At 66.0% G+C, this 226,137-nt stretch carries 211 protein-coding genes, 4 tRNA genes, 9 pseudogenes and 1 other annotated feature (2 of these 225 cut by a window edge); of the genes and pseudogenes, 83 read left to right on the forward strand and 141 right to left on the reverse strand.

Annotation, left to right across the window (positions count from 1 at the left end):
- On the forward strand, positions 1-317 hold the 3' portion of the coding sequence (locus EJL01_RS02505) for a thiamine pyrophosphate-dependent enzyme (protein ID WP_125107370.1). 1,330 nt of this gene lie to the left of the window's left edge; the window shows 317 of its 1,647 coding nt (coding positions 1,331-1,647); the start codon falls outside the window, past its left edge; the stop codon is at positions 315-317.
- A 72-nt stretch (positions 318-389) separates the two neighbouring features.
- On the opposite strand, the gene EJL01_RS02510 is transcribed toward EJL01_RS02505, so the two are convergent.
- The 4 genes from EJL01_RS02510 to EJL01_RS02525 all read right to left on the reverse strand — a co-directional run bounded on the left by EJL01_RS02510 (position 390) and on the right by EJL01_RS02525 (position 2,637).
- Positions 390-1,001, reverse strand: coding sequence for an MBL fold metallo-hydrolase (locus EJL01_RS02510; protein WP_125106140.1), 612 nt, complete (start codon positions 999-1,001; stop codon positions 390-392).
- Positions 998-2,095, reverse strand: coding sequence for an S-(hydroxymethyl)mycothiol dehydrogenase (locus EJL01_RS02515; RefSeq protein ID WP_125106141.1), 1,098 nt, complete (start codon positions 2,093-2,095; stop codon positions 998-1,000). The genes EJL01_RS02510 and EJL01_RS02515 overlap by 4 nt, the downstream gene beginning before the upstream one ends.
- A 97-nt stretch (positions 2,096-2,192) precedes the next feature.
- Complete coding sequence (locus tag EJL01_RS02520; RefSeq protein WP_125106142.1) at positions 2,193-2,390, reverse strand: CsbD family protein; 198 nt, start codon at positions 2,388-2,390, stop codon at positions 2,193-2,195.
- Between the two features lie 103 nt (positions 2,391-2,493).
- Positions 2,494-2,637, reverse strand: a complete 144-nt coding sequence (locus EJL01_RS02525) for an antitoxin (RefSeq protein WP_125106143.1) — start codon at positions 2,635-2,637, stop codon at positions 2,494-2,496.
- Positions 2,638-2,810: 173 nt separating this feature from the next.
- On the opposite strand from EJL01_RS02525, the gene EJL01_RS02530 reads away from it, so the two are divergent.
- Entirely contained in the window at positions 2,811-4,094 is a 1,284-nt protein-coding gene (locus tag EJL01_RS02530) for an ATP-binding protein (RefSeq protein WP_125106144.1), read from the forward strand.
- 84 nt (positions 4,095-4,178) lie between these two features.
- Positions 4,179-4,643, forward strand: coding sequence for a hypothetical protein (locus tag EJL01_RS02535; RefSeq protein WP_125106145.1), 465 nt, complete (start codon positions 4,179-4,181; stop codon positions 4,641-4,643).
- Positions 4,644-4,653: 10 nt separating this feature from the next.
- Here EJL01_RS02535 and EJL01_RS13190 read toward each other — a convergent pair whose 3' ends face one another.
- Positions 4,654-5,091, reverse strand: a complete 438-nt coding sequence (locus EJL01_RS13190) for a hypothetical protein (protein ID WP_235988562.1) — start codon at positions 5,089-5,091, stop codon at positions 4,654-4,656.
- A 4-nt stretch (positions 5,092-5,095) separates the two neighbouring features.
- A complete protein-coding gene (locus EJL01_RS13195) occupies positions 5,096-5,467 on the reverse strand; it encodes a hypothetical protein (protein ID WP_241209074.1) in 372 nt (123 codons plus the stop codon).
- 324 nt (positions 5,468-5,791) lie between these two features.
- Here EJL01_RS13195 and EJL01_RS02545 point away from each other — a divergent pair, with 324 nt between their 5' ends.
- Complete coding sequence (locus tag EJL01_RS02545) at positions 5,792-6,463, forward strand: hypothetical protein (RefSeq protein WP_125106146.1); 672 nt, start codon at positions 5,792-5,794, stop codon at positions 6,461-6,463.
- A 446-nt stretch (positions 6,464-6,909) separates the two neighbouring features.
- Here the strand turns inward: EJL01_RS02545 and EJL01_RS02555 are convergent, their stop codons facing one another.
- Positions 6,910-7,275, reverse strand: coding sequence for a hypothetical protein (locus EJL01_RS02555; RefSeq protein ID WP_125106147.1), 366 nt, complete (start codon positions 7,273-7,275; stop codon positions 6,910-6,912).
- Between the two features lie 370 nt (positions 7,276-7,645).
- On the opposite strand from EJL01_RS02555, the gene EJL01_RS02560 reads away from it, so the two are divergent.
- Positions 7,646-8,965, forward strand: coding sequence for an ISL3 family transposase (locus tag EJL01_RS02560; RefSeq protein WP_431834720.1), 1,320 nt, complete (start codon positions 7,646-7,648; stop codon positions 8,963-8,965).
- A 987-nt stretch (positions 8,966-9,952) separates the two neighbouring features.
- Here EJL01_RS02560 and EJL01_RS02565 read toward each other — a convergent pair.
- The 4 genes from EJL01_RS02565 to EJL01_RS02580 form a co-directional block, all read right to left on the reverse strand.
- Positions 9,953-10,231, reverse strand: coding sequence for a hypothetical protein (locus tag EJL01_RS02565; RefSeq protein ID WP_125106148.1), 279 nt, complete (start codon positions 10,229-10,231; stop codon positions 9,953-9,955).
- A 482-nt stretch (positions 10,232-10,713) separates the two neighbouring features.
- Positions 10,714-10,790: transfer RNA gene (locus EJL01_RS02570), tRNA-Met, on the reverse strand.
- Positions 10,791-10,935: 145 nt separating this feature from the next.
- The gene (locus tag EJL01_RS02575; protein ID WP_125106149.1) at positions 10,936-13,998 is read right to left on the reverse strand and encodes a UPF0182 family membrane protein; all 3,063 of its coding nucleotides are present in this window, start codon (positions 13,996-13,998) and stop codon (positions 10,936-10,938) included.
- A gap of 89 nt (positions 13,999-14,087) precedes the next feature.
- A complete protein-coding gene (locus EJL01_RS02580) occupies positions 14,088-15,257 on the reverse strand; it encodes a YlbL family protein (protein ID WP_125106150.1) in 1,170 nt (389 codons plus the stop codon).
- 114 nt (positions 15,258-15,371) lie between these two features.
- Between EJL01_RS02580 and EJL01_RS02585 the strand changes: the two genes are divergently transcribed.
- The gene (locus tag EJL01_RS02585) at positions 15,372-16,760 is read left to right on the forward strand and encodes a zinc-dependent metalloprotease (RefSeq protein ID WP_125106151.1); all 1,389 of its coding nucleotides are present in this window, start codon (positions 15,372-15,374) and stop codon (positions 16,758-16,760) included.
- Positions 16,761-17,565: 805 nt separating this feature from the next.
- On the opposite strand, the gene EJL01_RS02590 is transcribed toward EJL01_RS02585, so the two are convergent.
- A complete protein-coding gene (locus tag EJL01_RS02590) occupies positions 17,566-19,308 on the reverse strand; it encodes an ATP-dependent helicase (RefSeq protein WP_125106152.1) in 1,743 nt (580 codons plus the stop codon).
- Positions 19,289-20,248, reverse strand: a complete 960-nt coding sequence (nudC, locus tag EJL01_RS02595) for an NAD(+) diphosphatase (protein WP_235988577.1) — start codon at positions 20,246-20,248, stop codon at positions 19,289-19,291. The genes EJL01_RS02590 and nudC overlap by 20 nt, the downstream gene beginning before the upstream one ends.
- A 67-nt stretch (positions 20,249-20,315) precedes the next feature.
- Here nudC and EJL01_RS02600 point away from each other — a divergent pair, with 67 nt between their 5' ends.
- Positions 20,316-21,440 carry a phosphotransferase gene (locus EJL01_RS02600; RefSeq protein WP_125106153.1) on the forward strand — a complete coding sequence of 375 codons (1,125 nt, stop codon included), beginning with the start codon at positions 20,316-20,318 and terminating at the stop codon, positions 21,438-21,440.
- Here EJL01_RS02600 and EJL01_RS02605 read toward each other — a convergent pair.
- Entirely contained in the window at positions 21,437-24,814 is a 3,378-nt protein-coding gene (locus tag EJL01_RS02605; RefSeq protein ID WP_125106154.1) for an ATP-dependent helicase, read from the reverse strand. The two genes, EJL01_RS02600 and EJL01_RS02605, sit on opposite strands and share 4 nt — an antisense overlap.
- The gene (locus EJL01_RS02610; RefSeq protein WP_164509693.1) at positions 24,811-28,125 is read right to left on the reverse strand and encodes a PD-(D/E)XK nuclease family protein; all 3,315 of its coding nucleotides are present in this window, start codon (positions 28,123-28,125) and stop codon (positions 24,811-24,813) included. Before EJL01_RS02610 ends, EJL01_RS02605 begins: the two co-directional genes overlap by 4 nt.
- Positions 28,126-28,296: 171 nt before the next feature.
- Here EJL01_RS02610 and EJL01_RS02615 point away from each other — a divergent pair, with 171 nt between their 5' ends.
- From EJL01_RS02615 to EJL01_RS02625, 3 genes are read left to right on the forward strand one after another with little or no spacing between them, the layout of a single operon-like run.
- On the forward strand, positions 28,297-28,521 hold the full coding sequence (locus EJL01_RS02615; protein WP_125106156.1) for a DUF3107 domain-containing protein: 225 nt from the start codon (positions 28,297-28,299) through the stop codon (positions 28,519-28,521).
- 2 nt (positions 28,522-28,523) lie between these two features.
- Positions 28,524-28,850: a hypothetical protein gene (locus EJL01_RS02620; protein WP_125106157.1), complete on the forward strand. Its 327-nt coding sequence runs from the start codon at positions 28,524-28,526 to the stop codon at positions 28,848-28,850.
- Between the two features lie 9 nt (positions 28,851-28,859).
- Positions 28,860-30,788 carry a helicase HerA-like domain-containing protein gene (locus EJL01_RS02625; protein WP_125106158.1) on the forward strand — a complete coding sequence of 643 codons (1,929 nt, stop codon included), beginning with the start codon at positions 28,860-28,862 and terminating at the stop codon, positions 30,786-30,788.
- A 42-nt stretch (positions 30,789-30,830) separates the two neighbouring features.
- On the opposite strand, the gene EJL01_RS02630 is transcribed toward EJL01_RS02625, so the two are convergent.
- On the reverse strand, positions 30,831-31,322 hold the full coding sequence (locus tag EJL01_RS02630) for a sodium/glutamate symporter (RefSeq protein ID WP_206427666.1): 492 nt from the start codon (positions 31,320-31,322) through the stop codon (positions 30,831-30,833).
- A 117-nt stretch (positions 31,323-31,439) separates the two neighbouring features.
- Here EJL01_RS02630 and EJL01_RS02635 point away from each other — a divergent pair, with 117 nt between their 5' ends.
- Positions 31,440-32,759: an ISL3 family transposase gene (locus EJL01_RS02635; protein WP_431834721.1), complete on the forward strand. Its 1,320-nt coding sequence runs from the start codon at positions 31,440-31,442 to the stop codon at positions 32,757-32,759.
- Between the two features lie 18 nt (positions 32,760-32,777).
- Here the strand turns inward: EJL01_RS02635 and EJL01_RS02640 are convergent.
- The 4 genes and pseudogenes from EJL01_RS02640 to EJL01_RS02655 all read right to left on the reverse strand — a co-directional run.
- Positions 32,778-33,320 (reverse strand): annotated as a pseudogene (locus EJL01_RS02640) (ISL3 family transposase); the annotation flags it as partial.
- A gap of 88 nt (positions 33,321-33,408) precedes the next feature.
- Positions 33,409-34,113 (reverse strand): IclR family transcriptional regulator, encoded by a 705-nt coding sequence (locus tag EJL01_RS13450; protein WP_431834728.1) that lies wholly within the window; start codon positions 34,111-34,113, stop codon positions 33,409-33,411.
- A 135-nt stretch (positions 34,114-34,248) separates the two neighbouring features.
- Positions 34,249-35,460 (reverse strand): glutaminase A, encoded by a 1,212-nt coding sequence (glsA, locus tag EJL01_RS02650; protein ID WP_125106161.1) that lies wholly within the window; start codon positions 35,458-35,460, stop codon positions 34,249-34,251.
- Positions 35,457-36,101 (reverse strand): hypothetical protein, encoded by a 645-nt coding sequence (locus EJL01_RS02655; RefSeq protein WP_125106162.1) that lies wholly within the window; start codon positions 36,099-36,101, stop codon positions 35,457-35,459. Before EJL01_RS02655 ends, glsA begins: the two co-directional genes overlap by 4 nt.
- 128 nt (positions 36,102-36,229) lie before the next feature.
- Between EJL01_RS02655 and EJL01_RS02660 the strand changes: the two genes are divergently transcribed.
- The gene (locus EJL01_RS02660; RefSeq protein ID WP_125106163.1) at positions 36,230-37,651 is read left to right on the forward strand and encodes a DEAD/DEAH box helicase; all 1,422 of its coding nucleotides are present in this window, start codon (positions 36,230-36,232) and stop codon (positions 37,649-37,651) included.
- A 2-nt stretch (positions 37,652-37,653) separates the two neighbouring features.
- Here EJL01_RS02660 and EJL01_RS02665 read toward each other — a convergent pair whose 3' ends face one another.
- The gene (locus tag EJL01_RS02665) at positions 37,654-38,535 is read right to left on the reverse strand and encodes a PHP domain-containing protein (protein WP_125106164.1); all 882 of its coding nucleotides are present in this window, start codon (positions 38,533-38,535) and stop codon (positions 37,654-37,656) included.
- A 64-nt stretch (positions 38,536-38,599) separates the two neighbouring features.
- Between EJL01_RS02665 and EJL01_RS02670 the strand changes: the two genes are divergently transcribed.
- Complete coding sequence (locus EJL01_RS02670; protein ID WP_125106165.1) at positions 38,600-39,634, forward strand: endonuclease/exonuclease/phosphatase family protein; 1,035 nt, start codon at positions 38,600-38,602, stop codon at positions 39,632-39,634.
- A gap of 89 nt (positions 39,635-39,723) precedes the next feature.
- Entirely contained in the window at positions 39,724-41,142 is a 1,419-nt protein-coding gene (locus EJL01_RS02675; RefSeq protein WP_125106166.1) for an aminopeptidase P family protein, read from the forward strand.
- A gap of 82 nt (positions 41,143-41,224) precedes the next feature.
- On the opposite strand, the gene EJL01_RS02680 is transcribed toward EJL01_RS02675, so the two are convergent.
- From EJL01_RS02680 to EJL01_RS02690, 3 genes are all read right to left on the reverse strand, one after another.
- On the reverse strand, positions 41,225-42,184 hold the full coding sequence (locus EJL01_RS02680) for a permease prefix domain 1-containing protein (RefSeq protein ID WP_125106167.1): 960 nt from the start codon (positions 42,182-42,184) through the stop codon (positions 41,225-41,227).
- Between the two features lie 2 nt (positions 42,185-42,186).
- On the reverse strand, positions 42,187-42,549 hold the full coding sequence (locus tag EJL01_RS02685) for a PadR family transcriptional regulator (RefSeq protein WP_125106168.1): 363 nt from the start codon (positions 42,547-42,549) through the stop codon (positions 42,187-42,189).
- Between the two features lie 123 nt (positions 42,550-42,672).
- Positions 42,673-43,446, reverse strand: coding sequence for a YflT domain-containing protein (locus EJL01_RS02690; protein ID WP_125106169.1), 774 nt, complete (start codon positions 43,444-43,446; stop codon positions 42,673-42,675).
- Between the two features lie 58 nt (positions 43,447-43,504).
- On the opposite strand from EJL01_RS02690, the gene EJL01_RS02695 reads away from it, so the two are divergent.
- The 3 genes from EJL01_RS02695 to EJL01_RS02705 are packed head-to-tail and all read left to right on the forward strand — an operon-like array spanning position 43,505 to position 46,560.
- Positions 43,505-44,881 carry a magnesium transporter MgtE N-terminal domain-containing protein gene (locus tag EJL01_RS02695; protein WP_125106170.1) on the forward strand — a complete coding sequence of 459 codons (1,377 nt, stop codon included), beginning with the start codon at positions 43,505-43,507 and terminating at the stop codon, positions 44,879-44,881.
- Complete coding sequence (locus tag EJL01_RS02700; protein ID WP_241209075.1) at positions 44,874-45,455, forward strand: DUF1003 domain-containing protein; 582 nt, start codon at positions 44,874-44,876, stop codon at positions 45,453-45,455. Before EJL01_RS02695 ends, EJL01_RS02700 begins: the two co-directional genes overlap by 8 nt.
- Positions 45,448-46,560 carry a P-loop NTPase gene (locus tag EJL01_RS02705; protein ID WP_125106171.1) on the forward strand — a complete coding sequence of 371 codons (1,113 nt, stop codon included), beginning with the start codon at positions 45,448-45,450 and terminating at the stop codon, positions 46,558-46,560. Before EJL01_RS02700 ends, EJL01_RS02705 begins: the two co-directional genes overlap by 8 nt.
- A 7-nt stretch (positions 46,561-46,567) precedes the next feature.
- Here the strand turns inward: EJL01_RS02705 and EJL01_RS02710 are convergent, their stop codons facing one another.
- On the reverse strand, positions 46,568-46,993 hold the full coding sequence (locus EJL01_RS02710; RefSeq protein WP_125106172.1) for a twin-arginine translocase TatA/TatE family subunit: 426 nt from the start codon (positions 46,991-46,993) through the stop codon (positions 46,568-46,570).
- A 23-nt stretch (positions 46,994-47,016) separates the two neighbouring features.
- Between EJL01_RS02710 and EJL01_RS02715 the strand changes: the two genes are divergently transcribed.
- Positions 47,017-47,652 carry an O-methyltransferase gene (locus tag EJL01_RS02715; protein ID WP_125106173.1) on the forward strand — a complete coding sequence of 212 codons (636 nt, stop codon included), beginning with the start codon at positions 47,017-47,019 and terminating at the stop codon, positions 47,650-47,652.
- Between the two features lie 62 nt (positions 47,653-47,714).
- On the opposite strand, the gene EJL01_RS02720 is transcribed toward EJL01_RS02715, so the two are convergent.
- Complete coding sequence (locus EJL01_RS02720; protein ID WP_125106174.1) at positions 47,715-47,885, reverse strand: DUF3117 domain-containing protein; 171 nt, start codon at positions 47,883-47,885, stop codon at positions 47,715-47,717.
- 236 nt (positions 47,886-48,121) lie between these two features.
- Between EJL01_RS02720 and EJL01_RS02725 the strand changes: the two genes are divergently transcribed.
- Complete coding sequence (locus tag EJL01_RS02725; protein WP_125106175.1) at positions 48,122-48,715, forward strand: superoxide dismutase; 594 nt, start codon at positions 48,122-48,124, stop codon at positions 48,713-48,715.
- 61 nt (positions 48,716-48,776) lie between these two features.
- Here the strand turns inward: EJL01_RS02725 and EJL01_RS02730 are convergent, their stop codons facing one another.
- Genes EJL01_RS02730 through dapE form a run of 3 tightly spaced genes read right to left on the reverse strand, consistent with a single transcriptional unit; the run spans position 48,777 to position 53,005 of the window.
- The gene (locus EJL01_RS02730; RefSeq protein ID WP_125106176.1) at positions 48,777-50,564 is read right to left on the reverse strand and encodes an AMP-binding protein; all 1,788 of its coding nucleotides are present in this window, start codon (positions 50,562-50,564) and stop codon (positions 48,777-48,779) included.
- Positions 50,565-50,573: 9 nt separating this feature from the next.
- Positions 50,574-51,860, reverse strand: a complete 1,287-nt coding sequence (locus tag EJL01_RS02735; RefSeq protein ID WP_125106177.1) for a hypothetical protein — start codon at positions 51,858-51,860, stop codon at positions 50,574-50,576.
- The gene (dapE, locus tag EJL01_RS02740) at positions 51,857-53,005 is read right to left on the reverse strand and encodes a succinyl-diaminopimelate desuccinylase (protein WP_125106178.1); all 1,149 of its coding nucleotides are present in this window, start codon (positions 53,003-53,005) and stop codon (positions 51,857-51,859) included. The genes EJL01_RS02735 and dapE overlap by 4 nt, the downstream gene beginning before the upstream one ends.
- Positions 53,006-53,056: 51 nt before the next feature.
- Here dapE and dapD point away from each other — a divergent pair, with 51 nt between their 5' ends.
- Positions 53,057-54,001 (forward strand): 2,3,4,5-tetrahydropyridine-2,6-dicarboxylate N-succinyltransferase, encoded by a 945-nt coding sequence (gene dapD / locus EJL01_RS02745; protein WP_125106179.1) that lies wholly within the window; start codon positions 53,057-53,059, stop codon positions 53,999-54,001.
- A 72-nt stretch (positions 54,002-54,073) separates the two neighbouring features.
- Here the strand turns inward: dapD and EJL01_RS02750 are convergent, their stop codons facing one another.
- From EJL01_RS02750 to EJL01_RS02775, 6 genes are all read right to left on the reverse strand, one after another.
- The gene (locus EJL01_RS02750) at positions 54,074-55,399 is read right to left on the reverse strand and encodes a citrate synthase (protein WP_125106180.1); all 1,326 of its coding nucleotides are present in this window, start codon (positions 55,397-55,399) and stop codon (positions 54,074-54,076) included.
- Between the two features lie 129 nt (positions 55,400-55,528).
- Positions 55,529-56,650, reverse strand: a complete 1,122-nt coding sequence (gene dapC, locus EJL01_RS02755) for a succinyldiaminopimelate transaminase (protein ID WP_125106181.1) — start codon at positions 56,648-56,650, stop codon at positions 55,529-55,531.
- A gap of 2 nt (positions 56,651-56,652) precedes the next feature.
- A complete protein-coding gene (gene fdxA, locus EJL01_RS02760; RefSeq protein ID WP_125106182.1) occupies positions 56,653-56,976 on the reverse strand; it encodes a ferredoxin in 324 nt (107 codons plus the stop codon).
- A gap of 44 nt (positions 56,977-57,020) precedes the next feature.
- Positions 57,021-57,434 (reverse strand): hypothetical protein, encoded by a 414-nt coding sequence (locus tag EJL01_RS02765; RefSeq protein WP_125106183.1) that lies wholly within the window; start codon positions 57,432-57,434, stop codon positions 57,021-57,023.
- 4 nt (positions 57,435-57,438) lie between these two features.
- Positions 57,439-59,355, reverse strand: coding sequence for a translational GTPase TypA (gene typA / locus EJL01_RS02770; protein WP_125106184.1), 1,917 nt, complete (start codon positions 59,353-59,355; stop codon positions 57,439-57,441).
- Between the two features lie 74 nt (positions 59,356-59,429).
- Entirely contained in the window at positions 59,430-60,209 is a 780-nt protein-coding gene (locus EJL01_RS02775) for a CPBP family intramembrane glutamic endopeptidase (protein ID WP_125106185.1), read from the reverse strand.
- Positions 60,210-60,432: 223 nt separating this feature from the next.
- On the opposite strand from EJL01_RS02775, the gene EJL01_RS02780 reads away from it, so the two are divergent.
- Positions 60,433-61,308: a hypothetical protein gene (locus EJL01_RS02780; protein WP_125106186.1), complete on the forward strand. Its 876-nt coding sequence runs from the start codon at positions 60,433-60,435 to the stop codon at positions 61,306-61,308.
- Positions 61,309-61,417: 109 nt separating this feature from the next.
- Here the strand turns inward: EJL01_RS02780 and EJL01_RS02785 are convergent, their stop codons facing one another.
- The 7 genes and pseudogenes from EJL01_RS02785 to EJL01_RS02815 all read right to left on the reverse strand — a co-directional run bounded on the left by EJL01_RS02785 (position 61,418) and on the right by EJL01_RS02815 (position 71,460).
- Positions 61,418-63,142 (reverse strand): ABC transporter family substrate-binding protein, encoded by a 1,725-nt coding sequence (locus EJL01_RS02785; protein WP_125106187.1) that lies wholly within the window; start codon positions 63,140-63,142, stop codon positions 61,418-61,420.
- Between the two features lie 9 nt (positions 63,143-63,151).
- A pseudogene (locus EJL01_RS02790) lies at positions 63,152-65,248 on the reverse strand (ABC transporter ATP-binding protein).
- Between the two features lie 2 nt (positions 65,249-65,250).
- Positions 65,251-66,246, reverse strand: a complete 996-nt coding sequence (locus EJL01_RS02795) for an ABC transporter permease (RefSeq protein WP_211198408.1) — start codon at positions 66,244-66,246, stop codon at positions 65,251-65,253.
- Between the two features lie 5 nt (positions 66,247-66,251).
- Complete coding sequence (locus EJL01_RS02800; RefSeq protein ID WP_241209077.1) at positions 66,252-67,220, reverse strand: ABC transporter permease; 969 nt, start codon at positions 67,218-67,220, stop codon at positions 66,252-66,254.
- Between the two features lie 182 nt (positions 67,221-67,402).
- Positions 67,403-69,595, reverse strand: coding sequence for a 4-alpha-glucanotransferase (malQ, locus tag EJL01_RS02805; RefSeq protein WP_125106190.1), 2,193 nt, complete (start codon positions 69,593-69,595; stop codon positions 67,403-67,405).
- 34 nt (positions 69,596-69,629) lie between these two features.
- Entirely contained in the window at positions 69,630-70,058 is a 429-nt protein-coding gene (locus tag EJL01_RS02810; RefSeq protein WP_125106191.1) for a QcrA and Rieske domain-containing protein, read from the reverse strand.
- 13 nt (positions 70,059-70,071) lie between these two features.
- Entirely contained in the window at positions 70,072-71,460 is a 1,389-nt protein-coding gene (locus EJL01_RS02815; protein WP_125106192.1) for an MFS transporter, read from the reverse strand.
- Positions 71,461-71,604: 144 nt separating this feature from the next.
- On the opposite strand from EJL01_RS02815, the gene EJL01_RS02820 reads away from it, so the two are divergent.
- Positions 71,605-73,095 (forward strand): MFS transporter, encoded by a 1,491-nt coding sequence (locus tag EJL01_RS02820; RefSeq protein ID WP_125106193.1) that lies wholly within the window; start codon positions 71,605-71,607, stop codon positions 73,093-73,095.
- A gap of 13 nt (positions 73,096-73,108) precedes the next feature.
- Here the strand turns inward: EJL01_RS02820 and EJL01_RS02825 are convergent, their stop codons facing one another.
- Positions 73,109-73,609 carry a hypothetical protein gene (locus EJL01_RS02825; protein WP_125106194.1) on the reverse strand — a complete coding sequence of 167 codons (501 nt, stop codon included), beginning with the start codon at positions 73,607-73,609 and terminating at the stop codon, positions 73,109-73,111.
- Between the two features lie 79 nt (positions 73,610-73,688).
- Positions 73,689-74,198 (reverse strand): glutaminase, encoded by a 510-nt coding sequence (locus EJL01_RS02830; protein ID WP_125106195.1) that lies wholly within the window; start codon positions 74,196-74,198, stop codon positions 73,689-73,691.
- A gap of 43 nt (positions 74,199-74,241) precedes the next feature.
- Here EJL01_RS02830 and EJL01_RS02835 point away from each other — a divergent pair, with 43 nt between their 5' ends.
- A complete protein-coding gene (locus tag EJL01_RS02835) occupies positions 74,242-75,150 on the forward strand; it encodes a patatin-like phospholipase family protein (protein ID WP_125106196.1) in 909 nt (302 codons plus the stop codon).
- 31 nt (positions 75,151-75,181) lie between these two features.
- Here EJL01_RS02835 and tpx read toward each other — a convergent pair whose 3' ends face one another.
- The gene (tpx, locus tag EJL01_RS02840) at positions 75,182-75,679 is read right to left on the reverse strand and encodes a thiol peroxidase (RefSeq protein WP_125106197.1); all 498 of its coding nucleotides are present in this window, start codon (positions 75,677-75,679) and stop codon (positions 75,182-75,184) included.
- Positions 75,680-75,745: 66 nt separating this feature from the next.
- On the opposite strand from tpx, the gene EJL01_RS02845 reads away from it, so the two are divergent.
- Complete coding sequence (locus EJL01_RS02845) at positions 75,746-76,909, forward strand: pyridoxal phosphate-dependent aminotransferase (protein ID WP_125106198.1); 1,164 nt, start codon at positions 75,746-75,748, stop codon at positions 76,907-76,909.
- 42 nt (positions 76,910-76,951) lie between these two features.
- Positions 76,952-77,902 (forward strand): DUF808 family protein, encoded by a 951-nt coding sequence (locus EJL01_RS02850; RefSeq protein ID WP_125106199.1) that lies wholly within the window; start codon positions 76,952-76,954, stop codon positions 77,900-77,902.
- Here the strand turns inward: EJL01_RS02850 and EJL01_RS02855 are convergent.
- Positions 77,899-78,726, reverse strand: a complete 828-nt coding sequence (locus EJL01_RS02855; RefSeq protein WP_125106200.1) for an alpha/beta fold hydrolase — start codon at positions 78,724-78,726, stop codon at positions 77,899-77,901. The genes EJL01_RS02850 and EJL01_RS02855 overlap by 4 nt on opposite strands.
- Before the next feature lie 120 nt (positions 78,727-78,846).
- On the opposite strand from EJL01_RS02855, the gene EJL01_RS02860 reads away from it, so the two are divergent.
- Together EJL01_RS02860 and EJL01_RS02865 are read left to right on the forward strand one after the other, a co-directional pair.
- Positions 78,847-80,715: a potassium transporter Kup gene (locus EJL01_RS02860; protein WP_125106201.1), complete on the forward strand. Its 1,869-nt coding sequence runs from the start codon at positions 78,847-78,849 to the stop codon at positions 80,713-80,715.
- A 97-nt stretch (positions 80,716-80,812) separates the two neighbouring features.
- Entirely contained in the window at positions 80,813-81,298 is a 486-nt protein-coding gene (locus tag EJL01_RS02865) for a GyrI-like domain-containing protein (protein ID WP_125106202.1), read from the forward strand.
- Here EJL01_RS02865 and EJL01_RS02870 read toward each other — a convergent pair.
- Positions 81,295-81,906 carry a helix-turn-helix domain-containing protein gene (locus EJL01_RS02870; protein WP_164509694.1) on the reverse strand — a complete coding sequence of 204 codons (612 nt, stop codon included), beginning with the start codon at positions 81,904-81,906 and terminating at the stop codon, positions 81,295-81,297. The two genes, EJL01_RS02865 and EJL01_RS02870, sit on opposite strands and share 4 nt — an antisense overlap.
- 502 nt (positions 81,907-82,408) lie before the next feature.
- Between EJL01_RS02870 and EJL01_RS02875 the strand changes: the two genes are divergently transcribed.
- Complete coding sequence (locus EJL01_RS02875; protein WP_125106204.1) at positions 82,409-83,953, forward strand: MFS transporter; 1,545 nt, start codon at positions 82,409-82,411, stop codon at positions 83,951-83,953.
- A complete protein-coding gene (locus tag EJL01_RS02880; RefSeq protein ID WP_284690521.1) occupies positions 83,950-84,507 on the forward strand; it encodes a TetR/AcrR family transcriptional regulator in 558 nt (185 codons plus the stop codon). Before EJL01_RS02875 ends, EJL01_RS02880 begins: the two co-directional genes overlap by 4 nt.
- A 12-nt stretch (positions 84,508-84,519) precedes the next feature.
- Here the strand turns inward: EJL01_RS02880 and EJL01_RS13200 are convergent.
- Positions 84,520-84,645: pseudogene (locus tag EJL01_RS13200) on the reverse strand (VOC family protein); the annotation flags it as partial.
- A gap of 48 nt (positions 84,646-84,693) precedes the next feature.
- On the opposite strand from EJL01_RS13200, the gene EJL01_RS02890 reads away from it, so the two are divergent.
- Complete coding sequence (locus EJL01_RS02890; RefSeq protein ID WP_241209078.1) at positions 84,694-85,446, forward strand: helix-turn-helix transcriptional regulator; 753 nt, start codon at positions 84,694-84,696, stop codon at positions 85,444-85,446.
- 111 nt (positions 85,447-85,557) lie between these two features.
- On the forward strand, positions 85,558-86,355 hold the full coding sequence (locus EJL01_RS02895) for a VOC family protein (RefSeq protein ID WP_125106207.1): 798 nt from the start codon (positions 85,558-85,560) through the stop codon (positions 86,353-86,355).
- A 141-nt stretch (positions 86,356-86,496) separates the two neighbouring features.
- Here the strand turns inward: EJL01_RS02895 and EJL01_RS02900 are convergent, their stop codons facing one another.
- Both EJL01_RS02900 and EJL01_RS02905 read right to left on the reverse strand, forming a co-directional pair.
- Positions 86,497-86,790, reverse strand: coding sequence for a DUF2568 domain-containing protein (locus tag EJL01_RS02900; protein ID WP_125106208.1), 294 nt, complete (start codon positions 86,788-86,790; stop codon positions 86,497-86,499).
- A 71-nt stretch (positions 86,791-86,861) separates the two neighbouring features.
- Entirely contained in the window at positions 86,862-88,163 is a 1,302-nt protein-coding gene (locus EJL01_RS02905) for a condensation domain-containing protein (RefSeq protein ID WP_125106209.1), read from the reverse strand.
- 45 nt (positions 88,164-88,208) lie between these two features.
- Here EJL01_RS02905 and EJL01_RS02910 point away from each other — a divergent pair, with 45 nt between their 5' ends.
- Together EJL01_RS02910 and EJL01_RS02915 are read left to right on the forward strand one after the other, a co-directional pair.
- The gene (locus tag EJL01_RS02910) at positions 88,209-89,018 is read left to right on the forward strand and encodes an alpha/beta fold hydrolase (protein ID WP_125106210.1); all 810 of its coding nucleotides are present in this window, start codon (positions 88,209-88,211) and stop codon (positions 89,016-89,018) included.
- A gap of 292 nt (positions 89,019-89,310) precedes the next feature.
- Positions 89,311-89,652: a YciI family protein gene (locus tag EJL01_RS02915; RefSeq protein ID WP_125106211.1), complete on the forward strand. Its 342-nt coding sequence runs from the start codon at positions 89,311-89,313 to the stop codon at positions 89,650-89,652.
- A 5-nt stretch (positions 89,653-89,657) separates the two neighbouring features.
- On the opposite strand, the pseudogene EJL01_RS02920 reads toward EJL01_RS02915, so the two are convergent.
- The 3 genes and pseudogenes from EJL01_RS02920 to EJL01_RS02930 all read right to left on the reverse strand — a co-directional run.
- Positions 89,658-89,969, reverse strand: a pseudogene (locus EJL01_RS02920) (SMI1/KNR4 family protein); the annotation flags it as partial.
- 139 nt (positions 89,970-90,108) lie between these two features.
- Entirely contained in the window at positions 90,109-90,573 is a 465-nt protein-coding gene (locus EJL01_RS02925; RefSeq protein WP_125106212.1) for an SRPBCC domain-containing protein, read from the reverse strand.
- Positions 90,574-90,852: 279 nt separating this feature from the next.
- A complete protein-coding gene (locus EJL01_RS02930; protein WP_125106213.1) occupies positions 90,853-91,638 on the reverse strand; it encodes a hypothetical protein in 786 nt (261 codons plus the stop codon).
- 172 nt (positions 91,639-91,810) lie between these two features.
- Here EJL01_RS02930 and EJL01_RS02935 point away from each other — a divergent pair, with 172 nt between their 5' ends.
- The 4 genes from EJL01_RS02935 (at position 91,811) to comJ (ending at position 94,105) form a co-directional block, all read left to right on the forward strand.
- Positions 91,811-92,803, forward strand: coding sequence for a bile acid:sodium symporter (locus EJL01_RS02935; protein WP_125106214.1), 993 nt, complete (start codon positions 91,811-91,813; stop codon positions 92,801-92,803).
- Between the two features lie 45 nt (positions 92,804-92,848).
- The gene (locus tag EJL01_RS02940; protein WP_125106215.1) at positions 92,849-93,202 is read left to right on the forward strand and encodes a DMT family transporter; all 354 of its coding nucleotides are present in this window, start codon (positions 92,849-92,851) and stop codon (positions 93,200-93,202) included.
- On the forward strand, positions 93,199-93,513 hold the full coding sequence (locus tag EJL01_RS02945) for a DMT family transporter (protein ID WP_125106216.1): 315 nt from the start codon (positions 93,199-93,201) through the stop codon (positions 93,511-93,513). The genes EJL01_RS02940 and EJL01_RS02945 overlap by 4 nt, the downstream gene beginning before the upstream one ends.
- A gap of 106 nt (positions 93,514-93,619) precedes the next feature.
- Entirely contained in the window at positions 93,620-94,105 is a 486-nt protein-coding gene (gene comJ, locus EJL01_RS02950; protein WP_125106217.1) for a competence protein ComJ, read from the forward strand.
- A 33-nt stretch (positions 94,106-94,138) separates the two neighbouring features.
- Here comJ and EJL01_RS02955 read toward each other — a convergent pair whose 3' ends face one another.
- Together EJL01_RS02955 and EJL01_RS02960 are read right to left on the reverse strand one after the other, a co-directional pair.
- Complete coding sequence (locus tag EJL01_RS02955) at positions 94,139-94,435, reverse strand: hypothetical protein (protein ID WP_125106218.1); 297 nt, start codon at positions 94,433-94,435, stop codon at positions 94,139-94,141.
- 92 nt (positions 94,436-94,527) lie between these two features.
- Positions 94,528-94,992 carry a hypothetical protein gene (locus EJL01_RS02960; protein ID WP_125106219.1) on the reverse strand — a complete coding sequence of 155 codons (465 nt, stop codon included), beginning with the start codon at positions 94,990-94,992 and terminating at the stop codon, positions 94,528-94,530.
- A 146-nt stretch (positions 94,993-95,138) separates the two neighbouring features.
- Between EJL01_RS02960 and EJL01_RS02965 the strand changes: the two genes are divergently transcribed.
- A complete protein-coding gene (locus tag EJL01_RS02965; RefSeq protein WP_125106220.1) occupies positions 95,139-95,642 on the forward strand; it encodes a hypothetical protein in 504 nt (167 codons plus the stop codon).
- Between the two features lie 51 nt (positions 95,643-95,693).
- Here the strand turns inward: EJL01_RS02965 and EJL01_RS02970 are convergent, their stop codons facing one another.
- Positions 95,694-96,062: a putative quinol monooxygenase gene (locus EJL01_RS02970; protein ID WP_125106221.1), complete on the reverse strand. Its 369-nt coding sequence runs from the start codon at positions 96,060-96,062 to the stop codon at positions 95,694-95,696.
- A complete protein-coding gene (locus EJL01_RS02975) occupies positions 96,059-96,961 on the reverse strand; it encodes a LysR family transcriptional regulator (protein ID WP_125106222.1) in 903 nt (300 codons plus the stop codon). Before EJL01_RS02975 ends, EJL01_RS02970 begins: the two co-directional genes overlap by 4 nt.
- Before the next feature lie 78 nt (positions 96,962-97,039).
- Between EJL01_RS02975 and EJL01_RS02980 the strand changes: the two genes are divergently transcribed.
- Together EJL01_RS02980 and EJL01_RS02985 are read left to right on the forward strand one after the other, a co-directional pair.
- Positions 97,040-97,951, forward strand: coding sequence for an EamA family transporter (locus EJL01_RS02980; RefSeq protein ID WP_125106223.1), 912 nt, complete (start codon positions 97,040-97,042; stop codon positions 97,949-97,951).
- Between the two features lie 9 nt (positions 97,952-97,960).
- Positions 97,961-98,770, forward strand: a complete 810-nt coding sequence (locus EJL01_RS02985) for a hypothetical protein (RefSeq protein ID WP_125106224.1) — start codon at positions 97,961-97,963, stop codon at positions 98,768-98,770.
- Between the two features lie 168 nt (positions 98,771-98,938).
- Here the strand turns inward: EJL01_RS02985 and EJL01_RS02990 are convergent, their stop codons facing one another.
- Positions 98,939-99,379 (reverse strand): hypothetical protein, encoded by a 441-nt coding sequence (locus tag EJL01_RS02990; protein ID WP_125106225.1) that lies wholly within the window; start codon positions 99,377-99,379, stop codon positions 98,939-98,941.
- A gap of 171 nt (positions 99,380-99,550) precedes the next feature.
- Here EJL01_RS02990 and EJL01_RS02995 point away from each other — a divergent pair, with 171 nt between their 5' ends.
- A complete protein-coding gene (locus EJL01_RS02995; RefSeq protein ID WP_125106226.1) occupies positions 99,551-100,660 on the forward strand; it encodes a hypothetical protein in 1,110 nt (369 codons plus the stop codon).
- On the opposite strand, the gene EJL01_RS03000 is transcribed toward EJL01_RS02995, so the two are convergent.
- Both EJL01_RS03000 and EJL01_RS03005 read right to left on the reverse strand, forming a co-directional pair.
- A complete protein-coding gene (locus EJL01_RS03000) occupies positions 100,657-100,956 on the reverse strand; it encodes an immunity protein Imm33 domain-containing protein (RefSeq protein WP_125106227.1) in 300 nt (99 codons plus the stop codon). The two genes, EJL01_RS02995 and EJL01_RS03000, sit on opposite strands and share 4 nt — an antisense overlap.
- Before the next feature lie 32 nt (positions 100,957-100,988).
- Positions 100,989-101,438, reverse strand: coding sequence for a hypothetical protein (locus EJL01_RS03005; protein WP_125106228.1), 450 nt, complete (start codon positions 101,436-101,438; stop codon positions 100,989-100,991).
- 343 nt (positions 101,439-101,781) lie between these two features.
- On the opposite strand from EJL01_RS03005, the pseudogene EJL01_RS03010 reads away from it, so the two are divergent.
- Positions 101,782-102,240 (forward strand): annotated as a pseudogene (locus EJL01_RS03010) (phage tail protein).
- Positions 102,241-102,246: 6 nt separating this feature from the next.
- Here EJL01_RS03010 and EJL01_RS03015 read toward each other — a convergent pair.
- From EJL01_RS03015 to EJL01_RS03025, 3 genes are all read right to left on the reverse strand, one after another.
- Complete coding sequence (locus tag EJL01_RS03015; RefSeq protein WP_125106229.1) at positions 102,247-102,603, reverse strand: DUF6176 family protein; 357 nt, start codon at positions 102,601-102,603, stop codon at positions 102,247-102,249.
- A gap of 68 nt (positions 102,604-102,671) precedes the next feature.
- On the reverse strand, positions 102,672-103,094 hold the full coding sequence (locus EJL01_RS03020) for a type II toxin-antitoxin system VapC family toxin (protein ID WP_164509695.1): 423 nt from the start codon (positions 103,092-103,094) through the stop codon (positions 102,672-102,674).
- Complete coding sequence (locus EJL01_RS03025) at positions 103,091-103,276, reverse strand: type II toxin-antitoxin system prevent-host-death family antitoxin (RefSeq protein WP_241209079.1); 186 nt, start codon at positions 103,274-103,276, stop codon at positions 103,091-103,093. Before EJL01_RS03025 ends, EJL01_RS03020 begins: the two co-directional genes overlap by 4 nt.
- A gap of 195 nt (positions 103,277-103,471) precedes the next feature.
- Here EJL01_RS03025 and EJL01_RS03030 point away from each other — a divergent pair, with 195 nt between their 5' ends.
- Positions 103,472-103,906: a hypothetical protein gene (locus EJL01_RS03030; protein WP_125106231.1), complete on the forward strand. Its 435-nt coding sequence runs from the start codon at positions 103,472-103,474 to the stop codon at positions 103,904-103,906.
- A 138-nt stretch (positions 103,907-104,044) separates the two neighbouring features.
- On the opposite strand, the gene EJL01_RS03035 is transcribed toward EJL01_RS03030, so the two are convergent.
- From EJL01_RS03035 to EJL01_RS03090, 12 genes and pseudogenes are all read right to left on the reverse strand, one after another.
- The gene (locus tag EJL01_RS03035) at positions 104,045-104,551 is read right to left on the reverse strand and encodes a GNAT family N-acetyltransferase (protein ID WP_164509696.1); all 507 of its coding nucleotides are present in this window, start codon (positions 104,549-104,551) and stop codon (positions 104,045-104,047) included.
- A 121-nt stretch (positions 104,552-104,672) separates the two neighbouring features.
- Positions 104,673-105,077 (reverse strand): type II toxin-antitoxin system VapC family toxin, encoded by a 405-nt coding sequence (locus tag EJL01_RS03040; protein ID WP_125106233.1) that lies wholly within the window; start codon positions 105,075-105,077, stop codon positions 104,673-104,675.
- The gene (locus tag EJL01_RS03045; protein ID WP_125106234.1) at positions 105,074-105,355 is read right to left on the reverse strand and encodes a type II toxin-antitoxin system Phd/YefM family antitoxin; all 282 of its coding nucleotides are present in this window, start codon (positions 105,353-105,355) and stop codon (positions 105,074-105,076) included. Before EJL01_RS03045 ends, EJL01_RS03040 begins: the two co-directional genes overlap by 4 nt.
- An 81-nt stretch (positions 105,356-105,436) precedes the next feature.
- Complete coding sequence (locus EJL01_RS03050) at positions 105,437-105,988, reverse strand: GNAT family N-acetyltransferase (RefSeq protein ID WP_241209080.1); 552 nt, start codon at positions 105,986-105,988, stop codon at positions 105,437-105,439.
- Positions 105,985-106,410: a type II toxin-antitoxin system VapC family toxin gene (locus EJL01_RS03055; RefSeq protein WP_125106236.1), complete on the reverse strand. Its 426-nt coding sequence runs from the start codon at positions 106,408-106,410 to the stop codon at positions 105,985-105,987. Before EJL01_RS03055 ends, EJL01_RS03050 begins: the two co-directional genes overlap by 4 nt.
- On the reverse strand, positions 106,407-106,640 hold the full coding sequence (locus EJL01_RS03060) for a FitA-like ribbon-helix-helix domain-containing protein (protein ID WP_125106237.1): 234 nt from the start codon (positions 106,638-106,640) through the stop codon (positions 106,407-106,409). The genes EJL01_RS03055 and EJL01_RS03060 overlap by 4 nt, the downstream gene beginning before the upstream one ends.
- 198 nt (positions 106,641-106,838) lie before the next feature.
- Positions 106,839-107,408, reverse strand: coding sequence for an AAA family ATPase (locus EJL01_RS03065; RefSeq protein WP_284690522.1), 570 nt, complete (start codon positions 107,406-107,408; stop codon positions 106,839-106,841).
- Between the two features lie 91 nt (positions 107,409-107,499).
- A pseudogene (locus EJL01_RS03070) lies at positions 107,500-107,715 on the reverse strand (integrase core domain-containing protein); the annotation flags it as partial.
- A 16-nt stretch (positions 107,716-107,731) separates the two neighbouring features.
- Positions 107,732-108,802 carry an IS110 family RNA-guided transposase gene (locus EJL01_RS03075; protein WP_125106239.1) on the reverse strand — a complete coding sequence of 357 codons (1,071 nt, stop codon included), beginning with the start codon at positions 108,800-108,802 and terminating at the stop codon, positions 107,732-107,734.
- A 200-nt stretch (positions 108,803-109,002) separates the two neighbouring features.
- Entirely contained in the window at positions 109,003-109,761 is a 759-nt protein-coding gene (locus EJL01_RS03080; RefSeq protein WP_125106240.1) for an IS3 family transposase, read from the reverse strand.
- Positions 109,697-109,800 (reverse strand) — a sequence feature (AL1L pseudoknot). (Overlaps the previous gene by 65 nt.)
- Positions 109,758-110,078, reverse strand: a complete 321-nt coding sequence (locus EJL01_RS03085) for a transposase (RefSeq protein ID WP_125106241.1) — start codon at positions 110,076-110,078, stop codon at positions 109,758-109,760. It overlaps the preceding feature by 43 nt. The genes EJL01_RS03080 and EJL01_RS03085 overlap by 4 nt, the downstream gene beginning before the upstream one ends.
- Before the next feature lie 189 nt (positions 110,079-110,267).
- Positions 110,268-112,214, reverse strand: coding sequence for a hypothetical protein (locus tag EJL01_RS03090; RefSeq protein WP_241209082.1), 1,947 nt, complete (start codon positions 112,212-112,214; stop codon positions 110,268-110,270).
- Between the two features lie 711 nt (positions 112,215-112,925).
- On the opposite strand from EJL01_RS03090, the gene EJL01_RS03095 reads away from it, so the two are divergent.
- The 5 genes from EJL01_RS03095 to EJL01_RS13070 all read left to right on the forward strand — a co-directional run bounded on the left by EJL01_RS03095 (position 112,926) and on the right by EJL01_RS13070 (position 117,636).
- A complete protein-coding gene (locus EJL01_RS03095; RefSeq protein ID WP_009374917.1) occupies positions 112,926-113,231 on the forward strand; it encodes a helix-turn-helix domain-containing protein in 306 nt (101 codons plus the stop codon).
- Positions 113,228-116,311, forward strand: a complete 3,084-nt coding sequence (locus EJL01_RS03100; RefSeq protein WP_241209083.1) for a DNA-directed DNA polymerase — start codon at positions 113,228-113,230, stop codon at positions 116,309-116,311. The genes EJL01_RS03095 and EJL01_RS03100 overlap by 4 nt, the downstream gene beginning before the upstream one ends.
- Before the next feature lie 10 nt (positions 116,312-116,321).
- A complete protein-coding gene (locus tag EJL01_RS03105; RefSeq protein WP_094394865.1) occupies positions 116,322-116,627 on the forward strand; it encodes a DCL family protein in 306 nt (101 codons plus the stop codon).
- A gap of 17 nt (positions 116,628-116,644) precedes the next feature.
- On the forward strand, positions 116,645-116,968 hold the full coding sequence (locus EJL01_RS03110; protein ID WP_125106242.1) for a hypothetical protein: 324 nt from the start codon (positions 116,645-116,647) through the stop codon (positions 116,966-116,968).
- 95 nt (positions 116,969-117,063) lie between these two features.
- A complete protein-coding gene (locus EJL01_RS13070) occupies positions 117,064-117,636 on the forward strand; it encodes a plasmid mobilization protein (protein WP_206427668.1) in 573 nt (190 codons plus the stop codon).
- Positions 117,637-117,798: 162 nt separating this feature from the next.
- On the opposite strand, the gene EJL01_RS03120 is transcribed toward EJL01_RS13070, so the two are convergent.
- A protein-coding gene (locus EJL01_RS03120) for an IS3 family transposase (RefSeq protein WP_241209084.1) occupies positions 117,799-118,973 on the reverse strand; the annotation gives its coding sequence in 2 pieces (ribosomal slippage) (positions 117,799-118,694 and positions 118,694-118,973; 1,176 coding nt in all).
- On the opposite strand from EJL01_RS03120, the pseudogene EJL01_RS13455 reads away from it, so the two are divergent.
- Together EJL01_RS13455 and EJL01_RS03130 are read left to right on the forward strand one after the other, a co-directional pair.
- Positions 118,972-119,250 (forward strand): annotated as a pseudogene (locus EJL01_RS13455) (relaxase/mobilization nuclease domain-containing protein); the annotation flags it as partial. The gene EJL01_RS03120 and the pseudogene EJL01_RS13455 overlap by 2 nt on opposite strands.
- Positions 119,251-119,590: 340 nt before the next feature.
- Positions 119,591-120,535: a hypothetical protein gene (locus EJL01_RS03130; RefSeq protein ID WP_125106243.1), complete on the forward strand. Its 945-nt coding sequence runs from the start codon at positions 119,591-119,593 to the stop codon at positions 120,533-120,535.
- A 48-nt stretch (positions 120,536-120,583) separates the two neighbouring features.
- On the opposite strand, the gene EJL01_RS03135 is transcribed toward EJL01_RS03130, so the two are convergent.
- The 9 genes and pseudogenes from EJL01_RS03135 to ychF (EJL01_RS03170) all read right to left on the reverse strand — a co-directional run bounded on the left by EJL01_RS03135 (position 120,584) and on the right by ychF (EJL01_RS03170) (position 134,412).
- Positions 120,584-120,790 carry a hypothetical protein gene (locus EJL01_RS03135; protein ID WP_241209085.1) on the reverse strand — a complete coding sequence of 69 codons (207 nt, stop codon included), beginning with the start codon at positions 120,788-120,790 and terminating at the stop codon, positions 120,584-120,586.
- 11 nt (positions 120,791-120,801) lie between these two features.
- Complete coding sequence (locus EJL01_RS03140; protein WP_125106245.1) at positions 120,802-121,356, reverse strand: antirestriction protein ArdA; 555 nt, start codon at positions 121,354-121,356, stop codon at positions 120,802-120,804.
- A 137-nt stretch (positions 121,357-121,493) separates the two neighbouring features.
- A complete protein-coding gene (locus tag EJL01_RS03145; RefSeq protein WP_125106246.1) occupies positions 121,494-123,050 on the reverse strand; it encodes a recombinase family protein in 1,557 nt (518 codons plus the stop codon).
- Positions 123,051-123,320: 270 nt separating this feature from the next.
- Positions 123,321-126,638, reverse strand: coding sequence for a DEAD/DEAH box helicase (locus EJL01_RS03150; RefSeq protein WP_164509698.1), 3,318 nt, complete (start codon positions 126,636-126,638; stop codon positions 123,321-123,323).
- 1 nt (position 126,639) lies between these two features.
- On the reverse strand, positions 126,640-129,243 hold the full coding sequence (locus tag EJL01_RS03155; RefSeq protein ID WP_241209086.1) for a DUF1156 domain-containing protein: 2,604 nt from the start codon (positions 129,241-129,243) through the stop codon (positions 126,640-126,642).
- 126 nt (positions 129,244-129,369) lie between these two features.
- A pseudogene (locus EJL01_RS13460) lies at positions 129,370-129,549 on the reverse strand (DUF1156 domain-containing protein); the annotation flags it as partial.
- A 9-nt stretch (positions 129,550-129,558) separates the two neighbouring features.
- A complete protein-coding gene (locus EJL01_RS03160) occupies positions 129,559-130,029 on the reverse strand; it encodes a DUF7680 family protein (RefSeq protein WP_125106249.1) in 471 nt (156 codons plus the stop codon).
- Positions 130,026-133,298 (reverse strand): ATP-binding protein, encoded by a 3,273-nt coding sequence (locus EJL01_RS03165; protein ID WP_125106250.1) that lies wholly within the window; start codon positions 133,296-133,298, stop codon positions 130,026-130,028. The genes EJL01_RS03160 and EJL01_RS03165 overlap by 4 nt, the downstream gene beginning before the upstream one ends.
- Before the next feature lie 22 nt (positions 133,299-133,320).
- A complete protein-coding gene (ychF, locus tag EJL01_RS03170) occupies positions 133,321-134,412 on the reverse strand; it encodes a redox-regulated ATPase YchF (protein WP_125106251.1) in 1,092 nt (363 codons plus the stop codon).
- 79 nt (positions 134,413-134,491) lie between these two features.
- Between ychF (EJL01_RS03170) and EJL01_RS03175 the strand changes: the two genes are divergently transcribed.
- Genes EJL01_RS03175 through EJL01_RS03185 form a run of 3 tightly spaced genes read left to right on the forward strand, consistent with a single transcriptional unit; the run spans position 134,492 to position 137,663 of the window.
- Positions 134,492-135,106, forward strand: a complete 615-nt coding sequence (locus EJL01_RS03175) for a 3'-5' exonuclease (RefSeq protein ID WP_125106252.1) — start codon at positions 134,492-134,494, stop codon at positions 135,104-135,106.
- 19 nt (positions 135,107-135,125) lie between these two features.
- Complete coding sequence (locus EJL01_RS03180; protein ID WP_125106253.1) at positions 135,126-136,475, forward strand: hypothetical protein; 1,350 nt, start codon at positions 135,126-135,128, stop codon at positions 136,473-136,475.
- 42 nt (positions 136,476-136,517) lie between these two features.
- A complete protein-coding gene (locus tag EJL01_RS03185; RefSeq protein WP_125106254.1) occupies positions 136,518-137,663 on the forward strand; it encodes a DNA recombination protein RmuC in 1,146 nt (381 codons plus the stop codon).
- A 34-nt stretch (positions 137,664-137,697) separates the two neighbouring features.
- Here the strand turns inward: EJL01_RS03185 and glpX are convergent, their stop codons facing one another.
- On the reverse strand, positions 137,698-138,642 hold the full coding sequence (gene glpX, locus EJL01_RS03190; protein WP_125107383.1) for a class II fructose-bisphosphatase: 945 nt from the start codon (positions 138,640-138,642) through the stop codon (positions 137,698-137,700).
- Between the two features lie 203 nt (positions 138,643-138,845).
- Here glpX and fbaA point away from each other — a divergent pair, with 203 nt between their 5' ends.
- A complete protein-coding gene (fbaA, locus tag EJL01_RS03195; RefSeq protein WP_125106255.1) occupies positions 138,846-139,874 on the forward strand; it encodes a class II fructose-bisphosphate aldolase in 1,029 nt (342 codons plus the stop codon).
- A gap of 8 nt (positions 139,875-139,882) precedes the next feature.
- Entirely contained in the window at positions 139,883-140,365 is a 483-nt protein-coding gene (locus EJL01_RS03200; protein ID WP_125106256.1) for a DUF6264 family protein, read from the forward strand.
- Between the two features lie 96 nt (positions 140,366-140,461).
- Here EJL01_RS03200 and EJL01_RS03205 read toward each other — a convergent pair whose 3' ends face one another.
- Positions 140,462-141,505 (reverse strand): 4-hydroxy-3-methylbut-2-enyl diphosphate reductase, encoded by a 1,044-nt coding sequence (locus EJL01_RS03205; protein ID WP_125106257.1) that lies wholly within the window; start codon positions 141,503-141,505, stop codon positions 140,462-140,464.
- Between the two features lie 82 nt (positions 141,506-141,587).
- On the opposite strand from EJL01_RS03205, the gene xseA reads away from it, so the two are divergent.
- Genes xseA through EJL01_RS03220 form a run of 3 tightly spaced genes read left to right on the forward strand, consistent with a single transcriptional unit; the run spans position 141,588 to position 143,701 of the window.
- Positions 141,588-142,793, forward strand: coding sequence for an exodeoxyribonuclease VII large subunit (gene xseA / locus EJL01_RS03210; RefSeq protein WP_241209175.1), 1,206 nt, complete (start codon positions 141,588-141,590; stop codon positions 142,791-142,793).
- 5 nt (positions 142,794-142,798) lie between these two features.
- Positions 142,799-143,041: an exodeoxyribonuclease VII small subunit gene (locus EJL01_RS03215; RefSeq protein WP_125106259.1), complete on the forward strand. Its 243-nt coding sequence runs from the start codon at positions 142,799-142,801 to the stop codon at positions 143,039-143,041.
- Between the two features lie 3 nt (positions 143,042-143,044).
- Positions 143,045-143,701 (forward strand): DUF4245 domain-containing protein, encoded by a 657-nt coding sequence (locus EJL01_RS03220; RefSeq protein ID WP_125106260.1) that lies wholly within the window; start codon positions 143,045-143,047, stop codon positions 143,699-143,701.
- Positions 143,702-143,773: 72 nt separating this feature from the next.
- Here EJL01_RS03220 and EJL01_RS03225 read toward each other — a convergent pair whose 3' ends face one another.
- From EJL01_RS03225 to EJL01_RS03240, 4 genes are all read right to left on the reverse strand, one after another.
- Positions 143,774-145,198: a class II fumarate hydratase gene (locus EJL01_RS03225; protein ID WP_431834722.1), complete on the reverse strand. Its 1,425-nt coding sequence runs from the start codon at positions 145,196-145,198 to the stop codon at positions 143,774-143,776.
- An 18-nt stretch (positions 145,199-145,216) separates the two neighbouring features.
- Positions 145,217-145,693 carry a prepilin peptidase gene (locus EJL01_RS03230; protein WP_164509699.1) on the reverse strand — a complete coding sequence of 159 codons (477 nt, stop codon included), beginning with the start codon at positions 145,691-145,693 and terminating at the stop codon, positions 145,217-145,219.
- Between the two features lie 78 nt (positions 145,694-145,771).
- Positions 145,772-147,091 (reverse strand): RNA 5'-3' helicase PhoH2, encoded by a 1,320-nt coding sequence (locus EJL01_RS03235; RefSeq protein WP_241209177.1) that lies wholly within the window; start codon positions 147,089-147,091, stop codon positions 145,772-145,774.
- 436 nt (positions 147,092-147,527) lie between these two features.
- Positions 147,528-148,316, reverse strand: a complete 789-nt coding sequence (locus EJL01_RS03240; RefSeq protein ID WP_125106262.1) for an isoprenyl transferase — start codon at positions 148,314-148,316, stop codon at positions 147,528-147,530.
- Positions 148,317-148,358: 42 nt separating this feature from the next.
- Between EJL01_RS03240 and trhA the strand changes: the two genes are divergently transcribed.
- Positions 148,359-149,069, forward strand: coding sequence for a PAQR family membrane homeostasis protein TrhA (trhA, locus tag EJL01_RS03245; RefSeq protein ID WP_125107386.1), 711 nt, complete (start codon positions 148,359-148,361; stop codon positions 149,067-149,069).
- 24 nt (positions 149,070-149,093) lie between these two features.
- Here trhA and EJL01_RS03250 read toward each other — a convergent pair whose 3' ends face one another.
- Genes EJL01_RS03250 through mca form a run of 3 tightly spaced genes read right to left on the reverse strand, consistent with a single transcriptional unit; the run spans position 149,094 to position 152,136 of the window.
- The gene (locus EJL01_RS03250; RefSeq protein ID WP_125106263.1) at positions 149,094-150,923 is read right to left on the reverse strand and encodes an AMP-dependent synthetase/ligase; all 1,830 of its coding nucleotides are present in this window, start codon (positions 150,921-150,923) and stop codon (positions 149,094-149,096) included.
- On the reverse strand, positions 150,920-151,270 hold the full coding sequence (locus EJL01_RS03255; protein ID WP_125106264.1) for a hypothetical protein: 351 nt from the start codon (positions 151,268-151,270) through the stop codon (positions 150,920-150,922). Before EJL01_RS03255 ends, EJL01_RS03250 begins: the two co-directional genes overlap by 4 nt.
- Complete coding sequence (gene mca, locus EJL01_RS03260) at positions 151,267-152,136, reverse strand: mycothiol conjugate amidase Mca (protein ID WP_125106265.1); 870 nt, start codon at positions 152,134-152,136, stop codon at positions 151,267-151,269. The genes EJL01_RS03255 and mca overlap by 4 nt, the downstream gene beginning before the upstream one ends.
- Before the next feature lie 82 nt (positions 152,137-152,218).
- Here mca and EJL01_RS03265 point away from each other — a divergent pair, with 82 nt between their 5' ends.
- Entirely contained in the window at positions 152,219-152,635 is a 417-nt protein-coding gene (locus EJL01_RS03265; protein WP_164509700.1) for a DUF4307 domain-containing protein, read from the forward strand.
- A 115-nt stretch (positions 152,636-152,750) separates the two neighbouring features.
- Positions 152,751-153,236, forward strand: coding sequence for a transcription elongation factor GreA (gene greA / locus EJL01_RS03270; RefSeq protein ID WP_125106267.1), 486 nt, complete (start codon positions 152,751-152,753; stop codon positions 153,234-153,236).
- Between the two features lie 30 nt (positions 153,237-153,266).
- Here the strand turns inward: greA and ilvA are convergent, their stop codons facing one another.
- From ilvA to eno, 13 genes are all read right to left on the reverse strand, one after another.
- Entirely contained in the window at positions 153,267-154,523 is a 1,257-nt protein-coding gene (gene ilvA / locus EJL01_RS03275) for a threonine ammonia-lyase (protein WP_125106268.1), read from the reverse strand.
- Positions 154,516-155,727 (reverse strand): AI-2E family transporter, encoded by a 1,212-nt coding sequence (locus EJL01_RS03280; protein WP_125106269.1) that lies wholly within the window; start codon positions 155,725-155,727, stop codon positions 154,516-154,518. The genes ilvA and EJL01_RS03280 overlap by 8 nt, the downstream gene beginning before the upstream one ends.
- A 6-nt stretch (positions 155,728-155,733) precedes the next feature.
- Positions 155,734-156,306, reverse strand: coding sequence for a LemA family protein (locus tag EJL01_RS03285; protein ID WP_125106270.1), 573 nt, complete (start codon positions 156,304-156,306; stop codon positions 155,734-155,736).
- Positions 156,307-156,340: 34 nt separating this feature from the next.
- Positions 156,341-157,399 (reverse strand): hypothetical protein, encoded by a 1,059-nt coding sequence (locus tag EJL01_RS03290; RefSeq protein WP_125106271.1) that lies wholly within the window; start codon positions 157,397-157,399, stop codon positions 156,341-156,343.
- Between the two features lie 146 nt (positions 157,400-157,545).
- Entirely contained in the window at positions 157,546-158,529 is a 984-nt protein-coding gene (locus EJL01_RS03295) for an ABC transporter substrate-binding protein (RefSeq protein ID WP_125106272.1), read from the reverse strand.
- A 47-nt stretch (positions 158,530-158,576) separates the two neighbouring features.
- Positions 158,577-159,368: an amino acid ABC transporter ATP-binding protein gene (locus tag EJL01_RS03300; RefSeq protein WP_125106273.1), complete on the reverse strand. Its 792-nt coding sequence runs from the start codon at positions 159,366-159,368 to the stop codon at positions 158,577-158,579.
- Positions 159,369-159,377: 9 nt separating this feature from the next.
- Positions 159,378-160,469 carry an amino acid ABC transporter permease gene (locus tag EJL01_RS03305; RefSeq protein ID WP_241209087.1) on the reverse strand — a complete coding sequence of 364 codons (1,092 nt, stop codon included), beginning with the start codon at positions 160,467-160,469 and terminating at the stop codon, positions 159,378-159,380.
- A gap of 193 nt (positions 160,470-160,662) precedes the next feature.
- Positions 160,663-161,229 carry a GNAT family N-acetyltransferase gene (locus EJL01_RS03310; RefSeq protein WP_125106274.1) on the reverse strand — a complete coding sequence of 189 codons (567 nt, stop codon included), beginning with the start codon at positions 161,227-161,229 and terminating at the stop codon, positions 160,663-160,665.
- Between the two features lie 110 nt (positions 161,230-161,339).
- Positions 161,340-161,416 (reverse strand) — tRNA-Leu (locus tag EJL01_RS03315).
- 67 nt (positions 161,417-161,483) lie between these two features.
- Complete coding sequence (locus tag EJL01_RS03320) at positions 161,484-162,848, reverse strand: NAD(P)/FAD-dependent oxidoreductase (RefSeq protein WP_125106275.1); 1,365 nt, start codon at positions 162,846-162,848, stop codon at positions 161,484-161,486.
- Positions 162,849-162,945: 97 nt separating this feature from the next.
- On the reverse strand, positions 162,946-163,503 hold the full coding sequence (locus tag EJL01_RS03325) for a DUF501 domain-containing protein (protein WP_241209088.1): 558 nt from the start codon (positions 163,501-163,503) through the stop codon (positions 162,946-162,948).
- Positions 163,500-163,928 (reverse strand): FtsB family cell division protein, encoded by a 429-nt coding sequence (locus EJL01_RS03330; protein WP_125106276.1) that lies wholly within the window; start codon positions 163,926-163,928, stop codon positions 163,500-163,502. Before EJL01_RS03330 ends, EJL01_RS03325 begins: the two co-directional genes overlap by 4 nt.
- Before the next feature lie 78 nt (positions 163,929-164,006).
- Positions 164,007-165,299: a phosphopyruvate hydratase gene (gene eno / locus EJL01_RS03335; RefSeq protein WP_125106277.1), complete on the reverse strand. Its 1,293-nt coding sequence runs from the start codon at positions 165,297-165,299 to the stop codon at positions 164,007-164,009.
- Positions 165,300-165,654: 355 nt separating this feature from the next.
- Between eno and EJL01_RS03340 the strand changes: the two genes are divergently transcribed.
- From EJL01_RS03340 to EJL01_RS03375, 8 genes are all read left to right on the forward strand, one after another.
- Positions 165,655-166,722 carry an LLM class flavin-dependent oxidoreductase gene (locus EJL01_RS03340; protein ID WP_125106278.1) on the forward strand — a complete coding sequence of 356 codons (1,068 nt, stop codon included), beginning with the start codon at positions 165,655-165,657 and terminating at the stop codon, positions 166,720-166,722.
- 29 nt (positions 166,723-166,751) lie between these two features.
- Entirely contained in the window at positions 166,752-167,867 is a 1,116-nt protein-coding gene (locus EJL01_RS03345) for an LLM class flavin-dependent oxidoreductase (protein ID WP_125106279.1), read from the forward strand.
- A gap of 30 nt (positions 167,868-167,897) precedes the next feature.
- Positions 167,898-169,271, forward strand: coding sequence for an NtaA/DmoA family FMN-dependent monooxygenase (locus EJL01_RS03350; protein ID WP_125106280.1), 1,374 nt, complete (start codon positions 167,898-167,900; stop codon positions 169,269-169,271).
- A gap of 96 nt (positions 169,272-169,367) precedes the next feature.
- On the forward strand, positions 169,368-171,017 hold the full coding sequence (locus EJL01_RS03355; RefSeq protein ID WP_164509701.1) for an ABC transporter substrate-binding protein: 1,650 nt from the start codon (positions 169,368-169,370) through the stop codon (positions 171,015-171,017).
- Positions 171,018-171,067: 50 nt separating this feature from the next.
- Complete coding sequence (locus EJL01_RS03360; RefSeq protein ID WP_125106282.1) at positions 171,068-172,093, forward strand: ABC transporter permease; 1,026 nt, start codon at positions 171,068-171,070, stop codon at positions 172,091-172,093.
- On the forward strand, positions 172,090-173,025 hold the full coding sequence (locus EJL01_RS03365; RefSeq protein ID WP_241209089.1) for an ABC transporter permease: 936 nt from the start codon (positions 172,090-172,092) through the stop codon (positions 173,023-173,025). Before EJL01_RS03360 ends, EJL01_RS03365 begins: the two co-directional genes overlap by 4 nt.
- The gene (locus tag EJL01_RS03370) at positions 173,022-174,704 is read left to right on the forward strand and encodes a dipeptide ABC transporter ATP-binding protein (RefSeq protein ID WP_125106283.1); all 1,683 of its coding nucleotides are present in this window, start codon (positions 173,022-173,024) and stop codon (positions 174,702-174,704) included. The genes EJL01_RS03365 and EJL01_RS03370 overlap by 4 nt, the downstream gene beginning before the upstream one ends.
- Positions 174,701-175,795, forward strand: a complete 1,095-nt coding sequence (locus EJL01_RS03375; protein ID WP_125106284.1) for an MsnO8 family LLM class oxidoreductase — start codon at positions 174,701-174,703, stop codon at positions 175,793-175,795. The genes EJL01_RS03370 and EJL01_RS03375 overlap by 4 nt, the downstream gene beginning before the upstream one ends.
- 114 nt (positions 175,796-175,909) lie before the next feature.
- Here EJL01_RS03375 and hisS read toward each other — a convergent pair whose 3' ends face one another.
- Positions 175,910-177,199 (reverse strand): histidine--tRNA ligase, encoded by a 1,290-nt coding sequence (gene hisS / locus EJL01_RS03380; RefSeq protein ID WP_125106285.1) that lies wholly within the window; start codon positions 177,197-177,199, stop codon positions 175,910-175,912.
- 9 nt (positions 177,200-177,208) lie between these two features.
- Complete coding sequence (locus tag EJL01_RS03385; RefSeq protein ID WP_125106286.1) at positions 177,209-177,868, reverse strand: nucleoside triphosphate pyrophosphohydrolase; 660 nt, start codon at positions 177,866-177,868, stop codon at positions 177,209-177,211.
- Between the two features lie 28 nt (positions 177,869-177,896).
- Here EJL01_RS03385 and EJL01_RS03390 point away from each other — a divergent pair, with 28 nt between their 5' ends.
- Entirely contained in the window at positions 177,897-178,403 is a 507-nt protein-coding gene (locus EJL01_RS03390) for a hypothetical protein (protein ID WP_125106287.1), read from the forward strand.
- Between the two features lie 214 nt (positions 178,404-178,617).
- Here EJL01_RS03390 and mfd read toward each other — a convergent pair whose 3' ends face one another.
- The 11 genes from mfd to EJL01_RS03445 all read right to left on the reverse strand — a co-directional run bounded on the left by mfd (position 178,618) and on the right by EJL01_RS03445 (position 190,535).
- Positions 178,618-182,217, reverse strand: coding sequence for a transcription-repair coupling factor (mfd, locus tag EJL01_RS03395; protein WP_125106288.1), 3,600 nt, complete (start codon positions 182,215-182,217; stop codon positions 178,618-178,620).
- A 48-nt stretch (positions 182,218-182,265) separates the two neighbouring features.
- Positions 182,266-182,472: a hypothetical protein gene (locus tag EJL01_RS03400; protein WP_125106289.1), complete on the reverse strand. Its 207-nt coding sequence runs from the start codon at positions 182,470-182,472 to the stop codon at positions 182,266-182,268.
- The gene (locus EJL01_RS03405) at positions 182,472-183,317 is read right to left on the reverse strand and encodes a carbohydrate ABC transporter permease (protein WP_164509780.1); all 846 of its coding nucleotides are present in this window, start codon (positions 183,315-183,317) and stop codon (positions 182,472-182,474) included. Before EJL01_RS03405 ends, EJL01_RS03400 begins: the two co-directional genes overlap by 1 nt.
- A 25-nt stretch (positions 183,318-183,342) precedes the next feature.
- Complete coding sequence (locus tag EJL01_RS03410; RefSeq protein WP_125106290.1) at positions 183,343-184,416, reverse strand: carbohydrate ABC transporter permease; 1,074 nt, start codon at positions 184,414-184,416, stop codon at positions 183,343-183,345.
- A gap of 85 nt (positions 184,417-184,501) precedes the next feature.
- Positions 184,502-185,764, reverse strand: a complete 1,263-nt coding sequence (locus tag EJL01_RS03415; protein ID WP_125106291.1) for an ABC transporter substrate-binding protein — start codon at positions 185,762-185,764, stop codon at positions 184,502-184,504.
- 126 nt (positions 185,765-185,890) lie between these two features.
- Positions 185,891-186,970, reverse strand: a complete 1,080-nt coding sequence (locus tag EJL01_RS03420; RefSeq protein ID WP_125106292.1) for an ABC transporter ATP-binding protein — start codon at positions 186,968-186,970, stop codon at positions 185,891-185,893.
- Positions 186,971-187,067: 97 nt separating this feature from the next.
- Positions 187,068-187,805 (reverse strand): lytic transglycosylase domain-containing protein, encoded by a 738-nt coding sequence (locus EJL01_RS03425; protein ID WP_125106293.1) that lies wholly within the window; start codon positions 187,803-187,805, stop codon positions 187,068-187,070.
- A 61-nt stretch (positions 187,806-187,866) separates the two neighbouring features.
- Entirely contained in the window at positions 187,867-188,304 is a 438-nt protein-coding gene (gene dtd, locus EJL01_RS03430) for a D-aminoacyl-tRNA deacylase (RefSeq protein WP_125106294.1), read from the reverse strand.
- Positions 188,305-188,307: 3 nt separating this feature from the next.
- A complete protein-coding gene (gene pth / locus EJL01_RS03435; RefSeq protein ID WP_125106295.1) occupies positions 188,308-188,895 on the reverse strand; it encodes an aminoacyl-tRNA hydrolase in 588 nt (195 codons plus the stop codon).
- The gene (locus tag EJL01_RS03440; RefSeq protein ID WP_125106296.1) at positions 188,895-189,500 is read right to left on the reverse strand and encodes a 50S ribosomal protein L25/general stress protein Ctc; all 606 of its coding nucleotides are present in this window, start codon (positions 189,498-189,500) and stop codon (positions 188,895-188,897) included. Before EJL01_RS03440 ends, pth begins: the two co-directional genes overlap by 1 nt.
- A gap of 153 nt (positions 189,501-189,653) precedes the next feature.
- Positions 189,654-190,535: a hypothetical protein gene (locus EJL01_RS03445; RefSeq protein WP_125106297.1), complete on the reverse strand. Its 882-nt coding sequence runs from the start codon at positions 190,533-190,535 to the stop codon at positions 189,654-189,656.
- Between the two features lie 130 nt (positions 190,536-190,665).
- Here EJL01_RS03445 and gndA point away from each other — a divergent pair, with 130 nt between their 5' ends.
- Positions 190,666-192,114 carry an NADP-dependent phosphogluconate dehydrogenase gene (gene gndA / locus EJL01_RS03450; protein ID WP_125106298.1) on the forward strand — a complete coding sequence of 483 codons (1,449 nt, stop codon included), beginning with the start codon at positions 190,666-190,668 and terminating at the stop codon, positions 192,112-192,114.
- Complete coding sequence (locus tag EJL01_RS03455; protein ID WP_125106299.1) at positions 192,114-192,530, forward strand: ankyrin repeat domain-containing protein; 417 nt, start codon at positions 192,114-192,116, stop codon at positions 192,528-192,530. Before gndA ends, EJL01_RS03455 begins: the two co-directional genes overlap by 1 nt.
- A gap of 67 nt (positions 192,531-192,597) precedes the next feature.
- On the opposite strand, the gene metE is transcribed toward EJL01_RS03455, so the two are convergent.
- The 5 genes from metE to EJL01_RS03480 form a co-directional block, all read right to left on the reverse strand.
- Positions 192,598-194,910: a 5-methyltetrahydropteroyltriglutamate--homocysteine S-methyltransferase gene (gene metE / locus EJL01_RS03460; protein WP_125106300.1), complete on the reverse strand. Its 2,313-nt coding sequence runs from the start codon at positions 194,908-194,910 to the stop codon at positions 192,598-192,600.
- 19 nt (positions 194,911-194,929) lie between these two features.
- Positions 194,930-195,877, reverse strand: a complete 948-nt coding sequence (locus EJL01_RS03465; RefSeq protein ID WP_125106301.1) for a methylenetetrahydrofolate reductase — start codon at positions 195,875-195,877, stop codon at positions 194,930-194,932.
- 126 nt (positions 195,878-196,003) lie between these two features.
- Positions 196,004-196,984, reverse strand: coding sequence for a ribose-phosphate diphosphokinase (locus tag EJL01_RS03470; protein ID WP_125106302.1), 981 nt, complete (start codon positions 196,982-196,984; stop codon positions 196,004-196,006).
- Between the two features lie 45 nt (positions 196,985-197,029).
- Complete coding sequence (gene glmU / locus EJL01_RS03475) at positions 197,030-198,493, reverse strand: bifunctional UDP-N-acetylglucosamine diphosphorylase/glucosamine-1-phosphate N-acetyltransferase GlmU (protein ID WP_125106303.1); 1,464 nt, start codon at positions 198,491-198,493, stop codon at positions 197,030-197,032.
- Between the two features lie 44 nt (positions 198,494-198,537).
- Positions 198,538-198,609 (reverse strand) — tRNA-Gln (locus EJL01_RS03480).
- 100 nt (positions 198,610-198,709) lie between these two features.
- On the opposite strand from EJL01_RS03480, the gene EJL01_RS03485 reads away from it, so the two are divergent.
- The 3 genes and pseudogenes from EJL01_RS03485 to EJL01_RS03495 all read left to right on the forward strand — a co-directional run bounded on the left by EJL01_RS03485 (position 198,710) and on the right by EJL01_RS03495 (position 202,485).
- Positions 198,710-199,222 carry a MarR family winged helix-turn-helix transcriptional regulator gene (locus EJL01_RS03485; protein WP_125106304.1) on the forward strand — a complete coding sequence of 171 codons (513 nt, stop codon included), beginning with the start codon at positions 198,710-198,712 and terminating at the stop codon, positions 199,220-199,222.
- Positions 199,223-200,542 (forward strand): annotated as a pseudogene (locus EJL01_RS03490) (ABC-F family ATP-binding cassette domain-containing protein); the annotation flags it as partial. It abuts the gene before it with no gap.
- Between the two features lie 131 nt (positions 200,543-200,673).
- A complete protein-coding gene (locus EJL01_RS03495) occupies positions 200,674-202,485 on the forward strand; it encodes an ABC-F family ATP-binding cassette domain-containing protein (RefSeq protein WP_063250535.1) in 1,812 nt (603 codons plus the stop codon).
- Between the two features lie 91 nt (positions 202,486-202,576).
- Here the strand turns inward: EJL01_RS03495 and EJL01_RS03500 are convergent, their stop codons facing one another.
- Together EJL01_RS03500 and EJL01_RS03505 are read right to left on the reverse strand one after the other, a co-directional pair.
- Positions 202,577-202,996, reverse strand: coding sequence for a recombinase family protein (locus tag EJL01_RS03500; RefSeq protein WP_006214186.1), 420 nt, complete (start codon positions 202,994-202,996; stop codon positions 202,577-202,579).
- Positions 202,993-203,364: a hypothetical protein gene (locus tag EJL01_RS03505; RefSeq protein WP_006214184.1), complete on the reverse strand. Its 372-nt coding sequence runs from the start codon at positions 203,362-203,364 to the stop codon at positions 202,993-202,995. Before EJL01_RS03505 ends, EJL01_RS03500 begins: the two co-directional genes overlap by 4 nt.
- A gap of 207 nt (positions 203,365-203,571) precedes the next feature.
- Here EJL01_RS03505 and EJL01_RS03510 point away from each other — a divergent pair, with 207 nt between their 5' ends.
- Positions 203,572-204,582 carry a DNA-processing protein DprA gene (locus EJL01_RS03510; RefSeq protein ID WP_040560576.1) on the forward strand — a complete coding sequence of 337 codons (1,011 nt, stop codon included), beginning with the start codon at positions 203,572-203,574 and terminating at the stop codon, positions 204,580-204,582.
- A 253-nt stretch (positions 204,583-204,835) separates the two neighbouring features.
- On the forward strand, positions 204,836-206,209 hold the full coding sequence (locus EJL01_RS03515) for an ISL3 family transposase (RefSeq protein WP_241209090.1): 1,374 nt from the start codon (positions 204,836-204,838) through the stop codon (positions 206,207-206,209).
- Here the strand turns inward: EJL01_RS03515 and EJL01_RS12920 are convergent.
- A complete protein-coding gene (locus EJL01_RS12920) occupies positions 206,126-206,521 on the reverse strand; it encodes a TetR/AcrR family transcriptional regulator (RefSeq protein ID WP_164509702.1) in 396 nt (131 codons plus the stop codon). The two genes, EJL01_RS03515 and EJL01_RS12920, sit on opposite strands and share 84 nt — an antisense overlap.
- Before the next feature lie 171 nt (positions 206,522-206,692).
- On the opposite strand from EJL01_RS12920, the gene EJL01_RS03525 reads away from it, so the two are divergent.
- The 3 genes from EJL01_RS03525 (at position 206,693) to EJL01_RS03535 (ending at position 211,153) form a co-directional block, all read left to right on the forward strand.
- Positions 206,693-207,982, forward strand: a complete 1,290-nt coding sequence (locus EJL01_RS03525; protein ID WP_125106307.1) for an IS256 family transposase — start codon at positions 206,693-206,695, stop codon at positions 207,980-207,982.
- A gap of 82 nt (positions 207,983-208,064) precedes the next feature.
- Positions 208,065-209,672 (forward strand): carboxylesterase/lipase family protein, encoded by a 1,608-nt coding sequence (locus tag EJL01_RS03530; protein ID WP_164509703.1) that lies wholly within the window; start codon positions 208,065-208,067, stop codon positions 209,670-209,672.
- 230 nt (positions 209,673-209,902) lie between these two features.
- Entirely contained in the window at positions 209,903-211,153 is a 1,251-nt protein-coding gene (locus tag EJL01_RS03535; RefSeq protein ID WP_125106309.1) for an IS256 family transposase, read from the forward strand.
- A 269-nt stretch (positions 211,154-211,422) separates the two neighbouring features.
- On the opposite strand, the gene ychF (EJL01_RS03540) is transcribed toward EJL01_RS03535, so the two are convergent.
- Entirely contained in the window at positions 211,423-212,517 is a 1,095-nt protein-coding gene (gene ychF, locus EJL01_RS03540; protein ID WP_125106310.1) for a redox-regulated ATPase YchF, read from the reverse strand.
- 309 nt (positions 212,518-212,826) lie between these two features.
- On the opposite strand from ychF (EJL01_RS03540), the gene EJL01_RS03545 reads away from it, so the two are divergent.
- A complete protein-coding gene (locus EJL01_RS03545) occupies positions 212,827-213,396 on the forward strand; it encodes a BCCT family transporter (RefSeq protein WP_125106311.1) in 570 nt (189 codons plus the stop codon).
- Here the strand turns inward: EJL01_RS03545 and EJL01_RS03550 are convergent.
- Entirely contained in the window at positions 213,387-214,760 is a 1,374-nt protein-coding gene (locus tag EJL01_RS03550) for an ISL3 family transposase (RefSeq protein ID WP_241209091.1), read from the reverse strand. The genes EJL01_RS03545 and EJL01_RS03550 overlap by 10 nt on opposite strands.
- 124 nt (positions 214,761-214,884) lie before the next feature.
- Here EJL01_RS03550 and EJL01_RS03555 point away from each other — a divergent pair, with 124 nt between their 5' ends.
- A complete protein-coding gene (locus EJL01_RS03555; RefSeq protein WP_164509704.1) occupies positions 214,885-216,213 on the forward strand; it encodes a DUF2326 domain-containing protein in 1,329 nt (442 codons plus the stop codon).
- Positions 216,214-216,322: 109 nt separating this feature from the next.
- Here the strand turns inward: EJL01_RS03555 and mobF are convergent, their stop codons facing one another.
- From mobF to EJL01_RS03570, 3 genes are read right to left on the reverse strand one after another with little or no spacing between them, the layout of a single operon-like run.
- Entirely contained in the window at positions 216,323-219,883 is a 3,561-nt protein-coding gene (gene mobF, locus EJL01_RS03560) for a MobF family relaxase (RefSeq protein ID WP_063250521.1), read from the reverse strand.
- 59 nt (positions 219,884-219,942) lie between these two features.
- Complete coding sequence (locus EJL01_RS03565; protein WP_040560571.1) at positions 219,943-220,290, reverse strand: hypothetical protein; 348 nt, start codon at positions 220,288-220,290, stop codon at positions 219,943-219,945.
- Complete coding sequence (locus EJL01_RS03570; protein ID WP_006214177.1) at positions 220,272-220,529, reverse strand: hypothetical protein; 258 nt, start codon at positions 220,527-220,529, stop codon at positions 220,272-220,274. The genes EJL01_RS03565 and EJL01_RS03570 overlap by 19 nt, the downstream gene beginning before the upstream one ends.
- 553 nt (positions 220,530-221,082) lie before the next feature.
- Between EJL01_RS03570 and EJL01_RS13205 the strand changes: the two genes are divergently transcribed.
- The gene (locus EJL01_RS13205; protein WP_225984242.1) at positions 221,083-221,418 is read left to right on the forward strand and encodes a DNA cytosine methyltransferase; all 336 of its coding nucleotides are present in this window, start codon (positions 221,083-221,085) and stop codon (positions 221,416-221,418) included.
- 744 nt (positions 221,419-222,162) lie between these two features.
- On the opposite strand, the gene trxA is transcribed toward EJL01_RS13205, so the two are convergent.
- From trxA to EJL01_RS03610, 8 genes are all read right to left on the reverse strand, one after another.
- A complete protein-coding gene (trxA, locus tag EJL01_RS03580) occupies positions 222,163-222,486 on the reverse strand; it encodes a thioredoxin (protein ID WP_006214176.1) in 324 nt (107 codons plus the stop codon).
- 94 nt (positions 222,487-222,580) lie between these two features.
- Entirely contained in the window at positions 222,581-223,195 is a 615-nt protein-coding gene (locus EJL01_RS03585) for a CueP family metal-binding protein (protein WP_179861205.1), read from the reverse strand.
- Between the two features lie 114 nt (positions 223,196-223,309).
- Positions 223,310-224,251: a cation diffusion facilitator family transporter gene (locus EJL01_RS03590; protein WP_006214174.1), complete on the reverse strand. Its 942-nt coding sequence runs from the start codon at positions 224,249-224,251 to the stop codon at positions 223,310-223,312.
- A gap of 2 nt (positions 224,252-224,253) precedes the next feature.
- Positions 224,254-224,643 (reverse strand): ArsR/SmtB family transcription factor, encoded by a 390-nt coding sequence (locus EJL01_RS03595; RefSeq protein WP_040560570.1) that lies wholly within the window; start codon positions 224,641-224,643, stop codon positions 224,254-224,256.
- 136 nt (positions 224,644-224,779) lie between these two features.
- The gene (locus EJL01_RS03600) at positions 224,780-225,370 is read right to left on the reverse strand and encodes a LysR substrate-binding domain-containing protein (protein WP_197464198.1); all 591 of its coding nucleotides are present in this window, start codon (positions 225,368-225,370) and stop codon (positions 224,780-224,782) included.
- 322 nt (positions 225,371-225,692) lie between these two features.
- On the reverse strand, positions 225,693-225,839 hold the full coding sequence (locus EJL01_RS12925; RefSeq protein ID WP_156491183.1) for a hypothetical protein: 147 nt from the start codon (positions 225,837-225,839) through the stop codon (positions 225,693-225,695).
- A 44-nt stretch (positions 225,840-225,883) separates the two neighbouring features.
- Positions 225,884-225,957, reverse strand: a tRNA-Cys gene (locus EJL01_RS03605).
- Positions 225,958-225,972: 15 nt separating this feature from the next.
- Positions 225,973-226,137, reverse strand: partial view of a carboxymuconolactone decarboxylase family protein gene (locus tag EJL01_RS03610; RefSeq protein ID WP_040560569.1) — the 3' portion only. The gene runs 354 nt beyond the window's last position; the window shows 165 of its 519 coding nt (coding positions 355-519); the start codon falls outside the window, past its right edge — the gene reads right to left on this strand; it ends in the stop codon at positions 225,973-225,975.

Genomic DNA, 226,137 nt, shown 5'->3' on the forward strand with positions numbered 1-226,137 from the left:
AGTTCCTCATGAACGGCCAAGAGCTTGCCACCGCCGCGCAGTACGGCGCGACGCCACTCGTCATCGTCATGGATAACGGCGAGTACGGCACGATCCGCACGCACCAGGAGGCCCACTACCCGGGTCGCGTCTCGGGCACCCAGCTCAAGAACCCCGACTTTGCGAAGTTCGCCGAGTCGTTCGGCGGCGTGGGCATCCGCGTCGAGACCGACGCCGATGTGCCGGCCGCGGTCGAGCGCGCACTCGAGACCGTGCAGCGCGGTGAGACCTTCGCACTGATTCACCTCATCGTCGACCAGCGTCAGAAAGCGTTCTAGCCACCAATGCAAGCGGGCCTGGCGATCGATTCGATCGCCAGGCCCGCCGACGTTTCCGTCGCCACCGGTTCGCTAGACCCAGTCGCGTGCGCGCTCCGCACCGATGGTGGTGTCGTCACCGTGCCCGGTCTTGACGACGACCTCGTCGCCGAGCGGGAAGAGCTTCTCGCGAATCGACTGCTCGAGCGTGCCGCGGTCGCTGAAGCTGCGGCCGGTGGCGCCCGGGCCGCCCTGGAACAGCGTGTCGCCGCTGAAGACGACGCCGAGTTCGGGCACCGCGAGACACACCGCGCCAGGCGCGTGGCCGGGGGTCGCCAGCACACGAACGACGCTGCCCGCGATCTCGAGCGTGTCGCCGTCGTGGATCTCACCGTCGGGACGGCGCTCGGGGTGCGTCAGGCCCCAGAGCTGCAGGTCGTCGGGGTTCAGCAGGATGCGCGCGCCCGTACGCTCCGCGAGTTCGGGAGCGACCCGCACGTGATCGTCGTGGGCATGCGTGCAGACAATGGCCTGCACCTTGCGATCGCCGACGACCTTGAGAATCTCGTCAACGTCGTGGGGTGCGTCAATGACAAGGCACTCGGAGTCGTCGCCGAGCACCCAGACGTTGTTGTCGACGTCAAAAGTCTCGCCGTCGAGCGAGAAGGTGCCGGTGATGACTCCGTGATCGATGCGTGCGGTCACTGCTGTGCCTCCTCGAGAATGACGACGCTGCGCAGCACTTCGCCGCGGTGCATCTTTTCGAATGCCGCGTCGATGTCGTTGATACCGATCTCCTCCGACACGAACGCGTCGAGTGGCAGGCGGTCCTGCAGGTAGAGGTCGGTGAGCATCGGGAAGTCGCGCTCGGGCAGACAGTCGCCGTACCAGCTCGACTTCAGCGCGCCACCGCGGCCGAATACCTCGGCGAGCGGCAGCTTGAGCTCCATCTCGGGGTTCGGCACGCCCACGAGCACGACGCGGCCGGCGAGGTCACGAGCGTAGAACGCCTGCTCGTACGTCTCGGGCCGTCCGACGGCCTCGATCACCACATCCGCGCCGAAGGTGTCGGTTGCGGCGCGGATGGCTTCAACCGCATCCACCTTGCGCGAGTTGACGGTGTGAGTCGCGCCGAGTTCCTTCGCCTTCTCGAGCTTGCGGTCATCGACGTCGACCGCGATGATCTTCGTCGCGCCCGCGAGCTTGGCGCCGACAATCGCCGCGACGCCAACGCCGCCGCAGCCGATAACGGCGACGGATTCGCCGCGCTGCACAGCGCCGGTGTTAATGGCCGCGCCGATGCCCGCCATGATGCCGCAGCCGAGGAGGCCCGCGGCCGCCGGGCGTGCCGCCGGGTCGACCTTGGTGCACTGGCCCGCAGCAACGAGGGTCTTCTCAATAAACGCGCCGATACCGAGCGCCGGCGAGACCTCCGTACCGTCCTCGAGCGTCATCTTCTGCGTCGCATTGGCGGTGTTGAAGCAGTACCACGGCTGACCGCGTTTACAAGCGCGGCACTCGCCGCACACTGCGCGCCAATTGAGCACGACATAGTCGCCGGGCGCCACGTTCGTGACACCGTCGCCAACCGCCTCGACGATGCCCGCTGCTTCGTGACCGAGGAGGTACGGGTAGTCGTCGCCAATACCGCCGCGCACATAGTGGAGATCGGTGTGGCACACGCCGCAGGCTTGCACCCGCACAACCGCCTCGCCAGGGCCAGGGTCGGGAACATTGATGGTGACGAGTTCTACGGGCGCGTCCTTCGCCCGGGCGATGACGCCCTGTACTTGCTGCATGAGTGCTCCTTTGCGCGTGCCTACGAATTCAGATTACGGGTGAACAGCGACAGTGGCGGGGCGATCAAATGATCCCCCCGCCACTGCTGCGGACGATTTACTTGCCGCGAAGCTTGTCGATGCCGTCCGAGATGCCGTCCTTGACATTCTCGAGGCCCTGCTTGATGTTGGCCGAGGCCTGGTCGGCTTTGCCCTCGTTCTCGAGGTCCTTGTTGTCGGTCGCGGCACCGACGCCTTCCTTGCCTTTGCCAACAAGCTCTTCACCCTTGTTGCGGGCGTCATCAGCGAATCCCATACAATCCTCCTTCGGTGATTACCACCACTGGTGCGGCGGAACTCCACCTACCCTTACAGGCCAGTCTGGGCAGAGCCTCCAATGGTGGCGAGTGCCCGGCGAGTTAGGCCGAGGGCTGCTCGTCGTTCTTGTCGCCCTCGTTGCCAAGCTTGCCGTCCTTGATGTCCTCGACGAAGTCCCCAACCTTGTCCTTCGCGTCGTTCACGAAGTTGCCGACGTTTTCCTTCGCGTCATCGAGAAAGCCCATGATCACTCCATATCTTCGGTTTGGCGCCACGCTTGTGGCACAGGGATGCTGACACGTCCGCCTGCATGTTTTCCTGAGTTCGTGAACCCGATTCAGTATTGGCCAGCGCGGGGCGCGGGCTGAGTTCAGTACGCTGTTGCCAACGAGCGTCCCTCCACCGAAGTAGGCAGACCATGACGAACTGGCGCATCCGCGATCTCCAACCGACCGATCTCGACGGCTTTCTGCGCCTCTGGGAGGGCTATGCCGCATCCGGAGTCGAGCCGGTCTACTCACTGAACGAGGTGCTCGCGTCGACCCGGGTAGACACCGCGGTAGTGGCCACCTCGGGTGACGAACTCGTTGGTGCCGCGGTCGCGCGAGCCGCCCACGACCAGGCCTGGGTGGTCTTCATCGCGGTCGCCCCGACCTGGCGCCGGCGCGGCATCAGCGGCGCGCTGCTCGGCGCACTCGAGCGCCGCCTGGCTTCGCAGGGCAGTTCGAAGATGTCGATCCTCGTGCCCGATGGCGAGGAGCACGCCGGCTCGCTGACGCGGGCTGGCTTCGTCGACAAGCGGCACCTGCGCTATTTCGAGCGGGCGATCCCCATCCGGCAGGAGCAGGTGCTCGTGCTACGCGATCTCGGCGGGCGCGTGCTCGACCGCAATCGCTGGGACAACATCGGCGGCATGCAGCACGAAAAGCAGACCCTCGAGCGCCGCCTCGTGCTGCCGCTCTCCGACCCAGAGCTCGCCGAACAGTTCGGCGTCGTGCCGCCGCGCGCGATCGTGCTGTTCGGGCCTCCGGGCACCGGCAAGACGACGTTTGCGAAGGGCATCGCCTCGCGGCTCGAGTGGCCGTTCGTCGAGGTGTTTCCCTCGCGCCTGGCCGCGTCGCCGAAGGGGCTCGCCGGAGAGTTGCGTGAGACCTTCGAGAAGATCGACGAGCTCGACCACGCGGTCGTCTTCATCGACGAGGTGGAAGAGATCGCCGTGCGTCGTGGCGGCGAGCCGCCGTCGCCGATGCAGGGCGTGACGAACGAGCTGCTCAAGATCATCCCGAACTTCCGCGAGAAGCCCGGCCGCCTGCTCATCTGCGCGACGAACTTCATCCGCGCCCTCGACCCGGCTTTCCTGCGGCATGGGCGCTTCGACTACGTGATTCCGATCGGCCTGCCCGACGCCGAGGCCCGGGCCGCGATCTGGCGGGGCTTCATGCCCGAGCGGTCGAAGGATGCGGTTGACTACGCCGCGCTCGTCTCGGCGACCGAGGGCTTCTCCCCCGCCGACATCGAGTTCGCGTCACGCAGCGCCGCCCAGAACGCGTTTGAGCGGGCGGTCGCGGCGGGCGGCGAGGCCCTCGAGCGAGGTCCCAGCCAGGCCGACTTCGAGGCGGCGATCCGCCAGACGCGCACGACCGTGTCGGCCGAGGTCGCGGCCGAGTTCGAAGAGGACATCACGAGTCTCGCGAGGCTCTAGCGGGAGTGATACCCACCGATTTACGTGGGTCGTGCGACTGCAGTCGGATGCTCCCGGCGGCAGCGCTGTGGCGAGATCGTCGCCGTGATTATTTGGCGTGGGTGGGGTGTGCTGGCGTTCGGCTATGGCGCGGTCGCGATGGTACTGTTTGCCGGGCTCGGCAGCACATTCCTTGACGAGTGCCCAATTGCCTTCTCAGCGGCGATCGGCCTCAGCCTCGCGGCCGTCGCGACCTGGTTTACCGGGCGCGCGATGAACATCACCGGCCCGCTGCGCAAGGTCGAAGAGTGGCGCGTACACCGGGAGCTCCAACTCGCGGAGCTCGTCGAGTCGGGCCAGTTCTCGCTCGGATCCGGCCAGCCGCAGCCCCGCTCGTACGAGGAAGCTCGGCAGATGAGCGCGCAACTGCTGCAGGCCGAACTCAGCGCGGCGCAGCGGGTGAAGAACGTCCACACGCTGTTCTTCATCCCCATGCAGTTCTGGGCGTTCATCTTCGCCGCGCTTGCCGTCTTTGCGCTCGTGTCGGGCATCATCGGCGCCACGTCGTAGCGGCAACGGTTCAGTCGGCCTCGATCTGGTGGGCGCCCGAGTCGTTGTCGAAGCGCGCCGTTTCACCGACGCGGCCCCGACGCAGGAACTCCTCGACGAAGGGGAATCGATCGACGAACGAGGCGACCGCCCAAATTTCGTGGTTCGCGCTATCGGCCATGTACGCCTCGGATTCGAACCCGGTGACCGACTGCAGCCCGCGATCGGTGATCGTCACCCAGCGCGGCGGATGCTCGTAGTGAAGCTTCGACAGCATGACCGGCTCGTTGTCGGCAACGCCGCTCGGCTCAACGGATTCTTCACGTTCGACGTCAAGAAGTGCGTCGACTGAGCCGACCTTCGCCCGCAGCGCGTCGAACCCCTCACTCGCGACGACGCCGGCCTCGGCGTCGGTGAGCATCCGCAGCGTTCGCACGTGGCCGACTACCGTGCCATCCTCGGCCCGCACGTCGTCAAACTCTGCACCCCAGCGCGACCCGGTTGCGACGATCGACGTGATCGCGGTACCAGTGAGGAATGGCTCGGTATTGCGCCACGGCGCGCCGACGGGAGGCACGCGCCGGTTCTGCGATGTCATCGCAGACGATCCGCAACGCGATGAAGCCCGCGCCCTGCTGACCTTCGACTACTTCGACGGCAAGTTCTACTGCCTCGCCGGAGTCGGTCGGCAGGTTGGAGGCACCAGCCGTCATGAGCGTGATCGGTCCACCCTCCGGTCGCTTCTCGATGACCATGACGACGCCCCCAAGCTTTTCCTCGAGCATGCGCGGCGCTTGGCCGAAGGCGTTGAAGATGTGGTTGGGGAACGCGTCGTGTCCGCTCATGGCTGCCAGCCTGCCAGACGCGAATATGAGCCGCATCGACGACGCGCGCCTGCGGAAAACGCAGAACGCCCCGGCTCGTGAGAGCCAGGGCGTTCGTGCCGCATCTGCGGAATTGGTTGCGGGGGCAGGATTTGAACCTACGACCTCCGGGTCTGGCGCCTTGCGAGGCGCGAAGCGATAGCACGGCGCACTACAACTAATTGAGCATTCATATTCTATGACTTTACGCGCTCGTGAGCCGGGTGCAGTCCTGTCAAGTAGGAGCAGGGCGTCTACACTCACAATTTGCTAGCCCACCGCAGGGCGCACGTTAGGAGCACTCGAATGACCCATGTAACCCGCCGTCCATCTATTCTTCTCCTGGGGGCAGTAGCGCTATTGACAGCAAGCTTGGTAATGGCATCTCCAGCTCAAGCTCAATCTGCAGTTTCAGCAGACGAGACCTCACCCGATATTGTGCATGACGAAACCGTAGGTAATACGCTTAGTCTCGCGGAATCACCACAGGTTTCCGCCGAGTCCTCTTCATTAAATGGTGGAGTCACAACACTCAGTGCCGCCGGGTACAAAATTACTTGCACGGTTGACGCTCAGAATCCGCACATTTCCGAAGGCGCTCGAAAACAAGGTAAGATTTACGTTATTTTCAAGTCCAAAGTTAAGTGCACGGGAACCGGCTCCCACCCCGCAAAGGCAACGATTCGGGTGCGGAGCGGCCTCTTCTGGGACAGCGCGAAGTACTCAGGCGACACAAGCAATGGGATTAACTGGTCAAAGTTGCGATCAAACGACGAAGTACGCACTGTGTCGGTCGATGGCTCGGTGAACATCTTCTACACGCCGAAGAACGGGACGGCTGGCGCGTACTTCACCGGTCACTATCAGGGCACAACGACAGTCGAGATCACATCGCCTAGCGGATTCAAAGTTGGCTCGGATACCTCGTCCGTTATGTTCTGCAAACCGACTACAAAGACGGCGAAGTGTTCTTCCTAGTCACCTAACTGCTCCATGATGATCTCTGGGGGTGGGGTTAAGTACATAAGAGCAACCCCTCCCCCAGACTGATCGAAGCGGGCAGCCAAGGAGAAGCCAGCCCCACTCGCCGCCTCAGTTGCCCACGTAAATGCTTCTTGGACACTTGCCGCGTCGACGTTATACGCGGTTACCCGCCGCCCGGGGTGAACTACGAATACGCGGAAACCGTCAGCTCTCATTTCAAGCTGCGCATCCCGCTCATCAACCAACGTAACCTGCATATGAGCCACGGTAGTCGATCCTCAGCGATCAGTGTGCCCCCAGGACAGCCGCGACGACGGCGCCTGAAACAGTCGTGTTCAGGCTACGTAACTGTACCTCCCCGTGAACTCCGTAAGCGCAACCCACTCCTCGAGCAGGAATCTGAGGTCTGACTCTTTGCCATCGCACACCTGTCAAGCGCTCTATGAGTCAGGATAAGAGTCGGACATCACCGACCAACCCTGCTCCTTGAGCGTCGGAGCAAGGCGAGTGAACGCTTCTGTGTCGACGCCGTTGGCGACCACTACAGCCACACTCAGCGGTTCCCTGTCACGTACGCCGGGGATGGCGAGATAGTGGTCGACATGATCCACCTCGAGTGCGATCCCAGCGAGCTGATGTACCTCAACCCCCAGCGTGCCGCGTCCGAGGTTGTCACCCACTCTCGGCACGCCGGCGGCGCGCAGATCTTCGCGGAGGATTGACCCAAGGTATTGTTCACCCTGGTCGAAGAGGTCGATGCGGACTCCGACTGCGACACCGCCGCTCACGACGTTGTCTGGATTCATGGTGCTCTCCTATCGGGTCAGAGGCTGCCACGGTGCTGGGCGCCTCCACGTCACACTAGGCCGCCTGGATGCCCGACGAAAGAGCCTTGCCGCGACGTCTGACGACGGCATACCCGACAACTTCGTCCTACAAACGGCCGTTAGTGGACGTCTCGCTTAGAGGTCGTCTATTGAATCGAGGACTGTCGCCAGGTCGTCGAGGCGGTATGCGGATTGGCGGATCAGCTTGGCAGCCGCGGACGTGTCCCTATTGGCGGCTCTTCGGACATTCGGTGGGGGTAGGGCTCGCCGGGTGAGGTTCGACGGGTAGGGGTCGAGGTCCCCGAGGATCAGAAGCGCTAACCACCTGATCCATTACGAGGACCTCGACGTGCTTCACCCTACTTCGGGGTGCGCTGACGCGCGCTCTGCCACTGACCCGTGTTCCCGCTGCGACCTCCTGCTCGGCCTCGACGGCGTCCATGTCGAGCACGTGGACCGCCGCAACGGACTACTGATCGTGACGGTCTCGAGTCCTGCGGCGCCTGCCGGTTGCCCGTCGTGCGGGACCGTGGCGACCGGCCGTGGACGTCGCCGCCGGCTGCTTCATGACGTGCCCGGCATGACACGGGTGCGAATCGTGTGGCGGCAGCGAGTCTGGCGGTGCGACGAGTCGGGCTGTGCACGACAGACGTTCGTGGAACAGCTGCCGTCTCTTGTCGCCCCGCGTGGGGCACTCACCCGACGCGCGGTCGTCTGGGCAGTCGGTCAGCTGCGTCGCGAACACGCCACGATCGAAGGATTGCGTCGCCAGCTGGGCACGTCGTGGAAGACGGTGTGGCGGGCCGTCGAGCCGGAGCTTGTGAAGCTCGCGGCCGATGAGTCCCGGTTCGAGAACGTGACAACGCTGGGCGTTGACGAGCACATCTGGCATCACGTCGACCCGCGCAAGCGCGGTCCGAAAGAGCTGACCGGGATGGTCGACCTCACCCGCGACAGCACCGGGAAGACGCGGGCCCGGCTGTTGGACCTCGTGCCGGGCAGGTCGGGGAAGGCCTACGCGACCTGGCTCAGCGCACGTGGCGACGCATTCCGCGAGCAGGTGAAGGTCGCGGCGCTGGATCCGTTCGCCGGTTACAAGACCGCGATCGACGACAAACTGCAAGATGCCACCGCCGTGCTGGACGCGTTCCATGTCGTCAAGCTCGGCACCGTCGCGGTCGACGAGGTTCGCCGTCGGGTCCAGCAAGACACTCTCGGCCATCGCGGTCGGAAAGGTGATCCGCTCTACGGGATCCAGACCATCCTCCGCGCCGGGGCTGAGAACCTCACCGACAAGCAGTGGGCGCGCCTGACCGCAGCCATCGAGGCGAACCCGGCCCACGACGAGGTGTTCGTCGCATGGCAGTGCGCGCAGCAACTTCGCTCGGCCTATCACCAGAAGGACCTCGCTGAGGGGCGACAGATCGCCGAGAAGGTCGTCGAGTCGTTCCACACCTGTCCGATCCCCGAGATCGCACGCCTCGGCCGCACCCTGCGACGCTGGCGCTCAGCGTTCCTCGCCTACTTCACCACCAGCCGAGCAAACAACGGCGGCACCGAAGCAATCAACGGGATCATCGAGCTGCATCGTCGCCTCGCTCGCGGCTTCCGCAACCGCGAGAACTACCGCCTACGAATGCTCCTCGCCGCCGGCGGACTCACCCCATGACCCCACCGAATGTCCGAAGAGCCCCATTCACGTACGTTCGGTACCAAGCAAGGAGTGCACACTTGAGATCATCACTCAGAGGCAACCACTCCGACTCGACAGCACAGAGTTCCGCATCCCAAACAGACCACTCATAGCCAATGGCCGCAAAGAATCGAAACTTTCTGAGCGAACCTCTCCTCCGAGCCTGGACACGACGGACGGCTTGAGCACGGTCAGCGTAGTCTGGCACTCGCATGAAAAAGGGAAACAAGGGGACGAGGATCCACTTCCATTGCCATCTACTATTCACCAATCCACCTTTTAACATTAAATGAACTACGAATACCTGCAGATTAGGATTGCACGTATATCATGAAGCCGGACACGAAGAGATAATCTGATTGTTATTCAACGACCAGACAACTTCATATCGCACTCACCAGAGGCACTTCTTCAGAGCCGTCGCCATCTACAAGGATCCAACCATCGTCCGATTCCGCTACGAGGTACAATTTTTGATCGGAATTCTCATCGGCCAGAACTGGCTGAATTGCAGGAAATGTGAACGCGAAAGATAACGCCAAAATTCCTATTGTTCTACGCAGCACGTGGTTAGGCGCCATTTCCCCACCTCTCGTCTATGAGCAGAATCCCCGAGTCAGGATAGATTACGAAGATCGTTGAAGGTACGAGTCCGAGGGTCTGCCGATTTACGAAGAGCCGACCACAAGGCAGCATGGACTAGGTACAAGCTTGGGCCTGACCACCCTGCGACAGGCAATCGGGAATCGAGCTGAGGCGGGGCGACCTAACCTGGCGCCGTTTCGGCTCCGAGTGGTACAGCGATGGCATCTGTTTGCTCGTCAATCAATGAAAGCCAGTCAGTCTCGTGGAAGTCGGGGCGTGGACTTGCTGCAAATAGCCTGTGCCGCACTCCCCGCGGTAATGTGCGGTGCGGGCCCTCATGAGCGCAGTGAGTTCCTCAACGATCGCCGGGTGCTGGAACTAGCACTGTGGGAGCGTCTTCGTCGAGATTCTGAACCGGGCCGTCCACCACCCTACAAACACGCGCAGCCGCTCCCACGTGGATGCGCGCCCTTCGCCAATGAGTTCCTCCCGCCTGATCGCGCCCTCCGAGGGGCGAAGTGCGTCGAGTTGGCATCGACAGGTGAAGCCCACTGTGTCCGTGCCGTCAACGTTGCTGTCGAACGTGTCATCTTCCTCCAGGTCTGCCGGCATCGCGAATTCACTGAGCCAGTCTTGCAAGCCCTCATCGGTGCTCATGTTGCGTCTCCGTCGCCAGCGTCGATCGAGATCCCGAGTGTTCGCTCGAACAAGTCGTTGAAGCTCGTCGACATCCGGGAGCCCGACGTGCGAAAGGTCTGCCGGACTTTGCGGGTACCGAGGACCCCTCGACGTCGCGGAGGTGGTCGATGTTCGATGCGCAGCCAAGCAGCACTTTCGCGATCGACGACGACCAGATCAGTTCCGCCTCCGCAGGCAATCACGCGGTCTCCGCCTGCGACAGTGCCTGGAGCACAACCAACATCCAAATGCCCATACCACCACCATCCGGCAGGCGAGGAACTCGTCCGAGCCGAACAGTGGATCATGCCTGGTTGGGATCATCCTGCGCACTCTCGCCGAAATGCTCGAAACGTCGGTCGCCTACCTCGTCGGCGAAGCAGACGACGACGTGCCGCTGCGGAAAACGCAGAACGCCCCGGCTCGTGAGAGCCAGGGCGTTCGTGCCGCATCTGCGGAATTGGTTGCGGGGGCAGGATTTGAACCTACGACCTCCGGGTTATGAGCCCGGCGAGCTACCGAACTGCTCCACCCCGCGGCACAAGAGAAAACATTACCGGATGTTTTCGTTGTTGTCCAGTTCACGTCCGCTTCACCCGAGATTCGGCGCGCGTACCCCGGAAAAGCGCCTCGCGGCGCGCCCCGTAGTGGGCACGCCGCGAGGCTGACAATCCGAGCTGAGACTATTCGCCGTTGTTGATGCGGTCCTGCGCCTCCTGCGCGCGCTCGAGCGCCTCGGTCATCCGCGCATCCGCCTCGGCCGCCCCCACGAGGTCGTTGTCGGCGTAGGCGTCCGTGCGATCCTGAAGGGCCGCAGAGGCGTCCGCCAAGGCCTGGTCGAGGTCTTCCTGCGCGCTACCGCTCGAGCCGCCCGTGCTGCCGTCCTGCGTCGCGTCGGGCGTCGACGTGGGTTCGGGCGTCGCCGTCGGTTCGGTCGTCGAGTCCGTTCCGCTGGTGTCATCAGGAACGTCCTGCGAGTTGTCACCGCCAGTGTCGGGCACGATGACATTCGGGTCCTCGGGCACCTCGTCGGCGTTCTGGTCACCCGCATCCGCGCCAGCATCACCGGCGAAGAGTTCGTCGAGCGCGGCATCCAGGGTGTCCTCGAACGCGATCTCGTCGCCGAAGGCAACGAGCACGCGCCGCATGAGCGGGTAGCTTGTCTCACCGGTCGACTGCACGTAGACCGGCTGCACGTACAGGAAGCCCTCGCCGACGGGTAGCGTCAGCAGGTTGCCTCGCAGCACCTGGGTCTGGCCACCTCGCTCAAGCAGGTTCAGCTGGTTCGCGACCGTCTCGTTCGAGTTGAAGATGTTCTGCACCTGACCCGGGCCATTCACCGAGTCATTCTGAATCTTCAACAGTGTGAGCGTGCCGTAATCGTCGGAAACCTCCCCGTCGCTCGACCCCGCATTCGCATTGGCCGAGAGATAGCCCGTCAAGACGTTTCGAGAAGTTGAACCGCTCGACACCATCGGGATGTACGTCGAGTAAATCGAGAACGCCGGCTCCTGGCCCGGCATCTGCATGGTCAAGTAGTAGGGCGGCTGACGCAGTTGCGCATCCGCCGACGACGTCGGGTCAACCGGCACCTGCCAGGCGTTCGTCTGGTTGTAGTACTCACCCGCGTTCGTCACGTGGTAGGTCGAAAGCATCGCTCGCTGCACCTTGAAGAGGTCCTGCGGGTAGCGGACGTGGCTCAGCAGGTCACCCGACATCTCGCTCACCGAGTGGAGGGTGTTCGGGAAGATCTTCTGCCAGGTCTGGAGGATCGGGTCCTCGGTGTCCCAAGCGTAGAGCGTGACCGACCCGTCGTACGCGTTCACGGTTGCCTTCACCGAGTTGCGGATGTAGTTCACTGCCTCGTTCGGGCCGGCCGTGGCGGGCGTGTTCGAGTCGGTCGCGGCCGCCTCGATCGAGGTCTGCGTCGAGTACGGGTACGCATCGCTCGTCGTGTACCCGTCGACGATCCACACGAGCTCGCCGTCGACCACCGAGGCGTACGGGTCGCCGTCGATCGTCAGGTACGGTGCCGCGGCCTGGACGCGCTGCGTGGGGTCACGGTCGTAGAGGATCTGCGAGTTCTCGTTGATCGCGTCTGAGAGCAGGATCTGCTCGGACTGGAACTTGATGGCGTACACGAGGCGGTTGAAGATGTTGCCAAGCGACGGGCCGCCCTCACCGGTGAAGGTGTAGTAGCTCTGCGAGGCACCATCGGCACCCGACACATGGTCGAACTCGGCCGGGTCGGAACCCTCCGGCGCGCCAACAATCGAGTACTCGGGCGAGCTCTCACCGAAGTACACGCGGGGCTCAAACTCGTCGAGCGCGCCCTCCTGCGGCATGCCCGCTTCGAAGAACAGGGGCTGACCGTCGGGGCCGCGCTGCGAACCGTAGGCGGCCACAAGACCGTAGCCGTGGGTGTAGACGATGGCCCGGTTCACCCACGACTGCGCGTCGGCGCCAAGGCCGTCGACGTTGATCTCGCGCAGCGCCATGACGGCGTCCTGCGTCTGGTCCTCAATGTCGTAGCGGTCGACGTCGAGCGTGCTCGGGAACTGGTAGTACGCGCGTTCCTGTTCGAACTGCGCGAAGGTTTGGCTGATCAAGGCGGGGTCCATGATGCGGATGTTCGCCGTGGTCTCGGCGTCCTCACGCAACTGGCCGGGCTCGGCCGTCGTGACGCCGGCGTAGTCGACCTCCTGCACGTCCGCCACGTCGTAGGCGTCGCGCGTGGCCGTGATGTTGCGGTCGATGTACTCGGACTCGAGTGACTGCTCGTTCGGGCCGACCTGCAGGTTCTGCACGAACCACGGGTAGACCATGCCGACGACGAGGCCGACAATAACGAGGCCCGCGACACCCATTGCCGGGAGCGTCCAGCGGCCGGCAATGGCGGCAAAGATGAACAGCAGCGCGACGATGACCGCGACGCCCGCGAGGATGGCGAGACCGGGCACGCGCGCGTGCACATCGGTGTAGAGCGCACCCGTCCACCGACCGTTCGACTCGGTGAGCGAGTTGTAGCGGTCGAACCAGAACGACACGCCCTGCGTCGCGACGAAGAGCGCCGCAACGATGGCGATCTGGATGCGCGAGGCCTTCGAGATGACAACCTCGCGGCCGGAGATATGGATGCCGCCGTAGAGGTAGCTCACCGCCACGGTCAGGACGAGGCAGACGAGCAGTGTCGAACTGATGAACGTGACGACGCCGCGCCAGAACGGCAGCTGGAAGACGTAGAAGCTGACGTCGTGACCGAACTGCGGGTCAGCAACGCCGAACGGCGTCGAGTTGAAGAACGCCAGCACGCTCTGCCAGCTGCCCGCGACAGAGAGACCGCCGAGCACGCCAAGGAAGATCGGAATCACGATAAAGACGATGCGACGCACGGGCTCGAGTGCGCGCTGGTACTCCCCCAGCTGTTGCGAGAGCTTCGCGTAGGTCGGCCGCGTGCGGTACGCGAGCTGCAGCATCGCATAGCTCGGCACCGCCAGACCGATGAGGCCGATCAAGAACATCGCGCCGGTAGCGAGCCACTGCGTGAAGAGCACCTGCTCGAACCCGAGCTGCTGGTACCAGAGGACGTCGGCGTAGATGCCCGAGAACCAGAAGAACACGATGATAAGCGCGACGACGATGGCAATCGTCGTGATGAGCGGTCCGAAGCGACGCGCCCCGGGGCCGCGCTGACCACCGTCCCCTGAACTACTTGCGGATGGACGTGGTGCTGCCGTTGCGCTCACTGAGGTCCCGTCGTTGTCGCTGTCGACACCGCTGGCACGAGCAAATCGTCGCGAGCCCGCGGCGTTATCTCGCCTATCCTAGCGGCTCGCTACGACTGCGGGACGCCCGCATCCACCGCATCCTGGCACGAGCGCAGGCCGTCGGTCGACTTGTCGGCGGCGTTCGTTTCGACGATGTCGAGCGCCTCGTCAAGGTTTCCAACGGCATAGACGGTCATGTCACCGGGAATGCCGCCGTCGAGCACCTCAGCACAGTTCGCCTCGGGCGCAATAAAGTAGTCCGCTCCAAGCGACACCGCCTCATACATCTTCTGCCGGATGCCGCCGATCGCGCCCACGGTGCCGTCGTCCGACATCGTGCCGGTGCCGGTCACCTGGTCGCCGCCGGTGAGGTCACCCTCGGTCAGCTTGTCGTAGGTGGCGAGCGCAAACATCATGCCCGCGCTCGGTCCACCGACGTCGCCAAGGTCGATCGAGACGTCGATCGGGAATTGGTACTCGTACTGCAACTGAACACCGAGCAACGGCACCTCTCCGTTGTCGGTCTCGGTGAGCTTCGGCGTGATCTCGACGCGGTGTTCCTTGCCGTCTCGCGTGAACACGACCTCGGTGGGTTCCTCGGTGAGCGTCAGCGCGCTGAGTTCTTCGGTATTCGTGATCGGCTTGCCGTCGATGGTGACGATGACGTCGCCCACCTCGAGCTCGCCGGCGGCGGCAGCATCCTCACCGACCGACGCCACGCTCATCTGTTCGGTGACGTCGTAGCCGAGCTCCGTGAGGGCCGCCGCGATGGCGGTGTCCTGAGCCTGCGTCATCATCAGCGCCGATTCTTCGTTGCGCTGGTCGACGGTCGTGCCCTCGGGGTAATAGGCCTCGACGGGCAGGACATCCTTCCCCGGCGTCATCCAGGCCCCGAGCACCTGCAGCCAGTTCGGCTGCGACTGCGGGTTGCCGACGATGTTCACCGTCATGACGTAGAGCGAGCCGTCGCCGGTGTCGTACGTCTCGGCGCCGGAGATCTGAATGACGTCCTGCTGCGTGCCATCGTCGTTCTCTTCCTGCCCGAGCGCGTTGAACGCGGGGCCGGGCTGGCGAATGACATAGGGCGCGGGTGAAACCGCCAGGATCACCAACGCCACGACCCCAAGAATGAGGCACCAACGACCGAACCGCTCCCGACTCCAGCGCCGACGCGCCGGTTTCTCGTCACCGATCCCGTCGGGCAAAGCGGCTTCGGGATGCTGGTGGCTTGCGGTCATGAATGAGCTTTCGCGTGATGGCTGATCGCCCTCGGTGAACGGAGCCGGTTTCCCCGGCTCCACCCGGGGGCACCCTGGCTACTCTAGAGCGAACCCCTGAGAGGAACGAAGCCGATGCCGAATAGCAATGGCCCCCAGAACAACGAGGACGACAACCGCTCGCCCGAAGAGGAAATGCGACGGATGCTCGAGCAGATGCTCGGCGGCGGCGGGATCGACTCCGACAAGCTCGCCGGCGCTGCGGGCTTGCCCGCCGACCCCCAGGCACTCGCGCACATGCTGATGCAGTTGCAGCAGGCGATGCAGAACCCGACCGACGGCGTCGACTGGGATCTTGTCCGCGACGCCGCCCGCCGGACCGCGACGCCGAACGAAGAGGTCGACGACGAGGATGCGCGCGCGTACGACCGCGCCTTCCAGGTCGCTGGCCTGTGGCTCGGCGACGCGATGGGCGACTCCTTCGGCGCGTTCTCGGGCATCCCGCAGACCATCACGCGGTACGAGTGGCTCGAACTCACCCTCGACGGCTGGGCCGAATTGACGAACCCGGTCGCGACGAGCATCTCGAACGCGCTCGTCGAGGTGCTTGCCGAGCAGGCGCCGGAAGAGATGAAGGACATGGTCGCACGCTCGGGCCCGATCGTTCGTTCGCTCGGGCAGTCGATGTTCGCGATGCAGCTCGGCCAGGTGCTCGGCCAGCTCGCGAAGGAGGTGCTGTCGGGCGGCGACATCGGCATGCCGGTGTTGCCCGACCACAAGGCCGCCCTCGTGCCGCAGAACCTGCAGGAGTGGTCGACCGATCTCGAGCTCGACCGCGACGAGGTGCTCATCTACTTTGCGCTGCGCGAGCTCGCGCACGCCCAGCTCTTCGCGCACGCCCGCTGGCTCCGGCTGCACCTCGTGTCGTCAATCACGGAGTTCGCCCGCGGCATCCGCATCGACACCGATCGCATCGAGGAGACCATCCGCGAGCTCGACGTGTCGAACCCCGAGGAGATCCAGCTCGTGCTCAAGTCGGGCCAGCTGATTCCGCCCCGCAGCCCCGAGCAAGACCAGGCGCTCGAGCGACTCGAGACGGTCCTCGCCCTCATCGAGGGTTGGGTCGACGTGGTGACCGAGGACGCGACGAGTCGCCTGCCGAACGCTGGCGCGCTCAGCGAGATGGTGCGGCGGCGCCGCGCCACCGGCTCGCCGGCCGAGCACGCGTTCGGCTCGCTCGTCGGCCTCGAGCTGCGCCCGCGCCGCTTGCGTGAGGCGATGAGCATGTGGCGACTCGTTACGGAGAAACTCGGCGTGGCCGAGCGCGACGCGCTCTGGGACCACCGCGACGCGCTGCCCGGCGCGGAGGATATCGACGACCCGTTCGCCCTCGTCGAGCGGCTGCAGGGTGGCGACGGCGAGCCGGATGAGCTCGACAATGACCTCGCGCGCCTGCTCGGCGACCCGGGTTCGTTTGGCGACGCGCCCGCCGGTGGCGATCTGAGCGACGACGACGCCAAGTAGGGCACCGACCCGCGCTGGCGCCTGTGGATAATTCCACGGGCGCCGGCGCTTTTTCGCAATGATGCGAGAGTGCAATATCGACTCGCCGCAGACACCCCCGTGACCTGGGTCGGCAACGACCGGGTGCGCGTGGGCGGGGTGGTGCGCGCGGTCACGGTGGCCGACACGCAGCTCACCCACGACCTCATCTCTGAGCTCCGCAACGGCGCGGAGCGGGAGTACCTCGAGCGCATCGCCGCGACGCACCCCGACCGCAAGCGCGCCGACGAGCTCCTGGTTGATGCGCTGTTGTCGGTGTGCTCCCCCGTCGCAGAGCAAAGTGCGCGGCGCGCCCGCGTGCTGGTGCGCACCCCGTCCTCGTCAGTGTCGTTCGCCCGAAGCGTCGCGGCCGAGTTCGCGCGGCGCGGGCACCACGTGGTGTTTGCGGCGGCCGAAGCCCGCCCGGCAGCCGACACCGACCTCGTGGTCGAGGTGACCGAGCGAGTACTCTCACCCCGACGCTACTTGCCGCTCATGGCCGACGATCTCGCGCACCTCGTCATCGCGCGAGACGACGAAGGCATCCTGCTCGGCCCCTTCGTGTTGCCGGGCCGAACCCCGTGCCTGCGGTGTGATGACCTCCGCAACGCCGCCGAAGACGACATGTGGATCGCGACGGCGACGCAGCTGCATGACTTGCCGCCCGCGCATCCGCCGCTCGAACTCGAGTGGCTCGCAGCGGTAGTCGGGGCGCAAAGCGTTGAGCCGTTCCTCGCCGGCGTGCAGCCGGCCCCCGGCGAGGGCCTCACGTTTCGCCGCGAACGCCTTACCGGTCTGCGTCGGGACGGTGCAGACGTGGAGTTCCAGCCCGGATGCGGTTGCCAAGCTCCGGGAGAAACCGTGTTGGCGGCTGTACCAGCGCGTGCGAAAGGTGCAGTTGATCTCGGGCTCGCGTGAGGGCAACGTAGAAGAGGCGACGCTCCTCGTTGACCAGCTCGGGCTCGTTCGCGGCGGCCGAGGTCGGGAGGAGGCCCTCGCGCAGGCCGACGACATAGACGTGATCCCACTCAAGGCCCTTGGCCGCGTGCATCGTCGAGATCGTCACGGCGTCGATCGGGAGCTCGAACTGGTGCGCGGCGCGGTTCTCGAGCTCGGCGCTAAATTCTGCGAGCGTCGTGCCAGCCTCCGCGCGGTCAGCAAACTGCATGATCGCATCCATCGCACCCCAGGCCTCGCGGAGTGGACCTGGTTCGGCCGGTCGCTGTTGCTGCCAGCCGCGCGAGCGAAGCACGTTGCTCACGGTCTGAAAGAGCGGCCCACCGTCTTGCTCGGCAACGACCGCCGCGTGCAGCCCCGCAAGCACGGCCCGAACCTCCGGCCTGCGGAAGAATGGCATGCCGCCCGCGAGCCGGAACGGCACACCGGCCGCCTCGAGCGCCCGCTCGAGCACGCCGACCTGAGCGTTCGTCCGCACCAGAATCGCGACGTCGCCGGGCGCACGCCCCGCTTCGAGATCTTGGCGGATGCTCCGGGCCACACCGGCCGCCTCGGCCTCATCACTGTCGTACGACCGAACATCGGGCTGCGGAAACTTGCCGGTGTGTGCCCGCAGCGGGTCGAGCTGAATCGCGTGCGAGATGTGCTTCGCGAGTTCATTTGCGGCGGCGACGATCGGCGGCGTCGAACGGTACGAACCGTCGACCCGAATCACCCGCGCGTCGGCAAACTCGCTCGCGAACCCGGTGAGGTAGTTGGCGTTCGCGCCCGCGAACGAGTAGATCGTCTGGGCGGGGTCGCCCACGACGCAGAGTTCGCGGCGATTACCGAGCCAAAGCCGCAGCAGCTTGTGCTGCAGCGGCGAGATGTCCTGGTACTCGTCGACGACGAAGAAGCGGTACTGCGACCGCACCTGCGACGTGATCCACGGCTCGCTCTCGAGCATGCCCGCGGTGGCGAGCAGCACATCCTCGAAGTCAAGCTGGTGCCGCGACTCCTTCGCGCGCTCGTACTGCACGGCGAGGTCGTGGAGTTGTTCGGCCGGCAGACCGGTCTCGTTGGGGCGCCGGCCAGTCGCGAGATCTTCACCGAATTGGTCGAGCGTGCGCTCCGACACCTTGCGCCATTCGAGCTGTTCGGCGACCTTGCGCAGCAGCTGTGGGCTGAGCCGCACGCCGGCGCGGTCGGCCGCCTCCGAAATGATGGGCGACTTGCTCGAGACAATGCCTGGGAAGCTGCCGCCCACGGCCTGCGGCCAAAAGAAACTGAGTTGGCGCAGCGCGGCCGAGTGGAAGGTGCGCGCCTGCACGGCCGAGGCGCCAAGCGTGCCGAGTCGGCCGCGAAGCTGCCCCGCAGCGCGGTTCGTGAATGTGAGCGCGAGCACGCGATCTGGCGCGTAGACGCCTGTGCGCACGCCGTACGCGATTCGCCGAGTGATGGTGTGGGTCTTGCCGGTGCCCGGCCCGGCGAAAATGCAGACCGGGCCGACGACCGCGAGGGCGGCTTCGCGCTGGGCGGGGTTGAGATCGGCGAGCAGGCTGGCGCCGGCTGAATCAGCCGATCGGTCCGCCATACCACTCCTCGATGATCGCGCGGGCGATAGAGATTCGGCCGGGCAGCTGGTCGACGTGCTCGACGATTTCTTCGCGCGTGAACCAGCGAACCTCGGCGATTTCGACGCCGTCGCCGACGACCTCGGCAGGGTCCTGGCTCGGGTCGAGCTCGGCGAGGAAGCCGAGCATGAGGCTCGCAGGGAACGGCCAGGGCTGCGAGCCGAGATAGCGCGGGTTGCGAACGCGCGCTCCGGATTCCTCGGCCGCCTCGCGAATCACGGCGTGCTCGAGCGATTCGCCCGGTTCGACGAATCCCGCGAGCACCGAGTACCGTTTCGGGGTCCAGTTCACGTTCGCGCCGAGCAGGATGCGGTCGTTCTGGTCGATGACGCCGACGATGATGGCCGCATCAGTGCGCGGAAAGGTCGGGTCGCCGCCCTCCTCGCCGCGCAGCACCCAACCGTTGTGTTCGGAAACGGCGCGCGCACCGGTCGACGGCGAGAACGCGTGGGCGGAGTGGAAGTTGCGCATGGCGAGCGCCTGCGCCGCGAGGCCCGTGTCGAGGTCGTCGAACCCGGCGCCGCGCTCACGGAGGTCCGCCCACCGCTCGCTGTCGGGCTCAAGCTCGCCCGCCTCGAAGTCGGAGATGGCCGCAGCAAAGATCGGGGTGCCGACTTCGTCGACGCGCCCACCCGGGTTCTCGCGCGGCTGCGTGAGCTTGCCGAGATAGATCATCGCGGGTCCCTCACGCAGTTGCTCGACGCCGCCGAGCTGGTCGACGGGGCGAAGATCGAGTCGCAGCGCGCGACCTTGTTCGGTTTCACCGACGAGGGTCGCGTCCCGGCGCTGAACGAGGATGCGTACATCCGGGTGCTCGAGCAGAGTCGCGTCGCTGCGATGGGCGTCGTCACGATCGTGGGCTGCGCGGGACAGGGCAAGGCGATCGACAAACTCGTTCATGATGCAGCCCATCCTAGGTCGGTGTGGCAACGCGGCTCCTGGATCCCCTCCCCCTAGGCTCTCGGCTATGAGTGGTCAGTTCCTCCAGCTTGCCGGCCTCGCGACTGCGGCCATCGAGAATCTCTGCGTCACCGAAGCAGCAGACTGCGGCTACGACGACACCCACGACTACGACTCCGCGCTGCTGCGCACCCGCGACCACGGCAATCTGCTCGTCCGTCGCGCGGCCTCGCCGTCGGCGGCCCAGGAATTGCGCAGCCGCAGCGCGGCACTGGTCGCACTGACGCCTGGCGTGCGAGCCCGGCTGCCCTTTGACGTGCCTCGCCAGCTCGGTGGCGGGCTTCGCAGCGAGCCGCCGTTCGCGGTGTACTCGTTCGTGAAGGGCTCGCCGGCCGACCGCACCCCGCTGGACTTTGACTCAGAGCTCGTGCCCGAGATCGGGCGCGCCATCGCGGCGATCCACGGGCTACCGAAGCAGACGCTCGTCGACGCCGGCCTGCAGCAGTGGTCGGCCGCCGATGTGCGCGAGTCGACCGAGACGCTCATCCGCCGGTCGGATGCGACGGGTCGCCTTCCTGGAGCCCTCGCCGACCGCTGGGGCAGCGCCGTCGACGATCCCCAGCTGTGGGAGTTTTCGCCGAGCGTGATCCACGGTTCACTCGAGCGCTCGTCGTTCTTGGTCACCGGTGCAACGGTCTCGGGCGTGCTCGGCTGGAGCGACCTTCGCATCGGCGACCCGGCTGCGGACATCCGCTGGGTGCAGACGCTCGACGGTGCGGTGATGCGAGCCCTGCTCGACGAATACACGGATGCGCGTGGCGCCTCGGTCGACCGACAGCTCCGCCAGCGGGCTCTGCTTTACGCCGAGCTTGAGCTCGCGCGCTGGCTGCTCTTCGGCGTCGAACACCGCAACCCCGAGGTGGTCGCCGACGCCGAGCAGCTGCTCGACGGCCTCGTCACGCGCGTGCGCAGCCTCGACGAATCGGAGCTGCGGCACGCCACGCTGCCGGTGCTCGACCTCGAAGAGGTGCAGCGGTTACTCGCGGATGCGGGCGACCGCTCTCGGGCCCAGCAGTTCCAACGGCGTCGTGCTGAGACCGAGAGCGCGCCCGAGGATCTCGGCGACGAGTTCGACGACGACCTCCCGGCCGGGGAAGCGCCGTCGACCTCGTCGGAGCGCGACGAGCTCTAGCTCTTCTGGGCAACCCTCCCCTGCGCTTCGCGGAGGAGCGCGACGAGCTCGTCGACGCTGAGGAGTTCGGTCACGCTGATCTCGAGATCGTCGGTCACGTAATAGAGCGTCGCCCGGATGCGCTCGATCGGCTCGTCGAAGCTTGCCGCGTAGGCGTGGGCGTAGCTCATGAGCTGGTACTCGCGCCCACGGCGTTCCTCCGCGGTACGCGGGGCGCGCCCTGTCTTCCAGTCGACGATTTCGATCGTGCCATCGGCATCGCGGTAGACCGCATCGATCTTGTTGACGACCGTGAACTCGCCGAGCGGCGCGTCGACCGGGAGCTCAACCGCGCTCGGGCGGCGGCCGCCGGCCGTGAACCGGCTCGCGAGGAACGTCGACTGCAACTGTTCAAGCCGCTGCCGATCGTCGTCGTCGAGCTGCGTCAGACTTGCGGAGGTGAAGTCGGCATCGTCGAGATCGGCGCCCTCGAGTGCGGCTCCCCCGCCAGCGACGTCCTCATAGAGGCTTTCAACCCAGCTGTGGAAGAGGTTGCCGACGAGCGTGGCCCGATACGGACGGCTCGGCATTGGCCGCGCCGCGTTGCGGGCGATCGTCGACGGGTCATCGAACAGGTCGTGCAGGAGGGACGCGCCAAACCGCGCCGGAAGGCGCAGCTCGGGTGGCGTGTTCGCCTGTTCACGTTCGGCGACGAGGAGCTGAATGAGCCCATCGTACGGCGACTCGACCGTGGCGGACTCGGCCGCAGCACCGACTTGGTTCGCGATTTCGGCGGTGGTTGCAAGGTCGTCGCGTGCCATCGGGGCGGGCGGCCACGCCTGCGGCAGGGCGTCGCCCTCGAGGGGGTTCGTCGACAGCGCGTCTTTGATGGCTTTGAGATCGTCATCCATTTCTGCGTCGAGTTGCGCAAGGGTGAAGACCACGGGCTGGTCGTCGACGCAGGCCCAGGGCGCATCGAACTGCGTGTGTTCGAGCGGCAGCGGGTCTCGTAGCTCGAGTTGGAACATCGACGGGGTCGACGAGTTCTTCAGTCCCGGCTTCCAGCGCGCACTCGTCAGCAGCAAGCCGTGCTTCGCCCGCGTCATGGCAACGTAGGCGAGCCGGCGGTCCTCGCGAATCAGCTGGAGGAACTTCTGTGTGACGAACGACTGCTCGCGTTCGTTGCCCGCCCCGTCGCGATCGTGCATGAGCACGGCCTTGAACTGCTCTTTCAGGTCTTCGCCCGTTTCGATCTTGCTCAGTGGCAGGTAGGGCAGGTCTGCTCGGTCTTCGCGGAGCGCGTTCGGCAGTTGTCCGCTGCCCACGAGCTGATTTGCTCCCTGCGGCCCCGGCAACTTGCCCTTCGCAAGGTTGCCGAGTGCGACGTAGTCCCACTCGAGGCCCTTCGCCGAGTGAATCGTCGTGAGCTGCACGATTCCCTCCTTCGGTGGGGCGGGCGCGTACTCGGCGAGCTGGTCGTCGCGGAACGTGAGTTCGAGCCAGTCGAGGAACTCGTGCACGTCGGCCTCGGGCACCGCCGAGGCGTATTGCACGACGGCGTCGACAAAGGCGTCAAGGTTCGCTACGGCAACCGCGTTGCGGGGATTCGCCGCGGTTTCGACGCGAAGCCGTGACAACGAGATCGTCCTAGTCACCCAGTCGACGAGCGGGAGGTCCATGGCACCACGCACCCGGCTGATGAGCGTGCCGGCGTCGCGGAGTCGACGCTCGCCCTCCTCGGTCAGCTCGGGAACAAATCGGCGTACGGTTTCGGAGGTCGCGGTGCGAACGAACTCGAGTGCCTCGGCGAGTGAGGTGCCCGACTCGGTGTCACGGATGTCGTCGCGCACGGCGCGACTGCGCTGCTCGTCCAGCTTGCGGCCGTCGGCGCCGAGGCGCGTGAGTGCCCCGGCGAGCTCGCTGAGCTGGTGTACGTCGGCGAGGCCGAGCTCGAAGCGGGCGCCGAGAAGCAGGCGCAGTAGTTCTGAGCCCGCGTACTCGTCGGCGGCGGCACGCAGCAGCGAAGTGAGGTCGACCACCTCGGGGGTGCGCACGAGGCCGCCGAGGCCAATCACCTGGTGTGGCACGCCCGCGTCGTGGAGTGCCTGCGCGTAGGCGGCCATGCTGCTGCGGGCGCGCACCAGCACCGCGCCGGTCGCGTCCGGGACCTGTTCGAGTTTGCTCGCGAACCATTGGGCGACGTGCTTGGCCTCGTCGGGTTCAGTGAGGAAGTGCCGAACGTGCACCTCGCCTTCGCCCGCCGACGCCGCAGCCTTGAGTTCTTCGCCCCGTTCGGTTGCCGGCAGCGGCGCAGCGATCGTGTTCGCCACGCGCAGGATCTCGCGGTCGTTACGCCACGAGGTCGTCAGCGTGAACTGGTGGTATTCGCTGCCGTTCGCAAAGTCGGCCGCGAAGCGCTTCATGTTTGCCGCACTTGCGCCCCGCCAGGCGTAGATCGACTGCTTGGGGTCGCCGACCGCCATGACCGCCTGCCGACCGAACAACTCGGCGAAGAGCCGTGTCTGGCCGACCGAGGTGTCTTGGTATTCGTCGAGGATCACCTGGCGTGTTGCGCCCCGCACTTCTTCGGCGATCGCCGGATCGAGGGCAATGATCTGCGCGGCGTAGGCCACCTGGTCGGTGAACTCGATCGCGCCGAGTTCGACCTTGCGGGCCTCGTACACCTCTGCGAGACGGGCATAGATGGCGAGCTGGTCGAGACGCTCAAGCTGGAGGTTCGTGGTGCGCAACGCTTGGGTGAAGGGCTTCGCGGAGCGCCCTTCGATCTCGTCGGCGCGCGTCGCGACCTCGGCCGCATAGTCCGCCACCTCTGCCGCGGTGCGACCGTTCTCGCGCATTGCGCGTGCGATCTTCAGCGCGCTGGCTGCGACCGAGCCGACCGAAGTCGTGCCGAGGCCTTCGAGCCCGGCATCTTCGGAGGCGAGCACCACCGAGCGCATCAGCGAAAACGCGCTCGGCTCGTCAAGCAGCAGGGCATCGGGCTCACGGCCCACGAGCAGGGCGTACTGCTTGTAGATGTCGCTCGCGTACGAGTTATAGGTCGACACCTGCGGCAGGTTGAACTCGTCGACGTCGATGTGCCCGGCGAGCCGCAGCCGTTCGAGCCCCGCCTCGACGCGCTCGCGAAGCTCGCCGGCGGCCTTGCGGGTGAAGGTGAGCCCGAGCACCTCGGACGGTGCGACGCCGCGGTTCGCGACAAGCCAGAGGATGCGCAGCATCATCGTGTGGGTCTTGCCGCTGCCCGCCCCCGCCGTGACGATCGTCGGCGCGAGCGGCGAATCGACGATCTGCCGCTGTTCTTCGGTGATCGGGTAGGCGGTGGCGCCGGGCTTGGTGGTGAGCTCGGCGAGCTGTTCGAACGTGATCGGACTCATTCGGTGACCTCTCCGATGGCGTGAATTAGGCAGGAGCGCGAGCCACTCAGGCAGTGCCCCTCGGGTTCATAGAGATATTGCGCGGGAGCAGCCACATCGGGCTCGTCGCCGTCGAGCTGGTACGCGGCCTGCTGAATGGCAACGGTCACGAACTCGTCGATCGCCGCGTCGACGTCCGTCTCGCTCGGTCGCTCCTGCAGCACGACCTTCCACGGCACCTTCGCCGCCCCCCGGCCGCTGGGAACCCTGGGATACACGAGGGCCGCGCCCTCAAGTGCAATACCTCCGAGCTCGAACTCACTAATGCCGCCCCGCAGCGCAGCGACCTGGTAGGCGCGTAGCTGGTCGTTCTCGTCGGCCTTCGTCTGCGCGCTCGTGCCGGTCTTGAAATCGACGATGCGGATGCCGCTGTCGCGATGCTCTTCGATGCGGTCGATTCGTCCCCGCACCTGCACGTCGACATCGACGCCGTGGTCGTCGCGGGCAGCCCGATCGAGTTCGAGTAGCATCGCGCGCTCACCCGCAAGCGGTGTGACGCCCTCACGCTTGAGGTAGTCCCACAGCGAGATGGTCGCGTCGCGGACGATCTGCCGGTTGGAGGTGCGCAGCCAAGGTGCATCGAACTCGAGCTGATCGAGTTGCTGCAGCGCGAACTCGACCATGGACTCGATGGTCGCGAAGTCGGCCTCGTGCTCGGCGGCGCTGTGGAGGATCGTGCCGAGCGACATGGCGAGATTCGAGGCGCCGCCCGCGTGTTGGTCGACGAACCAGTTCACGGAACACTCCTTGAACGACTGAATGCCCGACGGGTACAGCGTTAACTGCAGCGTGTGCTCGTCGGGCGTGACGAGTGGCGCGGTCGAGGAGCGACCATGGATGCCGAACCAGTTCGCCGGATCGGCCGCCTCGACGCCGTGCCGGGCCAGTTGGGCGAGCGCCGCGACGCGCTCGGCGCGCGCCACCGGTGCGCAGCGGGCTGCCTCGCGACGGAGGCGGGCCGCGAGCTGGTCAAGGCTGAGGTGCGCGTACTCGAGCCCCTCGATGCCGGTGAAGGCGAAGTCGGGCGCGAGTTCAGGCAGGTCGAGGCGATGCACAAATTGCGAGGGTGCGTTCTCGTCGTCGCGCACCGCGGTGAGCAGGAGCCGCTCGGTTGTCCTCGAAACTGCCGCGGCAAGCAGCCGCTGTTCGTCCGCGAGCACGACGGCGCGTCGGTCGAGGTGGGTCGGTGTTTCGGCCGAGGTTTGTGCCTCGGTGAGCCGACCCGCGCCGAGAAGGGAGTCGCGCACTCGCAGATTCGGCCAGGCCCCCTCGTTGACGCTCGCCACTACGACAACGCGCCAGGTGCGCCCTATGGCGCCGGCCGGCGTCGTCAGCGTGACGGCATCGACCGCGCCGCGACGCGCGAGTGAGTCGTCGACGACCGAGTCGCGTTGCCAGTCGGCGAGAAACCCGTCGAGCGAGACCGTGGGTTCGCGCTCGACCACGCGCTTGGCGCGGTCGAACAGCGCCACCACGGCGTCGAGCCGCCGATTCATCGCGACCGCGTCCTCACCCACACCGAGCGCGGTGTCGCGCCAGCGCTGCTCTCGACGCGCATCCGTCCAGGCTTCGAAGAGCACGGCGTCGATCGTCGCACCCGCGGCGTGGGCCGTGTGCATGCGCCCGAGCGACTCGAGTAGGTTCGTGACCGACCGGGCAGCGTGAGCCGCCGCCGAAGCGGCGAGCGAGTCGATCGCGGCCTGCGCCGACGCATCCGCCCCGCCCCGAAGCACAGCGTTGACGTGGCTGGCCAGCACCTCGCCGCCGCCTCGCCCCGACCCGGCCGACTCGCCGATACCGAGATCGGCAAGGTAACAGGCTCGGCGCAGGCGACGAATCAGGAGGGAGTCGACGCGATACAGCGGCGACGCGAGGATCGAGAACAGCTCCGCCTCGGTAAATTCACCGCGCACGATGCCCGCGGCCATCGTGAGAATCGCCCGGACGGTCGCGTCGTTCGCGGCCGGAATTGGCGCGGAGTCCTGTGCCGCGACGCCGGCCCGATCGAGCCCGCGGCTCAGGGCCTCGAGTCGCGTCGAGTTGCGCGCGATCACCGCCATGTCGCTCCATGGCACGCCGTCAATGAGGTGGGCGTGCCGCAGGTAGCCCGCAATGAGGTCGGTCTCGTGGTTCGCCGACTCAAGCACCGCGTGTTCCGCGCGGCCGTCTTCGCCCCCATCGACCTTGGGGCCCGATCGTCGTCGCTCGCTCGGTCCGAGCGGGGGCAGGCCATTCACGGCGCGCGATACAACTCCGCGGAGCACCTCGTCGTGTCGATACTGCTGCTGCAGTGTGACGGTGGCCGGCGCCGAGTCGCCCTCGTCGCGCCAGTTGACCGCGAATGCTGCGTGACCGGCGTGAAAGCTGCCGGTCGCGATATCGGGGTCGCCGAAGGAGATGACGCGGGCGCCCTGACGCTCGAACTGCGCGACGAGCGCGCGGGCCGATTCGGTGAGTTCCTGCGCGTCGTCAACACACACAAGCCGCACCCCGTCGAACACGTCGATGCCGCTTCGGCCGAGCGCGCGCCGAGACAACAACTGTGTGGCGAGCATGAGCGCGCTCGCCGTGTCGAACGCCTCGCGCTCGTCGGCCCCCGAGATCGAGCGGTCAAAGCGCGAGTTCTCATAGTCGCGAATGAGCGCGGCCGCCCCGGCCCAGAGCACACGGTGACGCTGCCCACTCGGCGCAGCGGTTCCCGGTTCGAGCGCGAGCGCGGCGAGGTCGTCGGAGCTCATGCCCCGCTCGGTGAGCGCGGTGATCAGGTCGCGCAGTTCGCCCCGGAATCCCGCCAGCGTCATGGTGTCGGCGGTGAACCATTCGGGCCACGGAAGCCGCTTGCCGAGACGTTCCATCGTGCCGTCGAGGTAGCCCTCGATGAGTTCCGAGAGGATGTCGTCCTGTGCCGAGCCGGTGAGCAGCACCGGCCTCGGCCCGCCCGAGCGCACTCGAGCGTCGGCGATGATCTCCATCGCGATCGAGGCCGGGGTACGACCGAGCGTCGCCCCGCGGGTTGCTCGAGCGAGGCGGCGCTGTAGGCGTTCGCGCAACAGCTCGGCGCTGCGGCGGTTCGCCGCGAGCACGAGCACCTCGTCGGGGCGAAGACCGGCCTCGACTCGCTGTGCTACGAGTTCGACCAACGTGGTGGTGCGACCAGAGCCCGGCGCACCAAGCACGCTGAGCGATTGATTCTCTGCCGCCGAGAGTACCCCGAGCTGGCTCTCATCGAGCGCCGTTGCCAGCCCCTGCGCCTCGCGTGCATTTTGCTGCATCTCTGCCCCTTCCGACTGTTCGCTCCACGCTATCCGCATCCACCGACATGACTCGCCAAGTACCGATTGCACGCCACCGGCGAACGCCGAGCGGATGTGGTGAGAGCGGCAAGTAGGCTAGGCCCACACGCCGTATCGATCAGGCGACGAGGCATAACGAAAGGCATAGACGTGGAACTGCGCATTGGCATTCTGCACTCCCCCCGCGAACTCGCGTTCGAGACCAACCAGACCGCGGCCGAAGTTGAGCAGGCGCTCACCGACGCAGTGGCGAGTGACAACGGCATCGCGCGCTTCACCGACGACCGCGACCGCGTGTTCCTCGTGAACGCTGAGAAGATCGCCTTCGTCGAGATCGGTGAAGAGGCACAGCGCCGCGTCGGATTCGTCGCATAGCGATGGAGGTCTTCTTCGCCGGCATCTTCGGCATCGTTATCGGGCTCATCAGCTACTCCTTCGCGAAGCCGAAGGATGCGGTTGGCAGCGCCCTCATGCCCGCGCTCGGCGGCATCACCGCCCTGCTCTGGTGGGTCGTCGCGACCTGGGGTGCTCGCCTACTTGGCCTCACCTGGCTCTTCTACGACGCGTTCTGGATCTGGGCGCTGCTCGTCATCGTGACCGCCGCGGTCACCGTTCCCGTCGCTCTGTCGCTGCCACGTCGGCGCGCCGCGGCCGACGCCGACCTGCTTGACCGTCTCAGCCACCGGAGCCGCGTGCGTGCGTAGTCTGTCCGCATGTCGAATGACTCCGTTGATCCCGTAGCAGCTGCCCGCGAGGCCGTCGAAAAGGCCCAGGCCGAACTTGCCGCCGCCGAGGCGGCCGCCAAGCAGGCCGCCGAGTCCGCTGCCATCGACGCGGCGGCGCCCGCACCAGAAGAGTCGTCCGAGGCCGCAACCGCTGAGCCGTCCGCGGGCGAGACGGCTGGTGCCGCATCCGACGAGCCGGCCACAACCCCAGCGCCGGATGCAGCGGCCGAGTCGCCCGAACCTGAGGCACAAAAGGAGCCCGCCGCCGCCAAGCCTGGCGCGGCCGGCGGGCCACTCGCCGAGGGCGACGTCGAGGCGATTCGCTCGGGCTACTCGTTCGACGCGCCCGCCCTTGAGCTTGGCGCGCTCGTCAACGGCGAGGTTGATGCGGCCGTGCCCGTGCGCATCCCGCTCGCCATGACCAACCGCCACGGTCTCGTGGCGGGCGCCACTGGCACCGGCAAGACCAAAACGCTGCAGGTCATGCTTGAGCAGCTCTCGGCGGCAGGTGTGCCGGTGTTCGCGGCGGACATCAAGGGTGATCTCTCTGGTGTCGCAACCGAGGGTACGGCCAGCGACGGCCTGCTCGCCCGCACGAAGTCGATCGGGCAGGATTGGCAGCCCACCGCTTTCCCGAGCGAGTTCTACAGCCTAGGCGGTCGCGGCACCGGTGTGCCGATCCGCGCCACGGTCTCGAGCTTCGGCCCGCTCATGCTCGCGAAGGTGCTTGGCCTCAACGAAACGCAGGAGTCGAGCCTCGGGCTCGTCTTCCACTTCGCCGACCAGCAGGGCCTGCCCCTCGTCAACCTCGACGACGTGCGCTCGCTACTGCAGTACCTCACCTCCGACCTCGGCAAGAGCGAGCTCAAGGGCATTGGCGGCGTCTCGAAGCAGACCGCGGGCGTGATTCTGCGCGAGCTCACGAACTTTGCGGCAAACGGCGCCGATGTGTTCTTCGGCGAACCCGAGATCGACACAGCCGAGTTCCTCCGCACCGCCGCGGATGGTCGCGGCATCGTCTCGCTGCTCGAGCTGCCCGGCGTCGCGCAGCAGCCGCAACTCTTCTCGACGTTCCTCATGTGGCTGCTTGCCGACCTGTTCTCGGCGCTGCCAGAGGTCGGCGACCTCGACAAACCGAAGCTCGTGTTCTTCTTCGACGAGGCGCACCTGCTCTTCGCGGATGCGTCGAAGGAGTTCGTCTCGCAGATCGTGCAGACCGTGCGGCTCATCCGTTCGAAGGGGGTCGGCATCTTCTTCGTCACGCAGACGCCGAAGGATGTGCCCGACGACGTGCTCGCGCAGCTCGGCTCACGCGTGCAACACCAGTTGCGCGCGCACACGCCGAACGATGCGAAGTCGCTGCGGGCGACGGTGCGCACCTACCCGAACTCGGGATACGACCTGGAGCAGGTGCTCACACAGCTCGCGACCGGAGAGGCGATCGTCACCGTCATGAACGAAAAGGGCGCGCCCTCCCCCGTCGCCTGGACCCGGATGCGCGCACCGCAGGGCTCGATGGACCCGACCCCTGCCGCGCAGATCGAGTCGACGGTCAACGCCTCGCCGTTGCTCGCGAAGTATGGCACGGCGGTCGACCCGGAGTCGGCGCACGAGATCCTGACCGCGAAGATGAACGCCGCGGCCGAGGCCGAGCGCGCCGAGGAGGAGCGTGAGGCGGCCGAGAAGGAGCGCGCCAGGGAGGAGAAGGAACGGGCGCGCGAGGAAAAGGAACGGGCGCGCGAGGAGAAGGAGCGCGCCGCGGCCGAGAAGGCCCGGAACCGCCAGTCCACGACCACTCGCACGTCGTCGCGCCGCGAGAAGTCGGTCGTCGAGGAGGTCCTCGGCTCCCGCGCGGCTCAGAGCGCCGTGAAGGAAGTCGTGCGCAGCGTCTTCGGCACGCTCATGAAGAAGCGCTAGGCGCTGCGGAGCCCAGCCAACAATGTGGCTGGGCTCCGAACCTCACGCGACCCAGTTCATACACCAAACGATCCAGGGAAGCGCCACGAGGTCAATCAGCACCGCCCCGGCAAGTGGCACAATGATGAAAGCTCTTTCGGATTTAACGCCGAATCGAGCATTGAACGCATCCATATTCGCAAGAGCGTTTGGAGTTGCCCCCAAACCGTGCCCAATTAGGCCAGCGACCATAGTGGCAGCATCATAGTTCTTACCCATCATTCTGAAAACAATCTGGGTAGCAAATACGAGGATAAAAGCAACCTGCACTAAAAGAACTGCGACCAGCGGCAGCGCAAGGGCCGCGAGTTCCCAAATCTTCAGGCTCATCATCGCCATCGTTAGGAAGAATCCAAGCGTGAACTGCGAGATGAGGTCGACTGCCTGATCATCCAATTTCACCAAATTGAACTTGTCATTTAGATTTCGGAATATCACGGCGATCAACATGGCACCCACATACGCCGGAAGTGAAAAACCGGTAATCTCCGACAACCGGCTCTTCGGACATTCGGTGGGGGTAGGGCTCGCCGGGTGAGGTTCGACGGGTAGGGGTCGAGGTCCCCGAGGATCAGAAGCGCTAACCACCTGATCCATTACGAGGACCTCGACGTGCTTCACCCTACTTCGGGGTGCGCTGACGCGCGCTCTGCCACTGACCCGTGTTCCCGCTGCGACCTCCTGCTCGGCCTCGACGGCGTCCATGTCGAGTACGTGGACCGCCGCAACGGACTACTGATCGTGACGGTCTCGAGTCCTGCGGCGCCTGCCGGTTGCCCGTCGTGCGGGACCGTCGCGACCGGCCGTGGACGTCGCCGCCGGCTGCTTCATGACGTGCCCGGCATGACACGGGTGCGAATCGTGTGGCGGCAGCGAGTCTGGCGGTGCGACGAGTCGGGCTGTGCACGACAGACGTTCGTGGAACAGCTGCCGTCTCTTGTCGCCCCGCGTGGGGCACTCACCCGACGCGCGGTCGTCTGGGCAGTCGGTCAGCTGCGTCGCGAACACGCCACGATCGAAGGATTGCGTCGCCAGCTGGGCACGTCGTGGAAGACGGTGTGGCGGGCCGTCGAGCCGGAGCTTGTGAAGCTCGCGGCCGATGAGTCCCGGTTCGAGAACGTGACAACGCTGGGCGTTGACGAGCACATCTGGCATCACGTCGACCCGCGCAAGCGCGGTCCGAAAGAGCTGACCGGGATGGTCGACCTCACCCGCGACAGCACCGGGAAGACGCGGGCCCGGCTGTTGGACCTCGTGCCGGGCAGGTCGGGGAAGGCCTACGCGACCTGGCTCAGCGCACGTGGCGACGCATTCCGCGAGCAGGTGAAGGTCGCGGCGCTGGATCCGTTCGCCGGTTACAAGACCGCGATCGACGACAAACTGCAAGATGCCACCGCCGTGCTGGACGCGTTCCATGTCGTCAAGCTCGGCACCGTCGCGGTCGACGAGGTTCGCCGTCGGGTCCAGCAAGACACTCTCGGCCATCGCGGTCGGAAAGGTGATCCGCTCTACGGGATCCAGACCATCCTCCGCGCCGGGGCTGAGAACCTCACCGACAAGCAGTGGGCGCGCCTGACCGCAGCCATCGAGGCGAACCCGGCCCACGACGAGGTGTTCGTCGCATGGCAGTGCGCGCAGCAACTTCGCTCGGCCTATCACCAGAAGGACCTCGCTGAGGGGCGACAGATCGCCGAGAAGGTCGTCGAGTCGTTCCACACCTGTCCGATCCCCGAGATCGCACGCCTCGGCCGCACCCTGCGACGCTGGCGCTCAGCGTTCCTCGCCTACTTCACCACCAGCCGAGCAAACAACGGCGGCACCGAAGCAATCAACGGGATCATCGAGCTGCATCGTCGCCTCGCTCGCGGCTTCCGCAACCGCGAGAACTACCGCCTACGAATGCTCCTCGCCGCCGGCGGACTCACCCCATGACCCCACCGAATGTCCGAAGAGCCACTTGTCACCGAACCGGGTGTGACGCCAGACGTGCTCGTCGACGCCGATCGTGGTGACGCCGTCGAACCTGGCCGGATCGTCGATCAGCCGCCGCTTGCCCTCGGCGAGGATCGCGGTGTTCGCGGTGTGCCACGACACCCCCAGGCCTGCCGCGGCGCGGGAGACGGTGAGGTGGTCGACCACGATCGCCTTCAGCGCCCACCCGACCCCGCCGCGGGAGATCTTCGCCCGCGGCGCCGCCGCGTTCGTCGTGTCCTGCCGCCAGGTGCGGCGGCAGTGGCCGCACCGGTAGCGGCGCACCCGCACCAGCAGCGTCGTGGGCCGGTGACCGAACGGCTCGTGCGCGAGCGGACGCGTCACGGTGTCGCGCGGCACGCCCTCGGCGCCACACTTCCGACACCACGGGTCATCGTCAACGACGCGGCACTCGAGTACCGCCCGGTCGGGCTCGATCAACTGGCCGATGGCTTCGAGGCCGAGCTCATCGAGACGGCAGAACGTGGTGAGGTCAGGGGTCGCGAACGTAGGGTGGTGCAAGTCGAGGTCTTCCGGCAGATGGGCAGTGTGAGAACTTCCATCCTGGAAGACCTCGACGTCTATCCGCGAACCAGCCGCCGACCCTCGACTACACCCTCAACTGCGAAGAGCCGCTCAATGCCTGGCTCGTCTCGAGGACGAGCCTGATGTAGTGCTGCTTCCGGTCTGTAACTCGCGGCACTGGGGCCATTAGCGTCACGACGCCTTGGAGTACTTCTCTGCCGTCAACCACTGGCGCGCTCACACCCCACACGCCTTCATCTAGCACTCCCGCACTGATTGCATATCCGACGCGTTCCGCGGTCCGGCAGGAGTCCTCAATTTCTTGCGATTGCTTTCGGTCTAGGCCATGGCGCGAAAAGATCTGAGTTCGGCGAGTGCTAGACATATGCGAGAGAATTGCAGTTGCAGTCGCGCCTCGAAGCAATGGCTGAGATGCCCCGAGAGTGTAGCAACACCGAAGGGCGTAGCGAGGTGACTCAGCAGCATCCACGCAGAGGATTTCGTCGTCGTGAGGAACCATGTAAGCGGCAAATTCTCCCGACTGCTCCGAGAGGCGCCGAAGCGACCCAGTTATTGCGCCCGTAGTGAGTGCCTGGTCCCGATATCGCTGCGCAAGTTTGACCGATACGGCGCCCGCGCTGTATCGCCCTGGCGAAACGCGCTGCGCAAAACCCGAGTCGACAAGCATTCGAATGAGGCGGTATCCCGTACTTACCGGGACTCCGCATTGTTGGCTAATTTCTTCAACTGTCACCGTTGGACGATCTGCCAGACATTGCAAAAACCGCATCAGTCGAGCGATAAGTCGTTCGTCGCCATCAACCACGCCTAGCCGCCCCTTTGCAATCCAATTTCCAGCGCTGTCACGCTATAGAACTGCATCCCGCGAGTCTCGACAACACGAATTTCTCACTAAATGAGAATTTTAGGCGCGGCGGAGGACGTCCTTCGGGTCGTCGACCTGCACGGGGTGTCCGTCGAGTGAGAGTCGGCGGATGCCCTCGTTGATCATCCGGAGGGCGACGCGGTCGCCCGAGGTGACCCGGGCGAGGTCGAGGTGCACGGGCACGCGGCCATCCGGGATCTCCTCGAACGCGCGCAGCACGCGCTCGGACTGCGAGAACCGCAGCGGGCCCTGCAGGACGAGCAGGAACCGCGGTTCGGTCCCCTCGTCGTCACGCGTGAAGGTGTGCACCGCGGCATCGCTCGCCGGTGGCACACCCATGAGGTGCATGCCCATCTCCTGGCTCAGCCGCTCGAACAGCGCGACGCCGCGCACCGAGTTACCGAACGTGTCGAGGCGCGGCGAGAACGTCGCCACGGCGACCTGGCCGGGCAGGACGCCGAAGATCCCTCCACCGACGCCCGACTTCGCGGGGATCCCGACGTCGGTCATCCAGTCGCCCGAGGCGTTGTACATGCCACAGGTACTCATGACCGAGAGCACGCGCTGCGCGGTGCCCTCGCTGACGACGCGGTGCCCGGTGATCGGGTTCACCCCGCCCAGGCCGAGGGTCATGCCCATGACGGCGAGGTCGCGCGCCGTGACGCGGATCGCGCACTGGCGCGTGTACCCGGCGACGACCTCGCTCGGCTCGAGCTCGAAGTGCCCGGTCGAGCGCACGAGGTACGCGAGCGACGTGTTTCGGTACGCCGTCGCGATCTCGGAGTGATAGACGTCGCCGTCGACCTCGAGGTCGCGCCCGGCGAAGGCCGACAGGCCCGCGCGCACGTGCTCGAAGCGCTCCGCTGGCGTCCAGTCGTCCGGCGCCGTGAGCGCGTAGGTCGTGATCGCGCCGATGTTGATCATCGGGTTGTCGGGCCGCCCGGTCGTTTCGTCGACGCTCGCCGAGTAGAAGGGGTCACCGCTCGGCTCGACGTTCACGTGCTCCTCGACGCCCGCCGCGCCGCGCGTCTCGAGCGCGAGGGCGTACGCGAACGGCTTCGAGGCGGACTGAATCGAGAACTCGACCGCAGCATCCCCCGCGTCGTACTGCATGCCCTCGGGCGTGCAGAGCGCGACACCGAACTGGTCGGGGTCGACGTTCGCGAGCTCGGGGATGTAGTTGGCCACCTCGCCACCGTCGTGGCATTCGAGCATGGCCTCTTTCAGGTAGTCGAGCAGCGGGGATTTCATGCCGCGAGCTTCAGCCGATTCATGCGGCGCGAGTGGTTCGCGAGCAGCTCGCCGGCGAAGGCCTCGGCCCCCGCTTCGGCGCCCTCCACGACCGTGTCGGCGCTCTTGCCGGGCGCAATGCCCGCGAACTGGCGGGTCCACACGACCCCGTCGCCGGCGGTGCGGCGGCCCCACATCGCGAGCCGATCGTCGATGTGAATATCGCGCTCAAACAGGGCCTGCAGCGTCGCCACGATCTCGTCCTGCCAGGCCGACCAGTCGAGCTCGTCGCCGAACTCCACGACGGGCGTGTGGAGCGCGCCGAAGCCGAGCACCGCATCCTGCACGATGCCGTTCACGAGAAAGAGCGAGAGCAGCTGCTCGTATGCGGTGCGACCGCTCACCCGCGCCCAGAGGTCGTCGAGGAGCTTGGTGACCGCGTCGGGCTCGGTGCCCTCGTCGGCGCGCACGAGGTCGCGGATGCGCGGGATCGCGTCGGCCTCCGGCGTGCGGGCCAGCTCGCGCTCAAGGTCGTCGAGCGAAAGCCGGGTGCGGCGCAGGGTGCTGGCAGCGACGTCGCGCAGCAGCTGGGGCTCCGGTGCGAGCTCGGCAAACGGGTTCGCCTCGGTAGCCGAGGACTTCTCTGCGTCTTCACTACTCACCGCGTCATCTTCTCACGAGCCGGATGCGAAATGGCTGCCCAGAGTAGGGTGGACAGCGGTGCTGTCGACCGCACCCGTGCGCCCTGGAGAATTCGGGCGCCCATGATCCACCTGAATAAGGGCTATTTGTGAAGTTTTCTGAACTCGGAGTCGCGCCCGATCTCGCCGCGACACTCGCCGAACACGGCATTGAAGAAGCGTTCCCCATCCAGGAACAGACCATTCCCCTGGCGCTCAAGGGCCAGGACATCATCGGTCAGGCAAAGACCGGTACGGGCAAGACCCTCGGCTTCGGTCTGCCCCTGCTCCAGCGACTGGGCGAGAACCCCGAGCCCGGCGTGCAGGCGCTCGTCGTCGCGCCGACGCGTGAGCTCGCGATGCAGGTCTTTGAAGACCTCGACCGCGCGGCCGCGAAGCGCGGCACCGTCGTCGTGCCGATCTATGGCGGTAAGGCCTACGAGGGGCAGATCGACCAGATTAAGGACGGCGCGCAGGTCATCGTCGCCACGCCCGGTCGCCTCATCGACCTCATGAACCAGCGCATCATCTCGCTGAAGAATGTGCGCGAGATCGTCCTTGACGAGGCCGACAAGATGCTCGACCTCGGCTTCCTGCCCGACATCGAAAAGATCTTCGCGGCCGTGCCGCAGGTGCGCCACACCATGCTCTTCTCGGCAACGATGCCCGGCCCGATCCTCAACCTCGCGCGCCGCTTTATGACGCAGCCGGTGCACATTCGCGTCACCGACCCCGACGAGGGCGTGCTGCAGAAGAACATCCGCCACATCGTCTACCGCGCCCACCCGCTCGACAAGGATGAGCTGATCGCGCGCATCCTGCAGGCCACCGGCCGCGGCAAGACTGTCATCTTCATGCGCACGAAGCGCGCTGCCGCCAAGCTCCTCGAAGAGCTCCGCGACCGCGGGTTCTCGGCCGCCGCGGTGCACGGCGACATGAACCAGGAGCAGCGTGAGCGCTCGATGGCGTCGTTCAAGGGTGACAAGAAGGACGTGCTCATTGCCACCGACGTTGCCGCGCGCGGCATCGACGTCGAAGAGGTCACGCACGTGATCAATCACACGATCCCCGAAGACGAGAAGGCGTACCTGCACCGCGTCGGCCGCACCGGCCGCGCCGGCCACTCGGGCATCGCTGTGACGTTCGTGGACTGGGACGACCTGCACCGCTGGTCGCTCATCTCGAAGGCGCTCGAGCTCGGCGAAGAGGACCCGCGCGAGACCTACTCGTCGAGCCCCCATCTGTTCGAGGAACTCGACATTCCCGAGGACACGAAGGGCCGCCTGCCCGGCGCTTCCACCCGGGGCAACGACGCGCCGCCGAAGGAGGCGAGCCGCTCGTCGCGCTCGCGCTCGCGAAGCCGCAAGCGCACGACCGATGGCGGCGCCGAGAGTGCGACCGCCGAGTCGCCCGCCGAGGGCACCTCGGCATCGGAGGGCGGCGAGCCGTCGCGCGCGCCGCGCCCGCGTCGTCGCCGGCGTCGCGGTGGCTCGGGCGAGGGCTCGGCACCGACCGAGGCCAGCGCCGAGTAGCGCTAGCGCTCGCTATGCGGCACGACCGGCTTCGTGCCGGTGGCCCGCGCAATAATCCGTTCCAGCTCGACGGGATCCGTAGTGTTCTCACCGAGCTGGTTCGGTTTTCCGGCGCCGTGATAGTCGCTCGAACCGGTCACGATGAGGTCATGTTTGCGGGCGTAGCCGCGCAGGAGTGAGCGGGCCAGCTCGTCGTTCTCGCGGTGGCCGATCTCGACGCCATCGAGCCCAGCCGCGACAAGCTTCGGGAAGTTGCCGTCGCTCATCGCTCGACGCCCGCGGCTCCCGCCGTGCGCGAGCACCGCGACGCCGCCGGCCTCGTGGATGAGCTCGATGGCGTGCGTGGGATGCGGGGCCCGGTGGGGCTGAAAGTAGCCGCCGCGCCAGTGAAGGATCGACGCGAACGCCTCGTTCCGGTCGGCGACGAGGCCCTTGCGGGCCAGCGCATCGGCGATATGGGGGCGACCGATCGTCGCGCCCTCCTGCGCCTCCGCGAGCACGTCATCCCACTTCAGCGGGAAGTCGCGGCCGATCGCCTCGACCATCCGCTCGGCCCGCGTCACGCGATCGTTGCGGATGCGGTCGAGTTCGGCGACGAGGTGCTGATCGTGCCGGTCGAGCAGGTAACCCAGAATGTGCACGGAAGCGAGTTCGATCTGCGTCGAGAACTCGATTCCAGGGATCAGCGCCAGGCCGAGCTGGCGCGCGGCCGCCCCCGCCTCATCCCAGCCCACCATGGTGTCGTGATCGGTGAGCGCGATTGTGCCGAGCCCCGCATCCGCGGCCGCCTGCACGACCTGCGCCGGCGATTCGGTGCCGTCGGACTCGTTCGAGTGCAGGTGCAGGTCGATCGGTTTGGCTGGATCGAAGGCGCGCGCGGTCATGCTTCATGGTAGGCCGAGTTCAGGCGGCGCTTTCGGCAGCCTGCCCAGGTACCCTTGAGCGGTCATGTCGAAACGCAAACGAATCTCGCCGGCGTGGGGCATCAGCGGCGGCCTGCTCGCTGTTGTGGTGCTCATCTGCGGCGTTGTGCTGATCTGGCCACAGCTATTTGGCCTCCAGCGGACTCTGCCCTTTACGCAGCTCATCTCATTCCGGCTGGTTGGGCTGCTCTGCCTCGGCGCGGCGTTGATTCTCGTGCTGATTCTGCTGCTGATTTCGCGCCAGTCGCGGGCGCTGTTCGGCGCGACCGCCGTGGTGCTGACGCTGGTCCTCGTTGTCGGCAGCGGTATCTATCTCGTACGCGGCCTTGCGACGAATGTGCCAGCGAGCAATGCCGAGGGGTCGATCAAGGTACTGAGTTGGAACACGCTCGGCAACGAACCCGGCTCGCCGACGATCGCACAGCTCGCCCTCGAACGCGAGGCCGATGTCGTCGTGCTGCCCGAGACGACCGAGGACATGGGCGTCGAGATCGCCGGCATTATGTCGGAGCAGGGCAGCCCGATGTGGGTGCTCTCGAACAGCGGCGCACCTGGGTATGCCGCAGCCGAGACGACAATCCTGATTTCGTCAGATCTCGGCGAGTATCAAATCAACTCCGACCTCGGTGACACGTCGGCGCTCGCCACCGTAATCGCCGAGCCGGTGAGCGGCGACGGCCCGCGGTTCATCGCCGCTCATCCAATAGCCCCGACGCCCCAGTACATGGATCTGTGGCGTTCCGACCTCGAGTGGCTCTCAACGGTCTGCGACGGCAACACGATTCTTGCCGGTGATCTCAATGCGACGCTTGACCACCTGTGGGGCCTTGGCACGACCGACGGCGCTGCCCTCGGCGCGTGTTACGACGCGGCCCAGGCTGCGGGTGCTGCCTCCTCCGGTACCTGGACAAGTGGTCGCCCGCCCATGCTCGTGCCAGCAATCGACCATGTCATGTCGACGTCGCAGTGGGAGGTCACTGGCTTCGAGGTCATCACCTCGGCCGATCGCGCTGGCTCGGACCACCGCCCCGTCTTCGCCGAACTCTCCCCCGCCTCCTAACGAGGGGGTTGAGTGGTCGTTTCTTGTAGTTCTGGCGGTGCCAGAACTACAAGAAACGACCACTCAACCCCCAGTGGGAGAATGGGGGTATGAGTGAAACCGCCACGAGCAACCACGACCGCACCGCCGAAGAAGGCGACGCACAGGTCAAGAACGCGAACCGCAGCACAACTCCAGGTTCGACCTTCTTCCGCGACTACATTTCGCAGGGCTGGGAGGCCCGTCAGGACGAGCCGACCCCTCGCTCCGAGGTAGCTCCGTACGCCAAGGCCCGCCGCGACGCCATTTCAGCGCTGCATCACGGCGAGCGCCTCGTCATCGCCGCGGGCGACACGAAGGTGCGCTCGAACGACGACGACTACGCCTACCGCGCGCACTCAGCGTTCGCGCACCTGACCGGCTGGGGTTCGGCGACGGTGCCGGGCTCGCTGCTCGTGTTTGAGCCGACCGCCGATGGCCACGACGTCACGCTGTTCTTCCGCAAGGCCGCGGGCCGTGACACCGACGAGTTCTACGCGAACCCAAGCATCGGCGAGTTCTGGACCGGCCCCCGCCCGAGCCTCGAGCAGGTCAGCGCCCACCTCGACATCGCGACCCGCGACCTCGGTGAGTTCTCGGCTACCCGCGGCGATGTGAGCGAGGCTGACCCGCAGCTCGCCCAAGAGCTCAGCGAGCTGCGCCTCGTCAAAGACGAGTGGGAAGTGCAGCAGCTGCGCGACGCCGTCGCTGCGACCTCGAACGGCTTCGACGAAATCCTGCGAGCGCTGCCTCGCGCGACCGAGCATCCTCGAGGCGAACGCGTCGTCGAGGGCGCGTTCACGGCCCGGGCACGCCTCGAAGGCAATGACCTCGGCTATTCGACCATCGCTGCCGCGGGCCCGCACGCCTGCTACCTACACTGGTCGACGAACGACGGCCCTGTGTTGCCGGGCGACCTGATTCTCGTCGACGCCGGCGTCGAGGTCGACTCGTACTACACCGCCGATGTCACCCGCACCATGCCGATCGACGGCGCCTTCACGACGGTACAGCGGCGCGTCTACGAGGCCGTACTCAAGGCGGCCGACGACGCGTTCGCCATCGTCAAGCCCGGCATCACATTCCGAGAGGTGCATGAGACTGCGCTCGCCTCCATCGCGAAGTCGCTGGATGCTTGGGGCGAGATTCTGCCGATGTCGCTCGACGAGGCGCTCAAGCCCGAGCACCAGCCGCACCGCCGCTACATGGTGCACGGCACCAGCCACCACCTCGGCCTCGACGTGCACGACTGCGCCCAGGCACGCCGCGAGATGTACCTCGATGGCATCCTCGAGCCGGGCAACGTGTTCACGATCGAGCCGGGCCTCTACTTCCACCCAGGCGACCTCACGGTGCCCGAGGAGCTGCGCGGCATCGGCGTCCGCATCGAGGACGACATCGTCGTGACCGAGACCGGTGCCGAGAACCTGTCGGCCGGCATCCCCCGCTCGGCCGACGACGTCGAGGCGTGGCTCGCCGCCCACCGCTAACCCCAGAACACAGTTGAGTGGTCAGTTTTTGTAGTTCTGGCGCTGCCAGAACGACAAAAACTGACCACTCAACTGTGTTCTGTTAGGCGTCGGAGGTGTTGCGGATCGAGTGGACGAGGGCCGCGACGAAGGCGAAGAGGATGCCCGCGACCGGCCACACGAGCCACGATTGCTGCCAGGCATTCCAGCCGAAGCTCCACACGAGGAAGACCGCAACCGCCAACAGCCAGTACGGGCCCGCGATACGCGAGATGAGCGAGTTCGACTTCTGCTGCTCGTCCGAGACCAGCTCGAACTTGCCCTCGCCGAGCAGCTTCGAGAACGTGCTGCGGCGCACGGCCCCGTGCAGGATCAGCGCGACGCCAATGGCCACGCCGACGAGGATGCACACCGCGCTGCCGTCGCCGAACCCCATCCCGTCGAGCGTGGCGGTCGCGGCCACGCCGAGGATGATGATGACGATGCCGCCGACGAGCTGCGTCACGAACGCCGACTGCCCCGCGCGCATCCGGCCACGCAGCTCCTGCTCGTAGGGTTCTTCGAGCTGCACGCGCCGTGATTCGAGGTGCTTGAACTGGGCCGCCTGCAGGCCACCAAGCACAAAGAGCCCGACGGCGATCGCGACCGTGACGAGGAACATCCCGCCGCTCAGGGGCGACACGGCCAGGTCGCGACCCTCGAGCAGCACCGTGAGGCATAGACCCGCCATGATCACTGCGACGCCGCCGGCAATTAGCCACGCCATGCGGCCCCGGCTGCGCAGCAGCGCCTCGCCCTCCGCGCGGTCGACAAACGCAAGCTGCGTCGGGTCGACCGCCGCACCGAGCTGCTCGCGAATGCCGAGGTCGTCGGCGATTTCCACGAGGTTGCCGAACTGCGCGATGACCCGGCCCACCGCCTCGTTCTCGCTCACGCCCTCGGCGCGCAACTCGTGAAAGCGGTCGAGGCTCATCTGCTCGAGTTCGCCCCGCGCCCGCAGCACTTCCGCGTTCCGCGGCAGCCCACGAAACATGTGGTCAATGTAGGTAGTGATGGCGTCCATGACTAAGCCCCCTGTTGCTGGCTGGATGCATCGGTTTCTGGAATGTCGCGGATGAAGCGGCGGATGAGGTCGACGGTCCGATACCACTCGTCGACCTTGTCGCGGTAGGTGCGCACCCCCGCCCCGGTCAAGCGGTAGTAGGTGCGGGCGCGGCCGTGCGTTTCGGAGCCCTTGAACGAGGCGATTGCCCCGCTCTTCTCGAGTCGGCGCAGCGCCGAGTAGAGCGTCGTCTCCTTGAGCTCGTACTCACCATGGGCCAATTGCTCGATGCGCTTCGAGATCGCGTAGCCGTAGGAAGGCTCGTCGAGGAGTGATTCGAGCACGAGGACGTCCACGTATCCGCGAATCACGTCGGCGCTGATCATGATGTGCTCCTATGTCTGACGTAGTAGTTACTTTGCCACACGTACTACGTCAGATCAAGTACTTTTCGCCGAGGAAAAACCGCGCGGCACGAGTCCCCTCGCGCCGCGCGGTAGCGGATGCACCTAGGCTTCGCCGCGCTCCTGCTTACGCCGCAGCTCGTCCTGCATTTCGCCATACGTCTTCGGCGGGCCCGCGGGCGCGGCCGGCTTCGGCGCATCCTCGCCTCCCGCGCCGGGCTGCCCGGACTGCTGCGGCTGCGGCGCGTTGCCGGGCTGCTGCGGCGCGGCCTGCTGCCCCGGCTGCTCCCCCTGGCCCGCCGGGCCAGACTGCCCCGGCCACTGCGGCTGCTCCGGCTGCTGGCCGTGCTCCTGCCCCTGCTGCCCCTGCTGCCCCCAGCCGCCGTGCTGCCCGGGCGCGTGCCCGCTGCGCAGGATGCTCGCGGCGTCGTTCGCGAGCTCGTTCGGCACGACGAGGTCGAAGCTGCCCGCGGTGAGTTGCATCACCGAGGTGAACTCGCGCTTGTTCGGCGTCATCGCATAGATGATGAGCGCCCAGATCACGCCGAACGCGATCGAGAGCAGCAAGATGCCGAAGAGCACGAGGAAGCTCGTGATCGGGTACACGATCATCCACATGAGCGACATGAACAGGCCGATCATCACACCCGTCATGGCGCCGTTGAGCGCGGCGCGGCCGACGCTCATGCGGCCGGTTACCCGCTCGACCGAGCGGAGGTCGCTGCCGACGATCGAAATCGCCTGCACGGTGAAGCCCTCGTTCGCGACGAGGAGATCGACGGCCTGCTTGGCCGCCTCGTAGGTCTGGTATGACCCGACGGTGCGCCCCTGCGGGAGCGTCGGGAATTGCGAGTTGAGGCCGGGTGCGGGAGATGTCATATAAAAACTATCGCGCCACACCCGGAGAAGATTCTGGGAGACCACTAGCATTGTGCGAGTGAGTGCATCGAAGGTTTTTGTCGCGCGCCTCGCCAACACCCCGGTATTTAATCCCGACGGTGACCGCGTGGGGCGCCTTCGCGACGTCATCGTGAATTACCGCTCCGAGCACGCACCCCACGTCAACGGCCTGCTCGTCGAGGCGGCAGGTTCGCGCCGCCTCGTGTTCGTGCCGATGCAGCTCGTCACCGCCATCGGCTCCGCCCAGCTCATCGTCGAGTGGGACGAGGTCGACACCCGCACGTTCGAGCAGCGCGGCGAAGAGGTGCGCGTGCTCGCGGACCTACTCGACCGCACGGTCTCGCTGGGCGAAAAGAAGATTCGCGCGACGATCGAAGACGTCGCGATCGAGGAGGACGACGCCGGCGAGTGGTCGATCGGCCAGCTCTACCTGCGCCTCCCCCGCACCTCGAAGTTCACCTTCGGCAAGGCGCCGACGCGCTACGCCGACTGGGACGAGATCGAGCTCGACATCGAGCCCGGCGACGAGGCCCAGGCCACGCAGTTCCTCACGGCACACTCGGAAATGGAGCCGAGCGACCTCGCGGATGCGCTGCTCGAGTTGCCCGAGAGCCGTCGCCTCGCGGTCGTGGAAGAGATGCCGGATGAGCGGCTCGCGGATGTGCTCGAGGAGATGCACGAGGACGACCAGCTCGTCATCATCGAGCACTTCGACCAGGAGCGCGCTGCCGACGTCCTCGACCAGATGCAACCGGACGACGCGGCTGACCTCATCGGCCGCCTCGACTCGGCGCAGTCCGCCGCCCTCCTCGAGCTCATGGAGCCGGAGGAGGCCGAGGACGTGCGCATGCTCCTCGAGTTCGAGCCGAACACGGCCGGTGGCCTCATGACGACCGACCCGATCATCGTCTCGGCCGACACGACGATCGCCGAGGCGCTCGTGCTCATCCGCCGCAGCGAGATCGCCCCGGCGCTCGCCACCGCGGTGTTCGTGACGGCGTCGCCGTACGAGCCGCCGACCGGCCGCTACCTCGGCCTCGTGCACTTCCAGCGCCTCTTGCGCTACCCGCCGCACGAGCGCGTCGGGTCGATACTCGACAATCGCGTCGAGCCGGCCCACACCTCGACCCGTGACATCGACGTGGTGCGCTCGCTCGCCCGCTACGACCTCGTCGCGCTCCCCGTCGTGGACGACGACGACCGCCTTGTCGGCGTGATCACCGTCGACGACGTGCTCGACCACATCCTCCCCGACGACTGGCGCGCCAAGGCCTCCGCCGACGATGGCGACGACCTCGGCCCGGTCACCGCCGCGATCACCCTGCCGAAGCATCCAAACCCCACCCCCGTTGCCACCGAAGTGCGTCAGCGCCACGGCGGCACCGGCCGACCGCCGGGAGGTGACCGTGGCTGAAATCGACCGCAATGACGACCTCCTGAGTGTCCCGAAAACGGCCAAGACCTCCCGGCGCGACCGCAAGCAGGCGCGCGACCGGGGCAAGCAGAAGGAACAGCCGAAGGGCGACCTGATCGGCCGCATCATGGAGGCCGTCGCCCGCGGTATGGGCACGCCCGCGTTCCTCATCATCCTCACGCTGTTCGTCGCCACTTGGATCGCCTGGAACTCGCTCGCGCCCGACGCCTGGCGCTTCGACTCCGCCGATCTCGGCTTCATCGCCCTGACCCTCGCGCTGTCGCTGCAGGCGTCCTACGCTGCCCCGATGCTCCTCCTCGCGCAGAATCGTCAGGACGACCGCGACCGCGTGCAGATCGAGCAAGACCGCCAACGCGCCGAGCGCAACACCGCCGATCTCGAGTACCTCACGCGCGAGGTCGTGGCCCTCCGGATGCTCATGAACGAGCTCGCGTCGAAGGACTTTATCCGCGCCGAGATCCGCGCCCTGCTCGAGGACATCGAGGAGCTCGGCGACGAGGACGTCGACGCCGAGGCACCCGCCGACCGCCGAGGCGCACCGAAGCATGGCTGACGCGCGCGCAGCGAGGATTCTCGCCGAGCTCGCGCACGTGATCGACCCGGAGCTGCGGCGACCCCTTACCGAGCTCGACATGATCGGCGCCGTCACCGCCGTGTCCGGCGCACCTGCCCACATAGACCTCCGCCTCACGATCGTCGGCTGCCCCGCCGCATCCCAAATCGAGCGCGACGTGCGGGCCGCCATCGAGCGCGCGATCGGCACCGACCCGTACGACCTCAGCGTCGGCGTCATGACCCGCGAGCAGCGGGATGCGCTGACGGCGCGACTGCGCGGCTCGCGGCCGAAGACGCATCCGTTCGGCAAGGACTCGCTCACGCGGGTGATCGCAGTCTCAAGTGGCAAGGGTGGCGTCGGCAAATCCACCGTCACTGCGAACCTCGGCGCCGCGATGGCCGCTGACGGGCTCGCCGTCGGCATCGTCGACGCCGATGTCTACGGCTTCTCGATTCCGGGCCTGCTCGGCATGGCGTCCGGCACGCAGCCCACGCAGGTCGGCGAGCTGATGCTGCCGCCCGTCGCGCACGACGTGAAGGCGGTGTCGATCGGGATGTTCCTCCCCGACCCCGACGAGATCGTCGCCTGGCGCGGGCCGATGCTCCACCGCACGCTCGAGCAATTTCTGCGCGACGTCTTCTTCGGCGAGCTTGATGTGCTCTTGCTCGACCTGCCACCGGGCACCGGCGATGTCGCAATCTCGCTCTCACAGCTGTTGCCAGGCAGCGAAGTCGTCGTGGTTACCACGCCGCAACCGGCCGCCGCCGACGTCGCGTGGCGCTCTGGGGCGCTCGCCGCGAAGACCGGCCAGCGCGTGGTTGGCGTCATCGAGACGCTCTCCCCCGCCACCCTGCCGAATGGCGAGACGCTCGACCTCTTCGGCGCCGGCGGCGGGCAGGAGGTCGCGTCGCGCCTCGACGCCCCGCTGCTCACGCAGGTGCCGATCTCGACGGTGCTCCGCACAGACGGCGACGCGGGCACGCCGATCGTGCTCGCGCATCCCGACGACCCAGCGGCTGTCGCATTGCGGGCGGCGGCGCGGGCCCTCGCGATCCGACCGCGCGGACTCGCGGGGCGCTCGCTCGGCCTACGGCCCAGCTAAGCCGCGGCTACGTCGCCTCGGTGTCGAACGGTGCCATGCCGGGCACGAGGTGTTCAGCGGCCGCGGATGCGCCGAGCGACGACGCCCAACTCGGAGCCGAGTCGGCGGTTGCGGTACTCGCGGTGCCGACGGCGACCGCCGTCGCGGCGCCCGCCGTCGCGCCAGAACTCGCCGTTGGCCCAGCGTCGTTCCAGGCATCGCGCACGATGCGACGAGGATCGTACTGGCGTGGGTCGAGCTTGCGCCAGTCTTCCTCGGTGAAGTCCGTGCCCATTTCGTCCGACACGCGCTGCTTCGTGTCGTCCACCCAGTGGCGCGCCCGCTTCACGAGGTTCGCCGCGCTCTGTGCCAGGCCGGGCAGCCGATCGGGGCCGAAAATGAACATGGCGATGACCGCGATCACGAGAAGTTTCTCGAAAGTCAATCCGCCCATACCCTTCAGGGTAGCCTGGTGCAATGGCCGAATTCGAACTGGCAAGGCGCTATCTCGACGAACAATCAGTCGAGTCCAAGGCGCAGCTCGCGGCCCGTCGCTATGCGCAGGCGGAGGGGCTCCCCGCACTCAGCCCAACTCTCGGCAGCCATCTCGCCTTTCTCGCGGCAGCAACGAGTGCGACGCAGATCATGCAGATCGGCACGACTTCGGGGCAGGCGAGTTGCGCGTTTCACCGCGGCGCCCCCGAGGCCACCGTCACATCGATCGACGACGATGCCGAACGGCTCGATCAGGAGCGGCGCTCACTGCTCCAAGCGGGGCACGCTCCGGCCTGGATCCGCAATATCAGCGGCGACCCGCGCGTGGTACTCCCCCGCATGAGCGAGTCGAGCTATGACCTCGTGCTCATCGCGAGCGATCTCGAGCACATCGCCGCACACCTGCAGCACGCGCTGCGCGTGATCCGCTCGGGCGGCAGCATCCTTGCCCTCAACGCCCTCAACTCGGGCCGCGTCGCCGACCCGGCGCGCCGTGACCCCGTCACGAACTCCCTGCGCGCCCTGATTCGCGAGTTCGGGCGCCACCCCGACCTCATTTGCTCGGTGCTACCCCTCGACGGTGGGGTGCTGCAGCTCACGACCCCCGCCCGGCGCTAGCCGAACCGCGAACGAGGGGCACGCATCCGCTTGGATGCGCGCCCCTCGTTCTCGTCAGTAACCTAGCTCTCGACGGCGCCACTCAGTGCCGAGGCGAGCTCCTTCGCCTCGTCGTCGTTGACAGACACGACCAAACGGCCGCCACCCTCCAGCGGTACCCGTACGATGATGAGTCGGCCCTCGCGGACCGCTTCCATTGGTCCGTCGCCAGTGCGCGGCTTCATTGCAGCCATGAGTCTTCTGCCTTCCGTAGTTGTAGGGACGACTCCTATTATCCCACTTCCCTGCAATGGCGCCGATGAATGGCCTTCACTTGCGTCATAAACCATGCGTGGGAATGATTTTCGGACCGGTCGGGTTGCATCAAGAAGCAGGCGATAGTCTCGAGGAAGTTGATCCGGCAAACCCGTTGATTAACTCTGTCTCGCGACATCGTGTTTCGCGTCCCTACGAAAGGAAATGCCTTCTAATGGCTGAGTTCACGCTTCCCGACCTTCCTTACGACTACAGCGCTCTCGAGCCCCACATTTCGGGCAAGATCATGGAGCTGCACCACGACAAGCACCACGCGACCTATGTGAAGGGCGCGAACACCGCTCTCGAGCAGCTCGCTGACGCCCGCGACAAGGGCGACTTCGCGAACATCAACAAGCTCGAGAAGGACCTCGCGTTCAACGCCGGCGGCGTGAACAACCACTCGATCTTCTGGACCAACCTCACCCCCGACTACGAGGAGCCGGCTGGCTCGGCCAAGGAGCTGCTCGACACCGAGTTCGGTGGCCTCGAGAAGTTCCAGGCGCAGTTCACCGCAGCTGCCCTCGGCATCCAGGGCTCGGGCTGGGCTGTGCTCGGCCGCGACAACGTAACCGGCAACGTCTCGACGTTCCAGCTCTTCGACCAGCAGGGCAACGTGCCATTCGGCGTCACACCGCTGCTCATGCTCGACATGTGGGAGCACGCCTTCTACCTTGACTACCTCAACGTCAAGCCCGACTACGTCAAGGCGTTCTGGAACATCGTCAACTGGAAGAACGTCGCCGAGCGCATCGACGCCGCGAAGTAATTCCGCTGGTACATGAGGGCGGGTGGCAATTGTCACCCGCCCTCATCCGTTTTCCGCCTCGCTAGCCCTTCAGGCCAGGGAAGTCAGACTCCCGATACTCGTTCGGGATGCGCTCGTTGCGGCGCGCAAACTGCTGCTCGCGGTCGCGCAATTCGACGCGGCGGATCTTGCCACTTGCGGTCTTCGGCAGCTCATAGAACTCGATGCGGCGGGCGCGAAGGAACGGCGGCAGCGACTCGCGCGCGTGCTTGAGAATCGCGAAGGCGACGTCGGCGCTCGGCTCGCGGCCCGGGGCGAGCTGGATGTACGCCTTCGTGATGTTGAGGCGGGTGTCGTCGGGCGCGCCGACCACCGCAGCCTCGGCCACGAACTCGTGCTCGATCAGCGCCGACTCGACCTCGAACGGGGAGACCTTGTAGTCGCTCGACTTGAAGATGTCGTCGGTGCGGCCCACGAACGTGAGCCGGCCGGCATCGTCGCGCTGCGCGACGTCGCCAGTGTGGAACACACCGCCGCGGCGCCGATCCTCGGTCGCCTTGTCGTTACCGAAATAGCCCGACATGATCGAGATCGGCCCGCCGTCGGTCAAGTCGATGCACACCTCGCCCTCGACGCGCATCCGGTCGTCGGGGATGCGCTCGTCGGTGTGCTGGTCGACGAGCACGGCGCGGATGCCCGGCAGGGCCTTGCCCATCGAGCCCGGTGCCACCACCGAGCCGGGCGGGTTGCCGATCGCCGCGGTCATCTCGGTCTGGCCGTAGCCGTCGCGGATCTCGAGACCCCACCATTCGCGGATGCGCGCGATCACCTCGGGATTCAGCGGCTCGCCCGCCGAGATGACCTCGCGCAGCCCCGAGGGCCGCTGCGTCTGGCCGTGCTTGATGAGCATGCGCCAAACGGTCGGCGGCGCGCAGAAGGTGTTCACGCCCGCGCGCTCGAGATGCTGCAGCAGCTGGTCGGGGTCAAACTTCGCGTAATTGTCGACGTAGATCGCGGCCTCGGCGATCCACGGCCCGAAGAACGCGCTCCACGCATGCTTCGCCCAGCCCGGCGACGAGATGACCATGTGCGTGTCGCCCGGCTGCACGCCGATCCAATACATTGTGCTGAGGTGGCCGATCGGGTACGAGCGGTGCGAGTGAATCACGATCTTCGGCTTCGAAGTCGTGCCCGACGTAAAGTAGGCGAGCGCCGGAGCGTCGCCGCCCGCGCCCCGCTCGATCGGCGCATCCGAAACGCCCTCGGAGGCCGAATAGTCGTGCCGCTCTCGGTTCAGGTCAACGTCGTTGCTGATGCCGATCGCGACACGCTCGGGCCCCCGCGCCTTGGGCACCGCGATGACCTTGATGTCGCCCTCGAACCAGTCAAACTTCTCGGCGTCGGCTTCGTCGGTGATGACCCACTTCGCCTCGCCGCGCTGCACACGGTCCTCGAGGTCACCCGAGGCGAGCACGACCGCGGTCGGCATGACGACGGCACCGAGCTTCAGCACGGCGAGCATTGATTCCCACAGCTCGACCCGGTTCGCCAGCATGAGCATGACGGCTTCGCCCGGGCGCACCCCGAGCTCGAGCAGCCAGCGCGCGACCTGATTTGAGCGCCGCCGCAGCATGTCGAATGAGTATTTCGCCTCAGATTCGTCATCTTCGACGATCCAAAGCGCGGTGTCGTGGTTATTGTCGGCGATGACATCGAACCAGTCGTGTGCCCAGTTGAAGGCGTCACTCACCTCGGGCCAGGCGAACTCCGCCTGCGCGGCGGCCGCGTCGGTGCGGTGGCGCAAGAGGAGGTCGCGGGCGGCCCGAAAGCGCTCGGTATCGGTGGATGCGGGAGTTGCGGTGGGGTCCATTTCGCCAGTTTACGGCGGGGTCCAGTCGCGTCCGATGACAAACCACATCCAGTGCAGCCAGAGTACCTGCGAGAGGAACGCGACCAGCGAAACGAGTACCCGATAGAGCGGAGATCGCGGCAGGGCAAGCGGCGCGGCGGCCGGGAACAGCGGGAATAGGAGCCGAAACGTCGACGACTGTGGAAAGAACACGGCGAAGATGTAGCTGAAGTAGGCGATGCCCCACAGCCGAATCTCAATGCCGAAGCGGCTCAGTGTGCGTGAGCCAAACCAGATGATCATGACCGCGACGATGGCGAGGACGAGCAGCGCGCCAACCACCGGCCCGAACCAGAAGTCGGCGCCAAAGAACCAGGCAGTGAACGGGGGCGTGTGTACCCCGCCGGTGTAGTGCCGGCGCCACGCAAATTCGGTCTCGAGATACGCGTCGAAGCGCCCCGTTGCGACAGCGGCGACGATGAGCCACGCAAGCCCCATAATGCCCGAGAAGATCGCCGCCAACCACGCGCGCTGTTGTTCCCGGCGGTCGAAGCGCTCCACCCGCGCTCGGTAGCGGTTCCAGTAGCGGTAGAGGATATAGAGGAATAACGTGAACGCCCACGCGAGTCCCGTGGGGCGGGTGAACGAGGCGATCGCGACGAGCGGCAGCATCAGCAGCCAGCGCCGCTCGACCAGCAGGTTGAGCAGCGTCACGAGCATCCAGAGGTGGAGGCTCTCGGCGTAGGCCACCTGGAACAGCGGCGAGACGGGCCCGATGCAGAGCAGCGTCACCGCGAAGATCGCCACGTTCTGGCTCACGAATCGGCGCAGCAACTTGAAGAAGCCGAGGGCGACGCCCAGGCCCGCAACGGCTGACACGAGCACTGCGCAGACCTCGAACGGCAGCGTCGTCATGATCGAGATACCGCGCACGAGGAACGGATAGACCGGCATGAACGCCCACGCGTTCTCGGTGACGAGCCCCTGCTCGTTCACTGGCAGCTCGGTCGGATACCCGGAGAAGGCGATGTAGGAGTACCACTCGCCGTCCCAGATATTCGCGAAGGTGAAGTAACTAGGGTTTGACGGTGTCTGCCAGGTCTCCTCCTGGTTGCTTGCGTAGATGAGCATCACGAGAGTCGTCACCACGCGCGAGGCGACGTAGATGAGCACGACCTTGAGCCATGCGGGCACGCCGCGCCACCAGTTGAGGATGGGGCCGGTAGCGGGGATTCTCGTGATCTCGAAGTCGCGGCGATCGACCGCCGGCGACACGTAGCGCGCGGGTAAGGTCGGCAGTGCAGCACGGATGCTCAAGCAACGACCTCCGCATTCGCGCCGGTGAGCCACGAGCGCAGGCCGGCCTCGACCGCGCGAATTTCGTCGACGAGCACGCGCTCGTCGTCGGCGTGGGCCTTCTGCGGGTCGCCCGGCCCATAATTCACGGCGGGTACCCCGAGCGCGCTGAAGCGGGCGACGTCGGTCCACCCCTGCTTGGCCACGGGCTCACCGCCGACGCTCGCGAGGAACGAGAGCGCGAGGGGCGCATCCAGGCCTGGGCGCGCGGCCGGCGAGCGGTCGAGGCACTCGAGTTCGAAACCGTCGAACACCTCAGCCAGGCGTGCCTCGGCCTCATCGAGCGACTTGTCGGGTGCGAAGCGGTAATTGACGTGCACACGGCACTCGTCGGGAATGACGTTGCCGGCAATGCCTCCGGTGATGCTGACGGCGTTGAGCCCCTCGCGGAACGTGAGGCCCTCGACGGGCACGTCGTCTGGCTCGTACTCGGCAAGGCGGCGAAGCACCTCGGACGCGTCGTGGATCGCGTTGTGCCCCACCCACCAGCGCGCTGAGTGGGCGCGACGGCCGCGAGTCACGACCTCGGCACGAATTGAGCCATTGCAGCCGCCCTCGACGCGCGCGCTCGTGGGCTCGCCGAGAATCGCGAAGTCGGCCTCGAACAGCTCGGGGTGGGTCGCCGCGAGCTTGCCGAGGCCGTTCGCGTCGGAGGCGACCTCTTCGTTGTCGTACCAGAGCCAGGTGATGTCAGCGATCGGCTCACGCAGCTCGGCCGCGAGTTTAAGCTGCACCGCGACGCCGGCCTTCATGTCGACCGTGCCACGCCCGACGAGGTACTCCCCTGGTTTAGCGGCGGGAACAGCCGAGGCCGCTTCACCTTCGCTCAACGTCGTGAACGACGTCGGCAGATTCTTGTTGATCGGCACGGTGTCGATGTGCCCCGCGATCGCGACGCGCTGCGCCCGTCCGAGCTCGGTGCGGGCAATGACCGTGTTGCCATGGCGCAGCACCCGGAGGTGCGACAGCCGGCGCAACGCCTCTTCGAGCGTGTCGGCGAGCGTCGCCTCGCGACCCGATTCCGAAGGGATATCGCAGATCGTCTGCGTGAGATCCACGACATCTGCGGTCAGGTCAAGGGATCCATCCGTCGTCAGTGCGGGCATGCGCACCAGTCTAAGGCGTTGCGAGTGTGCGACCTCGGTAGGCTTAATGGCATGACCGATTCTTCGAACGCCCCCGCACGTCTTGCCTGGGCCGACGGCCTGGCAACCCTGACAGAAGCCGGGCAGATGCTCGACTGTTGGTTCCCCGCCCCGCAACTCGGCAGCATCCCCTCAAGCCGCGACCGGTCGATCGCGCCCCGCGAGCTCGAGGCCGCCGCACGCGTCGATGCGCGCCGCGGCGTGCGCCAGACGCCCGTCGTCGTCGAAATCGACCTCGACGCCACCGTCGCCTCGACGCAGGACGCCTACCTGCGCCTGCACCTGCTCTCGCTGCTGCTTGTGCGGCCGAACGAACTCAACCTTGACGGCATCTTCGGCCACCTGCCGACAAATGCCTGGACGAATGTCGGCCCGACGAGTCCCGAGTTCGCGGCCTCGCGCCGCGCGCTCCTGCGCCGCGAGGGCATCCAGGTCTATGCCGTCGACAAGTTCCCCCGCCTGCTCGACTACGTGATTCCCGACGGCGTGCGCATCGGCGACGGCGGACGCGTGCGCCTCGGCGCCCACCTCGCGCCCGGCACCGTCGTCATGCACGAGGGCTTCGTCAATTTCAACGCCGGCACGCTCGGCACCTCGATGGTTGAGGGCCGGATCTCGCAGGGCGTCGTCGTCGGTGAGGGCAGCGACATCGGCGGCGGCGCTTCGATCATGGGCACGCTTTCCGGCGGCGGCACGCAGCGCGTTCGCGTTGGCGAGCGGTCGCTGCTCGGCGCGAACTCAGGCGTCGGCATTTCGATTGGTGACGACTGCATCGTCGAGGCCGGCCTCTATGTGACGGCCGGCACGAAGGTGCGCCTCGGCGACGGCTCGACGGTGAAGGCCGTCGAACTCTCGGGCACGCCCAATCTGCTGTTCCGCCGCAACTCGCTCTCGGGCGCCGTCGAGGTCGTCTCGCGCGACGGTACCGGCATCGAACTCAACGCGGCCCTGCACTAGGTCAGCGCGCCCCGACACGCAGAAACGGCGCCAACTCCTTCGGGAGTCGGGCGCCGTTGTTGCGTGCGCTGCTTAGCGAGTGATGAAGTCGCGGCCCTGCGGGTACTCGCGCTCCGTCTCGCCGAGGTAGAGCTGCTGCGGGCGGCCGATCTTCGACTTCGGGTCGAGGTTCTGCTCGCGCCACTGGGCAATCCACCCGGGCAGGCGACCGATCGCGAACAGCGGGGTGAACATCCGGGTAGGGAAGCCCATCGCCTTATAGATAATGCCGGTGTAGAAGTCGACGTTCGGGTACAGGCGACGGTCCTGGAAGTAGCTGTCGTTGAGGGCGACCTGCTCGAGCTCCATGGCAATCTCAAGTAGCGGATCAGCGACGCCGAGCGCCCCGAGCACCTCGTCGGCCGACTCCTTGACGAGTTTCGCGCGCGGGTCGTAGCTCTTGTACACCCGGTGGCCGAAGCCCATGAGGCGCACGCCGTCTTCCTTGTCCTTGACTCGCTGCACGAAGCGAGCGACGCCGTCGCCCGAGTCGCGGATCTCGCCGAGCATCGTCAGCACGGCCTCGTTCGCACCACCGTGCAGGGGGCCGTAGAGCGCCGAAATGCCGGCCGAAATCGAGGCGTAGATGTTCGCTTCAGTCGAGCCGACGAGGCGCACAGTCGAGGTCGACGCGTTCTGCTCGTGGTCGGCGTGCAGGATGAGCAGCCGGTCGAGGGCGCGCGACAGCACCGGATTGACCTCGTAGGGCTCGGCGTAGTTGCCGAAGTTGAGCTTGAGGAAGTTCTCGACAAAGCTGAGCGAGTTGTCGGGGTACATGAATGCCTGGCCGACCGACTTTTTGTGCGCGTAGGCCGCGATCACAGGAAGCTTCGCGAGGAGGCGGATCGTGTTGATCTCGATCGCCTCGGGGTCCTTCACTGACAGCGAGTCCTCGTAGTACGTCGCGAGGGCCGCGACGGCGCTCGACAGCACCGACATCGGGTGCGCGCTAAACGGCAGCGCGTCGAAGAGCATCTTGAGGTCTTCGTGAAGCAGCGTGTGGCGAGTGACGCGCTGCTCGAAGTCCTGATATTCGCTTTCGCTCGGCAGATTGCCATAGATCAGCAGGTAGGCGACCTCGAGGAAGGTCGAACCCTTCGCCAGCTGTTCGATGGGATACCCGCGATAGCGCAAAATGCCCTTGTCACCGTCAATGTAGGTGATGTTCGACTGCGTCGACGCCGTGTTGACGAAGCCGTAGTCGAGGGCGGTGTACCCGGTCTGCTTCATGAAGGTCGACACATCAATCGCGTCGCGGCCTTCGGTTGCTTCAAGGATTGGGAACTCGGCGGTGCCACCGGGGTAGTTCAGGGTTGCAACGTTCTTCGGTGCATCCTGGTTCGCGTTCTGCTCGCTCACAAAACCTCCTGGATAGGTGGGGCAAGGTGGCACAAGCCGCTCGTAACGGGCAGCGCCTCGTCTAGCCTACTCGCCCGGACACCGTGTTCACGGGTTGCACAACAATTGCCCGGAAGTGATTGACGTTCACTACAACGATGAGTGGGCAAGGCGCCGAACGGCCTCGGCGATGGCCTCGTCTGACGCCGTCAGCGTGAGGCGCACGTGCTGGCGTCCGGCGTCGCCGTAGAACTCGCCTGGGCCGATCACGATGCCGAGCTGCGCGAACCACTCGACAGTACGCCAGCAATCCTCGCCGCGGGTCGCCCAGAGGTAGAGACCGGCCTCGGAATTGTCGATGCGCAGGCCCGCCGCCTCCACCGCCGGCCGCAGTGCCTCGCGACGGTGCCGATAGCGCAGGTACTGTTCGCGCGCATCCGCCTCGTCGCCGAGCGCGGCCACAAGCGCGTGCTGCACCGGTGTCGGCACCATGAGTCCGGCGTGTTTGCGACCGACGAGCAGCCGAGCAAGCACCGCCGCGTCGCCTGCGACGTAGGCGGCGCGGTAGCCGGCAAGGTTGGATCGCTTCGAGAGCGACGAGCAGGCGAGCACGCCCGTGCGATCGCCGCCGACGACCTCGGGATCGAGAATCGACGGGATGCGGCGGTCGGCCCAGGCATCCCAGCCGAGCTCGGCGTAGCACTCGTCGTTGATGATGACAGCGCCGAGTTCCCGGGCGCGTGCCACGGCTTCGCGCAGCTGACCAGCATCGAGCACTCGGCCGTTCGGGTTGCCCGGCGAGTTGAGCCAGACGAGCTTCGTGTTGCCGGGCCAGTGGGCGGGATCGTCTGCGCGCACGAGTTGCGCACCGGCAAAGACCGCGCCCATCTCGTAGGTGGGGTACGCGACCTCCGGCTGCACCACAGCATCCTGCTCGCCGAGGCCCAGGAAGAACGCAGCGGTCGCGACGAACTCTTTCGAGCCCACGGTGAGCAGCACCTCGTCACGGGTGAGCCCGGGCACGCCTCGATCGCGCGCGAACCACTCGGCGACGGCATCCCGTGCCGCAGCGCTGCCCGCGCTCGTCGGGTAGCCGTGCGCATCCGTCGCCTCGGCGAGGGCGTCGCGGATGCGCTGAGGCGTCGGGTCGACGGGTGAGCCGACCGTGAGGTCAACGACATCAACGCCTGCCGCTGCGGCGCGCTCAGCCGCGGTGGCGCGGTACGGCGCGAGTCGATCCCAGGGGTACTCGGGCAGCGCGCCGAGGCCCACGCTTAGGCCTCAGCCTGCGGCGGAAGCGCCTCGATCAGTGGCACGTCAAACGACTGCGGGCCGAGCTTCGCGGCGCCACCGGGCGAACCCAGTTCGTTGAAGAAGTCGACGTTGGCCTGGTAGTAGTCGGACCACTCTTCAGGGAGGTCATCTTCGTAGTAGATGGCCTCGACGGGGCAGACCGGCTCGCACGCACCGCAGTCGACGCATTCGTCGGGGTGGATGTACAGCGAGCGCTCTCCCTCGTAGATGCAGTCGACAGGACACTCATCCACGCAGGCGCGGTCCTTCACATCGACACAGGGCAGCGCGATCACGTACGTCACGACCGAATCTCCTTGAGTGTGGTTCGAATGGGACTGCTTCCAGCCTATCCCTTGCGGACGGCGGCCTCGCGTTTGGCGCCCCGCACATCCGGCCAAATCACCGGTGAGAACGCGGCGATCGCCGAGCCGAACGTCCAGATTTCGCCGACGCCGAATCCGGATGCACTGGCCGGCACGAGCACTGAGTGCTCGGCTCCGGACATGCTCAAGATGAAAACCGCGCCGACGACGCCAATTGCGTAGGCGAGCACCCACGCGCGTTCTTCGAGGTACATGCGCAGGCCGACGGCGACGAGGAGCACTCCGAGCAACGCGACCACGATGCCGAGCCAGAGGTCGATCCCCCACAGCTCGAGCCGAGCCCGGTGGCCGACGGTGCCAATGGCACCGGCGACCACACCGAACACGAGGTACGCGGCGAAAGAGAGCACGCGCTCGCCGACCTGCTTCAGGCGCATCCGCCTACGCCTCACCGCGCTTTGCGCGCGCGGTTGCCCGGGCACGCGTGTTCGCGTCGAGGTTGATCTTGCGGATGCGCACCTTCTCGGGCGTCACCTCGACACACTCGTCCTCGCGCGCGAACTCGAGCGACTCTTCGAGCGTGAGCTGGCGCGACGGCGTAAGGCGCTCGAGCTCATCCGACGTCGAGGAGCGCATGTTCGTGAGCTTCTTTTCCTTCGTGATGTTGACGTCCATGTCGTCGGCGCGCGAGTTCTCGCCAACGACCATGCCCTCGTACACCTCGTCGGTCGGCTCAACGAAGAACGACATGCGCTCCTGCAGGCCCATCATGGCGAACGGGGTCACGACGCCCGCGCGGTCGGCAACAATCGAGCCGTTCGTACGGGTCGTGATCGTGCCCGCCCAGGGCTCGTACTCGCCGGCAATCGAGTTGACGATGCCGGTGCCGCGAGTGATGGTCATGAACTCGCTGCGGAAACCAATGAGGCCACGGGCTGGCACGGTGAACTCCATGCGGATCCAGCCCGAGCCGTGGTTCTCCATCGACTCCATGCGGCCCTTGCGGGCGGCCATGAGCTGTGTGATCGCGCCGAGGTGCTCCTCTGGCACGTCGATGGTCGCGTGCTCGAAGGGCTCGTAGGTCTTGCCGTCGATCTGGCGGGTGACCACCTGCGGCTTGCCCGCGGTGAGCTCGAAGCCCTCGCGACGCATGTTCTCGATGAGGATCGCGAGCTGGAGCTCGCCTCGACCCTGCACCTCCCACGCGTCCGGGCGGCCGATGTCCTCGACGCGGATTGACACGTTACCGATGAGCTCGCGGTCGAGGCGATCCTTCAGCATGCGTGCCGTGAGCTTGTGGCCCTTCACCTTGCCGACGAGCGGCGAGTTGTTGGTGCCGATGGTCATCGAGATCGCCGGCTCGTCGATCGAGATCTGCGGCAGCGGGCGAACGTCGTTGGCGTCGGCGATCGTGTCACCGATGGTGATGTCTTCGATACCCGCGATGGCGACGATGTCGCCGGGCGCAGCCGATTCCGCGGGCACGCGGTCGAGGCCCTTTGTCTCGAGCAACTCGGTGACGCGCACCGTGCGGGTCTCGTCACCGTGTACCCAAGCGACGGTCTCGCCCTTCTTCAGCGTGCCGTTGTGGATGCGCAGGAGCGCGAGACGCCCGAGGAACGGCGACGAGTCGAGGTTCGTCACGTGCGCCTGGAGCGGCGCCTCGGGGTCGAACGTCGGGGCCGGGATGTTCTTGAGGATTGCTTCGAACAGCGGCTCGAGGTCGTCGTTGTCTGGCAGTTCGCCATTGGCGGGCTGGTTGTACGACGCGGCGCCGGCGCGGCCCGAGGCGTAGAGCACCGGCAACTCGAGCAGCGAGTCGATGTCGAGGTCGGGCACGTCGTCGGCGAGGTCGCTCGCGAGGCCGAGCAGGAGGTCCTGGGACTCCCCCACGACTTCCTCGATGCGCGCATCCGAGCGGTCGGTCTTGTTCACGAGGAGGATGACGGGCAGCAGGGCCTCGAGTGCCTTGCGGAGCACGAAGCGGGTCTGCGGTAGCGGGCCCTCGGACGCGTCGACGAGGAGGACGACACCATCCACCATCGACAGCGCGCGCTCAACCTCGCCACCGAAGTCGGCGTGGCCGGGGGTGTCAACAACGTTGATGGTCACGGGACCGTCGACGGCGTTCTTGCCGTCGTAGCGGATCGCCGTGTTCTTCGCGAGGATCGTGATGCCCTTCTCGCGCTCGAGGTCGTTCGAGTCCATCACCCGTTCTTCGCCCTCGTGGGCGGAGTGTGCACCGAAGGTTCCGGTCTGCTTCAGCATGGCGTCAACCAGCGTGGTCTTGCCGTGGTCAACGTGTGCCACGATGGCGACGTTTCGGAGATCCTGTCGGCGGGCGGGAGATGCGGTCATACGCGGAGAACTTTCGTTGTGCCTGAATCGGACACTTCAGTCTACGCGGTCGTAGTGAATTCGCCGGGTCGGGCTCAGAAAATCTGTGGAAATAGCGCGAGCGCGAACGGATAGCCAAGAAATGAAACGGCGTCGAGGATGAAGTGCGCCACGACGAGGGGCAGCACTCGGCTGCGCTTCGGCTCGCCCGCGTCGCGCTTGCGATTGAGCAGCCAGAGGAAGATGGTGGCGAACAGCAGCCCCATCGCAACGTTGCCGAGTGCCATTGGGATGCCCTGGTAGAGGTGATAGCTTCCGCGCAGAAGTGCGCTTGCCAGGACGATTGCGGTGGGGCGCCAGCCGAGGGCGCGCAGCCGCAGCGCGAGATACGCGACCACGACGACCTCCTCGATGAGCGCCGCGCGCGCCGCGGAGAGCACGAGGGCGATGGTGGAGTCCCATTGGAAAGTCGGGTCACCCGCGATGACCTGAAGCGTGTAGCCCGCAAGCCGGGACCCCGCGTAGAGCGCGAGACCCGGGATGCCGACGCTCGCGGCGAGGAGCGCGCCGCGACCGATGTCGCCCCACCCCCGCCAGTTCAGTCCGAGTCGGTGGAACCCCGTTTCGTGGCGCTGCCAGAGCAGCCAGACGACGAGCGCGACGGGCGCGACGCCGGCGAAGAAGCGCACCACCCGGTTGAGTGTGTCGAGGATCGCGGTGTCGGACACCTGCGGGTTCAACGTGGTTTGCGCATCCGCCACCGGTGTGGTCGATAACGCGAGTTCGACGAGGTCGAGCACGGCATAGAGCGCCGACGGCAACAACGACAGCGACAGCACGATCGCGATTTCCCACCGCAGGCGCCGCCGCGCCATCACAACATCCACCCCGCCACCCTAGCCCCGCCCCACTGCTCCCCTCCCTGAACGGTTGAGTGGTCGGTTTTTGTAGTTTCCAGTCTGTGGAAACTACAAAAACCGACCACTCAACGGATGGGGGTGTGGATAACGGGGGCGGGCGCCGGATGCGGTGGCTAACGTGCGCCGCATGAAACGAAGGATTGTGGTGCCTGCCGGCTTGTCGCCTGACGGGTTTTCGGTGGTCGATGCACTCGCGCAGGGCATGTCGTGGGGGCAGCTCCGCGGCCAGTACTGGCAGCGGCCGTTTCGTGGCACGCGGTCGATTGGGGCGACGTCGACCCTGCTGCAAAAATGCCATGCGTATGCGCCACGAATGGGCCCGTTCGAGGCGTTCAGCGGCCTCACCGCCGCCGCGATTTGGGGGCTGCCGATGCCGTCCCGCTGGGTCGCCGCCAAGCACATCCCCGAAATTGTCGTCCCGAAGTCGCACGGCCGCGACCGCACCGCGGGGCTGAAGCCCCGGCGAATCTTGGATGCGCGGTTCGAGCGAGTCGAGCACCTCGGCTTGCCCGTGGTGCCACCGCTGTTGGCGCTGTTGACCTCCTGCCGCGACCTCACGGCGCTCGAGGCCACGGCGATGGCCGATGCGATGCTCACTGGCTCGACCAACTACCCCGGCATTACCGCGCTCGAGCTGCCGATGGCAACCGAGGACGAGGTGCGGGACTCGCTGCGCCAGATGAAGCGCACCCCTGGCATCACGGTGCTGCGGGAGGTGCTCGAACGGATGCGCCCGCGCGTCGAATCGCCGAAGGAGACCGAGCTGCGGTGCCGGCTCGTCGATGCCGGCATCCCAGAGTTCGAGGTGCAGCCCGAGTTCGTGACACGGACCGGTCGCGTGCTGCGCCCGGACCTCGGTCACCCGCCGTCACGCACCTACCTTGACTACGACGGAGCCGAGCATTTCGGCGACGAGCAGAAGCAGCGCGACGATCTCACCCGCTCGCGCCTCATCACGGCCACCGGCGCCCGCCACATCCGCCTCACGAAAGAGGATCTCGAGCCGGGCCCCTTCAGCACGCTCGTCGCCGAACTCCGCCGCCGCATCCCCTAACACGCAGTTGAGTGGTCGCTTTTTGTAGTTCTAACGGTGTCAGAACTACAAAAAACGACCACTCAACTGTTTGTGAAACGCGACCCGGGTGGGTTAGCGGTGGCGAGGATTAGCTCAGGTTGTCAGCGCCCTCGACGAAGCCAACCATCGTCCAGTCGGGGATCGACGCGAAGCCCGGAGCGCCGAGGTTCGCGAGGTCCGGGTCAGCGACGAAGAAGTCGTAGGCCTGGAACAGCGGCAGGTTGCCGGCGACCTCCCACAACTGCTGGTCCGCCTCGTTCAGCAGCGTGATCTGCTGGTCGGGGTCGGTCGTCGCGTTGAGTTCGTCGAGCGTCGAGTCGAGCTCGTCGTTGCCCACGCCCGAGAAGTTCTGCTCGCCGTCGGACTTCCAGATCGACACCGACGAGGTGACGAACGGGTTACCCGCCCAGCCAAACAGCGTGACGTCGTAGTCGCCAGGAATCACGTACTTCGAGAACAGGTCGGTCGGCGGCACCTGCTCGATCTTGAGCTCGATGCCAGCCTCCTTCAGGTTCTCGGTCGCGATCGGCGCAACGGTGCCGTTGGTCTGCGAACCGGCGTTGTAGACGTAGCGAACGGTGAGGGTCTCGCCGTCCTTCGCGTAGTAGCCGTCGTCGCCCATCTCCCAGCCAGAGGTCTCGATGAGTTCCTTCGCCTTCTCGACGTCGGCGGTGCCGTAGTCGCCCGCGTTGTTCTCGTAGCCGTTCTGGTTCTGCACGAGCATGTGGTTGCCGAGCAGGTCGTCAGCCATGCCGTCCGGGTACGGCATCGTGCCGTTGAGCGCCTGGAAGATGCTCTTGCGGTCGATGGCGTAGTTGAAGGCCTGACGCAGGTTCTGGTCGGCGAGGATGTTGCCCTCGCTGCCGTTCAGCGTGAAGTGGGTCCAGTCGGGGCCGGCGGCCGAGCGAAGCTCGTAGTCGCCCGACTCAACCTGCGGCGAAACAACGGTGTACACGGCCTGCGTGCCGGCGTCGACCATGTCGAGCTGACCATCCTGGAACGCCGTGGCGCTCGCCTGCGGGTCCTCATAGGTCGTGAACGAGATGCGGTCGAGGCGCGCCTTGCGGTCGCCGTTCCAGTTCTCGTCGGGCACCAGCGTGACGACCTTGTTCGCACCGTCGGCCTTGTCGATCTTGTAGGGACCGGCGGTCACGAGGGGCTTTTCAACCCAGCCGCTGTTGAACATGTCTGCCGACTCGACGAGCGCGTCGGGCATGGCCGAAACGAGGCCCTGCCAGTCAGCGTAGATCTCGCCCTCCTTGAGGGTGATGACCGCGGTGTACTCGTTGTCGCCCTGCTCGACCGAGTCGATGAGCTCCCAGCCCTCGCGCGACGCAACGTCGAAGTCGGGGTTCACCATCGCGTCAGCACTGTTCTTCACCGAAGTCCAGTCGAGCGGCGTGCCGTCCGACCAAGTGATGCCCTCCTTGAGCTTCACCGTGATGGTCATCGGGCTCTCGCTTGTGAGCTCGAGGCTCTCGGTGTAGAGGTCGTTCGCGACGATCTGACCATCGGCCGTGTAGGTGTACAGGTTGGGGTACACCGCATTCATGATCGCGACGGTGTTGACCTCGTTACCGTCGTTCGAGGCCGTGTTGAAGTTCGCCGGGTAGGCGTTGTTCCCCAGACGCAGCGTGCCGCCTTCGCCAAGCTCGTCGTAGTCCTTGGGGTTGATCTCGTTCGCAGTGATGTCGAGGTGTTCCGTGCCACCGTCGCTCGTGCTGTTCGGGTCCTCGTCCGCTCGTGCACAACCGCTCAGCACAAGGCTGAACGCCGCAAGAGCAGCAAGGCCACCGATCATCCGCTTCTTCATGGTGCCTCCTTAAGAGAGCGCAGTCGGTATTTCCGTGGGGATTGGTTCGTACTCTGCGGTCAACTCGGGGTAGTAGCACGCGACGGCATGGTCGCGCTCCCCCCGAGCTTCGAGCGGAGGCATCTCGCTATCGCATTTCGCGCGCTGCTCGTCGCCGAGCAGGTGTTGATATACGTAGCAACGGCTGACGAACCGGCAGCCGGTTGGGGTGTCCGCCGGCGACGGGAGGTCACCGGTGAGCACGATTCGTTCCCGTTCCCGCTCAACCTTGGGGTCGGGGATGGGGATGGCTGAGAGGAGGGCGCGGGTGTACGGATGCGACACCTGGCCCCCGAAGACTTCCTCGGTCGTGCCGAGCTCGACGATCGTGCCGAGGTACATCACGGCGATCCGGTCGGCGATGTGCTGCACCACCGAGAGGTCGTGCGACACGAAGAAGTAACTGAGCCCGAGACGATTCTTGAGGTCGTCGAGCAGATTAATGACGCCGGCCTGAATCGACACGTCGAGGGCCGAAACCGGCTCGTCGAGCACGAGCAATCGCGGGTCGCACGCGAGGGCGCGCGCGATGCCGACGCGCTGGCGCTGGCCGCCCGAGAACTCGCTCGGGTAACGCGAGGCCTGCTCAGGGAGGAGGCCCACCGTCTTGAGCAGCCAGTCGACCCGCTCATCCATCTGCTCGCGCGTGAAGTTGTGCACTTCCATCGGCTCGCGCAGGATGTCGCCGATCGGCATGCGCGGGTCGAGCGACGCCATCGGGTCTTGGAACACCATGGCCATCTGTGCGCGCAGGTCGAGCTTCTCACGGCGCGACAACGTGCCGACGTCGCGGCCGTCGATGCGAATCGAGCCCGCCTGCGGCTTGTCGAGCTTCATGATTTCCATGATCGTGGTGGTCTTGCCCGAGCCCGACTCCCCCACGAGCGCGAGCGTCTCGCCCTCGCGCAGGTCGAGGGTCACACCGTCGACGGCGCGCACCTCGCCCACGCGGCGCTTCACGAGCGCGCCCTTCGTGAGCGGGTAGACGCGCTCCAGCTGGTCGAGTTCGAGCACCACGTCGCGCTCCTCGCGCGGCGTGTGGATGTGCGTCTCGGCAAGCTCGGGCAGCGGGAAGATCTCCTCGCCCGCGCGCAACTCGTTGCTGTGATGGCACGCCGCGAAATTGCCCTCGACGTTCGTCGGTTCGAGGTCGGGTTCGACGGTGCGGCACAGCTCGGTCGCGATCGGGCAGCGCGCGGCGAACGGGCAGCCCTGCGGCAGCCGGATGAGCGAGGGCGGCGTGCCCTCGATCGGCGTCAGCGGCGACTTCTCGGTCGCGTCGATGCGCGGCACCGAGGCGAGCAAACCCTTCGTGTAGGGCATGCGCGGGTCGGCGTAGATCGAGTCGACGTCGCCGAACTCGACGGCCTTGCCCGCATACATGACCATGACGCGGTCGGCGAAACCGCTCACGACGCCAAGGTCGTGCGTGATGAGCACGGTCGCTGCGCCCGTCACTTCCTACGCCGTCTCGAGCAGGTCCATCACCTGCGCCTGAATCGTCACGTCGAGCGCCGTCGTCGGTTCGTCGGCGATGATCAGATCGGGGTCGTTCGCGATCGCCATCGCGATCATCGCGCGCTGGCGCATTCCGCCCGAGAACTCGTGTGGGTACGACTTCGCGCGCAGCGCGGCGTTGGGGATGCCGACGGCGTCGAGCAGCTCGACCGCGCGCTTCTCGGCGTCGGCCTTCGACGAACCCTTGTGAATCATGATGGTCTCGGCGATCTGCTCGCCGATGCGGTACACGGGCGTCAGCGCCGAGAGCGGGTCCTGGAACACCATCGACACGGTCTTTCCGCGCAGCTTCGACAGCTGCGCATCCGTCTTCGTCAGAAGCTCCTCGCCCTGAAGCTTGATGGAACCGGAGATGCGTGCAGAGTCGGGCAGTAGCCCCATGACGGCGAGCGACGACACCGACTTACCAGAGCCTGACTCGCCCACGATCGCAAGCGATTCGCCGGGGTACACCGAGTAGCTCAGCTTGCGCACCGCCTGCACGACGCCCGCCTCGCTCGGGAACGAGACCGAGAGGTCAGAAACTTCGAGAATGGGTTGCGTTGTCATGTCTAGTGGCCCCGTCCGCTCGTCGGGTCAAGGGCGTCGCGCAGCGCCTCGCCGACCATATTGATCGAGATGACGAGCAGCGCGAGGATGGTCGCGGCCGGCACCCACGTGTGGGGGAAGGCAATGTTGTAGCCCTGCAGCACCGAGCCGAGCGAGAAGTTCGGGTACAGGATGCCAAAGCCCAGGAACGACAGGCCGGTCTCGGCGAGGATCGCGCCACCGACGCCGAGCGTGGTGTCGATGATCATCCACGACGAGATGTTCGGGATGATGTGGCGCATGATGATCTTGCGGTGCGGCACACCCATGAACCGCGCCGCCTGCACGTACTCCATGTTCACGACACCCTGCGTCAGCGCACGAAGCACACGCGCCGTGAGCATCCACGAGAAGATCGCGAGCAGCGGCACCATAAGAATCCAGTGCGCGCCCTGCAGGATCGGGCTGAGCAGCAGCATCATGAGCAGGGCCGGCACGACGAGCAGGAAGTTGATGAGGTTGACGACAACCCAGTCAAGCGCGCCGCCGAAGTAGCCGGCAAGCGTGCCGAAGAAGGTCGCGAGCACCGTCACGACGATGGCCGTGCCGAAGCCCACGACGAGCGAGATGCGCAGGCCGGCCATGATCTGGGCGAAGAGATCCTGCCCCTGGGCGTTCGTGCCGAACCAGTGGTACTGGCTCGGGCCCTTGAGCTGGTTCGCGTAGTCGTACTCGATCGGCGTGTACTGGTACACCATCGGCAGGAAGATCGCGCAGAGCACGAGCAGGCCGAGCACGCCAGCGCCGATCCAGAACGACGGCATGCGGCGCATGCGGCGCCAGACGAGGGTCGCGCGGCCGACCGCAGCGCGGCGGGTCAGCGGCTCGGAGACGCCGCCAACGGAAGTGTCGGACTGACCGAGGTTGATGACATCGGTCTCAGAGTCGGTGGCGGTGACGTCGGGAACGGCGACGCCGACTCCCGAGGGTCCGTTGCTGGAGCGATTACGACGGGCCATGGGTATCACCGGATCCTCGGGTCGAGCACGGCTTGGATGAAGTCAGCGAGCGTGGCGGCGATGAGCGTGAGGATCGCCGTGTAGAGCACAACGGCGGCGGTGCCGTTGACGTCGGCGATCTGCATCTGCACGAGTGCCCAGTTGCCGATGCCTTGCCAGTTGAACAGACGCTCCACGAAGAATGAGCCGGAGAAAGCCCCCGCAAACGCGTAGGCGAAGTACTGCCCCATCGGAATCAGCGCCATGCGGAAGCCGTGCTTGCGCATGGCCTGCCCCTTGGTGAGGCCCTTCGCGCGGGCGGTGCGGAGGTAGTCAGCGCCGAGCACGTCGAGCGTCGTCACCTTCATGTAGCGCGAGTAGCTCGCGACCCCCATGAGGGCGAGTGCGATGGTCGGCAGAACGAGCGCGAGGATCTGGAAGGAAATGTCGTCCCAGCTGCCCGGCACGGCGTTCGGGTCAATCGCGTTCACCGAGGGGAAGCCAAAGCCGGTCGCGCCCCGCATCGCCATGGTCGCGCCCTGCAGGACGAGGATGATCACGGGCGTCGGCAGCGCGAGTACGACGAAGCTGATGAACGACACGGTGCGGTCGCTCAGCTTGCCGCGTTTGACGGCCGTCCAGGCGCCGAGCACGATGCCGCCGATGACACCGATGAGCGTGCCGAGCACGACGAGTCGAAGCGAGATGCCAACGCGGCTGATGACCTGGGGGAAGACGGGGAGCGCCTTCTTGTCAGTGCCGGTCGTGACGCCGAACTTGTCCTCCCACGGCGCGGTGAAGAGGTTGCCGAGCCAGTTGAGGTAGCGCTGCCAGACCGAAACATCGGGGTTGATGTTTCGTGCGTCAAAGTACGCCTGCTGAACGTCGAGTGGAATCGGTCGGCCGCCGGCCGTGTTCGGTGGGTACATCACCTCTTGCGGATGCAGGAGGGAGGACGCGAGGAGATAGGCAAGCGACGTGGCCAGAAAGGCCAAAATCGCATAGTTAAGGAATCTCCTGAGCAAAAAATTTGGAAAGCGCCATTGCGTAACTACACCGGTTGAGACTGATGTGGGAGACGCCGTCGTGCAGCGACCCCCGAACAGCTATTGAGAAAACTCACACCGATTAGGCAGTGAACTCTCAACAAACGTTCGGCGCAGGTTACGTTAGTCCATCACTCGCCGCGCTGGGCAGATTGCGCGACACTTGTTGCGATATTGCTACCAAGAATCTCGTCAAGCAACAGTACGGTTCCGTGGGCATCTGCCAAAGGCAGCGTCCAATTCGGGTATTCGCGGAAGGTTCCGGGCTGATTAATCGGTCGGCGATCCCCCGCCATGTCCGCGAGCGACACGCCGAACAGCTTCGCGCTGGATGCGGCCATGCGCTTGTGCAGGCCGAGCACGAGATCCTCGGTGCTCGCGTTTTCCCCGACGAGGCCGTCGTCGACAAGCTGCTGCCGGTACGCGTCGACAAGCTCCTGCTCAGCAGCGCGCTCCTCCTCGACCGAGCGGGTCAGCAGACCGAGCTGGTTGCGAATGTCGACGTGACGAAGCTCGAGGAAGCCCGCGGTTGGCGGCAGGTCGTGCGTCGTCACCGAAGCGAGACACTCGCGTCGATAGTGCTCTGGCCGCTTCGGGGTGCCGTCGTCTTCGAACTCGAACCACATGATCTGTGTGCCGTAGACCTGACGTTCGGCCATGACCTCGCGCGTGAGTTCACTCACGACACCGAGGTCTTCACCTATCACGAGCGCGCCAGCGCGCTCGGCCTCAAGCAGCAGCGCCCCGATCATCGCTTCGTGGTTATAGCTGACGTACGTGCCTTCACTCGCGTCGCGCCCCTCAGGCACCCACCAGAGTCGGAACAGGCCAAGGATGTGGTCGATGCGCAGCGCGCCCGCCCCGGCGAATGCCGCGCGCAGCACGTCACGCAGTGGCTCGTAGCCGAGCCGCTCGAGCGCATCCGGACGCAGCGGCGGCTGCGACCAGTTCTGGCCGAGCTGGTTGTACTGGTCCGGCGGCGCGCCGACCGACACACCCCGAGCGAGCGAGTCGACGAGTGACCATGCGTCGGCACCCGAGGGATGCACGCCAACCGCGAGGTCATGCATGACGCCGATGCGCATCCCAGCATCGCGCAGCCGCTGCTGCGTGGCCGCACCCTGGTCGCGCAGCACGAACTGTACCCAGCAGTAGAACTCGACTCGCTCGGCGTGCTCCTGCCGGAAAATATCGACGGCCTCACCGCGCGGCGAGCGGTACTCTTCGGGCCAGTCACGCCAATTGCCACCGAGTTGCTCGCAGAGCACCGTCCAGGTGGCGAAGTCGATGAGCCCCTGCCCCTCGAGTTCGCAGAACGCGCCGAAGTCGTGCCAGCGCCCCTCGTCACCGTGTCGCGCCGCGTCGTAGCACAGACCGAGCGCCTCGCGCTTGGCGAGCCAGGTGCCGTCGCGGTCGATGACGTCGCGATTGTGGTTCTGTCGGCAGAACATCGCGAGCTCGGCGAGTCGCTGGCCGGCCTCCTGGCTGACGGGCTCGGAGGCGACGAGGTCGTCAATGCTGATGAGGCTCGGGTCGAGGAACCGTCGCGTCGTCGGCAGGTAGGGCGAGGGCTCGAGGGGCGTGACCGGCGACGGCGCGTGGAACGGGTTGACGAGCACGAAATCACCGTCATGCTCGGCGCTCCACTCGCCGAGTGTGCGCAGGTCACCGAGGTCACCGAGCCCCCACGAGCGCGAGCTGCGCGCCTGGTAGAGCTGGGCCATGAGCCCCCACACTGGCTCGGGCACGTCGAAGTTGCTCGCGTCGGGTGCGCTGATGAGTGTGCCGCGCGCCTCGATGATCGGCTCGCTTGCGCCGCGCTGACGGCGTGCGCTCACATCGAGCACGGCGCGCGCCTCGGGCGAAATCTCGGCGCCGTCGAGGGTCGCGACGACCTCGTGCCAGCCGGCGGGGATGCGCGCGGGCAGGGCAAACTTTGCCTCGCCCACGGCGAGACCGTTGACCTCGTGCGGGGCAACGAAGTGATCGAGCTGCTCGAGCTCGACGCGGCCACCCTCTTCGAGTTCGACGGCGAGCTGCACGCTCGCGCCATCAGGAACGTGGACGAGTACCTCGGTCGACTCGCCGACGCGCGTCACGACGGTCGGTGGCACCACGTGCCGCCAGCGGCGATTCGCCAGCTCGGCCAGGGCGGTGCGCGCCAAGTCGTCGGACGAGGCGTCAACGTCGAGTGCCCCGAGCACCGAGATCAGCGTTTCGTCTGATACCTCTCGATGTTCACCGAGCCAGTCGGTGAACTCGGTCGCAATGCCGAAGTGGCCGGCAAGTTCTTGAAGTACATCGTGGGAAACCGCAGCAGTCACAAGCCTGAGTGTATGTCGCTGCCGTGACGTTCGCTTAGCTGATGCTGAGTTCGTCGCCGTCCTGCGTCACGGTGAGCTCGGGCAGCGGCTCCAGCGCAGGCCCCGCTACCGGCTCGCCCGTCACAAGATCGAAGTAGCTGTTGTGGCAGCCGCAGTGGGCGCGATCGCCCTGCACATCCGAAAGCACGCATCCCTTGTGGGTGCACACGGCCGAAAACGCGTGGAACTCGCCCTCGACTGGCTGCGTCACGAGCGCCTTGTACTGCGCAAGCACGATGCCGCCGCCGACCGGCACCTCCGACGCCGGCACCGTGAACGGCGCGGTGGTCTCGCCGGCCGCGCCGCCCGACTCACCACACGCACTGAGCAGCGCGGCGAGCGCGACACCCCCGCCCGCAACGGCCGTCGTGCGCACGAGCGCGCGACGGCTCATCAACCCAGCAGCAGCGGCGTCAGACGTCATGTCCTCAGCGTAGTCACTCGAGCGCGCGGCCGCGCTGCTCGGGCAGTACGAGCGCCGCACCCGCGGCAATCGCGAACGCAATCGCGAACACGGTGAACACGGGCACGATGCTGCCGCCGCCGACCGCGACGAGCGCCGGCACGAGCAGGGGCGCGATGATCGACGCAATGCGCCCGAACCCGGCTGCGGCACCCGCGCCGGTGCCCCGGATGTTCGTCGGGTAGAGCTCCGGTCCGATCGCGTAGAGCGCGCCCCAGGCGCCGAGGTTGAAGAACGAGAGCAGGCACCCCGCTGCGATGATCCAGCCCTCACCAAAGCCACCCGAGAGTCCATAGAAGGCTGCGGCCACGGCCGAGCCGGCGAGGAACACGGCGAGCGTGCCGCGTCGGCCCCACACCTCGATGAGCCAGGCGGCCACCGCATACCCCGGCAGCTGCGCGAGCGTGATGATCAGCGTGAACTGGAACGACTTCACGAGGGTGAACCCATCGGCGACGAGCAAGCTCGGGATCCAGATGAAGGCCCCGTAATAACTCAGGTTGATGCAGAACCAGATCGTCCAGAGGGCGATCGTGCGGCGGCGCAGGGCAGGCGACCAGATGTGCGGCCGCTCCACCGCATCGGACTCGTCGACTGCATCCGCCCGTGCCGGCGGCTGCTGCTCAGCTTCGCGGATGCGCTGCAGCGTCTGCTGCGTCTCGGCCGAGGCCTCGAACTCGCGCACAATGCGCTCGGCCTCGTCGACCCGGCCCCTGCCCTCGAGGAACCGCACCGACTCCGGCAGGCCCATCCGCACGACAATCGCGTAGGCGGCGGGCACCATGCCGAGGGCGAGGGCCCAGCGCCAGCCTTGCTCGCCGCTCGCCACGACGAAGGTACCGACGAGCGCCGCGAGGATCCAGCCGACGGCCCAGAACGCCTCGAGCCAGACGACGAGTCGACCGCGGATGCGCTTCGGCGCGAACTCCGACACGAGCGTCGAGGCGACCGGCAGTTCGGCGCCGAGCCCGAGCCCGACGAAGAAGCGCAGCACCATGAGCAGGGCCGCGCCGCTCGCCAAAGCCGAGGCACCGGTCGCCAAGCCGTAGATGATCAGTGTGATGGCAAACACCTGGCGACGGCCGATGCGGTCGGCGATGAGCCCGCCAAGCGTCGCGCCGACAGCCATGCCGACGAAGCCGAGCGACGCGATCCAACTCGCCTCGCCCGTCGTCACAATCTGCTGCTCGATCAGTGCAGCGATGACGAACGAGATGAGGCCGACATCCATAGCGTCGAGCGCCCAACCGACGCCGCTGCCGAAGAGCAGGCGACCGTGCTTGGCGGTGAACGGGAGACGATCAAGTCGCTCCGAGCGGGAAGGGGCAATGCGTGCCGCGTCATTGACGGCGGGTCCTGTCATTCGATCAGCATATTCCCACGCCCGAGCTGTTGCGGTTTGTGTTACGTCAGGCAACTGCGGCCGCCCAGATCCGAACGCGCTCAGCGGCCGCGTGATGAAGTGGCTCGGTGCGCGACCGGACGCGCACCGAAAGGACCGGCGCAGATGGCAGCAGCGAGTTCGGGATTCAGCGCCGAGCAGCGGCGGCTGCTGCCGACGATTCTCGTACCCGCGTTCATGTCGCTGCTCAGCGTTTCGATCGTCAACGTAACGCTGCCCGCCATCGGTGATTCGCTCGACGCGAGCACCTCGGGCCTGCAGTGGGTGATTTCGGGCTACGCGCTCGTGTTCGGCGTGCTCCTGGTCGCCTCGGGTCGCGCCGGGGATGTGTGGGGTCGCGGCCGATTGTTCGTGCTCGGCCTCGCCGTGTTCGGCCTCGGCGCTCTGTGTTCGGGTCTCGCGCCGAACATCCTGGTGCTCAACCTCGCGCGGGTCATCATGGGCATCGGCTCGGGCCTGCTCAACCCACAGGTCACGGGCATCATTCAACAGTTCTTCCAGGGCGAGCTGCGCGGTCGTGCTTTCGGCGCCTTCGGCGGAATCGTCGGCATCTCGGTCGCAATCGGACCAATTCTCGGTGGCGGGCTCATCGCCATTTTCGGCGAGGAAATCGGTTGGCGAGCCTCGTTCCTTGTCAACGTGCCCATTGCGATCGCCGGCATCTTCGCCGCCCGCGCCTACCTGCCCGCGTCAACGTGGCGGGCCCTCGCGATCGACGACCCGAGCGCGACGACACACGAGATCCCCGTCATCACCGACGCGAACGCATCCCTCGTGCGGCGCACCCGCTCGGACTTCGACCCGGTCGGTATGGTGCTGCTCGCCTTCGGCACGCTGTTCGTCATGCTGCCGTTCATGGAGGCGGCGCTCGGCTGGTGGGTGTGGAGCTCGCTCGTGCTCGGCGTAGGCCTCGTCGTGCTCTGGGTTCGGTGGGAGCTGCGCTATCGGGCCAAGGGGCGCACGCCGATGGTCGACATGGAGCTGTTCCGCACCCGCTCGTTTTCAAATGGCGCGCTGCTGATTGGGCTCTACTTCGTCGGCAACACGAGCATCTGGTTGCTCGTCGCGCAATACATGCAGCGCGGCCTCGGGCACGACGCCTTGACGGCCGGCATGGTCGGTCTCCCCGCTGCCCTGGCCGGCGCGATCACCGCACCGATCGCCGGGCGCTACGTCGTACGCATCGGTCGGATCATGGTGCTCTGGGGCTTGCTGCTCGTCGTGCTCGGTCTTGGCCTGAGCATCGCCGTCGCGCTCCTGCATGGCACGGCGGGCGTGAGCGAATGGTGGCTGCTCGGCACGCTCGCGCTCACCGGCATCGGCCAGGGTCTCATCGTCTCGCCGAATCAGACGCTCACGCTCGCCGACGTGCCGCTGCGTTATGCGGGCAGCGCCGGTGGCGTGCTGCAGACCGGGCAGCGCATCGGTACTGCGATCGGCATTGCCGTGATCACGAGCATCGCGTTCAGCATGGCCGCATCCAGTGGCTGGGACAACGCCCTCGCCATCGGCTTCGCCGCGATTATCGTGGTCGCGGCGCTGGCGATCCTCGTCGCGCTCATGGACCTGCGGGGCACCCGCAACTCCATGAGCTAACCCAAATTCGGCGCTATTCTGCGCCGAGGGCGGCGACGCACTTCGATGCTGCCTTGCCGCCGAGCATGCCGACGTGCACCGCGAGCACCGAGCCGTCACCGAAGACGATGACGATGCGGCCGGGCTCGAGGAAGCGCGAACGCTTGAAGACCTTGCTGAGGCTGTCTCGCTCGCTCTGCCACTCGAGCTCGGGCTCGTCGAGGTTGTTCACGTCGACGGCCATGAGGCGCTGGTCGGTGATCAGCAGCTGGCTGGTCGGCGGTTCGAGCGCCTTGCGCAGCTGCGAAGCTTGGCTGCCGCGCCAGCCGTAGTAGGAGCCGCCGTCGAGGAGCTCGAGAACGCGACGTTCCCAGGTCTCCTCGTCGTCGTTGTTCTGCAACGCGGCCGAGCGGTCGGTTGCGACGTCCTCGCCCGCGCGCTCGTCGGCGTCATCAAACCGGAAGTCAGTGAGTTCAGATTCACTGTCGACGCACCGGGCCATCTGCATGACCAGCGGGTGCTCTCCGTTACGCATGAGCTCAGCGACATGCGGTGCAAAAGTAGGGCTTGAAGTGGACACGATGGTCAATCGTGGCACTTTTTCTCGCGGCGCGCTACATCCTCGCCGTTGCAATCAGGTCAACACGTTCGCGCACGTAACTTTCCAACTCCGTTGCCTGCTGCAGCGAGCATGCCGCAGCCCAGCGAACCACGACGGCGCCGTGGCGCAGGCTCACCGGGTTGCTCGCCTCGTCGATTACGCCAAGCGGTGTCGAGGCGTAGTGCACCACGGTGCCCTCGGCGAAGCCACCGCGAATGGCCGCATGCCGCAGCTCGTCGCGCTCGCGCGCCGACTCTGAGGTGTAGCCGAGGATGGGCGGGGGCTCGTGCGCGCGCAGGCTAGGCCCAGCACCGAGGAACTCTGCTGGCTCGCTCGCGCGCAGGAGCAGCACGCCGAGGCGCCAGACTTCCCCGACTTGCTCGATACGGGCGGGCCGGGTTCCGAGGAGTCGGCGCCGTGGCGCGACGAACTCTCCCAGGGCCTCGGGTGCGACGCCACCCGCGCGCAATTGTGTCGCGGTGGCCGCCGCGACGGCGCGCAGGTGGTTTTGCGCTTCGCCCATGCGGTTCCCCTCTCGTGCGGCCCGACCGTGCCAAGATTTACACATGTCCGACGTCAGCCGCCACTCCGCTCCGCTCAAGTCGAATGTCCACGACACAGCGCTCGTGATCGAGGGAGGTGGGATGCGGGCAAGTTACACCTCAGCCGTGATCTCGATGTTCATCCGCGAGGGCATCTGGTTCGACTGGGTCGGTGGCATTTCGGCGGGCTCGAGCTGCGTCGCGAACTATCTCTCGCGCGACGAGTGGCGCACGCGCCAGTCGTTTGTTGACTTCGCGGCCGACCCGAACTTTGGCAACATGCGCACTTGGTTGCAGGGCAAGGGACTCTTCTCGTCGGAGTACATCTACGAGCAGACCGCCGCGCCCGGCAAGGCGCTCCCCTACGACTACGACACCTATCTCGCCAACCCCGCCGACTTCGCGGTCGGGGCGTTCGAGATGCGCTCCGGTCGAGCCCAGTACTGGTCTCGCAGCGACATCCACGAGCTGTACGACCTGCTCGTGCGGGTGCGCGCTTCATCGTCGCTCCCGCTGCTGATGCCACCGGTGGAGATTGACGGCGAAGTCTTTGTCGACGGCGCACTTGGCCCGACAGGCGGCTTCGCGATCGATGCTGCAAAGGCGGCCGGCTACGAGAAATTCCTCGTCGTCATGACCCGCCCTCGTGACTACGTCAAGCCGCCGGCGAAGGTGACGGGCTTCTACCGAAGCACCTTCCGCAAGTACCCCGCCATGGTGAACGGCATTCTGCAGCGTCCGCGCCGCTACAACCACACCCGCGCCGAGCTCTTCGACCTCGAGGCCGAGGGCCGCGCCTACCTCTTCACGCCCACCAACCTAGGCGTTTCGAACAGCGAGACGAACGTGCGCAAGCTTCGGCAGCAGTACGCACTCGGCGAGGCCCAGGCCGGTCGCGAGCTCGATGCGATGCGCGCGTTCCTTGGCCTATAGCCTCGCCGGTGGACTAGCGAATCGCGGCGCGCTACTGCAGCGCGGCAACCGCCTCGTCGTAGTTCGGCTCCTGCTTGATCTCGGGCACGAGCTGCGTGTAGGCGACCTTGCCCTGCTCGTTGATGATGAGGACCGAGCGGGCGAGCAGGCCGGCGAGCGGGCCATCCTGCTGCACGACCCCGTAGTCTTCGCCAAAGCTCGAGCGGAAGGCGCTCGTCGCGACAACGTTCTCAATGCCCTCGGCGCCGCAGAAGCGGGCGAGCGCGAACGGCAGGTCGCGCGAGACGGTGACGACGACCGTGTTGTCGAGTCCGGCGGCAATCTCGTTGAACTTACGCACGGAGGCGGCGCAGACGCCGGTGTCAACCGACGGGAACACGTTCAGCACGACGCGCTTGCCGGCGAAGTCTGACAGCTTGACGTCGCTGAGGTCGGTGCCGGTCAGCGTGAAGTCGGGCGCTGCAGCGCCGACCTCGGGCAGCTCGCCGGACGTCGTGACGGGGGAACCCTCAAATGCAGTGGTAGCCATGGCGCCAGTCTGACAGTCGCGAATGGCGAACGGCTGAGTACGCCGCTCGCTCGATACACTTTCGTAATGCCCGAACTCATTTCACGCATGCGCCGCTTCGGCACGACAATCTTCGCCGAAATGTCGAGGCTCGCCCACGAGCATGGTGCGATCAACCTCGGGCAGGGATTCCCCGACACCGACGGGCCACGCGAGGTACTCGAAGCGGCCGTGGCGGGCATCCGAACGGGTGACAACCAATACCCGCCCGGGCGTGGCGTGCCCGAACTGCTCGACGCCATCGCAGCGCACCAGCAGCACTATTACGGGCTGCGGTACGACCCCGCCAGCGAAATCCTTGTGACGGTCGGCGCCACCGAGGCATTGAGCGCGAGCCTGCTCGCGCTCTGCGAGCCCGGCGACGAGGTGATCGCGTTCGAGCCCTTCTACGACGTCTACGACGCGGCGATCACGCTCGCTGGCGGCACCCTGGTGCCCGTGCGGCTCGAGGCGCCCGAGTTCACGATCGACCCCGCCCGGCTCGAGGCCGCGGTGACCGAGCGCACCAAGGTCATTCTGCTCAACACCCCGCACAATCCAACTGGGCATGTCTTTGGCCGCGAGGAACTGCAGCGGATCGCTGACGTCGCTCTGCGCCACGACCTCGTCGTCATCACCGACGAGGTCTATGAACACCTGACGTTTGACGGGCGGGAGCACACGCCGATCGCGATGCTGCCCGGCATGCGCGAGCGCAGCATCCTGATTTCGTCGGGAGGCAAGACCTTCGCCACCACCGGGTGGAAGGTCGGCTGGGTCTGTGCATCTCCCGACCTCGTCACCGCAGTCACGACCGTGAAGCAGTTCCTCACTTTCGTCGGCCCGGCGCCGATGCAGCGCGGCATCGCCGCGGGCCTGCGGCTGCCGGATACGCGCATCGCCGAGATTCGCGACAGCTTGCAGCGCCAACGCGACGTCCTCGTCGAGGCGCTTGAGGTCACCGGGATGCGCGTGCACGTGCCCGAGGGTGGCTACTTCATCGTCGCCGACGTCGGGCCCCTCGGCGTGACCTCGGCCATCGACTTCTGCCGCAAACTCCCCGAGCGCGTCGGCGTGGCCGCGGTGCCAATGACGGTGTTCTACCGCGACGCGACTGGCGTTGAGACGCTGGTGCGGTTCGCCTTCAGCAAACGCGTCGAGGTGCTCGAGGAAGCCGCCAGCAGGCTAGCGGCGCTCGGCACGTCGATCTAGCGCGCTACTACTGTAAGCGCACCTCTCTATCGAAGGATCCAGATGGCTATCGGTCTCGTTGCACTCCTTGATGACATCGCGGCGCTCGCCCGCGCAGCCGCGGCAAGCGTCGACGACGTCGCGGGCATGGCCGCCAAGGCCTCCGCGAAGGCAGCCGGCGTCGTGATCGACGACGCTGCGGTGACGCCGCAGTACGTTGCTAGGCTGAGCCCGGCCCGCGAGCTGCCGATCATCTGGAAGATCGCACGCAACTCGCTCCTCAACAAGCTACTGCTCATCCTGCCCATCGCCCTGTTGCTCGCCGAGTTTTTGCCGATGCTGCTGCCGCCTCTGCTCATGCTCGGCGGCGCATACCTCTGTTTCGAGGGCGCCGAGAAGCTCATTGAGAAGTTCTGGGGTGGCCACAGCGAGGCGGGCGAAACCACAACGGCCACCCGTGACGAGAAGTCGATCGTGGCGAGCGCGACGCGCACCGACATCATCCTCAGCGCCGAGATCATGGTGATCTCGATGAACGAAGTGCTCGACCAAGCGTTCTTGGCGCGGCTCGCGATCATGGTGATCGTCGCGATCCTCATGACGGCGGTGGTCTACGGCGCCGTGGCGATCCTCGTGAAGCTGGACGACGTGGGGCTCGCGATGAGCAAGTCGAGTCGCGCACCTCGGGCAAAGTTCGGGCGCGGCCTGACGAACGTCATGCCGCATGTGTTCGACGTCATCGCCTGGGTCGGCACCATTGCCATGCTCTGGGTTGGCGGCCACCTCTGGCTTGTAAATCTCGCCGAGCTCGGTGTCACCGCGCCGTATGAGTTCGTGCACCACCTCGAGAGCTTTGGCGAGGCCGTACCTAGCGTCGGTGCCGCGCTCGCTTGGCTCATCAACACGGCCTGCTCGTTCGTGCTTGGCCTCGTGCTCGGCAGCGCGATTGTGGGTGTGCTGCACCTGCTGCCCTTCGGCAAGTCGGCGAAGCCCGAGGCTGCAGAGGGCCACTAACCCGCTCTCGGATGCTCCGGGTTCGGCTGGTCAAGGAAGTACCGCAGGGTCGCAAGGAATCGCTCCGGCTGCTCCGAGTGCACCCAGTGCCCCGAGTCGCGAATCGTCACCTTGCGCACGCGCGGGAACAGCGCCCGCATCAGCGCGTCGTCTTCCTCGCGGATGTAATTCGACTTCTCCCCCGCGATCCACAGGACCGGGCCGGTGTACGGCGGCGCCACGAACTCCGGCCAGCCGAGGATCTCATCGAGGGCACCCGTGAGCATCGCGAGGTTGGGCTGCCAGGCGTAGCTGCCTCCGCTCACGGGACGCAGGTTTTGCAGCAGGAACTGGCGAATCGTGGTGTCGGGAATCCGGTCGAGCAGTTGCGCGTCGGCGTCGCTGCGGCGGGTCACGGTGGTCAAATCGACCGTGGTCATGCTCGTGAGCAGGTGCTCGAAGCCGCCGGGTGAGCTGCCGGATGCGCCGGGTGCAATGTCGACAACCGCGAGCCGTTCGATCAGCTCCGGATGGCGCAGCGCGAGCACCATCGCGGCCTTGCCACCCATCGAGTGGCCGACGAGCGCGACCGACTCGGGCTTCCCATCCGAACTCGCAAATTCATCGCGCACCACTTCCGCGAGCGCGTCGGCCATGTCGAGGTAGCTGAAGGATTCTGTCCAGGCCGACTCGCCGTGATTCGGCATGTCGACGAGCAGGCTCGTGAACTCGTCGCCGAGGCTGCGGGCAATCGCGCCGAAGTTACGGCCGCGCCCCATGAGTCCGTGGAAGAAGACGAGCTTTCGCGCGCCCGAACCGACCAGTTGATACGCGATGTCACCCATGATGCTCGAGCCTAGTGCCGCCCGACACATCGATCTCGATCGGGTACTTGCGCCGGCCCCGACAAAGGAGGAATATCGTCGCTCGTGAAAACCCCTGGCGGCCCCCTTCGCCCCACTAAATTGTCTGCGCTCGCACTCGCCGCACTCGGAGTCGTGTTCGGCGACATCGGCACGAGCCCCCTGTACTCGCTGCAGACCATCTTTGCGCTGCATAACGGGGCGGTGCAGCCGACCGAGCGCGACATCCTCGGCATCATTTCGCTCATCACGTGGTGTCTCATCATCATCGTGTCGGTGGCTTACGCGGGGTTCATCCTCCGCGCCGACAACGATGGCGAGGGCGGCATCCTGTCGCTTGCCGCGCTCATTCACCGCAAGCTCGGCACCGGCACGGGGCGCGCGAGGGCCGCCCTGGTGCTCTCGGTGGTCGGGGCGTCGCTCTTCTTCGGCGATTCATTCATCACGCCCGCGATTTCGGTGCTGAGTGCGGTCGAAGGCCTCGAGACGGTGAACCCGCAACTGACCACGTGGATCGTGCCGCTCGCGCTCGTCATCCTCACCGTGCTCTTCGCGGTGCAGCGCTGGGGCACCGGGGTGATCGGTCGGGCGTTCGGCCCCGTCATGATCGTGTGGTTCGTCGTGCTGGCGCTGCTCGGCGCGGCCCACATCCGCGAAGATCTCAGCATCCTGCGCGCCGTCTCCCCCACCTACGCGATCGAGTTCGTGTTCGCGAACCCACTCATCGGCTTCTTTGCGCTCGGCGCGGTCGTGCTCGCCGTCACCGGCGTCGAGGCGCTCTACGCCGATCTCGGCCACTTTGGCCGGCGCCCCATCGTGCTCGCCTGGTTCGCGCTCGTCATGCCGTCGCTTCTGCTCAATTACTTCGGGCAGGGCGCCATGCTGCTCGCCGACCCCTCGACCGCATCAAACCCGTTCTTTCACCTCGCGCCGGCGTGGGGCCGCATCCCCCTCGTTATCCTCGCGACGCTCGCCACGGTGATCGCTTCGCAGGCGGTGATCTCGGGGGCGTTCTCGGTGGCCCGGCAGGCGGTGCGACGTTCGTTGCTACCACGTCTCCGCGTCAAGCACACGTCACGGAACCACATGGGGCAGATCTACCTACCGCTCGTGAACTGGGTGCTGTTCGTCGGCGTCGTGCTGCTCGTCGTGACATTCCGGAGTTCGACCGAACTCGCCGCCGCCTATGGGCTCTCGGTGACCGGCACGATGCTGCTCGAACTCTCGCTGTTCCTCTTGCTCGCACACGCCGTGTGGCAGTGGCCGACCTGGCGGGTGGTGCTGCTCGGCGCGATCATCGGCGGCCTCGAGTTGCTGCTCTTCGCCGCGAACGCAATCAAGATTGCCTCGGGCGGTTGGGTGCCGCTCGCCATCGCGGCGGTGTTCATTACGATCATGCTGACCTGGCGCCGGGGTGCCGAAGTGCTGTTCGGCAACCGTGCCAAGCTCGAGGGGTCCCTGCCGGAGTTCGTGAGTGGGCTGCGGCGGGATGCGGTGCAGCGGGTTCCTGGTGTCGCGGTCTACCCGCACGGCAACCCCGAGACTGTCCCGCTCGCACTGCGCGGCAATGTGAAGTTCAATCGCGTGGTGCACGAGCACGTCGTGATCATCACGATGGTCCACGTCGCGGTGCCCCATGTGGCTCGCGCCGACCGCATCGTCACCACCCCGCTCGGCGACCCCGACGACGGCATCGTCCAGGTGCTGTATCGGATCGGCTTCAACGACTACCAGGATGTGCCGCGGGCGCTGCGTCAGGCGATCGACCACTCGCCGGAGTTGCACTTCGCCCCGGAGGACGCCATGTACGTGCTCTCGGTGTTCCGCATCGAGCCCGGCCGCTCGCGAGTGATGGCCCGGTGGCGCAAACAACTTTTCCGCTGGCTCGAGCGCGGTTCGGCGAACCGCACCCATGTGCTGCACCTCCCGCCCGAACGCACGATCATCGCGGGCGCCGAGGTCGAGTTTTAGCCGCGCCGGTCGAGTTTCTCTCAAGGTGACTGCGTAGCCTCGCGAGCACCAAGCGTTCGGGCGCCCGACCCGACGTCGAGGCGAACGAAGGAAGCACATGTCACAGCTCGACTCGCAAGACATCATCGACTTTCCCGGCACGCCCACCGTGGTGGTGCGGGTCACCGACTACCCGGTGGCTGAGATGCCGCAGTTCATGGACCCGGCGTTCACCGCGCTCGGCGAGGCGATCTCGGCCGGCGTGTTTGTGCCGGTCGGACCGGCCTTCGCACGACACGAGTACGTGCCGACCGAGACCGCCTCGTTCGAGGTTGGGTTCCCGGTCACCGCGCCGCTGCACGAACCCGTGACGTTCGGCGACTACGAGGTCGTTCCATCAGAACTGCCGGCCGGTCGCACCGCCATCGCGAAGCACCGTGGCGGCTACGACTCGCTCGGCGACTCGTGGGGCGCCTTCATGCAGTGGGTCGAGCAGCAGGGGCTCACCGCCGGTCTGCCGTTCTGGGAGGCCTACGACACCGAGCCCACGCCCGAGATGAACCCCGACGACCTCATCACGGGGCTCGCGGTTCCCGTCTCCTAGTTCGCGGCCGCGGTCAGCTGCCCGGCAGGGTCGTTGCCGCAGGTGCAATAGAGCTCGAGGCCGTTGAGCAGGATCGTAATTTCGGTCTCGAAGTCGTCATCGGCGGCAATCGAGTTCGCCTCGGCCTCGAGCGGGTAGCCGCCCCCGAGCTCGAGGCGCATCTGCTCGCGCCGCTCGTTCTCGAGGTGACGCTGGCGCCCGAGCGACGCGCGCCCCGAGAGCCAGATCAGGATGATGTTGCGCGCGAACCGGGGCGCCACCCCGGCTGTCTGCGCGTACGACAGGAGCATCTCAGCGAACTCGAACGACTCCTGGCCGAGCCGAGACTGGTGTTGAAAGAGGTCGAGTAACTCGCCCGAGTGCGTCTTTGCAATGCCTTCAAGCAGGCCGCGCAGACCACAGCGCCCGCATGCAGTGTCGGGCGTCGCGGCGGGCAGCACGAGGCCGAGCTGGCGCTCTTTTGCCTCGTGCCACACCGCATTCATCGACTGAAAATAGGTATAGATGGCGTTCGGCGCCACCCCGAGCTCGCGTGCAACCATGCGCAACGACACCGCGCTGATGCTGCCTTCGCGTTTCAGAACGCGCATCGCTGCGTCGAGGATCACCCGCTGATCAATATCGCCCCGAGGGCCGCGTCTTGTCATAGTTCATCAACTGTACTCATGAGGGTGCATGTATACGTCGCGGCGAGCCGCAGTGCGTGAATGCCTCAGTCAAGGCCGCCTCAGGATCGGCAAGCAGCGTGCGCTGAGGCACCGCTGCAAACCTCAGATTGCGGTTCTGCACGACCATGCTGCCCGGAGTGAAGCTACCACTGGTCCAGTTGCAATATGGAATCGCCCATGCAGTCGGGATGTCGCTGAAGTCATCGCTCACGGTGAGTCAGCCCGAGTCACTAACTCGGACGTCGAACTGGTCGCCGAAGTCCGCGCCGAGCCTTACGGCATCGACCCGAGATGCGGCATCGAACCGTGCGAGCCCGGTGCCTTCGACACCCGGTAGCGCATCCTTCTCGGCACGGAATTGCACGGTCGAACCGCCCCGATTTCGACGTGGCCCGACCGCACACTCTTCCGTACCGACCATTTGATCTGTAGAATTGACTGCATGTTCGAATTGTCAGCTCCCAAGCACCGTGCTGGCGCCCGCGAATGGGCCGCGCTCGCGGTGCTCGTGCTCGCCGTGACGCTGCTCGCAATCGACGGCACCGTGCTCTCGCTGGCCGTTCCGTCGCTCAGCGAATCACTGCATCCCACCGCGACCCAGCTGCTCTGGATCGGCGACATCTACTCGTTCGCCCTCGCGGGCTTGCTCATCACGATGGGGAACGTCGCCGACCGCATCGGACGCAAGAAACTCCTGCTGCTCGGCGCGCTTGGCTTCGGCGTCGCGTCGGCGGTTGCGGCGTTCGCGCCGACCGCCGAGGTGCTCATTGCCGCCCGCGCGGTGCTCGGCCTCAGCGGCGCGACCCTCATGCCGTCGACACTGTCGATCATTCGGCACATGTTCCGCGTGCCGAAGCAGCGCACCCGCGCGATCGCCATCTGGTCGGCCGGTGCGGCCGGCGGCGCTGCCCTTGGCCCCCTCGTCGGCGGCTTCCTGCTCGAGCACTTCTGGTGGGGCTCGGTGTTCCTCATCAACATCCCCGTCATGATCGTGCTCGTCATCGCCGGCGCCTGGCTGCTGCCCGAGTCGAAGAACCCGACCGCGAACTCGATCGACGTGCTCTCGTCGGTGCTCTCGATCACGACGCTCGTGCCCATCATCTACGCGATCAAGGGGCTCTTCAGCGGCGACTTTGGCGTGATCGCCATTGCGATGCTCGTCGTCGGGCTCGCGAGCGGCTGGTGGTTCATCCACCGGCAGCGGCACCTCGCAACGCCGCTATTCGACCTCGAGCTCTTCAAGGTGCCCGCGTTCCGCGGCGCGGTCGTCGCGAATGGCCTGTCGATCTTCGCGCTCAGCGGGCTGCTGTTCTTCTTCTCGCAATACCTCCAGCTCGTGCGCGGCCTGGAGCCGCTGCAGGCGGGGCTCGTCGAGCTCCCGGCGATGGTTGCCTCGATGATCGTCGTCGTGTTCGTCGGCATGTTCGTGGCTCGCCTCGGCATGGGTGGCAGCATCGGCATCGGCCTGCTCGGCGCCGCCCTCGGCCTCGCGGGTATCGCCGTCGCCGAGGGACTCGAGGGCTACGTCGTGCTCATCGCAGCGCTCGTCATCGCCGGCTTCGGCATCGGGCTCGCCGCGACCGTCTCAACGGACGCGGTGGTCGGCTCAGTCCCCCGAGCTCGCGCCGGCGCCGCCTCGGCGATCTCCGAGACCGCCTACGAGCTCGGCGTTGCCCTCGGCATCGCGATCCTCGGCTCGATCATGACCATTGGCTACCGCCAGCGGCTGCCCGACCTCGGCGAATTGCCGGGCGACACGCAGCACGCGGTCACCGAGTCGCTCGCGGGCGGACTCGAGGCGCTCGGCGACACGAACGCCGGCCTCGTCGAGCAGCTGCAACATGCGTTCATCGGTGGCATGCAGTTCACGGCACTGGTCGCGGCGGGTATTCTCGTGGTCGCCGGCATCAGTGCCTGGCGCACGATCCCTCGCAAGTTCGAGGTCGACGAGCAGACCGGCACGATTGAAGTGGTGACGCAGCGGTGACGAGCGAAACAACACGTAACTCCGAGCGTACGCGGCGAGAGATCCTGACCGCAGCGCGAGACGAGCTCAAGGTGCGAGGCATGGCCATGTCGCTGCAGCATGTCGCGACCACCGCTGGCATCTCGAAGAGCGGCCTGTTGCACCACTTCGCGAGCAAGAATGAGCTCCTCCTCGCTGTACTCGAGGAGTACCTCGTCAACATCCGTCAGGGTGTGCGCGACTACGTCGATCTCGCCGAGAACCGCCCCGGTAAGACGCTCCGGGCGTACGTGCGAGCCCTGTGCGATCCGGAGTCGACGCTGCGGGTGGAGTTCGGGAACTTCGCCGACATCAGCATGCACCTCGGCGATGTCCAGGGCGTCGACGCTCTGGAGGAAGAAGACAACCTCTACTGGCGGGAATTTCTCGCGAACGATGGGCTCGACCCCGACCGCATCTTGCTCGTGCGCTATGCCGCCGAGGGCCTCGCGAACGCGAGCTGTTATGACCCCGCCGTGTTGGCCGAAGATCTGCCGCGCGCGCTGCCCATGCTGTTGCGCATGACCGAGGAGTAGCTACTCGCCGCCCTACTGTGTGAGTTGTTCGGCGAGCGGGACGATGATGCCGCTTGGCCCGCGCAGATACGTGAGCAAGAGAATCTCGCGGTAGTTGGCGAGACCGCGCAGTGGCGTGCAGCCGTGCCAAGCGGCGATCGCGCGCGGTCACCGAGGGTTCCCACAGGCATGCCCTACACTCTCCGCGTGACCACCGAAGCAGCTGCCGCACACCTGGCCGCGGTGGATGCTGCCGTCGAGTTCGCGATTGAGCGGCGTGGATTGCTCACGGCCCGCGACCTTGCCGACCACGCCGGTTACAGCCCGTTTCACTTCTCACGGCTCTTTCTCGCCCGCACCGGAATTGGTCCCGGGCAATACCTCTCTGCCCTCCGCATCGACGCGGCGAAACGGCTGCTGCTCGCCGATCGCGACCCCGTGATCGACATCGCGGCGGCGGTCGGCTTCGACTCGCTTTCGAGCTTCAGCCGCCGGTTCAAGGAGTCGGTCGGCGTCGCCCCGGCGCGACTGCGCCGACTCGCCGACGAGGTCGCGGATCGCCCGCCGAGGCCGTTCGCGCTTGTGCCGGATGCTCCGGCGTCGGCCCGCGTTCGGCTCGAGTTGCCGGCGCAGTTCAGCCCACGCGGCGATGCCAGCGTCTGGATCGGCTGGTACCCGCAGCCCGCGCCGATCGGTCTGCCAAGCGCAGGAATGCTCGCCGCCGGAGTCCCGGAGGTCTCGCTGCCGCTGGCGCCGAGCGCACCGTACTTGCTTGGGTTCGCGGTCGAGGCGCACAGCGATGCACCCGAGCAGCTCGTACCGGCGCGGCCGATGGTCGCAGTGCATCCGAGCCCAATCACCGGGCCGTGCGAGGTGACGCTTCGCTTCGCGGCCGCAACTCCCGGGCAGGTGCCGCTGCTGTCGGCGCTGCCCGTGCTGTGTCGACACGTGCACAATTAGTGCCCAGGCGTGGGATGTCCGCACTTTTGGACAAACTTCGCCCGCACCACGTTCATACAGTGGGCAGCAGAGCGCGGCACCGACGCCGCGTCGCACCCCACAGGAGGAATCATGGCTCGCGCACTCGGCACCTCGACATGGCTCGACCTCGGCTCGACCGATTTGGCCGCCGCCAAGGAGTTCTACACCGGTCTGTTCGGTTGGCATTTCGACGACGCCGGTGAGGAATTCGGCCACTACAACATGGTCTATAGCGGCGAGACCCTTGTCGGTGGCGCCATGGACGTCGCCGGCATGACCTGCCCGGCGGGCGACCCACTCCCCTCGTCGTGGGGCGTCTACCTCGCCGTTGACGACGTGGATGCGCGGGTCGCGACCGCGGTCGAGCACGGCGCCACCGTCGTGGTCGAGCCTGGCGATGCCGGCGACGCGGGTCGCTTTGCCGTGATCCTCGATCCGACCGGAGCCGCGATCGGACTCTGGGGTGCCGGCACAATCGACGGCTACGAGTTCACCGGCAACCCGGGATCCCCCGTGTGGTTCGAAGACATGAGCCTCGAGTTCGACCGGTCGAGCGAGTTCTACACGAAGGTGTTCGGCGCCAACCTCGTGCCGATGGGCGAGCCAATGGAGGGTGACGGCTTCCGCTACGCGACGAACGGCACGCCCGACAGCGCAACCTGGGGTCTCTGCGACGCTGCCGGTTTTATGCCCGCCGAGGCCGCGGGCTGGCGCATCTACTTTGGCGTCGAGGCGAGCGACGCGGCCATCGCCCGCGTGCAGGAACTCGGCGGCAAGGTGCTTGACGGGCCGACCGACTCGCCCTTCGGGCGCATCGCCACGATCGCCGACCCTACCGGCGCGACGTTCCAGATTTCGGCTATGAGCGAGGCCGTCCCCGAGTCCTAGCCCGACTCGCTGTTGGGTCGCTCCGGCGCGTTAGGTGTCGGGGCGGCCCAGCGCCGCCAGGCCGGCCCGGCGCATCCGCTCGGTCATGGCGTCACCGCGCGAACGGTCCAAAGTAGACGAGCGCCGTGTTCACCGCGGCGATCACGCCGAAGGCGATACCCCACCCGAGGTTCGTGACAATGCCGAGGGGACCACCCCGGCGCCGAGAATGACAATTCTCAGCACGACCTCGAGCGCGGGCACGTCGAACACCGATTGTGGCGAGACGAAGAGCGCCCTCAGGGCGACGGCAACCACCAGCACGGCGACGAGGCCGATCCATTTGTGCAACAGCGGACCGCCGGAGCCGAGCTGCCAGCCCCAGATGCCAAGGCTCACAAAGGCGACCACCTCGACGAGGAACGCCACGATGTCGTTCGCGTTGACGTCGCCCATGTCGCCCCCTCGCTCGGGTGTCTTCCCGCGTCGGGTGATCCTACGTTGGCGGGTAACGCGCTCCCAGCTTGCTACGCCGACACCGCCACCGTGGCCGCGCTCCGCATGCGCGCGACGAGATCGTCGAGCCAGGCGCCGACGTTCTGTCGGGCTTCGAGTGTGTCGGGGAATCGGCAGCGCAGGTGAATTCCGGCGTGGTCGGTAATGAACCAAATCATCACGCCGTCAGCGCGAATTCCGGCGCCAATGTATTGCGCATCGAGCACCTGCGGGTCGAGCGACACCGGCAGGCGGCGCATGTCGAGCCACGACACCGCAAACATGCCGGGCACCTCGGGCATGCCGCCCCAGGGCGCCATGACCTCTTCGAGCGGATGCGAGCCGAGGCGCAGCGACTCCTTGATCGCGGCCGAGCAGGCGGCGGGGTCGGCGTCGTCAGACTCGAGAATCGAGTTCGTGATGAACCAGCCGACCGAATCGTGCCAGCGCTCTTCGTACCGGCTGTGCACGGGGAACAGCACGCGCAGCGGTACGCCTGCCAGCGACCGGGTCGTGCTCGTCATGGCCGAGATGGTCAGCGCGAGCGCCGAGCCCCCGCGTTGCCTCGCGGTGTTTGAGAACGCGACGAGGCCGTCGTGGTCGAGCACGTCGCGCACCACGACCCGCTCGGGCTGCGGCGCGGGCGCGCCGAGCGGCAACGGGAAGGCCGGCATGCCGCCGTTGCCGGCGTCGATGAGTTCTCGCCAGCGCGCGTGAATCTCGGCGGGCGCGGCCGGGCGGTCGCACAATGCCTGCGTGTGCTCGGCGAACGCGGGGGCGTCTATGATCGTCGGCCGCTGCCCAGAGTGCACTTCCGCGAGCGCGTCGAGCAGGTCGCGGACGACGACGAGCATCGACCACATGTCGACGTGCGTGTGGTCAGACGCGATGACGAACGTCGGCCCATCGGCCGTTTCGATCACGCAGAGGCGGTGCGATGGCCCCGACAGGGGGCGGCAGTGCGCATCCAACACGCCCTGCAGGGCCGAGTTCATCGTCTGCCCCGGCGCGATCTCGTGTTCGACCCAGGTGCCGGGGCCGAAGGACACCTCGTGCAGCGTTGGCGTGCCGGTGCCCTCATCGACGAACGCGGTGTGCAGCGTGCCATGCGTCGCAACCACGGCCCGCCACGCTTCGGCGAGCTCGTTGCGATCGACCTGCTCGGTCAGCCGAAACGTGATGCCCATCCATGAGCCCGCCCGGTCGCCGAGGCTGGCGTGCCGCGCCTGGTCGAAGGATGCGGGCAGGGCGCGTCCCAGCGCCGCCACCGGAAGTTCGTAGCTGTGCAACGGTCCGAATGGCAGGTTGAGGTAGGACACGTGCGTGAGACGCATGGCGCTACTATATGCGCAACACAGCGTGGGTAGGACGGCGGCGAAATGCACAAGTTTGAGGTTGACGGGGCACGCCTAGCCTGGGCATTTAGCGATGAAGACGGCCAGCCGGTGGTGCAGTTGCACGGCCTCACGTCGAGCCGTTCGCGCGACCGGGTGCTCGACCTCGACCTGGGCCGTGGGCTTTCGGGCACCCAGCTGCTCCGCTACGACGCGCGTGGCCACGGTCATTCGACCGGCCGCCCGGTGCCCGACGACTACCGCTGGACCACGCTCGCGGACGACCTGCTGCGCCTGCTCGACTACTGGTTCCCCGGCGAACAAGTGCACGGGGTAGGCCCGTCGATGGGCACCGGCACGCTGCTGCACGCCGCGGTACGCGAGCCCGATCGCTTCAGCGGCTTCACGCTGCTGCTGCCGCCCACCGCGTGGGAGACCCGGGCCGAGCGGGCCGACGAGTACGAACGCGCGGCGAAGTTCATCGAGCAGCACGGCGTCGCGCGGCTCATCGCGGCGCACCGCGCGATGGAGCAACCGCCCGCGTCGGTCGGCCACCCCGACAGCGTGCCGCACGTGAGCGAGGCGCTGCTGCCTTCCGTGTACCGCGGCGCCGCGTTGAGCGATCTGCCGACGCCCGAGCAACTCGCGACGCTGTCGCAGCCGACGACGGTGCTCGCGTGGATCGACGATCCGGCGCATCCCGTCTCAACGGCCGAAGCGCTCGTCTCACTCATGCCGAACGCGACGCTGCAAATCGCGTCGACGCCCGAAGACGTGCACGGCTGGCCCGCCGTGCTCGCCGCGGACGTCGCGCGCGAGCACGATGCGGTCGCGAAGGGCGCAGCCGCCGGCTAGGTGTTCTTCCCATTGACGTTGTGGACGCGGTCGATGGGAAGAACAGCTAGATTACGCCGTTGGCTGCCGCTGCTATAGCGCCGTTCGCATCCGAGCCGCAGGCGTCGAGAGCACACCCGCCAGCTAGCCGGGGATCCCTCCGGCCCGATGGCAGCTGCCATCGACCGCAATACCTACTGAGGTCTCAGATGGATCCCGGTAGTGCGGTGTAGCGTCACAGAGCAAACCGATGGCGCTCTGCCCGGAGGGGTCGGCACCTGTGAGCGCCGCCAGTGAGGGATGAGAACAGGCGATGCCGCACTACATCATTTACTTCAACCAGCAGTGGGTCGGCGAGCACAGCCCCGAGTGGTTTGCCGAGCGGGGCCCGCTCGCGGCTGCCGCCGTCGAGGAGATGCAGCAGGCCGGGGTGCTCCTCTATGCCGCAGGCGTCGACGAACGATTGGATGCTGCGGTCACCGCCGAGCCGACCTGCGCCGGGGCGAAGATCACGAACGGCCTCTTTGCCGCGTCGGAGCAGCACCTCAGCGGGTTGACGCTCATCAATGTCGCGGACGACGCGGCGGCCGCCGATTGGGGCGGCAGGCTCGCCGAGGCGTGCGGCTGGCCGCAACAGATTCGCCGCGTCTTCTGACGGAGCTAGAGGATGAGCGTCGTGGGTTCGGGGGGGGGCTCGCCCTCGTGCGACCAGATATAGATCTCGTCGCTGCCCGGCAGTAACACGAGCGCGTCGCCGCTGCCGTCGCCCGCGATGGCCACCACGTCGGCCGGGAATTCGTCCCACTCTCGGGCGGCCTCGGTCTCGCGCACGATGTCGTTCGCGGTGCGACTCAGTCGCTTGCGATCGCTGTCGTCGCGCACCGGGTGGAGGAACCAGCCGTCGCCGTTGTGGTCCTCGGCCTCGCCGCCGTTGTCCGCGAGCAGTCGTTCGCGCAGGGCCGTCGGGAGTGACCGGCCGAGCGCGGTTCCGCGGCCGCGATCTTGTCTTCAGATACTGGGAATGCCATCGTCAGTGCCTCTTTCGATCGGTTGGGACGAGGTGCATCACGCGGTCACTGTAGCGAGGCCGGGTGACTTGAACGGTGACGCTTCAGGACTGCGCGACTGCCGCGAGCTGGTCGGCGACGAAACCCCATCCCTCGACGAGGCCGAGCTCATCGTGCCGGGCACGCGCCTGTTCGTCGCCGTGGCGAGCGGTGATCCGGTAGAGGGTGCCGTCGGCATGATCCTCGAGAGTCACCTCGCCGGTGACCGCGACCGGCATTGGGTTCGCGGGGCGCAACGTGCTGTCGACGGCGTTCGTAAACACGATGCGTTCCGCCTCGTCGACGACGAGAAACGCCGCGTCCATGTGCGGCGTAAAGGTAAGGCCGTCCTCGCTCATCGAAGTCACGAATCCTCCGCCCGCATGCGGCGCAAATGATTCGACGCGGCACTCGTATGGTTCGGGAATCCACCACTTCGCGAACAGCTCTGGTGTCGTCCACGCTTTCCACACCGCCGCGCGGGGCGCATGGATGACTCGTTCAATAACCGCATCAAGTTCAGGATTCATAGTTGCTCCGTGTCTGCCTGCCGCAGGCACGCAGATGGGCTGCTGGCAGGCGCGATCAACGTCGACGCTAATCACCACACCCGAGTGTCTCCTCCAGTTGTGTCGATACGTTCTACGGCATGAGTAGCCAAACTGATTTCCAGTCCGACGCTACCGACTTCTTCCAGGGCTATGGTCATGCCCCGCTGCGCCGGGATGCCCCCGCCATCGCCGACTTTTACGGGGTGCCAGGACTCATCGAGTTCCTTGACAACGCTGTCGCAACAAACACGAGTGCGCTCAGACCCGGGGCGGCTCATCCGCGAAGGTCCACCGGCTGTTCGGGTACAGAAAGGGCGCCCCTGGCCCCCGCGGCACCGGGCCGCTCTCGCCGCTAAACCGCATCCCGTGGAACTTGTAGCCGCTGCGCCAGACGTCATCGTGCACCTCGGTGAGAAAGACGACCGCCTCGGCGTACCGCAAATCGGCAAAGGCATAGACCTGCCAGATCGAGCCGAGCCCGAAGCGGCCGACCCACGAGTCGTCAATGAGGTCGGCGAGGTCTGCCTCGTATTCGACGCCGTTCGCCGCGACGTAGCGCACGCGCAGGATCTGCATCCCTTCACCGTCGTCGGTGTTGGCGACGACACGGGCCGGTCTGGGCCGACGATCGAGCGCCGGCAGCCGCCCCCGAGTCTGCAGCCACATGCCAACGATCAGCAACAACGCGAACCCGACGCCCCCCCCGATCACCGTGAGCCACAAGCCCGCCCCAGGCCCATCCATGAAGATAAGCGCGACTCCCGAGGCAAGCGAGATGACCAGGCCGCCCCAGGCGATCGCCGCGACCGCCTGCCCCGCCCAGACGGTCCTGAGTTCGCCCGACGAGTAGCTACGCAAGGCTCGGAGGAGCCCGAGCAAGGTGAGGACGACACCGAGCACGATGCCGAACCAGAACAGTGCGGCGAGGCCCCAGCCCACATTCACTAGTAGGAGGACCCCCGCAGCCACGAGCAGGACCGCTCCTACAAGCAGCGGAAAGACCGGTTCCTTCCACACCGGCGGCCTGTCGTCGCGCTCGTCCATCCGAAACTCCCCACCCCGAAGTCAGTTCGTTGCCGCCGCAGCTTTCGTCGGTGCGGCGAGGACGCCGACGCGACGAAGCTGCGGGCATCCTTTCACGGCGAGGTCACCAACACCATGACCGTCACGACGACGGCAGTGCGCGGGCGAACCGGATGTGCCAGATTGGACGCATATGAGCGCGAGCGTGGGGTGGATGGAGCGGCATCAGGTCGCGCTCTACGTCGCAGCCCTCGGCGCGGGCGCGGCCATCGGCCTCCTCTGGCCAAGCGTGGCCAGCCCCGCCGAGCTGGTGGTGCAGCCCATCCTCGCGCTGTTGTTGTACGCCACGTTCCTCGGCATCCCGATGCGCCGGCTTGGGCGAGGGCTTCGCGACTGGCGGTTCCTGTCGACGGTGCTGGTGCTGAATTTCGTCGTGGTGCCGTTCGTGGTCTGGCCGCTATCGCGCATCGTCGCACACGACCAAGCGGTGCTCGTCGGCGTGCTCATGGTGTTGCTGACGCCCTGCATCGACTACGTCATCGTGTTTGCGGGGCTCGCGGGCGGCGACGCTGAACGGCTATTGACCGCTGCCCCGATGCTCATGCTCGGGCAGATGCTGTTGCTTCCCGCCTACCTCTGGCTCTTCGTCGGGCCCGGCTTCGCCGAGCACATCGAGCTGCGGCCGTTCGTCGACGCGTTCGTGTTCATCATCGCGCTGCCGCTCGTGGCCGCCGCCCTCACCCAGCTCGCCGCCGCTCGCTGGCGGGCGGCGCGGATGCTCGACGCCGCCGGCAAGTCGGCGATGGTGCCGCTCATGGTCGCCACCCCGGTCGTCGTCGTGGCGTCGCAGATCAGCGGCGTCGGTGCGCGACTGAGCTCGCTCGTCACGGTACTCCCCCTGTTCGTCATCTTCGCCGGTGTCATGGTGCCGATCGGGATGCTCGTCAGCCGCGTCGCGGGGCTCGAAACTTCGGGGCGCCGCGCCGTGGTGTTCAGCGGTGCAACTCGGAATTCCCTCGTGGTGCTGCCGCTCGTGCTCGCTCTGCCGGCGGCCTTCGACCTGTCGCCACTCGTCGTCGTCACGCAGACGCTCGTCGAGCTCGTGGCCATGGTCGTCCTCATTCGGCTCGTGCCACGCCTACTCCCCGAGTCGAAATCGAGCTCAGCGATGCGCGATCATAGGTAGCGCCGGGCACGCTGCCGTGGCATGACTCTCAGAGAGGAACACGGCTTGCACCGGTGGCTACTGCTGGCTGGCGCGATTGTCGCCGAAGTCACCGGAACCCTTGCACTGCGCGCCGCAACAGAGCACGCCGGCTGGATCGTGCTCGTCGTGGCCGGCTACGTCGCGGCCTTCTCCTTGCTCGGCCTGGTGCTGCGCGCGGGCATGCAGATTGGCGTGGCCTACGGCGTTTGGGGTGCAACGGGCGTCGCGCTTGTCGCGGTGCTCGGCTACGTCATCTTTCGCGAAGCCCTCAGCGCAGGCGACATCATCGGCATCGCCGCAATCATCGCGGGCGTCGCGCTCGTCGAGTCCGGATCGCGCCCGCCGAGCGATCTCGAGCCTTCGGAGGAGCTCGGATGAGCTGGGTCTGGATGCTGCTCGCGATTGCGAGTGAGGTCACGGGCACCCTGTCGATGCGCGCGAGCGACGGGTTTCGCAAGAAGCGGTGGCTGGTACCGATTGCGCTTTGCTACCTCGCCGCATTCACGTTCCTCGGCCTGACACTGAGTTCGGGCATGCACGTCGGCGTGGCGTACGGCCTCTGGACGGCGATCGGCATCGTGCTCGTCGCGGTCGCCGCCCGAGTCATTTGGAAGGACCTCTTGACCCGAAGGATGCTCGTCGGCATCGGCCTGATCGTGGTCGGAGTCGTCCTGATCGAGGCTGCCTAGCTTCGGTTTGCTGCGACGAGCCGCCGGGATGCGTCATTGTCCTGTCGCCAGCCGTAGCCCACGATGGTGAACCGCGTCGCAGGTCTCGGCGGTAGTTTGGTGCGCGATGAGCACACAGCAAGAGCGGACAGTTGACCTCCTGATTTCGCACAGCCAGATCCTGATTCGCGCTCGCGCCTACGACGAGAACCTCTCGCAGTGGGGCCCCGGCAACGGTGAGCAGGGCGCAGTTCTCCACCCGGACTATCTCATCTTCGACCCGCTGCCAGACGAAGCCTTCGGCGCATTCGTATACCTTCGGCGCGCGGATTCCTTTTCGCCAGACCCGAATGCCGCGCGGAGCATTGTTGCGCCCATCGTTGTGGCCGCCCCCTCGGCCGTCGAGGTCGCATCCGCGGCCGAGGAGTTTGCCGTTGACCTGGGACTCCAGGCCGGCAACCATTCCGTCTTTTTCGAGGTTTGCGAGGGCGACGAGGAGATCTACTACCGATTCACGCTGGTGCCCACCGCCACCCCAGAGGCGCCGCGGTTCCTCCTCGACGACGAATGGGACGGCACGGCCGGAGCACCGCTGCAGTTCGGCATCTTCTGATCTGAAATCGTCGTGCGGCGGCACTGCCGCTGACTAGCGATGGCCGAGCAGCTCGGCCTGTTGCTGGAGCAGCGAGCGCACGCTGACGACGACGATTCCCGCCACGAGGAACACGGCGCCGAGCGTCAACATGACGACGCCTGCCCAAGTCATCGCGATCGCGTCACCCTCAACGGGTGGATTGGTCACAAACCGGTGCATCGCCACGACGATGAACGCACCGAGCGCGATGAAGATCGGCGAAATGAAAAACAGCCAGAAGATGGCGCCGGGCGTCTGAAGGCGCGGCTTCTGCTCGGCCGAAGTGCCCTGCGGGGTCGGGATAGTCACACGCGAACTCTACCCGGGCGTCCGTACCGCGCCCCGCCGGGCCGCGCCTCGCATCCGCTGCGTTCGACCTAGTGAGTCGTCGGGATCCCGGCTCATTTGTTATCGCGTTGGCCGGATGCGGTGGTCGGCTTCACAAGCGCGTCGGTCGGGGCGTTGCCTGCCCAGAGCCAGTGGTAGCCCCAGAACAGCAGCACGGCGGCTGCGAGACTCGTCACGATGAGGGTGTTCGTCTGCACAACGCGGGCCTCGCTGCACGCGAGGTCGGCGCGAGCATCATTAAGGTTCATCTGCAGGATCACGAGGTCGTACGCCTGCCGATTCGGGTCGCCGGAGAGCTCCCGCCCTTCATCGACGATCGGTGGGTCCCAGCGCGCCGAGCCCGCATACGAGCACGGCCACGTGCTGTAACCGCTCTCGGCGTTATCTGAAGCGATGCGAATTTCTGGCGTTCGAAGCCACGTGAACAACACGACCGCGGTCGCGGCCACAATGAGCAGGAGGTACGCGCTGCGCTTCCAGAGTCCGCCCTCGCCGAGCTGCGGCTTTTCGTCGGTCATGCGTCTCACTACTCCCGGTGGGGCTCGAACAATTCCGTTCAGTCTTGCGTAGGCGCCGGCGGGCGCACGAATCTCGGCGAAAATGCCACTCCGGGGGATGCGAATTTTTTTGAGCAGCCCCGCACTCCTCCGCCTACGCTGGGCGAATGACCGCGCGACCCGATGCCGAGTCGAAGCTGCTCAACCCGAGTTCGGCAGCCTCGATCTCGATGATCTTGCTCGCGGTGACCGGGCCCATCGCGCTCGGCGCGACCACGATCGACGCTCCGGTCGATCATCCGCTGCTGTATGCGCCGTTCTATTACTTCGCTACGACGTTACTTGGGCTCATCGGCATCCCGATCGTGTTTTGGGCCGTCGCCAAGGTCGCTGGTCGACGCGGCGATCCAGCCCACGGCTGGAATCCCCTCGCGTTCGTGTTCTTGCTCGCGCTGCCGGTAACGGTCACGGCCGGCGCACTCATCGCAGGGCCTGGTCTCGCCGTCGGTTTCGCGGCCAACAGTCTCGGAGCATCCATCGGGCTGCTGTGGTTCACACCGAAGTCCGCGGGCGCAGCCTGGCCCCGGGCACTGTTGTTTTGTGCTTCGCTCGGCGCCGTTGTCGCGGGCGTGCTCTGGACGGTTCAGGCCGGCCAGGCCGTCGCCGTTTGAGACCTCGCGCGTCGCCGTGCACTTCGTTACTGAAGTCGAGTATGACCAGCTTCAGTCGTCCGAGTCGGCTTCGACGACGTAGTCGCGAGCGATTCCCGCCGTCTCGCGACCCCACTCGCTCACTCTTACCCGGGCCTGATGCGCGTCGAACGTCACCCGGTTCGAGAATCGCTCCGCGACGGTCCAGACCAGCGGATCGTCGGTTGCGTCGACGTCAAAGCTCAGGCACCCGGGCTCGGCTCGCGACAACTCGACGTGACGAGGCAAAAATCGCCGCACAATCGCTGCCTGCCCCTCGTCCTGGCAGACGAGCCGGCCAGTCAGACGGATGTTCCCTCGCTCGCGAGCCAAGGACTCGTCGCGGGCGTTCGAGGTGGCCGGGGTTATCGCATCCGGCTCGGGCAGGCCCGGTGTTGTCATGTGAGGTCTTCCTCGTGCTTGTGGGTCTCTCGATCACGGAGGCCGTCGATGAACGCCTGCGCCGCTGGGCTGGGGTTGAAGTCGCTCCAGGCTAGGTACTCAATGCGAGACGGACCAGCGGTGATCGGAATCGTGCGCAGATCTTCGGCGCCCTTCGGGATGACCGCCGGCGCGAGCAGCGCGATCACGAGCCCCTCCCGAACCAGGTCGAGCATGAGGTCGGGGGTCATGGCTTCGAACACGACGTCTCGCTGCACTCCCGCGGCCCGAAACGCAAGGTCTGACTGGATGCGGCCGGGAGACCCCTCGGGGAAGTCCACGAACGACTCGTCGGCCAGTTCCTCGAGTCGCAACCTTCGTCGCCGCGCCAGTGGTCGGCCTTCGGCGACAACCGCCACAAGGCGCTCGCGCGCGAGCACGAGGGTCGCGACTCCCTGCGGCGGGGTGGTCTCCGAGAGCCCGAGCACGGCCACATCCATGCTGCCCGACCTGATCGCTTCGGCGAAGTCATGGCTGCCGCCACTGCGCAGGCGGATGCGCACGCCCGGGTGGGCGCGGTGAAATCGACCGAGCTCCTTCGGAATGTCGAGCACCGTCGTCGTCGGGATCACGCCGACCGTGAGGGTTCCCCGCACTTGCCCGCCCGCGCCGGCCGCTTCCGCCACCGCGCGCTCGGCCGCTGCCAGGCTCACGCGGGCCTGGGCCACGAACGCCGCGCCGGCTGCCGTGATCTCGACCCTCCGGCTCGTTCGCGCGAACAGCTGCACCCCGAGTTCGCGTTCGAGCGCCTTGACCTGGTGGCTGAGGGCCGACTGCACGACGCGACAGCGCTCCGCGGCCCGCGTGAAGCTGCCCTCGTCGGCCACCGCGACGACGTACCTCAATTGCTGGAGCTCCATAGATACATGATCTGCATTCATCGCTGATATCTCAACAATGTCTTGGACTCATGCGGGCCGGTGGATGACGATTGCTTCATGACCACCCCCATCGTCACGTCAGCACCTCAAGCCATCGCGTCCAACCGAGGCGGCTGGACCCTGCTGACCGCGCTCGCGCCGGCGGTCTGGGGCACGACGTACATCGTCACGACGCACCTGCTGCCGGAGGGGCATCCGCTCTTCGCGGCGATGATGCGGGCACTCCCCGCGGGACTCATCGCACTGCTCATCTCTCGGCAACTCCCCCGCGGCTCCTGGTGGTGGAAGAGCCTCGTGCTCGGCGCGCTGAACTTCGGGGCGTTCTTCCCACTGTTGTTCGTGACGGCGCAGACCCTCCCTGGCGGGGTCGCCGCGACACTCGGGGCGACGCAGCCGATTCTCATCGCGTTCCTCGCCGTCATCGTCTTGCAAGAGAAGTTCTCGCTGTGGCGAGCGGGCTGGGGCGTGCTCGGTGTGCTCGGCGTCGCGCTCGTCGTACTCGGCCCGGATGCGGCGATGTCGCCGATCGGAATCCTCGCGGGCCTCGGTGGGGCGGCCTCGATGGGGCTCGGCGTCACGCTGACGAAGAAGTGGGGGCAGCCGAAGGGAGTGTCTGCCATCAGCCTGGCAGGTTGGCAGCTGACCGCGGGAGGGCTCGTGCTGCTCCTGCCCGCGCTGCTCATCGACGGCATCCCGGCCGACATCGACGGCCCAGCGATGGCTGGGTACGCCTGGCTCACCGTCGTCGGAGCGCTCCTGACCTACACGATCTGGTTCACGGGCATCCGCCGGCTGCCCATCACCGCAACCGCCCTGCTCGGGCTGCTCTCACCGCTCGTCGCCGCGGCCCTCGGTGCGCTCATCGCGGGCGAGTCGCTGACGCCGATCCAACTTCTTGGCTTCGCGATTGCCCTCTCGGCGATGTTTGCAGGTCAGCTTCGCGCGAGACCACGTCGGCGACAGACGTAGACTCCCTGCATGGGTTGGGCGGATCGACTATTCAGGCGTAAGGCCGAGCCGACCGACGCCGACCCGGCCAAGAAGTTCTCCGACGTGGGCGTCCCCGAGCTCACCCACCCGAGCTATGCGCGGGCACTAATGCTCGACACGGGTGGCGACCGCACCGCGACCGTTGAGGTGCAGCCGCCGGGGCAAGCTCCGTACCGCGCCGAACTTCGCAGTGGAACTACGCCGGGCAGCTTGGAGGGCCTGGTGATCCGGTGGCACTGGCCCGTCGTCTACGACGCGCAGCAGCCCGATGTCGTGTACGCGCTTGAGCCGCCGTGCGGACCAGACCTGCCGCTGATTTCAGCGGAGCTGCAGGCCGTGCGCGATGCCCGGGACCTCCGCACGGCCACGCTGGCGGAAAAGTATCCCCCACCACCCGCGGCGCAGTTGGCCGTGCTGATGCGGCCGACCGCGTCCGCCGTGCATCCGGCGTGGGATGCCGTTTGTTCTCGCATGGGATTGATGACGACGACCGAGGCGCAAGCCGTGCTCGACAACATCCGGGCCGACGGCAACGGCTGGGATCGCGCGCAGGCCCACCTCTATTCGTGGGGCCCGGATGTTCCAGACGACCTCAGAATGCAGTTCGGCAAGTACATTTCGCACCTGTACTACGTTGCCCCGCAGGGCCGAGAGCTCGACCGGCAATCGTTCTGGACCCTGGGCATCGCCGCGCTCATGCGCGACCTCAAGCCGAGCGAGGTCGAGCCCGCCGTCTTCGAGCGCGTCATGCGCCCGTTCACCGACGCCTGCGGCCCGCTTCCCGACTCGCTGCTCTAGCGTTCGCCGTGCCGACCGGGCGCAGTCGTACTTTCCTGCCACCCGTCGAAGAGCACATCGTCGAGCGCATCTGGGTCAAGCGAATTGTGGCGGAACCGAATCGGTCCGCCGACTCGCCGGTCGAATCCCTCGCCCTCGAGGTGGAGGCGCCGACGCAGCATGCCGCCGTCAGCGCGTGGCGCTGATCCGCAGGTCGAACCAGGTCTGGTCATCGCCGCTGCCGGGATGCTCGATCGCACGTTCGACGACGCCTTCGCTGACGTAGCCGTCGGCGAAGCAAGCGCGTTGCCGACGGCGATTTCCGACGACGCTCGTTGTAATTCCGCACGCGAGCACCGCGATCGTGGCGCCCCAAAGCCACCAGAGCATCCCAGTGGGCTCCGCAGACGAAAAGGTGGCCCAGATTCCGGTCGCGATCGAAGCGACGACGGCCGCGAGCAACAGCGCGAGGCTCGCCAGCAGCAAGAGCATGCCGGCTCGCTCGACTCTCGCCCAGCGACGGATGCGCTGTTTGGTCGCGGGCGTGCGCGCCGACGCCACCCACGCACGGATTTCCTCGTCGCTGGCGATCAGCCCGAAGCCGAAACTGCGCTTGTTCAGGGGTGTCATCTGGTCACCGGCCTACTTCGAATCTCAACGCTGAGGTTGCGTCATCGTAGCGCCATGGCCGGTGAGCGGGGTGTTGCGGCCAACCGAAGTCCAGTGCGGCATGCTGCCCGGGGCGGACGCCTCGATGACCAGGCAAACACTAGGCTGGCGCATGCCGACGAGAGGACCCCGATGCAGATCACCGCGAGCAGTGGATTCCTTCGAGCGCGACGGCGACGCCGAGCATGGATCTGGACCGCCGGCGGAATCACCGGGCTGCTGCTCCTCGTGCTCATCCCGGAGTGGCTCGAATTGCAATGGCTGATCTACCCGTTGCCGCGCGTCTTCGTTGAAATTCTGCAAAACCTGTTCTGGGCATTCACGACCTCGACGATCTTCATGCTGTTCGAAAACAGCGTCAACAGCGGTGGTTCATTGTTGGAGCGATACCGCGACATCGAGTCGTCCGTTTCGCCGCTGCCAGAGACGATGTTCAGCAATGACTTCATGAGCCGGCCGAGCGATCCCATCGAGGCGGCAGAGTACGACGCCGACCTGCGCATCGCCTCGGCATCGAACAGCGAAACACTTCAGGCATTCGTAGAGCAATGGAGTCACACCATCAGTTTCGACGCCTGCGAGCGAACCTTGCGCGACTACCGCGACTATGCGGAAAGCTGGACGCAGCAAATCGCACGAAACCAACTGGTGTTTTCACCGGATGGGCTCGAAGACGACTTCGAGCGGGCCTTCGAGGAGCGCTGCACGCGGTTTCTCGACATGCTTGGTGAGTTCAGCCATCGAGGGCTTCGACACGGACCATATTGGGTTCTCGAAGAAGATATGGGTTGGACCTCGGTTCTGGAGTTCTACGACGGCGTCGATGTCGCCGATGAAATGATGTCCCGTCTTGAAGGTTTTATGGACGCAGACCCGCCTCTGCTGTCAGCGACACAGATTGCTTCCGACAACAAGTTCATGGTGAACCTCAACTCGGACATCTTGCACTGGGGTTTCTTCTATAGCCCCATGGGCGAAGACGAGGATTGGGCGACTCAATACGGAAGCCGCGAACTCGAGCATCCGATCGCCCAGGGTGGCGCTGTCCTGGAACGAAAGTTTTGGCTGGCTCCCCCAAGGCTCATGCTCACTCCCGGAATGCTATTTGCGCTCTGGAGCGAGGCAGTCAACCTGACGCATCTGGCGGCCAAGTACAACGAAGCGCTCGAGCTGGATCTCCAGCGTGCCCGCGGCTACGCGCTCGGCGATTCGGGCAAGCGCCCAGAGAAGAGCGCTATTTAGCCCACCTCAGTAGTTCTCGAGGATCCAGGGGTGTGCCACACGTCCTCGTACCCCGGCGCAATAACGAACCGAGTGCCCGGCTCGTGCTCGAGAAGTCGACGTAGCGACGGGTCGACTGCGAGCAGGTGCGAGGTATGCCAAGGCAGAAAGAAGTCGTCTTCCGGCCCCATCTCTCCGGTCCAGAGGTACCAGCCGCTCGTACTCTCAGTCGGTGGGATGCGCATGCCGTGAATCGGCCACTCCCAGTCGCCGTGCACGATCGACGCTGACACGCCAGCCTTCAGCTCCAAGTCCATCTGGCGCATCGTACAAGCGCGAGGTTGCTCAGCTAGTCAACGGCCGGCAAGAACGGCCGCCACTCGTCGGGGATGTCGTCGTCGATGTCCGTCAGCTCCGAAAGTTCGACCTTGCCTGTCCAGTAGCCGCCTCGCCCAATGTCGCCCATCGTCCCCAGGTATCTGCCCTCCGGCCCGTGGCGCGGCTGATGTCGCTCAAATCCGACCCACACGGTGCCGTCATCGTCGACGGTAAGCGTCTCCGCGTATTGCCCGAGAAATAGCGCGGATGGATTCACGCCCCTCCACGGTTGCTCTTTTCTCGCAGCCACCGGCATTTCACGCGTCAGTTGACGGGCACCCGGATCGACGGGAACGAGGATTTCGGAAGTCTTGTCGTTCGGCGAAGCCCCGGCGGACTTATAGATGACACCGTCGAGCAACAAGTATTGACCCCAGTCGAGCGGAATCAGCCGTCGAGCATTTCGTTGACTTTCGCTCATCTCGTATCCCTCCGTTGTGCCGTATGCGAGCTCCGCTGAGCCTCAGCCGATGCCTCGGTAAACCTATCGAGGGCTCGATTGCCGAGGGCGAGACGTTGGCCGTCGACGATAGCGACGGCTACCTGTGTAGCTCGACCATCTCGCGATATGTCCCGCCGCGGGCGATGCCATCGGGATGCCGGTTGCTGTTGTCAAAGGTCGTTCGGCGCAGGCTCCCCTGGCTTCCAACCAGGGAGTCCGCCTGCCATCGCCTCAACCTGGCGCGCACGACGCCGGCGCTCCTCTGTCGAATCGGAACCAGCGCACCTCCGAAGAGAGCGCGGTGGCGGTATAGCCTGATCACATGCCACACGTCGTCGACTTCGTGAACGTATCCACTGCCGGGCTGGAGTCTTCGCCCAACCCTGATGCCCTTGCGGGCCTCCGAGCCAATGAGGCGCGCTACATGCGCAACTAGTACGACATCATCTTCACCACCGAGCCTGCGGAGGGCACGGAAACCCTCGCTTGGGTGACGAAGATTCTCGCCGATGAGCGCGGCATCGTGATCGCTTCGCCGGCGCTCGAGGTCGCCGAGCCGCCCGTGCCAGACACCCGTTGGGCGTACGTGTTCTACGAGTCGGGGCTCTCGATCAACGTCCTCTACGAGCTGGCCGAGGGCGGCAAGCGCGCGGTTGGCTTCAAGCTCTCGGACGGCATGGATGTGCCCGACGAGCTCGGTTCGTTCAAGTTCGCCCGGCAGAAGTCGAAGCTCGCCGGCACGATCCGCGGCTCTTACTTTGTGATCAAGGGCGAGTACTGACTCACGTCAATCCCCGAGCGGCCGCATGGCCGCCTCCACTCGTCGCGGCGACATATGCACCCGAGCCGTGAGGTCCTCGCCGGGGAAGGTCTCGTCGATGCATTCTTGCCAGAAGGCGACGTGATGCTTGTCGAGCCAATGTTCGGACTGGTCAACTGACTGTCCATCCTCGCCCTGCACGCTATACCAGTAGAGATAGTCAACGCCGTCCACGACTTCGTGGAAGATCGTCTCGACATACATCTCTTCCGGTTCGAGAGTCTCGCGCACAGCATCCTGATTTTCGTTCAGGAACGCCATCCACTCGTCAACTTTGGCGCGCGCCCCTTCTCGCACCCGAAACCTGGTTAGCTCGATTCGCATACGACCACCCAACCATGCAAGGTGCGTCGCCGACGAGATCAATCACGAACATGGCGGGCGCGTGACGTTTACGAGGCGCTCCACGGATTGAGGATCGGCACGTCCAGTGCGGCAAAGTCCTTGACGTTGCGCGTCACTATGGTCAGGCCGTGAACCGCAGCCGTCGCCGCGATGAGAGCGTCGCGTTCGGGGCGTGGGTCCGGCACGTGAACGCGGGCTGCCCGACGGGTAACCGGGGCATCGACAGGCAAGATCCGCCCGGCGAATGCGTCCAGCAACTCATCGTCGAGCCAGGCCTGCAGACGCTCTCCCCGCCGGGCGTCGCGGCGTGCGATTCGGCCGATGCCGACCTCGACCTCCAACACGGTGATCACCGACAGATACAGATCCGACGGCGCTCGGCGGGCTACCCACGCTCGCACGCGAGAATCGGCCTGCCTGGCAGACTTGCGCAGTTCGCTGATGAAGTTGGTATCGAGCAGGTGACTCACAGCTCAGGCACCCGCAGGTCGAGGCGCGCAGGCTCGAACTCGATGTCAAGATCGTCGTCCATGCTCAGCCGCTCAACCAGTGATGCGCCCCGTTCACCCATGCGCCTGTACTCATCGATCGATAGGAGGACGTAGGCAGGCTCACCCCTGTCAGTGATCACGACTGATTGGCGATCGGTCACACCTTGAATCTGAACTCCACCGCATTCCGGTACGTACAGCCACCTGTCTGCCACCAGTGCCATTCGCTATGCATCATCCGTTCCCGCACGGCTCTCCGCCCTTCATCAGGTCTCAGTATCCCGACTCGCTGTCCAGCTCCGCGGCGCGCTTATCGTGGGGCCACGCCCCCCGCCGAGCTGATAGCGTGAACGTCCATGTGCGCGATCAATCTCTGGGCGGTGAACGCCGCGGCCTTCACCACCGAGTTCCAGCGATTCACCACGGAACGGCTCAGCGTCGCGCCCGTCGCCGAAGAGATGAGCATCGGCTCGAGCCGTGTGCGCAGCTCTTCGCGCGTCTTCACCCTGACAACACGCATGTGCGACTGCGACTCGCTGATCGGCCGGCGGGCCGATCCTGCCCTCGAGGACGAGATCAGCGCGGAACGCTGGCTCGGCTGGCTTCGCGAACTACCCGATCATGTCCCGCATGTCTCCCGCATCGCCGTCCTTCGCGCGTGGAACCCCGGAAACGATGTCATCACCCCGCAGCGATCGCGCAGCATCCGGATCGGCGAACTCGATGAGACGACTCTGCGCGACATCCGCGATGACATGCTGCTGACGCTCGACTATCCACGAACCTGGTAGAAGACGATCGCCCCGGTCGCCATCGACGACCGGGGCGATGCACGCAGAAGCGGCAGGTCACACGTTGAAGCGGAACTCCACCACATCGCCACAGATAGGAACGACCCCGGACCTGTGGGAAACGCCGGGCAGTGCACCCTAGCGTTGTTCCCAGTCTGATCGGGACAACGCGAAGCGTGAGTACGTGGAAGTCACCCCGAGAAACATGTCGTCATCACCTGCGCCGGTGCGCGTCATGCCGATCCGCTCCAGCACGCGGAGCGAACCGACGTTGGCGTCGACCGCCTCCGCCCATACGGACGAGAGCTTGAGCACGTCGAACCCATACTCGAGCCCCGCCGAGGCCGCCATTGTCCCCAAGCCTCGACCCCACCGAGAGGAAGGACCGATGACGAAGCCGAGTTCGCGTGTGCTCTGCTCATCGCTGTGGAGGTCCACGTATCCCACGACGTCATCTCCCGACACGGCAGACAGCCGGACGAGCTGGGGATCCGGAGCTGCGATGAATGCTACCCACCAGACAGTCAATTCCTCGACCGTCGCACGGCCGCTCCACCCGGCATGAGCAAGAAACACCGGATCAGATCCCCAATCGGCGAACGTGTCGGCATCAGACACGTCCATCGGCCGCAGGCGCAGTTTCATGAATGACAGTCCGTGCGATGCATCATGTATCGGCCCTCCTCGGATCGGAATGCCGCATCTGCCTGCGGATAGTTTGCCGCGACAAATGAACGCGCACGGTCCACGAATTCGTTCACTCGGATCACCCGACCGCGCCAGGGGAGATGACATCGAGCCCAGCCGTCTCTGCCGCTTCCCCAAGCCGACGGTCATAGGTCAAGACAGCATCAGCGTCAAGACGAATGGCAGCCTCCAGATGCAGGGCATCAAGAGTACGCAGATACTGCATCGGCAGGAAACCAGCGGATCGATACGTTGCGCGGTCGAGGGCCGCCAGCGACACACCCTCCACGAGTGCGCTCACTTTCGACTGGTCCCGGCCTTCCCGGACCGCCATGCGACGCAGTTCGGTCTCAAGAAGATCACTCGAGACAAGGCACGCATCCTCGCGATCAAGCCAGTTCACTAGCTCTTGAGTCTCGGGCTGAGCAACAAGCAGTGCGCCGAGCGCGGACGTATCTACATACACCAGCGGAGCGGTACTCACACCCGGTCTCCCCGCAGTTCGTCGAGGATTCGGTTCATCGGCCGGTCGCGGTCAGTCGGCTGAGGCTTCAGGTCGGACCAACCACCGACTCGCTTGGCCGGTCGCGAGATGGGTAGCGCGGACGGCGGGGCATCGAGCGGAACGATGCGCCCGACGGGGATACCGCGATTGGTCAGCACGAACGAATGCCCCTCGCTCACCTCACGCAGCACGCGTCCAGATTCGTTGCGCAACTCGCGCTGCGAGAGGCTCTCACTGTGTGCTTCAGCCGTACCCATGCACCAAGCGTAGCACCCGTGCTACACGTTGAACCTGAATTCAACCGCGTTCCGGCACGGAGAACCATCTGCAGTCAGCGACTACCAAGCCCGCCCGCGCAGGTCGACGTCTCCGTCAGGCCATGTCTCGAGCGGGGCGATTGGCAGGATGAGGATCGGCGGGCCGGGCTCGTCCACGACAGATTCGCCATCACGCCCGATCGACTTCTCGCGAGCAAGGATCCTCTTCCAACCACATGACTCGTAGAACGGGACGACTTGCTCTCGACAGCCCAAGTAGCCGAACGCGAGGCGACCGCGATCGTGCATCGATTGCGCTGCCCAGCTCATGAGTTCGCGCCCGAGACGCATCCCTCTTGCGTCAGCGGAGATCAAGACACCGCCGACTCCCGCGATCGCGAGGGTCTCCGTACCGACAGCGATCTCGCGGTGCGCCCATCCCACGTGGCCAATGACGCGGCCTTCGATCCGCGCCATGATGTGGACATCATGTGACGCGTAGCCGTATGGCTCTTGTGGATCCCACTCTCCGAACTCCTTGAGGTACTCGTTGTCGAAGAGCAGCAGAAGTTCACCCAGATCGGCCTCAGTGAGTTCCTGGTGGGCGAGGACCTCGATCGAATGACGCTTCACGCGTCCACCTTCCATGGGTCCACCAGTTCGACGCCGGTGTGCTGGAAGTCCTTCACATTGCGCGTAGCGCAGGTGGCCCCGTGCGCCAGGCAGATCGCGGCGATCTGGGCGACGGCTGTCCTGACCGGCGCGCCTGCTGCCTCACGCGACGCGAGCACCTCCGCGTATCGCTCCGCCGCGTCAGTATCGAAGGCGAGCACCGACCGGCTCCCCCGATACGGCGCTACCGCTTCATCGATCCTCTGCGCCAGCTCGTCTTTGCGTTGGCCGTTCGGGAGCCTGCGCACACCGGCAAGCAACTCCGCGAGAGTGATGGAAGTGATCGCGACGTCGCCCGTCAAGGACACAAGCCACTCGACGACACGAGGCTCCGGAGAGGGCCGAAAGATCTCCGAGATGACGTTCGTGTCGAGGACGATCATTCGAAGTCCGCCGCCCTTGCAACATCATCGCGCGTCGGAATCGGCAACTCGTCAACCCCTTCGACATCCCGTGCCGCAGACAGAAGAGCCATGCCGATGTGCGGCCGTCGAGCGGCCTTCGTGAGGATGTCGCGGACCTCGGCCTCCATGGACCGCCCGTGCTCCTTCGCCTGCGATGCGAGCTGCTGCTTCACGTGGCCATCGAGACCGCGCACGATGATGGATGACATCCGGGCCACCTCCTTCTGCTATCAATCATGATAGCGCAGATGGCTGGATGCGGACAGCCCAGAACAAGCCAACGAAGCCCCGCTGATCACGAAGATCGACGGGGCCCGCGGAGCAGGATCGGCTCACATCACACGTTGAACCGGAACTCCACGACGTCGCCGCAGATACCAACCTCTCAACAGTCACCACGCGCGGAATCACGCCCTGCGGTGCGATTCTGGCCAGCCGCGTCCGAGCGCCTCGATGGAGTCGGCAAAGTCAGCGACAGGATGACGCCCATCGAGCTCAAGGCTCGCCCCACGCCGGAGCAGCGGCTCAACATCGGCCACATATCGCCGCACCTCACCCTGTTGCTCCAAGGTGCGGCCATAAGGGTTATTGGTTCGCGACGAGATGCGTTCGATCAGCACCTCGACCGGCGCGCTCAGGAGCACTACATGATCGAACCGGTCGTAGAACACCCCCTGATTCTCGACCGTACCGGACACGATCACGTCGCCGTGGGTGGCGAGCAGTTCACTCATCCGCCGTTCATCCCATGCGCTGCCTGGCAACTCCCAACCGTCATAGTCCGTATCGACGGTGAGATGGCCGCGGCGGTCCAACTCATCGAGCAGGGTCGACTTCCCCGCTCCAGACATTCCCGTGACAAGAACCCTAGGCACGACAGTCAGCGTACTTGGACGGACCGCCCCACGCCACGGAGCAGCGTCCGACAACTCATACGTTGAAGCGGAACTCCACCGAGTTCCGGCACATAGGTACATCTGAACACGGGGTTCACGTGCGCCCTCTCCCCACGGTCAGTGCTCGCTACTGATCAGGGGACACTGAAGCGCCCTGGGTTTCGTTCCGAGGTCAGGACGCAACGGGCGCTGAATCCTGATCGTGAGTGTAGGCGGCCTCGACCTCTGCGGGAGTGCGGTAGCCGAGGGTCTCGTGGAGGCGGGCGGTGTTCCACCAGTGCGCCCACCCCATGGTGGCCAGTTCGACCGCCTCGACGGACTCCCAGATCCGCTTGGAGTGGATGAGCTCGGCCTTGTAGAGCCCGTTCACGGTCTCGGCCAGGGCGTTGATGCTCCTATAGTTGTCAACTCATGATTTCGCCGGTTCTCGGGTCGGTCTTCACGAGGTGGTAGACCTCGCGGATCACGTAGCGTTTCAGGCAGCGGATGATGTCTCGTTTGCTCTTGCCCTCGGCGGTGCGTCGGGCGACGTAGGCGATGGTGGGTTCGTGGAATCGCATCCTGACGATGACGGTCCGGTAGATCGCCGCGTTGAGCTGCCGATGGCCACCGTGGTTGATGCGATGCTTCCCGCTGGTCATCCCGCTCCCGGTGGGGACGGGGCTGATCCCGGCGAGTTTCGCGAACGCGGCCTCGCTCTTGATGCGTTCAGGGTTGTCTCCCGCGACGATGAGAATCTCTGCGGCGGTGTCGACACCGATCCCGAACTCGTCCAGCAGGTGCGGTGCGCGCTGGAGCACGAGCTGCTCGATCTGTGCTTCGAGGTCTTTGATCTCCTCGTTCAGGGCGATCCAGCGTCTCGCGATCGAGCGGAGCGCATGACGGTTCGCGTCCTCCGGTGTGGCCAGCCCGCGGGGGCGGAGCGCGGCGCAGTGCCTCGCGACCATCTTCTGCGTCTTCTTCGCGGTTTCCTTGCGCAGCTCCTCGGTGGCGTGGATGAGCATCGCTTTGAGAGTGACCATCGCGCCGGTGCGGTCCTTCACCGCGGTATCGTGCGCTACTTTCAGCTGACGGATCATCTCGACGACGCCGTCCGCGGTCTTCGGAATCGCGGTCGCGAACCCTGCGAGCACGGCTCGGGCGGCGTTCTCCGCGTCCAGGGTGTCGGACTTGCCGTTGAGCCTGCGCAGCCGCCGATCGGGTCGTGAGACCTCGATCACCTTATGCCCGTGGCGACGAACGAACGAGGTCAGTCCGGCCCCGTAGGAACCGGTGCCCTCGATCCCGAACGCGATGATCTTCCCGAAACCCGCCGCCCACTCCAGCAGCTGCCTGAACCCGGCGGCATGGGTCGGGATCGTCAGCGTCGCGAGGATCCCGCCGATCGAGTCCATCACCGCGGCGACATGGATGTGCTTGTGGGTGTCGACGCCGATAACGACGTGCCCCGAACGGGCGGTCTCAATCTCGGTCATGTTCTTCTGTTCTCCTGCCGTTAGCGTGGTGTCACGCTGGCGCCGGCGGGTGGACAGGACTGTCATGGGGACGCGTTGTCGAGACTGCTCCAGGCTCCTATCAGGTCACGCCCGATCCGGCGGCAGCGGTTACTGCGCGCCCGGCCGGAGGCTCGACAGATCAACGCCAAGGCACCCTGCGGGCCAATCGTAAGCAAGGGTCAGAACACTCCGGCCAGGACTACCCCATCCTCGCGAGATCGGGCAGAAAGAGACTGACAGTCGTAGGAGTCGCCCACGGTGCCTACCGAAGCCGTCACCCCGGCGGTGATGAGCGCGTCCGAGTACGCCAAGCTGACGTACTGGCTGCCGCGATCCGAGTGGTGCACCAGGCCTTGGCGGCCACGGCTTGCACCGGTGCTCACGAGGGCGTGCTCCAGGGCGAGCAACGGCAGCCCCGCGGTATGAAGGCTGCCCGAGACCGCCCATCCCACGATCCGCCGGGAGTACACGTCGGTGATGAAAGCGACGTAGCAGAACCCCGAGATCGTGCGCACGTAGGTGATGTCTGCGACCCAGAGCTGGTGCGGGCCTTCCGCGGTGAAGCGGCGCTCGACCAGATCTGGGCGGGCATCCAGCTCGCCTGTCGGCCTCGTGGTGATCGGCTTACGTCCGCGCCGCACCCCTTCCACGCCGGCGAGCTTCATCAGTCGGGCGACCTGGTCCCGGCCGATCTCCCACCCGGCGCGGGCCATCGCGTGGTGCATCTTTCGGACGCCGTAGACGCTGTAGTTCTCCGCGTGGATCCGGCGGAGTTCCTCCACGAGGATCTCGTCCCGCAGCGTTCTCGAAGACCTGGGTCGTGTCTTCGCGGCGCGGTAGCCGCGGGAGGTGATGAACCCACATTCCGTCGCACGAAGGGTGCGGCAGATGGCCTCGACCCCGAACTGATCGCGGTGTTCGTCGATGAACGCGATCATCTCGTCGTGGGGCGGTCGAGCTCCGCTGCGAAAAAAGCTGAGGCTTTGCGCAGGATCTCGTTCGCGCGGCGCAGCTCGAGGTTCTCCCGGCGCAGCTTCTTGATCTCCTCGGCTTCAGCGGTGCTGAGCCCTGGGGCTTTACCGTGATCGACGCGATCTTGCTTCCACCAGTTCCGCAGGGTGTGTGGGGAGATCCCGCCGAGGGCTTCGCCGACGGCGGTGCAGGCGACCCAGGCGGAGCACTGCTTGGCGCGGACGCGTTCTTCGATGAGCTTCAGGGCTCTTGCCTTGAACTCGGGGGTGTACTTCTGGGGCATGATCCGATCCTCCTTGAGGAAGTAGGTCGGAACGAAACCCAGGGCGCTTCACACAGGCTCACCCTCGACGTGGGTCAGCCTGCTGGACGCCACGAAGGCGGTAGCGCGCCATCACGGCGGCAGGGAACCCGGCTGAGACGCCACATACTAGGGATCTGAAGAGGGCTCGACCATGCCAGCGGTCGGCCCCTATTCCTTCGCGAGCACGGCGTTATCCGTCAGGCAGAAGTCATCGTTGATCTTGATGACCAGCGCAACGAGTAGGCGGAGCGCTGTTAGATACGTGTGGCGGTGAACGCGGTCGTCGTCACCGTCTGCCTGTGATCCATGGAGGTAGCGGTTGCGCAGGCTAGGTCCGTTGCTGAACTCCTTATCGTTAAGGAAGTAGTTGAAGTAGCTGACCTCCGCGGCGCTGAGCAGCGTTGATCGATGCGCCAGCCATCCGGCGCTCACCATCTCGTCAATGGCTTTCTGGCCGGCCGCCGAGTGATGGAGACAGCTCGTCACCTCGCACTCCCAGAGTTCCTTGAGCACATGCAATTGTGGCGCGCTTGCAAACGCAATTCGGTCACGATCTCCGGTCAGGATGCCCTTCTCGACCAGGAAGTCGATGTTGCGCTGTTGGTACTCGTGGAACTGGTCGTAGGCGATGTCATTGGCGATGACCAAGTGGAGGAAGCTCTCTGCCTCCAGATCGCTGCTGATGTGCACCAATCGGGATTGGTCCGAGAAGAGCAGGTGCTGAATTCCTTGGATGTCTGCGTTGTTGGCAACGTAGGCGTACTTATCCACAACCTGACTCGGGATGTCGCCGTAGGAAAGCTGCTCCGATGTGATTGTCAGCAGCTCCGGGTCAACCTCGCCGTAGTCGACATGCAGCGTGAACTGCTTGAGGACGCTCTCCATCTCTGAGAACAGATGGCGGCTCTTCTCAAGGTAGGTAGCGGTCGGGCTGGAGGCGCGGTACTTCAGCCCCTTGGCACCGAACTCCTGCTCAAGGTAGTCCGTGAAGAACCAAGCGATGACCGACTCGAGCTCTATACCTTCGGAGCTGAGGAAGCGCTCGTACATCAAGGTCTGGAGCAAGGACGCCTGGTCCTGGAGCCTGAACGCCGCCCCCGTCCGGTAGTCGCCCTTGCCCGGCGTACCCATGAACCGCTCGAAGACGCCAAGTTGCGCTCCGTAGGAAGGGAGTTCCAGGAGCATGTGGTCGTTGGCGAACTGGAACAGGTGAACGAAGTTATTCAGGATAGTCGGGTAGTCGAGGTTCTCCGTGAGCCAGGTTCGACTGTAGGAGTACTTGCCAACCATGCCGTCCAAAGACTGGACGACCTCTTCGACCTGATCGGCCGAGATGCCCACTTCGCAGCCGGTCTTGATCCCCTCCGTGGACTCGAACATCTTCTTCGTGAGCGCATCTGCCTTGCGACGAGCCTTTAGCTTCAGTCGTGCATCGACGCCGGTGTTCTTGTCAGCTCGTGCGGATGCGATCAGCTTGACGAAGTTGAGGTTGGGCTCTTCCTCATCGAGGTAGCGGTCAAACAGGCCACGCTGATCCGCGGGAGTGAAGCTCTTCGGAAGATGGATTGGATCCCGCCCCTCGGACTGGAGGAACTTCCGCGCAAGCAGCTCAGCATTGCGCGGCCCAGCGAGTAGCAGGGCCCGAATCTCCTGGTCGTAGACACGCACGAGTGCCTGGCATGAGAGCAGATCGTGCGGGTGGAAACTCTGCTCTTGAAGTGCAGCAAGCACGATCGAGTCAGTGCAGCGCTCGAAGACCTTGTTCTTTCCGAGGAGATCGAGGACGTCTGTGCGGTACTGAAAGTCAACGTCCTGAACGAGCGTTGAGAAGGTGGCGTCAGTCACTTTGCCGAAAAACCTGCCGATGACTTTCCGGATCTCGGGGACGTGCGCCAGAGGCGCGTCTCGCTCTGCTTCGGCCAGGTCCTTCGGGAGAACTTTGTGTTCTAGGAACAACGCGAGATGATGCAACTCAACGATGTCGTTTATGCCTTGATCGCCACGAGTAGCATCGAATTCACGGACGAGCTCTAGGAGGCGGTCGGCCTGCCAGAAGGTTCCGTAGTCGCTGAGGCCGAAGAACTTCAGTCTCTTCTCTGGTCCGCTTTCCGACACTCGAATCTCCCTCCCGGTAGGCGTCACTCTATACAGTTCGGGGGCGCCTAGTGGCACGAATTTGAAGTTGTTGCCTGATCGTGCAGCAGTCCCCTTGGGCGGAGCCGTCGTCCACGTCGATCGTTGCGCCGGCTCCTCGTTCTGTCGTGGAAGCGAGCCGAACTAGCGGCGCATCACCCCGAGGCGGACACGACCTACGTCTCCATGGGCATAATCCCGCGCCCCATCGGGCTCCTCCCCACCGCGGAGCGGCGCACGACGGACGATGCACAACTACGCGGGTAGGTCCCTTGCAAAAGCGCCGGGCACTAGTCCTGACTCAACACTCGACAAGAATCATCAACGAATCTCACTAGTTATTGAAACGGAACTCCACCACCACGTTATGGACAGAACTATCGTCACGAGCGCTCAAACTTGCGCGCGCTTGACAGGCCAGGTAGGATCGCGTCAAGTTCTAGATCACCGCGACCGCAAGGTGTTCGAGGAGGGATCACCCCACGTGGGCTGTGGTGAGCAGCGCATAGTCAGCACCGGGTAGCGCCGGGAACCACGTCGAGATTGAGATACAGACGACCCGGCAGGGAGTGACTTCTCCCGTAAGGCACGGAGGTCCCTCAGGGCCCAGTGGAGCATCGCGCACGGCGACCGGGAAAGTAGCCGGACAACTATTCCCCCGTCTCCGGACAGTTCAAGCTGTCTGGAGTTGTCATGGGGTACTCCCCGCCTCCCTCGTCCGACCTCACCCACTACCTCAACCTCACCGATGCCGTCGAACTTGGCTTCGGCGCGTATCAGACCCTTCGGCGATACATCGCCCAGGGCAAGCTTCCTGCGGTCAAGGTTGGAGGCCGCATCAAGGTTCTGCGGTCTGACCTTAATGCCCTCGCGGTCCCAAAGCGACAGCCCACCTTCGAGGAGGTCGAGGCCGCCGCAGAACGTCTCGCCAGCTCTGCTCCCCCGCTGAGCGACGCCCAGGTCCGCCGCCTCAGCGCGATCTTCGGCGGTGCGGCATGAGCGCCGGGCTCGCGTGCACGAAAGACCTCTTCTTCACGCGCGACACCACTGAAACCCCTGGTAGAACGGCAATGGCGGCACCGCCGTATGGGGAGCAACCCCATGACGCCGCCGCCGCCGATGCTCGCGACCCGATCGATGCGGCGGGCTGGTCTCGGACAGTGGTGGCGGACTCGGCGACGTCGCGGAAGCACCCGGCCGAGTTCGAGGTCCTGACTCGTTCAATAGCACGCGGAGCGCGCGGCGCTGCCGGCTTCGGGCAGTACCCCTCGGTGGCCGCGATGTCCACGGATCAGGATTCCATCGTCATCGGCTTCGACACCGAGTTCGTGACTGTCGATCTGATGGATGCCGACCGCGTATGGGTCGGCGAGGACGAGCACATGGTGCGGAAGATTGTGTCTTATCAGTTCGCCGCGATTGACCCTCTCGATGATTCCCAGCTCCGGCTCTGCGTGGTCATCCCCCGGAGCTACAGGGGGCCGCGCGGCTCTCGTACGGCGCGACTGTCCTTCGAGAAGGGCCTTGAGATCGCGATCATGAGCCTGGGTCTTCATGAGCACAGGCTCGCAGTTGGGTGGACTGACAAGGGCGTCTCGGCGCAGTCTGCCATCGGTGACGACGGCAAGTCCCACCCCTCAGTGTGGTTCAAGCACAGTCCCGAGGGGACGCCCAGGGCGTTGCCGATCACTTTGGTGGCGCACTACCAGCACGCCGACCTGACTACTTTCGTCGACCGCCGGAAGGCGATCAACGTCTGGAACCAGGCGTATCCCGGTCGGTCGAAGACGCTGTCTGATCGTGCGGGTTGGGACGGTCGACGTGCCCGGTGGCTGGACGGTCGCGCCCCGGACATTCTCCGCACGGTGATCTCGGCCAGCGCGGGCATGGTGTCGACCAAGCCCGCCCGCATGGTGCTTTCCGGCGAGAACTGGCGGTGGAAGCTGCCGGTGGAAGTCTCGATCCGCGACACGATGGCGCAGAGCGGTGCTGAGCCGCTCAAGGCACTCGGTGCGGCGATCGGAGCGCCGAAGCTGGATGTTCCTAGTGACTGGATCACCCGGATGGACGAATACTTCGACATGCATCCTGCGGAGTTCCTCGACTACGCGGCGAATGATGCCGTGATCGCTCTGGAATACGTGAGCCAGCTATACGGCGATCACCGTGCTGTCCCGTTGACCTTGCCCACTGCTGCGGCGAAGGCGGTGAAGGGCCTTATCCAGGACGAGCTGGGCGAGGGGCGCGACTTCAATACCGTCTTCGGCGGACTCCACAAGGTGACGAAGACCCGCGAGGGTGCTCCCGGTGTAGACGAGCAGCAGCTCGACTTCTACCGCGTCCGGGCGCTGGAGCCGATCGACGGTGCTGCGGCGACGTGGATCCATGCTGCGGCGATGAGCTTTAGAGGCGGGTACAACATGTCTGCCGAGCTTGGGCTGTTCGCGCGCGTGACCAGTGACTTCGATCTTCAGTCCTGCTACCCCACGTCCAGTTCGACGATTTGGGATGTCGACTACCAGCATCCCGATGGCGTGATTCTGAAGACGGTGAACAACGCCGACCTCACGCTGTCCGACTTCAAGAGCCCACTCACGCCGTTCCTCGGGTTCGTGAGCTTCGAGTTCCCGAGCACGGTCGCGTTCCCTTCGTTGCCGGTTCCGGTCGAGGGGTCGATGGTCTATCCGCTCACAAGCGGTGGTGCTCGTGGGGTCTGGGCAACCGGTCCCGAGGTCTGGCTCGCCCTCACGCTTGGCGCGACTGTGACCTGTCAGATCGGCCACTTCGGACGGGTCCTCACCGATGAGCATGGTGAGCCCTCTCGGCTTCTCCGGGGTGCGTACAAGCAGCTCCTCGATGACCGTGCGCGGGCCAAGGCGGAGTTCGGTGCGAAGTCGTTCGAGCAGAACGTCCTGAAGCTGATGGCGAACTCTCCCTACGGCAAGCTGGCGCAGGGAGTTATGGGCCAGCGGGGCTGGGATGCCTGGGCGCAGGAACGTGATGCGGTCGGCGGGTCCGCGATCACCTCACCCTGGCACGCGTCCATGACTACCGGCCTCGTGCGCGCGGTTCTGCTTGCGACGCTGAACCAGCTTCACAACCTGGGCTACAGCACGCCGTCCTGCACTACGGACGGATTCATCACGGATGCCGATCTGGACGTGGTCGACAGCCTCGACCTTTTCGGGCTCGGTCCGATCTGGCGTGAGTCCCGGCTCGCGCTGACCGGTTCGCAGGGGATGTGGGAGCGCAAGCACCAGCAGACCGACCTGCTCAACATCACTACCCGGGCGAACTTCAGCCGACAGCCTGCCGGCGTCCTGGCACACGGTGGCTACAAGCTTCCAGAGGGCATCGAGCAGGACAGCCAGGCCGACCGCGAGCTCATGTACGAGCTCATGGCGAGTCGTGAGGGCGCACTCCCGGTGACGATGAAGGTCTTTCCCTCGGTGCAGGAACTGACCCGCATCGACAACCGGCTGGACTTCGCGCCGCGCGTGGTCCACAAGGAGCAGACCATCGAGTTCGACCGAAAGCGCCGCCCCGTCCCCGATGGGATGTCGGTCGACGTCATCGACATCGACGGCGTCCAGCATGAGGTCGCCCATGTGCACACCGTGCCCTGGGATTCTCCCGAGCAGGCCACGTTGGGGCGTTCGGTCGACCAGGGCCTCAAGGAGTGGGACGACGGCCTCGGCGAACCCGTGTGGATTCGCTCCCCCGTTCGGCGGACTGTCGAGCAGTGGAAGGACTACTTTGCGCGGCTCGACGCTCTGCTCGATGAGGACGGTTCGATCGCCCATGCAGAGCAGCTGGAGCACATCGCCAAAGGCATCGTGATCGCCTTCCGCCAGGAGATCATCGACATCCCTTGGCTCCATCCGGGACAGCCTCTGGCAGACAGGCTCGATGCGTTCGAGGCATTCGGGCTGCCTCGCGTGAAGGAGCGGTTCTGGTCGCACGCCCGGTCGAAGGCCGAGCGCCAGATCGACATCGACCTGGAGGCGATCCGCCCCTACGTCAAGTGGATGCGGGCGATCGACCCCTTTGACGAGTCGGCTTCTGCTGGCGCTTCGTGAGGTGGTGACGATGAGCTACAGCCTCGGAGGACTTGCCTTCGCCACCAAGCAGAAAGTCGCCAACCACGCCAGTGCCGTGCTGAACCGAGCGGGGCTCGGGGAGGTCCTGCGCGGTTCCGATGAGTCGTTCGCCCGTGACCTCCTCGCCCACCATCCAGAGGCCGACCGCAAGCACGGCGCTGGCGTCTTCTGGATCACCGTCGCCCTCATCCCTGAGTGGGGCACGAGGAACTTTCTCGTCTTTCGGGAGGACGGGTCGATCGACAACTGGTCGATCAAGAAGTGCATCAACAACTTGCGACCGGAAGGTCACTGAACCGAAAGGCACTGACCATGAGCAACAAGACCACGACCAATCTCGACGCGCTGATCGAGCAGGAGCGCCGCCGTGCGTCCGAGCGCATCACCAAGCTCAAGCGTGCCGTCGCTGCCGAGCAGCGCCGCATCGACGAGAAGGTCATCGATCTGCTGCGCGACCAGAGCCCCGACCTCTACGACCGGCTCTCCGAGGAGGCGGCCGATGCCTTGGAGGCAGAGAAGGCGAAGAGGTCGAGGCGTGCGAAGAAGGCGGCATCGTCTTCGGGATCGGTGAACGACGGAACTGCCTCGCAGACGGTCGATCCCGAGCATGAGGAGGCGGCACAGTGGAACGGCTGACGACTCCGATCCGGGACTTGCGTCAGTGTCCCGGCACCCCCTCGCCCGCAGGGAGCGCAGCGACCGAGGACGAGGGCCAGCGGTTCTTGGAGGACATGAGCGTCAGCGAAATGTCCGACAAAAACCCTGCTGGCCGTCTTCCGTACGCCCCGGAGAGCGAGCCCGACTCCCCAAGCAGCGCTGGTCGGGCTCGTGCGGAGGGGTGTGCGGAAGACCCGGCCCTGGCAGCGGAGCAGCACCACGACCCCCAGGTGAACACCGGTCGTGGTGCTGCGCAGAGGGCAGAGTCGGCCGAGGCTCCGGTGGAGCCTCGGAACAGCCGTCGTCGGGAGGTCTCTCTCGACGTCCGGCTGACGGTGGCTGATCGCGATGCGATCCGCCGCCGTGCCCACGTGCTCAGCGTCAAGCCGAGCGCATGGGCTCGTGCCGTCATGCTCGACGCGCTGGACTCGAGGTCCTCGAAGGTCGATCAGCTGGAGAACAACGCGGGATTGAAGGAGGCGGCGCTCACGTCTCTTGCTCCGGCAGTAGAGCAGCTGCGTCGAGTTGGTGTGAACCTGAACCAGGCGCTCCGCAAGGGTGCTGCCGTCGATGACAGTCTCCTTCACGCGGTGATGGTTGCGGTGGACGAGATGCGTGCCTCGCTCGGCGATCGGACACGGGTATGAGTACCGTGAACGTCCGCCCCTCGACCAACGCTGCAGGAGCTGTTGGGTACATCCTCTACGGGCGTGACCCTGAGGTGCGAAAGGAGCTCCTCAAGGTCGGATCGACACGTGCAGCCGCGTATGCGATGTCGGGTCCGCTGAAGGTTTGGTTGACCTCCGGGTTTATGCCGCCAGTGTAGCGGCTGGGTTCATGATGAGTTCGAACTCGATGGGGGTGAGTTTCCCGAGTCGGCGTTGACGGCGTTTGCGGTGGTACTTGCCCTCGATCCAGGACACGATGGCCAGGCGCAGTTCCTCTCGTGTGCCCCAGGATCGACGGTCGAGGACGTTCTTCTGCAGGAGCGCGAAGAACGACTCCATCGCGGCGTTATCGCCACATGCCCCGACCCTGCCCATCGAGCCACGTAGCCTGTGGCGCTTCAGCGCTTTGCGGAAGCGGCGCGACCGGAATTGGGACCCTCTATCGGAATGGACGATCACCCCAGCGGGCCGGCCTCGGTGGGCCACTGCCATCTCGAGCGCGTTGACGGCGATCCGGGCCTTCATCCGTGAATCGATCGAGTAGCCGACGATCCGGTTGGAGAACACGTCCTTGATCGCACACAGGTAGACCTTGCCCTCGCGGGTGCGGTGCTCGGTGATGTCGGTCAGCCATAGCTCGTTGGGGCCGTCGGCGCTGAACTGCCTGTTGACCAGGTCATCGTGAACCGGCGCGCCGGCCTTCTTGTAGCGAGTCTTCCGCGTGGTGAACACCGATTGGATGCCGGCGACCCGGCACAACCGCCACACTCTGCGCTCGGACAACTCGTAGCCCAACTCAGCGAGGTCGTCTGCCAGCACCCGGTAGCCGCCCTCCGGGTCGTCGTTGTGAAGCTGATGCAACACCGAGATGAGCTCTTGCTCCTCGGCCTCACGGGCTGACACCGGTTGCTTGAGCCACTTGTAGTAGCCCTGTTTGGAGAATCCCAGTATCCGGCACGCGACCGCCACCGGCACCCTCACCCGGGCACCGACCGCGGCCATCTCCTTCACGAGCGGATAGATCATTTTGGGGGCGTGATGTGAGCCTGCGACAGATACGCCGCCGCGCGCCGTAGCACCTCGTTTTCCATCTCCAACTCCCGGATCCGACGCAGTGCCTGCGACATGTCCTTGCGCGCCTCTGGATCGGTGGTCGGGGTCATCCCATGGGACTTGAACCTCGCGTCACGGAGCCATGCCTGCAGCGTGGTTTTCGCCACTCCGAGGTCCTTGACGACCTGCTTTTGAGGGATACCCGACTCGACCAACGCGACCGCGTCGCGCTTGAACTCGTCGGTGTAGGTGATCTTCGGCATGGTTGCCATCCTTTCAGCACGACGCCCTCTCAGGAATCATGCGGTCTTGGAGTCAACCAAACCTTCGGCAGTCCCACGCATCCGGGACGTAGCCGTCGAACTCGCGGAACGCATGCACAGCGCTGACTACATGGTCGCGGTGCACTCTGATTCCGCCGGAGGTCACGGGCATGCACACATCCTGGTCATCAACCACGACAACCTCACCGGTAAGAGCCTCCAGCGGTACACCTCGTGGAAGCACGGACTGCGCCAGCTGAACGACGAGCTGATGGCAGACGAGGGCCTGCGGGTGCTCCCCGATCCCGCGGAACCGAAGCCCGACTGGGAGCTGCGGCGCGAGGACTTCGCGCCGGGCGGATTCGAGCAGGCACTCGGGGACAAGGTCTATGACGCACTGACCGACTCGCGCTCAACGAATCGCGAGGCGTTCGAGCACGTCCTCGCCGAGCGCGGGGTCACGCTCGCGGTGACGAGCCGCGACGGTTGGAGTTACAAGATGCGCCGGGATGACAACGGGAAGCTCGGACGGAAGAAGGCCTCGGCGCTGACACCCGAATTCACCGCCGAAGGTGCTCAAGAGATCTTCGACTATCACGCACAGAAGGGACAGGCTCATGGGAGCGCTGGACAGGATCAAGCAGGCCGACGAGCAGCAGAAGACTACGGAGCTCCTGGAGAACTTGATCTCACAGCACGACGCCGACATGCAGCAGATCGCGCAGCTGACGAAGACCGTCGCCGACCTGACCGAGTACGTGAAGGTGATGGACGAGGAGCAGATGACGCGGCTGGATCGCCTATCGACCTCGCGGCAGCACGAGCTTCCCTCCACGCTGCCGCTCGACGCCGAGACGAAGAAGCGGCTGAACGAGATCGAGAAGACGCTGAGCGCCGTCGCGCAGCAGCTGAGCAGCAGCGAGGTCGTGAAGCTGCCCGACGGGTCCTCGGTCACCAGGGCGGACCTGGCCGCGTACTCGATGACGACGAAGATCAGCGAGGAGCTGAAGTCGACGACTTCGGCCTCGGCTGACCTCGCCGAGGCCGTCCGTAAGCGCGGCAACGTCCGTATCGACACGGACAAGCTCACCGAGCACGCTGTGAAGGTGCTTGATCAATGTCTGGCGAAGGCTGTCGAAGCTCCAGTCCAGAGGGTCGAGCAGACCGTCGCGGGGCTCGAAGATCGGGTGGGCAGGCTCGGCACTGAGAAGCTCGCTGAGGTGACCGGCCGCGCCCACGAGGTGGTCGGTGCTGTCGGGCGGGCCGAGCGGCGAGTCGAGCGGCTCTCGGCGAAGGTCACCTGGACATCGGTCGGTCGTATGTGCCTTGCCCTCATCCCGTTCACTGTCACGTTCATCATGCTCACGGGGATGGTCGGCGGGATCACGCAGGTGCTCGGCCTCGGGCCACTGCTCGGATGGGCCTGGGACTCGTTCGCCGCCGCGAGTGCCTGGTGGGCGAAGGCACTCATTGCCCTCGCCGCCCTGGGCGGATGCGCTCTGTTCGGCTGGCTGCTCTGGTGGCTCGGAAAGAAGCTGTACGAGAGCTATCGGGGCTGGTAGTCGGAAGAAAAGCGAGTGCCCGTAGCCGAAGCTACGGGCACTCTGGACTCAGTCGACGTCGGGGTCATCGCCGAACAGTTCGGCATCGGTGTCGTAATACCCGAGAAGGTCGCGCTGCTGGCGGATCAGCTCGACGGTTGCCTTGTGCAGGGCGAGCAGGTCATGGAGGTGAGCCTCCTCATCGCCCATCTCGGGGTTGCCGACCCACCAGCGAAACGATTCGGCGTGGCTGTAGGCGTTGGACTCAGCACTCATGATCGTTCCCTTCACAGGTCCCTGAAGACGTACACGGAGATCGCGTCGGCGCGGACGACCGTGTAGTCGTGTTCGAGGTCGCGGGTCCAGGCAACCCAGTTGAAGTAGCGCACAAGCTCTTCCGGCGCGTCCTGCGGGATGAGGCCGATCTCCTCGGCGAGAGTCTCGGCGTAGTCCCGGAAACTGCCCCAGGTTCCGCAGAAGCGCTCTTCGAAGTCGGAAACAGACGGCAGGTCTCCAGTGCCTTCGGCGACGTAGCTGCCGGAGGCCGTCCAAGCGCACAGAGCATCGCGCTGGTGCTCGGGGACCCCGAGGAGGACACGTGCCCACTCTGCGGCTTCCGACGGGCTCATCTCGCCCGAGGTGGGGATGTTCTCGTGGTCCATGACCCACAGCTCCTCGCATCCAGGGCGCACGCGATGAGCGCCGCCGTGGACGTCAGCAAGGGTGACTTCGTCGGCGGTCTCGGCGTCGAACCATTCGCCGACGAGACGAGCGTTGTTGTAGCAGGCGAGGCAGCCGATCCAGGCTCGTGGAGTGATGTCGGTGTTCGTTCGGGTGGTCATGGCGGGTCTCCTCCGTGGTTGAGGAGAGCGGCGGGCGCGACAGGCAGTCGTGCTCGGTGAATCGACGCGCTTACGCCACGTCGCCGCTCTCAAGAGGTCTCCCGGCCACGCTCCGCGTGGCTACCCAATCAGGTGGTCTACCTCCAGTCGACGACGACGGACTCGGTCCTGAACCCCTTGCGCCCGCGCGGCTGCGGGAGAAGGGTAACCGTGGCAACGGTGTCGATGGTCTGACGACGGAGGTCAAGTGACGCTTCCCGGAATGCTGAGGCAGGGTCATCGACGCCCAGGATCGGCGACAGCGCGCCTGCGCGGCCTTGCATGAGCTTTTCGGCTTCCAGCTCCTGGATCCGCGCTTCTGCGGCGTCCCGTACGCGCTTGAGGTCGCGGGCCTCGATGATCTCGGCGTCGTAGTCGGCCTCAGCGCGCAGAATGCGCGCCCGCTGGTCACTGATCGCCGAGTCGATGCCTGCCGCGTGCGGCCCGCCGTCCGGAATCTCGACCATGACCCTCGCGTCCTTGCGCGCAAGACGCTTGGCGACGACCGTCGTGACGAAGTCGTCGATGGCGGCGCCCGAGCGCACGATGTGCCCCGCGCACTTGTAGCCGCGCGGTGCTCCGGTTACTTTCCTCCCGCACACCTCGCCGGTCTCCTCGTCGGCGTATCCGCACCGGTAGAGCCCGCTCCCGAGGTGCTTGCGCTTGGTCGAGCCGGATGTGTTCGTCACCCGCTCCGTGTCGTCGAGGACTTGCTGAGCCTTCCACCACGTCTCGTCGTCGACGATCGACTCCCACTGCCCTCGGATCGGCTCTCCGGCGTCGTCTCGGAGGATCTGTGCCTTCCACATCCGGCGCCGCTTCCCGTCCGCCTGGGCAAACTTCGGGGTGTACGTGCTCAGCGCCGCATAGCGCGGGTTCCGCAGGATGCCCAGCACGGTCGAGGGAGACCACGGACCGTCCTCGATGATCGGTCGAGGTTCGAGGCCCTGCCGCTCGCGGGCGGCGGCGCGCTCGACACTCACGGTGTGCGTGTGCTTGGGAAGGTGCGAAAGGCCATCGATCTTCTCGGAGCCGCCGAGCGCCCGCGCGAGCGAGCGCAGCGACTCGGGGTGCTCGATCCTGGTGAACAGGTCGTAGATCGCCCTCACGGCCTCTGCCTCGTGGGGAATCACCTCGCCGTCTACGGCGTAGCCGAGTGGGCGCATGCCCTTCGGAGCACGCCCCTGCATGGCGCGTTGACGCTGGGCGGCCGACTGACGGGCGCTCTTGCGCTCCATCTCAGCACGTGCCACGGCGGCCTTGATGCGTGCATACATGCGCCCGCCGTCGGTGGAGAGGTCCGCGTCGCCGTTAGCCGTGACGAGGGCGAGACCTCGCAGCTCGGCGGCGTCGATCCAGTCTTCCAGCTGCCGGGGCTGCCGAGTGAGTCTGTCGAGGTCATAGCAGATGATCGCGTCGAACCGTCCGAGCAGGTAGTCCGCAACCATGCGGTCGTAATCCGGACGGATCGCTGTTCGGTCGGTGGCGCTCTTGGACTGGTCCACGTAGGTCTCGATGACGTCCCAGCGCCGGAACTGGGCGAGGTTCTCGCAGTCCTCGCGCTGGCGGTCGATGGCAAGTCCGTCCATCTCGCGGTCCTGCGAAATGCGGAGGTAGATGGCTGCCTTGCGAGGTGCCGTGGAGCGCTCGTGCATGTATTCAGGATACGCGCAAACCTAAGTGATGTACAGAACTGCAATTACTGCCCTCACCCTTCTGCGCGTCTCGTTGACTCCATCTATGACGCCCATTCAACGCACGCCGCGCCGTTCTGCGCTGCCGTGGTGGCGACAGACCTCCGTGCCATCTGACGCGCCAGGAACGGCACCACGGGAGCACCTCAGCAGGGACGCTGTAGACCAAAACGAGAGATAGGCCCAATCACATCGAACAGGCCCGCTGGCGCTCAGAACTGTCGGCGCCGCTCAGGCGCTTCTGACGTGCTCGGTGTCAGCGGGCAACAGCGCCGCGAGTTCAGGTGTCCCATAAGTCAGGAAGACCAGGTCAGCGTCATCGCTCTCATCCCAGGTAGCACGATCGAACGTCACCGGCAGTGGTGCGAGCGGCGACGGGTCGAAGTATTCCTCGATGTCGTGCACACCATCGTCTTTCTGGAAAGACAGAGCCGAGAGTGCTTCCGCCGGGGGCTTGAGCCAATACACCCGAGGGCGGGAAGGGTCGGACTCGAAGACAGCACTGGTTAGGCCGTTCGCGGTGAGTACACGTTCCAGGTCTCGCAGAGATGTCCCGCCCTCCAGCGTTGGCGGCTGCTTGATCCGACCGCCACCTCCTGGTTCGCCCATGTCGTCGTTGCCGACAGGCTCATTCTGGATGTCCTCGACCTGCTGTCGAATCTGTCCGACTTCGGAGTCGATCTCGGTGGTCGTTGCGTGGCCGGTCAACGCCAACCGCTCGATGGCCTTCTCAATATTGGCGAGCACTGGGGCCGCGTCGCCCACGATATCGGTGAAGTCACCGTAGTCCTCGGCGATGCCCTTGTAGACCTGCTCCTCAACCGTGTCAGCGTAGAAATAGTTGCTGATGCGGATATCTTTGTACGACGCACCGATGCGGTCAACGCGCCCGATTCGCTGCTCGACGCGCATGAGGTTCCAGGGCATGTCGTAGTTGATGAGTCGCCCGGACGTTTGCAAGTTCAGACCTTCGCTCATGGAGTCTGTACCGATGAGGACTTCAAGCTCGCCACTGCGGAACCTGGTCTTGATCTCCGACTTCGTAACCTCGGTCCAGCTTCCAGACTCGACGTTGTAGACCTCCCCACCTCGGCCCGAGTAGCAGCCGAGGCGGCGGTACCCCGCCGTGAGAAGCCGCTCGCGGACGTAGTCCATCGTGTCGGCGTACTGGGTGAAGACGACGACAGAGGAGTACGTGTTCAGAGCCTCTGTCACGTCTGCAACAAGTTTGCTCGCTTTGCTGTCTTCGCCCGTGATGCTATCGAGGTCTTGGAGGAACGACTTGAGCTCTGCGATTTCGTCACGGAGGCGGTCGGCTCTCGTGTCGAAGGCCTCTGGCTCGAACAGCGAACCTTCGACATCTACGTTGTCGTCGTCGGTAAGCAGCTCGGCGAGGTTTTTGCCGTTCTCCAACACACTCAGGCGACGGCGAAGAGACCGTTTGATCGCTTCGAACGAGGAGGTCAGTCGGCGGCGATAGACGGTCATGATGAACCCGAGCGCCTGATTGCCAGCCTCGGCCATGTAAGCGTTGTAGTGGCGGCGGATGTACTCCTCGATCCGCTCGTACAGGCGTCGCTCGTTCGGTTGTAGCGGGATAAACTCGTCCTTGACGTGGCGATACGGGATCACCACGTCGTTAGGGATGATCCCGGCTGCCTGGTAGTCGCGCATGGTCTTTCGGGTGTTGCGGAAGACACGATCCCGCATCGGAGTGTGGCGACGGAGCCACTTGTCCATCCACTCGGAAGTCTCGTTCGGGAACTTGGCTTTCAGGTCCGCGCTCGGTGGATTCCCGGCCAGAGCTGTAACCACGTATGCACCCGTCCAGCCAAGCGCGTCGTCGATCTGTTGTTCGAGGTCACCATCCCGCTCGGCCTGCTGGTCGGAGAAGTAGTCCTCCAGCATCGCGCACAGGAGGTCCCAGTGGCGGTGCATCGGGTCGATTGCCAGAAGCTTGAAGTATCGAATGAACTCTTCCGCACTCACGCCCCACCGCCCCTTGAGCCCGAGTAGGGAGATCAGGTCCCAGGCTTCATGCGGGTTCATCTGCATCGGTGTTGCCGTGGCGAGATACAGCGCGCGCCACATCTCCTTGTCTCGCATCTCTTGGAGCAGTGCCAGCAGCGAGTTTGGAGTGTCGGTCGGCTTGGAGCCGCGTCGACGGGCGTGGTGGGCTTCGTCAACCAGGACGACATCCCACGGTCCGGCATCGAGAATCTGCCGCCGGCGGTCGCGGCGGCGAGCGAGGTGCGATGAAGCGAGCACGATGGGGAACGCTGACCATGGATTGGCGTTCGGATCGACCGGGATCGGCTCGTCGTAGCGATCCACGAAGGTGCGCTTGTCGAAGCGGGCAACATCGAGGTTCATCTTCTCGTGAAGTTCCTCTTGCCACTGCTTCATCACAGACGCAGGCACGAGCAGTAGTGCCTTCTTCCCCCGGCCCGACGTGAAAAGTTCGCGGAGGACCATGCCCGCTTCCACGGTCTTGCCGAGCCCAACCTCGTCGGCGAACAGGTAGCCGCGCGGGTAGGTGCTCACGACACGGCTGATGAGTTCTGCTTGGTGCGGGAGGGGCTGTGCCCATGCTGATCCGACGCCCGTCCAGGGCGATTCGGTTGGTGCATCGCGCAATGCGACGAGCTCGTCCCATGCCGACTCGACATCGAACTCTTCGGTGTCGTCTTCTGAGAAGGTCGGCGCCTCCGAAGGAGGCAGGGTGACGCCCGGTGGTAGAGGTGGAGTGTCGGGTGCGTGCTCGACGAGGTGCATCCGCACTGCCGACGGCAGGTCGATGACAGCCCACCCTTCGTCAGCGTTGTCTGTCCAGTGCTTCTCGAAGTCGAGCACCTTGTGCACACCCAGGTAGTCCCAGATCGGGACATTCCAGGATGGGTAGGCGTCGAAGGTCTCATGGTTCTTCGCCCAGGCTGTCACCGATGAGTTGTTCGACCCGTTGAAGGCGACTCGATTTCCGTAGCCATCCGCGAAGATGCCGTACTTGGTGTGGAAGTAGCGCCCCGACTCTCGATGCGTAAGCAGCTCACCGTTCTCTCCTCTTGGGACACCGACACGAATCTCAAGTCGGTCGGTGGCGACCATCCACGCAAGCACGCTCAAATGCTCGCTCTGAACGATCCGCGCCCCGGCAAGGTCCGGGTCGGCGAGCAGCCTCTCCGCCACTACGTCGTCGAGCGGCTTGCCTTCGATGACAGCGTCCACGTCTCGCTGCGCAAGCTGCGCCCCGACAATCAGGCGCATCTTCCCGCCGTTCGCGAGGAAGTGGGCGGTGCCCTGCGCTGCGTACTGAAGCTCGGAGGCTGACCAGTAGCCCACGGCTCTGTCGTAGGTCACCGCCCGGGACAGCAGCGGCATGTAGAACGTCTCGAACGGACGGTCGTCCGGCGAATAGGTCGCTCCAAGATCAACGGTCTGGAACGAGTCGGGACACGAGATTGGGTCGTACGGGAGCAGCCCGGAGATCACCGGCACGGCTGGTGGTGCCGGTGATCCAGGTAGTAGAGCGTCGCCGTCGTCCGAGGTCATGTCACTCCACGTCGAATAGTGTGTTCTCGTTGGGGTCTGCCAGTGCGGCCATCTCCTCTGCCTCCGGTAGGAGGACATCATCGAAGTAGAGGGTGCAGAGAGTGTCGATGAGTCCAGCCTCCGGCACCACCCAAGCGCCTTTGATCTTGGTACGTGGGATTGCGTTCGCCAGACCTTGCAGGGTGGAAATGAACCCGGCGTTGCTGGTGTATCCATGACGGTCGAGGAACCGCTTAGCAGCCTGCTGACCGTCCACCTCGGCAACGTAGAGCGCAGTGTCAACGGCGTCGATGACGTGCTCGAACGACGACGCTTCCGGCGTCACGCCCGGCAGTTCAGAATCGACGCCGCGACGTAGGCGTTCCTTGGGTGTCAAAAGCTTGACCTTCCCGGATGCCTTCGAGACGATCTTGGCGCGTTCCAGGTCATCGACATCCAGACCACCTACCGCCAGGGCGAGGAGGCGGGCCGTATCGAACGGGAACTCGCGCGCACCGAACGTGTCCCATGCCAAGAGGACGAAGTCAGTGAGGCCATCCACCTTTGCGGCCTGACCGACGAGGCGGGAACGGCGAAGGTCCACGATCTCCTCACGCGCCAAAGCCAGAGCATCTTCGGGGCGGAGCAACTGGTCTCGCCCATCAACGTCCGGAGTGGACGAGTAGACGGGCCAGTTCTGCGAGATCACCGAAAGCGTTGGCCCGTAAGTGGAGAGCAGGAGGTCAACGCCGTTGATGCCGTCGTGCTGGAATCGCGTTGCAGCGTCGCGGGCTGCCTGACGGATGTCGTGCTCGATGTCATCGAGATACACTTTGTGATCGCTACTGCGTTCAGTCCGCTTCCGGCAAACGAGCATGATGGTGGAGGCTGCGGAGTTCATATTCGCTTGGTGCAACGACGACTCAGCTTCGGTGTTCACAGGCCAGGACGTTTCGATCGTAAAGCCGGCCTGCAGAAGCCCCATACCGAGCGTGTCCCAGGCTTCAGCACGCTTGTGGGTGAACATGACGGACAAGACACCATCGTCCGATAGCACGCGGCGAGATTCTTCGAATATCGCCGTCATCTTAGTCTCATAGTCGAGGTCGGCGAGTTCCTTCTTCCGCCTACCCATGCTGGCGAATCGCGCCAGGTTCGCGACCGCTTCGTTATCCTTATCCGTTAGCTCGTCGTGAAAGAAGTCAGGTAGGAGTCGGCCGAGCGTGCGCTTCTCCCAGACGTAGAAGTAGTCTGCTAGCTCGGCATACATGACATTGTCGTAATATGGCGGATCCATGCAGATGTGCGTGACGGAACCGTCACCGAGCGTGAGAGTGGCGGCGCTTCCTTGAGTCACGATGACATCACGGGAGAGCAGGTCCCCGTGGCTGAGTTCTGACCCGCCGGTAGCGTCGAACAGTGTGGAAATCTCCTCGTAATTCGCGACAAGGCGCGCCAAACACCAGCCAAATAAAGCGGTCGCTCCCTCGAACTCAGCAAAACTCCACTTGAACGCAAAGTCGTGTCTGTCGAAAACGCTACGCAAGGTCTGTTGTCTTACATGCCACGAAGCGAGACGCGAGTTGTAATTGAGAGCTTTACTTTGCATCATTGCTAGTTCGATCAGCACGTCGTCTGCACGCTCGCCTATCGCTTCTCGAACCTCGGGTACCAGCTCAGCAAACTCCTCAGCAAATGTTCCATGCACGAGTGCTTGTCGAGGTGTGAAGAAATCTATCCATCGCTCAAGGCCGTAGTTTTTCGGCCGCATGTCGTTGCCATCAGGAAACTCTTCCGTCGGAAGGATGCCGTTGGCGAACCACTCGTCCTTACGTTCAGAGAATTTCTGACTGGCAGCGGACAGTGCCGTGATGTCCTCGCCGGTCGGCGCCCGGAAAGTCCTCTCGCCACTCGGCTTTCTGATGGCGACTGCATAGAGAATCTGCGTCATACGCCCGCTCCTGGCGGACTCCTTGATGTACTCGGCATCGATGACCAGATTGTCGTATGGCGAGATGGCCTTGCCCCGTGAGATCGTCCCGATACTCGCGTCAGTCTTGTCTACTGCGTTGCCCAGCGCAACTTCGAATCGAGGCTCGTCCAACTCCACGTCATCTATGGACGTTATGATTCGGACCGCGGCTTCCTTGCCGGCCGGCTTCCTCAGCCACTTGTCCGTGAGGAGTGGGACTGTGCGTCCTGTACGCGGACAAGGCACAGCGTTCGTCCAGATGTAGGCGATCACACTTTCTCCGCCTTGAAGCGGGAAGAATTCCTTGAGCCGCCGCTCAACACGGGTTACCAGTTCGCCTCCCCAACGCTTGATCTCTCGCGTGAGGGCAGAGCCGCTCGTGGCAGGAATCTCGACACTCGCCTTCAGCACACTCGCCGCCACGCCGTTTAGGTCGTTCGCTGCAACCGGCAATCCGAGACGACTGGCAGACCACGGGATCGAACCACCTCCAGCAGTCGGGTCGGCGATAACAGGCAGCTTCCCCCAAGTACGTTCCAAGACAGCGTGGAGGAGATCGACATCGCTTCGAGGGACGCTGTTGCGGAAGGCCTGTTTATAGCCGTACCCATTCCCCTTCAGCTTGACACCCGAAGCATTAGCAGCATCGATCATCTGCCGCCCCTTCACAGGGTCCCCCCAGATACCAATGAGGCGGAGCAACCAGCATCGATACGACACCTCGTCACGCAATTCATCCGATTCCGGGAATGCAGCGGCAAGACCCTCATGCCATGCCGGGAGAACACCCGCAAGTGCCACCGCCGCAGCTGTCACGATCGGTCGACGCGCCCACCAGATGTGAAGAGAGTTCAGTGCAGGCAGCGCTGTCACGACAGCCCTCTCCCGCCGCGATTCGATTCCGAGCTCTGCGACGGGTAGCCAATCCTCGATGAGGACTCGTGGTCTTGAAGTGGTCACATCGTGTCCTTAGTCAGCGAGGAGGGTTCGGAGTGCCTTGCGGGCGCGGTTGCCATCGAGTCCCATGCACTTGGAGTACCAGTAGTAGGTCTCCTCGACGCTCATGGCATTGATTCCGGCGACGAGGGCCCGAACTCGCTCATGCTTGGCAATGGGTTGGGTCGCGAGCAGGACTAGCGCAAGGCGGACTCCCTCGGCTTCGCCTAGGCGAATGGGCGCCTTACGTTTGAAAGCCAGCACGCTCGGCTGGTGTCCGGCTTTGCGAACCGCGACGAACAGCGCATCGACCACGCGACCAGCTTGAACAGGTGTGGCCTCGCTGACCGGTGCCGTGATCGAGTTGCCGCTCTCGCCGTAGGTCTCTTCAAGCGTTACTCCGAAGGTTTCACCTCGGCCCGGCGTTACGACGAGTCGGAACCCTCGGACGCCTTCGACCAGTGAGAGATGGGATGCGGGGCGGAACCGCTTGACCGCACTCATTTGGTCACCTCGGCCGTCATCGTGGTGCTCTTCATGCCGAGGTTCTTGACGACCGTGTGAATCTGGTCGAACTGAGCGTCGGTGATGTCGAGAGCGGGGGTGAAGCGGAAGACGAGGGTGACCTCCCCCGCTACCTTGTTCGCTCCGCCGATGGCCTTCTTCACATGGTTGTAGGCGGACTGGAAGTCTTGACGGTCTGCGGTGCCCTGGAACTGGACTCCGCCGTTGACCCCCTTGAACTCAGCGCGGATCGTCGCACGAACGGTGATGTGCTGCTTTTGCAGCATGCCGAGCGCGGCTACGGCGAGGTCGATGTCGCTGGTGCCTGAGGCCTCGTCGGCGGTGACCTTCAAGGTCATCGTGCTTACTGTCGGGACCGTGAAGTCCGAAATCTGATCGAGTAGGCTCTGCATTGCCGCGCCGCCCGGGCCGGCTGCATTGAAGGTCTTCGAGTTCGGTGTGCGGGTCGGCACCTCGATCTCTTGTGCGTCGGCTGCTTCTCTGCTGAGGATGCGGAGGCCGTCGAGTCCCTTGTCCTTGATCGCGGAGGGCGACAGTGCTCGGACGCCTGGTGCGGGCTGTGCATCGAGGACAACAAACCACTTGTAGTCGCTGGCCTGTACCGCAGTGGCGAGCAGCTCCAAAACGTCGGTCTTGGTGGGTTCGCCGCCGCACTGGGCTTCGAGGCGGGAACGTATCTCGGCTCCTGTGAGGTCATCGTTGGTGATGACGGCGCGCAAGTCGGTTTGAGTCGGCTTGCGAACGAGCAGGCCCCGTGACTGTGCTTCGGACGCGGTCATCACCTCGGCGTCAGGCTTCATCTCTGGCGAGAACCCGGTCATCGTGCTTGCCGTGTAAGTCTTGCCCGTGCCCGCGTCGTAGTAGACCCAGTTCTCGTTCTTCACCCCGTTGACGATCGCTTCACGAATAAGGTTCGGGTTGCGGACGATCTGGATCGTGTGATCGGTCCAGAAGTAGTCGGCGATCGAGCGTGTGGTGGCGGAGCTTGCAGCGTGCCAGGTCTTCGACCGGAGATAGGAGGCTGTGAAGGGACTGCTTCGAATCTTGTCCTCATCTTCGAGCAGACTCAACACCGCCGAGGTCGCGTTCTTTGTGTCGCCCTGTGCCTGAGTGGGAAGCTCACGATGGCGCAAGTACCCCGTGCCCTTGTCGCCGGAGGGGAAGTAGATGTGCTTGTAGCAACGCGTCACGGCGATGCGAGCGTTGAGGGCGGCCTCCTTGTTGTACACCTCCACCTTCTTGCGCACCTCGTCACTGAACTGTGCGAGTCGAGCGGCGTCGCTGGCAAGGTTGTTGGACGCGATTAGGGCGCGGGCACGGTCCTTCAGAACCTCGACCTGCTCCTCGTCTGGGACCGCGAACACCACAGCGTTGCGGTAGGTCCGCGGGCTGCCGACGGAGCCCACTTTGTCAAGCATCTCAACGATCGCTGCGGGCGGCTGTTCTGCGCCCTTCTGCGTGACGGCCACGACGTTATAGTCAAGCACCACGACTCTCAGGCCCGATTCGTCGTGGACCTCGGCGGGGCCCGACGGGAAGTGCACGGCTTTGGCGCCACCATCGTTAGCGAACGCATTGCGGATGAGTGTGTCGACCATCGCCGCGACGGCGGTATTGGCGACGTTGCGCTTCTCGGTCTCGATGATGGCGTTGACGTTCGGTTCGATGTTGAAGCGCCATCGCCCGCCATCGAAAGACAGATGCCAGAAGACCTTCTCGGATTCCGTGAGCGCCTTCTCGAAGATGGCGGTGTCTTCGCCTGGGCGGAGTGTGCCGACGACCCAGTCGTTGCGGCCGGCTCCTGCGGTCGCCACCATTTCAAGCGAATGTGTGAACACCGTGCGTGCGACGCGGGTGGTGTAAGCAGGTTTGCCGGGGAAGATGTCAGCGTCGACTGCGGCGGAGTGCGACTGTTTGCCTGCGAAGTCGCCCTCTGCCACCGAGGCGTATTCGGCCCGTCCGAGACCATCGGTGAGGTGGTTCAGCACCGGGTCGTTGTCGTAGTCGATGTCACCAACATTGATGATCGCGGTGTCATCGTTCGTCGCGTAGATGTGAGCCACGACCTCAGCCAGCAACTTCAACGCGCCTCTTGCTCGCTGGAACTGTGTGATGTTGCCCAGGCGCTTGTCCAGGACACGAACGAGCTCGGGGTGGAACGGGTACGTCTTGGTGACCAACTCGCCGTAGGTCGCAGGGTGTTCGGCGCCGCCCGCCAGCTGCTCGGTCTTGCCGAGTGTCTCGTACAGGTCTCGGTAGGCGTCACCAGCAGCAGTCGCCGCAGTCTGATCGACCGAGGCAAAGATGCGTTTCTTGAGGATTTCACCGATCTCGTTGTCGTCGGCAGGGCGGATCACTGCGGACGGTTGCACGGCGCGGGTCAGTACGTCCCCGGTCTCTTCCGCTGCCTTGACGGAGGCGGCGTTCGCCGCGTCGGCCCGTTCTTTCTCGTCGCTGGTGAGGTCGCTGATCTCGGTGGTCTCTGCACCGAAGGCGTTGGTGGTGGCCGCCAGGGTGATGATGACTGAGACCCGATTGGTCGGGTCAGACGCGACTTCGAACATGTTCCCCAGGAACACCGGGATCGCACGGGCCATGCGACGCACGTCCTCGCTGCCCGAGGACGACACCGCTCGCAGGTACTTGGCGATCTCGTCCACGATGACGATCGTTGGCCTGCCGCCGAACGCCGCCTTGATGGTGCCTGTTCCCGGCGCCGTGCGATCGGCGTCATTGGCAGCCATCACCGAGAAGGCGTTGTCACCGATCTGTGCCGCCATCTCGCCCCACAAGGTGTAGGTGCGGTGGCCATCGGTGTCAACCCCGGCGGTGGGGTCGAGAGCATCGCCGACGAGCGCGGCAACCTGAACGGCACCGTCCGGAAGCAGGCTTGGGTCGATGAACTCTGCGATGTTGGCGGGTCGCGCCCCACCGGCCAGGTGGTAGACCGCTGTGAGGCCGTGGGTCTTGCCGCCACCGAAGGAGGTAGTGGGCCGCAAGACCCCGTTCTCTCCTGCCACGCCTTTCGCCCCAGCAATACGACCGAAGGTCTTGGTGAGAAGGGTCTTCAACCCGGAGGTCGGGTAGGTCTGAGCAAAGAACGCCCCCGCGTCGCCGTAAACCGGATAGTGCTCGGCGTCACGTACAACCTTGTCGAGCTGTGCTGCGAAGTGGTTATCGGCGAGACCTCCTTGAAGCACATCCTCTCGTGGCACACAAGCGTTACGCAGTGGAATCAGATCACTCATGCCAGCGCTCCCAGTCTCGTCTTCACTTCTTGCCTCCTGACGTAAGCCCCGTCCTAAATTCCACCACGTCGCCGTCCTGCATGACGTAGTCCTTGCCCTCGATGCGCACCTTGCCGGCCGCCTTGGCGTCCTGCATTGAGCCCGCCGCGAGGAGATCCTCGAACGAGACGACCTCGGCCTTGATGAAGCCGCGCTCGAAGTCGGTGTGGATCACGCCGGCAGCCTGGGGTGCCTTGTCGCCCTTGCGTATGGTCCAGGCGCGCGCTTCCTTCGGGCCGGCCGTGAGGTAGGTCTGGAGGCCGAGCGTGTCGAAGCCGACGCGCGCGAGCTGGTCGAGACCCGACTCATCCTGGCCGAGTGCCTCGAGCAGCTCGGCAGCTTCGTCGGCGGGCAGGTCGATCAGCTCCGACTCGGTCTTCGCGTCGAGGAATACCGCCTGAGCGGGCGCAACCAGCGCGGCGAGCTCGTCGAGCTTGCCCTGATCGGCGAGGATCGCCTCGTCGACGTTGAAGACGTAGATGAACGGCTTCGCGCTGAGCAGGCCGAGCTCACGAACGGGCTCGAGGTCGAGATCGCTGCTCGAGAGCAGCTTGCCCTCGTTGAGCACAGCGAGTGCTTCCTTCGCGGCGTTGAGCACGGACGCGTCGAGCTTCTTCCCCTTAACCTCTTTCTCGAAGCGCGGAATCGCCTTCTCGAGGGTCTGCAGGTCGGCGAGGATCAGCTCGGTGTTGATCGTCTCCATGTCGCTCGCGGGCGACACCGCGCCGTCGACGTGCACGACGTCGGGGTCGGAGAATCCACGCACGACCTGCGCGATCGCATCCGCCTCACGAATGTTCGCGAGGAACTGGTTACCGAGCCCCTCACCCTCACTCGCGCCCTTCACGATGCCGGCGATGTCAACGAACGACACCGTTGCCGGCAGCAGCCGCTGCGAGGCGAAGATTTCGGCGAGCTGGCCGAGCCGCGCATCCGGCAGTTCAACGACGCCGACGTTCGGTTCGATCGTCGCGAACGGGTAGTTCGCGGCAAGCACCGTGTTCTTGGTCAGCGCGTTGAAGAGGGTGGACTTGCCGACGTTGGGCAGTCCGACGATTCCGATAGTAAGAGCCACGGCGCCCTAGTCTACCGGCCGGGCGGATCGCCTGCGGCGGCCCCGACAATGTCAGGGGGTCGTGCCACCATTGAGCCACATGTCAGTCAGTTTCACCGCCGTCGACTTCGAAACGGCCAACCGCTCCCCCGCCTCCGCCTGCGCGGTCGGCGTGGTGCGGGTGCGCGACGGCGAGTTCGTCGAACGCGAGACCTGGCTGATCCATCCGCCCGAAGGTCATGACCAGTTCGAGCCGTTCAACATTCAGCTCCACGGCGTGAGCCCGGAGCGCGTCGCCCGCGCACCACGGTGGCGTGAGAGCTTGCAGCGGCTCATCGACTTTATCGGCGATGACGTCGTCGTTGCCCACAACGCGGGCTTCGACATCGGAGTCATCGTCGCCGCCTCGCGCGCGAGCCGACTGCCCGTGCCCGGCATGCGCTATTTCTGCTCGCTCCGACTCGCCCGCACGAGCTACCAACTTCCCTCGTACAAACTGCCTCGCGCGGCGGCCGCCGCCGGTTATACCCTGGAGAACCACCACGACCCCCTCGCGGATGCCGAGGCGTGCGCGGCGATCGTCGTCGACGTCGCACGCACTGGCGGTTTCACCGACATGGACGAGCTTGCGAGCTCGTCCCGAGTGCAGATCCGCGACCTGCAACCCGAGGATGCGCCAGCGCACGACCAACTCGTGGCCGACGCAACATTTTGACCACCGCAAGGAGCATCCCTTGACCGCACCCCGCTGGCAGCACCTGCTTGAGCGCCCCGAGAACATCGACGCCACGGGCATCGCCATCGCAATCATCGCCGATGGGGGCGACGCGGCCTACCGCAAGTCGTTGGCTCGGTGGAACTCGCTGCGCGACCGCAATGACAAGGATGCGCAGGCCGGCATCGCGCTGATTCTCGCGGACGCCTTCGACGACCACCGCGCGATCGACGAGATCGCGGAAACGTGGCCCGAAGTGTTCCCCGAGCAGTTCGCGTGGCGCACCGTCATCGCCGAGCCTGGCGCTCGCACGCGGCGCGCGTTCGGGGAAAAGTCGCTCGCCGCGCTGCGGGAATGGGGCGAGCACGGCACCGACGCCGATCTACCGGCCGAAGCGGCGCAGGCCGCGCGGATGCTGCACCCCGACGACGCCGAAGAGGTCTACCTGCCGCTGCGTCGGCTGCTGCTCGAGCGCGCTCACGAGGCGATCGTGCGCCACAATAGCGCGGCGAGCGCGGCAGCACAGGTCACCGAAGACGAGTCGTCGGAGCACGAAGAGGCTACCGAGCAGCCAGCCGAACCGACGGCCACAGATGACCTGACGCAACTCGAGGCCGCGATGGCCGCGTCCGATCTCGTCGACACCGCCGAGCGCGCTGCCGACAATCTCCTCGTCGCCGCGGCCCGGGCCACACCAGATTCCTACGATGTGCAGCGCGTCGTGCTCTCGTACTGGGGCGAGGCCGAACCACTCGACGCCGTGCCGACCGCGAACCCGCGACCGGGCGACCCGCCGGCGTCGTGGACCGCGACCTGCGAGGTGCTCGCGGGCACGCGCTCGCCGAGCGTCGCCGAGCAGTTCAACCAACTCGCCGAGGGCTACGACGAACTGCACGGCCGCGAACTCGAGCAGTACATCGACGCCCTCGAACGCACCAACGCGCCGTTTGCCGACACGAAGCTGCTCGAACTCGCGAAGTCCGACAGCGGCGCCGCCAGCCTCGCAGTGCGGGCCCTTGCCGACCGGCGCCGCCGTCTCGCGAAGGCCCAACCGCCAATGACCGAGCGGTTTGACGTGCTCGTCGAGGCACTGCACGAGCACGGCATCCTCACCGAGCTCCCTGGTGTTCAAGCCCGCGCCGCCCTTGCCAAGCAGCGCACCGCCGACGAAGAACCGCTGCAGGCGGCGCTAGCGATTGCGGACGCCTACGGCCGACCGACCGGCAACGAACTCGCGCTCGAATGGGCCTCGTTTGCGAGTTGGCTCGAGACGGCAACGCTTCCGGGCCCAGCACCCGTACCCGCCGCGACGCCGTCGCCGCGTCAGCGACCGGGCGGCATTCGCGGCCTGTTCCGTCGCAACTCCTAGTCGTTGGCGGGCCATGTCGCAGGCTCATGGCACGCTGCAGGCATGGACATCGCAGGGCTCATCATTGGTCTTCTCATCGGCGTCGCGCTCGGCGCGGTAATCGGCGTGCTCGTCACACGCGGGCGCGCCCTGACGGCCGAGGCCCGCGTCGACGAGCTTCGCCAGGCACAGACGCAGGCCGAGCTTCGCGGCTCGGGCGACGCGCGAATCCTGCAAGAGCTCGCGCCGATGCGCAGCGAACTCTCGCGCTTGCGGCTGACCGTGCACGAGCTTGAGCAAGAACGGCTCGAGCTGCACGGTCGGTTGAGCGAGCAACTGCGCGTGCAGGCGAGCTCCGACGCCGAGCTGCGGGCGGCCACCGAGCAGCTTACCGCGGCGATGCGCTCGGGCACGGCCCGCGGCAACTGGGGGGAGGCCCAGTTGCGCAACCTCTTTGAGAGCGCGGGGATGCTCCCCCACGTCGACTTCGACACCCAGGTCTCGGTCGAGGGTGACGACGGCCGGCTACGGCCAGACGCCGTCGTGCGCCTGCCCGGCGAGCACGCGCTCGTCGTCGACGCGAAGGCGCCGATGTCACGCTTCCTCGAAGGGATGCGCGTGCCCCAGCCCGGCACCGAGGCCGACGCCAAGCTGCGGTCGCGGCTTCTCCGCGAGCATGCGCAGGCAGTGCGGGGCCACGTCGACACCCTGCGAGCCCGCAACTACCAGGCCGTCGTACCGGGCTCGCCGAACTTCGTCGTCGCGTACCTCCCGAGCGAGGCGGCACTCTCGGCGGCGGTCACCGCCGACCCGGCCTTGCTCGACGACGCCTTTGCCAAGGGCGTCGCGCTCGCGTCCCCGACCACGCTCTGGGCGATCCTGCGCTCGATCGCCGCCGCGTGGCAGCAGGAACGCGTGAGCGAGTCGGTCGAGCAGGTGTTGGCGCTCTCAAGCGACCTCTATCGCCGCATCGGCACCGCGTCGGGCCACCTCGCGAAGCTCGGCCGCCAACTACGGGGTTCGGTCGAGGCCTATGACCAGTTCGTCGGGTCCTACGAGAGCCGAGTACTGCCAACCGCGCGTCGGCTCGCCGAGTTCGATGCCGCGGCGAAACCCATCGAGACGCCGAAATCGGTCGAGAAAACACCGCGGGCTGTCATCGCCCCCGAGCTCGTGCCCGACGCAAAAGTCGAGCCCGAGCACCGGTAATCGGCGCCCGGGCTCGACCAGGGTTCGGTGTGGTCTACGCCTCGTCAGCGAGCCACTTCGATGCGCGGTGCACCGCGGTCACGCGACGGAACGTGCCCGACCGGGCGCGCAGCACGACCGAGTCGGTGGTGATGCGGTCACGCTCGCGGTTGACACCCTTCACGAGGCCACCGTCGGTCACGCCGGTACAAACGAAGAAGGTGTTGTCGGTGCGTACGAGGTCGTCGGCCGACAGCACGCGACCGAGCTCGTGACCAGCGTTGACCGCCTTGCTGCGCTCCTCGTCGTTGCGCGGGTAAAGGCGGCCCTGCATGACGCCGTCGAGCGCCTTGATCGCGCAGGCCGTGATGATGCCCTCGGGGGTGCCGCCGATGCCGACGCACATGTCGACGGTGCCGTCTTCGAGGGCGGCATTAATGCCGCCCGCGACGTCACCGTCAAGCAGCAGCGAGGTGCCGGCGCCGGCGGCGCGGATGTCCGAGATGAGCTCTTCGTGGCGGGGACGGTCGAGCACGGCGATTGTCATGTCATCGACGTGCTTGCCCAGGGCCTTCGCGAGGCCGGTGATGTTCTCACCGATCGGGCGCTCGAGGTCGATGATGCCCTTCCCTGCCGGGCCCGTGACGATCTTCTCCATATAGAAGACCTCTTTGGTGTTGTACATCGAGCCGCGGTCGGCCACCGCGATCACGCTGATCGCGTTGCGGCGACCGGCCGCGGTCAGGCTCGTGCCATCGATCGGGTCGACCGCGATGTCGCACAGCGGGCCGGTGCCGTTGCCGACAATCTCGCCGTTGAAGAGCATGGGCGCTTCGTCCTTCTCGCCCTCACCAATGACGACCTCGCCCTGGAACTCCACCGTGGCGAGGAACTTGCGCATCGCGTCGACCGCGGCGCCGTCGGCGCCGTTCTTATTGCCGCGACCGATCCACGGCACGGCACGAATGGCAGCGGCCTCGGTGGCGCGCACCAGCTCCATCGCGAGGTTGCGGTCGGGGTGCTCGATGAGCTCCGCTTCAATGACTTCGGACACGCTGAACCCTTTCGGTCGTGGAAAATCTGACTTCAGACTACCGGCGCGACACAACCCACAGATGACCATTCACCTGCAAGGTGCGTCCAACACACATCGATACACTGCGAGAGTCGATGCTCGTGTCGATCGACAGTGAAGGAGTCGCTATGCCCATCGCCACACCCGACCAGTATGCAGAAATGCTCAACCGCGCCAAGGACGGCGGATTCGCCTACCCGGCGATCAACGTCTCTAGCTCGCAGACCATCAACGCGGTGCTGCAGGGCCTGACTGAGGCCGGCTCTGACGGCATCTTGCAGGTCACCACCGGCGGCGCCGACTACTTCGCCGGCCAGACCCGCACCGCCCGTGCCTCCGGCGCGCTCGCCATGGCGGCGTTCGCCAAGGAGGTCGCGAAGAACTACCCGATCACGGTGGCGCTGCACACCGACCACTGCCCGAAGAACGCGCTCGACACGTTCGTGCTGCCGCTCATCGAGGCCTCGGAAGAGGCCGTGAAGCGCGGCGAAGAGCCGATCTTCCAGTCGCACATGTGGGACGGCTCGGCCGTGCCGCTCGCCGAGAACCTCGAGATCGCGAAGGAACTGCTGCCCCGCATCAAGAACAACGGGCAGATCCTCGAGGTCGAGATCGGTGTTGTCGGCGGTGAAGAGGATGGCGTTGCCGCAGAGATCAACGACAAGCTCTACACCACGATCGACGACGTCGTCGCCACCGTTGAGGCGCTTGGCCTCGGCGACGCGGGCCGCTACATGGCCGCGCTCACCTTCGGCAACGTGCACGGCGTGTACAAGCCCGGCAACGTGAAGCTTCGCCCGGAGCTCCTCGCCGAGCTCCAGGCCGGCATCGCCGAGAAGTACGGCACCGCCGCAAAGCCGCTCGACCTCGTGTTCCACGGTGGCTCGGGTTCGTCAGCCGAAGAGATCGCGACCGCCGTGAGCAACGGTGTCATCAAAATGAACATCGACACCGACACGCAGTACGCGTTCTCGCGTTCGGTGGCCGACACCGTGCTGAAGAACTACGACGGCTTCCTCAAGATCGACGGCGAAGTCGGCAACAAGAAGGTCTACGACCCCCGCTCGTGGGGCAAGAAGGCCGAGACTGCCATGTCGGAGCGCATCGTCGAGGCCACGCAGCAGCTCGGTTCGCACGGCAAATCGCAGTCCATCTAGCGCCACCCGTGACCCAACCCCCATCCACCGGGCCCCGCGGCAAGCAGCCAGGGCCCGGTGGCCAGTTTTCACCAGAAGAACTGCGCCGCCTTCGGCTGCGCGGTGACCGAATCATGGGCATCGGCCTATTTGTGGTCGGCATCTTCGGCACCATCATCCACATGTCGAGCGTCACCGAGCAGTCGCTCGTGACGCAGGTCGCGTTGCTCTATCACCAACTCGACCTCGGCGACTACACGCGACCTGCCGACCTCGGCCTCGTCGCCACGACCGGCGTGATCGCCCAAGTCGTGAATTACGCCGTGTGGCTCTACGTCGCCGTGCGCCGCTGGAACGCGAGCAAGCGAGCGATGTGGTGCGCCGCCGTCGGCGCCGTCATCGCGGTCGCCATCACCCTCGCGGTCGTCACTGCCGCGATGTTCGCGCATCCCGAGATCATCGACTGGTTCGCGAACGGCGCGCCCGCGCCGAGCCCAACGCCGACACAGTAAACGGGCCGAGCGGGCGGTTCACGCCGCGCTCGACCCGAGTTGCGGGGCTGGCGGATGCGCGCATCCGTCAGTCCCGTTCTGCTTATGACGTGCTGCTCACGACTTTGACGAGACGCCGCCGCCGTGGCCGCCGAGGCCGCGGTCGTCGTGCTCGAGGTCCTTGCGCAGTTCCTTCGGTAGCGAGAACATGAGGTCCTCCACCGCGGTCTGCACCTCGTCAACGTCGCCGTAGCCGGCGGTCGCGAGGGCATCGATCGTCTCTTGCACGAGCACCTCAGGCACGGATGCGCCGGAGGTCACGCCGACCGTCTCGACACCATCGAGCCACTCCTGCTGGATCTCATCGGCGTAGTCAATGCGGTACGACGCCTTCGCGCCGTGCTGCAGCGCCACCTCGACGAGGCGCACCGAGTTCGACGAGTTCGCCGAACCGACCACGATTACGAGGTCGGACTCGGCCGCGACCTTCTTGATCGCAACCTGGCGGTTCTGCGTTGCGTAGCAAATGTCGTCCGAAGGTGGGTTCTGGAGGTTGGGGAAGCGCGCGCGCAGACGGTTCACCGTCTCCATCGTCTCGTCGACCGAGAGCGTCGTTTGCGAGAGCCACACCACGTTGTCGGGGTCGGGCACGACGACCGTGTCGGCCTCCTCGGGCGAGTTCACGATGGTGACGTTGTCGCCGCCGTGGCCCGCGGTGCCCTCGACCTCTTCGTGGCCGACGTGACCGATGAGCAGAATCTGGCGGTCTTGCTTGGCGAAGCGCGTGGCCTCGCGGTGCACCTTCGTCACGAGCGGGCAGGTTGCGTCGATGGTCTGCAGCTCGCGATCGGCCGCAGCCTCCTTGACCATCGGTGACACGCCGTGCGCCGAGAACACGAGATGCGACCCCTCGGGCACCTCGTCGACCTCGTCGACAAAGATCGCGCCGCGCTGCTCGAGCTCCGATACCACGTGCTTGTTGTGGACGATCTGCTTTCGCACATAGACCGGGGAGCCGTAGCGCTCGAGCGCTTTATCCACAGCTACCACGGCCCGGTCAACGCCGGCGCAGTATCCTCGAGGGGCGGCAAGCAGCACCCGCTTGTGACCGTCCACCGGACGATCCTCAAGGGTGACAGCAGGCCGCGGAACGCGGGGCATGGAAAGATTTACAGCTCGGCCACTCATATCGTCACCATTCTAGGTTGACTCGCTCAGGTAAGGCAGGTGATTTCGCTTGGCGGTGAACCAGTCCTCCCCCGAGCAGCCGTTCCAGGTGTCGTATATCTCGCAGGCGATCCACGATTGGGTCTCTCGGCTCGGCTCGGCCTGGGTCGAAGGCGAGCTCACGAGCTATGACATCCGCGGCGGCCACGCCTACGCCAAGATTCGAGACCTCGAACAAGACGCCTCACTCTCAATCGTCATGTGGCGGTCGGTGCGCGAGCGTCTTGCCGAAGAGTTCCGCAAGGGCGACCGCGTCATCATCAATGCGAAGCCCGACGTCTGGGTCAAGGGCGGCTCGCTCTCGCTGCAGGTCTACGACATGCGCCACGTCGGCCTCGGCACGCTGCTCGAGCAGCTCGAGCGACTGCGCCGCAAGCTCGCCGACGAGGGTCTGTTTGATGCCAGCCGCAAACGGCCGCTCCCCTTCCTGCCGAACAAGATCGGCCTCGTCACCGGCCGCGACTCCGACGCCGAGAAGGATGTGCGCCGCAACTCCGAGCTCCGCTGGCCAGCCGTGCAGTTCCGCACCGAGTATGCGCGCGTGCAGGGCGACAACGCAGCCGCCGAGGTGCTCGCCGCGATGCAGCGACTTGACGCCGACCCCGAGGTCGACGTCATCATCATCGCCCGCGGCGGTGGCGACTTCCTGCACCTGCTGCCATTCAGTGACGAGACGCTCGTGCGCGCCGCAGCGGCCATCACGACGCCGCTTGTCAGCGCGATCGGCCACGAGGCCGACCGGCCAATCCTCGACGAGGTGGCCGATCTGCGCGCATCCACCCCGACCGATGCCGCGAAACGGGTCGTGCCAGACGTGGCCGAGCAACTCGACCTCGTGACCCAGCTGCGGGCGCGCATCCGCCGCCACGTCACCGAGCTGGTGCGCGTCGAGGGCCGACGCTTCGAAGACCTGCGCTCGCGCCCCGCCCTCGCGAACCCGAGTTGGATCATCGACCAGCGTGGCGACGAGGTTGGGCGCCTCGCCACGCGCGGCAGCGAACTCATGGACTGGCACCTGCGCCGCGCCTCCGACGAGGTGAGTGGCCTGGGGCACCGCCTCGCGGCACTGTCGCCGCTCGGCACCCTGCAGCGCGGCTACGCGATCGTCGAACGCGTCGACGGGGCCGCACCCGGGCTCGTCACGACCACATCCGGCGTCAAAGCCGGCGCGAAACTCAACATCCGTGTCACCGACGGCAGAATCGAGGCAACCGTAGAATGAGCACCATGGCCGAACCCCAGGCATCCGAGCCCACCCCCGTGGACGAACTCAGCTTCGAGCAGGCCCGCGACGAGCTTGCCCTCGTCGTGCAATCGCTCGAACAGGGCTCGCAGCCTCTCGAGGAGTCCCTACGACTGTGGGAGCGCGGGGAGGCGCTCGCCGCACGCTGCGAACAGTGGCTCAAGGGCGCTCGCGAGCGCCTCGAGCGGGCCCGCGACCAGCACAACCCCGAATCCTCCCAGGAGTAACACTTGGCCGAGCGCCCCCAAGATCCCCCGGTTGTCGCCGAACTCGGTCGACCGGAAACCCCCGAAGAGACTGCCGCCCGCAAGGCAGAATCGTCGCGCAAGTACCGTCAGCGCAAGACGATTCAGAACCTCATTGCGGCGCTCGGTGTCAGCGTGGTGCTCATGTTCGTCATGGTGCTGATCGTGCCGCGAAATGACGCGGAAGAGCTCCCCGACATCGACTTCACGGCGGCCGCCGAAGAGGCGCAGCCGCAGTTCGAGGTTCCCCTCGTGGTGCCGGAGTTGGGCGACAACTGGCAGTCAAACGGCACCGAGATTCGCACCGGCAACGACGACGTCACCGAGTGGTACATCGGCCTGCTCGACATCGTCGATGGCCAAGCAGACGAGTTCGTCGGCATTCGCCAGGGCGTCAACGCAAACGACACCTGGACCTACGACAAGGTTGGTAACCGCACGCCGACTGGCACGGTCGAGGTTGGCGGAGTGATGTGGGACGAGTACGACTACATGGACCTCTCGCGCGAGGATGCCGGCAACAACCGCTACGTGCTCGTCGCGACCCGTGACGACGCGACCTACATCGTTTTCGGTTCTGGCTCGGTCGAGTCGGTGCAGCAGGTCGCCGAGTCGATCGCCGACCAGATTCCGGCCAACTAGGGCGACCAAGCTCACGCGGCAACGAAGAAGGGCCCGGGCAATGCGCCCGGGCCCTTGCTCATCGCTGACCCGCTAGAGGTTCGGCGAGGTCATCTTGAGCACGTCAAGCTTGACGTCGAGGTCGGCCTCGGTGATCTCGCCGCGCTCGACGAAGCCGAGGTCGATGACGGCTTGGCGCACGGTGACCTTGTTCGCCACGGCGTACTTCGCAACCTTGGCGGCGGCCTCGTAACCGATGACGCGGTTCAGCGGCGTCACGATCGAGGGCGACGATTCGGCGAGGTCACGGGCGTGCTCGACGTTGGCCGTGAGGCCGACGACGGTCTTGTCGGCGAGCACCCGCACCGAGTTCGAGAGCAGGCGAATCGACTCGAGCAGCGCCGTGCCCATCACCGGAATCTGCACGTTGAGCTCGAATGCGCCCGAGGCGCCGGCGAAGGCGATGGTCGCGTCGTTACCGATGATGCGCGAGGCGACCATGAGCACGGCCTCGGGCACAACCGGGTTGACCTTGCCGGGCATGATCGACGAACCGGGCTGGAGGTCGGGAATCGCGATCTCACCGAGACCGGTGTTCGGCCCCGAGCCCATCCAACGCAGGTCGTTGTTGATCTTCACGAGCGACACGGCGAGCGTGCGCAGCGCGCCCGAGGCCTCGACGAGGCCGTCGCGCGCGCCCTGGGCCTCAAAGTGGTCGGCCGCTTCGTGCAGCGGGAGGTTCGTGTTCGACGCGAGCTCGGCGATGACCTGCTCCGAGAAGCCGGCCGGCGTGTTGATGCCGGTGCCGGTCGCGGTGCCGCCAAGCGGAACCTCGGCGACGCGCGAGATGGTCGCGTTGACGCGGTCGATACCGAGGCGAATCTGGCGGGCGTAGCCGCCGAACTCCTGGCCGAGGGTGACCGGGGTGGCGTCCATGAGGTGGGTGCGGCCCGCCTTCACGACGTCCTTCCACTCGGTGGCCTTTGCCTCGAGTGCCTCGGCGAGGTGCGTCAGCGCGGGCACGAGCTCCTCGAGCAGCGAACCGGTGACGGCGACGTGGGCCGAGGTCGGGAAGACGTCGTTCGACGACTGCGACGCGTTGACGTGGTCGTTCGGGTGCACCTGCTCGCCAAGCGAGGCGGTGGCGAGGTTCGCGAGCACCTCGTTCATGTTCATGTTCGACGAGGTGCCCGAACCGGTCTGGTAGACGTCGATCGGGAACTGGTCGAGGTGGGCGCCGCCAATAATCGTTTCGGCAGCCTGCACGATTGCCTGGGCGCGAGCCGAGTCAACGATGCCGAGGCGCTCGTTGACGATCGCCGCGGCGCGCTTGATCTGCGCGAGCGCGATCACCTGGCGGTCCTCGAGTCGGCTGCCCGAAATCGGGAAGTTCTCAACGGCACGCTGGGTCTGCGCGCCGTAAAGGGCTTCTTTCGGCACGCGCACCTCCCCCATCGTGTCGTGCTCGATCCGGTACTCGGTCTCGGGGGTGTTCACCACGTGTGTGCCTTTCTCCACGGCGAAAATTCGACCTTTTTAGCCTAGTTGACCGGCGTGTACGCCGCCGGAGAGTTCGCCAATGGCGGCGACCCAGAAGCCGACAAGCAGCCACGGGCCGAACGCGAGTTGAGCATCCCGCTGGCGCGTGCGCACCAGCGTGACCATCGCGGCAAGCCCACCGGCGACGAACGCAACGACCAAGCCAACCAACGGGGTTTGTCCACCGAGCAACCCGAGCCCGACTGCGAGCGGCACCGCAAGCTTGACGTCGCCCATGCCCATGCCAGCGACGAGCGCGAAGGCGCCGAACAGCACGAGCGCGAGCACGCCCGCGAGCACCGCGGCGACCGGGAACTGCGCCGTGATGCCCCACTGCAGCAGCACACCGACGCTCGCGGCGACCCACCCCGGCAGGGTCCACGCGTTCGGCAGCCGGTGCTCACGCAGGTCGACGCGCACGAGTGGCACCGTCGCAACCGCCGCGTAGCCGATAACCAGGATGCTCCCCCACACGCGCCCGAGCGTAGCGAGCAACGACGACGCGGCCGCCGACTTATCCACAGGACGAGTCGGCGGCCGCGTCGCAGTTCGCTAGAAGTTGTAGTCCTCGAGCAGGTCGGTCACGAGCGCCGCGATGTCGCTTCGCTCGGAACGGGTCAGGGTGATGTGGCCGAACAGCTTGTGGCCCTTGAGCGTCTCGATAACCGAGGCGATGCCATCGTGGCGGCCAACGCGGAGGTTGTCTCGCTGTGCAACGTCGTGCGTCAGCACCACCTTCGAGTTCTGGCCAATGCGCGAGAGCATCGTGAGGAGCACGTTGCGCTCGAGCGACTGGGCCTCGTCGACGATCACGTAGGCGTCGTGCAGCGAACGACCGCGGATGTGCGTCAGCGGCAGGATCTCAAGCATGTTGCGGCTGATGACCTCGTCGATGACGTTGTCCGAGACAATCGACGAGAGCGCGTCATAGACGGCCTGACCCCACGGGCTCATCTTCTCGTCGGCGTCGCCGGGCAGGTAGCCGAGATCCTGGCCGCCCACCGCGTAGAGCGGGCGGAAGATCATGATCTTGCGCTGCAGTCCTCGCTCGAGCACGTTCTCGAGCCCCGCGGCCAGCGCGAGCGCCGACTTCCCCGTTCCGGCACGGCCACCGATCGAGACGATGCCGACCGTTGGGTCCATGAGCAGGTCGAGCGCGAGGCGCTGCTCGGCCGATCGCCCGTGCACGCCAAAGACGTCGCGGTCGCCGCGCACGAGTCGCACCCGACCGCGGTCGACGACCCGGCCGAGCGCCGAGCCGCGTTCGGAGCTGATGACGAGCGAGGTGTTGATCGGGTGCTCGGCGACCTCGTCGGTCGAGATTTCCTCGTGCTCGTACAGGTCGCTCATGTCGTCGGCGCCAAGGGCGAGCTGACCCGTGCCGGTGTAGCCGGTGTCACGCGCGAGCTCGTGCCGGTACTCGTCGGCCGACATGCCGATCGCCGAGGCCTTGACGCGCATCGGGGTGTCCTTCGACACCACCGTGACGTGGGCGCCCTCGTCGGCGAGGTTCGCTGCCACGGCAAGGATGCGGGTGTCGTTGTCGCCCTGCTGCATGCCGCTCGGCAGGATCTGCTGGTTCGAGTGATTGAGCTCGACGCGGATCGTGCCGCCCTGCTCGCCCACCGGCATCGGGAGGTCGAGGCGACCGTACTCGACCCGGAGTTGATCGAGCAGGCGCAGCGACTGGCGCGCGAAATAGCCGATCTCGAGATCGTGACGCTTCTTCTCGAGTTCGGTGACCACGACGATGGGGATCACGACTTCGTGCTCCTCAAAGCGGAACATGGCGCGCGGGTCGCTCAGTAGCACGGAGGTGTCGAGCACGTAGGTGCGCACCGCGACTTCCGCGCCCGACTCACCCCCGTTCAGCTGCTCGAGCTGAGGCCCGGGCTTACCCCGGCTAGCGTCATCGAGGTGGTCGGGAGTGGTGGTGCTGGTCACGGAAGCTGCTCCTCGCCGAGCGGGATGCTCGTTGCTGGTGCAAAACGGCCACTGGGTGTCGAAACGAACTTGTGTGGCCGCTTCGATCAGGACGCATACCTGATACCTGCAAGCTACGCCGACACACCTCACAAACTCGGTAGCGGGGCGCGGAATCCGAAGATGCCTCCGAACTCGTAACCGGAAGTTCACTCAGGGCGTGACGGATGTGACTGGAGTGATAGAAGTCGACTAGTGAGCCGACCGAATGCGGCGAAAGTCGCAGGCACCACTTGAAGCTTCCGGCGTGTCGCGCGCATCCCCCGGCGCGTCGCGACCTCGGCGCGGGATGGGCCGGGTCGAACCGCAGGATGCGTTGGGCCGGCTACGAGCCGTAGCGACGCTCGCGCTTGCCGAAGTCACGCAGCGCCCGGAGGAAGTCGACCTCGCGGAGGTCGGGGCCGAGCGCCTCGACAAAGTAGAACTCCGCGTGCGCCGTCTGCCAGAGCATGAAGTCGCTGAGTCGCTGCTCGCCCGACGTGCGGATCATGAGGTCGGGGTCGGGCTGGCCGCCCGTGTAGAGGTGCTCGCCGATCATTTCGGGCGTCACGATGTCGGCGAGCTCCTGAATGCTCCCGCCAGAATCGGCGTGGCTGCGCACAATCGAGCGCATCGCATCGACGATCTCGTTGCGGCCGCCGTAGCCGATCGCGAGGTTCACGTGCGGGCCCGTCGCGCCGCTCGTCGCCGCGACGACGCGCTCGAGCGTCTCGGCCAGTTCGGGGGCGAGCCCCTCGGTCGAGCCGACGTGTTGCACCTGGAACCGGCCGGACTCGGCGATCTGCTCCGCAAGGTGCCCGATGATGGTCATGAGCTGGGTGAGCTCGTTCGACGAGCGGCTCGTGAGGTTGTCCCGCGAGAGCAGGTAGAGCGTCACCGTGCCAATGTGGGCACGATCGCACCACTGCAGAAACTCGATCATTTTCGCGGCGCCCGCGCGGTGGCCGGCCGCCGCATCCGTCAGCCCGACCTGCTTCGCCCAGCGGCGGTTGCCATCGATGATCATCGCGACGTGCTGCGGACGCACCTGCGTGCGCACGAGCGACTTCCACAACCGTCGCGCATAGACCCGATAGAGAAACCTCGGGATGCGCACAACGGTTCGTCGATTCACATCCGCAAATCTAGTCGACGGCGTAGCATCGCTAGCGTGATGATGACCCGTGCGCCGCGAACCAACGACCCCAGTGCGGTCGAGGGCGCCCCTGCGCAGGACAACTATCTCGCCGTTGCACGCCCGCTGCTGCGCGGCTGGCTCCACACCGGCGCGGCCCCGCTTGCGCTCGTGCTCGGCACGCTGCTCTTCCCGTTCGTGTCGACCGCGCGTGGGGTCTTTGCCGTCAGCGTCTTCACGCTCTGTTCGATCATCCTCTTCGGCATGTCGGCGCTCTATCATCGCTTCGACTGGAAGCCGCGGACGAAGGCGGTGCTGCGTCGTTTCGACCACGCGAACATCTTCCTGCTGATCGCCGGCACGTACACCCCGCTGGCCCTGCTCGCGCTGCCGCCCGAAAAGGGCTGGCTGCTGTTCGGCCTTGTCTGGGGCATCTCGGTCGTCGGCATCGTCTTCAACGTTGCCTGGATCACGGCACCGCGCTGGCTGTACGTCGCGCTCTACCTCGTCACCGGGTGGATCGCGGTGATGTACATCGTCGACCTCGTGCATGCCTCGGTCGGCATGATGGTGCTCGTCGTCGTTGGCGGCCTCATCTACACGGGCGGGGCCGTCGTCTACGCGCTGAAGCGACCGAACCCGTGGCCGAACACCTTTGGCTTCCACGAGATCTTCCACGCGGCAACCGTCGCCGCGTGGGTGTGCCACTGGGCCGCGATCCTGCTGATCGTCCTGCACCCGGTCACCGTCTAGCAACCGGGCGCAGCCTCGGCCTCACTATTTGTGGTCGAAGATCTTCGCCATCGAGTCGGCAAAGTTCGCCTCGACGACCCGCCGAATCAGCTTTGTTGAGGCCGATACCTCACCGCGATCCTCGCTGAACATCCTCGGCACGATCTCGAACTTGCGGATCGACTCGGCGCGCGACACGTGCGTATTGGCTTTGTCGACCTCGGCCTGCAGCGCCTTCAGCACAGTCTCGTTCGTGCGCGCCTGCTCGAGCGTGAGCGATCCGACGCCGTGGTTCTCGAGCCACCCTGGCAGCATCGCCTCGTCGAGGGCGATGAGCGCAGCGATGAAGGGCTTGCCCTCGCCGACCACCATGATCTCGCCGACGAGCGGATGCGAGCGGAGCGCGTTCTCGAGCACGGCCGGCTGTACGTTCTTGCCACCCGCCGTCACGAGGATTTCCTTCTTGCGCCCAGAGATGCGCAGGTAGCCGTCGGCGCCGAGCTCGCCGAGGTCACCAGTGCGGAGCCACCCTTCGGCGTCGATCGCTTCGGCCGTCGCCTCGGCGTTGTTGTGGTACCCGCGGAACAAGCTCGGCCCCTTGATCAGCACCTCGCCGTCTTCGGTCACTGCGAGTGACATGCCCGGGTAGGGGGCACCCACGGTGCCGATCTTGATGCGACCGGGGCGGTTCACGCTCGCGGGAGCGGTCGTCTCGGTGGCCCCGTAGCCCTCCATGATCGTGACGCCGAGGCCGCGGAAGAAGTGCGCGTGGCGCAGCGACAGCGCTGCACCGCCCGAAATGGCATAGTCGACCTGGCCACCCATGACGTCGCGCAGCTTGCCGAGCACAAGCCGGTCGGCGAGCGAGTGTCGGGCCCGCAGGCCTGCCCCAGGCCGACCCCCGTCAAGCGCCTCGGAATATGCGACCGCAACGTCAACCGCCCAACGGAAAAGTCGGAGCTTGACGCCCTTACCGGCCTTCGCATCTGCCGCGTTGTACACGGTCTCGAACACGCGCGGCACGGCGATGAGCCACGTGGGTTCGAAAGATTGCAGGTCGGTGACGAGGTTCTTCGTGTTCGGCGCGTAGCCGAGCACGGTGCCGGAGTGCACGCAGAGGAACTGGGCGAAGCGACCGTACACGTGCGCGAGCGGCAGGAAGAGCAACGTGCGCTTAGCGACGCCCTCGTCACTCGGAAGCACGACGCGGCCGAGCCCGGGCTCGCTGACGCCATTGATGACGTGCGCAAGCCAGTTGTGGTGCGTGAGTTCGACGCCCTTCGGGCGACCGGTCGTGCCCGAGGTGTACACGATCGACGCGAGGTCTTCGAGCCCGACGCTCGCGGCGCGGGCATCGAGGTCTGCGTCAGAGATGTCGGCTGCCGCCCCCGACTCGACGAGACCGTCGAGGTCGCCGCGGTCGATCACGAAGACCTGTTCGAGGCCGGTGGAGGCGCGCACTTCGGCGGCGAGCTCGGCGTGCTCGTCGGTCTCGACGATGAGGGTGCGGATCTCGGCGTCCGTGCACATCCACACGAGCTGCTCGGCCGACGAGGTGTGATAGATCGGCACGACGACGGCGCCGACTGAAAGCACCGCGAAATCCGCGACGGTCCACTCATAGCGGGTGCCGGCCATGATGCCGACCGCGTCGCCCGACTGGACTCCTGCCGCGACGAGGCCGCGGGCGAGGGCTCGCACATCGTCGTCGAGCTGACCGATCGTGATCGGGGTGAAGGTACCGTCAACGCGGTGTTCGGCGAAGACCGAGTCGCGGTCGGCCTCGACCCGGCGACGCAGCATGGTGGTCAGCGTGTCACGTGGTTCGAAGGTCCCGAGGCCCTCGACGTGCGCGGTGGCGAGAAGTTCGGTCATGCCCGTGGCTCCTCGTCACCCGGCGCTTCCCGCGTCGGGTCGTTGCCCTCTGCATCCTGGGCTGAGCCGGGGGCTGACGCCTCAGCATCCGTCTCACCGGACTCGCGCTCGCGGGCCTGGCGCTCGAGCTCCTCGCGCTCGAGCTGCTCGCGAATGTCGTAGCGCGCGTTGGCGCGAGCCGAGCGGCGCATCAAGCTCATCGCGATGAGACCGACCGCGATGAATAGCGCCGCGGTCGCGAAGAATCCGACCGGACCGGGCGTGACGTCGACGGGGTCGAACGGCTGGTTGGTGGGCGTCGGCGTCGCGGTCGCCGCGAGGAACACCGTGGTGACTACCTGATTCACTTGCTCTCGGCCTCCGCATCGATGCCGTTGAAGAGGTCGGTCTCGGGCAGCTCACACGCCACCCGGCTCGCGACGAGCTCGTAATCGTCGTAGGGGTAGGCCTCGCGCTCGAGGTCGCGCGGGTACCCGAAGAAGAACTCGTCCTCGGGCCCCACCTGGCTCGCGTGCGCGCGGAGCGCAGCGTCGCGCACCTCGAAGTGGCGCTCGATCGAAATCTGCGTCGTGAGGTTCGCTTCCACGCTCATGAGTCGTTCGAGCATCGCCTCCATGCGCTCGGTGAGGTGCACCTCGGGGTGGTCCTTAATGAGGTCGGCCATCGATTGCGCACGGCGCTGATTCATCGTGCGGTCGTAGTAGAGCTTGCTCGGAGCCCAGGGCTCACCAAGCTCGGGGTAGCGCTGCTCGCCCGCGAGCTGCCACGCGAGCATCGACACCTCGTGGGTGCGGATGTGGTCGGGATGCGGATAGCCACCGTTCTCGTCGTACGTGACGAGCACGTGCGGGCGGAACTCGCGGATGAGCCGCAGCAGCGGCCGCACACTCACTTCAAGCGGGATGCGCGCGAATGTACCGGGTTCGAGCACGCCATCTTCGGGCATGCCGGAGTCGCGGTAGCCGAGCCAGCGGTGCTCGACGCCGAGCACCCGCTGCGCCTCGGCCATCTCGAGTCGGCGCAGGCCGGGCAGGTCACGCTCGGCGTGCAAACGCGCGTGCACGGCAGTGTTGAGGATGCTGCCGGCTTCGCCGCCGGTGCAGCTCACGATCATCACCTCCGCACCGTCATGAACGTACGACGCGTACGTGGCGGCTCCCTTCGACGATTCGTCGTCGGGGTGGGCGTGGACGGCAAGCAGCCGAAGCGACACAGGAGACTCCTGATTCCGTTGCTACAGAGTGCGGGCGGTACGCTGGCACTAAACGAAAATCTTATCGTGAGGATTGCACGACGTGACCGATCTTGACGCCAGGTATGGCAAGTCGCCCCGCGCGTCGAAGCGCCGCACCGGAGTCTCGATCGGCGTGACGGTTGCCCTCGTCATCGGCGTCGTCGCGTTTTGGGCCATCACCTCGCTCAACCCCGCGGCGACAATCGAGTCGGAAATGGGCGGGTTCACGGTCGAGTCGCCGAGCGAGATCACCGCGACGGCGCGCGTCTCAGTGCAGCCCGGCACGCCGGTCGCCTGCGCGATTCAAGCAAGCAACGAGGGCTCGTCGATCGTCGGCTACCAGGTGGTGCAGCTCGACCCGCAGGCGGAACAGCACCAGACCGTGCACGTGACCCTGCGCACCACGAGCGCCGCCGACACCGTCGAAGTGCGCGAATGTTGGGTTAACGAACTCACCGACTCCGCCGACGTCGAATAAAACCCCGATCGCGCGGCGTGTCTGCCTGCCGTGCAAACCAAGGGGCTAGACTGTGGGGATTGCTGCAGCCTCGACGCCGTCGAGGCTGCGCTGTTATATCCAAGGAGAATGACCGATGACTACCTCTGAACCCACCTGGCTCACGCAGACTGCGTACGACCGCTACACGCAGGAACTCGAGTTCCTCTCGACGACGCGACGTACGGAAATTGCCAAGGAGATTCAGGAAGCGCGCGAAGACGGCGACCTCAAGGAGAACGCCGGTTACCACGCAGCGAAGGACGAGCAGGGCCAGATCGAGTCCCGCATCACCGAGCTCGAGGCGCTGCTCAAGACCGCCGAGGTGCGCGAAGCACCGAAGGCAAACGGCAGCGTCGTGCTCGGCACCGTCGTGACCGCGAAGGTCGCCGGCCGTGAGCAGCACTTCCTCTATGCGAGCACGGAGCTCGCCTCCGAGACCGAGCTGCGCGTCTTCTCGCCCGACAGCCCGATCGGCAAGGTCATCGACGGCCTGAAGATCGGTGAGAAGACGAGCTACGACGCCCCGAATGGCAAGCAGGTCGACGTCGAGATCGTCAACGTCGAGACCTTCGAGAGCTAGGCGCTCAGCCAGCACCCCTGCAGAGGCGGGCTACACCGTCGCGTTTCGATCGATGCGCGGCTCGTAGCCAGCCTCTCGCAATGCCTGGACAACCTGGCGAGCGTGGTTCGTGCCGCGCGTTTCGACGGAGACCTCGAGCTCAACGCGGTCGATCTGCAGCGCCTTATTGTGCCGCGTGTGCAAGACCTCGATCACGTTCGCGCCGATCTCGGCGAGAATCGTGGCGATGCGCGCGAGGTGACCCGGCACATCCTGCAGCCCGATGACGAGCTTGAGGTAGCGGTCGGATGCGGTGAGGCCCTGCGAGATCACCTTTTCGAGCATCATCGGGTCGATGTTGCCGCCCGACAGCAGCGCAACAGTCGTGCCGGTGTCACGCACCTGCCCGCTGAGGATCGCGGCCACCGCTGCGGCACCGGCCGGCTCAGCGACGAGCTTCGCCCGTTCGAGCAGCAGTAGGATCGCTCGTGAAAGGTCGCCCTCCGACACCGTGATGATGCGGTCGACGTACTTGCGCACGACTTCGAAAGTGAGCTGACCCGGCTCGGCCACGGCGATGCCATCGGCGATCGTCGGGCGTGCCGTGATCTTCACGGGGTGCCCTGCGCGCATCGAGACAGGGAACGGCGCCGTGTTCTCGGCCTGCACGCCGATGACCTGGATCTCGCGCCCCTGCTCGGCCGCGTAGTGCTTCAGCGTCGCGCCGAGGCCGCTCGCGAGGCCACCACCGCCGATCGGCACGATGACGGTGTCGACGTCGGGCAGTTGCTCGACGATGTCGAGGGCAAGCGTGCCCTGGCCCGTGATGATGTCGGGGTGGTCGTACGGGTGGATGAACACGGCGCCGGTCTCTTCTGCGAATCGCTGCGCGCCCGCGAGCGACTCGGCCACGTTGTCACCCTCGAGACGAATCTCGGCGCCGTAGCCGGCCGTCGCCTCAAACTTCGGAATCGGCACGCCCTTCGGCATGAAGATCGTCGCCGGAATGTCGAGCTCGCGCGCGGCGAAGGCCACGCCCTGGGCGTGGTTTCCTGCCGACGCAGCCACCACACCGCGGGCCCGCTCGTCGGCGCTGAGCTTCGACAGCCGGTTGGTCGCGCCGCGCAGCTTGTACGAGCCAGTTCGCTGCAGGTTCTCGGCCTTGAGGAAAACCGGCGAACCGACGTACTGCTGCAGGAACCGGGCCGAGTCGAGCGGCGTCATGCGCGCCGTCTGGCGCACGATAGCTTGGGCGGCTCGCACGGCGTCAAGGGAGGGGACGAACGAGGTGTCGAGCGAATCACTCACCAGGAGTGGCCTTCTTTCTCACACGGATTTTGATGGGACGCCGCTTCGGAACCTTGGCGGCGTTGGTATCGAGTTGCATGACCATGCCCTCGGTCGGGTCTGGTTCGTCGCGCCACTTGCCGGAGGCAATGTAGCGGACCATCACGTTCGTCGCGGCAACGATCGGCACGGCCACGACGGCGCCGGCAACTCCGGCGAAGATCGAGCCGGCGCTCACCGACACCAGGATCGCCAGCGGGTGGATCTGCACGGCCTGCCCCATGATCAGGGGTTGCAGGACGTTCGACTCGATCGCCATGACGGCAACCACGATCACCAGCATAATCACCGCGGTCCACAGGCCGTGTGACAGCAACGCCAATACGACCGCGACGGCGCCCGAGAGAAACGCGCCGATGAGCGGGACGAAGGCGAACAGAAACACGATGATGCCGATCGCGAGAGCGAACGGCACTTGGAGCACGACGGCGCCGATGAAGATGCCGACGGCGTCAATGAGCGCGACGACCACCTGCACGCGGACGTAGTGCCCGACGGTGATCCACGCGCGCTCCCCCGCACCGTCGACCGCAGCGCGGGCCGCGCGCGGGAACAGGCTCACGACGAACAGCCAGATGCGTCGGCCGTCAAGCAGATAAAAGACGAGGGCAAAGAGTGCGAAGGCGAAGCCCGTCGCGATGGCCCCGAGGGTGCTGCCGGCCGTGAGCGTCGTTTCGATCAGCGTACCGACGTTGGTCTCGAGCCAGGTGCTCACGCCCTGGAACCACCCGATGAGCTGGTCTTCGCCGAGATGCAGGGGCGAGTTCTCGGCCCACACCATCAGTTCCTGATAGCGTTCCTCGATCAGCGTGAAGTCGATGCGCTCGCCAGATCGGAACGCTTGCACCACGAGCCCGACGAGGATCGCGATGGCACCAAATAGGGCCACGAGCGCCGCCAGCAGCGCGAACCCCTTCGGCCAGCGAAGCTGATTGCGCAAGTAGTTCGTCAGCGGCACGAGGAGGGCGGTAAGGAGCACGCCGACAACGAGCGGAACGACGATGAACGTCGTCTTCGCGAGCAGCCAGAAGATCGGAATGAACGCGAGCGCGATGATGATCCATCGCCACGCCCAGGCGGCCGCGATGCGCACGGGGCGCGTGACGAGGTCGCCTTCCCGCTCCTCAGCCTGTCGAGGGTCCTCGGCCCGGGTGGATCCTGCCATATGCGCTTAGAACTGCACGCGTGGCGGTTCGGAGATCGCCGCGCGGTCGGCGACGTCAAAGAACTCGCGCTCGCCGAACCCGAATGGGCCGGCAACAACGTTGTTCGGGAACACCTTGATCGAGGTGTTGAGCTCACGCACGCTGCCGTTGTAATAGCGGCGCGACGACTGAATCTTGTCTTCCGTCTGGACGAGATCGCGCTGGAGCTGGGTGAAGTTGTTGCTTGCCTGCAGCTGCGGGTACGCCTCAGCAACGGCAAACAGACTGCGCAGCGCTCCCTGCAGGTGGTTCTCGGCGACCGAGGCCTCGCCCGGCGTCGACGCCGAGAGCGTTTCGCTGCGGGCCTGCGTCACCTCGGAGAACACGCGCTGCTCGTGCTGCGCGTAGCCCGAGACGGTGTTGATGAGGTTCGGAATCAGATCGGCCCTGCGCTTCAGCTGCACCGTGATGTCACTCCACGCCTCGTCGACGCGAATGCGATTCTTCGTGAGTCGGTTGTACGTCACCCAGATCCAGACGATCAGCAGGACGAGCACAACGGCAATAACGATGAGCGTGATAAGGAGTGCCGGTTCCATGGTGGCAGTCTAGCCAGCCCGTGCGCGCACTTGCTCACAGCCCGACGCGGGACTCCCGCAGCTCGGCCAGCACGCGCCAATGTTCGGCGCCGATCAGGCTCGCCGGCGTGACGCCGATGTGCCCCACGCGGCCCCACGTATTTTCGATGGCAATGCGCAGATCGAACGGCGAAATCGTCGCACCGGCGGTGTCGCCGAGACGCCCCCAGAGGCCGATCGAAATCGTGATGCGCTCACGCTCGCCGACACCAAAGCGCGCGGCGAGCCCGTCGGCGAGCTGCGCTGAGTAGGTCGGTGGTTCGTCGTTGAGACCAAACGAGTCCCACAGCGTAATGGCGTTACCCGTGTCGAGCACCGCCGCATACGCGTGCCCGGACTCAGCGCGGTCGGCACCCGGATCGTCCCAATTCACCCGCATCTCGATGTCGATGAGCGTGCCCGGAAGGGTGACCGACGCGCACTGGGCGATCAGCTCGGTGAGGAGCTGGGTGCGCCAGGCCACGACGAGCGGATCGAGCGTATCCGCCCGCCCCGCCTCGTCGCGCGGAAAGTCGCGCAGCCCGGTCATTTTGGAGAAGAGTTCGCGATCGCTATCGCCGAAGCTCGCCTCGAGGATGAGCGAGGTCAGCGAAATGCGTGCCGGTTGGTAGCGGTCGCTCGCCTCGCGACACAGCGCCACGAGGTCGGCACCGAATTTGCCCCGAGCCAGGCTCGAGATCGAGGGCAACTGCTCGCTTGAGGCACCGTCGGCGAACACGCCGGCGCTCGCCGGCTCTCGTTGAATGTGGCGCGGCGCCGTCACCTCGATCACGAGGGTGATCTCGAGGTCGGCCTCGATCGACGCCAAGGCCCCCAATGCCCGCGCAACCGGGTCGTAGTCCGCCGAAACCCCGGGCGCCCATTCGTCCCGGTGGGCGTTCCAGGGAAACAACAGCAGCTCGGGTCGGCCGACCTGGAGTGCGACCCCCGAGGCGCCGGCCCGCTCGAGGAGGTTCGCGAACGCATCCCAGTCAAATGTCGGATCAGCGAGGGTGTCGAAGCCGACGCCGATGGTGAGGCCGGTACCGCCGGGTACCTCGGCCGGGGTGATCATGCTCGAGTGACCTCTCTGCGCCAGCAGCGTCGCCGTGACGCAACTGGACTCACCGTAGACGCCACGCTGCGGCGAATTCGGCGGGTGGGCAGAGTTCACCACCCGAGCGTCACCCCGGCCAGTGGCCGAGGGTCACCCCCTCGCCATTACGGGCGAGGGAGGCCCTCCGGGTTGAGCTCCGACTGCTCGACTGCCTCCGCATCGAGCGCCCAGCGGTCGATGACCTCTTGGTAGCTGCCCGACTCGATGGCGGCGTTGAGCACGAGTTGCACGGGCTCGATCAGACCGTTGTCTTTTGCGGTCGTGGCACCGATCTGCGCCGTGTCCGGCCAGCCGCCGCTCAGAGTGCCGACAACCTCGGTTTCACCAGTCTGGGACGCGGCGTACGCGAGGGTCGCGTTCGGCGCGAGGATCGCATCCACTCGGCCCGACTGCAGCGCGAGGACTGCAGCGGCGTTGTCGTCGTAGTAGACAAACTCAACCGGATCGAGCCCGTTCGCGACGTTCTCCTCATCCCAGTTCTGCAGGATCTTCTCTTGGTTCGTTCCCGAACCGACGACGATCTTGAGCCCGGCCACGTCCGGGGCCGACTCGATCGACGTGATCTCGCTGCCCGACTTCACCGAGAAACCGAGCACGTCATTGCGGTAGGTCGCGAAGTCGAAGAGGTCCTTGCGCTCCTCGGTCACCGTCACGTTCGAGGTGATGAGGTCGTACTTGCCCGACTGGATGCCGAGGGGCCAGTCGGCCCACGACACGGCTTCGAGCTTGAGCTCGAGGTCGAGGCCGTCGGCGATGAGCTGGGCGAAGTCGGCCTCGCTGCCGATGATGGTGTTCGGGTCGTCCTCCGCCGCGAGGGCGAGCGGTGCCGTGTAGGGAGAGATTGCGACGGTGAGGTAGCCCTCGTTGATCGGGGTGAAATCGCTCGCCTCGAGGGCGTCGATCGCCGCCTGCACCGGCTCCTGGTGCGGGCGGTCGTCAGCGTTCTTCGACGTGAGGTCGAGGCTCGGGCCCGAGTTCGTGGCGTCGGTCGACGCTTCGCTAACCGGGTTCGCGCAGGCGGTCAGTGCGATGGCTGCGGCCGCGAGTACGGGCACGATGCGGGTCAGGCGGTGGCGAAAAGTGGTCAACGGAGTCTCCTTGAAGTTGGCCAGAGGGTTGGGGTGGATGAGGTGGGCTAGTCGCTCGGCTGCAGGAACCGGCGCAGAAAGTCGCGGGTGCGGGCCTCGGCCGGGTTACTGAGCACCTGCTCGGGGCTGCCCTGCTCGACGAGCTTGCCGTCGGCCATGAATACAACGCGGTCGGCAACTTCGCGGGCGAAGCTGATCTCGTGGGTCACGACGATGAGCGTGCGCCCCTGCTCGGCAAGGTCACGGATCACCGCGAGCACCTCGCCGACGAGCTCCGGGTCGAGCGCCGACGTGGGCTCGTCAAAGAGCATGACGTCGGGGTCGAGCATGAGGGCCCGGGCGATCGCGACGCGCTGCTGCTGACCGCCCGAAAGCTGGCGGGGGAAGCGGTCGGCCAGCGCACCCAGACCGACGCGCTCGAGCAGCTCGCGGCCGCGAGCCGCCGCATCCGCCTTGCTGCGCAGCTTGCGAGAGGTCACCGGAAGCGTGACGTTGTCGAGCACCGTGAGGTGCGGGAACAGGTTGAACTGCTGGAACACCATGCCGACCCGCAACCGCCGAGTAAGGATCTCGCGCTCGGGCAGCTCGACAAGTTCGTCGCCGCGTTCGGCGTAGCCGATGAATTCGCCGTCGATGGTGATCTCGCCGCGGTCAATCGTCTCGAGGTGATTGATAGCGCGCAGGAGCGTCGACTTGCCGGAACCGGATGGCCCGAGCAGCACGACAACTTCGCCCGGTCGGACGGTCAGGTCGATGCCGTGGAGCACTTCGGTTTCTCCGAAGGACTTGTGGACGCCACGGAGCTCGACGAGGCCGCGGGTGGTGGTAGTCGAAGTCATGACGGTGTCCTATCGGGTGATGATCGGGGCGTTCGCGTCGCCGGCGCTGATGGCGACCGAGCCTGTCTGCGCCGTGACGTCGGCACGGTCGAGCGATGTGGCGACGACATTCGGCCGGCGGGCGGCGAACCAGCGGCGCACTCGCTGTGCCGGTGTCGGCGGCAGCTGCGCGGTCGTGCCACGGGCGTAGTGACGCTCGATGTAGTACTGCACGACGTTGAGCACGGTCGTGATCACGGCGTACCAAACCACCGAGACGAGCAGCAGCGGAATCACGAGTTGGTTGCGGTTGTAGATGACCTGCACCGTGTAAAACAGCTCGGGCAGCGCAACGATAAAGACCACCGAGGTGCCCTTGACGAGGCCGATCACCGAGTTGAAGGCGTTCGGCACGATCGAGCGCAGGGCCTGCGGCAGCACGATGCGGAAGAAGCGGGTGGCGCGGGGCAGGCCGAGGGCGCGGGACGCCTCGAGTTGGCCGGCGTCAACCGAGAGCAGGCCGCCTCGGATGATCTCGGCGGAATACGCGGCCTCGTGCAGCGAGAGACCGAGAATCGCAGCGGTGAAGGCCGAGATGAGCTGCACCGTATTCACTTCGAGGAGCCAGAAGTCGGTGGTGAACGGCGTGCCGATGCCGAGCGTGGGCCAGAGGTAGCCGAGGTTGTACCAAACGACCAGCTGCACGACGAGCGGCACCGCGCGGAAGAACCAGATGTAGACGCTCGCGAGGCTCGAGAGAATCGGCGAGCCGCTCATCCGCATCACCGCGAGCACGCCGCCGAGCACGAAGCCGATCGTGGCCGAGACGACGGTGAGCACGAGCGTGAGCCCAAGGCCCTGCACGACGGACTGCGAGAAGAAGTACTGCGCGAAGACGTCCCAGCGCCACTGCGGGTTCCGGAACAGCGAGACGACGAACTGGGCAACGACGAAGAGGGCGATGGCTGCGAAGATCCAGCGACCCCAGTGACGCTGCCGGCGGATGCGGCGGGCCACCGGGCGCGCGGGTGCCGCCGCCGACGTGGTTGCGGCGGCGCTCGGCGCAGCGCGCTCAGTGCTGGGCGCCGGGTCAGCAGTGACGGTGTCGGTGATGTGCGTCACGGGGTCTCCTCGGTTCGACGGGGTGGTCGGGTGAGGATGACTTCAGCACGGAGGACGCCCGCGTGCGACTTTGTGACGACACGAAATGACGCGGTCGCGTCATCTTCGTCATGGAGGGAAATATGACGCGCCGCCGGCTCGACATTCTCGCGGTGAGCAGCGATAAGCAGTCGTGCCGGCGGCGCGCCGCTCCCTAGGGCTTTCGGGCGATGAGTTCGCCGAAGTCGACGAGGTCTCGCACAGCGCGCGCGGGCAGTTGCGAGGCATCCTCGCCCTCGACGAGCGCCTTCGTGTACGGGTGCACCGTGAATGCGTCAGGGTCGAAGTGCGCGGTGTAGCCGTTTCGCGCGTACAGGCGGTCAGCCTCGGACTGGCGGGGCCCGGTCGTGAGGAACACTTGGCGATACCCGAGCCGTCGGGCCTCTTCCTCGAGCTGAGCGAGCAGGCGGGTGGCGAGGCGTTCACCACGGTGCGCCGGGTTCGACCAGATCTTCTTGAACTCGCAGATGTCACCGTCGTAGGCCCGCACGGCGCCCGCTGCGAGCGGGGTGTTCGCGTCGAACAGCACGAGGAAGGCGCCGCGCGCCGCCTCGGTGAACTGGTCCTTCGCGCCACCGTAGACCTCTTCACGCGAATCGTGCCCACCGAGGTCGCCGTAGCGGTCGTGGTACTCGCGCACGAGATCCTCGAGCACCGGAATCACGCGCTCGTCGAAGGGGTTGACGATCTCAAATCGCGTCGTGGTCTGGGTGTCGGTCATGTGGGCTCCTCGGGAAGGGCTGGGATCTGCGGGAAAACTTCAGCACCGCACATCGCGGATGTAAACCGCCGAGGTAATACGTCGACGCAGTGTTACGTCGCAACGAAACTTGGTCCCCCCGGTCGGGTTCGAACCGACACTTTCGCGATTTTAAGTCGCGTGCCTCTGCCAATTGGGCTACGGGGGGGGTGAACGGCGATCGCCGCCGCATCCAGTCAAGAATACGGCGGCGATCGCCAGGTGCTGTGCGGCGTCTACTTGGCGGCCGAAGCCTTGTCGTCGGTCGACTTCGGAGCAGCCGGCTTCGGACGAGCGGCGAAGCGCTCGAAGAACGCCTTCGGCTCGCTCAATTTGCTCAGCGAGACGAAGTCGCGGCCGAGCACGAGCTGGCCGAGCCAGCCGCCGAAGACGCGAATCTTGCGCTCGTAAGTCGGGATCGCCATGCCGTGGTAGCCGCGGTGCATCGCCCACGCGGGAAGGCCCGTGATGCCGGTCTTGCCCGACTGGAATGCGCCAACGCCCATGCCGAGGCCCGCAACCGCACCCATGTTCTCGTGGTAGTAGTCGGTCGGTGCGTCGCCGCGCAGCGTCGCCACGATGTTCTCGGCGAGCATGCGAGCCTGACGAACAGCGTGCTGTGCATTCGGCACGCAGAAGCCGTTGACGCCGCCACCCGAGAGGTCGGGCACCGCGGCGATGTCGCCAGCGGCCCAGGCGTCCTCGACGATGCCCTCGTCGCCCTCAATGCGAAGGTCGGCACGGGCCCGAACGTTGCCGCGCTCGTTGACGGGCAGGTCAGTGAAGCCCTTGACGAGCGGGTTTGCCATCTGGCCAGCGGTCCACACGATGACGTCGGTCGGGAACTTGTCGCCGTTGGAGGTCTCGACCACACCGTCGACAGCCGAGCTGCACTGGGTGTTGAGGTGCACGGTCGCGCCACGCTCGGCGAGGTTCTTGATGACCCACAGCGCGGTCTCTTCCGAAACCTCCGGCATGATGCGCGGCGCCGCCTCGATGAGGTGGAACTGCACGTCGTCGAACTGCAGCGACGGGTAGTCGGCGAGCAGCGCAGTCGCGAGCGAACGCATCTCGGCGAACGTCTCGATACCGGCGAAGCCGCCACCGACGACCACGAAGGTCAGCAGGCGCGAGCGCTCGGCGCCCGGCGCCATGGTCGATGCGCGGTTGAAGTTGTCGATGATCTTGTCGCGAACCCAGACGGCCTCTTCGATGTGCTTCATGCCCACCGCGTTGTCGGCGATACCCGGAATCGGGAAAGTGCGCGACACGTTGCCCGCGGTCACCACGACGATGTCGTAGCCGAGCGTGTAGGCGTCGCCATCTTCAGGCGTGATGGTCGCGGTCTTCGACGCGTGGTCGATCTGCGAAACCTCGGCGGTGATCACGCGCGTGCGCTTCAGGTGACGGCGCAGCGACACCACTGCGTGACGGGGCTCAATCGAACCGCTCGCCACCTCGGGCAGGAACGGCTGGTAGGTCATGTAGGGCAGCGGGTCGACGAGCGTCACCTGCGCCTCACCAGGGTTGAGCTGCTTTTCGAGCTGTCGGGCTGCTGTGAACCCGGCGTATCCACCGCCGACGATCAGAATTTTCGTCACGCGTTCACTCCTCACTGTGTTGTCAAGCTTCGAGACGTATCAAGACTACCCCCGCGCCGTGGCTGTCACCTGACGGGCGGGGTGACCTCGGCGGACGCTATGCGTCGGCCGGCGACGCGGCGTTTGCACCGCGGGGATTCGCGCACTGGCACACGCTCGGCGACCACGCCGAAACTCGCAGCGCCCAGTCGCCGATCGGGTTCACGCCCGGGCCCGCGGCGAGCGCGTGCGCGCTCAGCGCGTGCAGGCACTTCACGCGCGTCGGCATGCCCCCGGCCGTCACGTGGGCGATCTCCTCGACATGGTCGACCGACTCGCGGGCGGCAAGGTACTGCTCGTGAGCGCGCTGGTAGGCCGACCGCAGCTCGTCATCGCTCGCCAGCGCATCCTGCATCTCGACCATCAGGTGCGCGCCCTCGAGACGCGACATTTCGGCCGTGGCCTCGGGGTGCGAGAGGTAGAAGAGCGTCGGGAACGGCGTGCCGTCGGGCAGCCGGGGCGCTGTGATCACGACGACTGGATTGCCGCAGACGCAGCGCGAGGCAACCCCGAGCACGCCGCGCACCTGGCGTCCGAGCTGCTCGGTGAGCGTGGCGAGGTCCTGTTCACTCGCAGGGCTCCAGTTCGGATGCTGGTCGATGAGGGCGTTGGTCACTGGTCCTCCTGAGGCGCTTGCGCGTCGTTGGCACGGATGAGCGAGTCGAGGAAGAGCTCGGTCGAGTCCGTTTTGGTTTCGTGCAGCTCGGAGCTGACGTCGGGCTCGTCTTCGACCGCGGGCAGCGACGCGTCGTCGATGACGACGTAGGTGGTGTCGCCCGGCTCGACAAAGAGCAGGCGGCCACGGGCTTCGGCCTTGATGTAGGCCGGGTCTTCCCAACGGTTCGTCTGCTCATTGACCTGGGTGATCTGGTCTTGCGACTGCGCGATCTCGGATTCGAGTTCGGCAATGTGCTGCCGCTGGCTGATGAGCTGCTGCACGGTCGGCACAATCATCGCCACCGAGACCACGAGCACGATGAGCAGCAGGATGGACCCGCCCGTCGGTCGGCGCGTGGCACGGGTGGTGGTGGTTTTGGCCATGGGGACATTCTTCCAACAATGGCCGACGGGCCGAGCGTTACGCTCGGCCCGTCGGCCAAATCACGGTGGACTTTGCGGTTAGGCCTCGGTCGGCGTGAAGCGCGGGAACGCCGAAGTGCCCGCGTAGATCGCCTGGTCGCCGAGGATTTCCTCGATGCGCAGCAGCTCGTTGTACTTCGCGACGCGGTCGCTACGCGCCGGCGCGCCGGTCTTGATCTGGCCACAGTTGGTGGCGACGGCGAGGTGCGCGATCGTGGTGTCTTCGGTCTCGCCCGAGCGGTGCGAGAGGATCGCCGTGTAGCCGTGGCGCTGCGCGAGCTCGACGGCGTCGAGGGTCTCGGTGAGGGTGCCGATCTGGTTCACCTTGACGAGGATCGAGTTCGCAACCTTGAGGTCGAGACCCTTCTGGAGGCGCTCGGGGTTCGTGACGAAGAGGTCGTCGCCGACGAGCTGCATGCGGTCGCCGATGCGCGCCGTGAGCTCGACGTAGGCATCCCAGTCTTCCTCGGCCAGCGGGTCCTCGATCGTGACAATCGGGTAGTCGTTGATCAGCTGCTCGTAGAAGTCGACCATGTCGGAAGCCGAGTGCTCGTTGCCCTCGAACTTGTACACGCCGTTGTCGAAGAACTCGGTCGAGGCGACGTCGAGGCCGAGCACGATGTCCCGGCCGAGCACGTAGCGGGTCTCGCCGATCGACTCGACGATGAGGTCGAGTGCCTCGCGAGTCGAGCCGACGCTCGGTGCGAAGCCGCCCTCGTCGCCGAGGCCGGTCGACAGTCCCTTCGAGCCGATCGTCTTCTTGAGCTGGTGGTAGACCTCAGTACCCCACTGCAGGGCTTCGCGGAAAGTTTCGGCACCGACCGGCAGGATCATGAACTCCTGCACGTCGACACCCGAGTCGGCGTGGGCGCCGCCGTTGATGATGTTCATCATCGGCACGGGCAGCACGTGGGCGTTCGCGCCGCCGACGTAGCGGAACAGCGGGAGCTCGCTCACCTCGGCCGCGGCCTTGGCGTTGGCGAGGCTCACACCGAGGATGGCGTTGGCGCCGAGGCGCTGCTTGTTCGGCGTGCCGTCGAGCTCGATCAGCTCGGCGTCGAGGGTGCGCTGGTCGGTCGAGTCGAAGAATTCGATCGCGGGGTTAATCTCGTCCGCAACGGCCTGCACAGCCTTCTCGACACCCTTGCCGAGGTAGCGGTCGGCGTCGCCATCGCGAAGCTCGTACGCCTCGAATGCGCCGGTGGATGCGCCCGAGGGCACGGCGGCACGACCGATGGTGCCGTCTTCGAGTGTGACCTCGACCTCGACCGTCGGGTTGCCGCGCGAATCAAGAATTTCACGTGCGTAGACATCAGTGATGAACGTCACCATTGGCTCCTCTGAGTTGGCATGTGGGGATGCGCCGCCAGTCTATCCAGCCCACCTCCCCACCACCTCCGACAGCTGGGGGTTGAGTGGTCAGTTTTTGTAGTTCTGGCGGCGCCAGAACTACAAAAACTGACCACTCAACCCCCAGAGCCGACAGAGGTGGGGGCCGTTAGGGCATGGGGTGGCCCGTGTCGAGGGCGCGGCCCGCGGGGGCGCGTCACATTACTTCGAATGACTCGCCATTGAAGTGAATTACCGCGCATGAATGCGCGTGACTCGTCATATTCGCGCACCGCCCCGGCGCCTCAATAGTTTCGACCACACCAGCGCACCCCGCCTACGAATTGGAGCGTCGAACATGGTCAACGTTATTGGTCTCGACATCATCAGCAATACCCCATCGGCCGAAGGAATTCAGCTCACCGACGTCGAGCGATTGAATTCTGTGGTCGAAAATGCGGTGCGATTCGAAGAACTCGGTTTTGACGGCTATGCCGTTGGAGAGCGTCACCACGCACCATTTCTATCGAGTGCGCCGCCGGTAATTCTCGCGAATATCGCAGCCCGCACCTCGACCCTTCGGCTCTTCACCGGCGTGACCCTGCTCTCGGTGCTCGACCCGGTTCGCGTCGCCGAGGACTACGCGACCCTCGACCTGCTCTCGGGTGGGCGCCTCGAACTCATCGTGGGCAAGGGCAACGGCTCGGAACAGGCCGAGCTGTTCGGCGTTGCCCGCGACGACGCTCACGTTACCGAGCACGAGAACTACCGCGTGCTCCGCCAGCTCTGGTCGGGCGAGCCCGTGCACTGGGCACCGACACCGGGGCGACCGACGACCCGCACCGTGCCGCTCGAGGGCTGGGTGAGCCGACCCCAGCCGCTGCAGCCGCGCATCCGTACCTGGCACGGCTCATCGACCTCGACCGAGACCGTCGAGCTGGCGGCCGAGTACGGCGACCCGATCTGGGTCGCCAACGTGCAGAAGTCAATCGAGGGCTACGCACCCCTCGTCGAGCGGTACCGCGAGGCGTGGAGTGCGCACGGTCGCGACCCGAAGGACGCGAGGGTCGGCGCCGGATTCAGCCTGTTCCTCACGCGCAATTCGCAAGACTCGGTCGAGGCATTCCGTCCGTTCTATGAGCGCACCGCGGCCGGCCGAGTCGACACCTATAACAACTTCGCCCCGGAAACGCTCTTCCAGGATTACGACGACTACGTCGCCCGCAGTTCGTTTCTCGTCGGGAGCCCGCAGCAGGCCGTCGACAAATTGACTCGATATGCGCAGGTGTACGGCCTCGACGCCATTTCAATTCCCGGTAATCGAGGCAATCTCACCGAACGCCAATGGCTCGAAAGCCTTGAGCTACTGAAAACCGAAGTTCTCCCGGCAGTTGAGGCCAATCTCGGCGCCGCCCTCGTCTCCTAATTCGCCTCCCGATTCGATTGGACCCACTCATGACCACTGCACCCTTCACTCTCGCCCTCGAGCTCGACGGAGCCGGCGCGCATCCTGCCGCCTGGCGCTTCGCCGCGCACTCCCCCGCCGAGTCCCTCACCCCGCGGCGCCTCGCCGACAAGGTGCGCGCCGCCGAACGCGCGGGGTTCCACCTCGTGACGCTGGGTGACAACACCGGCGCGCCCGAGGCAGCCGGGCCGAGCGCCGCACGACTCGACTCGGTGTTGCTCGCCGCCTTTGCCGGGCCGCTCACCTCGACCATCGGCCTCGTGCCCGTCGCATCGCCGGTCTGGGCCGAGCCGTTCCATCTCTCGGGCCAGATCTCGAGCCTCGACCACGCCTCGGCGGGCCGCGCCGGCTGGCTCGTCGACGGCACCACCTCCCCCGCCGCGAGCGCGACGCTCGGTCGACAGGAACTCACCGGCGACGAGCTGCTCGCCGAGACGAACGATGTCGTCACGGCGGCGACCCAGCTCTGGGATTCCTGGGAAGACGACGCGGTGATCGTCGACATCGACTCGGGCCGTTTCCTCGACAACCAGCGACTCCACGCCATCAACTTCGCCTCCGAGCGCTTCACTGTTCGGGGCCCATCGATTACCCCGCGGCCGCTCCAGGGCCGCCCGCCCGTGTTTGGCCGCATCGGCGAGGTCGACCCGAGCCTCATCGACGTCGCCCTCGTGCGCGGCGACTCGGTCGAGGCGATCACCGAAGCGGCTGCACGCGCCCGCAAGCTCGGCATCGACCGGGTCGTCGCCGAGGTCGAGGTGGTGCTCGATGCCCGCGGCGAGACCGCCGCATCCCGGCTCGCCGCGCTCGACGCCGCGGCGGTCGCCGACGGGCTCCCCGCATACGTCCCTTCCTCGCTGCGCATCGTCGGTGACTCGGCCGAACTCGTCGAGCTCATCGCGCAGCTGCGGCGGGCTGTCGATGGCGTGCGCCTCCTGCCGGCGGTGCTCGAGGTCGACGGCGACGAGCTCGAGCGGCTCGTGCTGCCGGAGCTGCGCCGGCTCGAGATCGCCGCGGCGCCGACGTTCGGCGCCACCCTGCGCGAAGCGCTCGGCCTCGAGCGCCCCGCCAATGTCTTCGCCACCGCAGCGACCACCCGCGCGTAGCCCGCACCACGACGAGAACGGACCAGACTCATGACCACCACGACCGACTACCCACGCCCAAACGCCCACGTCCACTTCGGCGTGTTCTACGCCGGCGTTAACGAGGGCGTCGACTGGCAGTCGCCCACCGCCCTCAACCAGATCGACTTCGAGGCCTTCCGCCAGACCATCCAGACCGCCGAGCGCGGGCTCTTCGACGCGTTTTTCTTCGGCGAGGGTCTGCGCCTGCGCGAGCACCTCGGCGAGGTCATCGAAATCAACGTCGCGGGGCGCCCCGACTCGCAGACCCACCTCGCTGCCCTCGCGGCCATCACCGACCGCATCGGCCTCGTCGCCACGCAGAACGCGACCTACCACGAGCCGTACGCCCTCGCCCTCCGACTCGCAACGCTCGACGTGCTCTCGGGCGGCCGCGCGGCCTGGAACATCGTCACCACGGTGAACGGCTGGACCGGCGAGAACTTCCGCCGCGGCGGCTACGTCGACGTGCCACCCCGCTACGAGCACGCCGAACAGAACGTGCGGCTCGTGCGCGCGCTCTGGGACTCGTGGGCGAACATCGCGCCGAGCGACTCGACGCGCGCCACCGAGTGGTCGCAGGCCCCCGAGCTCATCGAGGGCGACGGCGACTTTTCGTCGGTGCAGGCCCGGCTCAACGTGCCTGCGAGCGCCCAGGGGCATCCCGTGCTCTTCCAGGCGGGCGACTCGGCCGGCGGGCGCGATCTCGCGGTCAAGCACGCCGACGTCATCTTCTCGCGCCACCTGCAGCTCGACGACGCGCTCGAGTTCGCGGCCGACATCCGCGCCCGGCTGCGCGCCGCCGGAAGGCCGGAGGACGACGTCCTGCTGCTGCCCGGCGGTTCGGTCGTCATCGGCGACACCCTCGCCGACGCCGAGGACCGCTGGCGCGCCGAGCAGGAGGCCGCGCTGACCGACGCCCACGTCGTGCAATTCGTCGAGCACACCTACGGCGAGGCGCTGCCCGACTTCGACCCGAACGGCCCGCTGCCGAGCTTCGCGCCGTCGACGAGCGAGATCAGCGTCGAGCGCGGCACCGTCGGCCACTACCGCACGCCGCAGGACATCGTCGCCGAGTGGCGCGACATCAGCGAAGCGAAGGGCTTCGCGACCGCCCGCGAACTCGTCGCCCACCTCACGAGCTCGCGCTCGTTCGTGGGCACGCCCGACTCCCTCGCCGACGAACTCGCGCACGCCGTGCGCAGCGGCGCTTACGACGGGCTCAATCTCGGGCTCCGCCACGTACCGCATGGCCTCGACGACGTCGTGAACCGGCTCGTCCCGGCCCTGCAGGAACGCGGCGCCTACCCGACCGAATACGTCGGCACGACCCTGCGCGAGCACCTCGGTCTGCGCCCGCCACTCGGCCGCCGCGCATCCGCCTAGGCACCAACAAACCGGATGCGGCACGCCGCGGCCGCGCATCCTCACCAACTCCCCCTCCCGCGCTCGCGGGCGGGCCACACCTCGAAAGGGACTCCCATGTCTTCGACCCCACCAGCTCGACCCCGCGCTCGCCGCAGCGCCTTCGCCCCACTCGCGGCCATGGCCGCCGTCAGCGCGCTGCTGCTCAGCGGTTGCGCCGGCACCGCAACCTCGGCCGACAGCGGCGCCACGAGCGACCCCGTCGCGGGCGGCGAGCTCGTCGTCGGCGTGCAGAGCGTCAACCAGCTCGACCCCCAGCAGGGCGGCAACAACGACGGCGTCGCCGTGCAGCGCCAGCTCGTCGCGTCGCTCACCATCTCCGACCCCGACAACCCGGGCACGACCCTGCCCTGGGTCGCCGAGTCGTGGGAGGTGAGCGAGGACTCGTCGGAGTTCGTCTTCCACCTGCGCGACGACGCCGTTTTCCATGACGGCACCCCGATCGACGCCACCGCCGTCAAGGCAAACTTCGACGCGATTCTCGAGCTGGGCGCGGACGCGGCCGGCGCATCCCAACTGCTCGAAGGCGCCGAGACGACCGTCGTCGACGACACGACCGTCGAGGTGTCGTTCCCCAGCCCAAACCTGCAGTTCCTCGAGGCGACGAGCACGTCGACGCTCGGCCTCATCTCGACCGAGTCGACGAAGCTCAGCATTGAGGACCGCCAGAACGGCGAGTTCGTCGGCTCGGGGCCGTTCCAGGTCGAGAGCTACACCCCCGAGCAGGAGATCGTGCTCACCAAGGTGCCCGACTACAACCTCTCGACCGAGGTGGACTCGAACCAGGGTGCGGCCTACCTCGACAGCATCCGCTTCACCCAGATCGATGAGATCAGCGTGCGCTCGGGCAGCCTCACCGCCGGCGACATCCATGCCGCGAGCTTCCTCACCTCTGCCGAACTCGACAACTTCGCGGCGACGCCCGGCTACCACGTGGTCGAGCGTACGAACCCCGGCACGGTGTTCTCGCTCACGCCGAAGCTCGACCGCGACACCCCGCTGCAGGAGCTCGCGGTACGCCAGGCAATTCAACTTGCGATCGACCGCGAGGAGGTCTCGCGCATCACGTACGGCGACGACGCGATCCCCGCGACGAGCCTGCTCGCCGAAACGACTCCGCTCTACACCGACCTCAGCGACGAGCTTGGGCTCGACGTGGATGCGGCGAACGCGCTGCTCGACGAGGCCGGATGGGAGCCAGGCGCCGACGGCATCCGCGAGCGCGACGGCGAGCGCCTCGAGTTCACGGTGATCTTCTGGCAGGCCTCCGACCCGCTCGTCGCGGTGCAGGAGCAGCTGAAGAAGATCGGCGTCTACCTGCAGATCACGCAGGTGAGCGTTTCGGAATCGACCGCCCGCGCCGACCAGTCCGACCTGCAGTACGCGAACGTCTCGCGCAACGAGCCCGACCGGCTCCGCCAGGACTTCCTCCCGTACCTCCCGGTATGGATCGAGGCCGGCATCGACGAGGCCGAGGCCCCCGACCTTGCCGAGATCCAGGCCGAGCTCGACGAGCAGGTCGGCGAGCAGGATCCGGAGGCGCGCCAGGAGCTGCTCGCCAACGTGCAGACGCAGATCATCGACGACGGCTACCGGTTCCCGCTCTACACGCTCATCTCAAGCATCGCGGTGAGTGACCAGGTGCACGACCTCAAGCTCGACGGCACCTCCCGGCTCACCTTCATCGACACCTGGATCGAGCAGTAGTCCAACCCCACCGGCTCGGAACACGAGTTCATCTGAAAGGAGGCAGCGACGTGACTCGCGCACTCACCCACATTGGGCAGGCCATCTTCGTCATCTGGGCGGCCTACACCCTGACATTCCTCGTCCTCTACCTGCTGCCCGGCGACCCGGCCACGATTCTCGTGCTGTCGGCCACACAAGAGAACGACACGCTCGATCGGGGACAGATCGACGCGCTCCGAGCCGAGTGGGGCCTCGACCGGCCCCTCTACGAGCAGTACTTCACGTCACTCTGGGGTGTGCTGCATCTCGACTTCGGGCTCTCGTACGAGACCCGCGGTTCTGCCTGGGAGCGCGTCGTGACGCTGCTGCCCCAGACCGGGGCGCTCGCGGCCGCGGCCCTCGGGCTCGCCGTGGTCTTTGGCGGGGCGCTCGCGATTGCCGCGAACTCCGCTCGCCAGCGCTGGGTCCGCCGTCTGCTCGCGGCGGTCCCACCGCTCGGCGTGTCGCTGCCCGGCTTTTGGATCGGCCTGCTGCTGATTCAGTTGTTCTCGTTCCGGCTCGGGCTCTTGCCCGCGTCGGGCAGCTCGGGGGTCGCATCCCTCATCCTCCCGGCGATCACTCTCGCGATTCCAACCGGCGCGACGCTCGCGCAACTCTTCGCCCGGAGCCTCGAGGTGACGCTCACCGAGCCGTTCATTACCGTGCTTCGCTCGCGCGGTGCCGACCACCGTCGGGTGATCGGCCACGCGGTGCGCAACGCCGTGCTGCCGGTGCTCACGATGGTCGGCATGCTCGTCGGGCAGCTGTTCGCGGGCGCCGCCATCACCGAGACCGTGTTTAGTCGCGACGGCATCGGCAAGCTCACGGTGGACGCGGTGAGCCGGTTCGACGGGCCGGTTCTGCTCGCGATCGTGGTCGTCGTGTCGGCCACCTTCGTGATCTCGAGCCTGCTCGTCGATCTCATCTATCCCTATGTCGACCCGCGCCTGCGCACCGCGGGTCCGCGCAGCCGCACGAGCCAGGCCGACAAAACCGACAAGCCCGCCAGCGAGCAGTCGACGTCGCTCGAGGCCACGATTGGAGCCGCATCATGACCAGCGCCACCTCGGCACGACCCGCCGCTCCGCCGGCACCTTGTGCCGTACCCACCGACACCGAGGCGCCGCGCCAGCCGGTCGACGACGGCCAGCCTCCGCTGCGGCGGCGGCTGCGCGCCCTGCGGCGACGCATCCTGCACGACCCGCTCCTCATCAGCGCGATCGCGGTATTCGCGGTCGTCATCGCCTGGTCATTCTGGCCGAGCGTGTTCGCGTCGGGCAACCCGACCGCCATCGACGCCGACGCGATGCTCCTGTCGCCCTCGGCTGAGCATCCGTTCGGCACCGACCAGGTCGGCCGCGACCAGTTCACGCGCGTCGTCTACGGCACCTCGCTCTCGATGCTCGCAACCCTCGTCGCGGTGCTCGTAGGGCTCACGATCGGCTCGGTCATCGGCCTACTCGCCGGCTACTTCCGCGGCGCGTTCGACGCCATCGTCATGCGCATCATCGACGTCGTCATCTCGGTACCCTCGCTGCTGCTCTCGCTCATCATCGTCACCGCGACCGGCTTCGGCACCGTGAACGTCGCGATCGCTGTTGGCCTCGCGAGCAGCGCCAGCTTCGCGCGCATCATGCGCGCCGAGGTGATCAAGGTCGCGAGCTCAACCTATGTCGAGGCGAGCTGGGTGTACGGCGGCGGCGTGTTTCGCCGGCTCTTCCGCCACGTCTTCCCGAACTCGATCGCGCCGGTGCTCTCGCTCGCGGCCCTCGAGTTCGGCACCGCGATCCTCGCGGTCTCGGCCCTGAGCTTCCTCGGCTTCGGCGCAACGCCGCCGACCCCCGAATGGGGCGCCCTCATCTCGGACGGCCGCAGCTACCTCGCGACCGCCTGGTGGCTCACCGTGATTCCGGGCTTCGTGCTCGCCATCGTTGTCGTCGCCGCCAACCACATCTCCCGTGCCTTTCAGAAGGGAACCTCCGCATGAGCACGACCGACACCACCCCGCCGCCGCTGCTCTCGGTGCGCGACCTCACGATCGACTACGTCGTCGGCGGCCGCGAAACCCGAGCCCTGCGCGGCGTGAGCTTCGACGTCGCCGACGGCGAGCGCGTGGCCCTCGTCGGCGAGTCCGGCTCGGGCAAGACGACCACCGCGAACGCCATTCTCAACCTGCTCGGCGGCAACGCCGAGGTTGCGGGCGAGGTCGAGTTCGACGGCGGTTCGCTGCGCGGCCTCTCGTCGCGGCAGTGGCGTTCGATTCGCGGCGCGAAGATCGGGCTCGTGCCGCAAGACCCGGCCGTCTCGCTCGACCCTGTGCGGCGCATCGGCGATCAGGTCGTCGATACCCTGCGGCTACACGACCTCGTTCGCGGCTCGAATCGCCGCGAGCGCGCGAGCTATGCCCGCGCCCGGGCCCTCGAGCTCATCACGAGCACCGGCATTTCGCGGCCGGAGCAGCGGCTCGACCAGTACCCGCACGAGCTCTCGGGCGGGATGCTGCAGCGCGTGCTCATCGCCGCGGCGTTGGCGACGGAACCACGATTGCTTATTGCCGACGAGCCGACAAGCGCCCTCGATGTCACGGTGCAGAAGCGCATCCTCGATCTACTCGACGACCAGGTGCAGAGGCTCGGTGCCTCGCTGCTCTTCGTCACGCACGACCTCGCCGTGGCCGCCGACCGGGCCGACCGCATCCTCGTCTTTTCGAATGGCGAGATCGTCGAGCAGGGCACTCCGCAGCAGATCCTCGAGGCACCCGCGCATCCCTACACGAAGCGGCTCATTGCCGCGGCGCCCCGATTCCGTGCGGGTGCCGGCGCCGGCATTCGCGAGCTGCCCGCGTCGCCCGAGCGCGCGACCGTGCTCGAGGTGCGCGACGTGAGCAAGCGCTACCGCGTCGGCCGCGGACGGCAGGCCGAGCAGGTCGCCGCGCTGAGCGGCGTCTCGCTCGACGTGCGCGAGGGCGAAACCGTCGCGCTCGTCGGCGAATCGGGTTCGGGCAAGACGACGCTCGCGAAGGCCCTCGTCGGCATCACCGACGTCGATGCCGGGTCGATGAAATTTCAGGGCACCGAGCTGATTGGGCTCGACGCCAAAGCCCACCGGCAGGTGCGCAAGTCGCTCACCCTCGTGTACCAGAGCCCCTTCGCCTCACTGCCGCCGCACCTCACGGTGGCGCAGACGATTACCGAGCCACTCGTGAATTTTGGGCTGGCCGGGCGGCGCGAGCTTGCAGGCCGCGCGGCCGAGCTGCTCGATCAGGTGCGCCTGCCGCGCGCGTTCGCGCATCGCCTGCCGAGTGAGCTGTCGGGCGGGCAGCGACAGCGCGTCGCGATTGCGCGGGCGATTGCCCTCGACCCGAAGCTGATCGTGCTCGACGAGCCGGTTTCGGCGCTCGACGTGACCGTGCAGGCGCAGATTCTCGAGTTGCTCGTCGAAACGCAGGTGCGCACGGGCGTGAGCTACCTCTTCATCACCCACGACCTCGCGGTAGTGCGGGAGGTCGCGCACCGCGTGGTCGTGCTCCAGCAGGGCGAGGTGCAGGAGGTCGGCGCGACGCGCGACGTGCTGTTCGCGCCCGAGTCCGCGTACACGCGTGAGCTCACGGCCGCGGTGCCCGGCGGTGGGCTGCACGACGACCGTGTCGTCGAGGCAATCGCGTGAGCCCGGCCCCCGGCCAGCACCCGCGCGCTGGCGAGGCGGCGGGCTCGCGGCCGGCATTGAATGTGCTCGACGTCATCACGATTCCCGAGGGTGGGGATGCGGCGGGCGCCATCACCGCGTCGACGGATGCGGCCGGTCACGCCGAGCGCGCCGGTTACCGCCGCTACCTCCTCACCGAGCACCACCTCAACGCGGGCATTGCGGGCGGGCCCATTCCGACCCTGCTGCCGTTGTTCGCCGAGCGCACCGAGCGCATCCGGGTGGGCACCGCCGCGACCCTGCTCGGCAACTATCGGTTGATTCAGGTCGCTGAGACCTTCGGGGCCCTCGCCTCGCTCTACCCCGGCCGGATCGATCTCGGGCTCGGGCGCTCGGGCGCGGTGCCCGCGTCGACGCCCGAGTTTCCGAAGCACCTCACCGCGAAGTTCCAGCTGCAGCGCCGCCTGTTCGGGCGCACCGACGGCGATACGACCGACCTCGAGGCGCTCATCGACGAGCTGCGGGCATTCTTTGCCGGCACTTCCGTCGACGAGGAGGCGGGCCCGTTTGTCGCGCCGCCGGCAACGGCCGCGACACCGCAGCTGTGGGTGCACGGCACGAGCGCGGGCATCAGCGCCCGCGTCGCCGGCGCCCTTGGTCTGCCGTTCGGCTCGAACTATCACACGTCACCGCGCACGACGCTCGACGCGATCGCCGAGTACCGCGCCGCGTTCCGCCCCTCGACGACGCTCGCCGCGCCGTATGTGATGGTGTCGGCCGATGTCATCGTCGGCGACACGGATGCGGCGGTGCAGCGGGCGGCGAAGGGCTACGGCCACTGGGTCGCGTCGATCCGCAATGGTCGTGGGCAGGGCGCGATCCCGTATCCCTCGGCCGAGTGGGCGGATGCGCATCCCCTCGGGAACGACGACCGCGAGCTCGTCGCCGACCGGCTCGCGACCCGCATCGTCGGCGCGCCGGAACCGGCCGCGGCGCGTCTCGCCGAGCTGGCCGAGCGCACGGGTGCCGACGAACTCCTCATCGCCGTCGAGACGCACGAACCCGACGACCGCCTCACCACCCTCGCCCTCCTCGCCGATTCCTGGCGTTGAGTGCTTGGGGGTTGAGTGGTCGTTTTTTGTAGTGCTGGCGGTGCCAGCACTACAAAAAACGACCACTCAACCCCCGAAGCGGCGGGCAGCTGCCGCGCCGTCGGGCGGGTGCGGCTAGGCGAGGGGTTCGAGCGTGGGGGGTTCACCGTCGGCGTGGGCGTGCGCGACGTGGGTGAAGCCCTCGTTGACGGCGCGCTCGAGCAGATTGCGCACGTTCTTCGGGCGGCGCTCGAGCCGCACACGGCGGCCGGGCTGCGCGAGCTCGCGCTTGATGCGCAATTGCGCGTCGATTGGGAGGCGCTTGTCGACGAGCACGAGCACCGCCTCGCCAGCGGCGCCCTCTTGCTCGGCGACGAGGTCGACGATGCGCTCGAAGCCAATCGAGAAGCCGCACGCGGGCACATCCGTGCCGAGGAAGCGTCCGATCATGCCGTCGTAGCGACCACCGCCGCCGACCGACGAGCCCGACGCCGGGTGCGCCACCTCGAAGATCGTGCCGGTGTAGTAGCCCATGCCGCGCACGAGCGTCGGGTCGAACACGAGCGGCAGCTTGCCGCCGCCGGCCGCGACCGCCTCGGCGAGCTCGGCAAGCGAGCTTGCCGCGAGCTTGGCGCCCTCGCGGGCCGCGAGCTCCGCCGGAAGCGAGTCGAGCACGTGCGCGAGGTCGAGTCCGCGCTCGAGCTGGGGCGCCCATCCCTCGAGCGCCTCACGGATTCGTTCGGCCGCAGCCGCGTTCGTTTCGGCGAGCTCCGCAACGACGCCTTCGACGCCGATCTTGTCGAGCTTGTCGACGGTAATGAGTGCCGCGGGCGCCTCGTCGGCGCCGAAACCGCACCAGTCGAGCAGCTCGTTGAGCAAGCGGCGGTCGTTGACACGGATCGTGCAGTCGCTCAGCCCGAGTCGGTGCAGGGCGTCGCCCCCGGCGACGAGCAGCTCGGCCTCCGCAAGCAGCCCCGGCTCGCCGAGGATGTCAATGTCGCACTGCACGAACTGGCGGTAGCGGCCCTTCTGCGGGCGCTCGGCGCGCCAGACGGCGCCGATCTGCAGCGCACGGAACACGCTGGGCAGTTCGCCGCGGTGCGACGCGGTGTAGCGCGCGAGCGGCACCGTGAGGTCGAACCGCAGGCCGAGGTCGCTCAGCTCGAGCGGGTCGCCCGCTGCCGCGGCCGCGGCCAGATCGTCGGCGCCGAGCCCGCGGCGCATGATCGCGAACGAGAGCTTCTCGTTGTCGCCGCCCATGCCCGAGTGCAGCCGCTCGGAGTCCTCAACCACCGGCGTCTCAATCTCGTCAAATCCATGTTCGCCGTACACCTCGCGAATGGTCGCGAGCACGCGCTCACGACGGCGCTTGTCGGCGGGCAGGAAGTCGCGCATACCGCGCGGCGGATTGATCTGAGTGGCCATTGCTCCAGTTTACGTAGCCGCGTCGGCCGACTGTGACGCTTCCGCGTCGCGAATTCGACCTTCGAGTCGGCGGACGGCGCCGCGCAGCGCGCGTTCCGCGTCAATTCCCTCACTGCGGGCCACCTCGATAGTCGCCAATAGTTCGTCACCGAACGCGGCCTCGGCCGCATCCTCGTTGCCGTCGAGCGGCGCCGCGAGCTGCGCATCCACGCTCGTGCCCCGACCGAGCACCTTCTCGGCGAGCGCGAGGGCTGGCATCGAACGGGCAATGCCATGGAGCACCGAGGTGCGGTCGCGCTTCTCGATCGCTTTCGCTTCCTCCCACATACGGATGATCTCGTCGATGTCGCGCGTCGGCGTCGGCCCGAAGACGTGCGGGTTGCGTCGCACCAGCTTGTCGCGTTGCTCGTCGGCGACGTCGTCGAGGGTGAAGGCGCCGCGGTCGGCCGCGATGTTTGCATGGAAGAGCACCTGGAACAACACGTCGCCGAGCTCCTCGCGGATTTCGGTATCGTCGCCCGCCTCGATCGCGTCGACGAGTTCGGCAGTCTCTTCGACGAGGTACTTCACGAGCGAGCGATGCGTCTGTGCCTCGAACCAGGCGCAGCCGCCGTCGCCGCGAAATCGCTCCACCGTTGCGATCAACTGCTGCATGGCCTCACTCGTCATGCGCTCAAGGCTAGTTACCCTTGACCACATGCAGAAACTCCGCCCGGTGCCCTGGCAAGTCTGGCTGATCACCGCGGTGGCGTCGCTCATCACGGCCGCCGCGGTCTCGGGGCAGCACTGGGTCGAGGTCACCGGCGCCGACGATTCGGGCCTGCTCTACCCCGTGCTCGTCGCGATCGTGCCGGTGTTCACGTGGATCGCCACGGGCATCGCCGACTCGATTCTGCTCGTGCGCCGCAGCCGCGCGCGCCAGCACGCGGAGCAGCTGCGCACGGGCTGGGCCAAGCGCGTCACGACCTCGTTCGGCTGGGTGCTCGGGATGTTCATCCTGGCGGTCGTGCTCGTGGGCCTGATCTGGCTTGCCGTCGATGTCTGGATTGGCAACGCGTCACCCACGTACAGCGGCGCCGGCGACGAGTTCGCGTTCCCACGCACGATCGCGATCACCGTCGGCCTCGTGTTCGCGCCGGGCCTCGCGTCGGCGGTCCCGGCCGTACTCATGTCGTCGAGCTCGGGTCCGGTCGAGGACCTCTAGCGCGTGGTTCGCGACGCGGTGCCGTTACTCGCAGCGCGACTCGACACGCGCATCCCTGGTAGAAAACCGCATCGCTGGGGCCCAGAACCGACGCCAGCGTCGCCCAATCGCTGCGGTTTTCTCGGAGAGCGACGGTGATGGCCGCATCGATCGTAGAAAACTGCATCCAGCGGCGGCACGGATGGGGTCGACACGCCGGGATGCCGCGACCCGCCTACGGCTTGCCCTTCGCCGCCGACTCGGCCTCGTCGCTCGGGGCGACGTCGTCTTCGGGCTTCGCGTCGAAGAGCGCGAGGAAGACGCCGCGGATCCAGTCGAGGAACTCGCCGTCGCTGAGCGGCTCGCCGATGCGCTTGCCGCCGGGGAGCGGCAGCATCAGCAGGTGGTTCGCCTCTTGATACTTCGCCTCGGGGTACATGCGCCGAAGTCGAATCTGCTTCGAATCGGCCAGCGTAACCGGCGTGATGCGCAGCACGCGCCCGACGGCGGCGAGCTCGCTGAGCTGCAGCCGCACGGCCATTCGGCGGATGCGCGACACGGCAACGAGCGTCTCGACCTCGGCCGGCAGTTCGCCATAGCGGTCCTTGAGCTCGTCGATCACGAGATCGATCTGCCCGAGTCGCGCCGCCGCCGAGGCCGCCGACGACAGCTTCTGGTACGCCTCAAGGCGCAGCCGCTCCGACGCAATGTAGTCCTCGGGAATCCGCGCATCGACCGGCAGCTCCATCCGCAGCTCGGTGTGCTGCTCAGGCGCCTCGCCCTTAAACGCGTCGACGGCCTCGCCGATCATCCGCAGGTAGAGGTCGAAGCCGACGCCCGCGATATGCCCCGACTGCTCGCCGCCGAGCAGGTTGCCGGCACCGCGAATCTCGAGGTCCTTCAGCGCCACCTGCATGCCCGAGCCGAGCTCGTTGTTCGCGGCGATCGTCTCGAGTCGGTCGTGGGCCGTCTCGGTGAGGGGCTTGTTCGCGTCGTAGAGGAAGTATGCGTAGGCGCGCTCTCGGCCACGACCGACGCGACCGCGCAGCTGGTGCAACTGGCTCAGGCCGTAGCGCTCGGCGTCATCAATGATGAGCGTGTTCGCGTTCGGAATGTCGAGGCCGGTTTCGACGATCGTCGTCGTCACGAGCACGTCAAACTTCCGCTCCCAGAAGTCGACGATGACCTGCTCGAGGCTCGCCTCGCTCATGCGGCCGTGAGCGACCGCGATGCGGGCCTCGGGCACAAGCTCGGCGAGGTGCGCCGCAACCCGGTTGATGGATGCGGTGCGGTTGTGCACGTAGAACACCTGGCCCTCGCGCAGCAACTCGCGCCGGATCGCGGCCGTGACCTGCTTGTCGCTGCGGCCTCCCACGTACGTGAGGATCGGGTGGCGGTCCTCCGGCGGCGTCGCCAGCGTCGACATCTCGCGAATGCCCGTCACCGCCATCTCGAGCGTGCGCGGAATCGGCGTCGCACTCATCGAGAGCACGTCGACGTTCGTCTTGAGCTGCTTCAGCTTCTCTTTGTGCTCGACACCGAAGCGCTGCTCCTCATCGACGATCACGAGCCCGAGGTCGTGATAGCTGAACGACTCCGACAGCAGGCGGTGGGTGCCGATGACGATGTCAACCGAGCCGTCGCGCAGACCTTGCTGCGTCTCGTCAATCTCGCGAGGCTTCTGGAAACGGCTCACGCCGCGCACCTGCACAGGGAAACCCGCCATGCGCTCGGTAAAGGTCTCGAGGTGCTGACGCACGAGCAGCGTCGTCGGCACGAGCATGACCACCTGCTTGCCGTCCTGCACCGCCTTGAACGCGGCCCGCACCGCCACCTCGGTCTTGCCGAAGCCGACGTCGCCCGAGAGCAGCCGGTCCATCGGCATCTCGCGCTCCATATCGTGCTTCACCTCGTCGATGACGGTGAGCTGGTCGGCCGTCTCGGCGTACGGGAATGCCTCCTCAAACTCATGCTGCCACGGGGTGTCCGGGCCGAAGGCGTGGCCCTTCGACGCGACCCGCGCCGAGTAGAGGTTGACGAGACCCACGGCGATATCGCGCGTCGCCTTGCGCGCCTTCGACTTCGTCTGCGCCCAGTCGCTGCCGCCCATCTTCGACAGCGCAGGGTCTTCGCCACCGACGTAGCGACTCAGCTGCGAGAGTTGGTCGGTCGGCACGAGCAGTTTGTCGCCCGGGTGTCCGCGCTTCGACGGCGCGTATTCGATCACGAGGTACTCGCGGGTAGACCGCTGATTCGGGCGGCCGGGCACGGGAATCTCTCGCTGCTCGAGCCGCAGGAAGCGGCCGATGCCGTGCTGGTCGTGCACGACGATGTCGCCGGCCTTGAGCTGCAGGGGGTCGACCACCGCGTTCGCCCGGCGACGCGCGAGCTTCTTCGGCCGCGTCGTGTTGTAGCCAACCGCGCGCCCGTAGAAGTCGGACTCGGTGAGCAGCGCGAGGCGCTCGTCGGGCAGCTGCACGCCGGCGGTGAGGGGCGCCTGCACGAGGTAGGCCACGCCCGGCTCGAACTCGTCGGGCAGCTCTGTCACCATTCGTCCGGCCGCCTCATGCTCGGCGAGCACCTGCTGCGCGCGCTCGACGAGGCCCGGCCCGTTCGCGGCCATGATGACACGCCAGCCGTCGCGCAGCAGCGCGATCGTGTGCTCGATCGCCCCCTCCGCGTTGCCAGCGAAGTTCGGCACCGATTCCGAGGGCACCACGACGTTGCCGTCATCTTCGTTGCCGAACGGCGAGAGCGTCCACCAGGTGCGCTCCCCCTTCGTCGCCTGCAGTTCGCGCATCGACAGGAAGTCGCCGCTCGTCAGGTCGATCGGGGCTTCGGCGCCGGCCGTCGCGGCCGACCACGCGGCCTCGAGGAACTCGTGGTTCGTCTCTCGGAGGTCCTTCGCCCGATTCGCGACGCGCTCGGGCGCGAGCACGGCGATCGCCGCATCCTCGGGCAGGTACGCGGTGATCGGCACGAGGTCGGGCACGAGCGCGGGCGCGAGCGACTCCATCCCTTCCACCGGGATGCCCTCGGCAATCTTCTCGAGCATGGTCTCGATCGCGGGGAATTCGCCCTGCATCTCACGGGCACGCGCCCGCACATCGTCGGTGAGCAGCAGCTCGCGGCTCGGCGAGAGCACAACGGAGTCGAAGGCCTCGTCGTACGATCGCTGGTCGGAGACCGCGAACGGTCGAATCTCGTCGACCTCGTCGCCGAAGAAGTCGATGCGCACCGCCTGGGCGGCGTCGGGCGGGAACACGTCGAGAATGCCACCGCGCACCGCGAACTCGCCGCGGCGGGTAACCATGTCGACACGCTGGTACGCGAGCGACACGAGCGTCGCCGCGAGCCCATCCAGGTCGTGGCCGCGACTGCCGACCGCGAGGTGCATCGTCGCCGCATGGTCGAGCCCCGGCAGCAGCGGCTGCAGTGCCGCGCGCACGGAGGCGAAGAGGATGAACGGCGCGGTCGGGTTTTCGCGCCATTGCGCGAGCTGGCCCATCGCCGCGAGCCGTCGCCCGGTCGTGTCGGCCGACGGGCTCAGCCGCTCGTGCGGCAGGGTCTCCCAGGCCGGGAATTCGACGATGGTTGCGTCGGGCAAAAATGCCCGCAGATCGGATGCGTATTGCTCGGCCTCGCGGCTCGTCGCTGTGATCGCGAGCATCGAGGCGGCCGAGCGAACTGTGGCGCGGCGCTCAAGCAGGCTCGCCAACAGGGGCGCCCGCAACCCGTCGCCCACCGTGAAATCGGTGTCGACGCGGCTCTGCGAGACCGCCTTGTTCAAGCTTGCGTTGTCGCCCGCGGCGACGAGGAATCCGTGGAGGCTCACTCAGCCCATTCTAGGCCCGCACCCCGCGCGGGACACTGGCAGCTGCCGCTATTCGCGGCCGAGCCGCCGGTAGCGGCGGTAGAGCACAGCCACCAGCGCGAGCAGCGCCACGGCCATCAGCGTGCCGAGCGGGTCGAGCGGGATGCGCATGACGAGGCATGCGGCGACCGAGAACACCGCCATGAACGCGAAGAAACTCACGAAGCCGAGCCAGAGTTGCAGCTGATTGCGCTGCACCTGCGTATTGCGGGGCATCAGCTCTTCACCCCGCCCGCGGTGAGGCCGGCCACGATGCGCCGCTGCAGGATGAGCACGAGGATCACGAGCGGCACGGTCACGATCGTGCCGGCGGCCATGATCGCCGCATAGGGCTGAATGTAGGGGTTCGCGCCCGCGAAGCGCGCGATCGCGACGGTAACCGGCTCGACGTTGGGCCGCGAGAGCTGGCTCGCGAGCAGGTATTCGTTCCAGGTCGCGATGAACGCGAGGATCGCCGTCGTGAACACCGCGGGCGCCGCGAGCGGCAGAATGACCCGGGTAAACGCCTGACCACGGGTCGCCCCGTCAACCCGCGCCGCCTCCTCGAGTTCCCAGGGGAGGTCGTGGAGGAACGAGGTGAGCGTGTAGATCGTGAGCGGCAGCGCGAACGAGATGTTCGGGATTATCAGGGCCTGATAGGTGCCGAGCCAGGAAATGTTCGTGAACAGCTGGAACAACGGCGTCACGAGCGCGATGCCCGGGAACATCGAAGCGGCGAGGATGATACCGGTCACGAAACTCTTGCCCGAGAAGTTGAGCCGGGCGAGCGCATACGACACCGTCACACCAAGCACGACCGCGACCACCGTCGTGACGCCGGAGATGAGCAGCGAGTTGCCGATCGACCGCAGCAGGTTGTTGCCGCCCGAGGCGTCGAGGGCCGCCGCGAAGTTGTCGAGCGTGAGGTACGTCGGCCACGGGGTGGTGTCGAAGGTGTGGCTCACATCGCGGAAGGCAACGACCATCATCCAGTAGAACGGCAGCAGGCACCAGATCACGATAATCGCGCCGCTGAGGTAGCTGCCCCAGCCCTCACCGCGGCGGGGCTTGCGCTGAATCACCTGCGAGGAGTCGGTTGGAGTCACGTCACTTCTCCTTCGTCGTGACCGCGCGGGTCGACAGCGGTTCGGTCTGGAGTGGGCCACGGCGCTTGCGGCCCGGCGCGCCCGTCGTGAGCTGGCGCGCCGGCTGCGTCTGGGCCACCGCGTTCGCGCCGAGCACCTTCACCATGATGAACGCGCAGGCGAAGATGATGAGGAAGACGATCGTCGACAGCGCCGAGGCGTTGTTGTATTCGTTCTCGCGCATCGTGGCGGTGACCAACAGTGACATCGTCGTTGCGGCGCCCGAGGTGTTGCCCTGCATGATCGCCGGCAGGTCGTACATGCGCAGGGCGTCGAGCAGGCGGAACAGCACCGCGACCATCAGCGCGGGGCGTACGAGCGGCATCGTGATTTGCGTGAACTGTTGCCACTTCGTCGCCCCGTCGATGCGGGCCGCCTCGTAGACATCCTTCGGGATGAGCTGCAGGCCAGCGAGAATGAGCAGGGCGACGAACGGCGTCGTCTTCCAGACGTCGGCGACGATGACGGCCGACAGCAACTCCCACGTGCCAGTCGTCCATTGCAAGTCGAGACCGGTGAGCGAGTTGATGATGCCCTGGGGCGCGAAGATGAACGCCCAGAGCTTCGCCGTGACGGCGGTCGGGATGGCCCACGGCACGAGCACCGCCGCGCGGAGCAGGCCACGCCCGACGATGTTGCGGCCCATGATGATCGCCATGCCGAAGCCGATGATGACTTCGAGCGACACCGTGACGACCGTGAGGAAGAACGTGACGCCGATGGATTGCCAGAACTGCGAGCCCGTCGTGCCCGGCGGGCAGGAGTTCACTCCCCCGCCGCAATCCTGAAGAATCCAGTGCGCGTAGTTCGCGAAGCCTGCGAAACCGCCCTCCTGGAAGAAGCCCGTCTCGGCGTCGTAGGTGCGGTCCTGGTTGAACGACTGGACGATAGCGCTGATGATCGGGTACCCGATCACGATCGCGAGCACGATCAGCGCCGGCGCAATTAACCAAATGGCCGACCTATTGTCGGTGCGCCAGCGACGCTGCTTCGGCGTCGCATCCTTGCTCGAATATTCGGTGGTCGCGCTACTCATGTCCCATCCCTCACCATCGAGTCCTGAGAATTGCCGCTGCGGAGGGCGGCGCCGGGGCCCGCATCGAGCCCGGCGCCGCACATCCCTAGCCCGAGGTGCTCGAGGTGATGGCCGATGACATATCGCTCACGGCCTGATCGAGATCTTGGCCCTCGACAATCGCCGCGTAGGCATTGTCGGCAATGGCCTTCGACACGGCCGCGTAGAACGGCGTGACGGGGCGCGGCTGCGCGTTGTCGAGCGCATCCTTCAGGGCGGGCAGGTACGGGAACTGCTCGATCAGCGACTCGTCCTCGTAGATCGACGCGAGCACCGGCGGGAACGACTGCTCGGCGAAGCCACGCTGGTTCTCTTCCGACAGAATGAACTGCACGAAGTCGAACGCCGTCGCCTTGTTCTCGGAGTAGACGTTAATGCCGTTGTTGTAGCCACCGAGCGTGGATGCGCCCGGGCCGTCGGGCCCAACGATCGCGGCAACGTCGAACTTGTCCTTCACCTGCGACGAATCCTCGCTCGTCGCCGTGTCGTACATGTACGGCCAGTTGTACGCGAACACCGCGTTTCCCTCGAGGAACTCGAGGTTTGTCTGCTCCTCGGTGTAGCCGTTCGCGCCCTTCGGGATGTCGCCGTTCGCGTACGCCTCGGCGAGCGCCTGGATGCCGGCCTTCGCCTCGTCGCTGTCCACCGTCGGCGTCTTGCCATCGGCGTCAACAACCGAGCCGCCCCACGAGTTGATGGCCTGCGTGGTCTGCACCGTGAGCCCCTCGTAATTCTTCAGCTGCATGATGAGCAGGTCGAGGTCCTCGGCATCGGCCGCGTCGCGGTACGACAGCAGTTCGTCCCATGTCGCCGGCGCCTCGTCCACGATGTCGGTGCGGTAGAACATGAGCTGCGCGTTCGTGTTCTGCGGCGCCGCGTACAGCGTGTCCATGTAGGTGGCCGAGTCGACGGTGGCGGGCAGCAGGTTCGACGTGTCGAGCTGCAGGTCGCCATCGAGCGGCTGCAACCAGCCCTGGGCTGCGAACTCGGCGGTCCAGGTGACGTCGAGCGCCATGACGTCGTAGTCGCCGCTCTTGGCCTGCAGCGACTGCACGAGCGTGTCGCGCTGCCCGTTCGCCTCTTGTGGCAACTCAACGAGCGTGACTTCCTCGTCGGGGTGGTCGGCGTTCCACGCCTCAATTATCGGCTCGAGCTTCGCTGAGTCGTTTGAACCCATCGCGAATGAGATCGGGCCGCGCGAGTCGAGGCCCGAACTTTCGGCGCCGCTGCCGCCACCCCCAGCAGTGCATCCTGCAAGAACTAACCCAGCTACTGCGGTGACGGCGACCGCACTGAACTTTCGCTTCATGAATTGCTCCCTTACATTTCTTCAGCGTGTGTTCGGTTGTGTATGGTGGTGCCCGGCGTCGGCGACGAGCCCATCTTCAGTCTTGCACGGTGTACCGACAACTGCGGTGCAATCTTTGCGAGCGCGTCACACTCCGCGTTCGATGCGCTGCCCAGAGTCAGTGTCGAACAGGTGAAACTGCTCGCTGCGGGCACTGAGCCGGAACGCGGCGCCCTTGCTCGGCGGCGTGTCGTCCTCGTGCCGCGCGACAACGAGGGGCTCGCCCGGCAACTCGGCGCGGCCGTAGATGTAGGCGTCCGAACCAAGCTCTTCGACGAGGTCGACCTCGAAACCGAAGCCCTCGGACTCGGAGAATCGCAGGTGTTCGGGGCGGATGCCGACGGTGACGCGCTGCCCGGGCCTCACGACGCCGTCACGGGTCGGCACGGGAATGTCGCCGAGGCGCACGGCGCCGCCTGATTCGACCGTCGTCTCGATGAGGTTCATTGCCGGCGAGCCGACAAAGCCGGCCACGAACACATTGTTCGGGTGGTTGTACAGCTCGCGGGGGGTGTCGACCTGCTGCAGCACGCCATCGTTGAGCACGGCGACGCGGTCGCCCATCGTCATCGCCTCGACCTGGTCGTGCGTGACGTACACGGTCGTGACCCCGAGACGGCGCTGCAGGCTCGCAATGTGCGAGCGGGTCTGCACCCGCAGTTTTGCATCGAGGTTGGAAAGCGGCTCGTCCATGCAGAACACCTGCGGTGAGCGCACGATGGCGCGCCCCATCGCGACGCGCTGGCGTTGACCGCCCGAGAGCGCCTTCGGCTTACGGTCGAGAAACTCGGAGAGATCGAGCAGCCCCGCGGCCTCTTCGACGCGCCTGCGAATCTCGGCCTTCGGCGTGCCTGCGAGCTTGAGGGCGAAACCCATGTTGTCGGCGACCGTCATGTGGGGGTAGAGCGCGTAATTTTGGAAGACCATCGCGATGTCGCGGTCTTTCGGATCCTTCTCAGTGACGTCGTCGCCGCCGATGAGCACGGAGCCTGCGGTCACCTGTTCGAGCCCCGCGAGCATCCGGAGCGTCGTGGATTTGCCGCAGCCGGAGGGGCCGACGAGGACGAGGAACTCGCCGTCCTCAATCTCGAGGTTGAGGTCGCTCACCGCGGGGCGCTCGCCGCCCGGGTACTGCAGCGACACGTGATCGAATGTTACGGATGCCATCGTTGGTGTCCTTCCTGGCGGGTACGCGCCAGACGATCCGAGTGAAGGGATGCTTGGATCCTAACCACACCGGCTGTGCACCGCAGCCGTCGCCGAACTACTCGGCATACATTCGCGCGTACGCGGCGACATCGCGCGCGTACTCGACGGGCAGGTTGTACGCCGAAACCGCGGTGTTCCAGCCGTTGTCGCTGACGAGCTCGCCGCTCCGGTCGCAGAGGTAGACGGCCGCCGTAAGCACGGCATCGTCGAGCTGATTCGGGTCGGCCGTGCCGTCGAGGTTCGCGTCCTGCCCGAACTGCGCCCAGGTCGAGGGGATGAACTGCATGGGTCCGACCGCGCGATCCCACTCGGTGTCGGTGTCGATGGTGCCACCCTCGGTGTCGGGAACCGCGAGGGTACCGTTCGTGCCGTCGAGTGGAATGCCAATAATCGGTGGATCGATGCTGCCGTTCTCGGCGACCTCGCTGCCGTAGATGGTGCCGTGGTGCGACTCGACACGGCCGATGCCGGCGAGGGTGTTCCAGCCGATGCCGCAACCGGGCGTCGTTTGCGCGACACGGATCGAGGCGCCCGCATACGCCGCGACGACGCGCGGGTCGATGTTGGTACGCTCGGCCGTCGTGGCGAGCCAATCGGCGTCTACGAGCTCCACGAGGGGCACATCCGCGTCGGTGCTCGCCGCCTCGGGCAGTTCCTGCGCCGGCGCGGTCGGGTAGCCGCGCTCGGTGAAGGAAGGTTCGGACTCGCCGGCGCAGCCGCTCAGAATAATCGCCGCGGCGAGCGCCGCAAGGGGCGCCACGAACCGGCGAGAGCGTGGCGTGGAGGGTCGCATCGGCGGAGTTCCTGACTCGTCGTCGGTCGGCTGGGCGGTCGGGGCGAGCGAAACCCGGTTGCTACGCAATCTCGGCGGTATCGAGCAGGATCGTGAACGGCCCCTCGTTCACGCTGTGTACGCGCATCATCGCGCCGAAGCGACCTGTCTCGACGTGGAGGCCGCGAGCGGCGAGGCCCTCGACCAGCGCATCGATGAGCGGCTCCGAAACCGGGCCTGGCGCAGCCTTCGACCAGTCGGGTCGGCGGCCCTTGCGCGCATCCCCGTAGAGCGTGAACTGGCTCACGACGAGCACGGGCGCGTCGAGGTCAAGCGCACTGCGCTCGTCGGCAAGGATGCGCAGCTCGGCAATCTTGCGCACGAGCTTGGCGACGTCGTCGAGATCATCTCCGTGCGTGACGCCGACCAGGGCGAGCAAGCCAGGGCGTGGGAGTTCACCGACGGTATCGCCAGCGACCTCGACGCTGGCCGAGCTGCAACGGGTGACGACCGCGCGCATCCGCTACTTGCCTCGCGAGTGGACGACCTGCTGGGCGTCGACGAGGCCACGCTGCACGAGCAGTTCGACGGCGTCGGCCGCGTCGGCCACGAGCACCGGCAGGTTGTCGCGCTCGTCGCTTGAGAAGGGGCGCAATACGTAGTCGGCCGGGTCTTGGCGGCCGGGAGGCCGGCCGATCCCGACGCGCACACGAAGATAGTCGGCGCCGATGGCCGACGAGATGTCGCGCAACCCGTTGTGGCCGCCATGGCCGCCGCCGCCCTTGAGTCGCACGCTGTCGAACTCGATGTCGAGTTCGTCGTGCACGACGATGACGCGCTCGGGGTCAATGCCGAAGTACTGGACGAGCTGCGAGACGGGCCCGCCCGAAGTGTTCATGAACCCGGTCGACTTCGCGAGCACGAGCTTCGGCCCGCCGGGTTCGGTGCGGCCCTCGGCGACGAGGGCGGTCGCCCGCGGGTGGCGCTTGAACGAAGCGCCAACCCGCGCGGCGAGTTCGTCAACCACCATGTGGCCGACGTTGTGACGCGTGGCTCGGTAGCGGTCGCCGGGATTCCCGAGACCGATGACGAGCCACGCGTCGGACGCCACTACTCGGCGTCCTCGGCAGCTGCCTCTTCGCCCTCGGCGTCCTCGTCAGGCTCAACCTCGACCTGCGGTTCCTGGATCGAGAAGAGGGCGAGCTCGCTCTCCTCATCAACGAGCTTGACGCCCTCGGGCAGCGCAACGTCCTTCTCAATGACGGTGGTGCCAATCTCAAGGCCCTCGACGCTGACCTCGATGCGCTCGGGAATGCGGGTCGCCTCAGCCGACACCAGGATCGTGTTGGCGTCCTGGATGACGATAGCGCCCGGTGCGGGCTCGCCGAGGGCGTGCACGGGCACCTCGACCTCGACGCGCTCGCCGCGGCGAACGATGATGAGGTCGACGTGCTCGATGATCTGGCGAACCGGGTCGCGCTGAACGTCCTTCACCAGCGCGAGCTGCGAGGTGCCCTCGATGTCGAGGTCGATGAGCGCGTTTGCCTTGCGCAGCAGCAGCATGGTCTCGTGACCGGGCAACGTGATGTGGTTCGGCTCGGTGCCGTGACCGTAGATGACGGCGGGGATTTCGTTGTTGGCGCGGATCTTGCGCGCGGCACCCTTACCGAACTCGGTACGGTGCTTCGCCGGGAGGCGGTCGGTGGCGTCAGCCATGAGATTTCCTTTCGTGTGACAGCGGTGAGAACACGAACTCGTGGCCGCCCACGCAAGGTGAGCCACTCGACCGCGTCGATAACGGGCACGGATGCGCCCCTCGCCGAAGTACAGCGACCAAGTTTAGCAGCCTGGCGGCGGCCCGTCGACAGCTCAGGAGCGCCGGCCACGCGCGTACCGCACGGCGCGCTTAAACCCACCGCGGCGCGCGAAGTGCACGGCGACGCCGGCGAACAGCATGGCTGTGCCCACGCCGATCGACATCGAGGCAAACAGCGAAAGATTCTGCATGAAGTCGCTCGGAGTCACGGAGACCGCGACCGAGATGGCATAGACAGCGTTGGCAATGAGGCTGCCAATCACGATCAGGCCGCCGACGAGCCCGGCGCCCAGCCCCGCCATCGCGAGCGAACCAGCGATAACGGCCCACGCAATAATGAGTACGCCGTTGGCCACCAGTTGCGACCACGGACCAAACGTGCCGAGCCACTCCGAGACGAGGTTCGCCTGCCCCGTCGTCACCGCAAGCGCCGAGAAAATCCCCGGCGCGACCGCGATCAGGGCGCCAAGGAGCGCGACGAAGATCGAAGCCACCCGCGCGCCACCACCCGGCCCGTAGGGCGCATCCTCCCAGTCGCGAGGCGAAGGAATCGACGGGGCCGCCGGTGCCTCGCGCCACTGCTGCTGGGGCGCGTAAGGCTGCTTGACGTAGTCGGACGAACTGGCCGCGGCCGGCGCCGGATGCGAAGCTCGCTGCGGCGCCTGCTGCTGCGGCAAGACCGTCGTTGCGTCAGCGCGGTCTTCGCCGAAGTCATACGCCCGCGTTGGCACGGTCTGCTCCTGCGAGGTCGAGGTCACGGGCATGCGCTGCGTCGGCGGCACGGGATCGATCTCGTCGGTCGTCGCCTCTTGCCGGTGAATCGGCCGCGTCGGGTCGGCTTCGTACCGGCCGCTCGCCTGCGCCGACTCGGCCTCGTCTTCGCTGCCAAGATTCCAGTTGTACCGCTGCGTACGATCGTCGTTTTCGTCGGCCACGTGCGCCCCCTTTGCTCGGTGCCGAAAGCCTAACTGGCGCATCCGACGCACCCGAGGTGCCACGCGCAGCCAGCATCCGTGCTCGGCGACCATAATGGGCAGTGGCGCGCAATCCCTCGAGAGGTAGAACATGAACGACTCCACTGCATCCGCAAACATCGGCGTGGTCGGTTTGGCGGTGATGGGCGCGAACCTCGCCCGCAACCTCGCGTCGCGCGAGGGCAACACCGTCGCGGTGTACAACCGCAGCCACGAGCGCACCGAGAAGCTCGTCGCCGAGCATCCCGAGGCGGGCTTCGTGCCGGCCTCGACGGTCGACGAGTTTGCGGCCTCGCTGCAGCGTCCGCGCACCGCCATCATCATGGTGCAGGCCGGCAAGGCGACCGATGCAGTCATCGACCAGCTCGTCGAGGCCTTCGAACCGGGCGACATCATCGTCGACGGCGGCAACGCGCTGTTCACCGACACGATCCGCCGCGAGGCCGCGGTGCGCGCGAAGGGCCTGCACTTCGTCGGCGCGGGCATCTCCGGCGGCGAAGAGGGCGCGCTCAACGGCCCCTCGATCATGCCCGGCGGCACAGCCGAGTCGTACGAGACGCTCGGCCCGATTCTCGAGTCGATCGCGGCTCGCGCCCCCGAAGACGGCTCCCCCTGCGTCACGCACATCGGCACCGACGGCGCCGGCCACTTCGTGAAGATGGTGCACAACGGCATTGAGTACGCCGACATGCAGCTCATCGGCGAGGCCTACGACCTGCTGCGCGGCGTGGCCGGCCTCACCCCCGCCGAGATTGCCGACGTGTTCACGGAGTGGAACCAGGGCGACCTCGAGTCGTACCTCATCGAAATCACGGCCGAGGTGCTGCGGCACGTCGACGCCGACACCGGCAAGCCGTTCATTGACATCGTCGTCGACCGCGCCGGTATGAAGGGCACCGGCACCTGGACGGTGCAGAACGCGCTCGGCCTCGGCGTGCCCGTCTCGGGCATCGGCGAGGCGGTCTTCGCCCGCGGCGTCTCGGGCCGGGTCGCCCAGCGCGAGGCCGTGCGTCCGACCATCACGAAGCGCCCCGAGGCCGCCCCGATTCCCGGCGACTTCGTTGAGCAGGTCCGCCAGGCGCTCTACTCGTCGAAGGTCATCGCCTATGCGCAGGGCTTCGACCTCATTCTCGCGGGGGCCCAGGAGTACGGCTGGCAGGTGAACCCGGGCGCGATCGCAAAGATCTGGCGCGCCGGCTGCATCATTCGCGCCCGCTTCCTCAACCGCATCGCCGACGCGTACGACCGCAACCCGCAGCTCGACTCGCTCATCGCCGACCCGTACTTCGCGGGCGAGGTGGCGAACGGCGTCGATGCGTGGCGTCGCGTCGTCGCGACCGCGGCGCTCTCGGGCGTGCCCGCGCCGGTCTTCGGCGCATCGCTGAGCTACTACGACTCGCTCGCCGCCGAGCGCCTGCCTGCCGCGCTCATCCAGGGGCAGCGCGACTTCTTCGGCGCCCACACGTACGGCCGCGTCGACCGCCCCGGCACGTTCCACACCGAGTGGTCGGGCGACCGCGCCGAGCACGAGGTGCGCTAATGACCGACGCATCCGAGAACACTGCCGGGGTGCCCGCCGAGGCGATCGAGCTGGCGAACCAGCTCTTCGATGCTGCACGCCAGAACCAGGCAGCGTCGCTCGCCGCCTTCCTCGACGCCGGGGCGCCAGTGAACATGCTGGATGCGCAGGGCAACTCAATGCTCATACTCGCGGCGTACCACCACGCGGCCGCGACGGTGACGATGCTGCTCGAGCGCGGTGCCGACGTCGAGCTGACGAACGACCGCGGGCAGAACGCGCTCACCTGCGCCGTCTTCAAGCAGGACGTCGAGTCGGCGCGGGCGCTGCTCGAGGCCGGCGCGAGCCCCGACGCGGGCTCGCCGTCGGCGCGCGAGACCGCGAAGATGTTCAGCTGGCCCGAGTTCGACGAGCTGCTCGCCGAGCTCTGGGGCTAAGCCACCACGAGCACGGGCCGGCCGCGGAATTCTCCGCGGCCGGCCCGTCCTCGTTGCAGCGGCGTGGTTACGCGACCGGCGCGCTGATGCCGGCGCGAGCCTGCTCGGTGGCGGCAACGAGGTTGCGCAGCGACGCCACCGTTTCGTCATAGCCGCGCGTCTTCAGGCCGCAGTCGGGGTTCGCCCAGAGCCGGTCGGCCGGGATGCCCCCAAGAGCCAGCTCGAGCAGCTCCGCGATCTCCTGCTGCGATGGCACGCGCGGCGAGTGGATGTCCCACACGCCGGGGCCGATGCCGCGGGCGTAGTCGTGCTCGTGCAGGTCGGCGACGACCTCCATGCGCGAACGGGCCGCCTCGATCGAAGTGACGTCGGCGTCGAGGCCGTCGATCGCCTCGATGATCTCGCCAAACTCCGAGTAACAGAGGTGCGTGTGCACCTGCGTCTCGGGGCGGGCGACCGAGGTCGAGAGGCGGAACGCGTCGACGCTCCAGCGCAGGTAGGCCTCGTGGTCGGCGCGGCGCAGCGGCAGCAGCTCGCGCAGGGCGGGCTCGTCGACCTGGATGATGCCGGTGCCGGCAGCCTCGAGGTCGGCCACCTCGTCGCGCAGCGCGAGGGCGACCTGGCGGGCGGTGTCGCCGAGCGGCTGGTCGTCGCGCACGAACGACCACGCGAGAATCGTGACCGGGCCCGTGAGCATGCCCTTCACCGGCTTCGCGGTGAGCGACTGCGCGTAGCGCGTCCAGTCGACCGTGATCGGCGCGTCGCGGTGCACGTCGCCCCAGAGGATCGACGGGCGCGTGCAGCGCGAGCCGTACGACTGCACCCAACCGTTCGCGGTGGTCGCGAAGCCGCCAAGGTGCTCGGCGAAGTACTGCACCATGTCGTTGCGCTCGGGCTCGCCGTGCACGAGCACGTCGAGGCCAAGGTCTTCCTGCACCTCAATGACGCGGCGAATCTCCTCGCGGAGGAACTCGTCGTACTGCGCTTCGGTGATCTCACCGCGGCCGAAGGACCGGCGGGCGCGGCGAATCTCGCCGGTCTGCGGGAAGGAGCCGATCGTCGTGGTCGGCAGCACCGGCAGACCGAGTGACGCCTGCTGCGCCTCGGCACGCGCATCCGCATCGCCGCGCGAGAGCTCGATGTCGCTCGCGGCGCGCTCGCGCACCTCGGGGATGCGCACGCCAGCGGCCTGCGCGCGCTCGGCCAGCGCGTCGCTCGCGGCCGTGAGCTCGGCGTCGATGGCCTCGCGGCCCTCGGCGAGGCCGCGGGCGAGGGTCGCGATCTGCTGCGCCTTCTCGTCAGCGAAGGCAAGCCAGTTGCGCAGCTGCGCGTCGAGCTCGGTCTCGTCGGCGACGGTGTGCGGCACGTGGATGAGCGAGGTTGAGGTGCTCACGCTCACGAGCACACCACGCTCGGCGAGGCCGCTGAGCTTGTCGAAGGCCGCAGTGAGGTCGCCGCGCCAGATGTTGTGGCCGTCGATGACGCCCGCGACGACGCGTACGCCGGGGAACTCGGCGACGTTCTCGGGCGCAACACCGCGCACGAGGTCGATGCCGATCGCCTCGACGCCGGCCTTCGCCAGCGCGCCGAAGGCCGCCGCCGGCAGGGCCGCGTAGCTCGTCTGCACGAACAGCGCCGGGCGCTCCTCTGCCTGCGCGAGGCGCTCGTAGGCGCGAGCCGCCGCATCCACCAGCTCGGTCTGCGAGACGCCGAGCACCTCGCTCACGAGGGCCGATTCATCGAGCTGCACCCACTGCGCACCCGCGGCGCGCAGGTCGGCGAGCACCTCGACGTAGGTGTCAAGCACGTCGTCGAGGCGGTCGAGCGGGGCGAAGCCCGCGGGGGCATCGTCGCTCGGCTTCGCAAGCGCGAGGAAGGTCACGGGGCCGACGAGCGTCGGGCGGGTCGCGTAGCCGGCCGAGGCCGCCTCGCGCACCTGCTCGGCGCGCTCGTGGCTGCGGTAAGAGAAGGTGGTCTCGGGGCCGATCTCAGGCACGAGGTAGTGGTAGTTCGTGTCGAACCACTTCGTCATCTCGAGTGCCGGGTGTTCGGCGTCGCCGCGGGCGAGTACGAAGGTGAGGTCCTGGTCGGCGAGCTCAGCGACGTCGGCGAAGCGTGCGGGCACGGCGCCGACGGTGACGAGCGTGTCGAGCACGTGGTCGTAGCTCGCGTCGGCCTCGGGGATCGACGCGTCGTCGCGGCCGAGGCCGGCGGCCTCGAGGGCAGAGCGGGCAGCGGCGCGCACCTCGGCGCGAGACGCTGCGAGCGCGGCGGCGTCGCTGGCGCCACGCCAGTACGACTCAACGGCGCGCTTGAGGTCGCGGTTGCGACCGATGCGGGGATAGCCGAGCACGGTGCCGGCGGGGAATTCGATGGTCATGGTGTCCTTTCGCGGGCGGCTAGGCCGCCGACGTCACTCGCCGCGTGTGGGGTGCGGCATCGGGGCGATCAACGAGGCCAACTCGGCGCAGGAGTTCGAGCGGTTCGTCGATGCGGTTGTGGGTGTAGATGTGCAGGCCTGCCTCGCCGTAATCGATGAGGTCGTGGCACATGCCGGTGGCGTGGGCAATGCCGAGCTCGCGGCGGGCTTCGTCACTGCGGCAAGCCGCAAGTGAACGGCGCCAGCGGTCTGGCACCTCCTCCCCCGCGAGCTGCGACATTCGCTCGAGTCGCGGCAGCGAGGTGATCGCCATGATTCCGGGGCGGATGGGCATGGTCACGCCGTGCGCGCGGGCCCCCTCGACGAAGGCGACGTAGTCGTCGACCTCGAAGAACAGCTGCGTGATCGCGAGCGTCGCGCCGGCGGCCTCCTTGGCGAGCAGCGTGTCGTAGTCCTGCTCGATCGAACGCGACTGCGGGTGGCCGTTCGGGTAGGCCGCGACGGCAGTGACGCCGAGCTGCGGGGTGCGCACGTGCCAGCGCCCGGCGATCGGGCCGAGCTCGCGCGGCAGGTGCTGCTGCCGCACGCCCTCGATGAGCTGGGCGAGTTCGGCGCCGGTGCGGAGGTCGCCGAGAAACTCGTCGGTCTCGCTCAGGCCGGCCGGCGGGTCGCCGCGTAGCGCGAGGAAGTCGAGGATGCCGTGGTCGAGAAACGCGCCGATGAGTTCGCTCGCCTCGTCCATCGACGAGCCGACGCAGGTGAGGTGCGCGAGCGGGCGCGCCGTCGTCTCGTCACGGATGAGCTGGAGCACGTCGAGCGAGGCGTCGCGCGACGAGCCCCCGGCACCGAAGGTCACCGAGATGAAGTCCGGATGCGTTTCGCCGAGCGTCCGCGCGATCTCCGGCATCCGCGCCGCGACCGAAGCGGAGCGCGGCGGGAAGAGCTCGTAGGAGAACGGAATCGGCATGGCAACCAAACTAGGGGTTCTTCCCCGCTTCTAGTTTGGTTATGACTCTGTGTGACGATGTGACGAAGAACGACGAAGCGCCGGGCCCAATCGGGCCCGGCGCTTCGTCGGAATACTTGGGGCGGCCTACGCGGCGCCGTCGAACATCGACGTCACCGAGCCGTCCTCAAACACCTCGTGGATCGCGCGGCCGAGCAGCGGCGCGATGGGCAGCACGGTCAGCGTCGGGAACAGCTTGTGCTCGGGCATCGGCAGGGTGTCGGTGACGACGACCTCGTCGATCGCCGGGTCCTGCAGGCGCTCGACCGCGGGGCCCGAGAACACCGCGTGCGTGGCCGCGACGACGACGCGCTCGGCGCCGTGCGACTTCAGCGCATCCGCCGCCTTCTGGATCGTGCCGCCGGTGTCGATGAGGTCGTCGACCATGAGGCAGGTGCGACCCTTTACGTCACCGACGATGTCGTGCACCGTCACCTGGTTCGCGACCTTCGGGTCACGACGCTTGTGGATGATCGCGAGCGGCGCGCCGAGTTCGTCGGCCCAGCGGTCGGCGACGCGCACGCGGCCCATGTCGGGCGAGACGACGGTGAGGTTCTCGACGTCGCCGAGCTTGTCCTTGAAGTACTTCATGAGCACCGGCATCGCGAACAGGTGGTCGACCGGCCCGTCGAAGAACCCCTGGATCTGCGAGGCGTGCAGGTCGACCGACATGATGCGGTCGGCGCCGGCCGTCTTGAAGAGGTCGGCGATGAGGCGGGCCGAGATCGGCTCGCGGCCGCGGCCCTTCTTGTCCTGACGCGAGTAGGGGTAGTAGGGCACGACGACGGTGATGCGCTTCGCCGAGGCGCGCTTGAGCGCGTCGACCATGATCAGCTGCTCCATGACCCACTCGTTGATGGGCTCACCGTGCGACTGGATCACGAATGCGTCGGCGCCACGCACCGATTCGCCGTAGCGCGCGTAGATCTCGCCGTTGGCGAAGGTGCGTGCTTCCGTCTCGAGGACCTCGGTGCCAAGCTCCTTGGCGACTTCGTCCGCAAGCTGCGGGTGCGCTCGTCCCGAAATCAGAACAAGTCGCTTCTCACCAGGGTTTACAATGCCGGACACCAAATACCGCCTTTTCTCGTTGTCGGGCACGAACGAGAACCAAGACTACTCTGCTTCGGCGCTCGAATCTGACTCGGCCGGCGAGCTGGCGCCCGCGGCCGCGGCCGACTCGGCCGAGGCGGAGCCCGGCCGGTGCTTTGCGACCCAGCCTTCGAGATTGCGCTGCGGCGCGACGTTGAGGGCGAGCGCGCCCGCGGGGACATCCTTACGGATGGTCGTGCCCGCGCCCGAGTACGCGCCGTCGCCGACCTCGACCGGCGCGATGAGCACGTTGTCCGAGCCAATCTTCACGTCGCGGCCCACCACGGTGCGGTGCTTGTTCACGCCGTCGTAGTTCGCCGTGATCGTGCCGGCGCCGAGGTTCGAGCCCGAGCCGATCTCCGCATCCCCCACGTACGAAAGGTGCGGCACCTTCGCGCCGTCGTGGAGCGTCGCGTTCTTCGTCTCGACGAACGTGCCAACCTTCGCGCCATCGCCGACGACCGAGTTCGGGCGCAGGTAGCTCCAGGGGCCGACCGTGGCGCCCGCGCCGATGACCGCGAGCGTCGCATCCGTGCGCTTCACGGTCGCGCCCGCGCCCACCTCGGTGTCGATGAGCGTCGTGTCGGGGCCGATCACCGCATCCTCGCCGATGCTGGTCGCGCCGCGCAGCTGCGTGCCGGGCTGAATCTCGACGTCGGCGGCGATCGTCACATCGGCCTCGATGATGGTCGTGTCGGGGTCGACGATCGTGACGCCCTCGCGCATCCAATACTCGAGGATGCGGCGGTTGTACTCGCGCGCGGTGCCGCCGAGCTGCGCACGGTCGTTGATGCCCTGCACGAGCCAGGGGTCAGTGACCGCGACGGCCGCGATGCGACCGCCGTCGTGCTTGATGAGCGAGGCCGCATCGGTGAGGTACTTCTCGCCCTGTGCGTTGTCCTGGCCGATGCGCGAAAGCGCGTCGCGCGCGGCCGAGGCCGTGAATACGTAGACGCCCGCGTTGATCTCGGTGATATCGAGCTGGCGCTCGCTCGCGTCCTTGTGCTCGACGATCGCCTCAAACTCGCCGTCAGCGTCGCGCACGATGCGGCCGAAGCCGGTCGGGTTCTCGTAGATCGCGCTGAGCAGCGTGAGCTGGTCCGCGTCGAGGCGGTGAGCCTCGAGCAGGCGGCGCACGGTCGGGGCGTCGAGCAGCGGCACGTCACCCGAGAGCACGACGACGTCGCCGTCGAAGTCAGCGGGAATCTGCTCGAGGCCGGCCTCGAGCGCACGGCCGGTGCCGGGCACCTCATCCTGGTCGGCGATGAGCGTGTCTGGCGCGAGCTCGCCAATCACCTCGACGACGCGGTCGCGCTGGTGGCGCACGACGGCGACGGTGTAGGCCGGCTCAAGCTGCGCCGCGGTGCGCAGCACGTGGCCGAGCAGCGGAATACCGCCGAGCTTGTGCAGCACCTTCGGGGTCTTCGACTTCATGCGGGTGCCGGCACCCGCCGCGAGAATGATGACGGCCAGGTTCTGTGCGGGCATGCGCTTCCCCTCCAATGAGCTGATGTTCCATTGCGGTGACGGAGTTCCTCCCCCAGGATTCGAACCTGGACCTAACGGCTCCAAAGGCCGTCGTGCTGCCGTTACACCAAGGAGGAAGGTGCGGGCCTAGTCTGCCACGTCATCGAAAACAGTGTGAACTGCGACTTTTGCCGGCCACGCAGCGAGAACGTGCGGTCCTGCGCGATACTAGAGGGTATGCATTCCCACGAAACCGACGCCGTCGACAACATTGTCGATGACTGGACGCGCGTTCGTGGCGACCTCGATTTCTCGCCCCTCGCGGTGTTTTCGCGCGTAAAGCGCATCGCGAGGCAGCTCGATGTCGTGCGCAAGCGCGCGTTCGCCGAGGCCGGCGTCGAGATGTCCGAGTTCGACGTGCTCTCCGCCCTGCGCCGATCGGGCGCGCCCTACGCCCTCACGCCGAAGCAGCTGCTCGCGAGCAGCCTCGTCTCGAGCGGCACCATGACCTATCGCATCGACCGCCTCGTGCAGCGCGGCTTCGTCGTGCGCGAGGACGACCCCGCCGACGGCCGCAGCGTGCTCGTGCGCATGACCGACGCCGGTGGCAAGCGCGTCGACGCGGCGATTCAGGGGCTGCTCGAGGTCGAGCGCGAACTGCTCGCCGACATCTCCGACGACGAGTTCGCGGTGATCGAGCGGGGGCTGCGCCAGCTCTCACTCGCGATGAGCGTCGAGGAGCCCAACTAGATGGCGCATCTGCTTGGCGCCGAGGGCATCCACCTCGAATTTCCCACCAAGGTCGTCTTTGACGACATCACCATCGGCATCAACGAGGGCCAGCGCATCGGTGTCGTCGGCCGCAACGGCGACGGCAAGTCGACGTTCCTGAAGATCCTCGCGGGTCGGCTCGAACCCGACGCTGGCAAGGTCACGGTGCGCGGCGGCACGACCATCGGGATGCTCGACCAGGCCGACCGCGTCGACGAAACGCTCACGGTGGGGCACGCCGTGGTGGGCGACCTCGACGACCACGAGTGGGCCTCGGATGCGAAGATTCGCGACATTGTGCGCGGACTCGTCGGCGACCTCGACTGGGATGCGCGGGTCGGCGACCTCTCGGGTGGTCAGCGGCGCCGCGTCGCACTCGCGGGCCTACTCATCGGCGACTGGGACGTCCTGCTGCTCGATGAGCCGACGAACCACCTCGACGTCGAGGGCGTCGCGTGGCTCGCGAAGCACCTCAACTCACGGTGGACGAAGAACGCCGGCGCGCTCGTCGTCGTCACGCACGACCGGTGGTTCCTCGACGAGGTGAGCACCGACACATGGGAGGTGCACGACCGCGTGATCGAGCCCTTCGAGGGTGGCTACGCGGCGTACATCCTGCAGCGCGTCGAGCGAGACCGGCAGGCTGCCGTGGTCGAGCAGAAGCGCCAGAACCTCATGCGCAAGGAGCTCGCGTGGCTGCGTCGCGGGGCACCCGCTCGCACGGCGAAACCGAAGTTCCGCATTGCCGCGGCGAACGAGCTCATTTCCGATGTGCCGCCGGTGCGCAACGCGATCGAGCTGACGAAGCTCGCGACGGCCCGGCTCGGTAAGGACGTCGTCGACCTCGTCGACGCCGGCGTGCGCTTCGGCGAACGCGAAGTGCTCCACGACATCACCTGGCGCATCGCGCCCGGCGAGCGCACGGGCATCCTCGGCGTGAATGGTGCCGGCAAGTCGACGCTGCTCGGTCTCATCACCGGCGCGATCACGCCCACGTCGGGCCGCGTCAAGCACGGCAAGACGGTAAAGATTGCCGAGCTGACCCAGCAGCTTTTCGAACTCGACGAGCTCGGCGACGACCGCGTGCGCGAGGTCATCGCGCGGCAGAAAACGAGTTATGTCGCCGACGGCACCGAGCTCACGCCCTCGCAGCTGCTCGAGCGGCTCGGCTTCAACTCGGCGCAGTTGCAGGCGCCGGTCAAGGACCTCTCAGGTGGTCAGAAGCGGCGCCTGCAACTGCTGCTGATCCTGCTCGACGAGCCGAACGTGCTCATTCTCGACGAACCCAACAATTCGATGGGTTGTTCGTTCCGGACGCCTCGATTCTACCGTCGTGGCAGGGCAGCGTCACACCCCGTTGCTGGGTGTCGTACCCGTGCGAGGCGGGTTGCACCGTGCCGCACCGCGCTGGTCGGGAAGGGTGGTCGCTGATGGCTACACCTCTTCTGGGGGCCGAAGGGCTGCACTTGGAGTACCCGACGCGGGTGGTCTTCGACTCGCTCTCGGTCGGGATCGAGGAGGGCGACCGGATCGGGATCGTCGGTCGCAACGGTGACGGCAAGTCGAGCCTGCTGGGGATGCTCTCGGGGCAGATCGAGCCGCAGGCGGGTCGGGTGACCCGGCGCGGCGGCGTGCGGTTCGGCGTGCTCGGTCAGAGTGACGACCTCGATCCGGAGGCCACGGTCGGGTACTCGATCGCCGGCGACGCGCCGGAGCATGAGTGGGCCAGCGATGCCCGCATCCGCGATGTGATCGGCGGGCTGGTCTCGGATATCTCCTGGGATGCGGTGATCGGCCGACTCAGCGGAGGGCAACGGCGGCGCGTGGCCCTCGCTGCCCTGCTGGTGGGCGACTGGGAACTCATCGCTCTCGATGAGCCTACGAACCATCTTGATGTTGAGGGCATCGCCTGGCTGGCCGAGCACATGAAGCGACGCTGGCCCAAGAACAGCGGCGGACTGCTGGTCATCACGCACGATCGCTGGTTCCTCGATGAGGTCTGCACCGAGACGTGGGAGGTGCACGACGGCACGGTCGAGCCGTTCGAGGGCGGCTACGCCGCCTACGTGCTCCAGCGGGTCGAGCGAGATCGGATGGCCGCTGCGGCCGAGAGCAAGCGGCAGAACCTGATGCGCAAGGAGCTGGCGTGGCTGCGGCGAGGCGCTCCGGCGCGCACGTCGAAGCCGAAGTTCCGGATCGACGCGGCCAACGAGCTGATCGCTGACGTGCCGCCGGTGCGCAACCCCATCGAGCTGCAGCGGGTCGCGGTGGCCCGGCTGGGCAAGCAGGTCGTGGACCTGGAGAACGTGAGCGTGAGCTTCGGGGATCGGAAGGTTCTCGATGACGTGACCTGGCGGATCGCTCCGGGTGAGCGCACCGGCATCCTGGGCGCGAACGGGGCGGGCAAGTCCACACTGCTCGGGCTGATCTGCGGCACTCTGGAGCCGACCGAGGGTCGGGTCAAGCGAGGCAAGACGGTGCAGGTCGGCATCCTCGATCAGCAGTTCTCCCAGCTCGCCGACATCGGCGGCGACCGGGTGCGCGAGGTCCTGGCACGCACCAAGACCACGTTCCAGATCGACGGCAAGGACCTCACGCCGGCGCAGCTGCTCGAACGGCTCGGCTTCGCCCGCGAACACCTCTCGGCACGGGTCGATGACCTCTCCGGCGGGCAGAAGCGGCGGCTGCAACTGCTGATGCTGCTGCTCAGCGAGCCAAACCTGCTGCTTCTCGATGAGCCGACGAACGATGTTGACGCGGACATGCTCGCGGCGCTGGAGGACCTGCTGGACTCGTGGCCTGGCACGTTGATCGTGGTCTCTCACGACCGCTACCTGCTGGAGCGGGTCACCGACCAGCAGTATGCGATCCTCGACGGCGGGTTGCGGCACGTGCCCGGCGGGGTGGACGAGTATCTGCGGCTGCGAGCCGCACAGGAGCAGCAGGCCGTGACCCCGTCGCCGATGAGCGCTCAGAGCAGCGAGGAGAAGACGGCGGCGTCGTCTTCGGCTTCGGAGTTGTCGGGTGCGGAGCGCCGGGCGGTGCAGAAGGAAATCGGCGCGATCGAGCGCCGGCTGGAGAAGCTGTCGGGAAGCATCGAGCGCATCCATCAGCGTCTCGCCGACCACGACCAGAGCGACTACGAGGGCTTGCAAGGCCATACCGATGAGCTGCGCCAGGCAGAGGACGAGGTCGCCGAGCTCGAAGAGCGGTGGCTGGAGCTGTCCGAGTCGATCTCCTGACGGGCCAGGGCTTCCGTCCCGCATACATGGGTTCGCGCCTGCCGCTTCGTGAGTGACAGGCGCGAACTGTGTATCGGGGAAGGTCGGGTGGTTAGTCGAAGGGCGGATCGTCTTTCTCGGTCTCGGCATCGCCGTCGATGCGCCGGGCATCGGCGATGCTCAACTCGTACATCGACCCTCGCACGCAGTCGTCGAGGACGGGGCCGGTGAGGATGCCTGTGGCGACGTGGACGGTGACCCCGGCTCGGTCGAGAGCGTCGCCGGTGCGCAGGTTGGCCACGGGGGCTCGGCCGAGGCGCCATATCTCGGCGACGATCACGTCGGTGACCTCGCCCTTAGCGGCCGGGTCGAGGAGCTGGGCGAGACCGGGGCCTGTGTGGCCGGCATCGGTGAAGACGCCGTCCTCGGTCAGGCCTCGCTCGTGCAGATACTCCCGGCAGTCTTCTGCCTGCTGGTTGGTCTGCGCTTCGCTGTCGGTCGCGCTGCGCAGGTAGAGAACCGCCTTGGTCATGACGCACCCCCTGCCATGATCGGGGCGGAGGAGACGCCCTGTGCCTGGCGCCGCTGGCGTCGCTCGGTGTGCTCGTGGATGCGCACGCGGGCGAGCAGGACCAGGCTGACGGGGCCGATCCAGAGCATCTTGAACGCTGACCAGATCGCGATGAGCACGACGAGGTTGAGCCAGCCCGGCCCGCCGTCACGGATGATAACGGTCAGCAGGCTCGCGGTGTAAAAGTATGGGATCGCGAGCAGCATTGCCGGGAGGCCCCACTTGAGGCCGTGACGGGTGCGGACCTTGTCGAGCACGATGTTGGTCGGCATCCATCGGCGCATGAAGATGCGGATGTGGATGCTGGCGAACCAGATGAGTCGGAACATGATGCCTCCAAGCACGTAACTGTGGTGAGGCAGTACGTGTGGAGTGTCCCGGAGGACGGCCCCGAGGGGGCCTACATGGTGAGGGGTGAATCTGCCTCTGTGCTTCTCACTCTACGCCGCACGTACGACACGCGGTAGCCCCCGTCGGCCGTGCTCGGTCGCTGGCGGTGCACCTTGCCCGTGACTGTCTGGGAAGGGGCACAGATCATGGCGAAGCTGGCAGAGCAGGCGAAGGGTGAGCAGCATGCGCGGATGATGCTGTCGATGATCGCCGAGCCCGACGACGCGGCCACCGGCCGCGTCCTGCACCGAGTCGGCGGGGTCGAGACGCTGCGGCTGCTCGAAGACGACCAGGCCACAGTACCGGAGATGAACCGCGCCGATGCGATCGCCTGGCGCAACCGCGTCGCCCCGCGCATTGAGGGCGACATCCCCGCCCGTGTCGCGGATGCGGAACGAGCCGGTATATCCACGCTCATCCCGACCGATACGGACTGGCCGCTCTCGCTCAACGACCTCGGCCCCCGCGCCCCGTACCTGCTGTGGACGCGTGGGGCGACATCGCTCCTTTCCGGTGCTCTCACGGATCGGGTCACGATCACCGGCTCCAGAGCCGCCAGCGAGTACGGCGTGCAGGTCGCCGGGCACCTCGCGAGCGATCTCGCGCACCACGAGCGCACGATCGTCGCCGGTGGCGCCTATGGCATCGACGCCGCAGCACACCGCGCTGCGCTGACCGCAGGCGGGAGCACGATCGCGGTGCTGGCCGGCGGCGTTGACCGCCCTTATCCGCGCGGCAACTCTGATCTGCTGGCCCGGATCGGTGATCTGGGGGTGCTGGCCAGCGAGGCTCCTCCGGGGGCGACGCCGACCCGGTGGCGGTTCATGGCCCGCGCCCGTCTGCTGGGTGCGCTGTCGGGCGCGACGGTGATCCCGGAGGCGGGCTTCCGGTCGGGATCGCTGCTGGTGGCGACAGAAGCGCACCGGCACAGCCGCGCCGTCGGCGCGGTCCCTGGCCCGGTCACGTCGGCGGCGAGTGCGGGTCCGCATGAGCTCATCAAGCGCGGACGCGCCGAGATCATCACCGATACCGCGGACGTGACCGCCCTGCTGGACTCGCTGCATGATCCGGGCCGGCTGCTGAACCGCCAGGCACCTGGCCGGCAGCTCGATACCCCGCCGCAGAACACGGCGTCGCAGGAGGGGCCGCGCCTGTAGTGCGCCTCATGATCCTGACGGGCTCGGGCTCAGACTTGGAGGAACAAGTCAGCAGAGAGCCATCTCCCGGCGTGTACGGCAGGAACCGACATCGAGAGCGTCCAACCTGCACAAGGAACTACTGTGACGTCGTGTCAGCCTTAAAGGGCCATTCGCGGTTAAGCGTGGAGGTGTCGTGGGTCAAGGGGCTCGCGCCCTTGTTGGATGATGGGTTCTGCGAGGAATCACATCGTCTACACGAAGGACGCGAGCTATGTTCCAGCCTACGGGCACTGACCTGTCCCTGCCCACTGCCAGCAGCACTGCCGAGCTCTTTCGGGATCCGGTCTCGGTGGTGTTCAACCTCGACGGCTACCAGGTGCTCTCAGCGTGTGATCTGCCGATGGGTGGCCGCCGGGTCATCGCCGCGGCCAACAGCAGTGAGGCGGCCTGCCCTGACTGTGGGGTGATCTCGGCCCGGGTGCATCAGCGCACCCGTCAGCGGGTCAAGGACCTCGGGGTCGGCGGCAAGAACATCGAGCTGATAGTCATCAAGCCTCGGTTCCTGTGCACCGAGGTTGCCTGTGCTCGGCGGACCTTCACTCAGGTCACCAGCCAGCTGCCCTTCCGTGCCCGGTGCACCGCCCGGTTGAAGGCCGCCGCTGTCGAGTCGGTGCTGGATGAGGGGATGCCGATCTGGCGGGCTTGTGCCCGTCACCGGTTGGGCTGGGCAACGATCAACGCCGCAGTAGTAGCCGATACGCTCACTATCCCTGACCCGGACCTGGTGCCGGTGCGGGCGCTGGGGATCGATGAGCACCGCTTCGCTCGAGCGAAGTGGTTCAAGCACCCCGAGACTGCTCAGTGGTGCCGGGTTGAACCGTGGATGTCGACCTTCGTCAACGCCGACAACGGCAACATCCTCGGCGTCGTCGACGGCCGCTCCAGTGCGAACATCACCCGCTGGCTGAAGCAACGCTCCCAGGCATGGCTGGACTCATTGGAGGTGGTCGCGATCGACCCCTCTTCCGCGTTCCGCAACGCGGTGCGCCAGGTGCTTCCGGCCGTGGAGATCAGCGTTGATCACTGGCACGTAGTGCGCCTCGGTAACCAGATGCTCACCGAAGTCCGTCAACGAGTCACCCGCGAAGTCCTGGGCCGCAGAGGCCGCAAAGAAGACTCCGTGTGGGCTCACCGGATGCTGTTGCTAAGAGCCGGAGACCGACTCACCGATGCTGGGCTGCACCGGCTCGAAGAAGTCCTCGCCGACGCCGACTTCGAGCAGGTCGCAGCTGCCTGGGCAGTCAAAGAGCGCCTGCGGGCCATGCTGGCCGCCAAGGACATCCCAGCAGCCCAGAACGCCCGGATCGACTTCGAAATGGCGGTCACCGCCGCTGACATGGTCGAGACCGATAAGCTCGCCGCCACGGTCGCGAACTGGTGGACCGAGATCAAGGTCTTCGTCCGCACCCAGGTCACCAACGCCAGGACCGAATCCGCGAACACCGGGATCAAACAGATCAAGCGTACTGGCCGCGGATTCCGCAACCAGAGGAACTACCAATCACGTATTCTGGGTACCAGCGTCAGGCAGACACGCCGACGCCGCAGGATCCCCCACCAACAGGGACTCCACGCTCAACGGTGAATAGCCGGCATACTCGTCCAGATCGACTTCATGGTCGAACAGGAAGTTCAAGGCGTACTCCGTGGCACTGATACCGGTCACTTCAGCATCAGCAAGACTCGGCGGCGCGTAGCGCTGAAGGATCCGGGTCCGGAACAGCGCGATGAGGTCAGCCCGATTGCCGACATAGTGCCGAATATGGCTGCGACTCATTCCGCTCTCGGCGGCAACCTTCTCCAGGGTGGTGCCATTTACGCCGTTGCGGGCGATAGAACGACCGGTCGCAGCAAGGATCGTCGCGATCCGCTCCTCCGCCAGACTTGGACGCCCCACAACCACTCCTCCCTTTTGTTTGTCATTAATGACAATAGAGCAATGATCAGAACCTGTGGATGGCCCTCGGCGGGGTGACGTGAAAGTGGCGTACCTCCCGAGCAAGATCTGAAGCCCATACAAGTTCTGATCAGGGTCGGCGTTGGCGCGCCGGCTCGGGAAGGTACGCCCATGCTCAAGGTAGTCCAGGAGAGCACCAAGTCCAACGTCGACGCGACCACCGTTGGGGGTGGGTCGCTGCTGGATGAGATCGTGCGCGATGGCGCCAGGCAGATGCTCGCGGCCGCGCTGCAGGCCGAGGTCGCCGCCTACATTGAGCGGTTCATCGAGGAGGTCGACGAGCACGGCCACCGGCTCGTGGTGCGCAACGGGTACCACGCGCCCCGGGTGGTGACCACCGCCGCTGGTGCGGTCCCGGTCCGGCAGCCTCGGGTCAACGACCGGCGGGTGGATGAGGCCACCGGTCAGCGCAAGCGGTTCGCCTCGGCGATCCTGCCCGCGTGGGCCCGCAAGTCCCCGCAGCTGGCCGAGGTGCTGCCGCTGCTGTACCTGCACGGCCTGTCGAGCTCGGACTTCGCTCCGGCGCTGGAGCAGTTCCTGGGCACCGCCTCCGGACTATCGGCCAAGACGATCACCCGGCTGACCGAGCAGTGGCAGGCCGAGGCCGCCGCGTTCAACCAGCGGTCGCTGGCCGAGACCGACTACGTGTACGTGTGGGTCGACGGGATCCACCTCAAGGTCCGCCTGACCCAGGACAAGGTCTGCCTGCTCGTCATGGTCGGCGTCCGCGCCGACGGCACCAAGGAGCTCGTCGCGCTCGAGGACGGGCACCGCGAGTCCACCGAGTCCTGGGCAGACCTGCTGCGCTCGTGCAAGCGTCGCGGCATGGCCGCCCCCGTCCTTGCCGTCGGCGACGGCGCCCTGGGGTTCTGGCGTGCGCTGCGGGACGTCTTTCCCGAGACCGCCGAGCAGCGGTGCTGGTGGCACAAGATCGGCAACGTGCTCGCCGCGCTGCCCAAGTCGGTGCACAAGGACGCCAAGGCCGCCCTCGCCGAGATCTACAACGCGCAGGACCGCGAGCACGCCGAGGCCGCGGCGCAGGCGTTCGCGGCCGCCTACGGTGCGAAGTGGCCCAAGGCGGCCGCGAAGATCACCGAGGACCTGGACGTGCTGCTGGCGTTCTACGACTTCCCGGCCGAGCACTGGGTGCACCTGCGCACGACCAACCCGATCGAGTCCACGTTCGCCACCGTCCGGCTGCGGCAGCGCGTCACCAAGGGACCGGGCTCGCGCGCCGCGGGCATCGCCATGGCGTTCAAGCTCATCGAGTCCGCGCAACGACGCTGGCGCGCGGTCAACGCACCCCACCTCGTGGCCCTCGTCCGCGCCGGCGCCACCTTCGAGAAGGGAAAGCTCGTCGAACGACCCGAGGAATCAGCAAACCAGCAACACGTAGCGTGACACGCCGATCCACAGGTCTTGACAATTACTCATGACAATATACTATCAGCCTGTACGCGGTGAGCGACGGAGAGAGGAAACGATGGAAAAGATCCGCCAGGAGACCCCAGTGGTCGAGACGGCATATGGTCCGGTGCGCGGCACCGTCGAGGATTCGATATTGGCTTTCCGCGGCATTCCCTATGCCGCACCGCCAGTAGGTGACCGGCGGTTCAAAGCGCCTGAGCCCCCGGAACCATGGACTGAGCCGCGAGAGGCGACGCAGTTCGGCCCGGCCTGTCCCCAGGAGTACAGCGAGCTGGAGCTTCCGGAAGGCCTGGAGCTTCCGGAAGGCTCGCCCATCTCTGAGGACTGCTTGACCCTCAACGTGTGGTCACGCTCATTGGAGGGCAATGATCCGGTGATCGTGTTCATCCATGGAGGCGGCTTCGTCGCAGGATCGGCCAGCATTCCTTGGTATGACGGTGCAGACCTCGCCCGGCGCGGGGCGACGGTGGTCTCGATCCAGTACCGTCTTGGCCCGTTCGGCTGGCTCGATCTCAGCGACCTCGGCCCCGAGTACGCACAGAGCATGAACAACGGCCTGAAGGATCAGATGGCCGCACTGCAGTGGGTCCGGCAGAACATCGCTGCCTTCGGCGGGGATCCGCGGAACGTGACGGTCTCAGGTGAATCTGCTGGCGCGATCAGCATCTCCGCACTCATGGGAGCCCCGGAGGCTGATGGACTCTATGATCGGGCCATTCTGCAAAGCGGCACCGCCGGCACTGTAGCCTCCCGCAAGTGGGCCGCAGGCGTGGCGAAGACCTTCGCCAAGAAGGCTCGGGTGAAGAACCTGGCGGAGGTGCTCGAGCTCAGCACCGAACAGATGCTCCGGGCCGCATCGAAGCTGTACTCCTCCGAGTTCTTCGACACTGTGTTCCACCCGGTGGTCGATGGCGGGCTCATCCCCGAACTGCCGTCTGCGCGGATCGCCTCACCAGATGGCCCGAGCACACCGGTGATCATCGGGACCACACTCGACGAGGCCCGCTACTGGTACTACCCACTGCCTGTGATCCGACGACTCCCCTTGGTCTATTCGCGTCCCTGGCTGGAGGCCCTGGTCAGCGACCGCGCTGATGAGGTCATCGAGGCGTATCGGACCGAACGCCCGGATCTGACTGACTCGGAGCTGCAGCTGGCGATGATCGGCGACGTCGGGTTCCGCATGCCGGCGATCCGCATGGCCGATGCGCTCTCAGCCCGCGGCGTCGAGACCCACATGTACCTCGCGACCGTTCCGACCATAGACATGGACGGCGCTCTGGGCTCCCCGCACGCGGTGGAGCTTCCATTCGTCTTCGGCACCACCGGCGCCGCCACGACGTTCGTCGCCGACGATGCCGCCAACCGTCGCCTCTCCGAGCAGGTTCAGGATCTGTGGGTCTCCTTCGCCCAGGGGCAGACTCCGACCACCGCGGAGACAACCTGGACTCAGTACGACGAGGACACCAGGTCCACCTTAATCATGGACACTGACCTGCGCGTCGAGAGCGACCCATATCCGGCCGCCAGACAGGCGTGGGGCGAGCTGTCCTTCAACGGTGCCGAGCCCGGCTTGGAAGGCCTCACCCCATTCCAGTACGCCGGCACCAACACATACGACCCACGAGTCATCGGTGCTGTCATCGGATGGGGGCGGGTCTGAGCTGCAGGTGCAGTGCTGCTCGGTCTGGCGGCCGGGGCATTGCTGCTGGGGCGGCGTCTCTGGCGCGGGTGATGCCGGCGGCGTGGACGACGATCTGGTGCGTCCTGTGGAGTAGCGTCCGGGATAGTGGTGTACGAGCCTCGGTGAGCTGGCTGTTGGAATGACAGTGACGGCCACCGCGTGTTCTTTCGAGTGAACCTCTCACAGCACTCTCGAAAGGAGCCACGACGATGACCGTCACCCCTTCCAGTATCGACCTGAAGGCCCTTCTGGAGAAAGAGGTCCTGCAGGCCTCTCCGGACCTGATTCGGGAACTGCTGCAGATCTTCATCAACACCCTGCTCTCGGCCGAGGCTGACGCGGTCTGTGGGGCCGAGTACGGTGCCCGTGATGCATCCCGGAGCAACCGGCGCAACGGCTACCGGCACCGAGAGCTCGATACCCGGGCTGGGACCATCGATGTCGCAGTCCCGAAGCTGCGGGAAGGCTCCTACTTCCCCGACTGGCTGCTGGAGCGCAAGAAACGCGCGGAGCGGGCTCTGACCTCGGTGGTGGCCACCTGCTACCTGCTCGGTGTCAGCACCCGCCGGATGGACAAGCTGGTCGGCTCTTTGGGGATCACCAGCCTGTCGAAGTCCCAGGTCAGTGACATGGCCGCCGAGCTCGATGAGCAGGTCGAGGCCTTCCGCACCCGGCCGTTGGATGCCGGGCCCTACACCCTGGTCGCCGCAGACGCGATGGTGATCAAGGTCCGTGAGCATGGGCGAGTGATCAACGTCCACGCGCTGATCGCTACCGGAGTCAACAGCGACGGATACCGTGAGATCCTCGGGGTCCAGGTCACCTCTGCTGAGGACGGAGCCGGATGGCTCTCCTTCTTCCGCGACCTGGTCGCAAGGGGCCTGTCCGGGGTCAAGCTGGTCACCTCTGATGCCCACCCCGGGCTGAAGGCCGCGGTGGCCGCGACCCTGCCTGGGGCAGCCTGGCAGCGGTGCAGGACCCACTACGCGGTGAACCTGATGAGCATCACTCCCAAGCAGCAGTGGCCAGCAGTGCGGGCGTTGCTGCACAGCATCTATGACCAGCCCGGCCCTGAGGCCGTCCATGCCCAGTTCGACCGAGTCGTTGAGGACCTCGATGCCAAGCTGCCCAAGGTCGCTGACCACCTCGCCGCCGCCCGGGAAGACATCCTGGCCTTCACCGCCTTCCCCAAGGCCATCTGGCGCAAAGTCTGGTCCAACAACCCCAACGAGAGACTCAACCGCGAGATCCGCCGCCGCACCGATGTCGTGGGGATCTTCCCCGACCGCGACTCCATCACCCGGCTGGTCGGAGCGGTGCTGGCTGAGCAGCACGATGAATGGGCAGAAGCCCGCCGATACCTCTCGCTGGAAGCCATCGAAGCAGCCCAGGCCCTCGAGCCCACCAGCAGTCAGGAGGTGAGCACCACAGAGCCCACCCTCGAAGCCATCCCCGCCTGAACACACCCTGAAACGAGAGCACACCGCGAACACGACTCATACACCACTACTCAGGACTTGACCTCCTGTGGGGATCGAACCCACAATCAGCGGGTCAAAAGTCGCAGCACCTTGGGTAGCACCCTGGCTGCCTACCCAGGAGGTACCGAACACACCCACACAGTACCTACCCTCGGCTACCAAACCAGCCAGAACAGCAGTGTGAGGGAATCGAGGCAGTCTTCCAACCGCCACCATTCAGCATCACTGCTGTAATTCTGCGTAGGCAGTCAGCGCCGCCCAGAGGTTAATCCGCTTTTGAACTCGACCACGTCGCCGTCCTTCATGACGTAGTCCTTGCCCTCCAGGCGGACCTTTCCGGCGGCTTTGGCCTCGTTCATGGAGCCGGCAGCCACCAGATCATCGAAGCTGACGATCTCGGCCTTGATGAAGCCACGCTGGAAATCAGTGTGAATCACACCAGCCGCCTCCGGCGCTGTCGCGCCCTGCGGGATAGTCCAGGCGCGTGTCTCCTTCGGGCCCGCCGTCAGGTAGGTCTGCAGCCCCAGGGTGTTGAAGCCCACGCGTGCCAGCTGATCCAGACCGGACTCCTCCTGACCGTTGAGCTCCAGCATCTCGCGGGCTTCCTCCTCAGAGAGATCCACCAGATCAGACTCCAGCTTGGCGTCAAGGAACACCGACTCAGCCGGTGCCACCAGATCCGCCAGCTCCTTCTGACGCTCAGGAGAACCCAGCACACCCTCATCTGCGTTGAAGACATAGATGAACGGTTTAGCGGTCAGCAAGCTGATCTGCGCCAGCTGATCCATATCCAGTGATGAAGCCTTGGAGAACACCGTCTCCCCCGCCTCCAGCACGGTCAGCGCCTCCCGGTAAGCATCCAGGGTGGCCTTATCAGCCTTCTTACCCGAGACCTGCTTCTCCAACTTCGGGATCGCGTTCTCCAGGGTCTGCATATCAGCCAGGATCAGCTCAGTGTTGATGGTCTCCATGTCAGAGGTGGGATCCACCTTGCCGTCCACATGGATGACATTCTCATCCTCGAAGACACGCACCACCTGAGCGATCGCATGAGCCTCACGAATATTGGCCAGGAACTGGTTGCCCAGACCCTCACCCTCGGAGGCGCCCTTCACAATGCCGGCGATGTCCACAAAAGACACCGTGGCCGGAAGGATCTTCTCCGAGCCGAAGATCTCGGCCAGCTTCCCCAACCGCTCGTCCGGCAGGTTCACCACGCCCACATTGGGTTCAATGGTCGCGAACGGGTAGTTCGCCGCCAGGATCGTCTGCCGGGTCAGTGCGTTGAAGAGGGTCGACTTACCCACATTGGGGAGTCCCACGATTCCGATAGTCAGTGCCACGATCCCCTAACCTACCGCGGGAGCCCCCGCTATGCCGAGTCCAGTGTCCGTTCCACCGATTCCCGTCTCGGAGCACCCTGTGCCAGTATGAGGTGATATTGCCCACAAATAGGACCCGTTATCGTCTTGCTCCTTTCCGCGTGACTATGCGCCACAATCAAGAATCCGCCCCCTCCTAATTCGCGAGTCTCACTTCAGATTCGAAATAACGTAGGGATGTTTTGTGCACAAGCATGTTTGGTCCGCGCAAGGCTGCCCCGTCAGCCGTGCGCCTGACTGACGAGGTAAAGAACTGAAAGGTAGAAAATCATGGCAGCTGCGTCTGCAGTCTCCAAAGTGAATTGGCCGGTGTTCATCGTGTCCGCGGTGCTCATCCTGGCCTTCACGCTCTGGGCCGCCCTTGCACCGGGCACCGCCTACACCACGCTGGAAACAGCGTTCACATGGCTCAGTGAGTACCTGGGCTGGTACTTCATTCTTACGGCGGCGATCATTGTCATCTTCGTACTGATCGTGGCATTCTCACGCGTCGGTAAGACGAGGCTTGGCCCCGACCACTCCAAACCCAAGTTCAGCCTTTTCACCTGGGCCTCCATGCTCTTCGCCGCCGGTATCGGCGTAGACCTGATGTTCTTCTCCGTAGTTGGTCCCGCCACGAACCTGCGAGTAGGCCCCGGAGCAGCCGAAGGCACCCTCCAGGCCGCTGAAGAGGCTGCCCTGTGGACTATGTTCCACTACGGCATCCCAGGTTGGGCGATGTACGCCCTTACCGGTATGGCATTCGGGCTCTTCGCCTATCGCTACCACCTGCCGCTGTCTATCCGCAGCGCGCTCTACCCCATCATTGGCAAGCGTGCTAAAGGGGCTATTCACCGTTGAGCGTGGAGCCCTTGTTGGTGGGGGGTCCTGCGGCGTCGGCGTGTCTGCCTGACGCTGGTGCCTAGGATACGTGATTGATAGTTCTTCTGGTTGCGGAACCCGCGGCCGGTGCGCTTGATCTGCTTGATCCCGGTGTTCGCCGACTCGGTCCTGGCGTTGGTGACTTGGGTGCGGACGAAGACTTTGATCTCGGTCCACCACTTCGCCACCGTGGCGGCGAGTTTATCGGTCTCGGCCATGTCAGCGGCGGCCACGGCCATTTCGAAGTCGATCCGGGCGTTCTGGGCTGCTGGGATGTCTTTGGCGGCCAGCAGGGCCCGCAGGCGCTCCTTGACCGCCCAGGCAGCTGCGACCTGCTCGTAGTCCTCATCATCGAGGACTTGCTCTAACCGGTGGAGTCCGGCGTCGGTGAGTCGATCTCCTGCCCGGAGTAGCAGCATCCGGTGAGCCCACACCGAGTCCTCTTTCCGGCCCCGCCGGCCCAGGACTTCGCGGGTGACTCGTTGGCGGACCTCGGTGAGCATCTGGTTACCGAGGCGGACTACGTGCCAGTGATCAACGCTGATCTCCACCGCCGGCAGCACCTGGCGTACGGCGTTGCGGAACGCGCTGGAGGGATCGATCGCGACCACCTGCAGCTGCTCCAGCCACGCCTGGGAGCGTTGCTTCAGCCAGCGGGTGATGTTCGCGCTGGAGCGGCCATCGACGACGCCGAGGATGTGGCCGGTGTCGGCGTCGACGAAGGTCGACATCCACGGTTCGACCCGGCACCACTGAGCAGTCTCGGGGTGCTTGAACCACTTAGCGCGGGCGAAGCGGTGCTCATCAATCCCGAGTGCTCGTACCGGCACCATGTCGGGGTCGGGGATGGTGAGGGCATCGGCAGTGACGGCGGTGTTGATTGTTGCCCACCCAAGCTGGTAGCGGGCGCAGGTTCGCCAGATCGGCATCCCCTCATCCAGCACTGCTTCGACGGCGGCTTCCTTCAACCGGGCGGTGCACCGGGCACGGAAAGGAAGCTGGTCGGTGACCTGGGTGAAGGTCCGCCGAGCACAGGCGGCCTCGCTGCAGAGGAACCGGGGTTTGATGATCACCAGTTCGATGTCTTTGCCGCCGACGCCGAGGTCTTTGACCTTCTGGCGGGTGCGCTGATGCACCCGAGTCGAGACCACCCCGCAGTCAGGGCAGGCCGCCTCGACGCTGTTGGCAGCGGCGGTGACCCGGCGGCCGCCCAGCGGCAGATCACACGCTGAGAGCACCTGGTAGCCGTCGAGGTTGAACACCACCGAGGCCGGATCCCGAAAGAGCTCGGCAGTGCTGCTGGCAGTGGGCAGGGACAGGTGTGGGCCCGTAGGCTGGAACATGGCTCGCGTCCTTCGGTAGACGATGTGATTCTTCGCAGAACCCATCATCCAACAAGGGCGCGAGCCCCTTGACTCACGACACCTCCACGCTCAACCGCGAATGGCCGACATAATGGGGTACGTCTTGCGCGAGCAAGACGACTATAGCGACGTCTTCCACCTGCGCAAGTTTCGAGGTAAGCATAGGGAGTGGAAGCCATTTCTCGCGCACCTGCTCGGATTCAATGCAGAGTTGACCGTGGAGCTCTACGATCAGGTCGATGAAGAAGAGAAGCTTGACCAAGCGATATATCACCATCAACGCGAAGCTGGAACTGCAGATAATGCCGATGTCGGGAAGCTCGACGGAATTATCGCTATAAGAACCCGCGAACTTGACCAATTCCAGTCAACATTGGACACTTTCGACTTCTCGCGTGCAGATGCCGAGGCCACTGAGGACTTGGTTGAAGACATTGAAGAGAAGATCGCCGCGGGAAACGAGGAAGCGTATAGGCTCTCGCAGCTGCTGAACAGACTAAACGATTCTCTCAACGAAGACGCGATCCTTTTTAGCCCGAGCCAGACCGAGAAGCTCTTTGCTGAAGCCGGCGTGGCCTTCCCAGACCAACTAAAAAAGGATTTTGAACAACTTATTGAGTTCAATCGAGCCATCTCCCAGGAGCGTCGTGACTACCTCCTTGAGCAGCGCACCGAAACTGAAGAGAGATTGCAGGCTCTGACGCCTGAACTTGAGTCCTTGCAACGTGAGCGTGCAAGACTCTTTGAGTTCCTTGATGGTTCAGACACTATTGAGAAGTACAAGGAAGTCTCGAACCAGGTGATCAGCATTCGGGCAGATATTGCTTCACTGGACCGGCAGCGTGAGGCACTGTCTCAGATCGTGCACTTGCGGCAGGAAAAGCGACAGGTTCAGGAACGTAGAAATCACCTTCAAACTGCTATCGAGCAAGATGTCTTAGTCCAGTCTGAGACGGCAGGCAATCGCTATCGTGAGATCCAACAGTACTTTGATGAGATCGTGCATGACGTTCTCGATGAGCACGCCCTACTTTCGGTAACCGTGGCATCCACCGGTAGTCTTGAGTTTTCGGCTGAGATCGTAGATTCGACGGGCTCTGAAACAAGTGCTGGTAGAGGATTCACGTTTAAAAAGTTGTTGTGCATCGCGTTTGATTTGGCGGTTTTGCGCACTTATCTGGGGCAGCAGTTTCCTAGGTTTTCCTTCCATGACGGCGTGTTCGAGAGTCTCGAACCACGCGCAAAGAGGCGCCTAATCTCGGTCTTGCGTCAGTATGCGGACTTAGGATTGCAGCCTGTTATCACAACTCTTGATTCTGATCTTCCGGAGGCGATTTCCTCGTCGCCTGATGCTATTGAGACGAGCGAAGTGGTATGTACATTGCATGACGATGGGGCTGAGGGCAGGCTATTTCGCACTAAGTCTTTCTAGCCTGGATCGCGCTGTCATCAATCACTGTTTGTAGGCGATGGCCGCCCCCTTTGCTCATATCCTGACTTCGTCCAGATGTCGGCCGCGAAGTAGTGTCTTCTGCCGAGGATCAGCGTCCAAAGGTGATGTTGGAGCCCAGGAGCCCTACACGCATTTCCTGAGCCAAGGTTTGATTCGCTTCCACCGTGAGCACGCGTAGCGCTGCGTTGGCTCGGGCGTGGTCGATCTTCTGCGGGCCGGTTTGCGGGGCCGGGCCGAGTGGGGTGTCGTCGCTGATCTGGTAGCGGTCGCGGTAGGCGGCGATGGTTCGGGCGTCGCGTCGCCAGCGTGCCTGCTCGCGCCTGCCGGCGGGAGGGGTGCCGAGCGGCTGGGTCCAGGGCTCGCCAGTCTGGCGGGCAGTGTCGAGGATCGCGTCGGCGCGGGTCTCGATCAGCTCTCGTCGCTCGGTCAGCGCCTGCCGCATGTTTGCGGCGATCGAGCCTTGCACGTGTGGGATGAGGCCGGCGATCAGCCGCGGAGTCTTCCTCGTGCGCCCCGACCCGGCCGGCTGGGCGGTGGCGCGGGCGAGGCGGTAGTGCATGACCTTGGCGAGGTCCTCGGCGTCATCGAACCCGCGAGCGGCCACCAGGCGCGGGAACAGCGCGTCAACGTCGTGGTGGTTGGCCTCGGCGCGTCGCAGCTCGGCAGTTAGCGCTCCGAACGCGACCGACCCGATCGCGGCGTCGGCCTGCTCCTCGGTCAGGCCCGAGCCGTGTAGGAGGGCGGCCCAGCGGTCGTGCTGGGCGGCTGCGGCGATGGTCTCGTACTCGGCGGCGAGCTGCGCGATCGAGCCCCACTGGTCCTGCTCGGCGGTGATCGTCTCGTGCGCGGAGACCTCGGCCCCCGAGTGCTGCACCACCCCGTAGAGCACGCTGCGCGAGCTCGCATCGGGATTGTCCGCCGGATGCGGTTCAGGATGGTTGGGGTCGAGGCGGTCCAGGATCACGTAGGCCAGATTCGCCAGCCGACCGCGAGTCATCGCGACATAGAAGTTCTCACGGGTCGAGGACGGCTCGACCAGCACATGCGCGGTATCGACCGTGACGCCCTGGGCCCGGTGCGCAGTGACTGCGTATCCCAGATCGACGTGCTCTGCCACGTAGTCGGAGGGCAGCACGATCGACCCGAAACGGTGGCCGGGCTTGCGGATCGTGATCGACCCGTCATCGCGCACGTCGGTGATCTGCCACCGTTCGCCGTTGCGCACCCAGCCACGGCCGGTGCCGGTGCGCAGGCGCCGGTCGTTGCGGCGGGTGATGATCGTGTCCCCGACCCCGGCGGACGTGCCCTCGGCTAGCGCGACTTCGCGGCCGGGCTTGATCTTCCCGGTGAGGATGAGATCGGCGCGGGCTCTGGCGTTTAGTGCGGTCACGTCCTCGCGGGTCTCGGCGATCAGTACCGAGGCCCGTCCGGCGTCGCGGTCGGCACGCCAGGCGGTGTAGGCGGCGTCGATCATGCCCTCGGCATCACCGTCGCTGACGCGGTCGTGAGCGAGGTACGTGTCGATCACGCGGGTGCGGCCGTGGCGCAGATCGAGGGAGGCGGTCTTCTCCCATTCGTGGACGAAGCGGTGCACGTCCACGAGCTCGGGGGCGTCGTCGCGGTCGGCCACGAGCATCCCGAAGCTCCCACCCGCATCGACGGATTGGAGCTGCCCGTAGTCGCCGACCAGCAGCACCTTCGCGCCCGCCTCGGCCGCGAGGCCGGTGATGCGATCCAGCGACAGGGTGCCGGCCAGGGAAGCCTCGTCGATGATGACGAGCTGCCCGGCCTGGAACGTCTCCCCGTGGAGGAGATGGTTCTGCCACCATTTCGCCGTGTTCTCGGTCGCGATCCCGAGATCCTCGCCGAGGACCTGCGCCGCCACCGCCGACGGTGCCAGCCCGACCACGGACCCGTTCCCGTGCTGCTTCTCCCATGCCCGACGCAACGCCGACATGGCGGTGGTCTTCCCGGCTCCTGCCGGGCCGACCAGCACGTCGAGAACCCTCCCGGAGACCGCGATCTGGGTGAGCGCTTCGGCCTGGTCGTCACCGAGCAGGCGCCCTTCCCGGTCGGGCTTCGCGGTGATCTTCTCGACCGTCTCGACCTCGACCACCGGGCCGGTCAGGGTGCGGGAGCGTTCCAGGAGACGGTCTTCGGCCTCCAGCAGCACCGTGGAGGAGAACACGGTCGAGTGGCGGGGCCGGAACACGCTGCTGCCGTCTGGGCGGCGGAACGCGGCCGGGCTGGTGGCGAGCTCGGGCGGCGTCAGCCGCAGCGAGGCCTGCTCGGCGGCATCGGCGATCATCTCCACGATCGCCTCCCGGTCGCTCACTGTCGCGAACCTCCATGCCATCGACTGCCGGCTCGCCTCGGAGTGCAGGTTCCATCGCCGCCAGGTCGAGCGTTTCTCGCCGACGACCTCGACCACCGCCTGCCCGAGCTCGGAGATCACCTCCAACGGCACATCATCAGCCCGCAACGGCCGCACCTGCTGCGCCTCGGCGAGAAGGCCGCCGGCCCAGCCGGTCGCGTCCTCACCCAGCAGACGACCTGCCCGCTCACGCCAGCCGCTCGTCAGGTCGGCCAGGGAATGGACCTGTTTCTCGGGGCGTGTGGCGAGGGTGGCCTGGGCGCGCAGGCGCACGATCGTCCGCGCCGAGGGCCGGCGGCCGTGCTCGGCGGTGTAGGCGGCGATGAGCCGGTCGGTCTCGGCATCGATATCGCGGGCGCGGGAGGAGAACTCCTCGATCAGCTCCTCGCTGACCCCGGTGATCTCCCACGCCGGGTTACGGTCCCGGCCCCGATCCCGCGCCTCCCACTCCACGCCGAGCGCGCCGGTGAGGCGGTCGGCCAGGACCGCGTTGTAATGCTCCGAGAGCGCGACGACCGCCGCGTGCATCGGGCGGCCATCCAGTGACCGCCATCGTCCGTCCAACGCGGTCTGGACCTTGTTGGAGATCACGACGTGAGTGTGCAGCTGCGGGTCCCCGGAGCGGCTGTCGTAGTGATCGAAGGCCGTGGCGATCAGTCCGGTCACGTCGACCTGGGCGACCGCGCCGTCGGCGGCGGTGTAGCCGGTGCGGGTCGCGGCGACCTCGCGCTCCATGAAGTTCACGACCTCGGCGATCGCCTCGTGATGCGCCTGGGCGATCAGGGCCTGCGTGCCGGCGTCGGCCACGCCCCACAGCACGGAGACGGACTTCGGCACCGAGAACGTGTAGTCGAACCCCGCGACCGCACGGCGGTTGCCCCGCTCGATCTCCTCGGCCTCGATCTGGCTGATCTGCTCGGCACGCTCACCCATCCCCAGGCCGGGGTCGAGGTCGGCGGCGCGCTTCTCGATCCGGTCGGCGACCGAGACGTACCGTGGGAAGGCCCGCCCGAGCGGGTCGCCGCTGACGGGATCGCGGCCCATCCCGATCAGCAACTGCAACTGCGACTCCGAGACCTCATCGCCGAGAGCGATCCGCCCGTCTCCGAGGCCGCGAAGGGCCGACCCGATCCAAGTGCCCGGTGGTGTTCCCTCTTCCGTGTAATACCTGGTCAACGGGGTCGAGAGGGAGCGGTCGCCGTCGGCGGCGGCGATCGTGCGCATCAGGTACTTGTACCCGTCGCCCGCGCTCATCACCCGCATCGAGACCGTCATGCAGACCAGGTGGACAGACTCACCACGGCATCGGTGTGAGCCTCAATGCCGGAGGTTGGCTACAGGGCCGGCCCGTCGTCGGACGGGCCGCGCCGCCGGGGAGCCTGCACGGTGGGCTCGAAGGTCGAGCGAAAGGGGTTCGGGAGCTGTCGGCGTGTTGCACTGGGGTTGCGCAACTGGTCGATCTCGCGCCGTTGCGCCTGGAGTTGCTCGTTCAGACCGTCCATGCTTGTGCGCAACTCGGCGAGCTGCTCGCTGATCTTCGCGTTGGCTTCGGTCAGGTAGTGCATGATCGCGGCCTCGTAGCGCTCGGCATCAGAGGGTTGCAGCTCCGCGTTCACCACAACGAACTCAGCGAGAGCAAACGATCCGTTCCCGGCGGCCTCACTCATGCGACGGGAGGCCATGCGGGAGAACATTGCCGTGCGAGCGGCCCAAGGGGGAACTCGCCACCGTAGATGTCGCCGAAGGCTTCCTGGATGAGCTGGACCGTCTCCGGAGTGAGCAGCAACGGGTTCTCGCTCTCGATGACGGAGGCCATCGCCATGCAGCTCTCAGCAACCGCGTGGTGCGAGGCAGTCCTGCCCTTGATCTCCTGCGTGAGGTTCGGAGGCTCCAGCTCGTGCGGCTTCTGCTTCGTGAACACGTTCCAGAGATCGACTCCCGTGCGCTCATGGTAGGCGCCGTAACGACGTAGATCGTCAGCGATCTTGCCTCGCTCAGCTCCGTGATCGCGAGCTCCACCCGTTCCACCATGACCTGTCTCCTGTCCCTTCGCTCGGCCCGCCGCGGGGCCTGTCGATCTCCAGGTGACCGCGCGATCCCGCCGCCGCGAAGCCTTGTCAACCTGGGTTGACACCTTGATCTGCAAGAGGTGTGGACTAACTCTGAGCGGTAGGTGATCAGGCTGGCGACGAGAGAACGCCGAGCCAAAAATTATGCCGTGGGAAGCCCGGTAAGGGTCGCGCAGGTGACAGGGAGGTGAGTGGGAAGCGCTGGAGAAGTTCGGCGCCGGAGACGGACTCGCTTACCTGGCAGCAACCAGACCGGTAGGGCAGGCAACCGCTCAGCACCGGGAAAGCCAATCACCCGGAGCAACTTGTGTCTGCACGTCGCACTTCCCCCCGTTTCCTCGCCGCGAATTGGCTCGACCTTCAGCGGGTACGGAGGGCTCGACCTTGCCGTCGAACACGCCACTGGTGGGGGATACGGTCTGGTTCTCCGAGATCAACACCTCGGTCGCGCAAGTCTTCTCTCACAATTGGTCGGATGCCCCAAACCTCGGCGACATCTCCGTCATAGACTGGAGTACCGTACCGCCGGTCGAAATCGTGATAAGCGGCTTCCCCTGCCAGGGCGTCTCAATCGTCGGCAAGGGTGCAGGCATCGCGCCAGGTACTCGCTCGGGGCTCTGGTCGTGCATGGCACGCGCAATCGAGGAGCTGCAACCCGCGTGCGTCGTGATCGAGAACGTAAGGGGTTGCTCTCGGCCCCCGCTACCCGACCCGCGAAGGGGTATCAAGTGGACCCGTTGACCGTGATCCTACAGCCGCTGGCCATGCAACCGTTTGCGACTTGGCATCCGACCCGTGCGGTCTGGGGGACGCATCAGCCCGACCTCTTCGGACGGCAGGCGCCGTACTCGGAGACCTGGCCGACTTGCGGTATGACGCACGATGGATCGGCCTACCGGCTTCACTTTCCGGCGCTGATCACCATCGCTTCCGTATCTTCATCGTCGCCTACCGCAGGGGCGCTGTTCCGGACGCCGCTAGCAACGGACTCCTCTCGGGGCGGAGAGACGATGGAGACGGTCAGAGCCCGCGGCGGCACTATCGCACTGAGTCATCAGATAATCGACCTCGCACTTAACGGACCGGGCGGCTCGACCATCAACTCGAACGCAGCGGAGACCCTGTTCGCGCTAGTCGACAGCATCTTCGTCGCTGGGGGCGATACGCCGACGCCGTCGCACGATGGGAGCACATCACCCGACGCGGCGCCCCTGCCCCCGCAGTTCTGAACGAGGACAGAGGGCCACGTTCGTCGCCGGAGTTCGTGGAATGGCTTATAGGTCTGCCAGTCGGATGGATCACCGACCCGATGGGTGATCTGACTGCAAATCAGCAGAACACCGCGTTGGGTAACGGGGTCCTGCCACTTCAAGCGCTCCTTGCCCTGCGCAGTCTTGGACTACGTATGGAACCACGCTGATTTGGGCGATCGTCAACTGCCGCGCAACGATCGGCGGAGTTCGGGAACAGTTCGACGGCCGAGCCTCAGATAATACCGTCGAGGCGCTGCTCGATCTGCGGCTTCGGCATCGCCCCGATGATCTCGCGCACGATCTCACCCTTGTCGAAGACCTTCATCGCAGGGATCGAACTGATGTTGTAGCGCGAGGCGATGTCGGGGTTCTCGTCGACATTGAGCTTGGCGATGAGAAGCTTTCCATCCTGCTCGGCAGCAATCTGGTCCAGGACCGGCGCGATTGCACGGCACGGGCCGCACCAGGCTGCCCAGAAGTCCACGAGAACGGGAACGTCGCTCTGGAGCACAACCTCATCGAAGGTCTGGGTGTCGACGGTGGTGACTTCGCTCATGGGACTGATTTCCTTCCTGTTACACGTTGCGTGCGATAGACCGCACGCACACCACAACACCCTACCCCCTGGGGGTATTCCCGTGGTGCTGGTTTCAGGCCAGTCGCATCGTGGTCAAGCAGGTTTGCGCATCGTCGTCGACGCTCGAAAGTTTGGAGGTGGCGGTCTGGCCGTCGTGGGTGATCGAGATCGACGTCTCGATGCCTCGGGGCAGCCAGATCCCGACGAAGCCGTTGTCGAGGGTTCTCATCTCCTCGTCGACGATCGTCTCGCCGGTCGTCGCATCCGTCACCGTGACGGCCACGTCTGCGTTGCGCAGCTCACCCAGGCATCCGGTCGGGCTGTGGTAGTAGCAATCATGGGTCTGCGACCGATACGGGGCGACGGATACGTAGATCTCGTTACTTGGCAACCGCACCTCTGCCGTGTGTTCGTGCTGATCGGTGAGCGTGACCGCCTCCGCAGTGATCGACGTGGTCAAGGTCTCCGTGCGTTCGTCCAGCGGGATCGCATCGAGCGTTTCGACCAGCTCACGCACGTCGAGGCCATCGAGACCGTTCTCGGCAAGGATCTCGGCTCCGCTGGCCGAGGAGGCTGAGGGTGAGTCGTTGGCGGCCGTGCATCCGGTGAGCAGGAAAGCGCCGACCACGACGGTGATTGCAGCGGTTTTCGTTCCGCCGTACTTCGGGAATGGCCTGAAGTTTTTCATGGGATTCCTTGCCGTGTCTGCCGTGGTGCCAATTGGCCATACTACCCCATAGGGGTAGTGCCTACCTGCGTGACGCGGAAGCCCCCGGAACGAGCCCGGGAGGGGGCACTGCGTTCAGTCGTGCTTGCTGATTTCCGGTTCATGTTCGGCAATGTGCTCGGTCTCGATCTGGAAGGTCGAGTGATGGATGGAGACCTCGAAGTGTCCTGCGACGCAATCTTTGATCTCGTGGAGCGTCTGCGCGGCATGACCGTCGGTGAAACACTCGTCGTCGACGACGACGTGGGCGGTCAGGGTCGGCAGGCCGGTCGCCACAGTGGAGGCGTGCAGGTCATGGACATCTTTGACATGGTCAAGTTCGAGGATGTGCGAACGCACCTTGTCGAGGTCGAGGCCCTTGGGAGTGAACTCCATAAGGACGCCGGTGGTCTCGCGCATGAGCTTGAACGCGCGAGGCACGATCAATGTGGCGATAAGCAGTCCGGCGATGGCATCGGCCTGCATGAACCCGGTCGTGGCGATGACGATCGCCGCGATGATCACTCCGAGCGACCCGAGGGCATCATTGAGAACTTCGAGGAACGCGGCACGCATGTTGAAGTTCGAACCGCGGCTGGAGGCGAGGATGGTGATGGCGATGATGTTCGCGACCAGGCCGATGATGCCGAATATCAGCAGTTCGCTTGCGGGCACCTCCGGCGGCTCGAACAGTCGCCGGATGCCTTCGATGGCGGCGTAGGTGCCCACCGCCAGCAGCAGTGCCGACTGTCCGAGGGCTGCGATCACTTCGATACGCCGGAACCCCCAGGTGCGCTTGGAGTTGGCGGGCTTGAGCATCAGCGTCGCGGCGATCAGTGCGACCAGCAGCCCGGAGGCATCGGTAATGGCATGGGCGGTGTCGGTCAGCAGTGCGAGGCTGCCGGTGATGATCGAGCCGATGGCCTGGGCGACGACGATCGTCGCGGTGATCGAGAATGCGATCCAGAGTTTCTTGCGGAAATCTCCGGGGTGACCGGTCTCGCTGGCGGCGGGGCCGTGATTGTGTCCTGCGCCCATGTCTACTTCTTGTCCGTATCTGTCGCGTGGTGGGTATGTGGGAGTCGCAGGTGCGTGCAGAGCAGGGCCTGCGTGCCGGTGGCATCGAGGAGGCGTTCGGCAGCGGCGATGAGGGTACGCAGGAGCTCGGACTGTGCCAGCGAGTACCAGGTGGAGCGCCCTTCCGGGCGCATCGTCGCCAGGCCGCACTCGACGAGGAAGCCGACATGCTTGCTCACCGTGGACTGGGCCAGGCCCATGTGCTCGACCAGGTCCCGGACCCGGTGCTCCCCGGAGGCGAGGTGCTGCACGATCGCTAACCTCGTCGGCTCCGCAAATGCCTGGAACAGGTGGGCGTACGCTACTGTCGCCACTTCGTCGAGGGTTGCCCCCTCCTCTTGAATCATCGTCATAGGGCGATCATATCGCGCTAGAGCGATATTGTCGAGTGTGATCTGTTGCTCCGACACGGAATGAAACTCAGGGGTCCCGTCGCACCCGAGGATGGGCTACCTGGGGGATGGTCGGTCGCATAGCTGCAGTGGGGAGCTACGTCAGCTGACCATCGGCCCCGGTGGAGAGCAGGCGGGGTGGGGAGCCGATGTCGATGAGTCGGGTGAAGTAGTCCTGTGCGCAGGTGGCGAAGACCCCTACCTGCGGGTGGCTCCTCCTCTGCCCTGGCCAGGTCAGCGCCACGGTCACCCGTGGGGCATCCTCGATGGGCAGATAGACCACCTCCGGCGCGCGGTGATTGTGCGTTGTCGCCTCTGCAGTGATGCCGATGGCGTCGCCGACAGCGATGCGGGTTAACCACTCGTCCGTGTTCGCCACCGAGATCGTGCGCGGCATGCGAGCAGTCGTACTCCACAGCTCCCCGGTGGCCGTCGGAGCGGTCGCGCAGACCGCCACCGGCCCGTCAGCGAGATCGGCTAGGGTCACCGACTCCTGCCGGGCACGCGAGTCGGTACTCGTCACCGATGCAACCAGGCGTTCGGTGAACAGCGGTAACCGCTCCAAACCCGGACCAATGGCACGTTTGGGTGAAGAAGAGCGGATGAGTGCGGCATCGATCGCCCCCGTCGCGCAGGGCCCAGATCGGGTCCGTCGGGCGACTGTATTCGATGAGCTCAGCGTGCCCACGCTTCCATTCCTGGAACAGAGGCAAGGTGTGACGGCCAAAGCCGGCCCAGGCGCAACGGCACCAGGATGCGCAGTGAGGCCGTGGTGCGATCTTCCAGGTGAAAAGGTAGGTTTGAATCCGGTTCCGAGAAGGGCACATGGGCCTGGGTCCGACGATCAGACTCTGTTGTGAGCCGCGGCCCGCCCTCGCCCTCGCAACGTTCAAGTGAGTAGATCCTGGAACGGCCGAACTTCAGACGGATGCCGTAGCCGCCGTTGGGTCCGTCAGGCAGAAACTCTGCCCCAATTCTTCGAGGGCGGCCCGCACACGCTCCTGCTTCTTCTACGACAAGTCGTGTCGCCCCTTCTCGAAGTCGCGCAACTCTTCCTTGGTCACGTTGGCTTCACGGGCGATATATTGGGCGCTCACCTTCACGAGGATGCGCGCGGCGCGTGTCATGTCACCGTTGAAGATGTGCTGGCTCTCCATCACTCGCCTCCAACGACGTGTGTCCTATTGGGCTCAGCGGGAAGTGGAGGTGCCTACGGGATTCGAACCCGTGTAAACGGTTTTGCAGACCGCTGCCTATCCTCTCGGCCAAGGCACCAAGTCGCCGGCGAAGTCAGTCGCCCGGCGTGAGGCCAGCAACCAGGTTGAAGGCGCCGGTGAGAATGTTCAGCGACACGACCCCGACGACATCAGAGATCTCACGGTCGCTGTACCCGTATCCCCGAAGCTCGTCAATCTGCTCGTCGGTGATCGACGTAGGCTCACGGTAGACCTGGAG

It is taken from the genome of Gulosibacter massiliensis (genome assembly GCF_900626105.1).
Classification (GTDB): domain Bacteria; phylum Actinomycetota; class Actinomycetes; order Actinomycetales; family Microbacteriaceae; genus Gulosibacter; species Gulosibacter sediminis.

Bases quoted from the DNA above. Each gene is read 5' to 3' on its own strand.
- EJL01_RS03065 (WP_284690522.1), bottom strand. From the start codon at position 107,408: ATGTACCTATGTGCCGGAACTCGGTGGAGTTCCGCTTCAACGTATGAG.
- EJL01_RS02825 (WP_125106194.1), bottom strand. From the start codon at position 73,609: ATGCGTAACGGAGAGCACCCGCTGGTCATGCAGATGGCCCGGTGCGTC.
- EJL01_RS02605 (WP_125106154.1), bottom strand. From the start codon at position 24,814: ATGAGTCCGATCACGTTCGAACAGCTCGCCGAGCTCACCACCAAGCCC.
- EJL01_RS03080 (WP_125106240.1), bottom strand. From the start codon at position 109,761: ATGATCGCGTTCATCGACGAACACCGCGATCAGTTCGGGGTCGAGGCC.
- EJL01_RS03400 (WP_125106289.1), bottom strand. From the start codon at position 182,472: ATGCCCCGCAATACGCAGGTGCAGCGCAATCAGCTGCAACTCTGGCTC.
- EJL01_RS03185 (WP_125106254.1), top strand. From the start codon at position 136,518: ATGGACATCGCAGGGCTCATCATTGGTCTTCTCATCGGCGTCGCGCTC.
- EJL01_RS03495 (WP_063250535.1), top strand. From the start codon at position 200,674: ATGGCTACACCTCTTCTGGGGGCCGAAGGGCTGCACTTGGAGTACCCG.
- EJL01_RS02960 (WP_125106219.1), bottom strand. From the start codon at position 94,992: ATGACCGACGAAAAGCCGCAGCTCGGCGAGGGCGGACTCTGGAAGCGC.
- EJL01_RS02775 (WP_125106185.1), bottom strand. From the start codon at position 60,209: ATGGCGCGGCGGCGCCTGCGGTGGGAAATCGCGATCGTGCTGTCGCTG.
- EJL01_RS02675 (WP_125106166.1), top strand. From the start codon at position 39,724: ATGAGTGAAACCGCCACGAGCAACCACGACCGCACCGCCGAAGAAGGC.
- EJL01_RS03355 (WP_164509701.1), top strand. From the start codon at position 169,368: ATGTCTTCGACCCCACCAGCTCGACCCCGCGCTCGCCGCAGCGCCTTC.
- EJL01_RS02620 (WP_125106157.1), top strand. From the start codon at position 28,524: ATGGAGGTCTTCTTCGCCGGCATCTTCGGCATCGTTATCGGGCTCATC.
- EJL01_RS02585 (WP_125106151.1), top strand. From the start codon at position 15,372: ATGCCGAATAGCAATGGCCCCCAGAACAACGAGGACGACAACCGCTCG.
- EJL01_RS13195 (WP_241209074.1), bottom strand. From the start codon at position 5,467: ATGAGCGGACACGACGCGTTCCCCAACCACATCTTCAACGCCTTCGGC.
- EJL01_RS03055 (WP_125106236.1), bottom strand. From the start codon at position 106,410: ATGATCGTCCTCGACACGAACGTCATCTCGGAGATCTTTCGGCCCTCT.
- mobF (WP_063250521.1), bottom strand. From the start codon at position 219,883: ATGACGGTCTCGATGCGGGTGATGAGCGCGGGCGACGGGTACAAGTAC.
- EJL01_RS02720 (WP_125106174.1), bottom strand. From the start codon at position 47,885: ATGGCTGCAATGAAGCCGCGCACTGGCGACGGACCAATGGAAGCGGTC.
- EJL01_RS02670 (WP_125106165.1), top strand. From the start codon at position 38,600: ATGTCGAAACGCAAACGAATCTCGCCGGCGTGGGGCATCAGCGGCGGC.
- EJL01_RS02625 (WP_125106158.1), top strand. From the start codon at position 28,860: ATGTCGAATGACTCCGTTGATCCCGTAGCAGCTGCCCGCGAGGCCGTC.
- glsA (WP_125106161.1), bottom strand. From the start codon at position 35,460: ATGAAATCCCCGCTGCTCGACTACCTGAAAGAGGCCATGCTCGAATGC.
- trxA (WP_006214176.1), bottom strand. From the start codon at position 222,486: ATGAGCGAAGTCACCACCGTCGACACCCAGACCTTCGATGAGGTTGTG.
- EJL01_RS03420 (WP_125106292.1), bottom strand. From the start codon at position 186,970: ATGGCATCCGTAACATTCGATCACGTGTCGCTGCAGTACCCGGGCGGC.
- EJL01_RS03545 (WP_125106311.1), top strand. From the start codon at position 212,827: ATGGCAGCTGCGTCTGCAGTCTCCAAAGTGAATTGGCCGGTGTTCATC.
- EJL01_RS03310 (WP_125106274.1), bottom strand. From the start codon at position 161,229: ATGACCGACACCCAGACCACGACGCGATTTGAGATCGTCAACCCCTTC.
- gndA (WP_125106298.1), top strand. From the start codon at position 190,666: ATGAACGACTCCACTGCATCCGCAAACATCGGCGTGGTCGGTTTGGCG.
- fbaA (WP_125106255.1), top strand. From the start codon at position 138,846: ATGCCCATCGCCACACCCGACCAGTATGCAGAAATGCTCAACCGCGCC.
- EJL01_RS02810 (WP_125106191.1), bottom strand. From the start codon at position 70,058: ATGACGTCTGACGCCGCTGCTGCTGGGTTGATGAGCCGTCGCGCGCTC.
- EJL01_RS03015 (WP_125106229.1), bottom strand. From the start codon at position 102,603: ATGCGAATCGAGCTAACCAGGTTTCGGGTGCGAGAAGGGGCGCGCGCC.
- dtd (WP_125106294.1), bottom strand. From the start codon at position 188,304: ATGCGCGCGGTCGTCACCCGTTGCAGCTCGGCCAGCGTCGAGGTCGCT.
- EJL01_RS03045 (WP_125106234.1), bottom strand. From the start codon at position 105,355: ATGGGTACGGCTGAAGCACACAGTGAGAGCCTCTCGCAGCGCGAGTTG.
- EJL01_RS03290 (WP_125106271.1), bottom strand. From the start codon at position 157,399: ATGATCACCCCGGCCGAGGTACCCGGCGGTACCGGCCTCACCATCGGC.
- EJL01_RS03165 (WP_125106250.1), bottom strand. From the start codon at position 133,298: ATGAGTGATCTGATTCCACTGCGTAACGCTTGTGTGCCACGAGAGGAT.
- dapD (WP_125106179.1), top strand. From the start codon at position 53,057: ATGACCGATTCTTCGAACGCCCCCGCACGTCTTGCCTGGGCCGACGGC.
- EJL01_RS03000 (WP_125106227.1), bottom strand. From the start codon at position 100,956: ATGGACTTGGAGCTGAAGGCTGGCGTGTCAGCGTCGATCGTGCACGGC.
- EJL01_RS02520 (WP_125106142.1), bottom strand. From the start codon at position 2,390: ATGGGATTCGCTGATGACGCCCGCAACAAGGGTGAAGAGCTTGTTGGC.
- EJL01_RS02515 (WP_125106141.1), bottom strand. From the start codon at position 2,095: ATGCAGCAAGTACAGGGCGTCATCGCCCGGGCGAAGGACGCGCCCGTA.
- EJL01_RS03415 (WP_125106291.1), bottom strand. From the start codon at position 185,764: ATGAAGCGAAAGTTCAGTGCGGTCGCCGTCACCGCAGTAGCTGGGTTA.
- EJL01_RS02905 (WP_125106209.1), bottom strand. From the start codon at position 88,163: ATGCGTCTCACGCACGTGTCCTACCTCAACCTGCCATTCGGACCGTTG.
- EJL01_RS03590 (WP_006214174.1), bottom strand. From the start codon at position 224,251: ATGGGCGCAGGACACAATCACGGCCCCGCCGCCAGCGAGACCGGTCAC.
- EJL01_RS03500 (WP_006214186.1), bottom strand. From the start codon at position 202,996: ATGACCAAGGCGGTTCTCTACCTGCGCAGCGCGACCGACAGCGAAGCG.
- EJL01_RS02820 (WP_125106193.1), top strand. From the start codon at position 71,605: ATGGCAGCAGCGAGTTCGGGATTCAGCGCCGAGCAGCGGCGGCTGCTG.
- EJL01_RS02945 (WP_125106216.1), top strand. From the start codon at position 93,199: ATGAGCTGGGTCTGGATGCTGCTCGCGATTGCGAGTGAGGTCACGGGC.
- greA (WP_125106267.1), top strand. From the start codon at position 152,751: ATGACTACCTCTGAACCCACCTGGCTCACGCAGACTGCGTACGACCGC.
- glpX (WP_125107383.1), bottom strand. From the start codon at position 138,642: ATGGAGCTGGTGCGCGCCACCGAGGCCGCTGCCATTCGTGCCGTGCCG.
- EJL01_RS02580 (WP_125106150.1), bottom strand. From the start codon at position 15,257: ATGACCGCAAGCCACCAGCATCCCGAAGCCGCTTTGCCCGACGGGATC.
- EJL01_RS02710 (WP_125106172.1), bottom strand. From the start codon at position 46,993: ATGGGCGGATTGACTTTCGAGAAACTTCTCGTGATCGCGGTCATCGCC.
- EJL01_RS02525 (WP_125106143.1), bottom strand. From the start codon at position 2,637: ATGGGCTTTCTCGATGACGCGAAGGAAAACGTCGGCAACTTCGTGAAC.
- EJL01_RS03585 (WP_179861205.1), bottom strand. From the start codon at position 223,195: ATGAAAAACTTCAGGCCATTCCCGAAGTACGGCGGAACGAAAACCGCT.
- EJL01_RS03035 (WP_164509696.1), bottom strand. From the start codon at position 104,551: ATGAAACTGCGCCTGCGGCCGATGGACGTGTCTGATGCCGACACGTTC.
- EJL01_RS02730 (WP_125106176.1), bottom strand. From the start codon at position 50,564: ATGGACCCCACCGCAACTCCCGCATCCACCGATACCGAGCGCTTTCGG.
- EJL01_RS02855 (WP_125106200.1), bottom strand. From the start codon at position 78,726: ATGGGTGACATCGCGTATCAACTGGTCGGTTCGGGCGCGCGAAAGCTC.
- EJL01_RS02680 (WP_125106167.1), bottom strand. From the start codon at position 42,184: ATGGACGCCATCACTACCTACATTGACCACATGTTTCGTGGGCTGCCG.
- EJL01_RS02990 (WP_125106225.1), bottom strand. From the start codon at position 99,379: ATGACACCCCTGAACAAGCGCAGTTTCGGCTTCGGGCTGATCGCCAGC.
- EJL01_RS03505 (WP_006214184.1), bottom strand. From the start codon at position 203,364: ATGTTCCGACTCATCTGGTTCGCCAGCATCCACATCCGCATCTTCATG.
- EJL01_RS02715 (WP_125106173.1), top strand. From the start codon at position 47,017: ATGGCCGAATTCGAACTGGCAAGGCGCTATCTCGACGAACAATCAGTC.
- EJL01_RS03385 (WP_125106286.1), bottom strand. From the start codon at position 177,868: ATGACGAGTGAGGCCATGCAGCAGTTGATCGCAACGGTGGAGCGATTT.
- EJL01_RS02555 (WP_125106147.1), bottom strand. From the start codon at position 7,275: ATGAATCCAGACAACGTCGTGAGCGGCGGTGTCGCAGTCGGAGTCCGC.
- EJL01_RS03130 (WP_125106243.1), top strand. From the start codon at position 119,591: ATGGGAGCGCTGGACAGGATCAAGCAGGCCGACGAGCAGCAGAAGACT.
- EJL01_RS03285 (WP_125106270.1), bottom strand. From the start codon at position 156,306: ATGGAACCGGCACTCCTTATCACGCTCATCGTTATTGCCGTTGTGCTC.
- EJL01_RS03145 (WP_125106246.1), bottom strand. From the start codon at position 123,050: ATGCACGAGCGCTCCACGGCACCTCGCAAGGCAGCCATCTACCTCCGC.
- EJL01_RS03425 (WP_125106293.1), bottom strand. From the start codon at position 187,805: ATGCGACCCTCCACGCCACGCTCTCGCCGGTTCGTGGCGCCCCTTGCG.
- EJL01_RS03095 (WP_009374917.1), top strand. From the start codon at position 112,926: ATGGGGTACTCCCCGCCTCCCTCGTCCGACCTCACCCACTACCTCAAC.
- EJL01_RS02925 (WP_125106212.1), bottom strand. From the start codon at position 90,573: ATGAATCCTGAACTTGATGCGGTTATTGAACGAGTCATCCATGCGCCC.
- EJL01_RS03155 (WP_241209086.1), bottom strand. From the start codon at position 129,243: ATGATCGATGCTGCTAATGCTTCGGGTGTCAAGCTGAAGGGGAATGGG.
- EJL01_RS13450 (WP_431834728.1), bottom strand. From the start codon at position 34,113: ATGCGGTTTTTGCAATGTCTGGCAGATCGTCCAACGGTGACAGTTGAA.
- trhA (WP_125107386.1), top strand. From the start codon at position 148,359: ATGACCCGTGCGCCGCGAACCAACGACCCCAGTGCGGTCGAGGGCGCC.
- eno (WP_125106277.1), bottom strand. From the start codon at position 165,299: ATGGTGACGTTCATCACTGATGTCTACGCACGTGAAATTCTTGATTCG.
- EJL01_RS03175 (WP_125106252.1), top strand. From the start codon at position 134,492: ATGTCAGTCAGTTTCACCGCCGTCGACTTCGAAACGGCCAACCGCTCC.
- EJL01_RS02705 (WP_125106171.1), top strand. From the start codon at position 45,448: ATGGCTGACGCGCGCGCAGCGAGGATTCTCGCCGAGCTCGCGCACGTG.
- EJL01_RS02565 (WP_125106148.1), bottom strand. From the start codon at position 10,231: ATGAGCACCGATGAGGGCTTGCAAGACTGGCTCAGTGAATTCGCGATG.
- nudC (WP_235988577.1), bottom strand. From the start codon at position 20,248: ATGAACGAGTTTGTCGATCGCCTTGCCCTGTCCCGCGCAGCCCACGAT.
- EJL01_RS02830 (WP_125106195.1), bottom strand. From the start codon at position 74,198: ATGGGCGAAGCGCAAAACCACCTGCGCGCCGTCGCGGCGGCCACCGCG.
- EJL01_RS02610 (WP_164509693.1), bottom strand. From the start codon at position 28,125: ATGCAGCAAAATGCACGCGAGGCGCAGGGGCTGGCAACGGCGCTCGAT.
- hisS (WP_125106285.1), bottom strand. From the start codon at position 177,199: ATGGCCACTCAGATCAATCCGCCGCGCGGTATGCGCGACTTCCTGCCC.
- EJL01_RS03515 (WP_241209090.1), top strand. From the start codon at position 204,836: ATGTTCCAGCCTACGGGCACTGACCTGTCCCTGCCCACTGCCAGCAGC.
- EJL01_RS03330 (WP_125106276.1), bottom strand. From the start codon at position 163,928: ATGGCCAAAACCACCACCACCCGTGCCACGCGCCGACCGACGGGCGGG.
- EJL01_RS02965 (WP_125106220.1), top strand. From the start codon at position 95,139: ATGACCGCGCGACCCGATGCCGAGTCGAAGCTGCTCAACCCGAGTTCG.
- EJL01_RS02935 (WP_125106214.1), top strand. From the start codon at position 91,811: ATGAGCGCGAGCGTGGGGTGGATGGAGCGGCATCAGGTCGCGCTCTAC.
- EJL01_RS03365 (WP_241209089.1), top strand. From the start codon at position 172,090: ATGACCAGCGCCACCTCGGCACGACCCGCCGCTCCGCCGGCACCTTGT.
- EJL01_RS03565 (WP_040560571.1), bottom strand. From the start codon at position 220,290: ATGGCCTCCCGTCGCATGAGTGAGGCCGCCGGGAACGGATCGTTTGCT.
- dapE (WP_125106178.1), bottom strand. From the start codon at position 53,005: ATGCCCGCACTGACGACGGATGGATCCCTTGACCTGACCGCAGATGTC.
- EJL01_RS03485 (WP_125106304.1), top strand. From the start codon at position 198,710: ATGCATTCCCACGAAACCGACGCCGTCGACAACATTGTCGATGACTGG.
- EJL01_RS02970 (WP_125106221.1), bottom strand. From the start codon at position 96,062: ATGACAACACCGGGCCTGCCCGAGCCGGATGCGATAACCCCGGCCACC.
- EJL01_RS03250 (WP_125106263.1), bottom strand. From the start codon at position 150,923: ATGACCGAACTTCTCGCCACCGCGCACGTCGAGGGCCTCGGGACCTTC.
- EJL01_RS02980 (WP_125106223.1), top strand. From the start codon at position 97,040: ATGACCACCCCCATCGTCACGTCAGCACCTCAAGCCATCGCGTCCAAC.
- EJL01_RS02995 (WP_125106226.1), top strand. From the start codon at position 99,551: ATGCAGATCACCGCGAGCAGTGGATTCCTTCGAGCGCGACGGCGACGC.
- EJL01_RS03345 (WP_125106279.1), top strand. From the start codon at position 166,752: ATGACCACTGCACCCTTCACTCTCGCCCTCGAGCTCGACGGAGCCGGC.
- EJL01_RS02835 (WP_125106196.1), top strand. From the start codon at position 74,242: ATGTCCGACGTCAGCCGCCACTCCGCTCCGCTCAAGTCGAATGTCCAC.
- typA (WP_125106184.1), bottom strand. From the start codon at position 59,355: ATGACCGCATCTCCCGCCCGCCGACAGGATCTCCGAAACGTCGCCATC.
- EJL01_RS02915 (WP_125106211.1), top strand. From the start codon at position 89,311: ATGCCGCACTACATCATTTACTTCAACCAGCAGTGGGTCGGCGAGCAC.
- EJL01_RS03390 (WP_125106287.1), top strand. From the start codon at position 177,897: ATGCAGAAACTCCGCCCGGTGCCCTGGCAAGTCTGGCTGATCACCGCG.
- EJL01_RS03455 (WP_125106299.1), top strand. From the start codon at position 192,114: ATGACCGACGCATCCGAGAACACTGCCGGGGTGCCCGCCGAGGCGATC.
- tpx (WP_125106197.1), bottom strand. From the start codon at position 75,679: ATGGCTACCACTGCATTTGAGGGTTCCCCCGTCACGACGTCCGGCGAG.
- EJL01_RS03510 (WP_040560576.1), top strand. From the start codon at position 203,572: ATGGCGAAGCTGGCAGAGCAGGCGAAGGGTGAGCAGCATGCGCGGATG.
- EJL01_RS03135 (WP_241209085.1), bottom strand. From the start codon at position 120,790: ATGAGTGCTGAGTCCAACGCCTACAGCCACGCCGAATCGTTTCGCTGG.
- EJL01_RS02545 (WP_125106146.1), top strand. From the start codon at position 5,792: ATGACCCATGTAACCCGCCGTCCATCTATTCTTCTCCTGGGGGCAGTA.
- EJL01_RS03280 (WP_125106269.1), bottom strand. From the start codon at position 155,727: ATGGCAGGATCCACCCGGGCCGAGGACCCTCGACAGGCTGAGGAGCGG.
- EJL01_RS03410 (WP_125106290.1), bottom strand. From the start codon at position 184,416: ATGAGTAGCGCGACCACCGAATATTCGAGCAAGGATGCGACGCCGAAG.
- EJL01_RS03595 (WP_040560570.1), bottom strand. From the start codon at position 224,643: ATGACGATGATTCAAGAGGAGGGGGCAACCCTCGACGAAGTGGCGACA.
- EJL01_RS03160 (WP_125106249.1), bottom strand. From the start codon at position 130,029: ATGAGTGCGGTCAAGCGGTTCCGCCCCGCATCCCATCTCTCACTGGTC.
- EJL01_RS02725 (WP_125106175.1), top strand. From the start codon at position 48,122: ATGGCTGAGTTCACGCTTCCCGACCTTCCTTACGACTACAGCGCTCTC.
- EJL01_RS03075 (WP_125106239.1), bottom strand. From the start codon at position 108,802: ATGACCGAGATTGAGACCGCCCGTTCGGGGCACGTCGTTATCGGCGTC.
- EJL01_RS02690 (WP_125106169.1), bottom strand. From the start codon at position 43,446: ATGACATCTCCCGCACCCGGCCTCAACTCGCAATTCCCGACGCTCCCG.
- EJL01_RS02665 (WP_125106164.1), bottom strand. From the start codon at position 38,535: ATGACCGCGCGCGCCTTCGATCCAGCCAAACCGATCGACCTGCACCTG.
- EJL01_RS02985 (WP_125106224.1), top strand. From the start codon at position 97,961: ATGGGTTGGGCGGATCGACTATTCAGGCGTAAGGCCGAGCCGACCGAC.
- EJL01_RS02845 (WP_125106198.1), top strand. From the start codon at position 75,746: ATGCCCGAACTCATTTCACGCATGCGCCGCTTCGGCACGACAATCTTC.
- EJL01_RS02930 (WP_125106213.1), bottom strand. From the start codon at position 91,638: ATGGACGAGCGCGACGACAGGCCGCCGGTGTGGAAGGAACCGGTCTTT.
- EJL01_RS02785 (WP_125106187.1), bottom strand. From the start codon at position 63,142: ATGAAGAAGCGGATGATCGGTGGCCTTGCTGCTCTTGCGGCGTTCAGC.
- EJL01_RS03030 (WP_125106231.1), top strand. From the start codon at position 103,472: ATGTGCGCGATCAATCTCTGGGCGGTGAACGCCGCGGCCTTCACCACC.
- EJL01_RS03370 (WP_125106283.1), top strand. From the start codon at position 173,022: ATGAGCACGACCGACACCACCCCGCCGCCGCTGCTCTCGGTGCGCGAC.
- EJL01_RS02765 (WP_125106183.1), bottom strand. From the start codon at position 57,434: ATGCGCCTGAAGCAGGTCGGCGAGCGCGTGCTCTCTTTCGCCGCGTAC.
- EJL01_RS03525 (WP_125106307.1), top strand. From the start codon at position 206,693: ATGCTCAAGGTAGTCCAGGAGAGCACCAAGTCCAACGTCGACGCGACC.
- EJL01_RS02590 (WP_125106152.1), bottom strand. From the start codon at position 19,308: ATGGCGGACCGATCGGCTGATTCAGCCGGCGCCAGCCTGCTCGCCGAT.
- EJL01_RS03350 (WP_125106280.1), top strand. From the start codon at position 167,898: ATGACCACCACGACCGACTACCCACGCCCAAACGCCCACGTCCACTTC.
- EJL01_RS02900 (WP_125106208.1), bottom strand. From the start codon at position 86,790: ATGGGCGACGTCAACGCGAACGACATCGTGGCGTTCCTCGTCGAGGTG.
- EJL01_RS02975 (WP_125106222.1), bottom strand. From the start codon at position 96,961: ATGGAGCTCCAGCAATTGAGGTACGTCGTCGCGGTGGCCGACGAGGGC.
- EJL01_RS03205 (WP_125106257.1), bottom strand. From the start codon at position 141,505: ATGCCCCGCGTTCCGCGGCCTGCTGTCACCCTTGAGGATCGTCCGGTG.
- EJL01_RS02685 (WP_125106168.1), bottom strand. From the start codon at position 42,549: ATGATCAGCGCCGACGTGATTCGCGGATACGTGGACGTCCTCGTGCTC.
- EJL01_RS12925 (WP_156491183.1), bottom strand. From the start codon at position 225,839: ATGGAGAGCCAGCACATCTTCAACGGTGACATGACACGCGCCGCGCGC.
- EJL01_RS02815 (WP_125106192.1), bottom strand. From the start codon at position 71,460: ATGACAGGACCCGCCGTCAATGACGCGGCACGCATTGCCCCTTCCCGC.
- EJL01_RS02530 (WP_125106144.1), top strand. From the start codon at position 2,811: ATGACGAACTGGCGCATCCGCGATCTCCAACCGACCGATCTCGACGGC.
- comJ (WP_125106217.1), top strand. From the start codon at position 93,620: ATGAGCACACAGCAAGAGCGGACAGTTGACCTCCTGATTTCGCACAGC.
- EJL01_RS13070 (WP_206427668.1), top strand. From the start codon at position 117,064: ATGAGCGTCAGCGAAATGTCCGACAAAAACCCTGCTGGCCGTCTTCCG.
- EJL01_RS03060 (WP_125106237.1), bottom strand. From the start codon at position 106,640: ATGTCATCCATCATCGTGCGCGGTCTCGATGGCCACGTGAAGCAGCAG.
- EJL01_RS03535 (WP_125106309.1), top strand. From the start codon at position 209,903: ATGACCGTCACCCCTTCCAGTATCGACCTGAAGGCCCTTCTGGAGAAA.
- EJL01_RS03465 (WP_125106301.1), bottom strand. From the start codon at position 195,877: ATGCCGATTCCGTTCTCCTACGAGCTCTTCCCGCCGCGCTCCGCTTCG.
- EJL01_RS02875 (WP_125106204.1), top strand. From the start codon at position 82,409: ATGTTCGAATTGTCAGCTCCCAAGCACCGTGCTGGCGCCCGCGAATGG.
- EJL01_RS03100 (WP_241209083.1), top strand. From the start codon at position 113,228: ATGAGCGCCGGGCTCGCGTGCACGAAAGACCTCTTCTTCACGCGCGAC.
- EJL01_RS02600 (WP_125106153.1), top strand. From the start codon at position 20,316: ATGAGTGGTCAGTTCCTCCAGCTTGCCGGCCTCGCGACTGCGGCCATC.
- EJL01_RS02850 (WP_125106199.1), top strand. From the start codon at position 76,952: ATGGCTATCGGTCTCGTTGCACTCCTTGATGACATCGCGGCGCTCGCC.
- EJL01_RS03300 (WP_125106273.1), bottom strand. From the start codon at position 159,368: ATGACTTCGACTACCACCACCCGCGGCCTCGTCGAGCTCCGTGGCGTC.
- EJL01_RS03550 (WP_241209091.1), bottom strand. From the start codon at position 214,760: ATGTTCCAGCCTACGGGCCCACACCTGTCCCTGCCCACTGCCAGCAGC.
- EJL01_RS03005 (WP_125106228.1), bottom strand. From the start codon at position 101,438: ATGAGCGAAAGTCAACGAAATGCTCGACGGCTGATTCCGCTCGACTGG.
- EJL01_RS03105 (WP_094394865.1), top strand. From the start codon at position 116,322: ATGAGCTACAGCCTCGGAGGACTTGCCTTCGCCACCAAGCAGAAAGTC.
- EJL01_RS02795 (WP_211198408.1), bottom strand. From the start codon at position 66,246: ATGGCCCGTCGTAATCGCTCCAGCAACGGACCCTCGGGAGTCGGCGTC.
- EJL01_RS03340 (WP_125106278.1), top strand. From the start codon at position 165,655: ATGGTCAACGTTATTGGTCTCGACATCATCAGCAATACCCCATCGGCC.
- EJL01_RS03150 (WP_164509698.1), bottom strand. From the start codon at position 126,638: ATGACCTCGGACGACGGCGACGCTCTACTACCTGGATCACCGGCACCA.
- EJL01_RS03215 (WP_125106259.1), top strand. From the start codon at position 142,799: ATGGCCGAACCCCAGGCATCCGAGCCCACCCCCGTGGACGAACTCAGC.
- EJL01_RS02910 (WP_125106210.1), top strand. From the start codon at position 88,209: ATGCACAAGTTTGAGGTTGACGGGGCACGCCTAGCCTGGGCATTTAGC.
- glmU (WP_125106303.1), bottom strand. From the start codon at position 198,493: ATGCCCGCACAGAACCTGGCCGTCATCATTCTCGCGGCGGGTGCCGGC.
- EJL01_RS02865 (WP_125106202.1), top strand. From the start codon at position 80,813: ATGTCACAGCTCGACTCGCAAGACATCATCGACTTTCCCGGCACGCCC.
- EJL01_RS03110 (WP_125106242.1), top strand. From the start codon at position 116,645: ATGAGCAACAAGACCACGACCAATCTCGACGCGCTGATCGAGCAGGAG.
- metE (WP_125106300.1), bottom strand. From the start codon at position 194,910: ATGACCATCGAATTCCCCGCCGGCACCGTGCTCGGCTATCCCCGCATC.
- EJL01_RS02895 (WP_125106207.1), top strand. From the start codon at position 85,558: ATGGCTCGCGCACTCGGCACCTCGACATGGCTCGACCTCGGCTCGACC.
- EJL01_RS03140 (WP_125106245.1), bottom strand. From the start codon at position 121,356: ATGACCACCCGAACGAACACCGACATCACTCCACGAGCCTGGATCGGC.
- EJL01_RS03530 (WP_164509703.1), top strand. From the start codon at position 208,065: ATGGAAAAGATCCGCCAGGAGACCCCAGTGGTCGAGACGGCATATGGT.
- EJL01_RS03085 (WP_125106241.1), bottom strand. From the start codon at position 110,078: ATGCCCCAGAAGTACACCCCCGAGTTCAAGGCAAGAGCCCTGAAGCTC.
- EJL01_RS03440 (WP_125106296.1), bottom strand. From the start codon at position 189,500: ATGGCTGACGCCACCGACCGCCTCCCGGCGAAGCACCGTACCGAGTTC.